At 37.7% G+C, this 230686-nt stretch carries 225 protein-coding genes, 2 pseudogenes, 4 riboswitches and 3 other annotated features (1 of these 234 cut by a window edge); of the genes and pseudogenes, 168 read left to right on the top strand and 59 right to left on the bottom strand.

Annotated features, from left to right (window positions below):
- Positions 1–185, bottom strand: the 5' portion of a protein-coding gene (locus FCJ93_RS06135) for a hypothetical protein (RefSeq protein WP_095306460.1). It extends 25 nt beyond the left edge of the window; only the first 185 of its 210 coding nucleotides appear in the window; its start codon is at positions 183–185; its stop codon lies off the left edge, out of view.
- A gap of 267 nt (positions 186–452) precedes the next feature.
- Between FCJ93_RS06135 and FCJ93_RS06130 the strand changes: the two genes are divergently transcribed.
- Positions 453–1145 carry an AIM24 family protein gene (locus FCJ93_RS06130; protein ID WP_095306459.1) on the top strand — a complete coding sequence of 231 codons (693 nt, stop codon included), beginning with the start codon at positions 453–455 and terminating at the stop codon, positions 1143–1145.
- Between the two features lie 299 nt (positions 1146–1444).
- Here FCJ93_RS06130 and metA read toward each other — a convergent pair whose 3' ends face one another.
- Complete coding sequence (gene metA / locus FCJ93_RS06125) at positions 1445–2353, bottom strand: homoserine O-acetyltransferase MetA (RefSeq protein ID WP_137743144.1); 909 nt, start codon at positions 2351–2353, stop codon at positions 1445–1447.
- Between the two features lie 158 nt (positions 2354–2511).
- Here metA and FCJ93_RS06120 point away from each other — a divergent pair, with 158 nt between their 5' ends.
- The 5 genes from FCJ93_RS06120 to FCJ93_RS06100 all read left to right on the top strand — a co-directional run bounded on the left by FCJ93_RS06120 (position 2512) and on the right by FCJ93_RS06100 (position 9092).
- On the top strand, positions 2512–4200 hold the full coding sequence (locus FCJ93_RS06120) for a formate--tetrahydrofolate ligase (protein ID WP_137743143.1): 1689 nt from the start codon (positions 2512–2514) through the stop codon (positions 4198–4200).
- A 163-nt stretch (positions 4201–4363) separates the two neighbouring features.
- Positions 4364–4888 (top strand): hypothetical protein, encoded by a 525-nt coding sequence (locus FCJ93_RS06115; protein WP_095306456.1) that lies wholly within the window; start codon positions 4364–4366, stop codon positions 4886–4888.
- Between the two features lie 91 nt (positions 4889–4979).
- A complete protein-coding gene (locus FCJ93_RS06110) occupies positions 4980–5840 on the top strand; it encodes a DegV family protein (RefSeq protein ID WP_137743142.1) in 861 nt (286 codons plus the stop codon).
- 132 nt (positions 5841–5972) lie between these two features.
- A complete protein-coding gene (locus FCJ93_RS06105) occupies positions 5973–7859 on the top strand; it encodes an ABC-F family ATP-binding cassette domain-containing protein (RefSeq protein WP_095306586.1) in 1887 nt (628 codons plus the stop codon).
- A 111-nt stretch (positions 7860–7970) separates the two neighbouring features.
- Positions 7971–9092, top strand: coding sequence for a conserved virulence factor C family protein (locus FCJ93_RS06100; protein WP_137743141.1), 1122 nt, complete (start codon positions 7971–7973; stop codon positions 9090–9092).
- Positions 9093–9132: 40 nt separating this feature from the next.
- On the opposite strand, the gene FCJ93_RS06095 is transcribed toward FCJ93_RS06100, so the two are convergent.
- Positions 9133–9960, bottom strand: coding sequence for a polysaccharide deacetylase family protein (locus tag FCJ93_RS06095; RefSeq protein ID WP_137743140.1), 828 nt, complete (start codon positions 9958–9960; stop codon positions 9133–9135).
- A 198-nt stretch (positions 9961–10158) separates the two neighbouring features.
- Between FCJ93_RS06095 and FCJ93_RS06090 the strand changes: the two genes are divergently transcribed.
- The 10 genes and pseudogenes from FCJ93_RS06090 (at position 10159) to FCJ93_RS06045 (ending at position 19900) form a co-directional block, all read left to right on the top strand.
- A complete protein-coding gene (locus FCJ93_RS06090; RefSeq protein ID WP_095306452.1) occupies positions 10159–10596 on the top strand; it encodes a BrxA/BrxB family bacilliredoxin in 438 nt (145 codons plus the stop codon).
- A gap of 212 nt (positions 10597–10808) precedes the next feature.
- On the top strand, positions 10809–11585 hold the full coding sequence (locus FCJ93_RS06085; protein ID WP_137743139.1) for a class I SAM-dependent methyltransferase: 777 nt from the start codon (positions 10809–10811) through the stop codon (positions 11583–11585).
- A 333-nt stretch (positions 11586–11918) separates the two neighbouring features.
- Positions 11919–13099, top strand: a pseudogene (locus tag FCJ93_RS06080) (LL-diaminopimelate aminotransferase).
- 4 nt (positions 13100–13103) lie between these two features.
- Positions 13104–13694, top strand: a complete 591-nt coding sequence (locus tag FCJ93_RS06075) for a YpjP family protein (RefSeq protein WP_095306449.1) — start codon at positions 13104–13106, stop codon at positions 13692–13694.
- A 242-nt stretch (positions 13695–13936) separates the two neighbouring features.
- Positions 13937–14518 (top strand): TerD family protein, encoded by a 582-nt coding sequence (locus FCJ93_RS06070; protein WP_095306448.1) that lies wholly within the window; start codon positions 13937–13939, stop codon positions 14516–14518.
- Between the two features lie 88 nt (positions 14519–14606).
- Entirely contained in the window at positions 14607–15380 is a 774-nt protein-coding gene (locus tag FCJ93_RS06065) for a TerC family protein (protein ID WP_095306447.1), read from the top strand.
- Positions 15381–15500: 120 nt separating this feature from the next.
- Complete coding sequence (locus FCJ93_RS06060; protein ID WP_095306446.1) at positions 15501–16688, top strand: HpcH/HpaI aldolase/citrate lyase family protein; 1188 nt, start codon at positions 15501–15503, stop codon at positions 16686–16688.
- A complete protein-coding gene (locus tag FCJ93_RS06055) occupies positions 16642–18006 on the top strand; it encodes a phosphoribosyltransferase family protein (RefSeq protein ID WP_137743138.1) in 1365 nt (454 codons plus the stop codon). Before FCJ93_RS06060 ends, FCJ93_RS06055 begins: the two co-directional genes overlap by 47 nt.
- Positions 17991–19097, top strand: coding sequence for a cysteine protease StiP family protein (locus FCJ93_RS06050; protein ID WP_095306444.1), 1107 nt, complete (start codon positions 17991–17993; stop codon positions 19095–19097). The genes FCJ93_RS06055 and FCJ93_RS06050 overlap by 16 nt, the downstream gene beginning before the upstream one ends.
- Before the next feature lie 8 nt (positions 19098–19105).
- A complete protein-coding gene (locus FCJ93_RS06045; protein WP_170211218.1) occupies positions 19106–19900 on the top strand; it encodes an HAD family hydrolase in 795 nt (264 codons plus the stop codon).
- 4 nt (positions 19901–19904) lie between these two features.
- On the opposite strand, the gene FCJ93_RS06040 is transcribed toward FCJ93_RS06045, so the two are convergent.
- Positions 19905–20159 (bottom strand): hypothetical protein, encoded by a 255-nt coding sequence (locus FCJ93_RS06040; protein WP_137743136.1) that lies wholly within the window; start codon positions 20157–20159, stop codon positions 19905–19907.
- 243 nt (positions 20160–20402) lie between these two features.
- Between FCJ93_RS06040 and FCJ93_RS06035 the strand changes: the two genes are divergently transcribed.
- The 4 genes from FCJ93_RS06035 to FCJ93_RS06020 are packed head-to-tail and all read left to right on the top strand — an operon-like array spanning position 20403 to position 24476.
- Positions 20403–22034, top strand: a complete 1632-nt coding sequence (locus tag FCJ93_RS06035) for a YceG family protein (RefSeq protein WP_137743135.1) — start codon at positions 20403–20405, stop codon at positions 22032–22034.
- 40 nt (positions 22035–22074) lie between these two features.
- Positions 22075–23187 carry a toxic anion resistance protein gene (locus FCJ93_RS06030; RefSeq protein ID WP_137743134.1) on the top strand — a complete coding sequence of 371 codons (1113 nt, stop codon included), beginning with the start codon at positions 22075–22077 and terminating at the stop codon, positions 23185–23187.
- Positions 23188–23229: 42 nt separating this feature from the next.
- Positions 23230–23838, top strand: a complete 609-nt coding sequence (locus FCJ93_RS06025) for a TerD family protein (RefSeq protein ID WP_095306439.1) — start codon at positions 23230–23232, stop codon at positions 23836–23838.
- Between the two features lie 56 nt (positions 23839–23894).
- A complete protein-coding gene (locus tag FCJ93_RS06020; RefSeq protein WP_137743133.1) occupies positions 23895–24476 on the top strand; it encodes a TerD family protein in 582 nt (193 codons plus the stop codon).
- Positions 24477–24839: 363 nt separating this feature from the next.
- Here the strand turns inward: FCJ93_RS06020 and FCJ93_RS06015 are convergent, their stop codons facing one another.
- Positions 24840–25217, bottom strand: a complete 378-nt coding sequence (locus FCJ93_RS06015; RefSeq protein ID WP_137743132.1) for a GIY-YIG nuclease family protein — start codon at positions 25215–25217, stop codon at positions 24840–24842.
- Positions 25218–25253: 36 nt separating this feature from the next.
- Between FCJ93_RS06015 and FCJ93_RS06010 the strand changes: the two genes are divergently transcribed.
- From FCJ93_RS06010 to FCJ93_RS05935, 17 genes are all read left to right on the top strand, one after another.
- Positions 25254–25955, top strand: a complete 702-nt coding sequence (locus FCJ93_RS06010) for an anthrax toxin lethal factor-related metalloendopeptidase (protein ID WP_137743131.1) — start codon at positions 25254–25256, stop codon at positions 25953–25955.
- Positions 25956–26079: 124 nt separating this feature from the next.
- Entirely contained in the window at positions 26080–26874 is a 795-nt protein-coding gene (locus FCJ93_RS06005; RefSeq protein WP_095306585.1) for a thymidylate synthase, read from the top strand.
- Positions 26871–27359, top strand: coding sequence for a dihydrofolate reductase (locus FCJ93_RS06000; RefSeq protein WP_095306435.1), 489 nt, complete (start codon positions 26871–26873; stop codon positions 27357–27359). The genes FCJ93_RS06005 and FCJ93_RS06000 overlap by 4 nt, the downstream gene beginning before the upstream one ends.
- 311 nt (positions 27360–27670) lie before the next feature.
- Complete coding sequence (gene ilvA / locus FCJ93_RS05995; RefSeq protein WP_095306434.1) at positions 27671–28939, top strand: threonine ammonia-lyase IlvA; 1269 nt, start codon at positions 27671–27673, stop codon at positions 28937–28939.
- Between the two features lie 186 nt (positions 28940–29125).
- Positions 29126–29338, top strand: coding sequence for a twin-arginine translocase TatA/TatE family subunit (gene tatA, locus FCJ93_RS05990; protein ID WP_095306433.1), 213 nt, complete (start codon positions 29126–29128; stop codon positions 29336–29338).
- A gap of 138 nt (positions 29339–29476) precedes the next feature.
- Entirely contained in the window at positions 29477–30217 is a 741-nt protein-coding gene (tatC, locus tag FCJ93_RS05985; protein ID WP_095306432.1) for a twin-arginine translocase subunit TatC, read from the top strand.
- A gap of 220 nt (positions 30218–30437) precedes the next feature.
- Positions 30438–30773, top strand: a complete 336-nt coding sequence (locus FCJ93_RS05980; RefSeq protein ID WP_137743130.1) for a helix-turn-helix domain-containing protein — start codon at positions 30438–30440, stop codon at positions 30771–30773.
- The gene (locus FCJ93_RS25855; protein WP_408014790.1) at positions 30740–31078 is read left to right on the top strand and encodes a DUF5658 family protein; all 339 of its coding nucleotides are present in this window, start codon (positions 30740–30742) and stop codon (positions 31076–31078) included. The genes FCJ93_RS05980 and FCJ93_RS25855 overlap by 34 nt, the downstream gene beginning before the upstream one ends.
- Positions 31079–31185: 107 nt before the next feature.
- Positions 31186–32028, top strand: a complete 843-nt coding sequence (locus FCJ93_RS05975) for a DegV family protein (RefSeq protein WP_137743129.1) — start codon at positions 31186–31188, stop codon at positions 32026–32028.
- A 145-nt stretch (positions 32029–32173) separates the two neighbouring features.
- Positions 32174–33799, top strand: a complete 1626-nt coding sequence (locus FCJ93_RS05970; RefSeq protein ID WP_235879427.1) for an ATP-binding protein — start codon at positions 32174–32176, stop codon at positions 33797–33799.
- Between the two features lie 86 nt (positions 33800–33885).
- Positions 33886–34464: an SCO family protein gene (locus tag FCJ93_RS05965; RefSeq protein WP_095306428.1), complete on the top strand. Its 579-nt coding sequence runs from the start codon at positions 33886–33888 to the stop codon at positions 34462–34464.
- A gap of 115 nt (positions 34465–34579) precedes the next feature.
- Entirely contained in the window at positions 34580–35410 is an 831-nt protein-coding gene (locus FCJ93_RS05960) for an SGNH/GDSL hydrolase family protein (RefSeq protein ID WP_095306427.1), read from the top strand.
- Positions 35403–35981, top strand: a complete 579-nt coding sequence (locus tag FCJ93_RS05955) for a YpmS family protein (protein WP_095306426.1) — start codon at positions 35403–35405, stop codon at positions 35979–35981. The genes FCJ93_RS05960 and FCJ93_RS05955 overlap by 8 nt, the downstream gene beginning before the upstream one ends.
- 463 nt (positions 35982–36444) lie before the next feature.
- Positions 36445–36990 (top strand): peptide-methionine (S)-S-oxide reductase MsrA, encoded by a 546-nt coding sequence (msrA, locus tag FCJ93_RS05950; RefSeq protein WP_137743128.1) that lies wholly within the window; start codon positions 36445–36447, stop codon positions 36988–36990.
- Positions 36980–37411: a peptide-methionine (R)-S-oxide reductase MsrB gene (gene msrB / locus FCJ93_RS05945; protein ID WP_211344088.1), complete on the top strand. Its 432-nt coding sequence runs from the start codon at positions 36980–36982 to the stop codon at positions 37409–37411. Before msrA ends, msrB begins: the two co-directional genes overlap by 11 nt.
- Before the next feature lie 250 nt (positions 37412–37661).
- On the top strand, positions 37662–37832 hold the full coding sequence (locus tag FCJ93_RS05940) for a YjcZ family sporulation protein (RefSeq protein ID WP_095306423.1): 171 nt from the start codon (positions 37662–37664) through the stop codon (positions 37830–37832).
- Between the two features lie 274 nt (positions 37833–38106).
- Positions 38107–39573: an NAD(P)/FAD-dependent oxidoreductase gene (locus tag FCJ93_RS05935; protein WP_095306422.1), complete on the top strand. Its 1467-nt coding sequence runs from the start codon at positions 38107–38109 to the stop codon at positions 39571–39573.
- Positions 39574–39802: 229 nt separating this feature from the next.
- On the opposite strand, the gene FCJ93_RS05930 is transcribed toward FCJ93_RS05935, so the two are convergent.
- Complete coding sequence (locus FCJ93_RS05930) at positions 39803–40756, bottom strand: cation diffusion facilitator family transporter (protein ID WP_095306421.1); 954 nt, start codon at positions 40754–40756, stop codon at positions 39803–39805.
- A gap of 16 nt (positions 40757–40772) precedes the next feature.
- The gene (locus FCJ93_RS05925; RefSeq protein ID WP_095306420.1) at positions 40773–41108 is read right to left on the bottom strand and encodes an ArsR/SmtB family transcription factor; all 336 of its coding nucleotides are present in this window, start codon (positions 41106–41108) and stop codon (positions 40773–40775) included.
- Between the two features lie 423 nt (positions 41109–41531).
- On the opposite strand from FCJ93_RS05925, the gene FCJ93_RS05920 reads away from it, so the two are divergent.
- The 5 genes from FCJ93_RS05920 to FCJ93_RS05900 all read left to right on the top strand — a co-directional run bounded on the left by FCJ93_RS05920 (position 41532) and on the right by FCJ93_RS05900 (position 47360).
- Positions 41532–42962, top strand: a complete 1431-nt coding sequence (locus FCJ93_RS05920; RefSeq protein ID WP_095306419.1) for an aldehyde dehydrogenase family protein — start codon at positions 41532–41534, stop codon at positions 42960–42962.
- Positions 42963–42990: 28 nt separating this feature from the next.
- The gene (ablB, locus tag FCJ93_RS05915; protein WP_095306418.1) at positions 42991–43830 is read left to right on the top strand and encodes a putative beta-lysine N-acetyltransferase; all 840 of its coding nucleotides are present in this window, start codon (positions 42991–42993) and stop codon (positions 43828–43830) included.
- Between the two features lie 106 nt (positions 43831–43936).
- Positions 43937–45340: a sigma-54 interaction domain-containing protein gene (locus FCJ93_RS05910; protein WP_095306417.1), complete on the top strand. Its 1404-nt coding sequence runs from the start codon at positions 43937–43939 to the stop codon at positions 45338–45340.
- 318 nt (positions 45341–45658) lie between these two features.
- Positions 45659–47074 (top strand): lysine 2,3-aminomutase, encoded by a 1416-nt coding sequence (gene kamA, locus FCJ93_RS05905; RefSeq protein WP_137743127.1) that lies wholly within the window; start codon positions 45659–45661, stop codon positions 47072–47074.
- A gap of 1 nt (position 47075) precedes the next feature.
- Complete coding sequence (locus tag FCJ93_RS05900; protein WP_137743126.1) at positions 47076–47360, top strand: YokU family protein; 285 nt, start codon at positions 47076–47078, stop codon at positions 47358–47360.
- Positions 47361–47590: 230 nt separating this feature from the next.
- Here the strand turns inward: FCJ93_RS05900 and FCJ93_RS05895 are convergent, their stop codons facing one another.
- Positions 47591–47935, bottom strand: a complete 345-nt coding sequence (locus FCJ93_RS05895) for a hypothetical protein (protein ID WP_095306414.1) — start codon at positions 47933–47935, stop codon at positions 47591–47593.
- A 348-nt stretch (positions 47936–48283) separates the two neighbouring features.
- On the opposite strand from FCJ93_RS05895, the gene FCJ93_RS05890 reads away from it, so the two are divergent.
- On the top strand, positions 48284–48505 hold the full coding sequence (locus FCJ93_RS05890; protein WP_170943513.1) for a YozE family protein: 222 nt from the start codon (positions 48284–48286) through the stop codon (positions 48503–48505).
- 52 nt (positions 48506–48557) lie between these two features.
- Here FCJ93_RS05890 and FCJ93_RS05885 read toward each other — a convergent pair whose 3' ends face one another.
- Positions 48558–48968: a ClpX C4-type zinc finger protein gene (locus tag FCJ93_RS05885; RefSeq protein ID WP_095306412.1), complete on the bottom strand. Its 411-nt coding sequence runs from the start codon at positions 48966–48968 to the stop codon at positions 48558–48560.
- Positions 48969–49171: 203 nt separating this feature from the next.
- On the opposite strand from FCJ93_RS05885, the gene FCJ93_RS05880 reads away from it, so the two are divergent.
- Complete coding sequence (locus tag FCJ93_RS05880; RefSeq protein ID WP_137743125.1) at positions 49172–49864, top strand: hypothetical protein; 693 nt, start codon at positions 49172–49174, stop codon at positions 49862–49864.
- 12 nt (positions 49865–49876) lie between these two features.
- Here the strand turns inward: FCJ93_RS05880 and FCJ93_RS24795 are convergent, their stop codons facing one another.
- Positions 49877–50035, bottom strand: a complete 159-nt coding sequence (locus FCJ93_RS24795; protein ID WP_170211217.1) for a hypothetical protein — start codon at positions 50033–50035, stop codon at positions 49877–49879.
- 153 nt (positions 50036–50188) lie between these two features.
- Here FCJ93_RS24795 and FCJ93_RS05875 point away from each other — a divergent pair, with 153 nt between their 5' ends.
- The gene (locus FCJ93_RS05875; protein WP_095306407.1) at positions 50189–50362 is read left to right on the top strand and encodes a YozD family protein; all 174 of its coding nucleotides are present in this window, start codon (positions 50189–50191) and stop codon (positions 50360–50362) included.
- A 112-nt stretch (positions 50363–50474) separates the two neighbouring features.
- On the opposite strand, the gene FCJ93_RS25615 is transcribed toward FCJ93_RS05875, so the two are convergent.
- Together FCJ93_RS25615 and FCJ93_RS25610 are read right to left on the bottom strand one after the other, a co-directional pair.
- A complete protein-coding gene (locus tag FCJ93_RS25615; protein WP_095306406.1) occupies positions 50475–50603 on the bottom strand; it encodes a hypothetical protein in 129 nt (42 codons plus the stop codon).
- Between the two features lie 16 nt (positions 50604–50619).
- Positions 50620–50748, bottom strand: a complete 129-nt coding sequence (locus tag FCJ93_RS25610; RefSeq protein ID WP_268951564.1) for a hypothetical protein — start codon at positions 50746–50748, stop codon at positions 50620–50622.
- A gap of 168 nt (positions 50749–50916) precedes the next feature.
- Here FCJ93_RS25610 and deoD point away from each other — a divergent pair, with 168 nt between their 5' ends.
- The 5 genes from deoD to FCJ93_RS05850 all read left to right on the top strand — a co-directional run bounded on the left by deoD (position 50917) and on the right by FCJ93_RS05850 (position 55890).
- Complete coding sequence (gene deoD, locus FCJ93_RS05870; RefSeq protein ID WP_095306405.1) at positions 50917–51618, top strand: purine-nucleoside phosphorylase; 702 nt, start codon at positions 50917–50919, stop codon at positions 51616–51618.
- Positions 51619–51751: 133 nt separating this feature from the next.
- Positions 51752–52591 carry a M15 family metallopeptidase gene (locus FCJ93_RS05865; RefSeq protein ID WP_137743124.1) on the top strand — a complete coding sequence of 280 codons (840 nt, stop codon included), beginning with the start codon at positions 51752–51754 and terminating at the stop codon, positions 52589–52591.
- Positions 52592–52780: 189 nt separating this feature from the next.
- Complete coding sequence (locus FCJ93_RS05860) at positions 52781–54262, top strand: lmo1851 family serine protease (RefSeq protein ID WP_170211216.1); 1482 nt, start codon at positions 52781–52783, stop codon at positions 54260–54262.
- A gap of 318 nt (positions 54263–54580) precedes the next feature.
- A complete protein-coding gene (locus FCJ93_RS05855) occupies positions 54581–54979 on the top strand; it encodes a hypothetical protein (RefSeq protein WP_095306402.1) in 399 nt (132 codons plus the stop codon).
- 65 nt (positions 54980–55044) lie between these two features.
- A complete protein-coding gene (locus tag FCJ93_RS05850) occupies positions 55045–55890 on the top strand; it encodes a hypothetical protein (RefSeq protein WP_137743123.1) in 846 nt (281 codons plus the stop codon).
- Positions 55891–56134: 244 nt separating this feature from the next.
- On the opposite strand, the gene FCJ93_RS05845 is transcribed toward FCJ93_RS05850, so the two are convergent.
- Complete coding sequence (locus FCJ93_RS05845; RefSeq protein WP_095306400.1) at positions 56135–56383, bottom strand: DNA alkylation repair protein; 249 nt, start codon at positions 56381–56383, stop codon at positions 56135–56137.
- Positions 56384–56614: 231 nt separating this feature from the next.
- Between FCJ93_RS05845 and FCJ93_RS05840 the strand changes: the two genes are divergently transcribed.
- Positions 56615–56887 (top strand): hypothetical protein, encoded by a 273-nt coding sequence (locus tag FCJ93_RS05840; protein ID WP_137743122.1) that lies wholly within the window; start codon positions 56615–56617, stop codon positions 56885–56887.
- A 147-nt stretch (positions 56888–57034) separates the two neighbouring features.
- Entirely contained in the window at positions 57035–57523 is a 489-nt protein-coding gene (locus tag FCJ93_RS05835; RefSeq protein WP_095306398.1) for a FixH family protein, read from the top strand.
- A gap of 57 nt (positions 57524–57580) precedes the next feature.
- Here FCJ93_RS05835 and FCJ93_RS05830 read toward each other — a convergent pair whose 3' ends face one another.
- Positions 57581–58054 carry an Hsp20/alpha crystallin family protein gene (locus FCJ93_RS05830; RefSeq protein ID WP_095306397.1) on the bottom strand — a complete coding sequence of 158 codons (474 nt, stop codon included), beginning with the start codon at positions 58052–58054 and terminating at the stop codon, positions 57581–57583.
- Between the two features lie 247 nt (positions 58055–58301).
- On the opposite strand from FCJ93_RS05830, the gene FCJ93_RS05825 reads away from it, so the two are divergent.
- Positions 58302–59078, top strand: coding sequence for an SDR family oxidoreductase (locus FCJ93_RS05825; RefSeq protein ID WP_095306411.1), 777 nt, complete (start codon positions 58302–58304; stop codon positions 59076–59078).
- A gap of 160 nt (positions 59079–59238) precedes the next feature.
- Here FCJ93_RS05825 and FCJ93_RS05820 read toward each other — a convergent pair whose 3' ends face one another.
- A complete protein-coding gene (locus tag FCJ93_RS05820; protein WP_095306396.1) occupies positions 59239–60600 on the bottom strand; it encodes an MATE family efflux transporter in 1362 nt (453 codons plus the stop codon).
- A 147-nt stretch (positions 60601–60747) separates the two neighbouring features.
- Here FCJ93_RS05820 and FCJ93_RS05815 point away from each other — a divergent pair, with 147 nt between their 5' ends.
- Positions 60748–60903, top strand: coding sequence for a DUF2639 domain-containing protein (locus tag FCJ93_RS05815; protein WP_373315026.1), 156 nt, complete (start codon positions 60748–60750; stop codon positions 60901–60903).
- A 658-nt stretch (positions 60904–61561) separates the two neighbouring features.
- On the opposite strand, the gene FCJ93_RS05810 is transcribed toward FCJ93_RS05815, so the two are convergent.
- The 3 genes from FCJ93_RS05810 to FCJ93_RS05800 form a co-directional block, all read right to left on the bottom strand.
- Positions 61562–62122 (bottom strand): GNAT family N-acetyltransferase, encoded by a 561-nt coding sequence (locus tag FCJ93_RS05810; protein WP_095306394.1) that lies wholly within the window; start codon positions 62120–62122, stop codon positions 61562–61564.
- 258 nt (positions 62123–62380) lie between these two features.
- The gene (locus tag FCJ93_RS05805; RefSeq protein WP_095306393.1) at positions 62381–62980 is read right to left on the bottom strand and encodes a DedA family protein; all 600 of its coding nucleotides are present in this window, start codon (positions 62978–62980) and stop codon (positions 62381–62383) included.
- 12 nt (positions 62981–62992) lie between these two features.
- On the bottom strand, positions 62993–63772 hold the full coding sequence (locus tag FCJ93_RS05800; RefSeq protein ID WP_095306410.1) for an undecaprenyl-diphosphate phosphatase: 780 nt from the start codon (positions 63770–63772) through the stop codon (positions 62993–62995).
- Positions 63773–64059: 287 nt separating this feature from the next.
- On the opposite strand from FCJ93_RS05800, the gene FCJ93_RS05795 reads away from it, so the two are divergent.
- The 6 genes from FCJ93_RS05795 (at position 64060) to dapF (ending at position 69365) form a co-directional block, all read left to right on the top strand.
- Complete coding sequence (locus tag FCJ93_RS05795; RefSeq protein WP_137743121.1) at positions 64060–64383, top strand: DUF4870 domain-containing protein; 324 nt, start codon at positions 64060–64062, stop codon at positions 64381–64383.
- Positions 64384–64539: 156 nt separating this feature from the next.
- Complete coding sequence (locus tag FCJ93_RS05790; RefSeq protein WP_095306391.1) at positions 64540–64728, top strand: hypothetical protein; 189 nt, start codon at positions 64540–64542, stop codon at positions 64726–64728.
- Between the two features lie 144 nt (positions 64729–64872).
- Positions 64873–65655, top strand: a complete 783-nt coding sequence (locus tag FCJ93_RS05785) for an LURP-one-related/scramblase family protein (RefSeq protein WP_137743120.1) — start codon at positions 64873–64875, stop codon at positions 65653–65655.
- Between the two features lie 203 nt (positions 65656–65858).
- The gene (locus FCJ93_RS05780) at positions 65859–66434 is read left to right on the top strand and encodes a TlpA disulfide reductase family protein (protein WP_095306389.1); all 576 of its coding nucleotides are present in this window, start codon (positions 65859–65861) and stop codon (positions 66432–66434) included.
- 375 nt (positions 66435–66809) lie between these two features.
- Positions 66810–68057, top strand: a complete 1248-nt coding sequence (locus FCJ93_RS05775) for an EAL and HDOD domain-containing protein (protein ID WP_095306388.1) — start codon at positions 66810–66812, stop codon at positions 68055–68057.
- 324 nt (positions 68058–68381) lie between these two features.
- Complete coding sequence (gene dapF / locus FCJ93_RS05770) at positions 68382–69365, top strand: diaminopimelate epimerase (RefSeq protein ID WP_095306387.1); 984 nt, start codon at positions 68382–68384, stop codon at positions 69363–69365.
- A gap of 155 nt (positions 69366–69520) precedes the next feature.
- On the opposite strand, the gene FCJ93_RS05765 is transcribed toward dapF, so the two are convergent.
- Entirely contained in the window at positions 69521–71347 is a 1827-nt protein-coding gene (locus tag FCJ93_RS05765) for a DNA ligase D (RefSeq protein ID WP_137743119.1), read from the bottom strand.
- A 140-nt stretch (positions 71348–71487) separates the two neighbouring features.
- On the opposite strand from FCJ93_RS05765, the gene ku reads away from it, so the two are divergent.
- The 6 genes from ku to FCJ93_RS05735 all read left to right on the top strand — a co-directional run bounded on the left by ku (position 71488) and on the right by FCJ93_RS05735 (position 78173).
- The gene (gene ku, locus FCJ93_RS05760) at positions 71488–72318 is read left to right on the top strand and encodes a non-homologous end joining protein Ku (RefSeq protein WP_095306385.1); all 831 of its coding nucleotides are present in this window, start codon (positions 71488–71490) and stop codon (positions 72316–72318) included.
- 105 nt (positions 72319–72423) lie between these two features.
- Entirely contained in the window at positions 72424–73353 is a 930-nt protein-coding gene (locus FCJ93_RS05755; RefSeq protein WP_095306384.1) for a ketopantoate reductase family protein, read from the top strand.
- Entirely contained in the window at positions 73350–73898 is a 549-nt protein-coding gene (locus FCJ93_RS05750; RefSeq protein WP_095306383.1) for a glycerol-3-phosphate responsive antiterminator, read from the top strand. The genes FCJ93_RS05755 and FCJ93_RS05750 overlap by 4 nt, the downstream gene beginning before the upstream one ends.
- Before the next feature lie 226 nt (positions 73899–74124).
- The gene (locus FCJ93_RS05745) at positions 74125–75789 is read left to right on the top strand and encodes a glycerol-3-phosphate dehydrogenase/oxidase (RefSeq protein ID WP_137743118.1); all 1665 of its coding nucleotides are present in this window, start codon (positions 74125–74127) and stop codon (positions 75787–75789) included.
- 1094 nt (positions 75790–76883) lie between these two features.
- Positions 76884–76967, top strand: a riboswitch (ZMP/ZTP riboswitch).
- A 32-nt stretch (positions 76968–76999) separates the two neighbouring features.
- Entirely contained in the window at positions 77000–77848 is an 849-nt protein-coding gene (locus FCJ93_RS05740; RefSeq protein WP_095306381.1) for a bifunctional 5,10-methylenetetrahydrofolate dehydrogenase/5,10-methenyltetrahydrofolate cyclohydrolase, read from the top strand.
- Between the two features lie 124 nt (positions 77849–77972).
- Positions 77973–78173 carry a cold-shock protein gene (locus FCJ93_RS05735; RefSeq protein WP_095306380.1) on the top strand — a complete coding sequence of 67 codons (201 nt, stop codon included), beginning with the start codon at positions 77973–77975 and terminating at the stop codon, positions 78171–78173.
- Positions 78174–78224: 51 nt separating this feature from the next.
- Here FCJ93_RS05735 and FCJ93_RS05730 read toward each other — a convergent pair whose 3' ends face one another.
- Positions 78225–78458 (bottom strand): YueH family protein, encoded by a 234-nt coding sequence (locus tag FCJ93_RS05730; RefSeq protein WP_095306379.1) that lies wholly within the window; start codon positions 78456–78458, stop codon positions 78225–78227.
- 214 nt (positions 78459–78672) lie between these two features.
- On the opposite strand from FCJ93_RS05730, the gene FCJ93_RS05725 reads away from it, so the two are divergent.
- Positions 78673–79065: a cytosolic protein gene (locus FCJ93_RS05725; protein ID WP_137743117.1), complete on the top strand. Its 393-nt coding sequence runs from the start codon at positions 78673–78675 to the stop codon at positions 79063–79065.
- A 16-nt stretch (positions 79066–79081) separates the two neighbouring features.
- On the opposite strand, the gene FCJ93_RS05720 is transcribed toward FCJ93_RS05725, so the two are convergent.
- Both FCJ93_RS05720 and FCJ93_RS05715 read right to left on the bottom strand, forming a co-directional pair.
- Positions 79082–79441 (bottom strand): DUF6509 family protein, encoded by a 360-nt coding sequence (locus FCJ93_RS05720; RefSeq protein ID WP_235879426.1) that lies wholly within the window; start codon positions 79439–79441, stop codon positions 79082–79084.
- Positions 79442–79520: 79 nt separating this feature from the next.
- On the bottom strand, positions 79521–80144 hold the full coding sequence (locus FCJ93_RS05715) for a LysE family transporter (RefSeq protein ID WP_095306377.1): 624 nt from the start codon (positions 80142–80144) through the stop codon (positions 79521–79523).
- Between the two features lie 312 nt (positions 80145–80456).
- Here FCJ93_RS05715 and FCJ93_RS05710 point away from each other — a divergent pair, with 312 nt between their 5' ends.
- The 15 genes from FCJ93_RS05710 to FCJ93_RS05640 all read left to right on the top strand — a co-directional run bounded on the left by FCJ93_RS05710 (position 80457) and on the right by FCJ93_RS05640 (position 95239).
- The gene (locus FCJ93_RS05710; RefSeq protein ID WP_137743116.1) at positions 80457–80657 is read left to right on the top strand and encodes a cold-shock protein; all 201 of its coding nucleotides are present in this window, start codon (positions 80457–80459) and stop codon (positions 80655–80657) included.
- Between the two features lie 311 nt (positions 80658–80968).
- On the top strand, positions 80969–81250 hold the full coding sequence (locus tag FCJ93_RS05705; RefSeq protein WP_095306375.1) for a hypothetical protein: 282 nt from the start codon (positions 80969–80971) through the stop codon (positions 81248–81250).
- Between the two features lie 77 nt (positions 81251–81327).
- Positions 81328–82176, top strand: coding sequence for a metallophosphoesterase (locus FCJ93_RS05700; protein ID WP_095306374.1), 849 nt, complete (start codon positions 81328–81330; stop codon positions 82174–82176).
- A 488-nt stretch (positions 82177–82664) separates the two neighbouring features.
- Positions 82665–84464, top strand: a complete 1800-nt coding sequence (locus tag FCJ93_RS05695) for a sigma-54-dependent Fis family transcriptional regulator (protein ID WP_095306373.1) — start codon at positions 82665–82667, stop codon at positions 84462–84464.
- A gap of 151 nt (positions 84465–84615) precedes the next feature.
- Complete coding sequence (gene lpdA, locus FCJ93_RS05690) at positions 84616–85971, top strand: dihydrolipoyl dehydrogenase (protein ID WP_211344087.1); 1356 nt, start codon at positions 84616–84618, stop codon at positions 85969–85971.
- 279 nt (positions 85972–86250) lie between these two features.
- Positions 86251–87219 (top strand): thiamine pyrophosphate-dependent dehydrogenase E1 component subunit alpha, encoded by a 969-nt coding sequence (locus tag FCJ93_RS05685; protein WP_095306371.1) that lies wholly within the window; start codon positions 86251–86253, stop codon positions 87217–87219.
- Positions 87220–87234: 15 nt separating this feature from the next.
- Complete coding sequence (locus FCJ93_RS05680; protein ID WP_444544516.1) at positions 87235–88266, top strand: alpha-ketoacid dehydrogenase subunit beta; 1032 nt, start codon at positions 87235–87237, stop codon at positions 88264–88266.
- A 13-nt stretch (positions 88267–88279) separates the two neighbouring features.
- The gene (locus FCJ93_RS05675; protein WP_095306369.1) at positions 88280–89473 is read left to right on the top strand and encodes a dihydrolipoamide acetyltransferase family protein; all 1194 of its coding nucleotides are present in this window, start codon (positions 88280–88282) and stop codon (positions 89471–89473) included.
- A 388-nt stretch (positions 89474–89861) separates the two neighbouring features.
- Positions 89862–90203 carry a hypothetical protein gene (locus FCJ93_RS05670; protein ID WP_137743115.1) on the top strand — a complete coding sequence of 114 codons (342 nt, stop codon included), beginning with the start codon at positions 89862–89864 and terminating at the stop codon, positions 90201–90203.
- Positions 90204–90264: 61 nt separating this feature from the next.
- On the top strand, positions 90265–90654 hold the full coding sequence (locus FCJ93_RS05665) for a hypothetical protein (RefSeq protein ID WP_137743114.1): 390 nt from the start codon (positions 90265–90267) through the stop codon (positions 90652–90654).
- Positions 90655–90896: 242 nt separating this feature from the next.
- Positions 90897–91118, top strand: a complete 222-nt coding sequence (locus tag FCJ93_RS05660; RefSeq protein ID WP_095306366.1) for a hypothetical protein — start codon at positions 90897–90899, stop codon at positions 91116–91118.
- 376 nt (positions 91119–91494) lie between these two features.
- Positions 91495–92571, top strand: a complete 1077-nt coding sequence (locus FCJ93_RS05655) for a glycoside hydrolase domain-containing protein (protein WP_095306365.1) — start codon at positions 91495–91497, stop codon at positions 92569–92571.
- Positions 92572–92773: 202 nt separating this feature from the next.
- Entirely contained in the window at positions 92774–93277 is a 504-nt protein-coding gene (locus FCJ93_RS05650; protein ID WP_095306364.1) for a DoxX family protein, read from the top strand.
- A 255-nt stretch (positions 93278–93532) separates the two neighbouring features.
- Entirely contained in the window at positions 93533–94087 is a 555-nt protein-coding gene (locus tag FCJ93_RS05645) for a YkoP family protein (RefSeq protein ID WP_095306363.1), read from the top strand.
- Positions 94088–94114: 27 nt separating this feature from the next.
- The gene (locus tag FCJ93_RS05640) at positions 94115–95239 is read left to right on the top strand and encodes an MGDG synthase family glycosyltransferase (protein ID WP_137743113.1); all 1125 of its coding nucleotides are present in this window, start codon (positions 94115–94117) and stop codon (positions 95237–95239) included.
- A 328-nt stretch (positions 95240–95567) separates the two neighbouring features.
- On the opposite strand, the gene FCJ93_RS05635 is transcribed toward FCJ93_RS05640, so the two are convergent.
- Positions 95568–95732 (bottom strand): ferritin family protein, encoded by a 165-nt coding sequence (locus FCJ93_RS05635; RefSeq protein ID WP_137743112.1) that lies wholly within the window; start codon positions 95730–95732, stop codon positions 95568–95570.
- A gap of 265 nt (positions 95733–95997) precedes the next feature.
- Here FCJ93_RS05635 and FCJ93_RS05630 point away from each other — a divergent pair, with 265 nt between their 5' ends.
- The gene (locus FCJ93_RS05630) at positions 95998–97353 is read left to right on the top strand and encodes an amino acid permease (protein ID WP_137743111.1); all 1356 of its coding nucleotides are present in this window, start codon (positions 95998–96000) and stop codon (positions 97351–97353) included.
- Between the two features lie 51 nt (positions 97354–97404).
- Here FCJ93_RS05630 and FCJ93_RS05625 read toward each other — a convergent pair whose 3' ends face one another.
- Positions 97405–98265, bottom strand: coding sequence for a manganese catalase family protein (locus tag FCJ93_RS05625; protein ID WP_095306359.1), 861 nt, complete (start codon positions 98263–98265; stop codon positions 97405–97407).
- Between the two features lie 206 nt (positions 98266–98471).
- On the opposite strand from FCJ93_RS05625, the gene FCJ93_RS05620 reads away from it, so the two are divergent.
- Positions 98472–98828 carry a hypothetical protein gene (locus FCJ93_RS05620; RefSeq protein ID WP_095306358.1) on the top strand — a complete coding sequence of 119 codons (357 nt, stop codon included), beginning with the start codon at positions 98472–98474 and terminating at the stop codon, positions 98826–98828.
- Between the two features lie 36 nt (positions 98829–98864).
- On the opposite strand, the gene FCJ93_RS05615 is transcribed toward FCJ93_RS05620, so the two are convergent.
- A complete protein-coding gene (locus FCJ93_RS05615) occupies positions 98865–99494 on the bottom strand; it encodes a LysE family transporter (RefSeq protein ID WP_095306357.1) in 630 nt (209 codons plus the stop codon).
- A 331-nt stretch (positions 99495–99825) separates the two neighbouring features.
- On the opposite strand from FCJ93_RS05615, the gene hutP reads away from it, so the two are divergent.
- The 6 genes from hutP (at position 99826) to FCJ93_RS05585 (ending at position 106415) form a co-directional block, all read left to right on the top strand.
- Positions 99826–100269: a hut operon transcriptional regulator HutP gene (gene hutP, locus FCJ93_RS05610; RefSeq protein WP_095306356.1), complete on the top strand. Its 444-nt coding sequence runs from the start codon at positions 99826–99828 to the stop codon at positions 100267–100269.
- Between the two features lie 220 nt (positions 100270–100489).
- Positions 100490–101989 carry a histidine ammonia-lyase gene (gene hutH / locus FCJ93_RS05605; RefSeq protein ID WP_137743109.1) on the top strand — a complete coding sequence of 500 codons (1500 nt, stop codon included), beginning with the start codon at positions 100490–100492 and terminating at the stop codon, positions 101987–101989.
- Between the two features lie 58 nt (positions 101990–102047).
- Positions 102048–103718, top strand: a complete 1671-nt coding sequence (gene hutU, locus FCJ93_RS05600; RefSeq protein WP_137743108.1) for a urocanate hydratase — start codon at positions 102048–102050, stop codon at positions 103716–103718.
- The gene (gene hutI, locus FCJ93_RS05595; RefSeq protein WP_137743107.1) at positions 103718–104983 is read left to right on the top strand and encodes an imidazolonepropionase; all 1266 of its coding nucleotides are present in this window, start codon (positions 103718–103720) and stop codon (positions 104981–104983) included. Before hutU ends, hutI begins: the two co-directional genes overlap by 1 nt.
- Positions 104980–105951 carry an agmatinase family protein gene (locus FCJ93_RS05590; RefSeq protein WP_095306337.1) on the top strand — a complete coding sequence of 324 codons (972 nt, stop codon included), beginning with the start codon at positions 104980–104982 and terminating at the stop codon, positions 105949–105951. The genes hutI and FCJ93_RS05590 overlap by 4 nt, the downstream gene beginning before the upstream one ends.
- Before the next feature lie 125 nt (positions 105952–106076).
- Positions 106077–106415: a rhodanese-like domain-containing protein gene (locus tag FCJ93_RS05585; protein WP_095306336.1), complete on the top strand. Its 339-nt coding sequence runs from the start codon at positions 106077–106079 to the stop codon at positions 106413–106415.
- Positions 106416–106778: 363 nt separating this feature from the next.
- Here FCJ93_RS05585 and FCJ93_RS05580 read toward each other — a convergent pair whose 3' ends face one another.
- Positions 106779–107498, bottom strand: coding sequence for a CAP domain-containing protein (locus FCJ93_RS05580; protein WP_095306335.1), 720 nt, complete (start codon positions 107496–107498; stop codon positions 106779–106781).
- A gap of 441 nt (positions 107499–107939) precedes the next feature.
- Between FCJ93_RS05580 and FCJ93_RS05575 the strand changes: the two genes are divergently transcribed.
- Positions 107940–108968, top strand: coding sequence for a CAP domain-containing protein (locus FCJ93_RS05575; protein WP_373315028.1), 1029 nt, complete (start codon positions 107940–107942; stop codon positions 108966–108968).
- Between the two features lie 238 nt (positions 108969–109206).
- Here the strand turns inward: FCJ93_RS05575 and FCJ93_RS05570 are convergent, their stop codons facing one another.
- Positions 109207–109386, bottom strand: a complete 180-nt coding sequence (locus FCJ93_RS05570) for an H-type small acid-soluble spore protein (RefSeq protein WP_137743106.1) — start codon at positions 109384–109386, stop codon at positions 109207–109209.
- An 84-nt stretch (positions 109387–109470) separates the two neighbouring features.
- Entirely contained in the window at positions 109471–109800 is a 330-nt protein-coding gene (locus FCJ93_RS05565) for a hypothetical protein (protein WP_095306333.1), read from the bottom strand.
- Between the two features lie 196 nt (positions 109801–109996).
- Between FCJ93_RS05565 and FCJ93_RS05560 the strand changes: the two genes are divergently transcribed.
- The 3 genes from FCJ93_RS05560 to FCJ93_RS05550 are packed head-to-tail and all read left to right on the top strand — an operon-like array spanning position 109997 to position 113534.
- Positions 109997–110746, top strand: coding sequence for a DeoR/GlpR family DNA-binding transcription regulator (locus tag FCJ93_RS05560; RefSeq protein WP_137743105.1), 750 nt, complete (start codon positions 109997–109999; stop codon positions 110744–110746).
- Positions 110743–111669 (top strand): 1-phosphofructokinase, encoded by a 927-nt coding sequence (gene pfkB / locus FCJ93_RS05555; protein ID WP_095306331.1) that lies wholly within the window; start codon positions 110743–110745, stop codon positions 111667–111669. The genes FCJ93_RS05560 and pfkB overlap by 4 nt, the downstream gene beginning before the upstream one ends.
- Entirely contained in the window at positions 111666–113534 is a 1869-nt protein-coding gene (locus FCJ93_RS05550) for a PTS fructose transporter subunit IIABC (RefSeq protein WP_095306330.1), read from the top strand. The genes pfkB and FCJ93_RS05550 overlap by 4 nt, the downstream gene beginning before the upstream one ends.
- A gap of 294 nt (positions 113535–113828) precedes the next feature.
- Here the strand turns inward: FCJ93_RS05550 and FCJ93_RS05545 are convergent, their stop codons facing one another.
- Positions 113829–114362, bottom strand: coding sequence for a DJ-1/PfpI family protein (locus tag FCJ93_RS05545; protein ID WP_095306329.1), 534 nt, complete (start codon positions 114360–114362; stop codon positions 113829–113831).
- 312 nt (positions 114363–114674) lie between these two features.
- On the opposite strand from FCJ93_RS05545, the gene FCJ93_RS05540 reads away from it, so the two are divergent.
- Positions 114675–115469 (top strand): DUF2935 domain-containing protein, encoded by a 795-nt coding sequence (locus tag FCJ93_RS05540; protein ID WP_095306328.1) that lies wholly within the window; start codon positions 114675–114677, stop codon positions 115467–115469.
- Positions 115470–115539: 70 nt separating this feature from the next.
- Here FCJ93_RS05540 and FCJ93_RS05535 read toward each other — a convergent pair whose 3' ends face one another.
- Positions 115540–116088, bottom strand: a complete 549-nt coding sequence (locus tag FCJ93_RS05535) for a DJ-1/PfpI family protein (protein ID WP_095306327.1) — start codon at positions 116086–116088, stop codon at positions 115540–115542.
- A 473-nt stretch (positions 116089–116561) separates the two neighbouring features.
- Here FCJ93_RS05535 and FCJ93_RS25385 point away from each other — a divergent pair, with 473 nt between their 5' ends.
- Positions 116562–116840: an alpha/beta fold hydrolase gene (locus FCJ93_RS25385; RefSeq protein ID WP_235879425.1), complete on the top strand. Its 279-nt coding sequence runs from the start codon at positions 116562–116564 to the stop codon at positions 116838–116840.
- A gap of 80 nt (positions 116841–116920) precedes the next feature.
- Here the strand turns inward: FCJ93_RS25385 and FCJ93_RS05525 are convergent, their stop codons facing one another.
- Entirely contained in the window at positions 116921–118174 is a 1254-nt protein-coding gene (locus FCJ93_RS05525) for an MFS transporter (protein ID WP_095306326.1), read from the bottom strand.
- Positions 118175–118396: 222 nt separating this feature from the next.
- Positions 118397–118649, top strand: a binding site (T-box leader).
- Positions 118650–118694: 45 nt separating this feature from the next.
- Positions 118695–118944: a binding site (T-box leader), on the top strand.
- 208 nt (positions 118945–119152) lie between these two features.
- Here FCJ93_RS05525 and trpE point away from each other — a divergent pair.
- From trpE to FCJ93_RS05485, 8 genes are all read left to right on the top strand, one after another.
- Positions 119153–120541, top strand: coding sequence for an anthranilate synthase component I (gene trpE / locus FCJ93_RS05515; protein WP_095306325.1), 1389 nt, complete (start codon positions 119153–119155; stop codon positions 120539–120541).
- Entirely contained in the window at positions 120538–121119 is a 582-nt protein-coding gene (locus FCJ93_RS25380; RefSeq protein ID WP_212933282.1) for an anthranilate synthase component II, read from the top strand. Before trpE ends, FCJ93_RS25380 begins: the two co-directional genes overlap by 4 nt.
- Complete coding sequence (trpD, locus tag FCJ93_RS25375; protein WP_235879424.1) at positions 121120–122145, top strand: anthranilate phosphoribosyltransferase; 1026 nt, start codon at positions 121120–121122, stop codon at positions 122143–122145.
- Positions 122146–122937 carry an indole-3-glycerol phosphate synthase TrpC gene (gene trpC, locus FCJ93_RS05505; protein WP_137743104.1) on the top strand — a complete coding sequence of 264 codons (792 nt, stop codon included), beginning with the start codon at positions 122146–122148 and terminating at the stop codon, positions 122935–122937. It begins immediately after the preceding gene.
- Complete coding sequence (locus FCJ93_RS05500; RefSeq protein ID WP_095306323.1) at positions 122934–123551, top strand: phosphoribosylanthranilate isomerase; 618 nt, start codon at positions 122934–122936, stop codon at positions 123549–123551. The genes trpC and FCJ93_RS05500 overlap by 4 nt, the downstream gene beginning before the upstream one ends.
- Positions 123548–124750 (top strand): tryptophan synthase subunit beta, encoded by a 1203-nt coding sequence (gene trpB, locus FCJ93_RS05495; RefSeq protein ID WP_137743103.1) that lies wholly within the window; start codon positions 123548–123550, stop codon positions 124748–124750. The genes FCJ93_RS05500 and trpB overlap by 4 nt, the downstream gene beginning before the upstream one ends.
- A complete protein-coding gene (trpA, locus tag FCJ93_RS05490) occupies positions 124747–125526 on the top strand; it encodes a tryptophan synthase subunit alpha (protein WP_095306321.1) in 780 nt (259 codons plus the stop codon). The genes trpB and trpA overlap by 4 nt, the downstream gene beginning before the upstream one ends.
- A gap of 120 nt (positions 125527–125646) precedes the next feature.
- Positions 125647–126729: an AI-2E family transporter gene (locus tag FCJ93_RS05485; RefSeq protein ID WP_137743102.1), complete on the top strand. Its 1083-nt coding sequence runs from the start codon at positions 125647–125649 to the stop codon at positions 126727–126729.
- A 203-nt stretch (positions 126730–126932) separates the two neighbouring features.
- Here FCJ93_RS05485 and aroD read toward each other — a convergent pair whose 3' ends face one another.
- Together aroD and FCJ93_RS05475 are read right to left on the bottom strand one after the other, a co-directional pair.
- A complete protein-coding gene (gene aroD / locus FCJ93_RS05480; RefSeq protein ID WP_137743101.1) occupies positions 126933–127682 on the bottom strand; it encodes a type I 3-dehydroquinate dehydratase in 750 nt (249 codons plus the stop codon).
- Between the two features lie 225 nt (positions 127683–127907).
- Entirely contained in the window at positions 127908–128003 is a 96-nt protein-coding gene (locus tag FCJ93_RS05475) for a YjcZ family sporulation protein (protein ID WP_095306318.1), read from the bottom strand.
- Between the two features lie 314 nt (positions 128004–128317).
- On the opposite strand from FCJ93_RS05475, the gene FCJ93_RS05470 reads away from it, so the two are divergent.
- The 8 genes from FCJ93_RS05470 to FCJ93_RS05435 all read left to right on the top strand — a co-directional run bounded on the left by FCJ93_RS05470 (position 128318) and on the right by FCJ93_RS05435 (position 142239).
- Positions 128318–132088, top strand: a complete 3771-nt coding sequence (locus tag FCJ93_RS05470) for a S8 family serine peptidase (protein ID WP_137743100.1) — start codon at positions 128318–128320, stop codon at positions 132086–132088.
- A gap of 151 nt (positions 132089–132239) precedes the next feature.
- Complete coding sequence (locus FCJ93_RS05465; RefSeq protein ID WP_095306316.1) at positions 132240–133388, top strand: acyl-CoA dehydrogenase family protein; 1149 nt, start codon at positions 132240–132242, stop codon at positions 133386–133388.
- Positions 133389–133726: 338 nt separating this feature from the next.
- On the top strand, positions 133727–135628 hold the full coding sequence (locus FCJ93_RS05460; RefSeq protein WP_137743181.1) for a beta-propeller domain-containing protein: 1902 nt from the start codon (positions 133727–133729) through the stop codon (positions 135626–135628).
- A gap of 396 nt (positions 135629–136024) precedes the next feature.
- Entirely contained in the window at positions 136025–137743 is a 1719-nt protein-coding gene (locus FCJ93_RS05455) for an ABC transporter ATP-binding protein (RefSeq protein ID WP_095306315.1), read from the top strand.
- Between the two features lie 147 nt (positions 137744–137890).
- Positions 137891–138778: a carbon-nitrogen hydrolase family protein gene (locus tag FCJ93_RS05450; RefSeq protein WP_095306352.1), complete on the top strand. Its 888-nt coding sequence runs from the start codon at positions 137891–137893 to the stop codon at positions 138776–138778.
- Entirely contained in the window at positions 138768–139442 is a 675-nt protein-coding gene (locus FCJ93_RS05445) for a GNAT family N-acetyltransferase (RefSeq protein ID WP_137743099.1), read from the top strand. The genes FCJ93_RS05450 and FCJ93_RS05445 overlap by 11 nt, the downstream gene beginning before the upstream one ends.
- Positions 139443–139874: 432 nt before the next feature.
- Positions 139875–140999 carry a glutamate 5-kinase gene (gene proB, locus FCJ93_RS05440; RefSeq protein WP_095306313.1) on the top strand — a complete coding sequence of 375 codons (1125 nt, stop codon included), beginning with the start codon at positions 139875–139877 and terminating at the stop codon, positions 140997–140999.
- The gene (locus FCJ93_RS05435) at positions 140992–142239 is read left to right on the top strand and encodes a glutamate-5-semialdehyde dehydrogenase (protein ID WP_137743098.1); all 1248 of its coding nucleotides are present in this window, start codon (positions 140992–140994) and stop codon (positions 142237–142239) included. Before proB ends, FCJ93_RS05435 begins: the two co-directional genes overlap by 8 nt.
- A gap of 135 nt (positions 142240–142374) precedes the next feature.
- On the opposite strand, the gene FCJ93_RS05430 is transcribed toward FCJ93_RS05435, so the two are convergent.
- From FCJ93_RS05430 to pxpB, 3 genes are read right to left on the bottom strand one after another with little or no spacing between them, the layout of a single operon-like run.
- Positions 142375–143145, bottom strand: a complete 771-nt coding sequence (locus FCJ93_RS05430; protein ID WP_095306311.1) for a LamB/YcsF family protein — start codon at positions 143143–143145, stop codon at positions 142375–142377.
- A gap of 14 nt (positions 143146–143159) precedes the next feature.
- A complete protein-coding gene (locus tag FCJ93_RS05425) occupies positions 143160–144134 on the bottom strand; it encodes a 5-oxoprolinase subunit C family protein (protein WP_095306310.1) in 975 nt (324 codons plus the stop codon).
- 2 nt (positions 144135–144136) lie between these two features.
- Positions 144137–144814, bottom strand: coding sequence for a 5-oxoprolinase subunit PxpB (gene pxpB, locus FCJ93_RS05420; RefSeq protein WP_095306309.1), 678 nt, complete (start codon positions 144812–144814; stop codon positions 144137–144139).
- Positions 144815–145119: 305 nt separating this feature from the next.
- On the opposite strand from pxpB, the gene FCJ93_RS05415 reads away from it, so the two are divergent.
- Entirely contained in the window at positions 145120–147231 is a 2112-nt protein-coding gene (locus FCJ93_RS05415) for a peptidoglycan D,D-transpeptidase FtsI family protein (RefSeq protein WP_095306308.1), read from the top strand.
- 39 nt (positions 147232–147270) lie between these two features.
- Here the strand turns inward: FCJ93_RS05415 and FCJ93_RS05410 are convergent, their stop codons facing one another.
- Both FCJ93_RS05410 and FCJ93_RS05405 read right to left on the bottom strand, forming a co-directional pair.
- The gene (locus FCJ93_RS05410; RefSeq protein ID WP_095306307.1) at positions 147271–147468 is read right to left on the bottom strand and encodes an alpha/beta-type small acid-soluble spore protein; all 198 of its coding nucleotides are present in this window, start codon (positions 147466–147468) and stop codon (positions 147271–147273) included.
- Positions 147469–147590: 122 nt separating this feature from the next.
- A complete protein-coding gene (locus FCJ93_RS05405) occupies positions 147591–148388 on the bottom strand; it encodes a formate/nitrite transporter family protein (RefSeq protein ID WP_095306306.1) in 798 nt (265 codons plus the stop codon).
- A gap of 329 nt (positions 148389–148717) precedes the next feature.
- On the opposite strand from FCJ93_RS05405, the gene FCJ93_RS05400 reads away from it, so the two are divergent.
- From FCJ93_RS05400 to FCJ93_RS05355, 10 genes are all read left to right on the top strand, one after another.
- Entirely contained in the window at positions 148718–150265 is a 1548-nt protein-coding gene (locus tag FCJ93_RS05400) for a spore germination protein (RefSeq protein ID WP_235879423.1), read from the top strand.
- 19 nt (positions 150266–150284) lie between these two features.
- The gene (locus tag FCJ93_RS05395; protein WP_170211215.1) at positions 150285–151439 is read left to right on the top strand and encodes a Ger(x)C family spore germination protein; all 1155 of its coding nucleotides are present in this window, start codon (positions 150285–150287) and stop codon (positions 151437–151439) included.
- 4 nt (positions 151440–151443) lie between these two features.
- Positions 151444–151665 carry a TMEM128 family protein gene (locus FCJ93_RS05390; RefSeq protein ID WP_095306303.1) on the top strand — a complete coding sequence of 74 codons (222 nt, stop codon included), beginning with the start codon at positions 151444–151446 and terminating at the stop codon, positions 151663–151665.
- Positions 151662–152762, top strand: coding sequence for a GerAB/ArcD/ProY family transporter (locus tag FCJ93_RS05385; RefSeq protein WP_095306302.1), 1101 nt, complete (start codon positions 151662–151664; stop codon positions 152760–152762). The genes FCJ93_RS05390 and FCJ93_RS05385 overlap by 4 nt, the downstream gene beginning before the upstream one ends.
- Positions 152763–153351: 589 nt before the next feature.
- Entirely contained in the window at positions 153352–154161 is an 810-nt protein-coding gene (zupT, locus tag FCJ93_RS05380; protein ID WP_137743096.1) for a zinc transporter ZupT, read from the top strand.
- A 440-nt stretch (positions 154162–154601) separates the two neighbouring features.
- On the top strand, positions 154602–155105 hold the full coding sequence (locus tag FCJ93_RS05375) for a shikimate kinase (RefSeq protein ID WP_170211223.1): 504 nt from the start codon (positions 154602–154604) through the stop codon (positions 155103–155105).
- A 28-nt stretch (positions 155106–155133) separates the two neighbouring features.
- Positions 155134–155832 (top strand): CDP-diacylglycerol--serine O-phosphatidyltransferase, encoded by a 699-nt coding sequence (pssA, locus tag FCJ93_RS05370; protein WP_095306351.1) that lies wholly within the window; start codon positions 155134–155136, stop codon positions 155830–155832.
- Between the two features lie 137 nt (positions 155833–155969).
- Positions 155970–156422: a MarR family winged helix-turn-helix transcriptional regulator gene (locus FCJ93_RS05365; RefSeq protein WP_095306299.1), complete on the top strand. Its 453-nt coding sequence runs from the start codon at positions 155970–155972 to the stop codon at positions 156420–156422.
- 43 nt (positions 156423–156465) lie between these two features.
- Entirely contained in the window at positions 156466–159594 is a 3129-nt protein-coding gene (locus FCJ93_RS05360) for an MMPL family transporter (RefSeq protein WP_095306298.1), read from the top strand.
- A gap of 254 nt (positions 159595–159848) precedes the next feature.
- On the top strand, positions 159849–161033 hold the full coding sequence (locus FCJ93_RS05355) for an aminotransferase-like domain-containing protein (protein WP_095306297.1): 1185 nt from the start codon (positions 159849–159851) through the stop codon (positions 161031–161033).
- A 136-nt stretch (positions 161034–161169) separates the two neighbouring features.
- Here the strand turns inward: FCJ93_RS05355 and FCJ93_RS05350 are convergent, their stop codons facing one another.
- Positions 161170–161598 carry a cell wall hydrolase gene (locus FCJ93_RS05350; RefSeq protein WP_095306296.1) on the bottom strand — a complete coding sequence of 143 codons (429 nt, stop codon included), beginning with the start codon at positions 161596–161598 and terminating at the stop codon, positions 161170–161172.
- A 342-nt stretch (positions 161599–161940) separates the two neighbouring features.
- Between FCJ93_RS05350 and FCJ93_RS05345 the strand changes: the two genes are divergently transcribed.
- Entirely contained in the window at positions 161941–163218 is a 1278-nt protein-coding gene (locus tag FCJ93_RS05345; RefSeq protein ID WP_137743095.1) for an MFS transporter, read from the top strand.
- A gap of 304 nt (positions 163219–163522) precedes the next feature.
- Here FCJ93_RS05345 and FCJ93_RS05340 read toward each other — a convergent pair whose 3' ends face one another.
- Positions 163523–164689, bottom strand: a complete 1167-nt coding sequence (locus FCJ93_RS05340) for a pyridoxal phosphate-dependent aminotransferase (protein ID WP_137743094.1) — start codon at positions 164687–164689, stop codon at positions 163523–163525.
- 81 nt (positions 164690–164770) lie between these two features.
- Between FCJ93_RS05340 and FCJ93_RS05335 the strand changes: the two genes are divergently transcribed.
- From FCJ93_RS05335 to FCJ93_RS05300, 8 genes are all read left to right on the top strand, one after another.
- Positions 164771–165580, top strand: a complete 810-nt coding sequence (locus tag FCJ93_RS05335) for a carbon-nitrogen family hydrolase (protein ID WP_095306293.1) — start codon at positions 164771–164773, stop codon at positions 165578–165580.
- Between the two features lie 105 nt (positions 165581–165685).
- Positions 165686–165791, top strand: a riboswitch (SAM riboswitch).
- Between the two features lie 298 nt (positions 165792–166089).
- The gene (locus FCJ93_RS05330) at positions 166090–167103 is read left to right on the top strand and encodes a methionine ABC transporter ATP-binding protein (protein ID WP_137743093.1); all 1014 of its coding nucleotides are present in this window, start codon (positions 166090–166092) and stop codon (positions 167101–167103) included.
- Positions 167093–167764, top strand: a complete 672-nt coding sequence (locus FCJ93_RS05325; RefSeq protein WP_095306291.1) for a methionine ABC transporter permease — start codon at positions 167093–167095, stop codon at positions 167762–167764. The genes FCJ93_RS05330 and FCJ93_RS05325 overlap by 11 nt, the downstream gene beginning before the upstream one ends.
- A gap of 51 nt (positions 167765–167815) precedes the next feature.
- A complete protein-coding gene (locus FCJ93_RS05320) occupies positions 167816–168646 on the top strand; it encodes a MetQ/NlpA family ABC transporter substrate-binding protein (RefSeq protein WP_095306290.1) in 831 nt (276 codons plus the stop codon).
- Between the two features lie 61 nt (positions 168647–168707).
- Complete coding sequence (locus FCJ93_RS05315; protein ID WP_095306289.1) at positions 168708–169799, top strand: iron-containing alcohol dehydrogenase family protein; 1092 nt, start codon at positions 168708–168710, stop codon at positions 169797–169799.
- Between the two features lie 344 nt (positions 169800–170143).
- Positions 170144–170812 (top strand): TetR/AcrR family transcriptional regulator, encoded by a 669-nt coding sequence (locus FCJ93_RS05310; RefSeq protein WP_095306288.1) that lies wholly within the window; start codon positions 170144–170146, stop codon positions 170810–170812.
- Positions 170813–171236: 424 nt separating this feature from the next.
- On the top strand, positions 171237–173576 hold the full coding sequence (locus tag FCJ93_RS05305) for an ABC transporter permease (RefSeq protein ID WP_235879422.1): 2340 nt from the start codon (positions 171237–171239) through the stop codon (positions 173574–173576).
- Between the two features lie 18 nt (positions 173577–173594).
- Entirely contained in the window at positions 173595–174356 is a 762-nt protein-coding gene (locus tag FCJ93_RS05300) for an ABC transporter ATP-binding protein (protein WP_095306287.1), read from the top strand.
- Between the two features lie 151 nt (positions 174357–174507).
- Here the strand turns inward: FCJ93_RS05300 and FCJ93_RS05295 are convergent, their stop codons facing one another.
- On the bottom strand, positions 174508–174765 hold the full coding sequence (locus tag FCJ93_RS05295; RefSeq protein ID WP_095306286.1) for a DUF3006 domain-containing protein: 258 nt from the start codon (positions 174763–174765) through the stop codon (positions 174508–174510).
- A gap of 1 nt (position 174766) precedes the next feature.
- Positions 174767–175927: an MBL fold metallo-hydrolase gene (locus FCJ93_RS05290; RefSeq protein WP_137743092.1), complete on the bottom strand. Its 1161-nt coding sequence runs from the start codon at positions 175925–175927 to the stop codon at positions 174767–174769.
- A 225-nt stretch (positions 175928–176152) separates the two neighbouring features.
- Between FCJ93_RS05290 and htpG the strand changes: the two genes are divergently transcribed.
- Together htpG and FCJ93_RS05280 are read left to right on the top strand one after the other, a co-directional pair.
- Positions 176153–178027 (top strand): molecular chaperone HtpG, encoded by a 1875-nt coding sequence (gene htpG, locus FCJ93_RS05285; RefSeq protein ID WP_095306284.1) that lies wholly within the window; start codon positions 176153–176155, stop codon positions 178025–178027.
- Between the two features lie 391 nt (positions 178028–178418).
- Entirely contained in the window at positions 178419–179909 is a 1491-nt protein-coding gene (locus tag FCJ93_RS05280) for an alanine/glycine:cation symporter family protein (protein WP_137743091.1), read from the top strand.
- Between the two features lie 84 nt (positions 179910–179993).
- Here the strand turns inward: FCJ93_RS05280 and FCJ93_RS05275 are convergent, their stop codons facing one another.
- Together FCJ93_RS05275 and FCJ93_RS05270 are read right to left on the bottom strand one after the other, a co-directional pair.
- Positions 179994–180137 carry an FbpB family small basic protein gene (locus tag FCJ93_RS05275; RefSeq protein ID WP_137743090.1) on the bottom strand — a complete coding sequence of 48 codons (144 nt, stop codon included), beginning with the start codon at positions 180135–180137 and terminating at the stop codon, positions 179994–179996.
- 278 nt (positions 180138–180415) lie between these two features.
- Positions 180416–181333 (bottom strand): SDR family oxidoreductase, encoded by a 918-nt coding sequence (locus FCJ93_RS05270; protein WP_095306281.1) that lies wholly within the window; start codon positions 181331–181333, stop codon positions 180416–180418.
- A 127-nt stretch (positions 181334–181460) separates the two neighbouring features.
- On the opposite strand from FCJ93_RS05270, the gene FCJ93_RS24790 reads away from it, so the two are divergent.
- Entirely contained in the window at positions 181461–181622 is a 162-nt protein-coding gene (locus FCJ93_RS24790) for a hypothetical protein (RefSeq protein ID WP_170211214.1), read from the top strand.
- A gap of 63 nt (positions 181623–181685) precedes the next feature.
- Here the strand turns inward: FCJ93_RS24790 and FCJ93_RS05265 are convergent.
- A pseudogene (locus tag FCJ93_RS05265) lies at positions 181686–182321 on the bottom strand (potassium channel family protein).
- 124 nt (positions 182322–182445) lie between these two features.
- On the opposite strand from FCJ93_RS05265, the gene FCJ93_RS05260 reads away from it, so the two are divergent.
- The gene (locus tag FCJ93_RS05260) at positions 182446–184425 is read left to right on the top strand and encodes an acetoacetate--CoA ligase (RefSeq protein ID WP_137743089.1); all 1980 of its coding nucleotides are present in this window, start codon (positions 182446–182448) and stop codon (positions 184423–184425) included.
- A 46-nt stretch (positions 184426–184471) separates the two neighbouring features.
- Here FCJ93_RS05260 and FCJ93_RS05255 read toward each other — a convergent pair whose 3' ends face one another.
- Positions 184472–186013, bottom strand: a complete 1542-nt coding sequence (locus FCJ93_RS05255; RefSeq protein WP_137743088.1) for a 2-isopropylmalate synthase — start codon at positions 186011–186013, stop codon at positions 184472–184474.
- Between the two features lie 144 nt (positions 186014–186157).
- Positions 186158–186387, bottom strand: a binding site (T-box leader).
- Between the two features lie 388 nt (positions 186388–186775).
- Between FCJ93_RS05255 and FCJ93_RS05250 the strand changes: the two genes are divergently transcribed.
- Positions 186776–186970, top strand: a complete 195-nt coding sequence (locus tag FCJ93_RS05250; protein ID WP_095306277.1) for an IDEAL domain-containing protein — start codon at positions 186776–186778, stop codon at positions 186968–186970.
- 84 nt (positions 186971–187054) lie between these two features.
- A complete protein-coding gene (locus FCJ93_RS05245) occupies positions 187055–187492 on the top strand; it encodes a hypothetical protein (RefSeq protein WP_095306276.1) in 438 nt (145 codons plus the stop codon).
- A gap of 66 nt (positions 187493–187558) precedes the next feature.
- Here the strand turns inward: FCJ93_RS05245 and FCJ93_RS05240 are convergent, their stop codons facing one another.
- The gene (locus tag FCJ93_RS05240; protein ID WP_095306275.1) at positions 187559–188149 is read right to left on the bottom strand and encodes a TetR/AcrR family transcriptional regulator; all 591 of its coding nucleotides are present in this window, start codon (positions 188147–188149) and stop codon (positions 187559–187561) included.
- A 224-nt stretch (positions 188150–188373) separates the two neighbouring features.
- On the opposite strand from FCJ93_RS05240, the gene FCJ93_RS05235 reads away from it, so the two are divergent.
- Complete coding sequence (locus tag FCJ93_RS05235) at positions 188374–189522, top strand: CaiB/BaiF CoA transferase family protein (RefSeq protein ID WP_170211222.1); 1149 nt, start codon at positions 188374–188376, stop codon at positions 189520–189522.
- A gap of 221 nt (positions 189523–189743) precedes the next feature.
- Here the strand turns inward: FCJ93_RS05235 and FCJ93_RS05230 are convergent, their stop codons facing one another.
- Positions 189744–190661: a MerR family transcriptional regulator gene (locus FCJ93_RS05230; RefSeq protein WP_170211213.1), complete on the bottom strand. Its 918-nt coding sequence runs from the start codon at positions 190659–190661 to the stop codon at positions 189744–189746.
- 421 nt (positions 190662–191082) lie between these two features.
- Here FCJ93_RS05230 and FCJ93_RS05225 point away from each other — a divergent pair, with 421 nt between their 5' ends.
- Complete coding sequence (locus FCJ93_RS05225; RefSeq protein ID WP_095306272.1) at positions 191083–192075, top strand: zinc-binding dehydrogenase; 993 nt, start codon at positions 191083–191085, stop codon at positions 192073–192075.
- Between the two features lie 230 nt (positions 192076–192305).
- Positions 192306–193094 (top strand): ABC transporter ATP-binding protein, encoded by a 789-nt coding sequence (locus tag FCJ93_RS05220; protein WP_137743087.1) that lies wholly within the window; start codon positions 192306–192308, stop codon positions 193092–193094.
- A 19-nt stretch (positions 193095–193113) separates the two neighbouring features.
- Here FCJ93_RS05220 and FCJ93_RS05215 read toward each other — a convergent pair whose 3' ends face one another.
- Positions 193114–194298, bottom strand: a complete 1185-nt coding sequence (locus FCJ93_RS05215) for an MFS transporter (RefSeq protein WP_095306270.1) — start codon at positions 194296–194298, stop codon at positions 193114–193116.
- Positions 194299–194532: 234 nt separating this feature from the next.
- Between FCJ93_RS05215 and FCJ93_RS05210 the strand changes: the two genes are divergently transcribed.
- Positions 194533–195894, top strand: a complete 1362-nt coding sequence (locus tag FCJ93_RS05210) for an aspartate kinase (RefSeq protein ID WP_137743086.1) — start codon at positions 194533–194535, stop codon at positions 195892–195894.
- Positions 195895–195982: 88 nt separating this feature from the next.
- Here FCJ93_RS05210 and FCJ93_RS24785 read toward each other — a convergent pair whose 3' ends face one another.
- Positions 195983–196156, bottom strand: a complete 174-nt coding sequence (locus FCJ93_RS24785) for a hypothetical protein (RefSeq protein ID WP_170211212.1) — start codon at positions 196154–196156, stop codon at positions 195983–195985.
- Between the two features lie 130 nt (positions 196157–196286).
- Between FCJ93_RS24785 and FCJ93_RS05205 the strand changes: the two genes are divergently transcribed.
- Positions 196287–197495, top strand: a complete 1209-nt coding sequence (locus FCJ93_RS05205) for an alanyl-tRNA editing protein (RefSeq protein ID WP_137743085.1) — start codon at positions 196287–196289, stop codon at positions 197493–197495.
- Between the two features lie 60 nt (positions 197496–197555).
- Here FCJ93_RS05205 and FCJ93_RS05200 read toward each other — a convergent pair whose 3' ends face one another.
- On the bottom strand, positions 197556–197798 hold the full coding sequence (locus FCJ93_RS05200) for a hypothetical protein (RefSeq protein WP_095306267.1): 243 nt from the start codon (positions 197796–197798) through the stop codon (positions 197556–197558).
- A 310-nt stretch (positions 197799–198108) separates the two neighbouring features.
- Positions 198109–198207, top strand: a riboswitch (TPP riboswitch).
- 58 nt (positions 198208–198265) lie between these two features.
- Between FCJ93_RS05200 and thiT the strand changes: the two genes are divergently transcribed.
- Both thiT and FCJ93_RS05190 read left to right on the top strand, forming a co-directional pair.
- Entirely contained in the window at positions 198266–198838 is a 573-nt protein-coding gene (gene thiT / locus FCJ93_RS05195; RefSeq protein ID WP_095306266.1) for an energy-coupled thiamine transporter ThiT, read from the top strand.
- Positions 198839–198895: 57 nt separating this feature from the next.
- Positions 198896–199003, top strand: a riboswitch (SAM riboswitch).
- An 84-nt stretch (positions 199004–199087) separates the two neighbouring features.
- Positions 199088–199231, top strand: a complete 144-nt coding sequence (locus FCJ93_RS05190) for a Fur-regulated basic protein FbpA (protein WP_137743084.1) — start codon at positions 199088–199090, stop codon at positions 199229–199231.
- Positions 199232–199245: 14 nt separating this feature from the next.
- Here the strand turns inward: FCJ93_RS05190 and FCJ93_RS05185 are convergent, their stop codons facing one another.
- Positions 199246–200112, bottom strand: a complete 867-nt coding sequence (locus FCJ93_RS05185) for a VanW family protein (RefSeq protein ID WP_137743083.1) — start codon at positions 200110–200112, stop codon at positions 199246–199248.
- A 1343-nt stretch (positions 200113–201455) separates the two neighbouring features.
- On the opposite strand from FCJ93_RS05185, the gene FCJ93_RS05175 reads away from it, so the two are divergent.
- Complete coding sequence (locus FCJ93_RS05175; RefSeq protein WP_095306261.1) at positions 201456–201704, top strand: hypothetical protein; 249 nt, start codon at positions 201456–201458, stop codon at positions 201702–201704.
- Between the two features lie 48 nt (positions 201705–201752).
- Here the strand turns inward: FCJ93_RS05175 and qoxD are convergent, their stop codons facing one another.
- The 4 genes from qoxD to qoxA are packed head-to-tail and all read right to left on the bottom strand — an operon-like array spanning position 201753 to position 205600.
- Positions 201753–202055, bottom strand: a complete 303-nt coding sequence (gene qoxD / locus FCJ93_RS05170) for a cytochrome aa3 quinol oxidase subunit IV (protein WP_095306260.1) — start codon at positions 202053–202055, stop codon at positions 201753–201755.
- Positions 202056–202661, bottom strand: coding sequence for a cytochrome aa3 quinol oxidase subunit III (qoxC, locus tag FCJ93_RS05165; RefSeq protein ID WP_095306259.1), 606 nt, complete (start codon positions 202659–202661; stop codon positions 202056–202058).
- Positions 202651–204627 (bottom strand): cytochrome aa3 quinol oxidase subunit I, encoded by a 1977-nt coding sequence (gene qoxB / locus FCJ93_RS05160; RefSeq protein ID WP_095306258.1) that lies wholly within the window; start codon positions 204625–204627, stop codon positions 202651–202653. The genes qoxC and qoxB overlap by 11 nt, the downstream gene beginning before the upstream one ends.
- Positions 204617–205600: a cytochrome aa3 quinol oxidase subunit II gene (gene qoxA / locus FCJ93_RS05155; RefSeq protein WP_137743081.1), complete on the bottom strand. Its 984-nt coding sequence runs from the start codon at positions 205598–205600 to the stop codon at positions 204617–204619. The genes qoxB and qoxA overlap by 11 nt, the downstream gene beginning before the upstream one ends.
- A 1117-nt stretch (positions 205601–206717) precedes the next feature.
- Here qoxA and FCJ93_RS05150 point away from each other — a divergent pair.
- Positions 206718–207497: an N-acetylmuramoyl-L-alanine amidase gene (locus FCJ93_RS05150; RefSeq protein ID WP_095306256.1), complete on the top strand. Its 780-nt coding sequence runs from the start codon at positions 206718–206720 to the stop codon at positions 207495–207497.
- A 22-nt stretch (positions 207498–207519) separates the two neighbouring features.
- Here FCJ93_RS05150 and FCJ93_RS05145 read toward each other — a convergent pair whose 3' ends face one another.
- Positions 207520–208089 carry a cell wall hydrolase gene (locus FCJ93_RS05145; RefSeq protein WP_137743080.1) on the bottom strand — a complete coding sequence of 190 codons (570 nt, stop codon included), beginning with the start codon at positions 208087–208089 and terminating at the stop codon, positions 207520–207522.
- Between the two features lie 241 nt (positions 208090–208330).
- Here FCJ93_RS05145 and FCJ93_RS05140 point away from each other — a divergent pair, with 241 nt between their 5' ends.
- The 13 genes from FCJ93_RS05140 (at position 208331) to FCJ93_RS05075 (ending at position 219421) form a co-directional block, all read left to right on the top strand.
- The gene (locus FCJ93_RS05140; RefSeq protein WP_095306254.1) at positions 208331–208690 is read left to right on the top strand and encodes an aminoacyl-tRNA hydrolase; all 360 of its coding nucleotides are present in this window, start codon (positions 208331–208333) and stop codon (positions 208688–208690) included.
- A 58-nt stretch (positions 208691–208748) separates the two neighbouring features.
- Positions 208749–209039 carry a hypothetical protein gene (locus FCJ93_RS05135; RefSeq protein ID WP_095306253.1) on the top strand — a complete coding sequence of 97 codons (291 nt, stop codon included), beginning with the start codon at positions 208749–208751 and terminating at the stop codon, positions 209037–209039.
- A gap of 614 nt (positions 209040–209653) precedes the next feature.
- On the top strand, positions 209654–210733 hold the full coding sequence (locus tag FCJ93_RS05130) for a hypothetical protein (RefSeq protein WP_095306252.1): 1080 nt from the start codon (positions 209654–209656) through the stop codon (positions 210731–210733).
- The gene (locus FCJ93_RS05125) at positions 210720–212885 is read left to right on the top strand and encodes a molybdopterin oxidoreductase family protein (protein WP_137743079.1); all 2166 of its coding nucleotides are present in this window, start codon (positions 210720–210722) and stop codon (positions 212883–212885) included. The genes FCJ93_RS05130 and FCJ93_RS05125 overlap by 14 nt, the downstream gene beginning before the upstream one ends.
- A gap of 3 nt (positions 212886–212888) precedes the next feature.
- Positions 212889–213449, top strand: a complete 561-nt coding sequence (locus FCJ93_RS05120; RefSeq protein ID WP_095306250.1) for a 4Fe-4S dicluster domain-containing protein — start codon at positions 212889–212891, stop codon at positions 213447–213449.
- Positions 213450–213460: 11 nt separating this feature from the next.
- The gene (locus tag FCJ93_RS05115; protein ID WP_095306249.1) at positions 213461–213985 is read left to right on the top strand and encodes a QcrA and Rieske domain-containing protein; all 525 of its coding nucleotides are present in this window, start codon (positions 213461–213463) and stop codon (positions 213983–213985) included.
- 188 nt (positions 213986–214173) lie between these two features.
- Positions 214174–214479, top strand: a complete 306-nt coding sequence (locus FCJ93_RS05105; protein ID WP_095306247.1) for a hypothetical protein — start codon at positions 214174–214176, stop codon at positions 214477–214479.
- A complete protein-coding gene (locus tag FCJ93_RS05100; protein ID WP_095306246.1) occupies positions 214472–214750 on the top strand; it encodes a hypothetical protein in 279 nt (92 codons plus the stop codon). The genes FCJ93_RS05105 and FCJ93_RS05100 overlap by 8 nt, the downstream gene beginning before the upstream one ends.
- Complete coding sequence (locus FCJ93_RS05095) at positions 214747–216054, top strand: NarK family nitrate/nitrite MFS transporter (protein ID WP_095306245.1); 1308 nt, start codon at positions 214747–214749, stop codon at positions 216052–216054. Before FCJ93_RS05100 ends, FCJ93_RS05095 begins: the two co-directional genes overlap by 4 nt.
- Before the next feature lie 554 nt (positions 216055–216608).
- A complete protein-coding gene (locus tag FCJ93_RS05090) occupies positions 216609–217283 on the top strand; it encodes a sensor histidine kinase (RefSeq protein WP_137743078.1) in 675 nt (224 codons plus the stop codon).
- Positions 217280–217933 (top strand): response regulator, encoded by a 654-nt coding sequence (locus FCJ93_RS05085; protein ID WP_137743077.1) that lies wholly within the window; start codon positions 217280–217282, stop codon positions 217931–217933. The genes FCJ93_RS05090 and FCJ93_RS05085 overlap by 4 nt, the downstream gene beginning before the upstream one ends.
- A gap of 12 nt (positions 217934–217945) precedes the next feature.
- Positions 217946–218389 carry a GAF domain-containing protein gene (locus FCJ93_RS05080; RefSeq protein WP_095306243.1) on the top strand — a complete coding sequence of 148 codons (444 nt, stop codon included), beginning with the start codon at positions 217946–217948 and terminating at the stop codon, positions 218387–218389.
- Between the two features lie 18 nt (positions 218390–218407).
- Positions 218408–219421 (top strand): PAS domain-containing sensor histidine kinase, encoded by a 1014-nt coding sequence (locus FCJ93_RS05075; RefSeq protein WP_235879421.1) that lies wholly within the window; start codon positions 218408–218410, stop codon positions 219419–219421.
- A gap of 91 nt (positions 219422–219512) precedes the next feature.
- Here FCJ93_RS05075 and FCJ93_RS05070 read toward each other — a convergent pair whose 3' ends face one another.
- Together FCJ93_RS05070 and FCJ93_RS05065 are read right to left on the bottom strand one after the other, a co-directional pair.
- Positions 219513–220304: a hypothetical protein gene (locus FCJ93_RS05070; RefSeq protein WP_137743076.1), complete on the bottom strand. Its 792-nt coding sequence runs from the start codon at positions 220302–220304 to the stop codon at positions 219513–219515.
- Positions 220297–220830, bottom strand: coding sequence for an RNA polymerase sigma factor (locus tag FCJ93_RS05065; protein ID WP_137743075.1), 534 nt, complete (start codon positions 220828–220830; stop codon positions 220297–220299). The genes FCJ93_RS05070 and FCJ93_RS05065 overlap by 8 nt, the downstream gene beginning before the upstream one ends.
- 447 nt (positions 220831–221277) lie before the next feature.
- Here FCJ93_RS05065 and FCJ93_RS05060 point away from each other — a divergent pair, with 447 nt between their 5' ends.
- The 8 genes from FCJ93_RS05060 (at position 221278) to FCJ93_RS05030 (ending at position 230537) form a co-directional block, all read left to right on the top strand.
- The gene (locus FCJ93_RS05060; RefSeq protein WP_095306240.1) at positions 221278–221634 is read left to right on the top strand and encodes a hypothetical protein; all 357 of its coding nucleotides are present in this window, start codon (positions 221278–221280) and stop codon (positions 221632–221634) included.
- A 431-nt stretch (positions 221635–222065) separates the two neighbouring features.
- Complete coding sequence (locus FCJ93_RS05055) at positions 222066–222647, top strand: hypothetical protein (RefSeq protein ID WP_095306239.1); 582 nt, start codon at positions 222066–222068, stop codon at positions 222645–222647.
- Between the two features lie 89 nt (positions 222648–222736).
- Positions 222737–222889, top strand: coding sequence for a hypothetical protein (locus FCJ93_RS24780; protein ID WP_170211211.1), 153 nt, complete (start codon positions 222737–222739; stop codon positions 222887–222889).
- A 387-nt stretch (positions 222890–223276) separates the two neighbouring features.
- Positions 223277–224278, top strand: coding sequence for a YeiH family protein (locus FCJ93_RS05050; protein WP_095306347.1), 1002 nt, complete (start codon positions 223277–223279; stop codon positions 224276–224278).
- A 736-nt stretch (positions 224279–225014) separates the two neighbouring features.
- Positions 225015–227708 (top strand): response regulator, encoded by a 2694-nt coding sequence (locus FCJ93_RS05045; RefSeq protein ID WP_137743074.1) that lies wholly within the window; start codon positions 225015–225017, stop codon positions 227706–227708.
- 68 nt (positions 227709–227776) lie between these two features.
- Positions 227777–228592, top strand: a complete 816-nt coding sequence (locus FCJ93_RS05040; protein WP_235879419.1) for a CheR family methyltransferase — start codon at positions 227777–227779, stop codon at positions 228590–228592.
- Between the two features lie 5 nt (positions 228593–228597).
- Positions 228598–228996, top strand: coding sequence for a response regulator (locus FCJ93_RS05035; protein ID WP_137743073.1), 399 nt, complete (start codon positions 228598–228600; stop codon positions 228994–228996).
- A complete protein-coding gene (locus FCJ93_RS05030; RefSeq protein ID WP_137743072.1) occupies positions 228972–230537 on the top strand; it encodes a PAS domain S-box protein in 1566 nt (521 codons plus the stop codon). The genes FCJ93_RS05035 and FCJ93_RS05030 overlap by 25 nt, the downstream gene beginning before the upstream one ends.
- The last annotated feature ends 149 nt before the right edge of the window (positions 230538–230686 follow it).

The raw sequence follows: 230686 nt of genomic DNA, 5'->3' as shown, positions 1-230686 counted from the left end.
AAGATGGTGTGATCAAATAAGATGTTGCCATTTTCCGGTTCTAACAATAGTACACCAGAAATTTTTTCATCAACTGCTTCTAACAGCGCTTTTCGATAAGAAATAATTCTTCCTTGAGATGTTTGAAAGCTGATAATATCACCTGAGTAATTTCGATAGACTGAAACAATTTCTTCTGCTGCCATTAAGTAAGTCTCCTTGTTTTAAGCTGTATAGAGCTTTTTTTATATTATTGTTATGATAAAACAAGGAAATATTCCTTAAAAATAGAAATTTATTCTGTAATAATAAAATATTTATTAGAAAAGCTTTGTTATATGTCGGTGTTGATTTTTCGCTCATTTTTGAAACCCAGGTTCATACAAAATGAGCCCAAAATCATTTTACCAACCATATTTGTTAACAACGCTATTAGAGAAATAATCATTATTATAGGACAGGAGCTGATGAGGATGAGTCGATACTCAATGAATGAATTTGTTAAGCAAACACAGCAACAAGATAAAGGAGAAGGTCTATTTGAACTTGAAACGCCGCGGATGCTGGAAATTAATTTGAATGGTCAAATATGGGCAAAAGCAGGTGCGATGATTTCTTATCGTGGAAATATTAAATATGAAAGAGAAGGGATTTTCGAGCACGGTCTCGGAAAATTGTTTAAAAAGGCATTTACAGGTGAAGGTACTTCGTTAATGAAGGCAACGGGAAATGGCAAACTTTATGTAGCTGATCAAGGAAAAAAAATAAGTATTCTACATTTGCAAGGTGAATCTATTTTTGTCAATGGCAATGATTTATTGGCATTTGAACCATCTATTGAATGGGATATAAAGCTGATGAGGAAAATTGCTGGAATGATGTCAGGTGGGTTATTTAATGTCCGTTTAGAAGGCAAAGGAATGATTGCGATAACTTCTCATTATGAACCTTTAACATTGTTAGTAACACCCAATCATCCTGTTTACACAGATCCTAATGCAACTGTGGCATGGTCTGGTTCTTTAACACCGGAATTTGTAACAGATATTTCTTTTAAAACATTCATCGGAAGAGGCAGTGGTGAATCGATTCAAATGAAATTTTCAGGGGAGGGCTTTGTTGTTGTGCAACCATATGAGGAAGTATATTTTTCTGACCAGCAGTAGTGAATTTCTAGCTATATAAGTACAATATTTAATCTTGTAAAAAAACAGTCTGACCAAAGCGAATGGTCAGATTGTTTTGATTTAGAAAAGGTTAGCCTTCGTCGAAGGGTGAGTCGTTTTGGTTTACCCCCATCCTGTGCAAGCAGCCTAACGTCTAACATGCTGAAGTAGCAGTAAAACTTCGGTTTTACAATTTTCGACAAGACATCAGCACGTAATTATTTGGAGGGCGTTCAGTGTGAAGAAAATCTCTTAACATATCTGTTTAGGAACTTTTCGCATTGGTGTGCATTCATTTTTTATTCCCAAATGTAAGGAGTTTCTTGGTACACATAATAGTTTAACCAGTTTGAGAAGAGAAGGTGGGCATGGGAGCGCCACCGGTTCAATGGCTGTTTATTTGGATCATTATTAGGAAAATAATGCTCAGGTAAATGAATGTTTAGTCCACGCTGTCTGTCACGATTATATTCCTCTCTCAAAGTAGACGCGTCATATTCTAAATGCCCTGTAATCATGATTTGTTTACCATCATTAGCGCTCATGATAAAGGGCCCTGCTTCCTCTGAGTAGGAGAGGAGCTTAATATCAGGGTGCTCGTTAATTTTATGTTGGTGAACATCGGTATACCTTGAATGGGGGGCAAAAAATTGATCATCAAATCCTCTTAATAGCTTTTCACTGCGATCATTTACAATGTGTGAAAAAACACCGGAACATTTGCGCGGTAATTCAAACTTTCCGATTCCGAAGTGATGGTAAAGAGCTGCTTGAGCACCCCAGCAAATATGTAAAGTGGAAGTGACGTTTGTTGTTGACCAAGTCATAATTTCCGTCAGTTCCTCCCAATAATCGACCGATTCAAACGGGAGCATTTCAACCGGAGCTCCAGTAATTATCATGCCATCAAATTTTCGATTTTTGATATTCGGGTAAGTCGTATAAAATTGGTCAAGATGAAGTTGACTTGTTGTTTTCGACTGATGTGTCGCCATTTGTAAAAAAGAAATATTTACTTGCAAAGGAGTGTTTCCTAACAATCGAAGCACTTGTGCTTCGGTTTTTTCTTTTTCCGGCATTAAATTCAGAATGATGATATTTAATGGTCGAATATCTTGTGTATTCGCTCGAACTTCATCCATAATAAAGATATTTTCTTTCTCTAAAACCTCTCGGGCAGGAAGAAGCTTCGGAATTTTGATTGGCAAGTGATCATCTCCTCGTTTGAATTTTCAATATTTAAATTATATAGCCGTTTATATGATGTATCAATCCTTTTGCAAAATTAAATCCGAATCCTTTGGACAAAAAGATGATACAATAACTATGTGGAAATCATCAATGAATGGTAATGGGGGTAAATGCTATGAGTGTAAATGTGAAATTTAAATCTGACATTGAAATTGCCCAAGAGGCCAAAATGGAGCCGATTATAAAAATTGCTGCAGAATTGAATTTAACTGAGGACGATCTCGAACTTTACGGAAAATATAAGGCCAAGCTTTCGTCTGAAACGATTCAAAAACTGCAGACAAAAGAATCAGGAAAAATCATACTTGTAACGGCAATTAATCCAACTCCAGCAGGAGAAGGAAAATCGACCGTAACAGTTGGTTTAGGAGATGCTTTACATAAATTAAATAAAAAAGTCATGATTGCATTAAGAGAACCGTCTTTAGGACCTACAATGGGGATTAAGGGGGGGGCAACTGGAGGAGGCTATGCCCAAGTTCTTCCGATGGAGGACATAAACCTTCACTTTACTGGCGATTTCCATGCAATTACAACGGCAAATAATGCATTGGCAGCCCTTATCGATAACCATTTACAACAAGGAAATGAATTGCGTATTGATCAAAGAAGGATTGTTTGGAAAAGAGCAGTTGACTTAAATGATCGTGCTTTAAGAAAAGTGATTGTGGGGCTTGGTGGACCGGTTCAGGGGGTACCCCGTGAGGATGGCTTTGATATTACAGTTGCTTCAGAAATTATGGCTGTCCTATGTCTAGCAACTGACTTGCAAAATTTAAAGCAAAGATTGGCGAATATGATTGTCGCGTATAATGTTGATAAAGAACCAGTAACCGTTGCTGATTTAGGAGTAGAGGGCGCATTAACATTATTATTAAAGGATGCAATCAAACCGAATCTCGTCCAAACAATTGAGCACACCCCTGCCCTTGTTCATGGAGGTCCATTTGCTAATATTGCTCATGGCTGCAACAGTGCGATCGCAACTGTTACCGCATCAAAACTGGCAGATTATGTAGTAACGGAAGCAGGCTTTGGGGCAGACTTAGGAGCGGAAAAATTTCTCAATATTAAAACAAGAGCAGCAGGTTTTAAACCAGAAGCAGTTGTGATTGTAGCAACCATTCGGGCGCTAAAGATGCACGGTGGCGTTGCGAAGTCAGAACTGGCAAATGAAAGTATTGAGGGGCTGAGAGCAGGCTTTGAAAATTTAAGAAAGCACGCTGAGACTATTCAAAGCTTTGGACTGCCATTTGTTGTGGCAATCAATAAATTTATTACTGATACTGATAAGGAAGTAAATACCCTTCTCGAACTCTGCGAAAAATACAGCCTTCCAGTTGAACTGACAGAGGTTTGGGAAAAAGGGGGAGCAGGGGGAATCTCCCTTGCACAAAGAGTACTTGAAGTAATTGAAAAGGGTCAATCTAATTTCTCACCGTTGTATCAATTGGCTGATTCTATTGAGGATAAAATTACAACGATCGTTCAAAAGGTTTATGGAGGTTCAAAGGTTGAATTCTCGTCAAAAGCCAAAAAACAATTGGCAGACTTTGAACGCTTTGGCTGGAGCAATTTGCCTGTCTGTATGGCAAAAACACAATACTCATTATCCGACAATCCAACAAGGTTAGGAAGGCCAACAGACTTTACTGTAACGGTTCGAGAACTTAAACCGTCTATTGGAGCTGGCTTCATCGTTGTATTGACAGGTGATGTCATGACGATGCCCGGTCTTCCTAAAGCACCAGCCGCGTTAAAAATGGATGTTGATGCGGATGGGAATCCGATAGGCTTATTTTAAAGTTAGTAAAAATAAAAGAAAAAATACTTTCGACATGGAAATAGTACAATAGATCCAATAGCTTGAGCTTTTTTGTAACTTCCTTGGCAAAGAAAGAAGGTTTGTCGCAAGTCTGGAGCGGCAGGGGTGACCCTGTCGTTTATTTTATGAAGGAGTGAGGGATATGTTTGATCCAACCGCATTTGAAAATATGAAGGTGGTTCTTGAAGGGGCATTGTATGATCGGGATTTGGAAGGAGAAATATCGATTCTTGATCGCAATGACCTCATTAACCTTGCAAAGCTTTCAAGGCATTATGAGATCACTTTTTCTAATCGTAATGGTAACGGGGTTTCATGTACGTTTATATTAAAAGCTGCGCTAGAAAATCTTGCGGCTGAACTGCATCCGAACATAAAAAACGAGGCACTTGCAGGTGCGAAGGTTCTCGTCGTTTTTAAGCTTGAACATGAAAATAACCAAGAATTACATCAGAGGATAAATGAGCTTCTTATCGATATATGGGGATCAGAGCGAACATTTACTCAAAAAATCAGCTACAATCCGTTAGAAGATTGCAGCACCATTACGAAAGAAATTTTTCTTGATTTCAATCGCCTTGTCCTTGAGGATCAAATTGATGATTTATTAATGATGTTAGACTATATAGTCGATTCACTTCAAAAAATAAATACCCTTTTAGCATAATCACGCTAGCGCTCTCCCATCCATGTGTGTAAAATAAAATTAGCATCTAATTTTAGTATCTGGTCTTAATTAAAGTTTAGGGGGAGAGCGTTTGAAAAGAATAGCATGGGTTACAGACAGTACAGCAAGTTTAGATCAAGAACTGAAACAGCATTCAGATTTGTATGCGGTTCCAATGTCAATATTGCTGGATGGTGAACAATTTTTAGATCATATAGATTTAACATCAGAACAATTATTTCAAAGGTTGAAATCGTTAAAGTCACCACCGAAAACTTCGCAGCCGTCTGTAGGAGAATTTAAACAATTATTTGATAGACTTAAAAGAGATTATGATGTGATTGTCCCGATTCTCGTCTCGGCAAAGCTAAGTGGAACGGTTTCATCCAGTGAACAAGCTGCTCAGTTAGTTGATATTCCTGTGATCACAATCGACTCTAAAATCCTTTCATACCCGTTAACAGTCCAAATCAAGCAAGGAATGAAATGGCTGAGGGAAGGGTTTCCAGTTGAAGCTATTAAGGAAAAAATTGAACGCTTGCGAGAAACATACGAAGCTTATGTGTTGGTTGGTAGCCTTGAACAACTTCATCGCAGCGGCAGAATGTCTGGACTAAGATATTTTCTTGGGAGTATGTTGAACATAAAGCCTATTATTCAAGTAGCTGATGGCGAACTTACGATTAAGGATAAAGCGCGCAGTGAGAAAAAGGCCAAGGATAAAATCGTGAATTACTTGCGCGAATTTTATGAAAAATATAACTTTAAAGAAGTATATATTTTATACGGCTTACATCAAAGAGCCGCTTTAGAATGGAAGAATGAACTGGAGCTGCATTTTCCTTCCCTGCACTTTAGCTGTCATCCATTAGGGGCGACGATTGGTGTTCATGCTGGTGAAGATACGATTGGAATTAGTTGGTATAATGGTTTGCAAAGGCCAGATAAATAGTCTTCGATAAGGATTTGGAATAAGCGGTTCTGAATCCTTTTTTGATGAGGACGAGCATCTCTCAATGTACAAGGACTGGTTTCATTATGATAAAATAAAGTGTGAGTAATTTTGATGATTGGATTGGTTTTTATGCAAATATTAACGATAGATAATTTGACGAAAACATATGGAGAAAAAGAATTATTTCAAAACATCTCCTTTACGATAGCTGAAAAAGACCGGATTGGACTCATTGGAGTTAATGGCACGGGAAAATCATCATTGCTGAAAATTGTCGCAGGTGTTGATCTGCCTGATGGCGGTGAAGTGATGATGCCAAAGGATTATAGAATCGCCTATGCTTCTCAATCTCCGATACTTGATGAGAATTTAACTGTATTAGATCAAGTGTATGCTGGAGAGTCAGCGCTCCTTCGAGTTGTAAAAGAATATGAGAGAGCTTTATTGGATTTAGAAAGGGATCCACATCACGAGCGAAATCAAGCAAGGCTTTATGAGCTTCAAAGAAAGATGGATGCCGTTGACGGTTGGGATGTTAGCACGAATGCCAAAACCATCTTAACGAAACTTGGAATAGTGGAATTTAATAAAAAGATTGCCGAGCTTTCAGGAGGGCAAAAGAAAAGAGTTTCTTTGGCACAGGTTTTGATTCAAGCAGCTGATTTATTAATTTTAGATGAGCCTACTAATCACCTTGACTATGAGTCGGTTAAATGGCTTGAAGAGCACTTAAGCAAGTATAGCGGCGCATTGCTGCTTGTTACCCATGATCGTTACTTTCTCGATCGAGTTACAAACCGCATGTTCGAGTTAGATAGGGGAAAGCTATATAGCTACAAGGGGAATTATGCTGCCTTTCTTGAAGCGAAAGCGGTCCGAGAAGAAAATGAAGCAGCAACGTTAGAAAAAAAACGAAATTTATTTCGTCGTGAGCTGGAATGGATTCGTCGAGGAGCAAAAGCACGGACTACAAAACAAAAAGCAAGAATTGGGCGCTTTGAAAGCTTAGATGAACAAATTTCTTCTGTCAAGTCTGGCGATAAGCTGGATATTTCACTTTCAGGCAGCCGTTTAGGAAAGCAAGTTTTTGAACTGAAAAAGGCGAATAAATCTTACGGTTCTCAAGTAATCTTAAAAGATTTCGATCTACTAGTGAAACCGGGGGATAGAATAGGGATCGTTGGTAGAAATGGTACGGGAAAATCGACTTTATTAAACACTTTAGCAGGAAAACTCCCGTTGGATTCAGGAGAGTATGTGATCGGGCAAACTGTTAAAATTGCTTATTATACGCAGGAAAATGAGGATTTGGATGAGAGTAAAAGAATGATCGAATATTTAAAGGAAACGGCACAAGTCGTTACTACTGCTGATGGGAAGACGATTTCAGCAACGCAAATGCTTGAACGGTTCTTATTCCCATCTTTTACTCATGGAACTCCGATTCGCAAGCTTTCAGGGGGGGAGAAACGACGATTATATCTCTTAAAAATCCTTATGTCAGAACCGAATGTCTTATTGCTTGATGAGCCAACCAATGATCTGGATACACAAACATTAACGGTGTTGGAGGATTATTTAGAAGACTTTCCAGGGGTCGTTATTACGGTTTCCCACGATCGTTATTTTCTTGATAAAGTGGCAGAACAACTGCTTATTTTAAATGGAGATGGAAATATTGAATCATTTTATGGAAACTATACAGAGCTATTAGAAAGTCAGTTTGCTAACCAACAGATTAAGCAATCAAGTCCCTCAAAGGATAAAGCGGCGGTCGAAGAGAAGCCAAAAAAGAAAAAGATGACGTATAAAGAGAAAATGGAATGGGAAAAAATCGACGAGGATATTGCTAACGTTGAAGCGCGACTCAAAGAAATCGCGGAAGAAATGACACAGACGGGCAGTGATTTTGAAAAGGCACAGGCTTTGATGAACGAAGAAAATACCTTAAATGAAAAGCTAGAACATTTTATCGAAAGATGGAGTTACTTAGCTGATTTAGCTGAAAATGAATAATGATTTGCTTTTCGAGCACATTTTGTGTTTCAAAAGCTTTCTTATGTTACGATAAATGTAAGTAAATCTGTAATAGTAAGGCGTGTAATTGCCGGTAAAAAGGGTGAAATTATGAAAATTAAATCTATTGAACCTACTCCGAGTCCAAATACAATGAAAATCAATTTGGACGAACAGCTTCCAATGGGAAAAAGCAATAATTATAAAAAAGAAACGATGTCAGGGGCTCCTCTAGTAATACAGGATATTTTGCACATCGAAGGAATAAAAGGTGTCTATCATGTTGCTGATTTTTTAGCGATCGAACGCAATGCTAAATTCGATTGGAAAGATCTTCTTCCGCAAGTGCGAAGGGCTTTTGGAGAAGAAGAAGGAGATAATTCTGAACGGCAAAGTATGGATGAGCATTTTGGCGAAATCAAAGTTCAAATTCAAATGTATAAAGGGATCCCTCTTCAAGTGAAATTGACCGATGGTACTGAAGAAAAACGCTTCGGTATGCCCGAACAATTTACGAAATTAGTGGCAGAAATTGAAGATGATGAGAACTATATTTTACAGCGAAAATGGAAAGAACACGGAGTTCGTTATGGTGAATTTGCTGAAATTGGACAGGAAGTTGTCGAAGAGCTAATTGCAGCATATCCAGAGGAACGGCTGCAAGAAATATTGCGACAAGCAAAGAGTACTGATCCGGTCGTTCAGTTCCAACCGCGTAAAAAAATAAAGGTAAATCGAGATGATTTAAATGAGCCAAATTGGCAGAAGCGCTATCAGCTGTTAGAACAAATGGAAGATCCAACTTTGGAGGATTTACCTCTATTAGATAAAGCTCTGTCTGATGAAAAAGCATCGATTCGAAGATTAGCGACCGTCTATTTAGGGATGATTGAAGATAAACAGGTTTTACCGTATCTTTATAAAGCATTAAAAGATAAAGCTGTAACTGTTAGAAGAACGGCAGGTGACTGCTTGTCGGATTTAGGATTTACTGAAGCGGCAGATGAAATGGCGCTAGCATTACAAGATAAAAGTAAACTTGTACGCTGGAGAGCAGCGATGTTCCTTTATGAGGTGGGGGATGAAAGGGCTCTTCCGGCCTTAAAAGCCGCAGAAGACGATCCAGAATTTGAAGTTAGCATGCAAATTAAATTGGCCATTGAAAGAATTGAGCATGGTGAAGAAGCGAAGGGTTCTGTTTGGAAGCAAATGACAGAAATGAGAAATAAATAAACAATTAATAAGCACAGACCAAACCTGGTCTGTGCTCATATTATGAATGAATTTGAAATTGTACGGGAATATCATTTTCGTTAATTGGTAAAAATTCATAACCTAAATCTTTAAGTTCCTCAATAATTTGTGGTAATACCTTAGCCGTAATCTCTTTATCATGAAAGAGGATAACTGGGACTTTGTCTTTTTTTAATAATTTTTGCACTTGAGTTAATACAGATTGTGTAATCGTCTTCGGGTTATCGATTTTCCAATCGTTGCTATCTACGTTCCAATCCCACATTACGTAATCTGCTTTATCAAGTTCTATTTTTTGGGCGGATGTTAAATTAGGAAAGCTCCCAAATGGCACTCTCACAATTTTGCTCGATTTCCCAGAAACGGACTCTAATGTTTTAGCGCAAGTATCCATTTCTTCTCGAGGCGATGTCATGGTTTTATAGAAATTCGAAACTCGATGAGTCACACCATGGCAGCCAATTGCATGTCCATCTGCAACAACGTTTTCTACAATTTCAGGCCTTTTAATCATATTTTCATTGAGCATAAAAAAGGTTGATTTAATTTGATGAGTATGAAGAATTTTTAAAATTCCTTCTGTGTATTCAGTTGGACCATCATCAAAGGTTAAATAAATCACGCGGGCAGCACTTTTCGTTTGAAAAAACGTGTTTAATGAATTTCCTTTTACTTCGATATTCATTAATTTTGTTTTGTGAATGCGATAGGTGCTTTTATTGATTGTAGTGGCTTGTACTTTTGCTTCAAGAGAAAGATGTTTTCCTAAAATCATAGATGAAGAGAAAATAACAATTGTAATGCAAAATAAAGTGGTAAATATAATTAGTCTTTTTCTAGGTGTCATGCTTAGGACTTCCTCTCCTACAATATATCTATCTTTAATAATAGGACAATAGTAGACAAATTTATAGGGGGATTCTACAAATTTTGTAAGTTTTAAAATTCGGAATATTCAGTCGTATTGAAGATGCTAACAAATTGCTTCAACACCCAAAAATATAGTATGCTGTTATTGGAATTCATTTAAGGAGGGATGTTCATTATGTCAATGGCATATGAAGAATATATGAAGCAAATGGTGCGACCAATGCGTGAAGAACTTGTTCAAGCAGGGTTTCAGGAGCTTCTAACACCAAATGAAGTAGAGGACTTTATGGAAAATGCCGAAGGTACGACATTAGTAGTGGTTAATTCGGTATGTGGCTGTGCTGCGGGGCTTGCTCGTCCAGCGGTAACTCAAGCAGTGCTTAGAGCAGAGAAAAAGCCGGATCAGCTTGTTACTGTGTTCGCGGGTCAAGAAAAAGAGGCGACCGCAAAGATGCGTGAATACTTTGTAGGGTTTGAACCGTCGTCTCCATCCATGGCCATTTTAAAAGGCAAAGAAGTTGTTCATTTTATTCCAAGACACGAGATTGAAGATCATTCAATGGAAGCGATTATGGAAAACTTATTAGTTGCATTTGAAAATCATTGTAAATAAGTTATCGTTATGATGAAAAGGATGTCAAGGACGTCCTTTTACTTTTTTTATAAAGCTTTGTTAAACAATATAGTTTGTTTTAGTTCATTTCGTGTGAAGCCTTGGTTTCACACGTCTTTTTAGTTATATTGAAAGTCAGAGAGAAAATAAGCGAAAAATTAACAATAACCGATATATAACAAAATCTATAAAAAGGAAATTCAGGTGAGGATATGTTTGTAACTACAGCTGGTCGTACAAAAGAAAAAATGATCAAGGAAGCTCAGATGATCGCAGCGGATTTAAAAATAGATTATGCACCGAGATTAAAACGTTCAGTTCGAGCTCTTCAGGAAATTTACGCTGATGATTGCCTTGTTGTAGGAAAGGAAAGGTTAGAATTGTATCCTTTAGGGGAAAGGCAGCCATTCTTCTTTCATCCGAATTCTAGCATGTTTCGTATAAAGCGGTTGCAGGCAGGAGAGAACGATCCATTCATTGAGGCATGTCAGCTCAAAAAAGGCTCACAACTGTTAGATTGTACGCTCGGTCTTGCTTCCGATAGTATTGTGGCAAGTTTTGTCGTGGGCGGTGAAGGAAATGTAGTAGGAATAGAAGGTAATCCATTTATTGCTTATATCGTGGAAAAAGGTCTCCAGTCATGGGATGCAGTGGACGCTGAAATCAATGCAGCTTTAAAGCGTATTTCAGTCGTGAATTGTTTGTCACTTGAACATTTAAAAAAATTAGAAAGTTGCAGTTATGATTGTGTTTATCTCGATCCGATGTTTGAACACCAAATACTAGAGTCAGATGGCATAAAAGAATTAACAAAATTTGCTTTGTATGAGGACATAACTCAAGATTTGATAGACCATGCCAAAAGGGTGGCAAAAGAGAGAGTGGTATTAAAAGATCACTATAAAAGCAAGCGCTTTGCTAAATTTGGCTTTCAAGTAATGCGTCGCAAAACGGCTAAATTTCATTATGGAATCTTACAGATACAGTGAAATCCAAGTTTCACGGTATCTGTAAGAAAATTAATCAGCTATTGCTAAATACACGAAGTATGCAAGTAACAGCAGGCTGCTAATTACGACAAGAATCGTCCAATCCACCACGTTTCACTCCTTTCATGTTCTTTGTCGCATATTGTGTTTTCACTTAGTACGAACGATAGATAAAATAGAATATAAAAAAATGAAACTTCTTTTCCCTTAAAGACGTAATAAATGTATAATTTATATTATAAAGTATAGCTATGTTTAACTTAGAATACGAGTAATAGAGTAAATTTATTCATAATAGAAATATTTAGTCGAAAGAAAGATGGGGAAAAGTTGATGCTGATACATAGTGCTCGTCGAATGAAGGCTTTCCAAGAGAATATTTTTACGGAGCTGGCAGATATCAAAAAAGCTAAAGTAGCTCAAGGAATTGAATTGATTGATTTGAGTATTGGGAGCCCCGATTTAGCACCACCTCCATCTGTTTTACAGACTTTGGCAGAGGAAGCTGCCAACCCAAATAAGTTTGGTTATGCTCTAAAAGGAACAGAGGATTTCCATCGAGCCATCACGAATTATTATATGAGGAATTATCAAGTCGAGTTAGATTGCGATAATGAAGTTCTTACGTTGATGGGTTCTCAGGATGGTCTCGTTCACTTGCCGATGGCTCTCTGTGAGCCAGAAGATTATGTGCTCGTACCAGATCCAGGCTATACTGCTTACGCGGCAGGGGTGTCTATGGCAGGGGCTACCATGTATCCGATGCCTTTAAAAAAGGAATCTGGATATTTACCGAGCTTAGAGGACATTCCGCTAGAAGTGTGTGAAAAAGCAAAGTTAATGATTTTAAATTATCCTGGTAATCCTATTCCGGTTGTCGCGTCTGAAGGCTTTTTTAAAGCTGCGATCACGTTTGCGAAAAGACATAATATTGTTATTTTACATGATTTTGCTTATTCGGAGCTTTATTATGATAGAAAACCAGTGAGTTTTCTATCAGTTGACGGTGCCAAAGATGTTGGGATTGAAATGAATTCATTATCTAAAAGCTTTAATATGGCAGGCTGTAGAATTGCATATGCTGCTGGAAACCATGAACTTCTGCAATTGTTAAAAAGGTTAAAGTCGAACTTAGATTATGGAGTCTTTTTGCCAATCCAAGCTGCTGCAACAGTGGCTTTAGATCAACCTTCAGAATTTTTGGAAAAAAATCGCGTGATTTATCGCAAAAGAAGAGATACCCTAATCGGAGGTTTTCAGCAATTGGGCTGGAAGTGAGCTCTCCGGAGGCTTCCATGTTTATATGGGCAGAAATTCCACAAGGTTTTACGGCAAAGGAATTTGCTTTTACATTAATAGAAGAAGCGAACGTCGTTGTTACGCCTGGAAATGCATTTGGAAAATGGGGCGAAGGTTACGTAAGAATAGCACTTGTTCAGTCAGAAGAAATGTTAAAAAAAGGACTGAATCAAATAGAGAAAAGTGGATTATTCCACGCAGTAAGGGAGGGATAGCAGCATGCCAAATTGGTTGCGTAAATCTATTGTCGTATTGGTGACAGTCTTAACGTTTGGACTTGTTTCACCTTCACAAATATATGATCTTGTTGACAATAAACCGCCGAAACGTGATACGTTTCAATCGAAAGCAGATGAGAATTCTCTTTCACATGATGAAATCACGTTTATACAAACCCCGCTATCTGAAGAAGATGCATTACACAAATTGATTAAAGATGCAGAGTCACAGTCCTATATTAAATTTGGTGAGCGAATTAGACCGGTAATAGAGGATGAATTTAAAGAGATTATTCTTCCAAATATTGAAGCGGCCATTCAATCCATTGCTTCGCACTATGAGGAGGATGAAATAAAAAACCTTGTCATTTCGGAAGCACCAACCGGTGGAGATACGGAAAAAATATTTCATATTGCGGACAAGGGGAAAAACCAAGAGCTTATTCGCTTTCATGTAAGAAAAGATCATCCTCCACAAGCGGGGTATTGGTTTAATTTCCATTATCATACAGCGGTGGACAATTTTGAAGAACATCATGAGTTAGGTTCTATTTACTGGGATAAAAATACCCCACCTAAATGGATGAGCTAACAGGTTGAGTTGTCAGTTATAACTATGAATTTCAATCAAGTTAATTAGTCAACTTAATTGAAATTCATAAAAATTTATGAAAAAATATAAATATGTTGTGAAACTTTAATAGGGCATAAACGTATTAAGATAAAAGGAAATGAGAGAGCTTTGATGCAGGAGAGCAAACACAATGACACTGAAAGTCGTCATCTTGTTCGTTTTCTTGATGAAATGAACTTATCAAATTTGGAGGTAATAAAATGGCGGTTAGTTTATCAAAAGGACAAAAGGTGGATTTAACAAAAACAAATCCAGGTCTCTCAAAGGTAATCGTTGGTTTAGGCTGGGATACGAATAAATATGATGGTGGAAATGACTTTGATTTAGACGCATCTATATTTTTATTAGGTGAAAATGGCAAAGTAGCTTCAGAAAATGATTTCGTTTTCTATAATAATACAACTGGAGGCAACGGTTCGGTTGTACATACTGGTGATAATAGAACTGGTGAAGGCGATGGAGATGATGAGCAAGTAAAAATTTCTTTAAATGACGTCCCATCAAGCATTCAACGTGTAACTTTTACTATTACCATACATGATGCGGAAGCAAGAAGCCAAAATTTTGGACAGGTTTCAAATGCTTACGTACGAGTTTTGAATGGAGATACGAATGAAGAGTTAATTCGCTATGACCTTGGAGAAGATTTCTCCATTGAAACTGCACTTGTGGTGGGAGAGTTATATCGACACAATGGCGAGTGGAAGTTCAGTGCCATTGGCAGTGGTTATCAAGGCGGTTTAGCTGCACTCGCACGAGATTTTGGCTTACAAGTTGGTTAAGTTTATAAAAGTTTTACTAAAAGGCTCGGCTAATGCCGAGTCTTTCTAGAGCAATCATTTCATTTACAATTTGGGAGGAACATCTTGAATGTCAATATTACAAGGAATTTTAGATACATATGCCATGTTTTTCGATTGGAACATGTGGGTGGAGGCATTAAGTGACCCTGTATCCTGGGGATTGATTGGTACACTAGTTATTATGGAAGGGTTGCTTTCAGCTGATAACGCTCTTGTTCTTGCGGTCATGGTAAAGCATTTGCCGGAAAAACAAAGGAAAAAAGCTTTGTTTTACGGATTACTTGGCGCATATATATTCCGTTTTCTTGCCATCGGTGTAGGGGTTTACCTTATTGAATTTTGGTGGGTAAAGATACTGGGTGCAGGATATTTGGCATGGTTGGCAATCAAGTACTTTATGGATAAAAGGAAAGAAAATGATAGTGGTGAGGAAGAGCTTGAAGGTATCAATAAAAGCGGCTTGCTAATTCGTTTGTTTGGTAATTTCTGGGGAACAGTTGCGGCAGTTGAACTAATGGACATCGCTTTCTCTATTGATAGTGTCTTGGCTGCGTTTGGAATCAGCCAAGAAATTTGGGTTCTGTTGCTCGGTGGTATGCTCGGAGTGCTAATGATGCGTGGTGTAGCTGGTATCTTCTTAAAACTGATTGATCGCGTGCCAGAGATTGAAACAACCGCATATGTACTGATTTTGATTATATCAGTAAAAATGTTATTAGGTGTAGTTGATATTCATATTGATCATATCTACTTCTTTATTATTTTACTCATTGCTTTTGCGGTCACTTTTATAATTCATTTCCGAAACAAGAAAAAGCAATCTGAAGCTCAGAATCTATAAATGAAAACCAAGAAATCAGGCATATACAGTTGTGAAAGGGAACAGACGTAGAGTCCGCTCCCTTTCTTTTTTAAAATTATGTTGAAATCATACGGATCAAAAAAAGAAGGAGAAGGTTTAATGAGATTTTTTTCAAATCTTTATGACGATGATATCAAGCAATTTTTTTTCAAGCGTCCTACTTCATTTAGTAAGTATTCTCCTCGTGAAATTCTTTCATATGGACTTGGTGGAACCTTGTATATGCCGGCAACGAAAAAGAATATCCATGAGGATGTTCTGACAAAAAAACATGCTGGCCTAACATCGCTTGTGATCTGTTTAGAAGATGCGATCGGTGATAATGAAGTGGAAAAGGCAGAAATGATGCTTTTGCATGAACTCTCTCAGCTTTATGAAGGAATTGAAAAAGGCTATATCGACATCGAAGAGCTTCCACTCATTTTTATTCGCGTAAGAAACAATGAGCAGTTAAGACGCTTAATTGCTTTACTTGGCGAACGAAGAGAAGTGATTACAGGCATTGTTATTCCTAAATTTCGTCAAGGAAATGGGGAGGCAATTTTACATGAGATTGCTCATTTAAGTAATAGTCGTTCTCCATTGTATGCTATGCCTATTCTTGAAACAAAGGAGATTATTTATAAAGAATCAAGGGAACAGGAATTATTAAATATTAAAAATATACTTGATCAATATAAAAACAATGTATTAAACGTCCGAATTGGAGCAACTGATTTTTCAGGATTATTTGGAATCCGGCGGAATTCAGATACGACTGTTTATGATATAGCTGTTATTCGTGATTGCATCGCGGATATTATTAATATGTTTGTACGTTTAGACAGCCCATATGTTGTCTCAGGTCCGGTTTGGGAATATTTTTCTTCTCCAGAGAGGGTATTAAAGCCGCAAATAAGAGAAACTCCCTTTTTGGAGAGGTACGGCAAAGAAGGACTAAAGCTTCGCAAGGAAATTATCGGCAGCCATATGGATGGTTTTATAAGGGAAATTTTAATGGACATTGCCAATGGAATTGTTGGCAAGACGATTATTCACCCAACACATATTCAAACTGTACAAGCATTAAATGCAATCTCGTATGAAGAATACACGGATGCTGCACATATTATTGCTGAAGGGAATGGGGAGATAGGAGTGTTAAAAAGTTCTTTTGCCAACAAAATGAATGAACTTAAGCCACATCTCTATTGGGCTCAAAAGATTATGCTTAAATCGGAAACTTATGGGGTGCTACAAAATGAATACACATATGTCGACCTTCTTAAACAAAACAATTACGTATAAAATTTTAGACGGACTTACAGTTAAATTAGCAATTCAAGACAACCCGTATCAGCTTTCATTAGAAGATTTATTCGAAATGGCAGCAAGGATTAATAAAAAACGCTCTTTTTTATTTGTTAGTAAAGTCCTTGGGAAGCATATTCCCATTTCACCGCAAAAGGGGCTCCACATAGGTGCTCTTTTAGCAGCGAGATATTTAGAAGTCGTAAAAGGGGTTACTCCTGAGCAGCTGCCGCTTTTGGTGAGTCAATTTAAAAAAAATCAATTTCCACAAAATATCTCTCCTTTTGTTGCTGAAAATATAGAACCGCTTATTATTGGCTTTGCTGAAACGGCGACAGCTTTAGGTCATGCTTTTTTTGATGCCTTTCAAAAGGCTGAATATGTGCATACAACGCGTGAGTTTCTACATGATGTAGAGCCTAGCATTACTTTTGAAGAAGAACATTCACATGCAACTTCACATCGAGCGTATTTAAAGTCGCCATGGTTTGAGCGGCCTAATGAGATTATTTTAGTAGATGATGAAATGACAACAGGGAAGACAACAATTAATATTATCCGTTCGATACACGAGAAGTTTCCAAGGAAATCGTACACAATCGTTTCAATTCTTGATTGGCGCTCTAAAGAACATGTCGAGCAGTTTCAGGCATTGGAGAGTGATCTCGGCATTACCATTCATTCCGTAAGTTTAATAAAGGGAACAATCGATGTAGAAGGAAGCGTTAAAGAGGAAGATTTCCATGAAGAACCCATCTATAAAAGATTACAAGTGGTGCAGCAAATTACATCTATTCCTGTCTTAATGCCATCCGCTATGTATATGAATGGCTCTGTAAATTCCCCATATACCCGCTATACGGGAAGGTTTGGAATAACAGCTGATGAACAAAAAGAGGCACTTCAATGGTTGAAAAATATAGGTCGTATGCTAAAGGAATATAGGAGCGGTTCCAAAACCTTAGTGCTTGGTTCAGGTGAATTTATGTACATGCCAATGAGAATTGCTGCCAATATGGGGGCAAATGTATATTATCAATCTACGACTAGAAGTCCGATATACCCAGCCGATCGCTGTCATTATGGTGTTCGAAACCGTTTCTCCTTTTTAAATCCGGAGAACTCTTCAGTGCAGCATTATGCTTATAATATAATGGAGAATCAATATGATGACATGTTTCTGTTTTTCGAAAAGGAAATTCAATGGGAACATTTACAGCCAAAATTAGACCAATTGAAAAAAACAAATATTACAGATATAAAAGTCGTATATTTAAGTGAGAAAGAAGGTGTTCCGAAATGGATTCGCTATTAGCGCCGTATCATAAAATCGGCTCTTACTCTGAGAAAGATGTGAAATTCCTTCTGAAGGATCTTAGTGCCCTCGACTTAGAAGGAACGACCGAATCAAGGGAGAAAAGGATACAATCAGGGGAGCATTATAGTGAATCGCTTCCCGTTGAGTATCAGCCACCTCTGGAATATCTTAAGCTTTTTCGGGCGACATTGGATGAATATAAGGAAATGGTCGCACTTCATGTTGGGGTGGTGGCGGAGCAAATAATCAATTTAAAAGGAAAAGATGCGGTGCTTGTATCTTTAGCAAGAGCTGGTACTCCAATTGGCATATTGATTAAAAGATATATAGAGTGGAAATATGCTCTCACTCTTCCTCACTATAGTGTTTCGATTATAAGAGGGCGTGGCCTTGATGTTAATGCGATTAAATATATACGCCACCACCATCCAAATGGAAACGTCCAATTTATCGATGGTTGGACAGGCAAAGGAGCCATTTCAATTGAATTGACGAGATCGTGCCAAGAACTGCAGCACACTGAAGGGATTGTACTTGATGATACATTAGCTGTGCTGGCGGATCCAGGACATTGCACTTCCCTATATGGGACGCGTAATGACTTTATCATTCCGAGCGCCTGTCTAAATTCAACTGTTTCTGGTCTCGTGAGCAGGACGGTTCTAAATAAAAAATATATAGGACCGAATGATTTTCATGGAGCAAAATATTATAAAGAGCTAGAAGCAGAGGATTTGTCAAATGACTATTTGCAAGAGATAACGGCACAGTTTCCGCTGGTCAAGGATGAGGTTTCTGCGCGATCGAAAGAGGAGAAGGTGCTGGAGAAAGCTACCTTTTCCGGCTTGGAAACGGTTAAGCGAATGATGGAAGAGTTTGCAATAGAGGATATTAATTTCGTAAAACCAGGAGTGGGTGAAACGACGAGAGTCCTTTTAAGAAGGGTGCCGTGGAAAATACTTGTAAAGGATTTTAACAGTCCTTTCGTCAAGCATATTTTAATGCTGTGTGCAGAACGGAATGTACCGGTTGAAGAATATCCAAACATGGACTATACATGCTGTGGTTTAATAAAAAAAGTGAGGTAGCAATAAAAATGATGTTTGCATCTGATCTCGATAGGACGATTATATATTCACATCGCGCGATCGAAGAATACTCGAAACATGAAAAACTAGAGCTAATTGCAGTAGAGAAGAGAGAGAAAAAAGAAGTATCATTTATGTCTAAAATGGCTTTAGCATATCTCCGTCAATTATCATCAATGCTCCTGTTCGTTCCTGTCACAACAAGATCACTTTCCCAGTATCAAAGAGTTTTCTTTCAAAATATCGCTCATCAATACGCAGTGACAACAAATGGTGCTATTATTCTTTACAAAGGTGAAAAGCTGGTAGAATGGGAAGAAAAAATCTCAAAGGAAATACGAAGCTCTTCTGTATCGATGCAAGAATTAAAGCAACTGCTTATCAATTATTTTAAGATAGAGGGCGAGCTGAGATTGGTAGAAGAGCTTTTTATCTATTATTACTTAGAGAAAGGAATAGCACCTGAGCTTCTCTTGGAAGTAACGGAATCCGCCCGGAAAAAAGGCTGGAGAGTTTCTCTACAGGGAAGAAAACTTTATTTTGTACCAAAATCATTATCAAAAGGGAGTGCGATTAAGTTTATTCAAGAAAGGGAAGAAATTTCGACGTTAATTGGCGCGGGAGATTCATTGTTAGATGATGACTTTTTAAAACTTTGTCATCATCCATTTGTTCTTAGCCACGGTGAACTTAATAACTATCCATTAAAGGAACATTATTACGTCATTGAGCAAGCAGGCGTTAAGGGTGGAGAGGTATTGTTAAAATCAATACTATCAATCGCTAATAAAGCAAATAGTTGATGGATTACTTCTGTTTTAATCTTTCTTCGCCCCATAGTCCTAATGAATAATAAAAGCTAAAACATAACAGACCGAAGCCAATAAATGTAAGCAATCCATAAACGATAGATTGGTGTAGTGGATAGAGCATATACGAAAAAATAAACGATAAAAGGATGAAGTCCATATAAACAAAAATACGAGAAAACATAATATCTTCTATGGTGTTTAACTCCTTCTGGAGATCACCGGTTGTTCGCAGTCGATAAAGTAAGCGCATAAATCTCACCTTCCTAATAAATCTTCTTCCTTAAGCTGTGCGATTGCTACAACATATGCACAGATAAGAAAAAAGGTGAAAGGGGAAGAGGAGTGAAAAAAATGAAACCTTTTTGAATATTTTCTCGTAATAGAAAATATAGCATTCTTAGAAAATCAATAATTAACTGTGATATGATGATAATATACAGATTTTCCATCATCAAAATTTGGAGAAGAGCTTTGTTAAAAGGGAAGGGATTTCATGGATCCATCTTACAGTCATTTAGTTGCCCATATCTTGCCTTTATCGTTAGAAACATGGGCATCGATGGTTAATAAAACGATTATGGAACGTCCGCAATATCAAACTGATAAGGGGACTGTTCATATTGGGCAAGTGGTTGCCCGTTTTTTAGGAGTAGCTGTTGATGAAGATGAATACTATAACCAACTATTTGAGTATGTTCATGGAGAAGAGAAGATATTAACTCTTTTAAGTGAAGAGACACTCGATAAAAAAATAGATAATCAGCATTTCCAAGCGATACAAAGAGTATTGAATATTAATCAAGAACAAAAACTGTCGATCAATCGCTTAGTGGCTTTTTTAGACGGTGAACAACTCCTTTTAAAAGCAAAGGAGCCTGCACTTCATCGTAAGCTACGCGAGGCAATGATTGATACGATGAAGTTATTTGTAAATAGGGAGTCAGAAGGATTACAACATCATGAGTTGCGCCGCGTATTAGTTGACTTAGTGAAATGGTCATTTAATCATCTTCAGCCAGAGCTTGAGGAAAGTAATCTGACCGAGCATTTGCCTAAGTTCCTCTGGTATGGAGACTTTAAGAAAAGTCATTTTTATTTTGTTTATTACTTAATGAAAATTGGCTGTGATCTAATTATCTTTAGTCCAAGTGGACGTGATATTTTAGCTGAAATTGATCCGAATGGGGAATTATCCTTCATCCATAAATATCCAGGTCAAAAGGAAACGGAAGCTTTCCCTACTGAAAGAAGAAATCGAAAAGCTACCGTTGCCTATAGAGCTTCTCGAGAAATTGAGACTATTTTAAATCATGAAGGCTCTGGGTTATATAAGCCTTGGCAGCTAAGGGAATATACTCCAAGTTCGATTACGTTAAAAACTACCTATGATGAGCTCTTTATTATTGCAAAGGAAATCGCGATGATCCGTCCTAGTTTTGAAGTAAGTAACGGAGTGGTGAACATCCCGAATGTATTTGCGAAGATCCAAGGGGTGAGTCGTAACCGTAAGGAGTATTGGGATCGTCTTCATGCACTCACTGAAAGTGAAGCGAGTTTATTGATTAAACAATTTCCGTTCTCAAGTTCGGTCAATAATGATTTTCGTTTTCACTACCGAGATGCTTTAGAACGGGATGGCTTATTAAGCACGGAAAAAATGATTCAAAGCAATTATTGGCGTTACAGTCATCTTCCTACAGGTTTACAGATGGGGATCGCAAATGCAATTCGAAACATTTGTGCTAAGCCAGCACTTAAACCTCTTAACAAAGAAACGTTGGATGATGTAAAGATCTACCTCTTTACTCAAGGTATGCAAATCCCGGCAAATGTTTTACAGCTTCTGCAGCAATTTGACTATTCTCAGACAGTACCGAAAATAATCCTCTTTAACAACGAGTTAAATGGAACGATGACTAGGACCGATGCTGCTTTATTATTGCTTCTGAATCAATTTGGCATCGACATCATTCTCTACAATCCTCCTGGTCATAATGATATTGAAAATTATGTTGAAGAACATCTCTATGATATACACTGGTTGGAAGATGTAGTTTTTAATCTTGATTATCGAGAGCCGTCAATTGTGAAACGCCTTTTCCGTCAAGGTTTTAGGAGAACTTAATAAATCTAATTAAATATAAATTACAAAGGTGGATGATAAAATGAATCAGATTCAAAATGCTCAGCTTGATCTTCTTGCGAAGGAACCTGAAGATAAATTATCAGAAACGAAGGTTTCTGAAATAAAGCTTGCTCTTCGAAACGAGCCTGAAGTCCAACAGCTTGCTCGTTCTATTGATGAGAAGGACCAAATTCAAGTATTGGAGTTTGGGAAGGAGCCTGCTGTTCAAATTTCAAGGTTTTCTGATCAAATTTTAAGCAATATGAGAGCGACAAAAATAGAAGATTCCGGTGAGCTATTAAAACAGCTTGGACGTATCATGGATAAATTTGATAAAAAGGATTTTGAACAAACTTCAGGCGGACTTTTCGGAAAATTATTTAAACGCGGCGAGAAATTGATTGAAAAACTATTTGGAAAGTATCAAACGATGGGTGGAGAAATTGATAAGATCTATGTGGAGATATCTAAATACCAAGGTGAAATGGTAGACTCTACTCAAATGCTTGACCAAATGTATGAAGAAAACTATCAATATTATCTTACATTAGAGAAATACGTGGTTGCTGGGGAAATGAAGGTTGAAGATTTAAAGAAGAACCAACTCCCGTTACTTGAGTCCAGAGCCCAATCTGGTGATCAAGTTGCAGCGATGCAACTTGATACATTAAGAAATGCCATTGAACTACTAGAGCAAAGAATTTATGATTTAGAAATGGCTAAGATGGTTGCTCTGCAAACAGCTCCACAAATCCGATTGCTGCAAAGAGGAAACACAAAACTAATTGGGAAAATTAATTCTGCTTTTGTCACAACCATTCCGATCTTTAAGAACGGTCTCATTCAAGCTGTTGCTGCTAAACGCCAAAAGCTTGTAGCAGATTCGATGAGTGAGCTCGATCGGCGCACAAACGAAATGCTTCTGCGCAACGCGCAAAATATTTCTCAGCAAAGCGTTGATATTGCGAGACTTGCTGGCGGACCAAGTATTAAAATTGAAACGATCGAGGAATCTTGGAATGTTATCATGAAAGGGATGCAAGAAACTAAGTCCATCGAAGAAGAGAATAAGCGTCTTAGAGAAGAAGGGACGAAAAGACTTGAGCAATTGCAGGATAACTTTAAAAAGATGAAGCTTCAAGGCAATGTCTAAACTGAAATTCTGATTTAAAAATACATACAGGGGGGTAATGAAATGGCGATTAATTTACAAAAAGGACAAAGAGTGGATTTAACGAAAGGCAATCCAGGTCTATCAAGAATATTAGTTGGACTCGGCTGGGACCCAGTTGAGAACCGTGGTGGCGGTATCTTTGGCTCACTGTTTGGGGGCGGTGGTGGCTCTAACATCGATTGTGATGCCTCTGTGATTATGTTAGGTGATAATGATAGATTACAAAATAATAATGATGTTATCTACTTTGGAAACTTAAAAAGCAGCGATGGCAGTATTCAACATACTGGCGACAATCTAACAGGACATGGTGATGGCGATGATGAGCAAATTAATGTGGATTTAAGCAGAATTCCTACGCATGTCCAAAAGCTTGTATTTGTAGTGAATATCTATGATTGTGTGAAAAGAAGGCAGCATTTTGGGATGATTCGAAATGCTTATATACGAATCGTTAATCCGACGAGTGGACAAGAATTAATTCATTACAATTTAAGTGAAGATTACAGTGGCAAAACAAGCTTAATTGTTGGAGAAATCTATCGTCATGGCTCCGATTGGAAATTTGCTGCGGTGGGAACTGGAACGACAGCAGCCAGTCTTGGAGAATTAGTAAGAACTTATTCCTAATCTATTATGATGGTTCCAGCTTAACTTTCAAATAATTCTATTATGGGGTGAGGATAATGAGCAGTATTAATTTATCAAAAGGACAACGAATCGATTTAACCAAAACGAATCCAGGCTTAACTAGAGTCATCGTAGGATTAGGTTGGGATACGAACCGTTATGATGGAGGTCAAGATTTTGATTTAGATGCTTCTGCCTTTTTAACGGATGAAAATGGAAGGGCAACACAAGATTTGGATTTTGTTTTTTATAACAACTTAATCCATCCTTCTGGTTCTGTTGAGCATACAGGTGATAATCGTACAGGTGAAGGTGATGGGAACGATGAACAAATTAAAATTGATTTCAGTAAAGTCCCTGCCAATATTAATAAAATTGCCATTACGGTAACCATTCATGATGCGGAGCAGAGGAGCCAAAACTTTGGTCAGGTTTCAAATGCTTTTGTTCGCGTTGTTAATGCCGATACGAATCAAGAAGTTTTGCGCTATGATCTTGGCGAAGACTTTTCCGTGGAAACGGCTGTAGTTATTTGTGAATTATATAAGCATAATGGTGATTGGAAATTCAATGCAGTAGGAAGTGGATTTTCCGGGGGACTTGCAGCCCTTTGCCGAAACTTTGGCTTACAAGTGTAGCCGACTTTAAAAGTACCAATACGAACGAATGATCCTGTTTAACAGAAGCATGCTGTAGACAAACTCGCTGAATTCATGGAGGTTTGTCTACAGTCTTTTTGTCGTGCATCTTTTTAAAATGTTGGATAAACGTCATTCCCATTAACAGAACAAAGTCAATCCTTTGTAGTGCCTTTAAAAAAGTTAATGAAGGAGACATTTATTGTACCTTCATGCTTGCTCTCTATATGTTCTTGTTACACGGACAGACCTACTCTACTGATCGTGAAATATTGTTTTTCGAATGCTTTGTCCCTTATTTTTTCAACTGAGCCAAAAATCAGCACCGTCATATAACAAAGCCTCCTAGGAAAATGTAAGTCGTTATGAACTTGCGACAAAAATTAAATGAGAAGGGCATTTGCAATCAGTAGAGCCAAATTTTTTAACAGGCCAGCATCCTCCACTTTCTTTCCTTAATTTCTCAGCTAACTGGCACTCTCCGATACTAGTTTCATATGTTATAATTTTTGTAATAATACCGTGTGGTCGTAAATAGTCAAAATGCCATTTTTGCACCTTTTCCTCCTTTATATGACGGTTTATCCGAGCAATTATATTGCGTTTGGCGCTTCCTACGTAAATGTACTCTCCCTTTTTAAAGAGAATACTTCCTAGTTTTCCAACCTCTACTTTTATTTCATCAGAGATGTGCAAGTGAATGGAATAAAGAGTATGGGATGGATTAATTATTTCAACCATGATAAACCTCCTATTGTTAGAAAGGGGAGTAGAAGAATGAAAAAACGAATCTCCGTAATCGGCATTTGGGTTCTCCTTGTAGTTCTATTAGGGAATTCTACACAATCCTATGATGGGATTATTTTAAAATATTATCCTAGTAATTCGCTCTTAAAACAACTGCTCTATTTAGATGACAATGCCCCTGTAAATGAATTGGTTATTTTACCAGAACAAAAATTTGATGAAGAAAAAGCTGCTGCGATAATAAAAAATATTCAACAGCTTCCGCCTTCTCTCTTAGCAAAAATACATCAAAACGGGATTTATTTAAAGTTATTTGTAGGGAAATTAACGGATAATCCTAGTGCTAAACATTTAAGAGGGCTTATCCCAAGAGGGTATGTCAATCAGAAAAAATGGGATGAGGTACCTGGGATTGGCGGAGGAAGAGTTGTTCTCGTCAAAATTGGTCATAGTGAAAAAGGGATGGGCCATGGCTCTGTTAATTTAGAATTACATGAGCTAGCCCATTCCATTGATCGAATTATTTATAATAAGCTTCGCTTTGACCCTGTTTTTCTTCATATATGGACGAATGAAAAACATGCCTTATTTCAAAACCAAGCGTATTTTATCACTTTACCAGAAGAGTATTTTGCTGAAGCATTTGCAATGTATTATGTGAATGAGGAAAATCGTACCATCTTAAAGAACAAAGCTCCTTTGACTTATGAATATATAAAAAACCTTCAGTAATTTTTTTGAAAGCTTTAGAAATTGTTAGACTACCAATTGTGGTAAAATATAAACCATATTTAATTTCTCTTGCCCTAGAAAATGAGGAGCAGGAGTTAGTAGAAAGATGTCAGGAGTGGAATTTATGAAACAATATTTAGATTTGTGCAAGCATGTTCTGGAAAATGGCGTCCAAAAAGAAGATAGAACAGGAACAGGGACGATTAGTACGTTTGGCTATCAAATGCGTTTTAATTTAGCAGACGGATTTCCGCTGGTGACGACGAAAAAACTGCACTTAAGATCAATTATCCATGAGCTTCTTTGGTTTTTAGCAGGGGATACGAATGTGAAATATCTGCAAGAAAATGGTGTGCGAATTTGGAATGAGTGGGCTGATTCTGAGGGGGAATTGGGTCCAGTTTATGGCCATCAGTGGAGATCATGGACTGCAGCAGACGGAAGTACGATTGACCAAATTAGCCAACTGATTGAACAAATAAAGACAAACCCAGATTCCCGGCGCTTACTTGTAAATGCATGGAATGTAGGCGATCTGGACAAGATGGCACTTCCTCCATGCCATTGTCTGTTTCAATTTCATGTCGCAGATGGAAAATTATCGTGTCAGTTGTATCAGCGTTCTGCAGATATTTTCCTCGGCGTGCCTTTTAATATAGCATCTTATGCTTTATTAACGTTAATGGTAGCTCAAGTGTGTGATCTAGAGCCAGGAGAATTCATCCATACATTAGGTGATGCACATATTTATAATAATCATATTGAACAAGTGCAGTTGCAGCTCACACGAAAGCCATATCCACTACCTAAAATGAAAATTAATCCAGCTGTAAAAGATATATTCCAATTCACATTTGCAGATTTTGAATTGGTCGATTATGTTGCTCACCCTCATATTAAAGGTGTGGTCAGTGTATGATTTCTTTTATTGTGGCAATGGATGACAACCGTGTAATTGGAATAAATAATCAACTCCCGTGGCATTTACCAGAGGATCTGAAATTTTTTAAAAGGACAACAATGGGGCATCCTATCATCATGGGTAGGAAGACATTTATCTCAATTGGCCGCCCATTGCCTGGCAGAGAGAATATAATCCTGACAAGGGATGCAGATTTTCAATTTGATGATTGTACCGTATTTCATGATCTAGAAACTTTATTATCTTTTTGTCAACAAAAGCCAAAACAGGAATTTTTCGTCATTGGGGGAGCAGAGATTTTTAAGGAGCTATTATCTAAAGCTGATAGACTGTATATTACTGAAATTCATGCAAGTTTTGAAGGAGACACCTTCTTTCCCCAGATTGCAATGGATGAATGGCAGCTTATATCAAAAGAAAAAGGCTTGAAAGACGAACAAAACCCATATGATTATGACTTTGTCATTTATGACAGGAAATAAGGCTGGGCCCTCTTGATTTCAGGGGGCTTTTTTTGTGGGCCGTGTAAAATAATATTGTTGATAAAATGAATTTGGATCATTTCGTGTGAGACCTAAGTTTCACACGCCTTTCAGCTCTGCATTCCATAAGTGATGTGAGAAAATGAGCAAAGAACAATACTGAAATATAGTAAATCTTTTGTTTTAAAAATGGGAATAATAATAATTTTATAATAACAGGCTTAACAATTGCTGAAGAACATGTTAAAATAATCAAATTAAATTAAGGAAGTTTTTTAAAAATTTTGTGATATTAGAGGTAGGGGAATGATATGGAACAGAATGTACTAAAAAGAAAATGGCTGCAAGTGGAAGATATAATTATTGCATACCAGCAGCTCAAGGATATCGTTGCCCATACACCGTTACAAAAAAATGAACGGTTGTCGGAGAAGTATTCTTGTAATGTATACCTGAAGAGAGAGGATTTGCAGCATGTCCGCTCTTTTAAACTTAGAGGAGCATTTTATAAAGTAAAATCTTTAAGTGAGGAACAATTAAGAAATGGCGTTGTTTGCGCGAGTGCAGGGAATCATGCTCAAGGTGTAGCATACGCCTGCCGTCAACTTGGCGTACACGGTAAAATATTTATGCCGACAACAACGCCGAAGCAAAAGGTTAGTCAAGTGGAGTTATTTGGGAGGGAATACGTCGAGATTGTGTTAATCGGTGATACGTTTGATGATGCCTATCATAAGTCGGTCGCATGTGCACAACAGGAAAAACGTGCGTTTATCCATCCGTTTGATGATGAAATGGTCATTGCTGGGCAAGGGACTGTTGCCGTAGAAATTCTCAATGATTGTGAAGAACCAATTGATTTCGTCTTCGGAAGTATTGGAGGGGGAGGACTACTTTCAGGTCTGAGCACCTATGTAAAAAGTGTGTCCCCTAATACGAAAATGATCGGGGTGGAGCCTTTGGGAGCCCCTTCGATGAAGTTAGCCATGGAAGCGAAGGAAGTTATCTGCCTTGACAAAATCGATAAATTTGTTGATGGAGCAGCAGTGAAAAGTGTTGGAAATAAAACGTTTGATATTTGTCAGGAGCTTATGGATGATATATTGCTTGTCCCGGAGGGAAAGGTGTGCACAAGCATATTGGAGTTATACAACGAGCACGCGATTGTTGCGGAACCAGCAGGTGCAATGCCGATTGCAGCACTTGATCTGTACCGAGAAGAAATTAAAGGGAAAAATGTAGTTTGTGTCGTAAGCGGGGGAAATAATGATATTGGAAGAATGCAGGAGATTAAAGAGAAATCACTTTTGTATGAGGGATTACTATACTACTTTATCGTTAATTTTCCTCAGAGGGCTGGAGCTCTCAGAGAATTCCTTGACGAAGTATTAGGCCCGACAGATGATATCACTAGATTTGAATACACAAAGAAAAATAACAAGGATAATGGACCTGCATTGGTCGGAATTGAATTGCAAAGAAAAGAAAACTACTGTGCTCTCATTGATCGTATGAATAAAAAAGGGTTTTCTTATAAAGAAGTGAATAAGGACCGGGATCTCTTTAATCTTCTTATCTAAAATGTGAATTTCTTATGAACAATTGTGGATAATGCCCCTATAAAGATTAAAAAATACTATAATCATATTAGGAAGGGTTGATTGTCCTATCGATGCTGCGATTATTGCTTTTCAAACATTATAGTGGTATTGTTGAGTTATCAATTAACCGTATTAATGATCTTATTAAAAGGGGTTGTTCTACACATGTTGTCAAACATCGGAGTACCTGGTTTAATCTTAATATTAGTATTGGCATTAATCATTTTTGGACCGAAGAAGCTCCCTGAGATTGGAAGAGCATTCGGGCAAACATTACGTGAATTTAAAAAATCAACAAAAGAACTAACAAGTGATGTTATGGAAGAATTCGAAGAAGAAAAAAAAGAAATTAAAGACATGACAAAATTGACAAAATAAGGTGTGAGATTTCTATCTTGCACTTTTTTTCTGAAATTGTAGTTTATGGGTTAAGAAATCTTTTTTTAATATGTTATACTATTCCTCTAACGGCCTTTCGTTTAGATGTATAAATTTTGTAGTTGGTAGGGGACATTAATGAATGATAAAGAATTAAATTTAATAGACCATTTAGATGAATTAAGAAAAAGAATCATTTTATCTGTTGCCGCATTTCTTGTGTTTTTTATTGTCGGCTTTATTTATGTAAAAGATATATATGAATGGTTTGTTCGTGACCTGGATGTTAAACTCGTTGTTTTAGGTCCGAGTGATATTATTTGGATTTATTTCATGATTGGTACAATTATTGCCATTGCTGGTACTATCCCAGTATTAGCTCTACAAATATGGCTTTTTGTTAAGCCTGCTTTGAAGCCGAATGAAAGAAAGATTTCCCTATCTTATATTCCTGCCCTATTTATTTTATTTATTGTTGGTCTATGTTTCGGCTATTTCGTCATATTCCCAACAATAATGAATTTCTTGGTTGAATTAAGTGGGGATATGGTTGTCACAAATTTTACTGCGGATAAGTATTTCCGGTTTATTATGAATACAACCCTTCCATTTGGATTCTTATTTGAGCTTCCAGTCGTAGCAATGTTTCTAACATCTCTGGGAATTATCAATCCTTATGTGTTGCAAAAGGTGAGAAAATATGCATATTTTGTATTGGTTGTGATCGCGGTAGTCATTTCTCCGCCAGATATTATGTCAGATGTTCTAGTCACGATACCATTATTATTCCTTTATGAAATTAGTATTAACTTATCAAAAATCGTTTATAAACGTAAGCTGAAAAAAGAACAGGAATGGGAAGTAGAGTTTTCGGAATAGAATGAACCGGGCGATGGCTCGGTTTTTTATATATTTGCGTACGGAGAAAATGATGTGAATTATTTTGAAAAAATATAAATTTGCCATTATTTTTATAGAATCTCCTGTTTACTCTCATTTTTAGCTATTTCCTCTCAAATTCTATCAGAAATGTGCTTTTTAAAGGATGTTGTTGTTCTTTATAATGTACATATTAAGATTGAAAAAGGGGAAATAGAACATGGTAGGTGGGAGAATTAAGGAACTTAGAAAAAAGAAAGGCTACTCTATCTCGGAATTGGCGAAATATGCTGGTGTTTCAAAATCATATTTGAGCTATATTGAGAGAAATGTGCAAAAAAATCCGTCCTTGCAATTTTTATCAAAATTGGCAAAGACATTGGGCACCACGATTGAATATTTACTTGGACAAGATTCGGAAGAATTAGACGAAGAATGGATCGATTTAATAAAAAAAGCAATTGACAACGGAGTTGACAAGGCTGAGTTTCAAAAATACTTAGAGTTTGTAAAGTTTAAGAAATGGGAAGAAAAACAGAGAAATCCGTTAGAATAATGAAAACAAGTATATTATTGCTTTTTTTATCAATCCTGAATCTTTTCGATGGCTTAATGACGTTCTTCGGTATTCATTTTGATTTGATAAACGAATTAAACCCATTTATGAATTATATTATTCAAGTGGACCTTTTGCTTTTTCTTTCTTTGAAAGCGATTCTGTCTATTTTTTTGTTTATTCTTGCCATATTTTTTCGACATCGGCAGGCTTCAATCTTTGTTAAGGGATTACTTATCATCTCTTTACTTTTATATTCAAGTGTTACGATTGTTCATATATTATGGCTTATTTTGCTCATATGAAAGAAAGCGCTTTAGAATAAAGGAATATTAGACACATGACTTTAATTCTGTACGTATAAATGTGTATAATATAGAGAAAAGCAACATGAAATGGAGGAAGTGATGGGTTGGGTAAGGTTAGAGTGGTTACAGATTCAACAGTTGATTTAGATGATAATGTATTAGCGAAATATGAAATTGAAGTGGTTCCTTTGTCATTACATATTGATGGAAAAACCTATATAGATAGGGTAGATATTACAGCGAAAGAATTCATGCAAAAAATGAAAGAGGCAGAAGAATTACCGAAAAGTTCACAGCCTCCAGTTGGAGAGTTTTTGCAGGTATATGATCGGCTACATGAGGAAGGTTATGACGTCCTTTCAATCCATATGACTGGTGGCATGAGCGGAACTGTCCAGTCAGCAGAATCAGCTGCTAGCATGGCAAAAGGAAATGTAAAGGTCGTTGATTCCCGTTACATTTCTAGAGCGCTGTCATTCCAGGTGATAGAAGCAGCAACAATGGCTAATGCAGGAAAATCGGTGGATGAAATTTTGGAAGCCGTTGCAAAAATCCGCGACAATACTAGATTATTCGTTTATGTCGATACGTTAGAAAATCTGATCAAAGGTGGCAGGATTGGAAAAGGGAAGGGAATTATTGGATCCTTGCTTAATATAAAGCCCATTGCGTCTTTAGAAGGTGGAGTATATACTCCGGTTACGAAAGTAAGAAGCCATAGCAAGGCAGCGAAGTTTCTTGCAGAAGAATTTGCAAAGGATGTAAAAGGAAAAACGATTAAATGTGTAAGTATTGCACATGCAGAAGGCCTTGAACTTACGCAAAAAATAAAAAAGGCGATCTTTGAATTTACTGGTTATGAGCAAATAGACGTTGTTTTTACAACGCCGGTCATTAGTACGCACACGGGGCCAGGTGCCATTGGTTTTATGTATTATTTCGAATGATCATGAAGTGACATCAAAATGCTGAAGAATAAGTTGTGTAATAACAACTTTTTCTTCAGCATTTTTTTGTGAATAGAAGGATTCTTTCCAATTATGTCGAAATGGAAGAACTAACAGACAAAGCTTGGGAATATGAGGGACTGATATGTGGAAATTATTCAGAAATGTTTCTTTGAATAGCAAGGTTATGGTTTTAACGCTCTGCATTACCTTGGTGGTGGTTCTTGCCACTGGAGGAATTGCTCTATCACTCCAAATGAAGGAAATGAAAGAACAACTAACAAGACAGGTGGTAGGATTTGCGTCATTATGGAGCTCAACTATTGAAGGAGAAGAAGTCAAAAAAATCATTCATGCTGGAAATGTTTCTGATCCGAGTTATCAAAAGATTTATGAGCATTTAAATCTGATAAATGAAAAAAACTCTCCTTTATTTCATGGTTTCATATTAATGCCGGATGAAACAAATAAAAAATTGTACTCTGTTGTTTCATCGAAAAGCAGTGAGGAAGTAATAGGAATTGAGGCATTCCAGCCTTTCGAAGCATCAGAGGAGTTTTACAGGGCGCTGCAAAATACGTTAGTAACGAAAGAGGTGACATCGAGCAGCCTCTACGATAAAAAAGACGGCAGCTGGATATCAGCAATTTCACCGATTGAAGATAGTGGCGGCAACATCATTGCTTTATTGGCCATTCATACCGATGCATCTAATATTGACAACTTTCAGAGTGAATTAATTTATTCGTTATGTATTATATTTCTCTTCATTACAATTGCTGTTTATTTCATTTTTCAAAAAGGCTTAAATAAAGTTCTTGAGCCTGTAAATGAAATTATTTATGGAATTAACGAGGTAAGTAATGGCAATTTTCAAGTCAAGCTTCCAATAAAGGATCAGTCCGATTTAGGCCAATTAACTGCTCGATTTAACGATATGACTGAGCAATTATCACTGTTATTTGATCGGGTAACGACGACATCTAAGCATTTAGGCAAAAAATCACAGGAAGGACGGCAAACGTCAAAATTTGAGGACGTTATCGGTGAAATGGAAAACATTATTCAAAAGACAAAAATTTTAAAAGAGCTTCAACGTGCTGAAAAAATGAATGCGATCGGCCAGCTTGCTGCTTCGGTCGCTCATGAAATCCGCAATCCAATGACGGTTGTGAAAGGGTTCTTGCAAATTTTCAAGTCGAAAAAAGAACTTTCTACAGAAGAACAGATGTTTGTAAAATTAATGATTGAAGAAATGAATCGGGCGGAGACCATTATCAATGATTATTTATCATTAGCGAAGCCGGATATGGAAAATACAGAAAAAGTGGATGCAGTCGTTCTGGCCCATAAAGCGATGGATTTAATGAATTCATATGCAATGATGTCGAAGAATATAGAGTTGGAGACGGTCATCGAGGATGAAATAACAGTGATCGGTAATAGAAGTGAATTGATCCAGGTGTTAATCAATATTTTAAAAAATGGGATTGAGGCGATGAAGGACGGTGGGACGTTACGCTTAAAAGTATATAAAAATGGGGGAAATGGAGTTTTTGAAATAAAGGATAATGGCATCGGCATGACTGAAGAGGAGCTTGCCCGATTAGGGACGGCGTTTTATTCCTTAAAGGAAAAGGGCACTGGGATGGGATTGATGGTGTGCTATCAAATCATTGAAAGAATGAAAGGCAAAATTGAGGTGGTCAGTGAAAAATGGCAAGGGACAACATTTACAATTACGGTTCCGCTTGATGAGGAAGTGGAATGATGTAGAATTCATTCATTTTTCTTTCCAATAATCAATTGCTTTGCTACAATAAAGTTTGAATGTTGAATGGGATTGCAGGTGAAAAAATGAAATATCGAATAAGTTTAATTGGAATGATGCTTGTTTTATTGTTGTCTGCTTGTGGTAATAATAGCGGAGTTAAGGATCCGTTAAATTGGCCTTTGGATGATTTTACTTTTACTGATCACAATGGTGAGCAGTTAGGAAAGAAGGATTTAAAAGGAAAGGTATGGGTTGCGGACTTTATCTTCACGAACTGTACAACTGTATGTCCGCCAATGACGCACAATATGACAAAACTTCAGCAAATGGCGAAGGACGAGAAGATCGAAAATATTGAATTTGTTTCATTTTCGATCGATCCGGAAGTCGATACACCTGAAGTATTAAAGGATTACGGTGGGAAGTTTGACTTGGATTTCAGCAATTATCATTTTTTAACTGGCTATGACCAGACGTTTATTGAAACTTTCGCAGGTGAAAATTTCAAGACATATGTGAAAAAACCTGAGAACGAGGATCAAGTCATTCATCAAACCTATTTTTATTTAGTCGACCAAGAGGGAACGATCATGAAGTACTACTCTGGGGCAAATGATGTGCCATTTGCAGATATTATTAACGATATAAAAGCATTGCAATAAATGAAAGTAGACCTTCTAATGCAAGGTCTACTTTTCTATATTGTTAGAGGAGGATTCTTTTCGTTTCCTTTAATCCTTGATATAATGATAAAAGCTTTATAGGGAAGGTGAAAAGATGAAGAGAATATTCACCTCTTTTACTCTTTGTATTAGTTTTAGTCTTTTAGTTGCCTGTAACCATCAGATAGAAGAACAACCTAGTTCATTTAAAGAGACATCGTTGACACCGAAAGAAAACATTCCATATGATTTTATTCCGAGAACATATCATATCGTATCTGTTGGTGATTCATTGACACAAGGTGTAGGTGACAGTACAAAAAGGGGCGGTTATGTACCTTATTTGCAAGAGCAGCTTGAGGAGCAAAAGGGAATAAAAGAAGCGATATTTCATAATTTTGGAGTGAGTGGAAATCGCACTTCGCAAATATTGAATCGGTTAAGGACAAAAGAAATAAGAACTGCGGTGAAAGAAGCAGACATAGTATTAATCACTACTGGTGGAAACGATATTATGAAGGTAGTTCGCGAAAATTTTTCAGGGCTGGATATGAAAGATTTCGATCGTGAACTTATTCACTATGAGAAAACATTGACTTCTGTTATGGATACGATTAGACAGGAAAACGATGAGGCGATAATAGGCTTAATTGGCTTGTACAATCCTTTCTTCCTTTTTCTTGCTGACGTGAAAGAAATGGATATAGTCATTGAAAAATGGAATCATGTTAGTGAAAACGTTTTAAGAAAATATGATCGTACGCTTTTTGTGGAAATCGCCGATCTGTTTAAAGATAGTGTAGAAGACTTACTCTATTCCGATTATTTTCATCCAAATGATAAAGGATACGAGCTAATGGCAAATCAAGTTTTTCATGTTTTACAAAATGAAGCAGTAGGTCAAAAGCTTGTGGCAGTGAAGAAGGAGAACGAACAAGATGACTAACAAATGGAAATGGATATTTTTTTTCCTGCTCGGGTTGAATATCCTCTTTGTTTTATTGGTTGTGATTATGGTGAATATGCCGATTAAAGACAAAGCATTACCACCAACGGACGGGCCGGTTGAAGAAGATGTTCAGTTTCACATTCAAGCGACAAAAGCTGATTTAAACAAAATTATTAATCATTATATTGAGGAGGAAGGATTAACAAGTCCAATTGCGTACGAGGTTCTCCTGAATGATGAAGTGGAATTATATGGGACGATGAAGGTTTTTACTCAAGATATTGAGATGAAGCTAACTTTTGAACCGGAAGCACTTGAAAATGGAGACATCATTTTGAAGCAAAAGTCGATCTCGATTGGTCAAATTCAGTTGCCTGTCTCCTATGTATTAAAGTTTATTCGTGATCAATACGATTTTCCTGAATGGGTCAATATTCAGCCAAATGATGAGCTTATTTACGTTTCTTTGCAAAGAATGAATTTAAAAAGTGATGTAAAGGTAAAAGTGAATAAATTTGATTTAGTCGATGATGATATTCAATTCTCCCTGTTGGTTCCAACCAATTAATAAGCGGATTTTCGGCTAATTTTAGACTGTGGACAAACTTGATTCGCTTTGTTGTTTATCAACAGTCTTTTCTTTTTAAAAGAGAATGGAAGGGTTCGTTTTTTATTAGAATGTACAGAATGAATTTTACTCTTTTTAAGATGTGAAGCTATGGTAATGGAGGACTATAAGTGGTGAAAATGTACCCCAATCGGAGCTAAACAAATGTGTATGCTTAAGGAGATATGACATTTCAGAGGAGCTTATTGACAAATCTCCCCGCAAAGCAAGCGCTTTGGAAGAGCAGCGTTTTTTTATTTGTCCTTTGAAAGGAAAAGGAGGAATCATCTTTCAGGGCAAATTTCTTCAAGCTGATCTGGGACAATATTTTATTAATGAAATCTTGTTATTTGCATTTCCTAATTTGATTCCTTAATCTAATACTAAGTTAAATATATTAACAAAGTTGAAAGGATGATAATTGATGGAAAGTCGAGAATTCGACGTAGGCACTTTTGCCGGCGGCTGTTTTTGGTGTATGGTTAAGCCTTTCGACGAACAACCAGGCATTATTAAAGTAGTTTCTGGATACACGGGTGGACATAAGGAGAATCCAAGCTATGAAGAGGTTTGCAGTGAAACGACCGGTCACTATGAGGCTGTACAGATCACGTTTGACCAAAAACAGTTTCCCTATGAAAAATTGTTAGAGATTTATTGGCAACAAATTGATCCGACGGATCCTGGCGGCCAGTTCTATGATCGGGGAGAATCATATCAGACGGCCATATTTTATCATAATGAAGAACAAAAGAAGATAGCAGAGGAGTCCAAAAGGCGTCTGCAAGAAAGCGGCCGCTTTCAAAAACCAATTGTCACCAAAATTTTGCCGGCAACACCGTTTTATGAAGCAGAGGAATATCATCAACATTTTTATCGCAAAAATCCGGCAAGATATCACTCATATAGCAAAGGCTCAGGAAGAGTCGATTTTATAAAAAGACATTGGGGTGAGGAAATTGAAAAATAAGGATTTGCGGGAAAAATTAACTGAGATGCAATTTGAAGTTACGCAAAATAACGGAACGGAACCGCCATTTCGTAATGAATATTGGAATGAGTTTTCTGATGGCATATACGTAGATATTGTATCGGGAAAGCCATTGTTCAGTTCAAAAGATAAATTTGATGCAGGCTGTGGTTGGCCGAGTTTTACAAAGCCGATTGAGGAAGATGAAATTATTGAAAAAAAAGATCGGAGTCATTTTATGATCCGGACAGAAGTTCGGAGTAAAACAGCCGATTCTCATCTTGGCCATGTTTTTGACGACGGTCCTGGACCAACTGGATTACGATATTGCATCAATTCTGCAGCTACTCGATTTATTCCTAAAGAAAAGCTTGAAGAAGAAGGGTATGGGGAATACTTAAAATTATTTACAGAGAATTGATATAGAAGCAACCTATAAAAAGAGAACCTCAATCCTTTTTATGGGTTGCTTTTTTAAATTCTTTTTCATTACATTGTACAATTTGGGCAAATACACATACGGGTCAAGTACCTACTACATACATTAGCAGTGATAACAACCTAAATTGATTCTACAGTAAAAAATTGCAGTACACAGGCGAAAGCTTACTGTTTATTTTTGCTTGAAGTGTAGAATCGATTGACTAAAAAAACGAAGGAGTGGAGATAGAATGTACGGGTATGGATATGATGGTTGTGGATATGACCCTTGCTATACTGGATATGCTTATCCAGCACCAGCTGTAGGAGGAGTAGCTGTTGGCGGTTATCGCGGAGGGTTTGCGCTAATAGTCGTTCTCTTCATCCTATTGATTATTATTGGTGCTTGTTATTGTAAATAAGATTGAACACATGGAATTACCTTGTTTTATGGTAATTCCTTTTTTATCTGTTTTAGTTGAAACAATACTGTTCATTTTGTCCTATTTTGAACTTGGGCGTCTTATATAAGAAGACAAGGTAAAAAATAGCGAAGTTTGTCAATTGACGAACATTTTTGTAATTATTTCAAATTAAAGTTCGTATTTTATTGTTGACCCCCCTTAGTTTCTTTGCTATATTATTAAAGGATTTGAAAAAACACGAAAAACGAGAGCGGCGACAGGGGGATGAACGATGAAAACAAACTATGATGTAATCGTTGTTGGAGCAGGACCTGCCGGAATTTTTACATGTTATGAATTAACATTAAAGATGCCAGAAGCAAAGATTGTTTTGATAGATAAAGGCCATGATATTTTTAAAAGAAATTGCCCTATTCTGCAAAAGAAAATTGAAAAATGCCCACCGGCAGCAGGAAGAAAAGAATTTGCTGGATGTTTGCCAGCTTGTTCAATTACAAATGGGTTTGGTGGAGCTGGTGCTTATTCTGATGGGAAATTTAATATTACAAGTGAGTTTGGTGGCTGGATGACTGATTATTTGTCAGATTCACAAGTCATTGAACTGATAAAATATGTGGATGAAATTAACTTGAAACATGGAGCAACGACAAGTATTACGGATCCGTTGACGCCAGCAGTAAAAGATATTGAAAGACGAGCTTATGCAGCCGGTTTAAAATTACTTCGCGCTCAAGTGAGGCATTTGGGCACGGAACAAAATCTGCAAATCCTTCAGGATATTTATGGTTACTTAACAGAAAAAATTGATATGGCTTTTAAAACAGAAGTGGAAGATTTAATGACTGAGAGAACTTCAGAAGGACATAAAATAACAGGTGTGCAATTGAAATCGGGTGAATCGATTTCTGCTGATAAGGTTGTTATTGCACCAGGAAGAGATGGAAGTGTCTGGTTAGCTAAGCTATTAAAATCAAGGCGGCTAAAGATGATCAGCAATCAAGTTGATGTAGGGGTTCGTGTTGAAACTTCAAATATCGTGATGGAAGAAATCAATGAGCACTTATACGAAGGGAAATTTACGTTTAATACTTCTGTTGGCACCCGAGTGCGAACCTTTTGCAGCAATCCTTCCGGGCATGTCGTTGTGGAAAATCACTCTGGCACGATGCTAGCAAACGGACATGCATATAAAGACCCGAAGCTTGGGAGCCCAAATACGAATTTTGCATTGCTTGTTTCTCACACCTTCTCAGAGCCATTTGATAAACCGAATGAATATGCCATTGCCATTTCCAAGCTCGCTAATGCATTATCAAATGGCGGTATCATTGTACAAAAGTATGGCGATATTTTAAAGGGAAGAAGATCAACAGAAAAACGAATTAAAGAAGGTTTTATCGAACCGACGTTGAAAGAAGCCGTTCCAGGCGACTTAGGCCTAGTTTTACCTTACAACACGTTGAAGAGCTTAGTAGAAATGACAGAAGCGTTAAATGCTGTTTCACCAGGGCTTGCTTCTGAACATACCTTATTTTACGGAGTAGAGGCGAAATTTTATTCAGCGCGTCCAAAGCTAAATGATCGCTTTGAAACAGAAATTAGCGGTCTTTATGTTGGAGGGGATGGTGCTGGTGTAACAAGAGGACTTGCTCAGGCAAGCGCTTGTGGAGTATGGATTGCACGTGATATTGTTGAAAAGAGTAAAAACTCTTTAAAAACAGAATCAATAACTGTATAAAAAAGACATCACAAATTTTAATGAAGAAAGGCGACCTTGAGCACTGCTCTAAGTCACCTTTCTCTATTTTTTTGGTGTGCAACGTTCTCTTAAAAATAGGAACCCTTAATTTTTAAACCTTCATGAGGCTGCTGCTGTATTGTCTGTGAACGATGAGTAGTACATGTTGTTTTGCATTGAAACAAAGAATCCTCTCAATCATGATTGAGAGGATTCAAATGCATTTCCATCAGTGATGGTGATGATGGTGGTTTCCAGATGATTCAGCCTTCGCTTTACATAAAATCGAATCATCATGAAGATGGGCTGATGTTTCTAACTGAATCGTCATGTGGTGAATATTTTTATGTTCGAGTTTATGTTCAATATTACGAAGCATTTGTTCACTTTCAGCAATGGACATTTGGTCATCAACAACTGCATGGCAGGAAAGTGAATTTAGGCCACTTGTAATTGACCAAATATGCAAATCATGAACACCTTGAATGCCTTTTGTATTTTGGATTGTTTGCACCACGTCGTCCACATTTACATTTTGTGGTGTTCCCTCCATCAAAACATGAAGCCCAGATTTCGTAACATTGTAGCCGCTACGTAAAACGAGCGCGGCGACAATGACACTTGCAAGTGGGTCTGCCCAACCCCAGCCAAAAAATATGATGAGTAGTGCAGCTATAATGGCACCAATGGAACCAAGCATATCGCTAATTACATGCAAGTATGCTCCACGCATGTTCAAATTCTCTTCTACATCCCCGCTACGCATCATGATCCAGGCAACAAGTATATTAACTAGTAAGCCAATTGATGCAATGATTAACATTCCAGTTGACGCAACTTCAGGTGGATTTTGAAAACGCTGAATGGCTTCATAGAAAATATATATGGCAATTAATACAAGTGTTACTCCGTTAAGAACAGCTGCTAATATTTCAAATCGTTTATATCCATATGTTTTACTATAATTAGCGGCTTTTTCACCAAGTGTGAATGCCAATAATGCAATTCCCAGTGAAATGGCGTCACTTAACATATGTCCTGCATCAGATAATAACGCAAGGCTATTGGTAACGAAGCCTCCAATTGCTTCAACGATCATATAGCCTGTAATGATAATAAAACTGATCATTAGCGTTTTTTTGTTTGCACCATGTGTATGATCATGTCCATGGTTGTGTCCCATTTAAGTTCCTCCTAGATTAATGATGTGAAGCATGTTCAATGGCTTGCTTCAGTAAATTCATAACATGAACGTCGTCTTCCGAATAAAACAGAGTTTGTCCTGCTCTTCTGAATTTGACTAATCTTAAATTTTTCAAGAAACGCAATTGATGTGAAATGCTTGATTGACTTAAATTTAGCGTCTCCGCAATTTCATTGACGGAATGCTCTCCTGTACATAATAAGTTCAATATGCGAATTCTTGTTGGATCGCTTAGCGCTTTAAACGTTTGTGAAACGACAAATAATGTCTCTTCATCTAAATGTTGTTCTCCCTCATGGCACGTTTTTTCATTTTTCTGTTCTTCAGTCATATTTTGTACTCCTTTATCATTAAATTTATATTTATATATGAGTATCTTTTCATATATAGGTTAATATACTCTTTACTGAAAGTCAATCAAAAATATTGATTTTATTTTATTATTTTCTCCTTTATAGAATAACCTCAATAATATTTATTGAGGCAGTAGCTGATAACGGATGTTCTATTTAAAGATTGTGGAAATTTTATGTGAGCCAGTTTACTTAAAGCAAGCAGTGAAGGGATGAAGTTGGATTGGATGGGGAGGAGACATAGTATTTGAAGAACAAAGATGTGCTTATGCTTTAAAAATGTGGTTCCTCATAATGACGACCACTCTTTTTTCTGAATGATCTTACTTTTCAGAAACAATTAATTTCGTTACAATTTAAATAACGATTTCAAATCTCAATCTGAAATAAAAGAATGGAGGATGGGAAGAGTGAAGCAATCTTTATGGATTAACGGAGAATTTGTAGAGACAACGGAATATTCAAGGCTATTAAATCCCTACGACGAAACTCTTATTGCGGAAGTAGCAATAGCTGAGCGAGAACATGTCATCAAAGCAATTGATTCAGCCTCATTCGCCGGGGAACGGTTTCGTGCCATGTCAGCACATGAACGGGCAGAAATTCTTGAAAGAGTAGTTGAACTAATTAAAGAAAATAAAGAGGAATGCGCGCAGATCATCGCAAAAGAAGCTGCCAAGCCGATAAAAGCTGCAAGAGGTGAAGTAGATAGAACGATTATGACTTATAAATTTGCAGCACAAGAAGCAAGAAGAATTTATGGAGAAACGATCCCGATGGATGCTGCTCCTGGAGGAGAGGGGAGAATTGCGTACACGGTTAAAGAACCGTTGGGGGTGATTGCCGCGATTACGCCTTTTAACTTTCCGATGAATCTTGTCGCTCATAAGGTTGGACCTGCCATTGCCGCTGGGAATACAGTCGTATTAAAGCCTGCTACTCAAACTCCATTATCTGCATATAAAATCGCACAATTTTTTCATGAAGCCGGCTTACCGAAAGGTGCCTTAAATGTTGTTACTGGAAGGGGAGGTACTGTCGGTGCTGTGCTTTTCGAAGATGACCGTGTCAAAATGGTGACGTTTACGGGTAGTCCCGAGGTTGGAAAGCAGATTCGCGAAAAAGCTGGCTTAAAGCGAGTGGCGCTGGAGTTAGGCTCAAATTCTGCCGTCATTGTTGATAAGGATACGGAGCTTCAAGAAATAGTTCCGAGAATCGTCGCAGGTGCCTTTGCATTCCAAGGGCAAGTTTGTATATCTGTTCAACGAATTTATGTCCATGAGTCTAGCTTCAACGATTTTGTTGAACAATTTCTACAAAAGGTGAAGGAATTGAATGTTGGAAATCCTCTTAATGAGCGAACCGACATCTCTGCGATGATTTCAAAAAGTGAAAGGAACCGGGTGTTGGCTTGGATTGAAAGTGCTATTAATAATGGTGCAAAGCTTGCTATAGGCGGCAGAAATGAGGAAAACGGGCTTTTGCAGCCGACCGTTTTATTAGATGTGCCTCCAGAGGAAAAAATTTCATGTGAAGAAGCCTTTGCACCAGTTGTTCATATTAATCGAGTGGCATCATTAGACGAAGCGATTCGTCTTGTAAATCATTCAAAATATGGATTACAGGCGGGTGTTTTTACAAAGGATGTTGGGAGAGCATTCCAAGCAGCAAAAGAATTACATGTTGGTGGTGTGATGATCAATGATTTTCCGACCTTCCGAGTCGATCATATGCCTTATGGTGGGGTGAAATTAAGTGGAATGGGAAGAGAAGGAATTAAATATGCACTAGAGGAGATGACTGAGTTAAAGTTAATTAGCTTTAAATTGTGATACGTCTATTGCAAAGGAGAGAAAAGAAATGGCAAGTACGGTTGTTACAGGCGCTAACTATGTAATGGATGTATTTGATGATCCGTATAATAAACGAATTCGCATTGACGATATAAAGGGCAGTTTCAGCGAGGCAATTGCCAAAGCGGAGGAACTAGCGGTCAACTCGGGAGCGGAAAAGCTGATTGTAAAAGGGAGAAAAGAGCAGTTTGTCCAATTATTAGAAAATGGCTATCAATGTGAGGCGATGATCGACCGCTTTTTTCTTGGTTCAGATTGTTATTTCTGCTGTAAGTATTTTAATAATAATAGAAGAGATAGTAATACCTTCGTATCAGAAGATGAAATCGTCAAAGATGTGCAATTACTGGATAGGAATTTTTTGTTGAATTCTCCACCTGACGAGTACAAATTGATTTTTGTGCAAAAGGAAGAAGTCGAAATGCTTGCAAAGCTCTATCAGCAGGTATTTAAGCTTTATCCAACACCGCTACACGACCCAGCTTACATCTTAAAAACACTTGATGAGGGGACAATTTATGTAGCTTTTAAGAATGGTAATCAAGTGGTCAGTGCAGCGTCTGCAGAGATTAATGATTTTTATAAAAATGCAGAGCTGACTGACTGTGCGACTTTGCCAGAACACCGTCAATACGGTTTTATGAAAATCCTTTTAACGAAGCTTGAGGAAAAACTTGTGGCAGGAGGGATATTTTGTGCTTATTCGATTGCGAGGGCACAATCATTTGGCATGAACGCAGCTCTACATCAGCTTGGCTATCGTTATCGGGGAAGGTTAACGAATAATTGTTATATTTTTGATAAAATAGAAAATATGAATATGTGGGTAAAGGATTTATCACAGTAGTACACCATAATTTCAGTTATTATGACGACATGCCGGAAAATCGTCTCTTACTGCCGATTTTTCAGCATGTCATTTTTACAATGAGTGGATTGGTAGGTGGTGACGTTTGCCGCAAGAAGTTGCAATTTCAAACGAAGTACTGAAAGCGATTTTGTCCAGGATTGATGAAGGAATTCATGTCGTCGATACAAACGGAAAAACAATTTATTACAATGAAGTAGCTGCAAGACATGATGGATTAAATATTAGTGACGTAATTGGTAAGCCTCTGCTGCAGGTGTTTCCATCTCTTAATGAACATACAAGTACGTTGTTAAAGGTTTTAACGTCAAAGAAAGCCATTTATAACCAGGCGCAAAGCTATACGAATGTCTATGGCAAAAAAATTGAAACGATGAATACAACGCTTCCGATCTTTGTGAAAAAACATTTTGTTGGAGCGATGGAAATAGCAAAGGATCACAGCACGATGAAAAGACTATCTGAGCAACTTGTAGATTTACAAAGGCAGTTGCTTGCCCGAAAAAATAGCTCGAAAAGGAAGAGTACGGCCTCTTACACACTGCAAGACTTATTGACAAAAAATCCCCATTTTATTGAAATGAAAAAAGAGGCTGAGAAGCTTGCTCGTTCCCATTCACCTATATTAGTCTTTGGCGAAAGTGGCACAGGAAAAGAACTTTTTGTTCAAGGTATACATCATGCATCACCTCGTGCCAGCGCTCCTTTTATTGCTCAAAATTGCGCAGCTATACCGGAAAATCTTTTGGAAAGCATCCTCTTTGGTACGGCGAAAGGAAGTTATACTGGAGCAGTGGAGCGCCCCGGGTTATTTGAATTAGCAGATGGAGGAACCCTTTTTCTTGATGAAATTCACGCGATGCCGATTGAACTTCAAGCAAAGCTGTTAAGAGTTCTTGAGGACGGCCGTTTTAGACGGCTTGGTGGCGCAAAAGATGTCGTCGTTGATGTAAGGGTGATGGCTGCGATGAACGTTCACCCAAAAACAGCTCTCGATCAGAAACTGCTCCGTTCAGATTTGTTCTATCGATTGAACGTTTTTACATTTGAACTAACGGCATTGCGAAATCGCAAAGAAGACATTTTATATTTATCAGAGGTTTATATGAAATACTTCAATCAATGCTTAAACAAAAAGGTTTTACGTATTTCTGATGGGGTTAAAGAGGTACTGCTGAGCTATTCCTGGCCTGGAAATGTGAGGGAATTGAAGCATGCCCTAGAGTATATGATGAATATTAGTTCCGGGGAGCAATTAGAGCTGGACGATCTCCCGGTCATGTTAAAGGAATTCATAAAGAAAGGGGCTAAGCGAATAAGTGGGGAAACGTTGTCCTTTCGCGAAAGGGTTGCTGCGTTTGAACAGGAAATGATATTGGAAGCGCTGCAAAGAACAGGAGGAAATATTCAACAAGCAGCATCAATGCTCAGACTCCCTAGGCAGACATTGCAGTATAAAATTCAAAAATATGAACTAGATGCCGAATAACCAGCATCTCCTCTTTTTGAAGGAAGTCCCTTTGATTTAACCGCGCTTACAGAGAAGGAAACCTTTAGCTATAGTCAATTGAAGGACGTGTGAAGTCGAGGTTGCGCACGAGCTGAACGAAAAATGTATTATCTTTAGCACTAGCAATACACTTCTTTTCCCCCATCCGTTTGTGAAACGAAAAAAAGAAGGCATTTTACAGCATGGGAGACAAGCAGGCTGCATATGAATATTCCGGCGCCTTTCTTCCCCTTATATTATTACTTTGGCATGAATATTGCATAAATTATAATAAATATGATTTAAGGGGGAAAAAGTGTGAAGCATGAATTGTATAAGCCGAAAAGGCATTGGCAGGATATAGAGCTTTGGAGGGATGTCTCCGAAGAGCAGTGGAATGATTGGTTGTGGCAATTAACGAATACAATTCGAACGCTAGACGATTTAAAAAAGGTGATTCAATTAACACCGGAAGAAGAAGAGGGAGTAAAGATCTCTACAAAAACCATTCCCTTAAATATTACCCCTTATTATGCATCATTGATGAATCCCGATGATCCTCGTTGTCCCATTCGCATGCAATCAGTACCAGTTTCAAAAGAAATCTATAAGACGAAATATGATTTAGAGGATCCGCTCCATGAAGATGAAGATTCTCCAGTACCAGGATTAACACACAGATATCCAGATCGCGTTCTTTTTCTTGTTACGAATCAATGTTCGATGTATTGCCGCTACTGTACGAGACGAAGATTCTCCGGACAAATTGGGATGGGCGTTCCAAAGAAGCAGCTTGACAATGCCATCAATTATATCCGCAATAATACTGAGGTGAGAGATGTCCTTATTTCTGGCGGTGATGGACTCCTTATTAACGATACGATTTTAGAATATATTTTGAAGAATTTGCGTGACATTGATCATGTGGAGATTATCCGGATTGGAACTCGAGCTCCAGTCGTTTTTCCTCAGCGAATTACGGAAAACTTATGCAATATTTTAAAAAAGTATCATCCGATTTGGTTGAACACTCATTTCAACACATCGATTGAAATAACGGAAGATTCTAAGCGTGCATGCGAAATGCTCGCCAATGCAGGTGTGCCAGTTGGAAATCAATCTGTGATTTTAGCTGGAATCAATGACAGTGTTCCAATCATGAAAAAATTAATGCACGATTTAGTGAAGATTCGCGTTCGTCCGTATTATATTTATCAATGTGATTTATCAGAAGGAATTGGCCATTTCAGAGCTCCAATTTCAAAGGGGTTAGAAATTATTGAAGGCTTAAGAGGACATACATCGGGCTATGCAGTTCCGACCTTTGTCGTTGATGCTCCCGGGGGTGGTGGAAAGATTTCGCTTCAGCCCAATTATTTAATTTCACAAAGTGCAAATAAGGTTGTACTTCGAAACTTTGAAGGAGTTATAACAACCTACCCTGAACCAGAGTCCTATACTCCAGGCACGGCTGAAGAATATTTTAAAGAGATTTATCCAGAAATGGAGGAAAAAAGGTCAAATATTGGAGTCTCTGCCTTAATGAATGATCAACAATTTAACCTTATACCAGAAGGGATTGAAAGATTGCACCGTCGTGAACAGTATGAAAGTGATCCCACACATGCTTCACTAAAGAATCAGAGGGAAAAACGCGATTTATTAAAGGAGAAAAAGTACCGTGCGCAGCAGGATAAATATCAGAAAGTGGATGTAGAAACAAAGGAGGCATAGCATCGTGGGAAATTGTGCTTGGTGTGAAAGCAATGAAGTTCGTACAGATGAGCAATCAGTTTATTGGGAATTGCCAGATGGAACGAAGGCTATTGAAATAAGGAAAACACCGACTATCGTTTGTCGAGCTTGTGGAATGGTCTATCAGGATGAATCGGTAGTGAAGGAAATAGAAGATCAACTCTATTTAATTAATACAAAGAACTTAGAGGATATTATCACTTTTAAAGATTTAATGGAAAAACCAAGGTTATTAAAAAAGAATTACTTTGACTTCACTTCTTAATATATGTTCTTGACTTGTTATGGCACTCAGAAATGGGTGCCATCATTATTATAGTATGCTGTTGTATGTTTATCCATCCTCCCTTCTCCTTCTTTTAAGAAGTAAAGTGAAACAGCAGTAATGCTACCACAAAGCCTATTTCGCTTGACTTATGAGCCAGGAGCGTCAGTGTGGCTAGGATCAACGCTCTTGCAAAGTAAGTGTAAGAGCAGGAATCAACGTTAAAGTTTTTATTTTCCTTTTAAAATCCAAAAACCAAATAATATGACGCTTAAACCAACTGCAGTACGCCAACTAGGAACCTCTTTTAAAAATATGTAACCAATGGCGACGCTGACCAAGACTTCCAACCCTTTAGAAACGATAAGGGAAAAGCTTAGGTTATTAACGGTTTTTGTTAGAAATTTAACACCATACCCTATCATCATGCTTGCGGAAAGGAAGAGGGGAAATATTTTTAGATAATATAGTAAAGTAGATAAGAAATGTGAGTCGATGTGCTTCGTATGGTAAGCGTAAACAGCATTAATAATTAGTAATCCGCTTGTCATTAACAAGAGAGCAAGTAACAACATAAAAGGCAATCTCCAATATTTTAGTTTCTATAATTTTTGCCTTTATGCAAAACAATTATGTGATCTTAATCAACAAATTTAACTTTGTCATGCTTTAGCATCGCAACAATTCCATGCTCGTTCATTACAGTGCAGAACGAATTAAACCATATGTTGAAGCTGCGATCTCATTCTGGTTGGAAGGCCAAAATGAGCTCCTTTCTTTTAATGTGAAAGCTCTGTTAATTCCCCTGCGTTTAAGTGTATGTTTGGTCATTTTCTAACTGCTCCTTTTTTATGGACGAATTGCTTGTAATTAGCTATAGTAATAGACAAAATTGAAGCAAAAAAGGAGATAGCAAATTGATGTTGAAATCGTTCTATCATTTTTTAATGAAATATCGTCATCCGAAGCCGCAAAATGACATCAACCTTTTCGCCAATGCTGCATATGAAGATCATAGTTTTCCTAAAAACAGTGAGGATTACGATGAATTAAGTAATTATTTAGAGTTAAACGGTCATTATTTAACAAGCATGGTTGTATTTGATGAGGCATGGGAGATTTACCTTTCTACTGAAAAGAGATGAGATAATATATGCTGAAAAATAAGGAACCAGCTTAAAGCTGGTTCCTTATTTTTCAGCCGTCGACAGAAGGAGAATTGATTACTTCTGAACCAAATTCTAAACATTCTTTACAGATGGATACTCCAGGGCCAAGGGCTAACTCTCCTACCTCTTGCTTACTTCTTCCACAGAATGAACAATTGTCTATATGGGACAAATCACTACTGCTATTGGGCATTGAGGTTTTTTCTAAAGCGTTATAAAGCTCGTCAATTAATTTAGGTTCAATATAATCAAAATCATTTTTCATTTTTACTGCGACCGTCGTATAGGCTATAGCCATTCCTTCATAAAAACGTTGTCTAGTTAATTCCTCGCTATTTCGTGATTTTTCATCACATAAACTACTTAATTTCTCTAATTCTGAAATAATGTCTTCAATTTTTGCTCCACGAAATGTTTTTTTACGAAAATCTTGTTCCATAAATGAAAACCTCCTTTATAATATGTATACATTTGTATACATTCTATATATATATTCTTTAAAATAATTAATTATCCTGCTTTTTTTTAAAAAAATCGGGGGAATTATTGATTCTTATGATATTTACCTAAAGTACGGTTTGCTTTTATTGAGCATATAATACCGTAACTAATTCACGACTCATCATGTGGGAGATGGAGGCAATGAAAGAAAAGAAAAAACCAAAATTTAAGGTCGGTGATACAGTCGTGATCACGATTTACGGTACGGTTGGAAAGGTGACAGATGTTAAATGGCTTGATGGTATGCATGTTTATGGAATAAACGGGAGTGAAGGTTTGTTTATGGAATCCAGTCTCCAAAATTTATCCGAATATGAAGGCAACATTACTGAAAAAGAGCGAATTGATATCGAGTATCGCTATTTCATTGGAGATCTTGTCCAAGTTAAAGGATACGGTTCTGATTTGTTTAAAATAGTTGGTTTCAGAACGGAGATTTGGAGATATAAAGAAGATGCATGGGAAGATGTAATTTATGAGCTGGCAAGAATAAAAGATGGAGAATGGCTTGAAGCGGGTGATGAAGAATTGACCTTAGTGGCTGATGCAGAAAACGCAGAGATGTTCATTCAAAAGTCGGGTCTTTTATTTTTCGCCAATAAAAAGAAACCATTAGAGTCACAAAGTACAACATCATTATATCGAAAGGCAGAAAAACAGTTTCTTGAAGAGCGAAAAGAGCGAAGTCAACTGATTGATGCATTGTTGGATATTTATAATGATTATCTGCTACTCTATGAGTTCTTTCAAGACGAGGAATACAAGCAAATAATGAGAATGGTAGTGCGAAAACTGAAGCTAATTGTAGGGAATTCCCGCTCGCTTCATCAATAGCCACGATCACACTTAAAGAAAGAATAATAAATTTAAGAGAATAGGTATACCTAACAACAAAGTAAATTTAAATTGCCATGAGGTTATTTTTGCAAAAAAGCGCAATGTCAAGCTGTTGTCCTCATTCAAATCTTTTCTCCACGTCTCAAATGCTTTTGAAATATTCATCATTTTAAAAGCCTCCTTTTTTTCATTCTATGCTTGTCCAATATAGAAATATGACCAAGAATTAAAGAGGAAGGTTGTAGACATACGGAAAATTCTAGTTAAATAAGAATGAAAGGGATATTGTCATCATACATTTTGTACAAAGGGGGCGATTCTGTGAAGGAAATTGAAGTATTTATTGATACTGATGAAATTGCAGAGTTTTTCTTCCAAGAATTACTAAGGAGAGGATACGCTCCTTCGGATGGAGAAGTGGAAGAGCTTGCAGATATTACTTTTGAATATTTGTTAGCTAAATGCATTATTGATGAAGAAGTAGAAGACATATGAGTGAGGAAATGATCTGACGAAAAAATATGCAATAAATGAGAAAGGGCTGTTAAAAACAGTCCTTTCTCATTTTACATTCAAGGTGAGAAATACAAAAGGAAGTTTTTAATCATTAAGTATTTTTTCGATCTTTTGCTCGATATTCCTTCTCATGCGCTTCTTGTTCAGCAACGATCTGCTCAGCGGGAATATGATTGTTCTTTTTCGGTTGATTAATGCGACTTCTATGTTTTTTACCCATGATAGCCTCCTTCGGCTTATTTTTTATGCTGTTTTTTAATTGTTAAGGATGTATGAGGCTCTGTATTTGATCTCGAGGACGGATTTGTTTCATTTGCATGCTGAACGGCTTGCTCAAGCTTTTTACTCATTTTTTCTTTAGGCAAGAAGCATTCCTCCTTTATAACATTCGTCTTATTTTTCCCCAATCAAAATTGAATCATTCGTATTGAAAAATCATGACTCTACAAACAATAAAATTAACGCTATAATAGGACAAGAAAGCTGGTGTACATGTTATACTTATTTTTCATAAAGGTTAAGGAGGATTTTTCATGAGCGTACATATTGGTGCAAAGGAAAATGAAATTGCTGAGACAGTCTTATTACCAGGTGATCCGTTAAGGGCAAAATACATAGCGGAAACTTTTTTAGAAAATCCTGTTTGCTATAATGAAGTGCGTAATATGTTTGGATACACTGGAACATATAAAGGTAAGCGCGTATCTGTACAAGGAACAGGCATGGGGGTTCCTTCCATTTCCATTTATGTTAATGAGCTGATGCAAAGCTATAATGTACAAAACTTAATAAGAGTTGGTACATGTGGAGCGATTCAAAAGGATGTAAAAGTGAGAGATGTTATATTAGCCATGACGGCTTCTACTGATTCTCAAATGAATCGCATAACGTTTGGTGGAATTGATTATGCCCCAACAGCGAATTTCGAGCTATTAAAAAAAGCATATGATGTCGGTCTTGAAAAGGGATTAAATCTTAAAGTGGGCAATGTATTTACGGCAGATATGTTCTACAATGATAATGCGGATCATGAAAAATGGGCCAAGTATCAAATTCTTGCTATTGAAATGGAAACAGCTGCACTGTATACATTGGCGGCTAAATTTGCCCGAAATGCACTCTCCGTTTTAACTGTTAGTGATCATTTATTAACTGGGGAGGAGACAACTGCTCAGGAGAGACAAACCACCTTTAACGAAATGATTGAGGTTTCTCTTGAAGCAGCAATAAAGTAAAGCCTTCTAAGAAGTTCAGATGCAGCTTCACTGTGTTTGTGTGTGAAGCTGCCTTTTTATTCAGCGAGCAATCATGTAAAATAAATTTGTCTTTAGTTTGAAGAATTAATTCATTGAAGCATTGGTGGTTACTATGAAAAAAAATATATTAACTTTATACATGTTATGCAGCATTCTACTTATAAGTGGTTGTAGTCAATTTGATGCCCTCGTCAATAAAATCCCGTTTATGAACCAAAGCGATGGGGGACATCGAGTTGAGGAGAACGAAGAAATGGCAGAAAATGCAGGAGAGAAGAAAGAGGAAGAAGAGGCAACAACCGAAAGCCTAACTCTGGAGTCGCAATTTTTTAATGAGATCAAAGAGGTTGATGGGAAATTAGTTATTCAAAATCCATTGAATATAATGGCTCTAGTTAATAAAGAATTTGCTCTTCCGGATCATTATGCTCCAGAGGACTTGGTGCGACCAAAGGTGCCTTTTTCTTTTGGGGATATTGACATTGAAAAAAGTTATATGAGAAAAGAGGCAGCGGAACATCTTGAGTTATTGTTTAAGGCAGCAGAAAAAGCTAAAATAGAGATTTTTGCCGTTTCCGGTTATCGTTCTTATGATCGTCAAGCCGATTTATTTGACATAAAAGCAAATCAGGTCGGTGAACAAGCTGCCGCAACTGTTGTAGCAATACCGGGGACCAGTGAACATCAAACTGGATTAGCGATGGATATATCAAGTAGAAGTATTAACCTTGAGTTAATTGAGAAATTTGAGGAAACGAAGGAAGGCAAGTGGTTAGCTGAAAATGCACATAAGTTTGGTTTTATACTGCGATACCCGAAAGGAAAAGAAGAAATAACCGGTTATCAATATGAGCCTTGGCATTTTCGCTATGTCGGAATTGAAGTAGCCACTGCCATGTTTGAAAAAGGCTTAACATTAGAAGAGTATTTTAATCTTGTCGAGAAAATTTAAATCAAGTCACAATTTGTTCATATTTTCTTTATATAATAATTGAATATCGAAAAGGGGGAAAATAAAAACAATGTTCGTTTTAATTTCACCCACTTTTTTCTTTGTAAATTTATTGATTTAAATGTTATGCTAGATAGTAAAGGGTTTTTTAAGCTGTTGCAGTGCCCTAGGCGCGTGGATTCTAAGGAAATGAAAGTGGTGACAATATTGGAAAATGAAGAATTGAATAAAGAGTCGAATGAAAACCATTCCCATTCGGGGTTCATTCAGATGAAAAAGTTTCATTTCGTCATGCTCTTGTTCTTCGTTGTGTTTTTATCAGCAGGTATTACAACATTTGCACTTGCCTTTGGTGATGAAAAGGCAGTACCGGTGATAAGTGAGAGAAAAGAATTTGAAAAGCTGTATACAGCTTTCGATACGATAAAGAAAAGCTACTATAAAGAAGTGGATGAAAATACATTAGTAAATGGTGCAATTAACGGAATGGTTGAATCATTGGATGATCCTTACTCTGATTATATGAATGAAGAGGAGGCGGCGAACTTTCATCAAAGTATTTCCTCCTCATTTGAAGGAATCGGTGCTGAAATACAAGAACGGGATGGCAATATTGTCATTGTCTCACCTTTGAAGGGCTCCCCAGCAGAAAAAGCTGGCATTCGTCCAGAGGATAAGGTTCTATCAGTAGATGGGGAAAGTATTCAAGGCATGAGTTCTACTGAGGCGGTTATGCTAATTAGAGGAGAAAAGGGCTCAAAGGTTGAGTTAGAAATAGAGCGACCTGGCATTGAAGATCATTTAATGATCACAATTGTCCGTGATACAATCCCGATTGAGACAGTATATGGTGAAATGATTGATGAAGAAATTGCAAAAATCCAAATCACATCATTCTCTGAAAATACATCAAAGGAATTGATTGAAACTTTAAACGAATTGCAAAATCAGGGTATGAAGGGATTAGTTTTAGATTTGCGACAAAACCCTGGTGGACTATTGGATCAAGCAATCGCTATTTCTAATCTTTTTGTTCCGGAAGGAGATATTTTATTCCAAGTTGAGGACAGGGATGGCAATATTGAACAGGTAAAGTCAAATAATAAGAATAACGCGTCTGTTCCATTAGTTGTCGTCATTGATAAAGGAAGTGCGAGTGCTTCGGAAATTCTTGCAGCAGCAGTTAGTGAATCAGCAGAAGTGCCGTTAGTCGGAGAAAAATCATTTGGGAAAGGAACTGTACAAAGAGCACAAGACTTTGCCGATGGTTCAAACATTAAATTTACTACAGAGAAATGGTTAACGCCAAAGGGTAACTGGATTCATGAAAAAGGGATCAGTCCTGACTACGAAGTGGCATTGCCTGAATATTCAACATTGACGATCTTAAACCCGAATGATGAATTGCAGCTTTCTAGTTCATCTGCTCAAGTGAAATCTGCGCAGTCGATGTTAAAGGCACTTGGATATGATCCAGGCCGTGAAGATGGCTTCTTCGATGATAAGACTGAAGCTGCCGTAATCGAATTCCAAAAGGAACAACAATTGGAAGCAACGGGAATTTTAACAGGTGAAACTTCTTTAAGACTTATGGAAAAGTTGCGAGAGCTTATTAACGAGAATGATACGCAAATCCAAAAAGCAGTTGAATTATTAAAAGAACAACTATAATCGGAGCCCTCCAAATATGGAGGGTTCAGGCTATTGACAAACGCTCGCTTTCTTTGTTGCTTCACCTTGTCCAGTGCTCATTACCTACTATGGTAACTCCGCTCTTCCCAAGGCTTCGCGCCTCGAAAGACAAACGTTTTCAATCAGCCTGAAGGTAACTGCCGTCTAATATTTTTGAGCTTTGTCTTTACTCGGAGCCCTCCAAATATGGAGGGTTTTTTCATTTAGACAAAACATTTTTGTAAAATATTTGTAAGCGGGTACGAAATAGGCTAAAATGACTTTTTAGAGAAAGAGCAAGTAATAGTAGGTGATGATTTGCAACAAGTTGTAAATTTCGATGATCAGTTTAAAGAAAAAATTGTCGAATTTGAAAAAGAGTGTGAAAAAGTTTGTGCTTACTTTGAAAATAAGTATCAAAAGAAGTTTCAGAACTACGATCTTCAATTATTAATTGAATTTACTCGGACAATTAAAGGGAAGATGGCAAAATCCTCCGATATATATGATGATGATTATCAATCATTTATAGAGGTTGGCATTGAAAAAGATGAAGAATATTATCCTAATGCTTATATTCCAATTTGGCGCTGCAAAATGGATCTTTTTCAAAAAATCGGCTATTTTACTGACTATGACATTAAAGGGATAAAGCGCAAAATTTTGTTAATTATCGAAGAAATGCTGGAGGAGAAAGTTGAAGATAATCATTCTTGATGCATGCTCTTAGTTCAAAAGGGGAAAACTCACAATATGTAAATTTTGAAAATGAGTGAGTGATTATGAAAACCTTTAAGGTACTGATTTTACTACTTATGATTATTGGGGGACAGCGTCATGTATCGGCTGAAAAACATATGCCGAATGAAATTGAATTAATTCCATGGGATCAGGTAAATCCTCTGCTGCCAAAGTATACGAAGTTCACAGTACGTGACGTCATAACTGGAATGGAATTTAATGTTCAAAGACGTGCAGGCAACAGGCATGCAGATGTACAACCATTAACAAGAAGTGATACGAAAATCATGAAAGAAATTTATCAAGGTCAATGGAGCTGGAAACGAAGGGCAATTATCGTTTTATATAAGGGTCAACAAATTGCAGCTTCTATGCATGGAATGCCGCATGGAGCAGGAGCGCTGAAAAATAATTTTCCCGGTCATTTTTGCATCCATTTTTACGGAAGTACGACTCATCGGAGCAATAGTATGGATTTATCTCATAAATTAATGATTTTTAAAGCGGCGGGGAGAATATACGAACATTTGCAAACGGCAAACCCGCATGAGGTAATTAGTGCATTTATTGCAGGCATTAAAGAAGATGACGAAGAAATTATTGATATGGTGACGATTCAGAATTTAACATGGGGAAAATCCTTATCAAAAGTAGAAATGATCATGATTAAAAATATGCCTCAGCTCCCAGATGAAGACCTTGTTTCTCAATTGCAGCTTTCAGTGCCAATTGAGCTTGACTGGTATAGTGCGGATGTTGGAGGAAAAAATAGTCATGGAGAGATTCATTTATTTAGATTTTTGCCATCGGAAGGTTGGAAAATTGATGCGCAGCGATTTGTAGAAGATTTTTTTGAAGATGGGATTGTAGAATTAAAGAAAAAATAGCGCCTGAGTTTTTTCATGCGTTCAGACCGTAGACTAACTCGAGAATTTCGAGTTTGTCTACGGTCTATTTAATTTTATAATATTTTTCGCGGGCGGGGCCGAGCTCACCCCCCGCCCCCCGGAAAGCAAGCGCTCGGAGCGGAAATCAGCCTTTTTCCCACCATTCCTAAACAAAAAAATGACAAAAGGTAGCGAGAAGGGCTTCGCACTACCTTTTGTCGACAATCTGAGCGATTCCGTTTTTTCAAGCGTTATTTTTCTCACCAAATTTAATGAAGGTGAGTTCATCTTCAATTAAGCCGCATGCCGCACATTGAACACGAATGTCTGGACCACTATATGCTAAATGGAAGGGGCTCAATTGTTCACTTTCATACTCTTCTAATACGTTACCAGTCCGTGGATCCATTTTTACATACTGTGGTTCCTGTTTAATAACATTGAAACGACTTCGGTTTGTCTTGCAATTTGGACAACAATAAGGTGAATTCATTTACATTCTCCTTTCATTGGGCTATGTTATAGTTAAATATCTATTGTTCGAGTTGTCCCTGACCTTGGTAAATATGATAGCTTTGGATATGATTAAACTTGATGGAAAGCAAGAAATCGATACGTCAATTCACTTAATGTCTTTATTTTATTTTGCCCAGAATCGATACAGACATACGATAACCTTTCTTGCTCCGTAATAATCACTTTTGTTTAAAAAGGGGGATGGAAAGTGGTTTTCAATTATGATGAACTATTAAGACAATATCGTTCCCTTTGGAATAATCGTGTTTTACAAGTCGAAAAAGATAGTAAGAATACTTTATTGGATGCTATTCGCAGGGAGCTTGACGATGCAAATTCGCATCCCCGAATTCGTAAAGGGCTTCATGAAAAATTTTACTTTGCGATAAAAAGAATCAATCGTTCTTCGCTTTGTGAAGACATAAAAACGCAACTTATTGCGTTACATATTAAGGTGATGGAAGAACACGAAGGGCAGTAGGACATAAGTTGCTATTTTGTCCATTTTGCCGATTTTTTGATAAAAGTTCACTATTCGTTCACAGATTCCTTTTTTTTGAACGATATAATGGGTATGAATGCTTAAGTAAGTACAGTTGAAAATTTTCGAATAGGGGAGAAATACATAATGCAAAAAAAATTTATTGGTTTCATGGCTTTTTTTATGATCGCTATTCTGCTTACTGCATGTTCTGAAGAGAAAAATGAAGAGAATGAGCTTCCAATCTTAGATGTTAAGCTCACCGTAGCACCAGAAAAAGCTGAACCAGGAGAGGCAGTAACGATTGAAGCAAAAGTTACCTATGGCGATGAAGACGTAACAGATGCCAATGAAGTTACATTTGAGATATGGCGAGCCCATGACGAAGAGCATGAAAAGGTTGAAATAGAACATGCAGAAAAGGGGATTTACCGTCTCGAGAAAACTTTTTCAGAAGAGGGAACTTATTATGTTATATCACATGTCACAGCTAGAGATATGCATAATATGCCGAAAAAAGAATTTGTTATCGGTGAAGCAAGTGAACCAGAAGAGTCTCCTTCCTCTACTCATATGAATCATTCAGAGGATGAACATTCAGCTGACCATAGTGAAGATGGTCATGAAGGGGAATGATCGAGTCATTCTAATTAGTTAGTGGTTTTTAGACCAACAATTGAACATTCCCGGCAATCACTCATATTCGCGAATATCAATCTCTGTATATTGTAAATGGATTGATTTTGGCAGTTTAATTTCGAGGGTCCCTTCTTTATAAGAGGCCCTCGCACCTTTTCTCTTCACAATCGCTGGAAGCGTAATGGTATGTTTATCCTCAGCTTCGGGAAAATGCTCAATGATAAGTTGATTGGAAGTATGGAATATTCGCATATTATGAACGCTATTTTTATTTTTGACTCGGATGATAACATACACATCATCATGCGTTTCAAATACATTTGCTTCCAGTTGATTGAACTTCTGAGTAGTTGGTTGTGCAGAGATATTAAACGGATTACTTCCTTTTGTAAAATTCATCTCTTGCATTTCTGCTGGCATCATTTTCCCGAGCATTTCATTTACATACTTTTCAATTTCTTCTGGTTGCATTTGCTGTAGTTTTTTTATTGTATCTTTATTAAACGGAGTTAAATTCCATGGAAACATTTGGTTCTTCCTTTCCGCTTAAGAGCGATAAAGATCATTTTTTGCCAGTAGAGTACAATATCATCGTATGCAAAAAAATGGGATGGGTTATTTTTTTCACAGTGTAGAGAATACAAAGTTGCAAAGAAATGGACGGAATGTTTGCATATCTTTCAATTTCTTTTTAGTATAGAGGTAGGTTCCATTCATGAATTGCACCATGAAAGGAACTTATATAAAGTATATTCATATTGTGAGGTTAGTCATTTTGAAACAAAAAACCGCCTTAATAACCGGTGGAGCAACGGGAATCGGGAAAAGAACGGCGTTGGAGCTCGCCGGAAGTGGAGTTAACCTGGTTATTAATTTCCGAAGCAGTGAAGAACAGGCGAAAGAGCTTGCAAATGAGTTACATTCATACGGAATAAAGAACATTATCGTACAGGGTGATCTTACGAGAGAAGAAGATTGCATAAAGCTGGTGGAAACCGCTCTGAATTTTTCTCCGACCATTGATATCCTTATTCATAATGCTGGCCCTTATATGCATAAGCGAAAAGAGATGGTTGAGTACACTTTTGAAGAATGGAATTACATAATAAACGGGAATTTAAATGCAGTATTTTATTTATCAAAATCGTTAATTCCGAAAATGAGGGAGCAAAAATGGGGGCGCATCGTGACTGTTGGTTTTGATCGAGTTGAATCGGCACCAGGATGGATGTATCGCTCCGCTTTTGCAGCGGCTAAAACGGGACTGGCTTCTTTAACAAAAACAATAGCGTTAGAAGAAGCGGAAAATGGTATTACCGTAAATATGGTTTGTCCAGGTGATATTACAGGTGAGTGGAAAGAGAGAGGAATCGGCGATGCCCTTGATGTATTTGACAAGGATACGCCAATTGGACGCCCCGGTACAGGCCAAGACATTTCAAGGGTAATCTCTTTTTTAGTAATGGAGGAATCTAGTTTTATCACAGGAGGGATTATCCCCATTACAGGAGCAAAAGATGTTCTTGGAAAAGTAAAGCATGTCAACTTTTAGCTGTGATGAAGGCATCCATGTGATGGGCAACAATCAATAGGGGGAGAACTAGAAACGACTGCTAGCGTTAATAGCTCTTATACAACAAGAAATCATTTATTTTCTAAACGACAATAAAGCAAAGGAAGTAAAACAACTAGTTTTTTTCCTTTGCTTTTTTTTATATTTGTTTAAGCTGTTTGAATTTTTGCTTCTGTATATAAATAAGCCTCATGCTTAAAGTGAGTGCGCCAACAGCTAATCCACTAATTAAGCCAATCCAGTAGCCAACAGGGCCAAGCGATGTATGCATCGCTAATATATAGCCAACTGGCAAGCCGATTATCCAATAGGAAATCAGTGACATCATCAAGGTCATGTTCACATCTTTATACCCTCTTAACGCTCCTTGAATAGGGGCTTGAATTGCATCCGATAATTGAAAGAAAAGGGCAAATAATAAGAAATGTGCTGTTAATTCCAATACTTTTGCATCTGTTGTGTAAAAACTAGCAATTTCAAATCGGAAAATAAGTAAGATCAGTCCGCAAAAAATCGCCATCATCACTCCGAGTGAGACGCCAATCCAACTGTACTCTTTTGCATCCTTTAATCGTCCTGCCCCTGCTTCAAAACCAACTAAGATTGTTAAAGCCATTGAGATACTTAGCGGGACCATGTATAAAAAGGAGGCAAAGTTGACCGCAGCTTGGTAGGATGCGATCGTGATTGTATCAAAAACACTCATTAATAAAGTGACTGCTGAGAAAATGCTAGTTTCAAAAAACATTGAAAAACCTATTGGAACACCGATTATTAAAATTTCTTTCCATTTTTTTATTGATATGCGATGGACGGTTTTAAACAATTGAAAGGATGAGAACGGATAATGTTTTGCTGTAACGAAAAAGGCAATTCCCATGATGAGCCAATAGGTTATAGCAGATGCATATCCGGCTCCAACTCCTCCAAGCTTTGGTAAGCCAAGTTTTCCAAAGATAAGGAAGTAATTAAAGATTACATTTATAGGAAGAGCCGATAATGTGATAAGCATTGAAACCCGCGTTTTTCCTAATGCATCGATAAAAGAACGAAGTACATTATAGATAAATAATGGCAGTATTCCAAAACTAAGGGCTTTTAAATAATCCATGGCAATCCGTCGGACCTCGTCCTCAAGACTCATCATATTAAGCAAAGGATCTAATAAAAAGCTTCCAATAATAATGACAGCCAATCCTATCACGAAACTTAAATATATTGCTTGAATAACATTATAAGCAACTTCATTTTCTCTTTTTCCTCCGATTAGTTGAGAAACGATGGGGGTAACTGCTAATAATATTCCGTTAAGGCCGGAAAAAACAGCAACCCAAATCGAAGACCCTATAGCAACTCCAGCTAAATCATTTGGGCTAAATCTACCCGACATCATTGTATCAAAGAAGCTCATGGAAAACATGCCAAATTGAGTAACCAAAATAGGAATAAGAATTTGTATGAGCAGTTTGCCTTTCTGCTTTTTGTTATAAGTTTGATCCATATGTATACCTCGTTAAATAGAAATTTTCTGTTATAAGAATGGATTATATCATACTAGGTGACTAAAATAAGGGAAATTACGCAATTTTTAAACATACAGGTGATATTTTTTACATATAGTGTAAGGACATGCGCTTTTGAGAGGAGAATGAAGGTGGCTTATCAAGGGTCAAAGGGCTGGTATGTCCAAAAACTAAAAGAGCTTGGCGTTTACTATCATCCGGTAGAGAGAAAAAAGCTGGAACTATACAAAGCATATGTATTACGTAATATTTATCTTCAGATGACGGAAAAAAAAGATTAACAAGAGTTAACTAAAATCCTTTAACACAATAAGGCAAGGGAAGATAAATGACTCTTTTTCTTCCTTTGCTTTCTTTGTATTTAGATCATCCATTTAACGAGTAAATCTGTGGACTAGCACAAACAGCCACAGCTCCAAAACTTCAGGCAGTTTTCTTCCACTAAGCTTGCTGGAGCGGTGAACATGTCCGTATCGCTTCATCGATTTGTGAAAAATGTTCATTTCCATCCCAGTGTACGAACGGTTAAAGCGAGAAAGGCTCCAGTCCAAATAAGCTTCCAATTCTGGAACAAATGAAGTCTGCAAGAGTTCAATCCGCATCCGATTAATAGCGCCAATAAAACAAAGTGCCGGAAACCAACGTCATTTGTTTCTACCCTGACAGAACAGAGGACGACAACTCTCGAGGTTCTGCAAAAAAAAGACTGATGAAACCCTTTTCAGTGGCCTGATTTACGGGAACAGGTGAGTGCCCTCAGGAGAGACTCTCCAAGGAAGCTCACCGCCCGCCCCCTCGGGAAGCAAGTTCCTGGAGCAGAAATCAACGGATGTTGTCCGCAATTGCAAAAAAAATTGACAAAAGGTACCGAGAGAGTGTCTCACAATACCTTTTGTCGACTGTCTGAAACCATCCGTGCGTAATAACGGCTGGTTTTTATTATGCTTCTAATAAATGATTTGCATCTTGCTTTACATATCCATGTCGCAATACATGGAGTGTATATAGATCCTTTGGAATTTCATATAAATTATAAATCTGCTCTGAAACATTTAATTGTGCAAAAATTTCTTGGCGTGTTTCATTGGCATGGATGACATAAGGAAGCTTTTCAGCTGCTTTTTGAGAACGAATATTTTCATTGCGAATCCGCATGTAGACCGTCTCGATGTTGAGGTTATTAAAAATTTCTTCAAAGAAAGCATCCTTCGCGATCTTGTTATAGCCTTTGCCATGAAAAGGCTTTCCTAGCCAAGTTCCTAGAAACCCTGCGTTGTTTTTTATGTCAAATAAATTAATGGTTCCAATCGGATTTCCCCACTCGTCTAGAATTGTACGTGATATCAACTCTCCTCGTTCCTCAGCTTCAATGGTTTGCTTTGTGAGGAACAGGAATTCATCTAACGAGCTGGCCTTATGACGAACAAAAGGGAAGACATCGGGGTGTATCATCCACTCATATAATGCATGACTGTCTTGAAGTTCTCGTTTTTTAAGCATGAATAATTCCCTCCATAATTGAGGACAGTCTTATTCTACGCATAAAAAGACTAAGACCCACCCTCGAAATTTTTTATAATGTTGCTAAAAAATTTCGGGGTGGGAATCGAACCCACTAGAACCAGCTCATGAAATATCTTTGAGTGGTGGCGCACCATTTGCCTTCCCTATTGCTTTTTTGTTTTGATATGATCAGTATTCTTTCTGTATAATACAAGATTTTTTTGAAAAAGGAAATAGATATTTTATGAAAAATCTTTAAGATTTTTTTCCTTTTTCTTTGAGAAATGTAAACATAAAATAAAGAATAACTCCGGCAATGGATAACCCGATTATCGGCAAAATAAGAGGACGCGAATATTGTTCAATCTTTTGCCAATGTTCCCCTAATTCGATTCCCAACAAGAGAAATAATATCGTCCACGGAATCATTGCACCTATCGTCAGCAATGTAAAATGGGCAAGAGGCACCCTTGCTATGCCGGCGGGAATAGAAATAGCGTGGCGGATAACGGGAATAAACCTTGCGGAGAAGATCACTCCAGTACCATATTTATGGAACCACGATTCGGCTGCATCAAGATGTTTTTTTTGTATTAAGATATATTTTCCGTATTTTTCTAAAAAAGGCCTCCCTCCGTAAGCGCCTAACCAATATAAAAACAACTGGGCGAGCGTCCCTCCGATTACTCCGCAAAGAAGAGCTCCGAAAAAGTGAATTTGTCCGGTACCAATTAAATACCCACCATAGCTCAGGACAATTTCACTGGGAATAATTTCAATCATAAGACCAAATAAAATGCCAAAATAGCCAAGGGCAGAGAGGAATTCGAATATATTCGAGATTATTTCATGCATGAAAACTCACTCCTAAAAAAAGCCGGTCAACTGAAATATTAATACTGTGAAACCTAAAATCCATACATATACGGCGAAAACCTTTAATGAACGTTTCTTCAAAAAATTGATCATCCAAACGATTGCAAAATATCCGCAAAGTGCCGAAGAAATGGTTGCAACGATTAGACTTCCAAGCGTTACTGCTTCAATGTTTCCCGATACCAGATCTCCCAATTCCAGTACAATGCCTCCAGAAATTGTGGGAATGGACAGAAGAAAAGAGAAATAGGCAGCAGTTTCTCGGTCCAGATTCCTAAATAGCCCTGCAGCAATTGTTAAGCCCGATCGTGAAACAGCTGGAAAAATCGCAGCAGCTTGAAAAGTTCCGATAAAAAGTGCGTCTCCATAAGTAATGTTGTCCATTTTTTTGGCTCCTTTTTTGACTCCATCTGCCATCCAGAGAATAAATCCCGTGAATAAAAACTCCCAGCCAATTGTGACACCAGTTTTGGAGATGGAATCAAATAAATCATTTAAAAGAAGGCCAACAACGACAGCAGGAATCGTTCCAATCATTAGTAATGATGAGCGTTTTCCAAATGGATTTTTTATGATGTGGATGAGCTCATCTTTATAGACAACGAGAACAGCAAGCAAAGTACCTACATGTAGCATCGTATCTAGGAATAATCCAGCTTCGTCTAATCCGAATACATGTCGTCCTAAGTAAAGATGGCCTGTACTGGAAATGGGAATAAATTCGGTCAGCCCCTGGATAATGCCGAGTACGAAGGCTTCTAGTTTTGACATCACTATGATCATCATCCTTTTTAAAGTTGTCCTTTTATAAATGTATTCATGATGTCCATTTCAAGAACATAAAGATAAACATGTAATATGGAAGTGCTAATCATATGAACATAGCTTTGTCCAGTTTGGTCACAATATCAATAGAGATTTATTTCATTGATGCCCATTTTTACTCAATTGATCAGTGTGGAAAGGGTGCTTGCCAATTTAAAATTTGCACTCAAGAGCAGATTGCCATTCATAGGGAAATCTTAACGTTTTCATCTAAACCTAAAGGAGGCTTTATTATGCCAAGTCATGATGAGCGATTATTTGCAGCACTCATATTTGTTGTTAGTTTTTTTACTGTTTTTATTGGTCCGTTAATCATTTGGTTGCTGAAAAAGGAGGACTCGACATATGTAGATTATTATGGAAGAGAATATTTTAATTTTTTTATCTCTTATGGAGTCTACTCGCTCATAAGTACACTGTTGATGCTTGTCCTTATCGGCTTTCTTACAATCTGGATTGTTGGGGTATTGTATTTCCTCTTTTCGATTGTAGCGGCTATCAAAGCATACGAAGGTACAATTTACAAAATTCCATTCGTATTCCGATTAATTCGATAGAAAAAGTCTAGGCAATTCCTAGACTTTTTCTATTGAATATGGAAAATGATAGTTAAGAAAAGCAAATGGCTTCAGAGAAAATAAGCATGAATAAGAGGAAAACGAATATAGATTTAGTAGAAGAGGTTTAACTAGATATAGGGAGGAGTCTTTCAAATGTGGACATGGATACTAGTCATCATGATCTTGTTTTTGATACTAGTGTTGTTCGAGGAGTTAATAGAATTCCTTGTTAATCGCTTTATTCTTGGTCCTGCATCATGGGAAGGCAAAATCAAAAGATTTCTTCATAGTTTGATAGGATGGTTTAAAAGAAAGGGAAAACGCCCGTTTTCACTTAAGTAAAAGCTTGCTTAAACAGAATTGTTAATAAAACATTTTTTGGCTTATTTCGCGTGAACGGACGTTTCATACGAAAAAAGTCAACATCGCTATATAACAAAGCAAAGAGAAAAATAATGAATACCGAATAAAAGAGGAGATTTTGTAATGAGTATACAACAATATTATCGTTTTGCAGCAATTACTTATTTAAACGGGAGTATTGCTGCACTTATACCAGTCATGATTGTCGTCATTCCATTGTCCATTTTATCACATGGAAAAGAAGTGGTGTGGACTGCACTTCCCTTTATTTTATATAGTTTGGTCTCTTATCAATCATATCTTCTTAATCATGATCGCTCTCTTGAAATTGATAAAAGTGTACCTGAAGATGATAACCTTTCGCTCCGTAGTAAAGATAAATATTTGCTCATGTTTATGCCTGCACCGTCTTTGCGGATGCTTCTATTCAGCCCTAAAGGAGCGATATTAGGTGAAATAAGGGACGCTCGTTATTTGAAGCTTAGATGGTTTCTTCCCTATTTTCTTGATCGGTTTATTCCGGCAGAGTATGGGTTGTATAATGTAAATAATGAATTAGTAATGAAGGTACAATGGAAGAGGGATCGTGCAAATGTATATGATAGTAATGGAGATTTACGCGTAAAAATTGAAGAGCAGGAACGAAATAAATATAATATTCAATTTTTTGATCAAGCCTTTTCGATTATCGTTCAATCAGAACGTTTATTTACGGATATTCAATTTAAAAATACCAATAAAGAGACGATTGGACGGGTACGAAAAGGGTGGATGCCTTTAGAATGGGATGCATTTTTTAAAGATGCGAATACTCCTGTTCTGTCCTTTGATGATGATTTATCTGAGGAGGAAAGATCCATAGTTCTTGCCCTCCTAGTGAAAATATATCGCTACCGCAACCATTGAAGATAAAATGATAGCTTCCTTCTTTCGAATTCAGTAGAATAGAAAACGATAAATATGTGTGCCGTGCGGTTAAATGTAAATAAGTTATTTTTTGCTTTCTATAAACGAACCATATACCTCAAGAAATGCTCGGAATTTTGGTTTAAAAAAGGATTTACACAACATCGTAAAATCTCACGAATTAGAAAAGAAGGAGTTACCTAATGAAGAAATTTTTATTCATATTCGTATCGATCGTTATACTTCTGTTTATCATCGATCGGACAATTTTGAAGCAAAGCAGTGATGACTCTGACAAAGTGAGTGGTGAGCAATATGAAAAGATTGCAGATCCTGATTCATTGCCAGTGGGGGTGAAGAAAGAGGAAAGAGCCCCTTCCTTTGCCATAACAACTCTTGATGGTGAAGATGTAACCTTAGATGATTATAAGGGAAAAAAGGTTCTTTTGAATTTTTGGGCAACATGGTGTCCACCATGTAGAAAAGAAATGCCTGATATGCAACAATTATATGAAGAGAATCGTGACGATGATTTCGTCGTTCTTGCTGTAAATATGACGAACACTGAAAAAAAAAGGAGCGACGTTGTTCAATTTGTAGACCATTACCAACTAACCTTTCCGATTTTGATGGATGAAAACGGTAAAGTGGCCCAGCAATATGAAATCCTTTCATATCCTACATCATTTTTTATTGACTCGGATGGTGTTATCAGAGGAAAGATTGTTGGTGAAATGAGTAAAGAAATGATGTACAAAGAAATGATTCTTCTTCCTTAGTAGATAGCTTTGCTGTTCATTTTGCTTTTTGTAAGGAGATGCCGTTCTCACTTAAGGTAAAATAATGGCTTTGTTAAACAATATCTTTTGATAAAAATGAGTTTTGCCTCATTTCGTGTGAAACCTTGGTTTCACACGCCTTTCAGTTATACTGAAAGGTTCTCTGATTCCATGAAACGAAAGGGGAAAACGAGATTTATCCTTTCGTTTCATGGAATCAGAGAGAAAATGAGCCAAAAATCTGACATATAACAAATCCTTTGCAAAAAAAAGTAGAAAAAATATTCGTGAAATACAAACTTCGACAGTATTATCAAAAATCATTCTTTAAAATGACTATTGTCAACAAAGATCCAATTGTCGGAGGGGTGAAGAATGGAAGTATTTGTTGCCAAGCAGCCTATTTTAAATCAGAAGCGAGAACATATTGCATACGAGCTTTTTTATCGAAGTGGATTGAAAAACTCTTTTCCCAACATAGATGGTGATCGAGCAACTGCAGATGTCATTATTAATAGCTTTTTAAATATTGGAATTGAAGAGCTCTCCAATGGAAAGCCTTGTTTTATTAATTTCACGAAAAAACTTTTACTTCTCGGTTTACCAACCTATTTTAAACCTCAAGAAATTGTGGTTGAACTGTCAGAAGCTACTTTTCCAACAGAGGAGATTCTGGCTATTTGTAGTGAACTGAAAAGTTTAGGCTACAAAATCGCTTTAGATAATGTAGTATTGAAAAATGGGAATCTATATTCGGAGCAATTAATTCAATATATAGATATTATTAAAGTTGATTTTCTTTTAACTTCAAAAAGGACAAGGAGGCAAATTGAGAAACGGGCGAAAGAAAGAGGAATTAAACTTCTTGCAGAAAAAATTGAAACAGATGAGGCGTTTGCAGAAGCAAAAAGATATCATTATGAGCTTTTTCAAGGATATTTCTTTGCTGAACCATCAATTATTTCGACTTATGACATCCCAACGTATTTCTTTGCCCATTATGAGCAGTTACATGAGATTATCTTAAATGAAACGGATATGGACGTCATTTCCGATTTTATTGAGAAGGATGTATCCTTATCTTATAAGCTTTTAAAGCTTGTGAACTCACAATACAGTCGAACAAAGCACAAAATATATTCTGTTAAACAAGCTGTTATGATGTTAGGATTGATGGAAATTAAGAAATGGCTATATGTGTTATCAGTTCGGGAAAAAGACAAAGCTAAAAATGACTGTGCTAAGGAAGTCGTTCACTTATCATTGACGAGGGCAAAAATGTGCGAGTCAATTGAAAAGCTGAAGAAAAAGAAAAAAGCACCGTCAACTTACTTTACTCTAGGTTTGTTCTCTCTCATGGACAGGCTTGCGGGAGTGCCGATGGAAAAAATGATCGAGAACTTACCATTACATGATGACTTATCTGATGCGTTATCTGGAATTCAAAATCCCCTTAAAGATGTTCTTGATTTAGTAACTGCGGTGGAGAAAGCTCATTGGGTTGGAATCCGCGAAAAGTGCAGGGATTTAAAAATAGAAGAAAAGGATTTATTTAAAATTTATGCTGAATCATTAACGTGGTCCGAGCATTTAATGAAAAAAGAAAGTCAATGGGTTTTGTAGAAATTATTTATGGCGATTCGTCTCATTTTAAGATAGGCTATATTTATGATTCTGTTGATTTTTGATCCACTTCGTGAAAAACATTGGATTCTCTCACGTTTTACATGGAATCAGAGCTAAGGTAAGCAAAAAAATGCATGATCAATCAAACTGTTTAAAATACAATTAGAAATGGAATGAATTTCATAATCTTCAAGATAACTGTGTTGAAATGACAGACAAATATGTATGCTACAGTAAATAAAAGCTTGTCATTTTACGACAGCACACGTCTATTTTGATTTAAGTACTTCGAAAAATATGAATTAGTGGGGGTTTATGTAAGTGGAATTTAAGATACTCAAATGTCATGGATCAGGAAATGATTTTTTGTTAATAGATGAGATTTCACATCCATATTCCTTTTCGGAAAAGGAGCGGAGAGAACTAGCGATAGCCCTCTGTAATCGTAAGACAGAGCTAGGGGCAGATGGAATTTTATTTGTCATGAAAAGTGAGAGAGCAGACGGGAGAATGCGCGTGTTTAATGCGGATGGTTCAGAAGCATCTATGTGCGGCAATGGACTACGTTGTGTGGCGAGATATGTTTGCGAACTACTGAATGAGGAGTCTGTCTTAATCGAAACGATGAAAGCAGATTTAGCTGTGAGGAAAGAAGCGGATATTTTTCCTGAGATTCCTACTTATTTAGTGGAAATATCACCAATTTCTTTTCAAGTTCAGGATCTTCCTTTAAAGATTGAGCAAACAACATTAATCAATGAACCGATTCCAGCATTATCAGAAGAACTCATATTTACCGCTGTCGCAGTTCCCAATCCGCATTTAATTACGATTGTCGATAGTGATATGATTCACTCAAATGTGCAGAAGGAATTAAGCGAATATGTGAACGGTCCAAACAAGTTCTTTCCAGATGGTGTCAACGTTAGCTTTGTAAAATCGATAAAGCCAAATCAAATATACGTACGTACATTTGAAAGAGGGGTAGGTTTTACGAACGCCTGCGGGACAGCGATGTCAGCCTCCACATTGGTGAGCTGCCTAAATGGGTTGAATAAACTGGAAGAACCGGTCGAGGTCCTTAATAATGGTGGAAAAGTTCGTTGTGTCGCCCATCAAAAAGAGGACTCTTACACCATTGATTTAATTGGCAACGCAACGTATGTTTATGAAACAAAAGTAAAAGTCGATTTACATTCTCCATCTACATTTACATGTACATCGAAACAGGAATTCTCGAAAGAAATAGCGCAATACACAAAGCTTCAGGAAGAAGTAGCGGCGTATTTGAAAAATATATGGTAAATGAATGGAGCGCAAGAGTAAGTATGGGAAGTTGTTCTTGTTTCAATCATTGCTCTGTCTCCCGCTGGGGTTTTGACTCTTGCAGAAGCTCCATTTTTGCCTCCACTTCTTGTTACAATAAAAATCTTGAGCAGTTCCATTTTACGAGAAGCAAGTTACTTTCCTTTTAAAAATCGCAGCACGGCATCGAAGCGCTGTTCCTTTTTTGCCTGAAAGAAATCTCGAAACGGATCTCCTTTTGATTTTAGTCTTGGAATGATTTGTGGCATTTGAAATTGTTCAATTGTAAGGTTTTCAGAAACTTCCTCCCAAAACAATGGGGTTGCAACGGTAGCCATTGAAGTTCCCCTCAATGAATAGGGGGCAATAATCGTTTTTCCTTCTGCATGCTGAACATAATCAATATAAAGCCGATTCCCGCGATTTTTTTTCATCCGTTCGATCGTAAAAGAATCTGGATCCTTAGAGACTAGAAAGTCAGCGATGAAAGACGTAAATAATCTTGTATCTTCGTAACAGTAGAGATTGTCTGGGAGAGGGAGATAAATTTGTAATCCTTTATTTCCAGAAGTTTTTATAAAGCTTATTAACTCTAAATGATCGGTAACTTCTTTTATCATTAATGCTGCTTTAATGGCTAAATGAAAATCTTCTTTTGAGGGTGGGTCAAGATCAAAGACGATCTCACTTGGTCCTGTACTTCCGATTGCCTGAAAGGGAATATGGAATTCAAACGCCAATTGATTGCCTAACCATAGTAGTATTTGTAAATTATTACAAATTGTATAGTTAATTCCATCCTCTAATTTCGTTTCAACAAATGGTGGTGCATAATCAGGGGTATTCTTTTGGTAAAAGGACTCACCGAAAATACCGTGAGGATAGCGAATCACAGTAAGTAAACGATTTCGTAAAAAAGGTAAAAAATGTGGTGCGATCTCTCTCAAATAATGAATATAATCATGTTTTTGAATCGGAGGTTTTTCCCATAACGGTTTGTTCGGATGTGTGATCTCGATTGCAGCTGGAAGCGTTTTTTGCTGCAGTAGAAATCGTTCATATGTACAGTCCGTTGGCTGCAAGTCAAACCGAAATTGGTCAAAATGGGGTTCGCGTAACTGTTGCTCATAGAACTCCAAATACTTGATTTGAACACATATCGCCGGAGTTACGTAAACAAATTGTTCATCTTCATTAATTTTATTCTCTTTTAATGTCCGGTAGAGAGCTTGTTTTTCATCTGGTGTAATACCAAATAGAAATTGTCCTATAGGAACGATTTTGTTTTGTTCATAAACTCCTACATAAAAGTATCCATTGGATTTTTCATAGGAGGTTATGAAACATGAGACATACTTCCAGTTTTTCAGTTTCAGCCATGTCGTCGTTCGTTTTCCTTCTTCCCATACATTATTGCTTTTTTTGGCGACGACTCCTTCCCCATCATATAGAGTGACGTTGTCCCAAATCGTTTTGTAGCTATCGTAATAAGGTACCATTTGAACGAGCTTGTTGTTTTTTAGATCCGGGCGTGTTGGTAAACCTACCTCCTGAAAAAAAGACTCCATCAATTGTTTTCTATTAGAATAGGGCATAGAACGAACATCTTTTCCTTTTAGAACAATGACATCAAATAAGAGTAAACGACAAGGAAATTGCTCTGCTCTTTCGGCAATTTTCGGTTGAGAACGCATTCTCCCTCGTGTTTGCACATGGTTAAAGTTTGACTTGTAATCGTTCTCTAAAAAGACAATTTCACCATCAAAGACCATCGGGAGAAAAGGTTTTATTTTTTTTCGTTCTTTCTTTAAAAACTCACTTATTTCAGGAAATAAACTTAAAAGCGGCTTTCCGTTTCGACTGTTTAGTTCAAGTTGTCCATTCCATGTCAACAGCGCCCGAAATCCATCATATTTCACTTCATATTTCCATTCTTTCCCTTCAGGTATCTCAAATGTTAAGGTTGGTAACATTGGTTTCAATCTTGTTCGTCCCTTCCGCTTTTAGTAACAATAGTTTGCCTCATTTTTATCGATTTCAAAAATAATTTTCCATATCTTTATGAGGATGATAATGCTACTGAGACATAAAATAATGGCAAAAAAAGATTGGAGTCATGCTGATGCATACAATATGGAAAGGAAGTATAAGCTTTGGTTTAGTCAATATCCCGATAAAGCTTCATGCTGCAACAGAAGATAAAGATATCAAGCTCCGAAATTTGCACAAGGAATGTCATTCACCGATTAAATATGAAAAGGTTTGTCCTGTTTGTGAAGTAGAAATAAAGAATGAAGACATTGTTAAAGCCTACGAGTATACAAAAGGGAAATTTGTTGTACTTGATGATGAGGAGCTTGAAAGTTTAAAAAAAGAAAAAGAGGATAAAGCGGTTGAAATTATTGATTTTATTAAAATGGAACAAATCGATCCGATCTTTTATAATCGCAGCTATTTTATGTCCCCGAGTGAAGGGGGCGGGAAAGCGTACTCCCTTCTTCGGAAAGCGCTGGGAGAGTCAGAAAAGGTAGGGCTTGCCAAAATTATTATTCGTTCTAAAGAACAGTTGGCTGTTATTCGTGTATACGAAAATACATTGGTAATGGAAACTCTTCATTTTCCCGATGAGGTTCGCTCTGCCGGGGATGTTCCCAATGTCCCACAGGAGGAGAAAGTATCAGAAAAAGAATTAAGTACCGCAATCCTTTTAATTGATCAATTAACGAATGACTTTGAACCGGATAAATATACGGATGACTATCGCACAGCCCTTTTAGAGCTGATTGAATCAAAAAGGACTGGAAAGGAAATTGTTACTCCAAATGAAAAGGAGAAAAAATCTAATGTGACGGATCTGATGGCCGCACTTCAAGCTTCTATTGATAGAACGAAACCGAAAGGTACTACAGCAAAAAAGAAAAAGGCAACAGCAAAAAAGAAAAAAGAAGCTTAAAAAATGCGTGAATAGTCGGTGTAGGTAGCTCGTTTGGCTATACCGACTTTTTGACGTGATATGTTAAACTAATAGCAAGGAAGCGTTGTAAAAGGGGAGAGGAAATTGAAAATATTAGTAGTCGGAGCAGGAGCAGTTGGTGGATATTTTGGAGGTAGGCTTTTAGAAAAAGGAGAAGATGTGACTTTTCTAGTACGAGAAAAGCGAAAAAAACAGCTTGAAGAGACAGGGTTGAGAATTCAGAGCGTACATGGAGATGTCCATTTAACACCAAAATTAATTGTTAGTGGTGAAAAACCGCAAACATACGATGTGATTCTCGTATCAACTAAGGCTTATCATTTACAAGCTGTTATTAAGGATATTCGTCCATATGTGGAAAAAGAGACAATGATTTTGCCTTTATTAAATGGAATTTCTCATCTTGATCAGTTAATTGATGAATTTGGAGAAGGACCGGTACTTGGTGGCCTCTGTTTTGTCGAATCAACTTTAGATGAAAATGGCACAGTTATCCAGACAAGTCCGATACATAATTTAGTGTTTGGAGAGCGAACGGGAAAAAATACAGAGAGAATCCAACAATTATGTCAAAGCTTTTCCATGACGAAAGCTAATTTTATATACAGTGAGGAAATTCTAAAAGAGATGTGGCAAAAATACTTGTTCATTTCTTCACTTTCTGGGGCAACAACATTAATGAGGGCACCAATTGGTCCTATTCGTGCGACGAAAAGTGGCTTTGCCGTGCTGGCTGGAATTGTAACTGAAGTAGTGGCGATTATGGAAAAAATGGGAGCGCCTATAGACCAGAAGCAAATACCATCTCAGTTAGCGAAAATTAAAGAAATGGGTTATGAAATGAAATCATCCATGCAGCGTGATATGCAAAAAGGATTGCAAACAGAGGCAGATCATTTCTTTTTGTATTTGCTTAAGCAAGCGCAGGCCGAAAACATTAAAACTCCTATTTTAGAAATCGTTTACGCAAACCTTAAAGTATATGAAAAAGCAGTATTGGGGATAGAATCGTGAATCAAAAAATTTTACCAGCTTCAACAAGTATGAAAGAATTTGAATTATTTTTGAAAAGCCCTTATGAAATTGGAGTCATGCTCGAAGTTCATATCGCTCAATTGAAAAATATCAGTCAAATGGCCAAACAGAAAGGCAAACAAGTGATTTACCATATGGATATGATTCATGGGATCAAAAATGATGATTATGCGACTGAGTACATTTGTCAGGAATATAAACCATTCGGGATCATCTCAACGAAGTCAAACGTCATATTAAAAGCAAAACAAAAGGGGGTACTGGCAGTTCAAAGGGTATTTTTACTGGATTCTCACGCCCTTGAAAAGAGCTATCGTTTAGTTGAAAAAACGAAGCCGGATTATATAGAAGTGTTACCTGGCGCAATGCCGTGGATGATTAAAGAAGTAAAAGAGCGATTAAATACACCGATTTTTGCTGGAGGTTTAATTCGTACACGGAAAGAGGTCGAGAATGCACTTGAGGCAGGGGCAACTGCAATTACGACCTCTAAAATAGAGTTATGGCAAAATTGGCTAAAGTAAAACAGGTGCAAAAAAAAATGATCTATGGTAAGATGGAATTAAGTTAATAGTTCGGTAGGAGAAATGGAGAGACCACGAAACATTATCGTCTTGGATAGTGTTGCTTGTGGTCTCTCTTTTTTGTATCTACGTTCGAGTTTCAATTAATTAACAGTAATTAATACTACTTAAAGCATGTCAATGTATTAATGATGAATGATAATATGCTCATAAAGGGGATAATGTGATGAATTTTTCAAACAAGAATAGAGCAAGTATGGTTGCGCAATTAAAGAATACGGAGTTTGATGTTCTCGTTATTGGTGGGGGGATTACTGGAGCCGGTATTGCGCTTGATGCTGCTACCCGCGGAATGAAAATTGCTCTTGTAGAGATGCAGGATTTTGCCGCTGGAACCTCAAGTCGTTCCACCAAACTTGTCCATGGTGGCCTGCGTTATTTAAAGCAGTTTGAAGTGAAAATGGTGGCTGAAGTTGGGAAAGAAAGGGCAGTTGTTTATGAAAATGGACCACATGTGACAACACCTGAATGGATGTTATTGCCATTTCATAAAGGGGGAACATTCGGCAAGCTTTCAACTTCAATTGGTCTACGGATATATGACTTTTTAGCAGGAGTGAAACGAAGTGAGCGTCGAGTGATGTTGGACGCAAATGAAACGCTGAAAAAAGAGCCGCTAGTTAAGAAAGAAGATTTAAAAGGTGGCGGTGTTTATGTGGAGTATCGTACTGATGATGCGAGATTAACGATTGAAGTTATGAAAGCCGCCATTCAAAAGGGAGCAATTGCGCTCAATTATTCTAAAGTGGAAAATTTGTTGTATAAAGACGGTAAAGTCTCCGGTGTTGTTGTGCAGGATAGAATCACTGGAGAAGAATATGAAATTATGGCAAAAAAAATCGTCAATGCAGCAGGGCCGTGGGTGGATCAAATTCGTGAAAAAGACCAATCCAAAACAGGCAAGGTATTGCGTCTTACGAAAGGTGTCCACGTTGTCATCGATCAATCAAAATTCCCATTAAAACAAGCTGTTTACTTTGATACACCAGATGGAAGAATGGTTTTTGCGATTCCTAGAGAAGGAAAAGCGTATGTCGGGACAACGGATACTTTTTATGATCAGGACGCAGCCATTCCAAAAATGAGCTCTGAAGATCGAGACTATATTTTGAAATCCATTCATTATATGTTTCCCGATGTGAAGATTACTGAGAATGATATTGAGTCAAGTTGGGCAGGAGTTCGTCCTTTAATCTGGAAAGAAGGGAAGGACCCTTCCGAAATTTCTCGAAAGGATGAGATTTGGGAATCTCCATCTGGGTTGATTACAATCGCGGGAGGAAAGCTCACTGGTTATCGTAAAATGGCTGAAATGATTACCGATGTACTTGCGCAGAAATTACACGATGAATACAACCAAGCTTTTGCGAGCTGTCAAACGAAGCACTTGCCGATTTCTGGTGGCGATGTAGGTGGTGCGGCTCGCTTTGAACAATTTGTATCTGAACAAGTTGAAGCAGGAGAAAAAGTTGGATTATCTGAGGAGGAAGCAAGACATTTAGCATCCAAATACGGTTCAAATGTGAAATATCTGTATGAAATTATTGCGCAGAATGGCGAGAATGCACAGGAATATCGCTTGCCTATTACTCTCTTTGCCAAGCTGCATTATGCTCTTGAACAAGAAATGGTCTTTACACCGGTCGATTTCTTTAACCGGAGAACAGGAGCAATTTTGTTCGATATTTCATTAGTCCATACGTACAAACAAAATGTGATTGATTATATGGCGAATTATTTTGCATGGACAGAAGAGGTAAAGGAAATTTATCAGAATGAGCTGGATGCAGCTTTAGTAGATGCAGCAGTTCCTGTCGATTTACAAAAATAACAATCGTTAAAAACAAGACAATTTTTGCTGGAATTGTCTTGTTTTTAATTGAGAATCTCTAGAAAAATGCTTTTATACGTATGACTTTCTCTATCGTAAGCTGCTAAGATTAACTGCAGTCCTCTCATAGCCGCACTCTGGCAACTAGAATATAGTGTGATTGCACAGGTGAGAACATTGCGAAAAAATCCTTTGTTTTCTCCTCATAGGGGGCATTCAGGTATAGTCTTTTTTATTGTTAAAGATTATGGTTTCCCACTAAATTATGAAAGGTTGACAAAAAATGTATATCATTATATGATGATGTTTAGATATATTTTAAGGTATTGAGTGAAAAGGTAATACGGATAAGTACTTTTCTTTTAGAAATGGAATTTCCTCAGTGGGTAAGAGATTTTATCCAATAAGTTTTTAAAGAAGAACATCGAACCTATGGCTGCAAGGTTACCCTCAAAACTCCCTTCTTTTTTAGCTTCGCTTCTTTCATTAAATTATCTACACTAAGTTGAGTCAAGTGTTATTTGATTGCTAAAATGGTCATTTCACTTGAAGTGTTATGAAGTGGATCCAACATGATTTTTTCATTATGATATTACCCATTGTTCAGAGAAAAAATGGACAGATTTAGGAGATGTGAAATTGAATACTATTATCTTTGCACTTGAACTTTTGAAATCCTAATTCTTAAAGGCGCGGTCAAGGAACCGTATTGATGAAAGAGAGGCAGGGCTTTCGTTGTTTTAGGTCAAAGCTTTTGTTAAACCTATGGCTGCTAGTTGTGAGACAAAAAGTAGTTCAGATATACATGATGATTCAGAAACTATCATTAAAAAGGTTAATCTGGATCGTCAGATAGAACCTTAAATATATCATTCAAGACAACAACGAAGCGTTGTTGTCTTTTCTAATTTTTTCGATGATGTTGGCAGATAATATGCTTAGAAGATGAGTACATTTTTCCGCTAAGTAACATTTAAAGAATGTTAATGTTATTAACCGAACATTATAATGAGAACTTCATTGTAATATATGTGTTTTCTGCTATAATAAAGGGGGATTTAGGTGCATTATCTTCATGAACTTGTTTTTTTCTTAAAAATCGTAGTGACTGACGACAAAGGTGGAATCAACCACAAGGAAGCTACGTCTATGTATAGCCGGTCGTCTGGGCAATAAATTACATAATCTTTATCTCAGAGGAGGTATATACATGGATGAAAAATTGATTTTAGACGGACAAAAAGTTGCAAACGATGTGAAAGAAGGGCTTAAACCTAGAATTGCTGTATTAAAGGAAGATGGTATTATCCCCAGCTTGGCGACCATATTAGTTGGGGATGATCCGTCTTCTGCTACATATGTAAGAATGAAAGGAAACGCATGTGAGCGATTAGGTATTCACTCACAAAGAATCCACCTTCCGAAAGAAACCACCACGGATGAATTACTTCAGACGATACATGAACTAAATAATGATCCGACTGTTCATGGAATTCTGCTGCAGCATCCTGTGCCGTCACATATAGATGAAAGAGCAGCGTTTGAAGCCATCGCTCTTGAAAAAGACGTAGATGGAGTGACGAGCTGGGGCTATGGACAAACAGCGTTAGGTTTTGGGCTCTATCCATCCTGCACCCCTGCAGCTATCGTTCGAATTATGAAATATTATAATATTGAGGCAGAGGGCAAACATGCTGTTGTCGTAGGAAGAAGCCCGATCCTTGGGAAGCCAGTTTCTGCGCTGCTTCTGAATATGAATGCAACTGTGACCACCTGTCATTCTCGTACAGTCAATTTGCCGGAAATTGTTAAGCAAGCTGATATTGTCGTTGCTGCCGTCGGTAAACCTGAATTTATTAAAGGGAATTGGTTAAAAGAGGGCGCGGTTGTATTGGATGCAGGTTATAACCCTGGTAATGTTGGTGATGTAGAATATGAATCTTGTTATCAGAAATCCTCAGCGATTACACCAGTTCCAGGCGGCGTGGGCCCTGTTACGATTTCAATGCTGTTAAAGCATACAGTTGATGCAGCTGAAAAGTTATTAGAGGCAAAATAAAGATTCCTCCATTTTTTTGGATAAAAATATATAAAATATGGATTTAAAATCTAATTTTTAGGCAAACTATAGATGTGATACGTTAGTTATCATCAAATGCTTTTGAATTTTTAGGAGGATTAGAATGGCAACTGGTAAAGTAAAATGGTTTAACTCAGAAAAGGGCTTTGGATTTATCGAAGTTGAAGGTGGAGAAGATGTATTCGTTCATTACTCTGCTATCCAAAGTGAAGGGTTTAAAACCCTAGAAGAGGGTCAAGAGGTTACTTTCGACATTGAAGAAGGTCAACGCGGACCACAAGCTGTTAACGTTACTAAAGCGTAACAGTCAAATATGAGGGGAGTCCATTAGTGTGGACTCCTTTTAAAATTGTTCTCACATTTCTCTCGTCCATTGTGTGATTTTTTTACTGATTTCATTCGCTCGCTCCACGTCTACTGTTTGTAATAATGTGCTGTGAATTTTTTCTTCAACTAAATCTTCGTCATATGTGAAGGAAATACTCCAATTGATTTCGGGTATCGCAACAAGAATGTATTCCTCTTTTTTATTTTCATAAATATAAACCTTTTGTGCTTCCCCGTTTACATAATTTTTTCTTATTTTCATAAAGCGATCACCTCATTTGTTTTTATTATGTAGGTTTGTACATATTAACAAAAGTATAAATCAGCCTTTTTATTCTGTCATTGGAGAATAATAAAATATAGGAGTGAGACTTTTGAAATATTTATGGGGAGTAATTGGAATCCTAGTAGTATTAGGGAGTGGATATTTATTCTCCACACATATATAGAGTATTCTCAAGAATAGGAGTGAATCAATGAAAACATTTACTGTGCAATTTCATAAAGAAGATCAAGTGGATGCGATGACTGTCCAGAAGCTATCAGAATCTGATTTTTCAAAGGTGACAGAAGGAGGAACGCGGCATTTATTTGAACTTGATACAAATATAGGCTTTTTTGTTTATTTTGATGCAGTCGATAAAGACGGAAAAGAATCCTATTTAGTTCTCCATTATGAGGACGAGTACGAAGAGCCAAGTGGCTGTTATGGATTTCAATTAAAGGATTTTTATCAATTTGTAGCTTTACATTTAAATGATCTGGAATTTCAGGATGAAGCTGAAGAAGAAGAAGAAGATTATGGTCCCATCCACCATCTTGCACATCTTATGTACCATATTATTGATGAAGCAAATAAAGAAGAATAGGGAGCTTTGCTGCTCTCTATTCTTTTGCGTTTTGATATTCTTTTGCTTGCTCGATGCAGTACGCTTCAATTAACTGTTCCTCATCCTCGTCTAGTTCAAAATCAAGAATACGGTCAGTAATGGCCTCAATAATGTGATAATGAGAAAGATGATACCCTTTTTCATCTTCAATTAATAAAACTTTAATTTTTAATCCCTTTTCTGAGAAGAGTTCATCATCTTCTGGTATTTCTATATGTAAAAAAAGTTCATAGCGGTTTCCTGATAAAATACCAAACGGATCCTCTACCAGTTCAATTGTGTGTGATTTAATCTCCATCTTTTGTTCAATCCTCTCAATATTAGCGTCGCTTTCGACGTTTGTCATACCTTTCATATTTTACCCTACTATTTGACAGAGTAAAACTGAAAAGGCTTAAATCACCTCATTTTACTGTTATCAAGGTGAATGGAAGCTAAAAAAGGATTTTGAATGCTTCAAAACCAAAGTATAGCCCGAATCCGATGAGCGAAATGGAAGAAATAACAGCAATTAATGTCAGTGTTTTTGTAGATAATAGTTTTTTGGCGCTGCTGGCGACAAGCGCCATTGTAATATCCCAAATAACAAGCCCTAATATAATCGCACTGCTGTAAATCAAAAGATCTTCAGAGGCATATAAGGCTGCTGTTTTTGCCAAAACAGAACCGTAAATTCCTAACCAAAAAAGGATTGTTAACGGGTTGGAGATAGACATTAGAAAGCCTGTAAAAAAAGATTTCCATAGTGATTCACTTTCTCTTTGCTGAGAAAGATGAATCTTTCCTGCGTTTGCTAAACCCTCGATTCCGGTATAAATGAGGACGAAAAAACCAAATGACCACAAAAAAGCTTTCACTATTGGTATTTGAATAAAGTGTCCAACACCCAAGAACACTGTCATCATATATACGATGTCCGCTAAAACAGAACCAATTCCCAATATCCATGCATTTAAAAATCCATGCTTAATTCCTTTTTCCATTTGTGCAGCATTTACAGGTCCGATTGGGGCTGCTAGTGATAATCCGAGGAAAATATAGCTAATAAAAATCGTCATTAGTTGCTACCTCCTATGCGAGTTTTAGAGAGAAACGCTTGTACTCATTTTATTCAGGCTAGAAGGCATGTACGACAATAAAATTATTTTTTGTGTAAAAAATTTTTTACCATCTCATTACGATTTAAAGACTATACAGATTGAAAAAAATATGTTATCATGGTATTAAATGTTGCATTTTATTTTTATTTCATTTATTATGAAAAGTTATCTTATTTTTTAACTTTTTGTAATGGTGTTTTTTTATTTTGCGATAACTTTTCCCTTTGCTTTCTTTAAAAGGGATCTACCCTAATTTTAGGAGTGAGATGAATGAGCTTTGGTAGAAGAAATCAAGAGGAAATAGTTACTGAGGAAACAAAAATATGGGTTTGCAAGGCTGATGATTGTAAGTGTTGGGTACGTGATAATTTTAAGAGCGGCGCGGTCCCGACTTGTCCTATTTGCAAGAGTGACATGGAACAAACTACTCGTGTTCTAGAGGTTATCAACAACCCTGGGAAGCATTCTTAATTAAATTTATATGAATGGGAGCACTATTCTGTCGAGAATGGTGCTTTTTCTGTTGCTGGGGCATGTCTAGAGCAGTTAGCCAAGGCTTCATAAGATAGTTTTTCTTCCTCCGCTAAGGGCACCATGAGCTTCTTTCTTTATCGTTTGCTCCGCTCTTAAGAATGAGGGAAAATTCCATGGCTGTAAAGGTTTCTTGTGTTTCATTCATTTTTTGAAGGATTTATAGGGGTTTGCCATCCATTTTTGGACAATTGCAGTTAAAAAAAGGTATAGTTTTATAAAAGAAATTTATGACGAAAGTGGGAAGAAAGGTGAAAAGAATCATTTCTCATCCTTATGTTAGGGTAGAGAGAGCTATTGAAAATAACGAACAAATAACAAAGGAATATCGAGAACACCTTCACCTATATGAGGATAGAATTATTACCCGAGAACATGTCTTTCTTGTAAATGATGTACATGATATGTCTTTTAGGCTTTTTTCTTCTGCTGCAGGCATGCTGTATTTACATACTAATCAAGGAGTGTTTTCATACACCGTTCCAAAAGATCCGGTTTATTTTATTGAAGAATATAAAAAACTGAAAGGTTAGCACCATTTATTCCATCAATTACTAGCAAATTTCTCTCTTCTTTCATGTATAATTTGTTGAAGGAAGGGAGAGAGGTAATGAAGCTTCTATTTCTGTCAGTCTTGCTAGTTATGATCATTTTTTATATGTATAAAGCCTATCAAAATACAAAAGATGTCGCTGTTAAAAAGATGAACATCGCTTTTGGAATCGAGAGAAGTCCGGTGCTCAGAGTGTTACATCTTTCTGATTTGCATTTGGAAAATATATCAATTTCTCCTGAGGAGCTTTATCAGAAGGTTAAAGAAGAACGGTATGACCTGATCGCTCTTACAGGTGATTTTTTAGATCGAAAATGGACGATTCCGAAGCTAATCCCTTATTTGCATGTATTAAATATATTGAATCCTAAATATGGAATTTTTGCTGTGCTAGGAAATCATGATTATGTGTTAAAGGGTGAAAATTTGCATGCTTTAGTCGATACACTTGAACAATTTCATTGCCGTGTATTAAGAAATGAACATGTTGAAGTGCTTGTGGATGGTCGCAGAGTTAATATAATTGGAATTGATGATTATAGTACGAAACGCAGTGATTTAGAGACTTCTTATCGTGGGGTGAAGCCAGGCTATAATCTAGTATTGACCCATGATCCCAATATTGTCCTTCAAATGAAGCAGTATCATTTTGATTATTTGTTGGCTGGTCATTTTCATGGGGGACAAATTTGTTATCCGAAAGCTTATCATCTTATCAAAATGGGTAAACTGGTTCGGATGAATATGATAAAAGGATTACAGATGTATGATAATAAGCCTTTTTACATTAGTGAAGGGCTCGGGCAGACAGGAGTAAATATTCGAATTGGAAGTCGTCCTGAAATAACGATCCATGAATGTACTTTAACAAATGAAACGTCAATACCAAACTATTCTGCGGTGTAAACCGTCATACTGGGACTGTTGACAAACTGATAGGAAATTAGTAAACCTGTGTAGAATTTATTTTGTACAGGTTTTTTTATTTGGGATTCAAATGATGGGTATGAAGGTGATTATCAAAGTAAAATGACGTTTATTAAGGTAAGTGGGAGGAACCCTTTCCAACATTTTAATATGGTTGAAAAAAAAGCCAAGAAAATAGGCAAAGAGCAAAAACAATCTAGTACAAATTTGCTCAGAAATAAAGAAGAGTAAGTATGAAAAGCAAATGGGAAGGTAGTCACAGATCCATTCCCATTTTGTCACCTACCCCATTCACTCCTTTTTTACTTCCAGCAACTTCAACATTAATTTTTCCGATAGAACCAAGTTTTATAATAATGGAAAATTTCAGATAAATATGGATTAGCAGATGGCTGATCTTGTAGAATAGTAATGATAAAGAAATTTTGCCTTTGAAACACAGCATTACCGCACAAGGGGGAAGTGCAATGGATTTAAAGGAACATATTTGGAAAAGTTTTGTAGCCGATGGCTCGGTCGATCTAAAAATCCTTCCTAATAATGTAGCGCACTCATGGCTGCGTTGCCGCGATCAAAATGTTGATCCATATAGAAGAAGGAGTTTTACGATTATCTCGAAATCAAAACTAAAGGAAAAGCAACAAAAAAATAAGCGCATTATTGAGCTTGTTGAGAAGGAGCTTAAAAAGTATCACCAATATTTTCAATTGAAGATGCCGATCTTCATTTTAACAGATGTTGATGGTTACATTATTTGGCGTGATGGGTATGAGGGAACAAAAAGCTTGGCGAATGAAATTTCTTTTGCTGAGGGCAATCGCTGGCATGAAGACGATGTCGGCACAAACGCGATTTCTCTTGCTTTGCAAACTGGTGACGTGACGACCTTGCGCGGCTACGAGCATTACGCCATTTCCTCGCATGAGTGGGAATGCACAGCGGCTCCGATTCATAATGAATTTGGAGATATTTGTGCTGTGATTGACATTTCCTCGCATTTAAACAATTCAGCAACACAGGTGGAAGTTCATTTATTTTTGCAGTTATTAGCGAATACCATTTCGGAGAAGCTGTATAATGACTATTTAACGATTCATAGGCAGCTCCTCGACTATGCATATAAAATGACACGCCCAGGCATTGTCTGCAATGAACACGAGCAAATTATAACGATTTCAAAGGAGCTCATGCTCGATGAGGATGAATGGGCTGGACGTAATATACAGGAACTGCTTACTTCGCAATTTATTCATGAATTACCCGAAATCATTATGTTTGATGGGCGGCTGATTGGTTATTATTATCCAATTTTACAAGCACCGCAGAAGCGAAAAAATTACTATTATTCTGGAGTCCCTTCAAAAAATGTAGATTACCTTCATTTTATGAGTCAAGTAGTAAAGGCAGCAGCAAGTATGTTGCCGATTCATATTCATGGTGAATCAGGCAGCGGGAAAGAAGTAATTGCTGAAACGATTCATAAAAATAGTCCTGCTTCAAGCGGCCCGTTGGTTGCCATTAACTGCGGCGCAATCAGTGAAAACTTATTGGAGAGTGAACTTTTTGGCTTTGCGCCCGGTGCGTTTACCGGTGCAAGTAATAAAGGTTACCAAGGGAAAATTTTGCAGGCACATGAGGGCACATTGTTTTTCGATGAGGTCGATTGCATGTCATTGCGGATGCAGGCAGCCCTTCTCCGTGTACTTGAAGAAAAAAAAGTGACACCGCTCGGTAGCACAAAGGCAAAGAATGTATCGTTTCGAATCGTAACCGCAAGCAATAGGAATTTAAAAGAGCTAGTTCAAGAGAACAAATTCCGGCTCGATTTATTTTATCGACTATATGTCTGTCCCCTCAATATCCCTCCGCTTCGGGAGCGCAAGGAGGATATTTATGCACTAATGCAAGATTATTGCGACAAGCGACAATGGCATCCACATTGGATGAGCACTGCATACAAGGTAGCGAAAGAGTATAACTGGTATGGCAACATTCGTGAACTGAACAATTTCTTAGAACGATTGTATTTGTATTATGAGCAGGACACACCAACAATTTCAAACATTCAGGAATTAATCGAAATTGGCTCCGTTTTCAGTGAAACAGGTGAGTGCTTGCAACATCATATAGTACCTGTTTCTCATGAGCAGCAAGAGATTGAAGAAGTACTAGAACGCCATCAATACAATATTTCACGAACCTCAGAGGAGCTTGGCATTGCTAGAAGCACCCTTTACCGTAAGATGAAAAAGTACAACTTAAAATGATCCTACTACAAAACGCTACAAACTGTTGCAAAGTTTGTAGCATTTTTATATTATCCTCTCTTTAAAATGGCATTATTTCACCATTTTATATGTTGGCACGGAACTTGCTATAAATTATGGTGTAGGTTGAATAAAGAAGAATGGGGGGAAATTGGTGAAACAATTTGATTTAGTTGTTATCGGTGCTGGTCCTGGTGGCTACGTTTCAGCCATCAAAGCTGCTCAACTCGGTCAAAGTGTAGTGGTAGTCGAGCGCGAACAAATCGGCGGTGCCTGTTTAAACGTTGGCTGTATTCCATCAAAGGCCTATTTGAAGCACGCAGAGTGGTTGTTATCGATAAGAGAAGCCAATCAATTTGGTATTCAAAGTTCGGTAGAAGTGATCGATTTTCCAAAACTCGTACGTCGAAAAGACAAGGTTGTAAGCGCACTGCAGGGTGGAATCAATCATTTATTTAAACAAAATGAAATCGCTTACTTTAAAGGTGAAGCGAGCATTGCAGGAAAAACGGTGACGGTTAATAACGAGAGCATAAGGGCTAAAAATATTTTACTGGCTACCGGCAGTAGTCCATTCGTGCCACCAATAGTAGGTATTGAAGAGGTTGAGTATTTAACTACAAATACTTTTTTCGAACTGAGAAAGCTACCAAAACAGCTTGTCATTATTGGTGGCGGTGTCATTGCGGTAGAGCTTGCCTTTGCAGTGGCCCCGCTTAATGTAAGTGTGACGATATTAGAGGTTGCTGAGGACATTTTATTAACAGAGGATCCGGAGGTAAGTGCAATTCTTAAAAAGAAGCTGCAACATTTAGGGATAGTTGTGGAAACAAAAGTGAATATTCAAAGGGTTACAAAGAATTCGGTAGAGCTACAGTCTGGTAAAACTATACCATTTGAAAAACTGCTTCTTGCGACAGGTCGAAAGGCAAACCTAGCGTTACCACGAGAGATTGGACTAACGCTTGATGAGACAGGACAATTCGTGAAAGTAAATAAACATTATGAAACATCACAAAAAGGCATTTACGCAATTGGTGACATGATCGGCGGCTATATGCTTGCTCATGCAGCAAGTGCAGAAGGATTAAAAGCAGTAGCGCATATGACGGGCATTCCGCAGGAACCACTGAACCAGGCAACCATTCCTCGATGTATTTACACCAATCCAGAGGTCGCAAGCTTTGGTCTTAGTGAAGCAGAAGCAAAGCGGAACGGCTATGATGTCAAAGTCAGCAAGCTCCCTTATAGCATGATGGGGAAGGCGATTGCAACAAATGAAACCGATGGTTTTGTCAAAATCATTTCTGAGAAAAAATACAATGAAATACTTGGTGCGGTTATTGTTGGCAGTCATGCAACAGAAACAATCCACACGCTTCTTGCGGTTAAGCAATCGGAGGGCCGCGTCAACGAACTGGCAAATCTGACATTTGCCCACCCTACTTTGTCTGAATTAACCGGTGAGGTGACTAATAGTCTCATTTCAAAGGCCATTCACAGCTAATAAAAAGACCTGCGGTATATCAAACACTAAATGATTCGCAAAATTTAGAAAAGTGGCAGCACGAAACTAAATTTGCAATAAAGTGTTAATTGCTGAATTTAAATAAGGTTTATTGGTGTTTAGGCTGACATATTCACGTTCCTTTTCAGCGTGTAAATTTAATCATTGTGCAGAGGCTCTCGGAGCATCAAAGTACGTTGCTTACTTGATTCAAAAGTTAAAAGAAGTCTGGGCCACATGTACGTAGGCCCTAAACATATTATACGAGGAGGATTTATCATGCAAAACTTAGATATGAAGAAAGCCGCCTGGATTTATGAAAAAATGAATGATATTCGTAACTTTGAGGATGAAGTACATCGTATTTTTACAAGCGGTGAAATTCCTGGATTCGTCCATTTATATGCAGGTGAAGAAGCTGTTGCGACAGGCGTTTGCGCGCATTTAACAGATGCGGATTATATTACAAGTACACATCGCGGGCATGGGCACTGTATTGCAAAGGGATGCGATCTCAATGGCATGATGGCTGAAATTTACGGAAAGGAAACAGGTCTTTGCAAAGGAAAGGGTGGCTCTATGCACATCGCTGATATCGATAAAGGAATGCTCGGTGCCAATGGTATGGTTGGTGGTGGTTTTCCGATAGCAGTCGGGGCGGGTCTTCGCAACAAATATTTGAAAACAGATAACGTTGTTGTATGTTTCTTCGGTGATGGTGCAGCCAATGAAGGCACATTTCATGAAGGTATTAACTTAGCGGCGATTTGGAAGCTGCCTGTCATTTTCGTTTGTGAGAATAATTTATTCGCAGAAGCAACACCACAAAGCTACTCCTCAGCTTCTAAAACGATCGCACAGCGCAGTTTAGCGTACGATATTCCAGGTATTTCAGTTGATGGCATGGATTTAATGGAGGTTTATAAAACAGCTGGTGAAGCAATTGACCGTGCACGAAAAGGTGAAGGTCCAACGATTATTGAATGCTTAACTTACCGTAAATACGGTCATTTCGAAGGGGATGAGCAAAAATATAAAGCGAAAGAAGGACCGGAAAAAGAGCGGGCGGATTTAGATTGTATTCAGTTATTCCGTAAAGAGGCCATTGCCTTAAAGCTTTTAACAAAGGAGCAAGCCGATGAAATTGAAGCGAATTCGGTAAAGGCTATTGCGAAAGCGATTCAATTTGCGCAGGGAAGTCCAATTCCACGACCAGAGGCTTTGTACGAAGATGTATATGCAGACTAATAAAAGGAGTGAAGGATGATGACAAGAAAAATTACATTTATGAAGGCAATCAATGAGGCAATGGATCAATCAATGGAGCGCGATGAGCGTGTTATTTTACTCGGTGAGGACGTTGCAGGTGGTGCAACAATCGAACACTTAGGCAATGAAGGTGCTTGGGGCGGCGTATTTGGGGTCACAAAAGGCTTAGTAGAAAAGTATGGTCGTGAGCGCGTCATCGATACACCAATTTCTGAAATGGGTTACATGGGGGCTGCCGTAGGTGCGGCGGCAACTGGACTGCGCCCTGTACCAGAATTAATGTTCAATGACTTCATCGGCTTCTGCTTCGATACATTACTCGCGCAAGGTTCGAAAATGCGCTATATGTTTGGCGGTAAAGCAAAAATTCCACTGACCGTGCGTACGTGTCATGGTGCAGGTGCTTCGGCAGCTGCACAGCACTCCGGCTCCTACTACGGATTGCTTGGCTCAATTCCTGGTATTAAGGTTGTTGTCCCATCGAATCCATATGATGCAAAAGGTCTTTTAAATGCAGCAATCGAGGATGATAATATTGTGATGTTCTTTGAGGATAAAACATTATACGGTATTAAAGAAGAGGTGCCAGAAGAATATTACACTGTGGAAATCGGTAAAGCAAAGGTGAAGAAGGCCGGTTCTGATTTAACAATTGTTACAATAGGTAAAATGCTTTATGTTGCGCTTGAAGTTGCTGAAAAATTAGAAGCAGATGGTGTGGACGTTGAAGTTATTGACCTTGTAACAGTGGCTCCTTGGGATCAAGAGACGATTATAAATTCCGTAAAGAAAACGGGCCGCCTCATAATTATTGATGAAGCAAACCCGCATAATAACACGGCAACAGATATTTCTTCGGTCGTGGCAGATAAAGCATTCGATTACTTAGATGGCCCAATTAAATGTATATGCGCACCGAATACACCGGTGCCATTCGCCTCTAACTTAGAGCAGCTGTACATTCCAAATGCCGATAAAGTATTCGATTTAGCAGATGAACTGATTGCTGACTTAAAAAAATCATAAGGTGGTGATGACAGTGGCAACAAACATATTAATGCCAAAACTTGGTTTAACGATGACGGAAGGAACCGTCGAATCATGGTATAAAAAAGAAGGCGATGCCGTAAAAAAGGGTGACATTGTTTGCACAATTAGCTCCGAAAAACTAACGCATGATGTTGAGGCGCCGGAAGATGGCATCCTGCTAAAAATTTTTGTTGAGGAACTGGGGCAAATCCCTTGTAAAGAGCCAATCGGATGTATTGGTGAATTGAGTGAGAAGGTAGCGGAGGCATCTGCCCCTGCCAAAGAACCTGCACTTACTGAAGGTCAAATACAGCGAGAGGTACAAGTAACCGCTTCTCCCAGGAATAAAGAAGTTGAACGCATCTTTATTACGCCAATTGCGCGTAAAATTGCCGCAGAGCGAGGCATAGATTATTCAGAAATTACCGGTACTGGCGGCAATGGCCGCATAACTCGCCACGATGTTGAAAACTTTGTACTTACTGTGAAAGCTGCTTCTGCAGCAACCAATACTAATGCTGGTCAGGGCTTATCTGGTATGCGTAAAGTCATCGCGAAACGCATGCATAATAGTTTGCAGCAAACGGCGCAAGTGACATTGCACCGTAAAGCGAATGTTTCACCGTTGATGACATTCCGAACAGATATGAAGGCGAAGCTAGGTGATCGTCTTTCAGGTCAATTAAGCATCAACACGCTGCTAGCTCGTGCAGTTGTTCTCGCATTAAAAGATTTTCCGGAAATGAATGCCTCCTATGCCAATGGCGAGCATGTTGTTCACGAAGATATTCATATCGGCATGGCTGTTGCCGTTGATGAAGGTTTAATCGTTCCCGTCGTGAAAGACGCAGCGAACAAAACATTAACGAAACTTGCAGAAAATATAACAACTCTGATAAGTGGTGCACGAAGCCATACACTGAGCAGCGATTTACTTACAGGTTCGACCTTTACGATTTCAAACTTAGGGTATGCAGGAATCGAATATTTTACACCAATTTTAAATACGCCGGAAATCGGTATTTTAGGTGTCGGTGCCATCGACCGCAAGCTTGCCTTCAGTGGCAATAAGGAAATTGTTGAACAGCAAGAGCTTCCACTAAGCTTAACATTCGATCATCAAGTAGTGGATGGCGCCCTAGCAGCAGAATTCTTACAGTGCATTTGCACATACTTAGAAAACCCTTATTTATTACTTTTTTAGAACATTTAAAGGAAAGAAGGCAACCTTTTTAACCAAATGCCTTTTCACTAATCAACTGCTTTAACTGATTCATACACAAAGCCAATGTATAAAATGCTTCGGTCAGAAAGCATAACAATATATTATACACATTTCATTGAAACCATGAGACATCTGGAATCAGATGTTTTCATGGTTTTTTAATTGAAAGTTACCAAATTCTTGATTCAAACGTTTATTTATTTTGTTGGATTATCAATACTGTGCTCCAAAGTTTATCTGTTAATAATGGTAAAAAGAGATAACGTCTAATGTACATAAAAACATTGTCGATTATTCATTCTATAACAGAGAGAATTGATTTTCTCTCGATGAGGTTCTTCTTTTCCCATTTTAAGGAGGAAGATTTATGAATACAAAGCCATTTAGCAAGTTTTTTTCAAGAATGGGTCAGAAAAATGTCATTCGATCATTCATAAAGCCAAGAAACAGAAATAGAAGTGGCTGGATTTTTTTAGCGCTTAGTGGAGCTGCTGCATTTGCAACCGTAATGTTTCGTAGAAACAATACAGAAATGAACGGAGGAAAGGTGGAATCTTTTAAACAAGGCATGAAAAAAATGTCATTTCCACCGCTGAAGCAAATGTTGACGGCGGAGTTTGCTGAAGAGTTCATTAAGAAAAACAGCACTTCGTCAACATCGAATCCCTACTCCGGTACAAAAGAGGATAATCAGAAAAACGAAAGCTAAAACCGATTGCTTTAGCGTTGGTTAAGAGGGTCAATTTCATATAACAGGAGGATTCTATTCCATGAAAAAAAAGCTTCTTTTAACAGCAATCTCGGCTACTTTATCTGTAGGTATTCTTGGTGCTTGTGGAGTAAATAACAACAGAATGAATGATGATGATGGTGTAAACTATAGCCCCGTAAGATATGATCGACAAGATGATACAGGCGTGTTTGATGGAAATCGCCGAAATAATGGGGTTGAACCGGTACGATTCCGCTCAAATGACAATAACCGTGGGATATTCAATGATGTAAACAACCGGACAAACAACGGTGTGTTTGATACAAATCATAATTTAAACACGGATTTAATTGATAATAATCGTGGTGCCGATGGAATTGACCCTGGCACGAACGGAAGAAGAAATGTTAATGCTCCCTCAGGTACAATGAGAGGCGGAAGCCGTTAATTGAAAAGATGTGAATAGGTGAAAAGGACATCAATATTATGTTGATGTCCTTTTTGCTGCTTTTAAATACGTTTTAATTGTAATTAATGGTTATTGCATTTATAATTCAGGTATAAAAAATATATAATAACATATTTAAATTAAAAATTGTTGAACTTGAACATTTATTCACATGATTGTCATAATTAAGTGGTGATTATGTGTAAATATTTTTGCATTTTATATGGGGGAGGGATCATGGCGTGATTAGAATCGTTGCTGCTGGTGTCGGGGGTTTTGTTCTCGTGTTTATTGAATCATATATTGTGTTGCTTTTAAAAGGTTACCATTCAATTGAATTCGGAGGAATGGCGCCGTTTATAAGTGTCTGGGCGATGAATTTTTTCTTGCTGTTTTCCATTTTTACTCATATCAAAATTTGGCTTGAAGAAAGAGAGGCAACACGAGAAGAAACGATAAATTAGTTTATTATCATTAAAAAGCTGTGTCAAAAAGGTCATTAAAAACGACTTTTGACATCAGCTTTCTTTTTTTGTGTTAAATTTTGGTATTATTCGATCCATAAAATGGATGTTTCTCTTTTTTTCTCAATGCTTCTTACTTTTGTTAAGGTTTCCTATTCGGTTCTTGGCTCCCGAACTTAATATCGATTGATAGAGCTAGTGCCCACTCACAAAAAAGAGCCACCTGAAGTAGAAACCAATCATTTTTATAGAGAGCATCAAAAAATTAAGCTTCTGGGACAATTTCTTTTTTTCGTAGATTGCCAATTTTTCACAAGCCCATACGGTCATATCCCTTGTCGCATATGATGTTGCGAAAAGACAAGGAGGGAATGGTATGGTAAAAGAGAAATTAATACCTCTCGTAGTTACAGCATTCTTCATCGTTGTCATCGCGGTATTTTCTTTCTCGCTTATGGGTCCAAGTTTATCTGAACCGGCATCAAGTACAGTTTCGGCTGATGAAACGGAAATGAGTGGCGCTGGGGAAAGTGGAGATAGTACGGTTACAAATAATGTTGAAAACAATATAAATGGAGAAAATGCAGAAGTTAATAATTCAATTGATAATAATGTGAAGAATGGTGAAAAAAATAAAGTTGATAATAACGTTAGCAATAATATAGAAATAAATGTTGATGTAAAAGTAACAAATGAGATTGGCAATCATGTAGAGGGACAAAGCTCAAATTCCAGTCATGAAGATGGAGGCTCATCTAATAACAGTAATGGTGATGATGCGAGTGCTAGCAGCGACACCTCAAATGATGAAATCGTTTGGGGTGTTGATTCAGCAAGCCATACTAATTCAGAAATGCTGGCTTGTGTAAAAGAAAATTTCGGTGATCCTCTTATATGGGGAAGATATTTAGGGGAGAAAGACGGAGTTTCAGAAGGACTTACTGCCGATGAGATTGAGCTTCTTCACTCAAATGATATCGAGATTCTGCTGATTTGGAATCACTTTGAGGATGCAAGAGGATATGAAAATGGACGAAGTGAGGCCGAACAAGCTATTGCTAAGGCGGAAGAGTATGCTGTTCCTGAAGGAGTAGCACTATTTGCTGATATTGAACCGAATTACCCTGTTGACTCGGAATTCATAAGGGGTTGGTCAGAGGTTATGTTTGACTCAAAGTATGAATCAGGGATATACGGTATTTTTGATGCAGAAGCCGATTTAACTAAAGCCTTTAATGAAGCTGCTCAAAGTAATAGCCATATTGGTGAGCAAACGTATATTTGGACAGCGTCTCCAAATATCGGAATTACTTCACAGTCTAACGCTCCAGAATACGAACCAGAAGCTCCAGAAAATTCAAAAGTTGGCGGTTGGCAGTATGGAATAGATGCAGAAAGCTGTAATATCGATACAAATCTTTTTTCGAATATCATTACGGAAGTACTTTGGTAGCAAAGGATGGATGGGATCACATTCCATCTTTTTTCTTTTTGAAAACAAAGATATGGGGCCAGTTCTGAGGAAGGCCATAAAGCTGAAAACGATTTCGATTAATTCTGATTTGTTTTCACTGCCCTCCTTTAATTAACAGTAAAAACTTTCTTGAATACGGGATGATTAATACACAAAATATAGAAAGAAGGGGGTAGATAAAATGTTTGTTCGATTTTTAAGAGACAGTAAAATTGCAGCGTTTGCTTTATTGTTAATGAGATTATATTTAGGCTATAAATGGTTGACGAGTGGCTGGGGCAAAGTAACGGGCGGCGGGTTTGATGCCAGTGGATATTTACACGGTGCAGTTGCGAATGCAACAGGTGAAAATGCTGCTGTTCAGACGTGGTGGGCAAACTTTTTAGAAGCTATCGCCATTCCGAATGCTGGATTATTTAGCTATTTGGTGATGTGGGGAGAAGTACTTGTTGGTATGGCATTAATCCTTGGAATCTTTACAACTTTTGCTGCTTTAATGGGAGCAATTATGAATTTCTCCTTCTTGTTTAGTGGGACGATAAGCGTCAATCCGCAAATGCTTTTATGGACAATCTTTATTTTGGTTGCTGGATATAATGCAGGTAGATTTGGCTTAGACCGCTACATTTTACCCTTTTTTAGACAGAGGTTTACAAGAACAGATGGTCCAATCGGGCAAATGTAGTGGATATGGTTAAAGTTCAAATGTTCGGGAAAGTACGGGGGATGTTCCAAGATGAGCGGGAATGGAAATTTACTTCACTTAGGTAAGTCTTTCGGTAATACCAAAATGAACTAAAACCAGCACCAGTATTAAAAAATGCTTCTGTAAAAAAATTTGCTTCCTTAAGGATAGGATCAAGCTTTACTTTAGAAACTAATTATGGTGACGAAAAAACATCCTATTATCTATTTGTAAGTTTTAAAGGAGAGACCATTAGTGAGAGGCTTTATTTTTTCGTTTTGGCAAAAAATTGATCCGATTTATTATTCTTGCACACGTTTAAAATATGTCTCAGATAAAGGAGACAATATTTTTAGGATTCGATTGACTAAGTATAAAGGAAGGAATATTGTCCTTTCAGATGGTACGCGTATAAATAAAAACGATACATTAGTAAAAATTCACCTTCACAATGTCCGCCTTTTAATGGAAATGAAGGAAATAAAAAGTGAACTAAGAAAGGCAAAGATCATTTATCGTCATGTGCAAAATTCACTTCCGGGTTTAGAGTTTTATATACGCCATCATTTTTCAGCTCATAATGTTAAAGGAATCATAGGAATTACGCTTTTAAATAAAGGTTGTGAACGGCTTGGTTTTGAAATTATCGAGATTATAAACCCTGTTTATAAATGGTATAAAACTTTAAGTTTTCTTCCCATAGGCGTCCTATCTCATGAAAGTGTTAAGTTGAATGATGTGTTAAAAAAACAGAGGCCAAATTACTTATTTATGTCTACGGCTAAACTAAGCAAATTATATAGAGTATAAAGTCGATATAGATTAGAGGAAAGTACAATGGGAAATTATGAGAAAACAGTACTCTTTTTACCTTTTTTACAAATACCTTCAGGACATCATCAAGTTGCAAATGCTCTTATAGATAGCATCGAAAGAGTAAATCCAGCTTTAAAGTGCGAAAAAAAGGATATTCTGGCCTATGGTTACGGAAAAGTTGAAAAATTTATTTCCAAATTTTATATCAATTGGATCGCGAGCTTTCCTACAGTTTATAATTTAATTTATCAAAATACAGTGTATAAGGAACCGCAAAAAGAAAAACGTTATCGAGCTTACGAGTTTCTTTTTTTACGCTTTATGAAAAAACTTATTGCAGAAACGGATCCCGATGTTATTGTTTGTACCCATTCTTTGCCTTCTTATATGTTAAATTACCTCAAACAAAAAGCGGAAATTAAAACACCAATCATTAATGTATATACAGATTATTTTATTCACCAATTATGGGGAATAGATTGTATTGATCAACACTTTGTTCCGACTGCTGAAATGAAGGAGCTTCTTATGGAAAAAGGAGTGAGAGAGGAACAAATTTTTATTACTGGCATCCCTGTTCATAACAAGATTACAAAACTGACAGCGACGAAATTGCCTTCCTGCAATCAAACTTTTACAGTGGTGGTTTCAGGTGGAAATCTTGGTATTGGAGCGATCGAAGAATTGTTAGAGGATTTAATCAATCACTATCCCAACAAGTTAAAGCTAATTGTTCTCTGTGGAAAAAATAAAGAGCTCTATAAAAAAATTTCTTCGTTAAAAATTGACTACATAGAGGCATATCCGTTCATTGCTAACATGGAAAAAATGAATCAATTGTATGATGAAATGGATGCGATTATAACGAAACCAGGAGGTGTCACAATAAGTGAATGTATTTATAAAAGAAAGCCCATTTTTATCTATCATGCTTTACCAGGACAAGAGCAGATTAATTTAGAGCATCTAAAGGAATACGGCCTAGTTTTTCACTTGAAAAAGAAACGCGTGCTTGATCAGGTTTTTTCGATTCTGAAAGAAGAAAAGCTCCTGCAAAAATATCAATATCAAATTGAAAAATATCACAGCGAAATTTGTTCCACGGAGCCAGCACAACTCATTGCGCAGTGGCTGGAAAGCAGATGACGTGAATGACCTCCGTTTCTGCTTGAGCTGGTGATGAATTGAAAACGCGTTGAAACTTCCTAAGATAAGTCAAATGAAGAAAGCTACGCTGATAAATCTTCGTGCATAACCCATTCAAGTTTGCTTGCAGTGGGAAACTACTTGCTGACAAGTTCCGTTGAGAACGTACTTGGAATAATTGGAATCATGTTCTGTTCTAGTTCTTCGATTGTTGCAATCCATTGATTTTGATGCATTGTATTTGGAGAAAATTGGAAAATACAACAGAGCTCTCACTCTTCAATATCTGTGATTGCTCTTTTTTTGACTTAACAACTTGAAGGCGATCTTAGCTTTCGGCATGTAAATTTGCCAGGAAATCAGGGAGCAATCTGCCGCTTGCAATCGTGTAGCAAAAAGTCCAAGGATAGCCCTGTACTGTCATCCTTTCTGCTCCAATATCCAGTAGCATATCGCAATTCCTTCTGTTCTCCTCTACAATTTCATCGTTCAACAATATTGCACCCTTGCTGAGATTTCTTTAAATTGTCTACCAAGAACTGATCTGTATTTTTTGGAAGTAGTTAAGTTTTACATTATCCTGTAACTCTTTATGTGGCAAAACAAATACTGTTCTTCCCTTTTTGAAAATATTGAATATTTCAATAGTATTCGGTACGGCTATGAATATTATGTATCTTAAAATGTTTATCAGGCCTTACATAATCAGCAGGAGGATGTGAATAATAATTTGGGATGATATGGGGAGGGACACCTTTATGGAGATACCAGAACGTGCAGGGAGTCTAACTAATAATAACGATTCCAAAAAAAGTGTGAAAAAATTAGCTTGGTGGCAGCTTTCATTGATTGGTGTTGGCTGTATTATTGGAACGGGATATTTTCTTGGTTCTGGAATTGGGATTAAGATGGCCGGACCATCGATATTAATTACGTTTCTGTTGGCAGGTTTAGGAACATTTATTGTCTCGGATGCATTAATGAAAATGTCTTCAAAGGATCCACAAAAAGGCTCCTTTCGTTCATATGCGAAAAAAGCCTACGGTAGTTGGGCTGGTTTTAGTAGCGGTTGGGTCTATTGGTTTTCTGAGATGTTAATTACCGGAAGTCAGCTAACTGCTCTTTCAATCTTATCCAGGTTTTGGTTTCCAAATCTACCGCTTTGGATATTTGCAGCGGGATATGCGATTTTGGGAGTTATTGTCGTCGTAATTGGGACAAAGGGGTTCGAACGAGCACAAAATATGTTTGCCATTGTTAAAATAGCGGCTATTTTTATGTTCATCATTTTGGCAGTTGCTGTCCTATTTGGTCTGTTTGGTGGAAGCAAAAATGATTTTATCATTCATGGTACGGTGGAGGATTTTCTCCCTAAAGGGATGATGGGGTTATGGGCCTCTCTTATCTATGGTTTTTATGCGTTCGGGGGAATTGAAATCATGGGAATTATGGCACCGAGGCTCAAAAATAAGAGAGATGCAAGGAAATCAGGAGCGATTATGCTCATCATTCTTACAACCGTGTATCTTGTATCTATCGTATTAGCTACTGGATTAGTTTCAATCGATAAATTTAACGCTGATGAAAGTCCATTTGTTAGTGCACTCGAAAAATATCATTTAGATTTCTTTCCCCATGTATTTAATGGCGGAATTATTATCGCTGGATTTTCAACAATGGCGGCGTCGTTATTTGCAGTAACAAGTATGTTAGTCACTTTATCAGAGGATGGAGATGCACCGAAGTTTTTTTCAAGGAAGGGGAAATTAAAGGTTCCGCCATATGCTTTAGGATTAACCATTTGTGGCCTCATTACCTCGATCATCCTCTCCTTTGTGATGCCTGATAAGGTGTATGAATATATAACCACAGCAGCAGGGTTGATGCTTTTATATAATTGGTTTTTTATTCTCGTTTCCTTTCCTAGGCTTATTCATGCGACCAGTTTTGATCATGTCAAAAGATTCACGGGAATGGCATTAATTTTACTTGCAGTCAGTGGAACACTTATCCATGGGTCCAGTCGACCGGGGTTTTTTGTGAGTATATTATTCGTTGGATTCGTCTTGCTTGTCCTTTACATAAGACATTTAAAAAAGCGTAAGAATAAATAACCCTTTAAACCTAATGGTTAAAAGGGGGCGAGTGTTTGGTGCAATAAACGGTTATTTCATATTTGGAGGCAGCAGTCCTTTTCCTCCACTAAGGACAATAGGAAGAGTGTTGTGAATATAAGGTGGAGCAGGCTTTAATTTTGGCTTTTTTGCCAATGGAACTGGATTTTCAACATAATTAAAGGTGCCTTGCTTATCAATGCTCGGCCCTTGAGCCCATCTTCCAGCGGCACTTTCATTTCCTCTTGAAAAGTTGAATAAAGTGTAAGAAACTTCTTGTTTTTCCAATTCTTTCGGGAATGTGCTTGGTACGACAACATTTTCTTTTGCCTCTAGTTCTTTAATAGCGGCGATCCATTGATTTTGATGCATCCGATCCCGGGCAATCAGCCAAGAAAGCATATCTTTAACACCGCGATCGTTTGTTGCTTCATAAAGTCTTACTGCTTGAAGCCGGCCTTGCGATTCAGCATTTAGATTTGCCCTAAAATCAGCTAATAGATTTCCGCTCGCAATGATATAATCTGCGGTCCAACGATTGCCAACACTGTCTGCCGGCATAGCGCCAAGCCCTGAGACAATAGCGTGCTGAGGGTTCATTCCACCTAAAATTGCTCCAATAACTGGATCTTTAGCAGCGTCTTCCAAGTCACCTACTGGGGCACCGTCAAGTAGGCGGGCAATCATTGTTGCGAGCATTTCAATATGGGCAAGTTCTTCTGTCCCGGTATCCATCAGTAAATCTTTATATTTTCCGTTTCCTCTTACGCTCCAGCCTTGAAATAAATACTGTAGGGCAACGGATATTTCACCGAATTGGCCACCTAAAACCTCTTGTAATTGCTTGGCAAACAAAGGGTCCGGCCTTTCGGGCTTTGCGTGATACTGCAACTCCTTCACGTGATAGAACAATGTCATTCACCTCAAATAAGTTATCGTTTTTGGATTATCATTTTATTGTATTTATCGATGTTGTATTTGTGTTTGTCTAGGATAACGGCCTAAATTTTTCCGCTGGTGCCTAGTCTTTGGAATAAAGGGGATGCTACATAAGAATAATAAAATGTAGCGATTCAATCAGCCAAGCTCCCGGTGAAAAAATGAGAGGAAGTGAAAAAATGTCTATATTTGTTTACCAAACATTTGAGGTTAAACAGGAGAAATTTAAAGAAGCGCTTACATGCGCAAAAAAAATTAAAAAATATCGAAATGAAAAGTACAATCATCATGTCGAAATGTTGACCCCCATTACTGGACATGACTATACATACGCATTACTTGCCAAGTATGATGGTTTGGCTGAAATGGAATTGCAAAATAGGAAAATGTTTGATGATGAAGACTATTTAAAGCTAATCGGAGAATTTTTTTTGGAAAATATCGTTCAAGGAAGTATGAATACGCAAATTTTTAGGACGATGAATGATATCCTTGCTGACAACAAGGAAGAGGGAGAAAAAGAAGAAGAGAAATAATAAATTGGACTGGGAAGAAGGTATCCCAGTCCGATTTTACAGTATTTCAATAATTCCTTCGTAAACAAAGTATAGGCCAAATCCAATTAATGACAAACCAGATATAATGGAAATAGATTTGAGAATATAAGAGTTAAGAAATGTTCGTAAACCAGTTGTGAGTGAAGCAATTAATAGATCCCACAGCGTCAGACCAAGAAATATCATACTGCTGTAAAGGAGCAGGGAGCCTGGTCCATTCATTTGCGCTGTTTTTGCTAATACAGAACCGTAAATGCCAAGCCAAAATAAAATCGATAAAGGGCTGGTGATTGACATGATAAATCCAGTTAAAAAACATTTTCCGAGGCTGTCTTTTCCACTCCGATTATCAAGCGAAACAACACCTGCGTTAATAATTCCTTCGATTCCAGAATAAAGAAGAATGAATCCACCGAAAAGCCATAGAAATATTTGTACGATGGGAATCTCAAGGAAGTTGACCATTCCCAAATAAACGATCAGCATAAAAATACCGTCCGCAATCATCGAACCTGCTCCGACTATCCACGCATGCCAAAATCCGTTTTTAATTCCTTTATCCAACCGGGCAGAATTAACCGGGCCAATGGGAGCAGCTAGAGTAAAACCGAGTAGAATATAACTAAATAAAAGACTTATACTCAAATACATCACTCCACAATAATTTAACTTGTACATTGTATGTGAGAAAATTTTAACTATGAGTACTTGTCCCAAAAAACTATTTTTGCTAGTTCATCCACGTAAAAAGAGGAGCTGAATGGACTTTTAGAATTCTAGCTTTTCCTCAATAATACATCCGCGAAACTACTTCACACTGAAACCAACTGGAATATTGTCGGCATCGACAGTGATTTCGATTGACATATACGAATATTTACCATATTCTAAAAATAGATATTAGAGTCAATCCATTCCAAGTAAACTTTGGAATGAAATCGATATTAGTCAGAATACGTATAGTGAGTGGTTGCCAATGGCTTTAAAGAAAGAACAGCGTATTGGACGTCATGCAACCTTACTTTTGCTAACAGATGATCATCGTGAGCTCTCGCAACAAACAGAGCAAATAGGATGGAAAAGCTGTTTAGGAAAAGTGGGATCGATGGAGTCGCAAAAGGTAGTTGCTGCGATAGAAGTGGCAGCAAAGCAACAAGGAGTTATAAGTCAAGAGCTTTATCGGGAAACACATGCTTTATACCATGCGATTATGGAAGCTCTCCATGGAATAACTCGTGGGCAAATGCAGCTAGGTTCAGTGATGAGAACGGTCGGGTTGCGCTTTGCCGTGGTGCGAGGCAATCCATACGAAGATGAAGCAGAAGGCGAGTGGATTGCAGTCGCCATCTATGGAACGATTGGAGCACCAGTTCGAGGTTTAGAGCATGAAACATTAGGACTTGGAATCAATCATATTTGAGTGGATGCGTTGGCAAAATTTAAACAATATCAATATGTTTTTCCAGTTTTAATATTGATTCTTACATGATTCAGACAACCAATTGCATAAAGAATGCCCAGAGCAATTAGATACTAGGGGGCTGTACACGCTAAATCAAAAATTTGATTTTACGTGTATGGCTCCTTTTTTATGTGGCGCTTTATCTTGGTAAAGGAATACAACGGAAGCAGGTGGATATATGGTGATTTTAACAGGAAATACATTGACGTTAAAACAAATGAAGAAAATTCTCTTGGAGCAAAAAAGTGTATCAGTTTCTGAAGAGAGCTGGGAGAAAGTCGAAGAAAGCCGAGCTGCAGTTGAAAAAATTGTTAAAGATAACCGAGTTGTCTATGGGATTACGACAGGTTTTGGAAAATTTAGTGATGTATTAATCAATAAGGAGCATGTTGAAGAACTGCAACTGAACCTAATTCATTCGCATGCAGTAGGTGTTGGAGAAGTTTTTCCAGAAAGCGTTTCAAGAGCGATGCTAGTCCTAAGGGCGAATGCCCTTTTAAAAGGGTACTCTGGCGTTCGCAGGATAGTAATTGAAAGATTGCTTGAGTTTGTCAATAAGGGGATTCATCCAGTCGTCCCTCAGCAGGGTTCATTGGGGGCGAGTGGGGATTTAGCTCCACTCTCCCATTTAGTTCTTCCGTTGTTGGGAGAAGGTGAAGTATTTTACAAAGGCCATAGAGTCGAGGCTTTAAAGGCAATGACGAAAGAAGGGATTTTTCCGATTACGTTAACAGCGAAAGAAGGGCTTGCTTTAATTAATGGAACACAAGCGATGACAGCAATGGGAATTGTCGGATATTTAGAAGCAGAAAAATTGGCCTATCAATCTGAAATGATTGCTGCTATGACAATGGAAGGATTAAATGGCATCATTGATGCTTTTGATCAGGATGTCCAAATTGCCCGCGGTTATCCAGAGCAAATAAGGGTAGCTGAGAGAATGAGGGAGCTGCTTGCTGGGAGCAAGCTTGTGACAAAACAAGGGGAAATTAGAGTGCAAGACGCCTATTCTTTAAGATGCATTCCACAGGTACATGGGGCAACTTGGCAAGTATTAAATTATGTGAAAGAAAAATTAGAAATTGAAATGAATGCTGCAACAGATAATCCGCTTATTTTTGAAGGTGGAAAAAAGGTTATTTCAGGAGGCAATTTCCATGGGCAGCCGATTGCCTTTGCAATGGACTTTCTCGGTATAGCGATTGCCGAGCTCGCCAATATATCTGAGCGAAGGATCGAAAGATTAGTGAATCCACAATTGAATGATTTACCTCCTTTTTTAAGTCCTGAACCAGGGCTGCAATCAGGGGCGATGATTATGCAATATTGTGCAGCATCACTCGTTTCAGAGAATAAGACATTGGCACATCCGGCAAGTGTAGATTCGATTCCATCGTCTGCTAATCAAGAGGATCATGTCAGTATGGGAACGATTGGGTCAAGACATGCCTATCAGATTATTGCAAATACGAGGCGTGTTTTAGCGATCGAATTAATTTGTGCAATGCAGGCAGCAGAAATAAAAGGGAAGGAAAAAATGAGTCCAATCACAAAAGATATCCTTGAAGAAGGGAGAAAGAAAATTCCTTTTATTGAAAAAGATAGGGTTTTTGCTAAGGACATTTCTGTTGCAGAAGACTGGTTGAAAACATCCGTCTCTATTACGAAAAAAAAGTGAATTTTAAAGTCGAAACATGTTGAAATAACATGATTTTTGAAATTAAGGAGGAGAAGAAATGAAGACTAGAAGCAAAGTTATTCGCTATCGAGGAACGGAACTAAATACAAAAGGCTGGCAGCAGGAAGCAGCTCTGAGGATGCTGATGAATAATTTAGATACAGAGGTTGCTGAGTGTCCAGAGGATTTGGTTGTGTATGGAGGAATTGGCAAAGCAGCACGAAATTGGGAAGCCTTTGATACGATCGTTGAGTCATTGAAAAAATTGGAAGCTGATGAAACGTTAATGATCCAGTCAGGGAAGCCAGTAGCGATTTTCAAAACACATACCGATGCCCCGAGAGTTCTCATCGCCAATTCCAATCTTGTCCCTGCTTATGCGAACTGGGATACATTTCATGAATTAGATAAAAAGGGTTTAATGATGTATGGACAAATGACAGCAGGAAGCTGGATTTATATAGGATCGCAAGGTATTGTTCAAGGAACATATGAAACCTTTGCCGAGTTAGCAAAGCAGCATTTCAACGGTTCATTACAGCATACGGTAACAGTTACTGCTGGATTGGGCGGAATGGGAGGTGCTCAACCTCTCGCGGTGACAATGAATGGTGGTGTTTGTATTGCAGTTGAAGTGGATGAAACAAGAATTGCTCGGAGATTAGAAACGAAGTATACCGATATTAAGACGAATTCATTGGAGGAAGCATTACAATTAGCAGCAGCGGCAAAAAAAGAAGGAAAGGCGCTTTCAATAGGTTTATTAGGAAATGCAGCAGATGTTTTGCCAGAAATGCTCAGCAGAGGCTTTATTCCAGATATTTTAACCGATCAGACTTCTGCTCATGATCCGTTAAACGGTTATATTCCATCACAGATGACTTTAGAAGAAGCTGCACGTTTAAGGGTTGAAAATCCAGAAAGATACGTAAAAGCAGCGAAAAGTTCTATGGCGAAACATGTAAAAGCAATGTTAAAAATGATGAACAAAGGTGCTATCACATTTGATTACGGCAATAATATACGTCAAGTAGCGAAGGATGAAGGGGTAGAGAATGCTTTTGACTTTCCGGGCTTTGTCCCAGCTTATATACGTCCGCAATTTTGCGTCGGGAAAGGTCCGTTCCGTTGGGCAGCTTTATCAGGAGATCCAGAGGATATTTATAAGACGGACGCAGCTATCCTTAGAGAATTTGCTGACAACGAGCATTTATGTAATTGGATTCGCATGGCTCAGGATAAGATTCAGTTTCAAGGTCTGCCTTCACGGATTTGTTGGCTTGGATACGGGGAAAGAGTGCATTTTGGCAAAATTATCAATGACATGGTAGCTAGTGGTGAAATCTCAGCCCCGATTGTTATCGGTAGAGACCATTTAGATTCTGGGTCAGTTGCTTCACCAAACAGAGAGACAGAGGCTATGCTTGATGGCTCTGATGCCGTATCCGATTGGCCGATTTTAAACGCTCTCATTAATGCGGTAGGCGGGGCTACTTGGGTTTCCGTTCATCATGGTGGCGGAGTCGGCATGGGTTATTCCCAGCATGCGGGAGTTGTCATTGTTGCTGATGGAACAAAGGAAGCGGAGGAACGGATTAAAAGAGTGCTTACGACAGACCCGGGCATGGGTGTAGTTCGACACGCGGATGCTGGCTATGAATTAGCGAAGAAGACTGCTCGAGAAAAAGGAATTCGCATGCCGATGCTTGAGAAGGAGGCTGGGCAATAATGACAAAACCTCTTTGGATCAAAAATGCATCTCAACTGGTTACTCTTGCAAGCGAACAACAAGGTCCCCGTTCAAAAGAAGCGATGTCTAATTTGGGTATAATCGAAAATGGAAGTATTTGGATTGAGAATGGATTGATTGAAGCAGTTGCAACGACTGAAGAAATTAAGCAACGGTACGAAAATCGCCTCCATGAAGCTGAAATCTTTGATGCAAATCATTTGTTGGTGACACCTGGTCTAGTTGATCCTCACACCCATGTCGTCTATGGGGGAAGCAGAGAACGAGAATTTGAGATGCGCCTTGAAGGTGCAACTTATATGGAAATTATGAATGCTGGCGGTGGGATTCATGCAACAGCAAGGATGACACGGGAAGCATCAGAAATGGAATTGTTTGAGCAGACTTCAAGGAGACTTAACTCTTTTTTACAGCATGGAGTGACAACAATTGAAGGAAAAAGTGGTTATGGAATGGACCTTGAGACGGAATTAAAGCAATTAAGAGTGATGAAAAAGCTGCAAAAAGAACATCAGATCGATCTTGTTCCGACATTTATGGGGGCACATGCAGTTCCGCCAGAATACAGAGGCAAAGAAGAGCAGTTTGTTGATTTGTTAATTGAGGAAATGCTTCCCATTATTGCAAAAGAGAAGTTAGCAGAGTTTAACGATGTTTTTTGTGAAAAAGGAGTCTATACTCCTGAGCAATCTGAAAGGATTTTAGAAGCTGGAAAAAAATACGGACTCATCCCGAAAATACACGCTGATGAAATCGAACCTTACAGGGGAGCTGAGCTTGCCGCGAAAGTTGGCGCTATTTCTGCTGAGCATTTGCTTAAAGCGTCTGATCATGGGATTGAAATGATGGCTAAGGCCGGGGTCATCGCTTGTCTCCTGCCGGCAACAGCTCTTTATTTGAGAGAAGAAGCTGCTAAAGGGAGAAAAATGATCGATGCAGGAGTACCGGTTGCCATTTCAACTGATTGTAATCCTGGCTCATCTCCAACCACGTCGATGCCTTTAGTAATGAACCTTGCTTGTATTACGATGCGTCTAACACCAGCAGAAGCTTTGACAGCAGCAACTTATAATGCCGCTTGTGCCATAAACCGTCAAGACGTCGCTGGCTCATTAGAGAAGGGAAAACAGGCAGATATAGTTGTCTGGAATGTAAAGGATTATCGTGAACTGCAATATTTATTTGGTGTTAACCACGTGAAAAGTGTTTGGAAAAAAGGTGTTAAGGTGGTGTCAAATGAATGAATGGGCATTGGTTGCATTCCCCTGAATGGAAATGGACTAACAACAGCACGGTAGATAAGCAATTTGTTCATCAATGGGTCGTTCCACTAGAGGAAATGTCCTCATATCCAGATGTAGTTCTTTATGGTGCGCCAATTTCCCGTTCATCGATAAGTGTTTCAGGCGCATCTCAATATCCAGATGAATTTAGGAGAATGTGGAAGAAGTTTGCTACCTATCAAATTGAAAAGAATATTGATTTAACAAAGCTTAACGTGGCAGATGCTGGAGATGTTCAAATGCATACGACTGATATTCTCCTTTCTCATGAGAGAATAGAGGCTGCAACCTTCCATTTAGTTAAAAAATATGCGCGCTCTGTCACTTCTCTCATCGGAGGTGATCACTCCGTAACTGCTTGTGCCATCCGTGGCATAAAAAAACAATATCCCGAGGAGAAAATCGGTATTCTTCAATTAGACACTCACCTAGATGTAAGGGATCCAAGTGAGCTTGGACCAGCAAATGGAACACCAATCCGACAACTAATTGATGGAAATGTTGTTGAGGGCAGGCATATTATTAATATTGGCTTGCATGGTTTTTTTAATGCAAAGTCTCTTGTTGACTACGCGCGGGAAAAAGAAATTAAGCTAGTTCCGTTAAATGAAGCAAGAAATCAAGGTTTGGTGCATACGATAAAGAGGTCGCTCGAATACTTGGCACAGGAAGTCGATAGAATTTATGTAACTGTTGATATGGATGTTCTGGATATTTCCGTTGCACCTGGTGTTCCAGCCTCGACTCCAGGTGGCATGAACTCCCAAGAATTGTTTGATATTTTGTTTGAGATCGGGACACGTCAAGAGGTTAACCATATTGATTTTGTTTGTCTCGATCCTACGAAGGATTCAATTGTTGCTGAAACGGTTAAAATTGGGGTCTATGCTTGGCTGCAATATTTAAGCGGTGTCGCTGTTCGAAAATAACTTTAAATATCTCTATACTTGCTAGTAAGTTTTAGCAGGCCATAATGATTAAATTGACCTATCGATAAGAAGTGTTTAAAATTATTTATGTCTGCGCACAACTTTTGCTTACAGGTGGGGATAGAATGACGATTTTTATTCTGATAGTTTGTATAGTTCTTGTCTTAAATCTTTATCGGTATCTACCCGTATGGGGAGTACGTTGTCTACAAATGTTAGAAATAGATGAGAATAGCACAACGATCGTTGATGTTCGGGATTATAATCAATCATATAAAGACGTTACCCAAGCAGCAATTAATATACCAGTGGCGTATTTAAATAGATATTTTCATGAAATTCCGGGTAAACAAATACATGTTGTCGCTGCCACTTCACTTGAAAAAAATATCAGTATCCGTTTCTTACGAAAAAAAGGGTATGCTGTTAAAAGCTATACATTAACAGACTGCCAATGTAATTAAAAGAATTAGGTGCTAAAAAATTTACAGCACTCATCTGTTGGTCAAACTGCCGATAGACTCGTTCAAATCGAGTTTGCCGACAGTTTTTTTGTTGTTTCGACAAAAACTTTCATTGCCGCGGATATTTCTTTTATGAAAAAGACGTTGAAAGAAATTAATCAGTTGTATGAGGCAAGTTGACTGTCGGAATTTAATTTTGATTTTTTAGATAGCTCATGAGGACAGGTACAAAACTCAGCATCTACAGAAAACGATCTTCTAGCGATCCTTTGAGGCAAAAAGAAAAGGGATTAAGAGGTATCCTCTAAAATCCCTTTATCGATAATTGAATTGACAGAGTTAAATTATATTTTTTACAAGCTATTATTTACTAATAAACATTTGTGTCCAGTAATTCCCATTCGCTACATAGCCAACGCCGATATGGGTAAAGGAAGAATTTAAAATATTGGCTCGATGTCCTTCACTATTCATCCACGCCTGCACGACCTCTTCAGGTGAACGCTGTCCCATGGCAATATTTTCTCCAGCAGAACGATAAGTAATTCCGAATCGCTTCATCATATCAAAAGGAGAACCATAGTTTGGGCTTGTGTGGCTGAAATAGCCCATCGTTTTCATGTCCTCAGATTTTGCTCTTGCAACTTTGCTCAAATTTTCATCAATCTTCAAGGCAGGAAGCCCATTTTTAGAGCGCTCTTCATTAGTTAAATCGACCACTTTTTGTTCAAAGGCACTTGCTTGAGTGTTGGACATTGTTGGTTTTTGTTCGCTTGTTTCCGGTTTTTTTGGCGTCTGTTGCTGAGCTGGTGCAGGTTTCGTAGAAACAGGCTTATCTGTCGTCACCGTTTGGTTGTTCTTTGTTGGTTGTTTTTGATTAAGTTGGAAATTAATCTGACTCTTTTGCAAATATTTGTTAAGTAAACGATTTAATTGTTCTTTATTTAAATTTCCTTGTTGGTAAATAGTTATGTTCTTAACACGCTTTGTCTCAATAGTTGCCGCATTTGCGTTAATGGCTGATGCCGAGGTAAATAAAAGAGCGGCAGAAGCAGCGATTGGTATGATGAATTTCTTTTTCATATGGTATAGCCTCCTAGAATCTTGTGTTTTGCTTGCCTCTACATGTTAGCATGCGATTTTTGTCATAATTCAGGGAGGTTTTTCCATGATAAGGCTATGAAAAAGATGGGTCATTATTCCATTTGTGTTATACCCAATAAATATCTACATTTTTTAAAAAAATAGTAAAATCAAAAAATGTTAATATTTAGGTTGAATGTTATAAATTACAACTAATTTGGGGTTGACAGAGTGTAAAAGAAGGGCAGTTTATTACATCTATAACGAATATGTAACTAAATTTAATGGAAAATGGCAACAAAGTTTTAGTTATATGTATTGCTAATTGTGTTTTTTATAAAGATGTTTTCCATTTAACGTGATAATTACCACCTATATTATCACTCTCTTCCATTAAAACTAAGGAAGTAGTTAGTACATTTTATAAAGGAGGGGTTTTAATTGATAAAGAAAACATCAAGTGTTGTACTGACTTCCGTATTGCTATTCAGCCTTGCGGCATGTGGAGTAGGTAATGACAACGTTGCCTATGATCCATCAAATGACGGCAGAGCAGGTAGGATTCCTGTTCGCAATGACGCTGACAATAATCGTGGTTTTTTTGAGCGTAATTGGGAAGAAGGAAACAACTTTATTGACAATGTCGCTAATGATGTAGGGTTTCAAGGTAGAAATCGAGTCAATCGTCGCAATGACAATGTCGATATTTCTGCTTCTAACACAAGCATTAACAGTGATAAATATCCACATACAAAAGCTGTCTTGATTCAAGATGCAAAATTTTCTTTTACTACAGATGATGGAAATGATTTGGCTTCAATTCAGAAGCAGCTTGAAGAACAATTAAAAGCAAGATTCGGTCAATTAACACCACAACTACGTCAGCAAGCTAAGCAACAAGCTCAACAACAAATCCAAAGGCAGCCAGCGCAGCAACAGCCGTCACAGCAACAGCCAGCGCAGCAACAGCCAGCGCAGCAACAGCCGTCACAGCAACAGCCGTCACAGCAACAACCAGCACAGCAACGGCCAGCACAGCAACAACCAGAACAACCAAAACAACAGGAGCAAGCACAGGGTGAAACAGGAAATATTAGTGAATATGCCCAACAAGTTATTGATTTGACGAACCAAGAGCGTGCAAAAAGCGGCTTACCAGCATTAAAGGCGGATGCGAAAATTAGTAGTGTTGCTTTGAAAAAATCTCAAGATATGCAGGCGAATAATTATTTTTCACATACGAGTCCAACGTATGGTTCGCCGTTTGATATGATGAGGGATTTTGGCGTCACTTATAAATCAGCTGGTGAGAACATTGCTCAAGGACAAAGAACACCACAGGAAGTTGTTCAAGCCTGGATGAATAGTGAAGGACACCGCGCTAACATTTTAAATTCTTCTTTTACTCATATTGGCGTAGGATATGAACAAAATGGAAATCATTGGACACAAATGTTTGTTGGAAGATAATAATTCTTTTGGGAGTCTTATTGTCAACGATAGGACTCCCTTTTATACATATTCATTTATTGGCGGCGGAATAGGTGAAAATACCTAAAAAAAAACCGTTCCTAGGGGAACGGATAAAAGAGACGGTGTTCAAGTAGGAAACTAACCCTATATGTAGTGGAATCTAAGAAGATAAAATCAATATATTGATTTTTATTTTACCATATGATTTCAGGTTAGGCAAATTGTTACTATTTACTCATACTTCCTTTAATTCAGAAATTTCGACGGTAGTTCTTTCTTTTAAAGGTCCTCTTAAATGGACGGTTGCAGTTTGTCCATCTTCATTAAGCTGATCAATCCAAACTGATGCACCATTATAATGAACTTCAATATCTGCCGAAGAAGATAATATTTGTTTGATACGTTTAATATCCATCCGATGTCCTCCTTCCTATTTCTCATTGTTAGTTTGTCAGAGGAATGGATATTTTATGCTGTTCATTTTATAAAAAACGAAATATTACAGCAATATCAGCACAGCATAAGGAAAGACAATAAAGATGAATGAAACCGTCAAAATGGTTGCCATCGATTTTTTCGTCAATTCTTTCCCTTCTCGTTTAATAGGTAACCCATTTTTATAAATGACGAATATGATTGCAAGCAGTGCTAATGCTTGAAGTGCAAACAAAATTTTATGGAAGAGCGCACTTGCCGACAAATCTTGCACTGTTGTGTTTGAAATTAAAAGAATCACTCGATCGTTTATGGTACCAAATAGGCCAAAAAACAAAATGATGAGAATGAGAATAATGAAGAAATCACGGTAAAAAGTTTTTATTTTAGCCATGGATAAAACCTCTCTTATTAATTAATGAAGCATATATATGCTACCATTTCTCGTTATTAGAAACAATTGAATGACAAGATTTTTGAAAGAAAATGATTGTTTTTGATTAAAATTGATTGAAAATGATTGATTTTGGTTGAGTATTGCAGTATGATAGAAACATGAAAGATGAAAACGCTTCAATGGAGGTGGTTTCTTGTTAGAAGCTGAACGACACGAAAAAATTTTAAAGCTGTTAAAAGAGAAAAATACAGTGAAAATTCACGAGCTCGTTGAACTTACCGCTTCATCCGAATCAACGATTCGCAGAGATTTAACATATCTAGAGAATAGAAAATTTTTAAAGAGGGTTCATGGTGGTGCAGCAAAACTACAAGGCAAATTACAGGAACCGACCATGATTGAAAAATCATCCATAAACCATCAAGCAAAACAAAAAATCGCAAAATTTGCTGTCGGATTAATCGAAGAAGGTGACTCTATTTATCTAGATGCAGGTTCAACCATTCTAGAAATGATCCCGCATCTTCCAGAAAACATCGTGGCAGTCACAAACGGAATGACGCATTTACCATTGTTATTAGAAAAAAATATAAAAACATATTTAATTGGCGGCTTTGTCAAACCGTCGACAAAAGCCATCATTGGTCGAGACGCTTGGGCAAGCCTTCAGCATTATCGTTTTGATAAATGTTTTATGGGAGTTAACGGGATTCATCCTCATTTCGGATTTACAACCCCTGATCAGGAGGAAGCGACCATAAAAGAATTAGCCATGTCGTTATCGCGAGAAGCATTCATTTTAGCTGACGATTCTAAATTTACAGAAGTTGCATTCGCAAAAATTGCCGATATTGAAGCAGCAACGATCATTACGAACGAGTTAGAGCGCGATATTGAAAAACAATATGAGGAAAAAACAGTTATAAAGGTTGTGACATCATGATTTACACAGTTACGTTAAATCCATCTTTAGACTATATCGTTAAATTAAATCAAGTTGAACTTGGTAGCTTAAATCGCTCCAGCGCAGAATCGAAGTTTCCCGGTGGAAAAGGGATAAATGTGTCGCAAGTGTTAAAAAGGGTTGGTGTCAATAGTAGAGCACTGGGCTTTATAGGGGGCTTTACTGGAGCTTATATTGAAGATTTTCTGAAAAAAAACGGAATTGAAACAGACTTTGTTTATGTTAATGAAGATACGAGAATTAATGTCAAAATAAAGGCTGAAGAGGAAACGGAACTGAATGCTAAAGGTCCTGCCATCTTAGAAAGTGATTTCACAGCATTAAAGGAAAAAATTCAAAACCTTACCGAAAACGACATCCTTGTTTTAGCTGGAAGTATTCCAACCTCAATGCCACGAAACACTTATGAGGAGCTGGCTAAAATTTGTCTGGAAAGGAAGGTGAAATGGATAGTCGATGCTGAAGAGGAACTTCTCAAAAGCATCCTTATGTATAAACCTTTTCTCATTAAACCTAATCATCATGAATTGGGTGACTTTTTCAATGTGAAAATTGAGAGCGGGGAGCAAGCTATCCCTTATGCACAAAAGCTTGTGGCAATGGGAGCAAAAAATGTGATCGTGTCTTTGGCAGACAAAGGTGCCATTTTTGTTAATAAGGATACGACATTGAAATCTAATACGCCAACTGGGGAATTAAAGAGTTCTGTCGGTGCAGGAGATTCAATGGTTGCGGGCTTTATTGCTAAGTACGAGCTTAGTGGTGACTATGAAGAGGCCTTTCGATACAGTGTTGCAAGTGGAAGCGCGACAGCGTTTTCCTTAGGTTTATGTACGAAGGATAAAGTAGAGGAAGTATTGACTCAAGTAAAGATAGAAAAGGTAAAGGGGGAACAATTATGAGAATTACTGAGTTGTTAACAAAAGAAACGATAAAACTTTCCATCAGTGGAAATGAAAAAAATGAAGCAATTGAAGAATTGGTTGAAGTTCTTGATCAAGCCAATAAATTAGCTGACAGAAATCAGTTTAAAGAGGCAATATTAACGCGAGAAGCTCAGAGTACTACAGGAATTGGAGAAGGTATTGCTATCCCTCATGCAAAAACGAGCGCGGTTCGTGAAGCCGCTATTGCGTTTGGCCGCTCTCAGTCTGGTGTTGAATACCAATCACTTGATGGTGAGCGAGCGCATCTAGTATTTATGATTGCTGCAACTGAAGGGGCTAATGATACCCATTTGGAAGCCCTTTCAAGACTTTCGACTATTTTGATGAATGGGGAAGTAAGAGAGCAACTTTTACATGCAAGCACTGAGGATGAAATTATTGCCATTATTAATAAATATGATCAAGAAAAAGAAGTAGAAGAGCAGTCGATGAGTGGAAAAAATGACTTTATCGTCGCCGTAACAGGATGTCCAACAGGGATAGCTCATACGTATATGGCGGCTGATTCATTGAAACAAAAAGCTCAGGAACTGGGGATCGATATTAAAGTTGAAACAAATGGGTCAGGCGGAGCAAAAAATATATTGACCGAAGAAGAAATTGAAAATGCAACTGCTGTCATTGTTGCAGCAGATACAAATGTGGAAATGAACCGTTTTAATGGGAAGCATGTGATAGAAGTTCCTGTCGCTGATGGAATTCGTAAGCCACAGCAATTAATTGAAAGAGCGATCAAACAAGATGCACCGATTTATAAAGGACAGGGGGGAGCGAAGCAAGAGAATAATCAAGATTCTCGCAGTGCTGCTTCCATGATTTATAAACACCTAATGAGTGGTGTATCCAATATGCTTCCATTTGTCGTCGGTGGAGGGATTTTGATTGCCATAAGCTTTATGTTTGGGGTTAACGCATCCGATCCATCTGATCCATCTTATCACCCGATTGCAGAAGCGTTAAATACGATAGGTGGCGGTACTGCCTTCGGGTTAATGGTTCCGATTTTAGCCGGTTTTATTGCGATGAGCATTGCAGATCGTCCAGGTTTTGCAGCAGGGATGGTTGGCGGTATGCTCGCAGCGACAGGTGGTGCCGGTTTCCTCGGTGGTCTCGTCGCTGGTTTTCTCGCCGGTTATTTAGTAGTTGGTTTGAAAAGGATTTTCTCAGGTTTACCTGCTTCACTCGAAGGGATTAAAACGATCTTACTCTATCCATTATTGGGAATTGCATTAACTGGTTTTATTATGTTATATGTTGTCAATAAACCAGTTGCCGCTTTAAATACAGGTATTTCTGATTGGCTTTCTACTCTTGGAACAGGTAATGCTGTTTTATTAGGAATTATTCTTGGATTAATGATGTCATTTGATATGGGTGGGCCTGTTAACAAGGCGGCATATGTTTTTGGAACAGGGTTATTAGCAAGTGGTGTTTATGGGCCAATGGCAGCGATAATGGCAGCAGGTATGGTCCCTCCACTTGGAATTGCGATAGCGACAACCATTTTCAAAAATCGCTTTAATAAACAAGACCGTGAAGCTGGTAAAGTAAACTATATTATGGGTCTATCCTTTATTACAGAGGGAGCAATTCCTTTTGCAGCAGCTGATCCGGTTCGAGTGATTCCATCATTGATGGCGGGCTCTGCAGTAGCAGGAGGTCTGTCCATGTTTTTTGGCATCGGTCTTCAAGCTCCTCATGGCGGATTATTCGTTATTCCACTAGTTAGCGGTGGCTGGTTCATGTATTTATTGGCGATTGCGATCGGTGCAGTTGTTTCAGCTATCTTGCTAGGAGTGCTCAAAAAGCCTCTTAAATAAAATGTAAAAACGAACAAGGTCATCTAAGCCTTGTTCGTTTTTTAATGCCGTTTAGTGTTGTTAAATGAACGTCTCTTTTTAGAAAGTGACATAGACTGTGTTCTAATAGCAGCGAATTATTATTGAAAAGGCTCTGTTATATGTCGGTGTTGATCTGGTGAAACTTTGGTTTCACATGAAATGAGCCCAAAATCATTTTAACAACAATTCTATTTAACAAAGCCATTGAAAAAGAACAGTTCCTTGCTGGATTTTACGAAGCTGAGCACGGAAGCCGTTTTTACATCTGCACTTCTAACGATACCAATTTCGATTAAAATCCAATTCTAAAACCTGGCCGAACTTATTGGCGAAATCGATAAAATAAGCACCTCGTGCCGTCAAAATCCCTCTATCAAACACATAGGGAGCATCAACGTACCCTTTTTCCGAAAAGACCCCTAAAAATTCTCGCGCCTGCTTTGAAATCCCTGTCGTATAATTCCGATCGAGTAAAATTCCTGCTTTCGCTAACAAAAATGGTGCACTTGAAATGGCTCCGATGACAGCATCCTGTTCATATACTTTGCGAATAAATTCAAAAAGCGACTCGATTTCCATTAAATGTTGAAAGTCATCAACACCTGGGAGAACCAGACTTTGTAATTGTTCAAGCTGTATTTTTTCAATAGTTGTTTCCGGTAGACAGGTCAAACCGGCCTCACCCTTCACTGCTTCATCATTTAATCCAATAAATATTTTCGGATGATTGGCTTGGGTTAATACAGAAAGAATGACAGATAGCTCATATTCGCTAAATCTTGGATAAAGTAAGATGCCGGTTGTCATTACCGCACCTCCTGGGAAAAAATTTCAATCTATGTTATACAATTTCTACATTTTTTGATAAACTCCTTTAAAATTCATAAAATTTAGTATTTTCTAACTGGAATTGTTGATAAAAAGATTTTGGCTTATTTATTGTGAAATAGTTCACAGGACTTTCAGTCAACAGAAAAGAGAAAAAAATGAGCCAAAATCAATACTGATATATAACAAAGCCAAAATTTAAAAAACACACGTTCATATTTATTAAAAAGAACCTATATATTTTATGAGATGACATTAAGGTGAAATTTGAAGAAGGGCAGGGATTCGTAAATGGCAAATTATGAACAAGCCGCACAATTTGAACATCGTTTTTGGCTTCAAGTATTAGGGGATCATGCGAGGTTTATTCATGATTCACTCGGTCCGAGTGAAAAAGAGTTGATCGAGCAAGCAAGTGCGTTTATTTCAATTTTTGACCAATTATTACATCAGGTTGAGGGAACGGATTTAATGAAATTAAGCGAAAGAGCCGAGGTGGAAGCAAAGAAATTGCGGCAGTTTAAATTGGATATTATTGAGCGTCATTTGACAGGTGATATAACGATTCATTTAGGTCCAGTATTTATTAATCATATGGTTAACGAGTTGGAAGAATACTTGCTGTTGTTAGAGTATTTGAAAAAAGGAGAAGTTCCACCAGTATTTCATGAACTTCATCATCATTTAATTTGGTTGTTAGACGGTGCTGGTCATGCAGGAGCCATCTCTGACAATATGGAAACGGTTGAGAAAAAAATAAAACGGCAAAGCGATGAATTTACAAAGGACTTTGAAGCTTTTTACTTAAAAGCAGTTGAATTGACAGGCTTTTTACGGACAAATTTATCAACTTTTCCCGCACTCGAAAAATTTAATCATGACGTCCAACTGGAAATGAATTTATTTATGGGCTTCTTAAATGAAATTGAAGAATTAGAATTAAGTAAAGAAGCACTAGGTACGTTTGCTCCTTTAATGGCGGATCATATGATGCGTGAAGAATGTTATTATTTAACAAAACTTGCTGAAACAACAGATATTGAACAGCCCCAATGTGATCCGACTAAACCAAGATTAGAAATTTAAGACTGTCATCAGTAAGGCAGACAAACCAATGCGCCAGAGTTATACTCTTCGCGCATTGGTAAAAATGATTTTATCCTAATTGTTTAATAAACTCCCTCATAAACCCAGGTAAATCAGGCCAAGCATGTCCTGATACAAGATTTCCTTCGACATGAAGATGTTCCTCGATATATGTAGCGCCTGTTGCTTCTACATCTGGCTTACAAGCGATGTAAGCGGTCAATTCTCTGTCTTTTAAATATTGCCTTACAGTGGTTAAAATAAGACTGGCATGGCAGATAGCTGCAATTGGTTTGTTCGTTTCAAAAAAATGAGCAACAATCGCTGGAACATTTTCATTTAAACGAATATACTCTGGAGCCCTCCCCCCAGGAATAATTAATCCATCGTACGCTTCTGCTTTTACTTCCTCAAATGTAAGATGGGATTCAATTAAATATCCTTTGCTTTCTGTGTAAGTGTCCCATCCGATAAAATCATGAACGACCGTTTGCAACTGCTTCTTTGATGGAGCGGCAATTTGTACATCATAACCTTCCTCAAGACAACGGAAATACGGATAATAAATTTCTAATGCTTCGACTGCATCTCCGGCAAGAATGAGAATTTTTTTTGACATTAACAATTCCTCCTCTCCAATTATAAAAGGCTCTTGCCTTTCAAAGTACATTATTCGCAGAAGAGGGAGCAGATTCCTTTTTTATTCATAAAAAATTTATTTCATTTTTACAACTTAGTATGAAGAATTGGAGGGTTTGTCATATTAACATGGAGAGATGTTGTTAAAAATAGGAGGTAATGAGTTTGATTTTTAAAAAATGAGGGTGTCAATATTTGTTATGATGACTTTGGATCAGGTACTCCAATTATTTTTATTCATCCTCCCGGGATGGGAAGAAGAGTTTTTTATTTTCAAACCAGCCTCATGGAACGTTTACGTGTCATCTTTCCTGATTTAAGTGGTCATGGAGATTAAACATTTCCATTGAAAGCTATACTAATGAAATTAAAGCCCTGTTAGATCACTTGCAAATTCCTAAAGCGACTAAATGCGTTGCACATAGTCATACAAATCAGCGAGATATCAGCCAAATGCTGTTTAAGCATATGCTTAAAGCGAATCGAGTTGCTTGGTTACAATATTATGAAAAATCGTTAACGTATTCCTGTGTAGAGCGTCTTTCTCAATTAAATAGCCCTCTGTATTTAGTTTATGGTGCAAAGGATTTTATTAATCATCATTTGCGATTTTATCAAAACTACCCTCATCAGCTTACAGTGGTGAAAAAAGTCTCACATCAAGTTCTTACAAAGGAATGGAAAGTTTTTAATCAATTAATTGTGAGTTTTGCAACCGAAACGTTTAAATAAGGGTAGGTGCCAGTCAAGTTGGTTGAATGGACTTGAAACATCCATTCAACCACTAGCTGACATAGAAAGCAAGATGAAGTCTATTTTTTTTCTTTATCTGGTTTTATGGCAAATAATGTTAACAAGACTGCGCTGACGCCAATGATGGCTAAAATATAAAAAAGGCTTCCCTCGAGTTGATTTAAAAGGATTGCGATGACAGGCGGCCCTGCAGCTACTCCGATAAAACGCATTGAGTGATAAATGGAAGTAATGGTTCCCCGTTGGTCTTTTTGAATTCCTTCTGTGATGATTGCATCTAAACATGGGAGACTGGCGCCAATGCCGATGCCGCTTAATAAGAACATGATAATCATGAACCACATGCCTTTGGAAAAGCTTAGACTCACTATTGAGAGGGACATTAACAATAAGCCAGTGAAAGTAATCCATTTCATCAATATCTTATTTTCTTTAATGATTTTCCCGGTAATAAGTGAAGTAAGACATAATGCTCCTAAAGGCAGAGCGAGGTAAAGACCTTTCTTTACATTCATAATATGATGCTCTCTTTCAAGTACTTCAGATAAATAAAAGAGGACCCCGAACAGGACAAACATTAAAATAATTCCAATAGCAAAAATCGCTAGTAGCCATCTGCCATTATTTTTAAAAATCTTTTTAAGCTGATAAATAAATTCTTTAAATGGGATTGGTTCGTATTCGGTCTTTCCTCTTCTAACAAACAAAGCCATTAGAAGAATGGAAATAAGACAAAATATTGGAAACGACAGAAACGGAATAAACCAGATAAAAGTTGCCAAAAATGCACCAAGTATTGGACTAATGACTTTTCCAAGGGTGTTAGATGTCTCAATAATTCCAAGTGTGCTGCTGACTTCTTTTTCACTTTTAAACATATCTCCTACAAGAGGCATAACAATCGGTGCTGCCCCTGCTGCTCCGATTCCTTGAAGAGCACGGCCAACAAGGATGATCCAATAGGGATCTTTAATTTTCCAGGCTGCCCAACCAGAAATGAGACCACCAATAGCAGCAATCGCCAGACTAGGGATGATTACTTTCTTTCGTCCGATATGATCAGATAAAAATCCGGCAATTGGTATTAAAATAATCGCCACAATCGAATATACGGTTATGATTAAGCTTGATTGAAATGAAGAAATATTTAATTTGTCCTCCATTGCTGGAAGAACGGGAATGAGCATTGAATTACCTAACGTCATGACGAGAGGGATTGATGAAATAGCTAAAACACTCCATTTATTCCCATAAGATTGTTTTGATTTCTTGCTATCCTCTCTGCTTGTCAAAGAATTTTCAATGAAATCCATCTTTTGCTCCGTCCTTTTTTTATTATTGTTAACACTTTTCAGCAATTAGAAGACTTCATATCAGTTTTAGAATTGATAACTCCCAACCTTAATATTTACTTAAATGCTGAAAAACTAACTGAAAAAAGATTTACTATTTATGGATCGAATAAAGTATTAGAATTTTTTGATAAAAATAGGTTGACTTTAAACCTGAATGTGTATATGATAATTAACAATAAATGAATGGCGATGACGAAGAAGAGTAGCTTAAAAGGATTCTTTAGAGAGCTGATGGTTGGTGAAAATCAGTGCTGAATTTTAAGTGAATGGGCTTCAGAGCTTCCAAACCGAATCATAATGTGTAGTAGGCTTTGGCGAACGAGTCTCATCGTTACAAGAGACAGGTATTACATTGCAGATTGCAATTGATACTGATGAGTGAGCTAATTATTTTAGCTAATGAAGGTGGCACCACGGGTTTCTCGTCCTTTTCTTAGGATGAGAAGCCCTTTTTGTTTTAATAAGGACAACTGAATAACGAACATCGTTGAGTAAGAGGAGTAAATGAAAATTTGATTTTTTTCAGAGAGCCGGGGAAGGTGGGAGCCGGTAAAATCAATTTCATCGAATGGACTTACGAGAGACAGCTTGAAAGGATCAGTAGGGCTGTACGGAATTCCACCGTTACAAGGATAGGATTTACAATGAAATTTGTGAATCTAAAGAAGTGGGAGTATTTTTAAGCTCTAACCTGAGGTGGCACCGCGGTGAATATTATCGTCCTCTATAAGCGCAGCAATGCGTTTATAGAGGGCTTTTTTATTTTGGTTTTGTGGTTTGTTTTGGTTCATTTTCGTGCGAAATCTTGGTTTGATACGAAAATGAGGCAAAAATAAACGGAATCATTCAACATAGCCTATTTTTTTCATTATAGGTTAGAGCACCTTTTGTCATTACTGTTTAAGAAATATTAATAAGAAAGGGGTTATCACATTAATGAGAGTAGAGGAAAAATTCATCTTAGCTGAGACGATTCAAGGAGACACCCTCACACCAATCTCTATTTATCAGAAGTTGTCTGGACGAAAGAAATTTTTATTGGAGAGTTCGTTAAAGCACGAAGATTCTGGTAGATATTCGTTTATTGGTGCAGGTCCAGCATTTGAAATAAAAGGATTTGAAACGAAAACAGTTATTACAACAAATGGAGTTGAGCGCATTGTCGCAGAAAAGCCTCTCGAAGTGTTGAAACAGTTGATGTCAAAAGTGATAGCGGATGATGAGAACTGCATTCCCTTCATTGGAGGTGCAATTGGTTTTGCTTCCTATGATGTCGCTCGCCATTATGAAAAGATAGGGAATGACTTGCCTGATCATTTCTCCCTTCCCGATGTCCATTTTATGATGTTTGAGGAAATCATTGCATTCGATCATTTACAACAGAAAGTATATTTGTATGGCATTCCATTATTAGAATCAACAACAAAAACAGAACTAAAAGCGCGATTGCAGGCAAGAAAAAGTGAAATTGCAGAGCTTAAACCGAAGGAAGATAAAGCCTTTAACCTCACTTCATTTGAAGCATCCATGACGAAGGAACAATTTATAGAGAAAGTGAAAAAAGCAAAGGAATATATTGTGGAAGGTGATATTTTCCAAGTCGTCCTCTCACAACGGATGACGGCAAAAGTAATCGGAGATCCTTTTTCTTTTTATCGAAAACTACGAATTCAAAATCCCTCTCCATACATGTATTATCTTGATTTCGAAGATTATATTGTCACTGGTGCATCACCTGAGAGTTTAATAAAAGTGGCAGAGAATAAGGTCATTACAAATCCGATTGCAGGTACGAGGCCAAGAGGAAAAAATAAACAAGAAGACGAGGAACTTGCAGTAGAGCTAAGAAATGATGAGAAAGAATTGGCAGAGCATCAAATGTTAGTCGATTTGGGTCGTAATGATATTGGTAGAGTTAGCGAATTTGGCACTGTTAAAGTTGAGAAATATATGGAAATCGAAAAATATAAGCATGTCATGCACTTAGTATCAGAAGTCAGTGGTATGTTGAAAAAAGAGTATAGTCCGATCGATGCATTAATAGCTTGTCTGCCAGCTGGAACGGTATCAGGTGCACCGAAAATAAGGGCGATGGAAATTATTAACGAGCTTGAAGAGATAAAAAGAGGAGTTTATTCAGGTGCTATCGGATATCTATCTGTCAACGGCAATATGGATTTTGCGCTTGCCATCCGAACGATGATTATGAAGGATGAGGCTGTTTATATTCAAGCTGGTGCAGGAATAGTGCATGATTCGATTCCAGAAAAGGAGTATGAAGAAACACTGCATAAATTGAAAGCATATTTGGAGGAGGAGAAATGATACTACTCATCGATAATTATGATTCTTTTACTTTTAATCTTTACCAATATTTTGGAGAATTAGGTGAAGAAGTGATTGTAAAACGAAATGATCAAGTGTCAGTAGAGGAAATTAAAGCATTAAATCCAACTGCTATTTGTTTATCTCCGGGACCGGGAAGACCAGAACATGCAGGGATTTGCGTCGATCTGATTCAATCTTTATGTGAGAAGGTACCGATTCTTGGTATTTGTTTAGGTCATCAGGCAATCGGCTATGCTTTTGGAGCGACGATAGAGAAAGCAAAAAATATTATGCATGGAAAAAGATCTTATATGTTTCATGTGGGCAATGAGTTATTTGAAAATTTGCCTGCGCCAATTGAAGTTATGCGCTATCATTCATTAGTGATAAAAAAAGAAACGCTTTCGGAAGATTTCAAAGTATTAGGTGAAACGACTGATGATCACGAGATTATGGCGATTAAGCATAAGCAGTACCCATTATATGGTCTTCAATTTCACCCAGAATCAGTCGGAACAGAAGCTGGTATGAAAATGCTCAATAAGTTCCTGAACGATGTTAGGAGGAGTAGGTAAATGAGAGATTATTTACAACGCATAGCTGATCGTGATTCTTTGTCAAAAAAAGAAATACAAGAAGCAATGAACAATCTTTTTTCTGAAAATACAACAGATAGCGAAATTGCTGCTTTTATGATCGGTTTAAAAACAAAAGGTGAAACTGTTGATGAAATTGTTGGAATCGTTGAAGCATTAAGGGCAAATGCGTTAACATATCATTCGGAAATTTCCCAAGTCATTGATAATTGCGGGACTGGAGGCGATGGTTCAAAAAGCTTTAATATCAGCACGACCTCAGCTTTTGTCATGGCCGGTGCAGGACTAAAGGTGGCAAAGCATGGGAACCGCAGCATTACTAGTAAAACTGGGAGCGCTGATGTGTTGGAATATCTAGGGGTGAATTTAGATTTAAATCCGGATATTTCGCTGCAGATTTTGAAGGATGTGGGCATTACCTTCTTGTTTGCACCATACGTTCATCCGAATATCAAAAGAATTATGAAGGTTCGAAAAGATCTGCGGATTCCTACAGTTTTCAATTTAATTGGACCGTTGACAAACCCAGTTGATTTGGATTTTCAGCTGCTAGGGATCTATCGCAGAGATTTAATTGAAATGTTTGCTGAAGTTTTAAAATCACTTGGAAGAAAGCGTGCAGTTGTATTAAATGGTGCAGGTTTTATGGATGAAGCTTCATTAGCAGGAGAGAATCATTTAGCCATTTTAGATGATGGAAAGATTCAGTATCGAGTCCTCCACCCAGAAGAGCTTGGTTTTTCTATTTATAGTAATGAAGCTATTAAAGGTGGCGATCGTAAGGAAAATGCTGAAGCCCTTTTGAGCGTTTTGAAAGGTAAAAAAGGGGCACATCGTGATATAGTTCTCCTCAATGCAGGAATTGGCATCTTTACAGGTGGAATTGCTTCTTCGATCGAAGATGGGATTAAACTTGCCTCAGAAAGCATTGACTCAGGAGCTGCAATGGAAAAACTTGAAAAACTAATTGAAAATAGCCATGCCGGGAAGACAGAGGTGATTTAGTTGGAAACGATTTTAGAAACGATTTTAGCGGAGAAGAAAAAAGAAGTAGAAATGCTTAAGGAAAGTCAAGTCAGGAAAGCGCCAGTTGCTCGTAATAGAAATTCATTGTTAGAGAAGCTTGAGAATGCAAAAGAGCTGATGATTATTGGGGAATTTAAAAGAGCGTCGCCATCAAAAGGGGATATTAACATAAATTCGAATCCTGCATCTCAGGTGCAAATGTATGTTGATGCAGGTGCAGATGCAGTTTCTGTACTAACTGACACTACTTTTTTTAAAGGATCAATGGACGATTTGCAGGTGGTCAGACAGTTGATTGCCAATCCTATTTTATGTAAGGACTTTATTATCGATCCCATTCAAATTGATGTTGCAAAAAATTCAGGGGCGGATATTGTTCTTCTCATTGCTGCCGCACTTGATGATAGAAAGCTTTACAATCTCTATCAGTATGCACTGGAGAAGGGATTGGACGTACTTATGGAAGTTCACAATGAGGCGGAAGCAGAGAGAGTATTAAAGACGGATAATCGTTTAATTGGTGTAAATAATCGCGACTTAAGAACGTTTGAGGTCAATCTCGATGTTACGGAGTATCTTGCACCGTTTATACGAAAAGAAGAGCGATTTTTAATTAGTGAAAGTGGGATTGGCACTATTGAAGATGTTGAAAGGGTTGTAGCTGCAGGGGCAAACGGGATTCTTGTAGGAGAAACCTTTATGAAGCATCAAAATCCCAGTGAAATTATTAAGGCGATGAAGCTTCCATTAAGTGAGGGATTTAGGCGATGAAGGTAAAAATCTGTGGAATTCAAGATGTGCAAACTGGTCAATATGCAGTTGAACAAGGAGCAGATGCTCTTGGCTTTGTTTTTGCGGAAAGTAAAAGGAAAATCTCTCCAAAGGAGGCAAGGAAGATCATTAAAGAGTTGCCGACTGAAGTTTTCAAAGTAGGCGTTTTTGTTAATGAGGAGCTTGAAAAGGTTCAGGAAATTATTTTGCAAACTGGTCTTGATGCTGTACAACTACATGGGGATGAGTCACCGAATTATTGTCGGAATTTTGCAATTCCTGTTATTAAAGCGTTCAGCATTGAATCAAGGGCAGATATCATTAAAATTGCTGAGTATGATTGTGAATATGTACTTCTTGACAGTCCGAAAGGGAAATACCGCGGTGGAAACGGAATAAAATTTGATTGGAGCCTGTTAGAGAATTTTGAAGCAAGGGGCAAGAAAATGATTCTAGCTGGCGGATTGAACCCGGAAAACGTAACAGAGGCGATAAGAAAAGGCGCCCCTCATATGGTCGATGTTAGCAGCGGTGTTGAAACAGATGGGAAAAAAGATTTTGTTAAAATTCGTTCGTTTTTAGAACAGGCCAAGAATTGGGAGGAAATAGGATGAGCACGTATACATTACCGAATGAAAAAGGTCATTTTGGCAAATACGGTGGCAGGTTTATTCCGGAGACACTCATGCAAGCAGTGAATGAATTGGAGAGCGCATATAAGGAAGCGGTTAAGGACAAAGGGTTTCAAACACAGCTTCATTCTTTGTTAGCGGATTATGTAGGACGAGAAACACCTCTCTACTTTGCTGAAAATCTGACTGAATTTAGCGGGGGAGCTAAAATATATTTAAAACGTGAAGACTTGAATCATACAGGCGCTCATAAAATTAATAATACAATTGGGCAGGCGCTGTTAGCAGTGAGGATGGGGAAGAAGAAAATAGTCGCAGAAACAGGTGCTGGCCAACATGGGGTTGCGACCGCAACAGTTTGTGCATTGTTAAACTTAGAATGTGTCATTTTTATGGGAGCAGAGGATATAAAAAGGCAGCGATTGAATGTTTTCCGTATGGAACTTTTAGGAGCAAAGGTTGAAGCTGTGACTTCCGGAAGTCAAACGTTAAAGGATGCATGTAATGAAGCATTGCGATACTGGGTTTCTAATGTTGAGGAATGCCATTATATTTTAGGCTCAGTTATGGGTCCCCATCCATTTCCTATGATGGTTCGTGATTTTCAAAGTGTCATTGGGAAAGAAACGAAAAAACAATTTATGGAAAAAGAAGGAAGATTGCCCCATGCATTAGTGGCCTGCATTGGCGGCGGCAGCAATTCAATGGGCATGTTTTACCCGTTTATTGAAGAAAAGCAAGTTAAAATGTATGGAGTTGAAGCTGCTGGTCTTGGTGTTGACACAGAGCAGCATGCTGCTTCATTAACAAAAGGAAAACCAGGTGTTCTGCACGGAGCACTCATGTACTTATTACAGGATGAAGCAGGACAAATTCAAGAAGCGCATTCCATCTCAGCTGGGCTTGATTATCCAGGAGTAGGACCGGAGCACAGCTATTTAAAAGATATTGGTAGAGTGGAGTATCACTCCATCACAGACGATGAAGCATTAGAGGCATTAACGCTTCTTTGCAAATTAGAAGGCATCATCCCAGCTTTAGAAAGTTCACATGCTGTTGCTTATGCGATCAAGCTTGCAAGTAAGATGGGCAAGGAGGAGAGCATTGTTGTTTGCTTATCTGGTCGAGGAGATAAGGATGTTCAAACTGTAAAGGCGAGATTGGAGGGGGAACAAGAGTGAATCGATTAACCAAAGCATTTGAGCGTTTAAAGAAAAAAGATGAAAAAGCGTTTGTCCCCTACATTATGGCGGGCGATGGGGGACTTGAAAAGTTGATGGAACGGATTGTTTTTCTTGAATCATGTGGGGCGACGGCTGTTGAAATTGGCATCCCCTTTTCTGACCCAGTTGCCGATGGACCAACGATTCAAGCTGCGGGTTTACGTGCACTTAACGAAGGGGTTACTTTAAAGGCAGTGCTTCAAACCATTTTAAACGTTCGACCAATTGTTTCAATTCCAATCATTGTGATGACATATATGAATCCGATTTACGCTTATGGCATTGCCTCTTTTATTGAAGATGCCAGTAAAGCAGGGGTAGACGGTTGCATTATACCAGACTTGCCTATTGAAGAAGAGGACCTGCTACTTCCTCATTTTGAAGTTGCTGATATCGAACTTATCCGTCTCGTGACATTAACGAGTTCCAATGAACGAATTAAAGAGATTGCGAGTAAAGGCAAAGGCTTTCTTTATGCTGTTACCGTAACGGGTATTACTGGAGCAAGAGCAAAGTTCCATGCCCAAGTAGAGAATTACTTGAAAAATATAAAAGAAATAAGCTCATTGCCAGTGCTTGCCGGATTTGGGATTTCAACCTCTGAACAGGCACAAGAGATCAGTCAATATTGTGATGGTGTTGTTGTAGGAAGTAAGATCGTTGATTTATTTCACAAAAATAACCTTGATGAAATCGAAAAGCTAATTAAGTCAATAAAAATGATGGAAATTTAAGCGGGTGGAGTATCATTCGCTTTTTTTCTTTATACATCAGTTTTAGATGGATTTTTTATGAAAAGATTGATATATTCAAGAGAGGTAAACTTTTGGATAGTGTAGGATGTGATTTTGTAAATGGCGTTAACGGAAAAAAGATGGTTTCGAATAATGATTGCGATCATCTTATTTTTACTGATTATGTTTTTGCTAAATGTTAATAATTTTCTTTTAGAACCTGTTATGGTTTTACTGAAGACAATCTTTCTTCCATTTGTGTTGGCAGGAATCTTATATTATTTATGTCGTCCGTTAGTTACTTATCTTGTCAAGCAAAAGTGCCCTAAGTGGTTAGCGATTATTGCAGCTTATTTTGCGATCATCTTATTTGTATATGGGATTATAAAGTTAATTGCTCCACCAATAAATGATCAGCTCGAAAGATTTGTCGATAATCTGCCGGCGATGATATCAACCGTTATGGATTGGGCAGAGTATGTTCAAGAGAATCGCAGTACCTTTCCTAGCTTCATACAAGATGCTTTCCTAGCTGCCAGTCAAGATATTGAGTCAAGGTTGCAGGACAATGTCGGCAATATTGCAAATGGGATATTAGGAGTATTTGGAGTAATCGGCGGTTTTATAAATATTCTATTTGGCATTGTGCTGGTGCCGTTTATTCTCTTTTATATGCTAAAAGATGGTCAACGTTTTTCAACAAGTGTTACAGCGTTCTTTCCGAAAAAGAAAAAAGAAAACGTATTGGCCATTTTAAAAGATATGGATAGAACAATTGCCACGTATATTCAGGGACAAATGTTAGTCTGTCTAATTTTAGGGATTCTCTTATTTATTGGCTATTCTATTATTGGTTTAAATTACTCCTTGGTTTTGGCAGTGTTTGGGATGTTCACAAATGTTATCCCGTTTTTAGGACCGTTTATTGCTGTTATTCCCGCTCTATTAGTTGCTTTATTTCAAGAGCCAATTCTTGTTGTATATGTTGCCATTGTTACATTAATTGCGCAGCAACTTGAAGGGAATGTCATTTCACCAAATGTTATGGGAAAGACTTTAAATATTCATCCTTTAACGATCATTGTGCTCGTGTTAACAGCTGGAAGTTTAGTGGGGATTGTCGGGGTTATATTTGCTATTCCACTGTACTCTATCGTTAAGGTGATTGTCATTAATATCGTGAAAATTTATCGAACAGCGTAGAGAAAGGATGTTGGCTCTGTAATAGGAGCCAACATCCTTTTTGTTTTTTTGGCAAAATGATAGCTTAATTCTGTTAAATAGTAAATATCTAAAGCTGTCAAATGTATGAACCTTTAACGCACCTAGAACATTTTCGAATCTATTTAGCATTTCTATTGCGGTTGACTCTATAGGTAGGTTCTTTGATGAATTTTCTTTTGTTCCTAAGCTTGATATTTTTTCATAGTTTTCATAATGGTGCGCAAATCTTCAATTAAAATTTGCCCGGGTGCAGAGCTTTTGTCACCGACAGCAAAAATAAGTTGGGACCCAAATATCCAACCAGCCATACGGCTAATTGCGCCCATTTTACCCATTGCCATTGTTGCAATTGGAATAGAAAGGAGTTTTTTCGCTTCATCGGTCGCATTAAGTAATTGGAGAACATCGGTAAGATTATGGGGCATGACCGCAATTTTCCCAATATCTGCACCTGAAATTTCCGCTCTTCTTAAAATAATGAGGAGCTCTTCTGCTGAAGGTGTGGATTCAAAGTTATGATACGATAAAATTAAAAGTTTTCCATTTTTTTCTGAGATCGACCGAATATGTGAAATTGCATCAGTATCACGCTGTAATTCATAGTCAATAAGTTCAATCGGTGCTTCTTTACATATTAATTCGAGCAAATGATCTAACTCGCGATCAGTTAAGGGGATGGGATTTCCTCCCTCTGCTTCTGAACGGATTGTGAAAAGAAGGGGGATGTTTCCTATTTCTGCTTTTAAATCATAGGCAAGTGCAATTACGTTTTCAGCATGCTGTAAATCTTCATAGTAATCTGCTCTCCATTCGATGAGATCGGGGGCATGCTCTTTTACTCGTCTTGCTTCTATTAACAATTTATTTCTCGTCTTGCTAACTATAGGTGTGCATATGTATGGATGTTTATTCAAGATAATTTTGTTCCTCATCGTCTATTGCTTCTCTCCTTACCGCTAATAAATGAAACTTTTGTTTTTAGAAATCATAACATTTGAAAATAGTTTTATCTAGAGGCTGAACGATCTTGCAGTTGCTTTGTCTACACTTAATGATGCAATAAATATGTCCAAAGCGCCAAAAAAGGCGCTTCAGAGTGCAGACAAAGTTAATATCCAATGCAAACTGGTGAGGCAAAGATATTTTATTTTTTCAGTTTAGTAACCAATAAAGCTAGCTCCGACAATAATTAGCAAAATAAATAGAACAACAATTAACGCGAATTTTGAATTGCCACCATGTTCGTAACTCATTAAGATCACCTCCAGTTTACAACTAAACAGCATAGGGGAAGCTGTTTCCCTAATATCATATGACGAATAAGAAAAGAGGGTTGGACAAGTAAACGACTCCAATCGCCTAAATTTATGAAATAGGTGAAAAGGATTGTTTTTTGACTATTATGTTAGTAAACTGGGATTATTTCAAAAATAATCCAAATTAACTAGCATATTTATAAATCTTTGAGTCCTCAGCCACTATTAAAGAAATTTGCTCCTATGATAACGTTAAAATACAACAAGAATATTCTGAATTTATATACTTTTCCCTAAAAAAGGAGGGCCTTATGAAGAAGCTTAAAGCGTTATCGATCTTATTAATTGTATTACTTTTTTTCACTACTTCCGCCTCTGGTGCAAGTCTTCCACAGCACAAGGAAAGTACACAAAGAGCTATCACTGCAAGTAAATCTATACAAAAATCTGAGTACGAACAGCACTATGATCCATCCGATACGGTGCGGGTTATTGTTGAGATGAAAACGGAGCCAGCGATTGAATATGCGCAAAAGCGGGGAAAACGTTATAAAGAGCTTCCAGAGGCAACAAAGAATAATTTGAAAGCTGCAAAGCTGGAAGAACAAAATAAAGTGAAGGAAAAAGTCAAAAAGAAGAAGATAAGTCTTCGTGAGAAGGAAACATTTACGACAGTTTTAAACGGATTTAGTGCGGAAGTTAAATATGGGGATATTGAAGAAATAGAAAAGCTACCAGAAGTTTCTGAAGTTGAAATAACATTGGAATATGAGCGTCCACAAGATTCTCCAGATATGGTGTATAGTAAAGAGCTTGTTCAAGCTCAAGAGGCTTGGAGAGAGTATGGCTTCAAGGGTGAAGGAAAAATAGTCGGCGTTATTGATACCGGACTTGATCCGTCCCATCAGGATATGGTTCTTACTTCAAAAAAAGAGGCAGCACTGAAAAAAAATGATGTAAATAAATATATAAGAGAAAACGGTCTTAAAGGACAATATTTTTCTGAAAAAGTCCCTTACGGATATAATTATATGGATGAAAACAATGTTATTCGTGATATCGCTCCAGGTGCCTCCATGCATGGAATGCATGTTGCGGGAACAGTTGGAGCAAATGGCAACGAGGATAATGGGGGAATAAAAGGAGTTGCTCCAGAAGCGCAGTTATTAGCTTTGAAGGTCTTTGGCAATGATCCCAATATTACGACAACTTACGGGGATATTTATGTAAAGGCAATAGATGACGCAATTATTTTAGGTGCAGATGTGTTAAATATGAGTCTCGGTTCAACGGCAGGCTTTGTTTCAGCGGAGACAATGGAACAGAAAGCCATTACAAGAGCAGTTGAAAATGGAGTTGTCATGTCAATATCTGCAGGGAACTCAGCCCATCTTGGTAACGGTTGGGCAAATCCATTAGCATCTAATCCTGATATTGGTGTTTCCGGTTCTCCAGGACTTGCCTACGATTCTCTTCAAGTCGCTTCTGTGGAAAATACATTTATGGATTTGGATGCAGTCAATTATGTCATTGATGGAGAAGAGGACAAAGCACCATTCCTTTCCGCTGGGAATACTCATCCAAATGATGATGAAGTAAACACATTCGACCTTGTTTATGGTGAACTAGGTTATCCGGAAGAGCTCACGAATGTTGCTGGAAAGTATGTATTAATTCAACGTGGAGAGCTTTCCTTTGTTGATAAAGCAATAAATGCCCAAAATGCTGGTGCAGTGGGAGTTATTATTTACAATAATACTGATGGTTATGTCAATATGGCAACAGATGCTGCTATAACCATTCCTCAGCTGTTTATGCTTAAAACGGACGGTGATAAATTAGCATCCGCGATTCAGTCTGGACAAGCCATCTCGATTACATTTAACGGAGAAAAAACGACTGCTCCAAACCCTGAAGGTGGAAAAATGAGTGACTTTACCTCTTGGGGGTTAACTCCGAACCTAGATTTTAAACCGGAAATAACCGCACCAGGTGGACAAATTTACTCAACCCTTGAAAATAATCAGTATGGGATGAAAAGCGGAACATCAATGGCGGCTCCTCATGTTTCCGGTGGCGCTGCTCTTGTACTGGAAAGGGTTGATAATGAATTTGGCGTGATCGGTTTTGAGAGGGTTAATATCGCAAAAAACCTGCTTTTAAATACCTCTGCGCCTATTAAGGATCAAGGCTTTGTCAATGGAGTATTTGGCTGGGATAACCCGTATTCTCCAAGAAGACAAGGGGCAGGAATTATGCAGCTTCATTCTGCTTTAAAATCACCAGTTATTGTTACAGAAAGCCGTACCAAAGAAGGAAAGGTAGCATTAAAAGAAATAAACGATCAATTTGAGTTTACCCTAACTGCCAAAAACTACAGTGACGAAGCTGTCAGCTATGATGTTTCAGCAAATCTGCAAACTGATTTTGCCGGCTGGGGCGAATTAGGTTATGAACCGGATGCTTTAGAAGCTGCACCGCTCAGCGATGCCAGTATTTTGATAAACGGTGAGCCTTTAACTGAAATCATTGTTCCGGCGAATGGGGCAGTTACCTTTTCGGTCACAGCAGATTTATCGAATGCGACAGTTGTAGAACCATCAACAGGTCAGTTAATCCCGGCTAAAGACGTCTTTGTTAATGGATATTTTGTTGAAGGGTTTGTAACGATGAAGGATCAGGCAGACGTCAATCCAACTTTAACAGTTCCATATGTTGGCTTTAACGGAAACTGGGATCAAGCTCCAATTATGGATGGAATGGTCTATGATGATCAGTCCTTTTATGGAATGGGAGGAGCTGTATATAACGCAGGTGAAGATAGCTATAATTATTTAGGCTACAACCCGATTACAGAAACGATCTCAAAAGAAAATATTGCGATCTCTCCAAATGGAGATCATATTCAAGATGAGTTTATTCCTGTTTTATCTTTCCTTCGAAATGCTAAACAAGTAGAATTAGCGATTCTCGATGAGGATGGAAATCGTTTAAGAAAGCTACGAACTGAAAATGAAATACGAAAAAACTATTATGATGGTGGTTTAAATCCGCATTATACGTTAAATTCACAATGGCAATGGGATGGAACCATTGAAAATGCAACCGCAGATGATGGGCAATACTATTATGAAATTCGTGCTGTCGTTGATTATCCAGATGCAGAGTGGCAGTCTGTCTTAATCCCTGTACTTGTTGATACGGTAGCTCCAACTATTGAAGCGGAATTAGCGGAAACTACTTTAATATTGAATGTTGAAGATAATGAAAACGGCTCAGGCATTGCCTATATTGATCTATTAGTAGATGAAGACTCCATCCTTGAGACGCCGCTTTCTGGTGATACGACTGAGTACATTCTGCCTCAGGAAGTAGCACAGGGCGAGGTAACTGTTATAGCTTATGATTATGCTGGAAATGTAACGGAGGAAACAGTGGAAGGAAGCAATAACGATACAACAATGCCATTTGTCTATTTGGAAAACCCAGAAGCACTACAGGTTTTTAATTCGGGTGAATTGCATGTGAACGGCTATGTGATTGAAAAGGAATCTGGCTTAAAGGAAATGTCCATCGCAGGTGAAAAAATTCCGTTCCAATTCAATGAATCTACTGGTCGTTATGAATTTGATGCCACTATTCAAGTAGAAGATAATTTCCATCGATTGGATGTAAGAGCGATTGATTATGCCGGAAATGAGTTTTCCATTAAGAGGGATGTATTTGTAGATAGCACCGCTCCAGTTTTGGAAGTAAGTGGATTACCAAAAGATCAATACATCAAGCATAATTCGAAAAATCCAGTTATAGACATTCGAGTTATAGACAATTTTGATGAAATTCGCTTTTATTTCAATGGAAGTGAAGAGTTCTATCAAGAATTGCAGGCTCCATATGCGATGAGAGGCTTTGACAAAGTCTTTTCTGGCTATACTTTACAACTAAAAGACGGTTGGAATATTTTTACATTCGAAGCAGAAGATATTGCAGGGAATAAAACGACTGAAACAATAGAGCTTTATAAATTGAAAAAGGGAGAAAAAGCTCCCAAGAAAGAGAAGCCAAAAAAAGATAAAAAATAAACATAAAGAGCAGAGAGAGTGAGTTTGAACATTCTCTCTGCTTTTTTGTCGTTCTGCTGTAAATTTATTGTTTAATAAATTAATTTGATCCATAATAGTGATAAGAATAATTCCTATTAATATAGTAGGATTAATGAGTGAGGGATTAGATATGCGATTTCAAGAGACAAGGACATTTGAAGAAAAGCTAAAACTAATGAGAGAAATGTCTGAACAGTTTAGAACGAGAGCAGCAAAGGTTGACGAAGAAGCTTCTTTTCCCTTTGAAAATATTAAAGAGCTTAAAGCTTCAGGGTACACTCAACTAACGGTACCAAAAAAATACGGTGGAGAAGAAATCACTTTATATGAATTAGTCCGTCTACAGGAGCAAATTGCAATTGGTGATGGAGCAACCGCTTTAGCGATCGGTTGGCATATGGGGATAGTAAAAAATCTTGCAGAAAAAAGGTTATGGCGTGAGGAAATTTTTAAAAGAGTGATGGAGGATGTCAAAAAAGGTGCTTTATTAAATGGGGCAGCGAGCGAGCCTCAAACAGGAAGTCCTACAAGAGGCGGAAAACCGACGACGATTGCCAGAAAAACAGAAAATGGCTGGATCATAAATGGTCGCAAGACGTTTACGACCATGTCTCCAGTACTTGATTATTTTATTGTTAGCGCAAGCATTGAAGAATCCGATGAGGTTGGGAATTTTCTTATCCATCGTTCTCTTCCTGGTATAATCATAGAAGAAACATGGGATAGCGTTGCGATGAGAGGAACAGGGAGCCATGATCTAGTTTTAATGGATGTTGAAGTATTAAGTGATGAATATGTCGAGCGATTTGTTCCTGGACAGAAAGGAGCGAATGGTTGGTTGTTGCATATTCCTGCCTGTTATTTAGGAATTGCTCAGGCTGCACAAAAGTATGCGATCCATTTTGCCAAAACTTACTCACCGAACAGTATTTCAGGAACGATTATTGATATTCCTGCTGTCCAACAGCGAGTAGGTGAAATGGAGCTGCGAATTTTAGAAGCTAAGCATTTTCTCTATTCGGTTGCGAAGCAATGGGATGCTTTAGCAGAGGTGGAAAGGATGCGCTTAAATGCTGAGCTTGGTGCTGTTAAATATGCGGTGACAAACAAAGCGATCGAAGTAGTTGATTTGGCAATGCGAATCGTGGGAGCTAGAAGCCTGTCTCAGCAAAATCCCCTTCAACGCTATTATCGTGATGTGAGGGCAGGACTCCATAATCCACCGATGGATGATATGACAATACAGGCATTGGCCAGAAAAGCACTTGCCGACAATTGAAAAGAAAATCCTAGCTAAAGTGCCTATAACATTAAGCAAGTGAAGAAATTTCCACTTGCTTTTTTGAGTTATCTTTATGAAGCGAAAATCGGTATTTATCCTTCTCCAGCAAGCTGGTATATTTGAAAATCTCCCAAACTTGAAGAGGCATCAGGCCATTTGATCTAAAAAAGGTAATCCTCTTACTTTTTGAGTTAACGACATTTTTTTACTCACCATTTTTTGTTGTATAAATAATTTGTAATATTTATGTAACTTTACCAATGAGATTTAAGTCAAAAAAGTGAAGACAATATTTACATTTACGATTTTTACATTCAAAGGAGGATGAGTAGTTGATGAAAAGGAGAGGGATTTTAATCACTGCTGTTATGATTTTATTTTGTTCTGCTGCGCTCTATTTTCTTAATAAGGGTGACAGCGCAAACCGTCAAGCAAAAGCTCTACCATTTGCCACCGATAACAGTACAGTTCCTGTTATTTCGTCAAAAGAAAAGCTTAATCAATACTTTAAAAAGGTTATGAAGGAGGAACGAAGCAATTTCAGTTTATATAAGATGGAAGAATCGACTGCAGAAGATAGCGGTGGGTCTTCTGAGAATAGTGCACAATCATTTGATGCTTCAGAAACGAATAATCAGGTACAAGGGGTGGATGAAGCGGATCTTGTCAAAACGAATGGAAGCCATATTTTTCAAGTTGTCGACGGAAAAGTGCATATTATCGAGACAAATGATGGCGATGATATGAAATTACTTCATTCATTTTCCTTTCCAGATCACTTTTCTCCGTCAGAACTGTTTCTCCATGGTGATAAGCTGTTAATTGTAGGACATAGCTATGAGGAAATGGAAGCTTCTAAGAAGGTGGACGATTCAAATAAGATGATGATTGCTCCAATCAATGAGATGACAAAGGCAATCGTCTTTAATATAAAAGACCCGAGCAACCCAAAGGAAGAAAGAACGATATCCATTGAAGGCCATATTGTGTCAATGCGCAAAATAGACGGAAAAGTGTATGTTGTGACAAATCAATTTCCTCAATATTGGCTCTTGAGGGAAAATGAAGATGTGGATTTAAGACCTCGTTATAAAGATAGTACTGTAAGTGGGGAAAATCTATCTGTCGGTTATGATCAAATTCACATTTTTCCTGAATCTAAGGAAGGAAATTATACCATTATTGCTGCATTTGATTTAGAAAACCCAGAGAAAGAGGCGAAGATCACTACGTATTTAGGCGGGGGAAATCAGCTTTATATGTCTAAGGAAAATATATATATTGCCTTGCAAAATTGGAATGTCAGACCGTTAAGTGATCGATCAGATGCTACAGTGAACACAACCATTTACAAATATGCTGTTGATAATTTAAATGTAGAATTTGTTCATTCAACAGAGATAGATGGGAACATTTTAAATCAATTTTCGATGGATGAACATAACGGTTATTTTCGAGTTGTCACGACAGAAGGAAATACATGGGATGAAGAGAGTCCTTCTGCTAACCACTTATTTATTTTTGATGACCGTTTAGAAAAGGTGAGCTCTATTGAAGATTTAGCAAGAGGAGAAAGAATTTATTCGGCCCGTTTTATGGGAGATAAAATTTATATGGTCACATTTAAAGAAACGGACCCGTTATTTGTCATTGATGCATCAAAACCTGAGGAACCAGAAGTTTTGGGAGAATTAAAAATTCCCGGATTCAGCAACTATCTTCATCCCTTTGATGAAAATCATCTAATCGGTTTTGGTCACGATACAAAGGTTGTACCGGCAAAAGACTCAAGTGAACCTTTAATTTTCACGGAAGGGGTCAAGCTTTCCTTATTTGATGTATCAGACATGAAAAATCCGAAGGAAAAGTTTACAAAAATTATCGGTGGAAGAGGGACATATTCCCCGCTGAACTACGATCATAAAGCATTATTATTTGATAAAGGGAAAAATATCTTTGCCTTTCCAATTAATATTTATGAAGAGACTGAGGGAGAGAATTTTGAAGAAGGTTTTAAGTTTCAGGGAGCACATATATACAATATTGATTTAAATCAAGGATTTCAATTAAGAGCTGAGATCAGCCATATGAAGGGAAAGCAAATATATGAAGAATGGCATAATGAAATTAGGCGAATCCTTTATATAGATGAAACCCTGTATGTCCTTTCAAATGGAAAAATTACATCACATTCACTTACCGACTATAAGTTAAAAGATGAATTAACACTGAATTAGTTATTATCATGAAAAACTCAAATCCAAGGTTTGAGTTTTTTATGATTTTCATCTGCCTTTTTTAAAACATGAGCTCAGATTAAAGGGGGTTAACGATGGAGTTAATGAGCAAATTTGTTTTATATATTGATAATGCTTCCATCCTTACGTTGATTTCTAGTCTTGTTAGGTATTAATTAAATGGGGGACTTCCCCCTTACTAATTATTTTAGCAAGGCTAAATTTTTTCTCAAACTATTGGGAAGTTCGTATGTTAACGCTTATTCTCTTTATTTATAAGTCCATTTCAATCTAGAATGATTTACATTTTCATTTGTCATGGTTATGATATATTTTAGTAGTTTACTAACATGGTGAAATGGAATAAAAATTTGTCAGTTAGAGAGGATTACAGTCATGATTCGTCGCTTTATTTCTTATTATAAACCTCATAAGAAATTATTTACGCTTGATTTTACTAGTGCCATTATAGTTGCTTTATTGGAGTTGGCATTTCCCCTTGCTGTCCAATGGTTTATCGATGATCTTTTACCCGATGAAAATTGGTCAATGATCGTTTCGGTGAGTGCAGGGTTGCTTGCTCTATATTTAATGAGTATGTTCCTTCAATATATTGTCAATTACTGGGGGCATAAGCTGGGAATTAATATTGAAACGGATATGCGTCAGGAACTGTTCCAGCATGTGCAAAAGCAATCTTTCCGCTTTTTTGACAATACGAAAACGGGGCATGTGATGAGTCGGGTTACGAATGATTTATTTGATATTGGAGAATTAGCCCATCATGGACCAGAGGATGCATTCATCGCTGTGATGACATTCGTCGGTGCATTTTGGATTATGCTGACGATCAATGTCCAGCTCGCTCTTGTAACCTTTTTAGTTGTACCTTTTCTTATATGGCTAATTACATACTGTAATATTCATATGAATAAGGCTTGGAAAAGAATGTATGGAGAGATTGCTGATATCAATGCTCGTGTTGAAGATGCTGTTTCAGGTGTCCGCGTGGTGCAATCATTCACGAACGAAAGATTCGAGATTTCGAGATTTACAACCAATAATCAGAGATTTCGTACGGCAAAATTAGCAGCTTATAAGGTTATGTCCTATACTTCTGCTGGAATGTATATGATGACGCGCTTATTTGTGTTAATCGTGTTAGTTTATGGTGCTTGGTTAAGCTTTAATGGAGATCTCTCATATGGAGAACTTGTCGGCTTTGTTCTTTATGTAAATGTCCTTTTTAAACCAATCGACAAAATCAGTGCGTTGATGGAGCTATATCCTAAGGGAATGGCTGGATTCAAGCGATTTACTGAGTTGATTGATACGATCCCTGAAGTGCAGGACAAAAAAGATGCTATTGAAGTAGGAAATTTACAAGGCGATATTACTTTAAAGAAAGTAAGCTTTGCATATGATAAAAGCAAGCAAGTGCTTGAAAATATAAGCTTGCAAATTCATGCTGGTGATACGGTTGCTTTTGTGGGCCCATCTGGTGCTGGAAAAACAACGATCTGTTCTTTAATCCCTCGTTTTTATGATGTGGATGAAGGAAGCATTACGATAGACGGCATTGATATTCGCGAGATGACGAAGAAATCTCTCCGTTCCAATATTGGCATCGTGCAGCAGGATGTATTTCTATTTACTGGCACATTAAAAGAAAATATCGCTTATGGCAAGCTTGATGCAACAGATGAAGAAATTAAAGAAGCAGCTCGACGTGCCCATCTTGAGGATTTCATTTATTCCCTTCCTGATGGCTACGAAACGCAAATTGGTGAACGTGGACTCAAGCTTTCTGGCGGACAAAAACAACGCATTGCCATTGCTCGCATGTTTTTAAAAAACCCTCCGATACTAATTTTGGATGAAGCAACATCTGCATTGGATACAGAAACAGAATTAATTATCCAAAAGGCGTTAAATGATCTTGCCCAAAATAGGACAACATTAATTATTGCCCACAGGCTGGCAACGATTCGCAATGCGGATCGTATTGTCGTTGTGACAGAGGATGGCATTGCAGAAGAAGGAAGCCATGATGAGTTAATCAAACGCGGTGGAATATTTGCAAACCTGCACAACGTACAATATCAGCAAAGCTAAACGCTCTTTTTTGATAGCTGATTAGATATTTGAACGTAGAACTTACTTCATTGGATCGTAACGTGACTCAAAAACAACTTACTAGTCATGGAGAAGGTGTGAATTTTTAGCAGAAATAGTGAAGTCAAGAATAAGGGGGAATGAATGGTGAAGCTTCGTGTTTCAGCAGTACAATATCAATTGCAAACAGTCAGCTCTTTTGAGGAGTTTGCTAATCAATGTGTTCATTATGTAAAAACGGCTCAAGAGTTTGGAGCGGAATTTGTTCTTTTTCCAGAATTTTTTACAACTCAACTACTATCAATTGGAGATGACGAAGGTGCTCCGCTTACAATAAATGATTTACCGCGATTTACAGAGCTATATGTAAAGTTGTTTTCAGAATTGGCAAAAACAACAAATATGCATATCATTGGCGGCACCCATGTAATTGAAAGAGGCGGTAAACTATATAATGTAGCCCACCTATTCTATCCAGATGGAAGGATAGGAGAACAAGCGAAGCTTCATATTACCCCAACAGAAGTTGATGAATGGAATATGTCGTCAGGTGACGATTTCAAAATCTTTGATACAGATAAAGGCAAAATTGCCATTTTAACTTGCTATGACATTGAGTTTCCTGAAATTGTTCGGATGGCGAAGGCGAAAGGTGCGGATGTTATTTTTTGTCCGTCATGTACAGATGATCGCCACGGTTTTCATCGGGTTCGTTATACGAGTCATGCGAGAGCGATTGAAAATCAAATCTATGTGGTTGTGACAGGTACAGTTGGTTCGTTGCCAACAGTAGATTTTATGAGAGCAAACTTTGGTCAGGCAGCAGTTATTACTCCGAATGATATTCCGTTTCCGCCAAAAGGAATCATGGTTGAAGGAGAATTAAATAATGATATGGTCGTAACTGCAGACCTGGATTTATCTCTTCTTTATGAAGTAAGAGAAAGAGGGGCGGTAACGACATGGAGAGATCGTCGTACCGATCTTTATGTTGATTGGGAAAAATCGAGCAAGGGTGAAATGAATGAGCTATAGAAGTGAATTCTATGTCTTTGATAATGGGATAACTTTTCCTGCTGTGATAAGAAATTACGATATCAATGATTTTGATCAACTTATCGAAATTCAATCGGAATGTTTTCCCCCGCCGTTCCCATCGGATCTTTGGTGGAATAAGGAGCAATTAAAAAACCATACGGCATTGTTTCCGGAAGGGGCGATTTGTATGGAAATTGATGGGGAGCTTGCCGGCTCATTAACAGGTTTGTTAGTTCATTTTGACCCAAGTGCACCTACCCATACATGGGAGGAAATCACCGACAACGGATATATTAGAACGCATTTACCAACAGGAAACACTTTATACATTGTTGACATTAGCGTTCGGCCAAAATTCAGAAAACTAGGCTTAGGGAAAATGATGATGCAAGCCATGTATCATCTTGTTATTCAAAAGGGGCTCGACCGTTTACTTGGTGGTGGAAGAATGCCGGGCTATCATCGGTTTGCAGAACGATTAAGCCCTGAGCAGTATGTGGATGAAGTCGTATCAGGAAAAATAAAAGATCCGGTCATATCGTTTCTATTAAAATGTGGCAGAACCCCAATCGGGCTAGTGAAAAATTATTTAGAAGACGAAGAATCTCATCATTACGGGGTATTAATGGAATGGAAGAACCCCTTTCAAAATATTAAATGATAAGAGACAGGGACACAAGAAGGTGAATTTGAGCGTACTCAAATTCACCTTCTTCTATTCATTCTGACACTCTGTTGGCCATGCTCTCGGCAATAACGCTATTTTTAATGAAAAATCCTCTTGACATCTAATCGTTAACTGGGCATAATATATAAAAATATTGAACGTTTATGAAGGACTAGTACGCATCGTGTGGAAGTGTCAGAGATTGGGGTTTATGAGCTGAGAGATCCCATCACGAAAGCCTTGTGGAACCTACCTTCAGAGTCCTATGCAAACATAGGCGTTTTCTCAGCGTTATTGAGGTAAAGTGGAATGTAGTCTAAAAGCATTCAACCAAGGTGGTACCACGGAGAGCTAAACCCTTTTCGTCCTTAATTTATAGGACGGAAAGGGTTTTTTGATTTTTAGTTAAAGGAGAAGCAACAGCATATGAATAAAAAACGAATTGTCGTTAAAATTGGTAGTAGTTCGTTAACGAATGCAAATGGGGAGATTGCGGAAGGAAAGCTTAAAGACCATGTAAAAGCAATTGTTTCGGCTAGGCGGGCAGGACATGAGATTATTCTTGTATCTTCTGGTGCAGTTGCAGCTGGCTTCAAGAAGCTTGGCTATCCTGCAAGACCTGTTAAGTTAAAAGGGAAACAAGCTGCTGCAGCCGTGGGACAAAGTTTATTAATACAAACCTATGCAAAAGAGCTAGCTCCTTTCGGGATTACACCTGCACAGATTCTGTTAACGAGGAATGATTTTTCCAAAAAGGATCGTTATCGCAATGCTTATTCGACCATTTCTGAGCTTTTGGCACGTGGAATTCTTCCAATCATAAATGAAAATGATACAGTCTCGGTTGAAGAACTAACCTTTGGAGATAATGATATGCTTTCTGCACTTGTGAGTGGAATGCTCCATGCTGACCAGCTGATCATTTTGACTGATATTAATGGGTTATATGATCGTGATCCACGTGATGATTATAATGCAAAACGTTTTGATTTTTTAGAGGATGTATCGGAAGAAATGATGGAGGCTGCAAAGGGGACGGGCTCAAATGTTGGAACAGGGGGCATGAAATCGAAGCTATTGGCTGCAAAAACAGCCATTTCTTTAGGGGTGAAGGTATTCATAGGTTTAGGGAAAGGGGAAGACAAATTATTGCGAATTCTTACTGGATTTGGAGATGGAACATACATCGGAACCGAAATGCTCTCCTCCGTCAAGAATAATAAGCAATGGATTTCCCTACATTCACCAATAGCCGGGAAGTTATTTATTGATCAAGGTGCTGAAAAAGCTTTGTTGTCACAAGGGAGCAGCTTACTGCCAGCAGGAATTTATGGGGTTGATGGAGTATTTGATAAAGGAAATGTTGTTGAGGTCTACGGAAGAAACGGTTTATTAGGAAAAGGAGAGGTTTTATACTCATCCGATGAAATCCGGAAGCTAATGGGGAAAGGGCGAGAAGAACTCAAATTTGAAAAAGTTTACATCACTAATGAGGTTATCCATCGCGATCAATGGGTGCAAATATATGAAGGGAGAGATGAACATGAGTGAGGTCATTTTTAAAGGTGAGAAGGCTAAAGTAGCAAGTCATCAGCTAGTAGGGGTCACAACGGAGGAAAAAAATAAAGCTTTGCAGAAAATTGCTAATAAATTAAGATCGGAAACAGACCAACTCCTTGCAGAAAATGATAAAGATTTACAAGCTGGAAAAATGAAAGGACTGTCAGATAATATTTTAGATCGGATCATGCTGAATGCTAAGCGAATTGACGATATGGCAAATGCGATTGAACTGTTGGTCAAGCTAACGGATCCAATTGGAGAAAATTTAGAAACAATCAACAAAGAAAATGGTTTATTGATTAAGAAAAAGCGCGTCCCAATTGGAGTGATTGGCATGATCTATGAGGCACGTCCTAATGTGACGGTTGATGCAGCGACCTTGTCGATAAAAACAGGAAATGCAGTTGTTTTAAGAGGTAGCTCCTCAGCTTATTATTCAAATAAAGCACTTGTGCAGGTGATTCATCAAGCCCTCGAAGAAACTGCGATTCCACTTGATGCTGTACAGCTTATTGAGGATACAAGTCGTGAGACAGCGAAACAATTATTTACATTAAATGAGTACTTGGATGTCCTTATTCCTCGAGGAGGAAAAAGCTTAATTGAAACGGTAGTACGTGAATCTACTGTGCCCGTTTTAGAAACAGGTGCAGGAAATTGCCATGTTTACATTGATGAGTCGGGGATTTATGAAATGGCTGAAAGCATTGTTATTAATGCAAAAACTCAGCGCCCTTCTGTGTGCAATGCGATTGAGACGGTACTGATTCATGAAAAATGGTTTCAGCAATACGGCTTGAAGCTACTTGCCACGTTAACAAACCATGAAGTGGAGGTTTATGGCGATCAAAAGGTAGTTCAGTCTTATAGGAGGGCTAAACGAGCAACAGAGGAAGATTGGGGGACGGAGTTTTTAGCTCTTAAGCTTAGCGTGAAAATTGTGGATAATGTTCATGAAGCAATTGAACATATTAACCGATATGGGACAAAACATTCGGAGACAATTGTAACAGAAACAAATGAAAATGCTGAGGCCTTTCTAATGCAGGTTGATGCGGCAGCAGTTTATCATAATGCTTCAACTAGATTCACTGATGGATTTGAGTTTGGCTATGGTGCAGAAATTGGGATCAGTACGCAAAAATTGCACGCCCGAGGCCCGATGGGACTCGAAGCGTTAACATCAAGTAAGTACTTCATTTATGGCAGCGGACAAATTAGGGAATGATTATATTCCTTTTTCCAATTAGTGTGAACGATTGAATGAACTCCTTCAAAAGTAAACCTGCCTGTTTAAAATCATATCTTTACCTTGAGAGGAAAACCGTCCCGGTATACTCATGAAGAAGGGGTTCATTTTTTGCTATTTTCTATTTTGTAAAAAGTTACGTATCGTAATTCCGTTTTCTACTAAACTAACGGAAATTTCCCTTGCTATCGCTAAGGCGTTTTCTCCATCTCCGTGAAGGCAAATGGTATCTGCTTTTATATCGATATCAAGACCTTCGTTAGATTTTATTTTTCCTTCCTTTACGATACGGATCGCTTGTTTTGCTGCTGCTTTCTTGTCGCTTAGGACACTATTTACTTCGTATCGTGAAGCTAATGAACCGTCGCACATATATGTGCGATCAGAAAAAGCTTCTGCAGCTGTTTGCAAACCAAATTTTTTTCCTGCCTCAATGAGGGCGCTGCCCGCAAGTCCGAAAAGAATTAGTTCGTTATTGACTTTATAAATTGCTTTTGCAATGGCTTCAGCTAATTGTTTATTTTTTGCAGCCATATTATAAAGTGCACCGTGCGGCTTGACATGCTGCATTACTCCGCCCTCTGCGGTAATAAAGCCCTGTAAGGCGCCAATTTGATAGATGACTAAATCATATGCTTCTTCGGGATTGATATTGATTTCTCTGCGACCAAATCCATTAAGATCGGGAAGTCCAGGGTGGGCACCGATCGCTATATTTTTATTAATGGCTAGGAGTACGGTTTCTCGCATAATTCTAGGGTCGCCCCCATGAAAACCGCAAGCGATATTTACGCTCGTCACATAGTTCATGATTTCTGCATCGTTTCCAAGCTTATAATGACCATAACCTTCTCCAATATCACAGTTCAGATCAATGGTATACATGGCTATTTTCCTCCTTAGCTGTATTTGAGGCGAATTCCTGTTTTTATCAGTTGTAAGTATCGTTCTCTTTGTCTCAAAAGTTGTTGCGCTTTTTCGATGGTTATCAATTCAAAATCAATTCGATCGCCTGGTTTCATTTGCGCAAGAGAAGGGAAATCGACGGACGCAACCTGAGCGATCTTCGGATATCCGCCTGTCGTTTGCCGGTCAGCAAGAAGTATAATTGGCTGCCCATCTGTTGTAATTTGAATCGTTCCAAATGTGACGGCTTCTGACAACATCTCTTCATCTCTTTGCAATGCTAGTGGTGTTCCTTTTAGGCGATAGCCCATTCGATCTGATTCTGTCGTTATCGTGTATTGGTATTTAAAAAAATTCGTTCTGCTTATATTCGTGAATTCCTCATATTGTCGTCCTTTCATGACACGGATTAGTTTTTTGGAGTACATTCTTTGATAGGGGACTGACCAGTTTGCAACCGTGCTTCCAGTCAACTTTTCAAAAATTCTTTTATTTAGTTTACTAAAAGGACCAAAGGTAAGCTTGTCATTCATCTGTAATGTTCTTCCGTCTACACCGCCAAATTTTCCACGTACATATGTGGAGGCACTTTCCATCACTTTGGGCACATGGAAGCCGCCGCTAACTGCAAGATAGCTTCGAGCACCAGCAAGACATTTGCCAAACGAAATGACGGTATCTTTTTTTATGAGAATACTTTTCCACATCGGTAGAGGTCTTCCATTGATAGATGGTGAAAGATTGCCTCCACAAATCGCTATGACCGCGTCTATATGAAATTGAAGCTGCGGACCATTTAATGTTATTTCCAAAATGGGGCTGTTCTCGCAGTTTCCTACTAAATAATTAGCGATGCGGTGGGCATAATCGTCCAATACTCCACTTACCACAACACCATCTTTTTGATATCCATATCTCCCTTGGTCTTGAACAGTAGTAAAGAAGCCGCGTTTAAGTACTGTCAACATTGTCAATTCACCCATTCATAATATTCATTTCGCGAAATAGGAATAAATTTAATTTTATCACCTGCCTTTAAAAAAGCTGGTTTTTGTTTGTCAATTTGAAATAAACGTACTGGAGTGCGACCGATGATTTGCCAACCTCCTGGTGAATCGATTGAATAAATGCCTGTTTGTTTACCAGCAATGCCAACTGAGCCAGCTGCAATATTTAACCGAGGCGATTTCTTTCTAGGTGCTGCTATTTTTTCTGACATTCCACCAATATAGGGAAATCCAGGAGAAAAACCAATCATATAAACTAAATAGTTACCATTTGCGTGGATGTTAATCACTTCTTTTTTAGTCAAGCTATTAACGTCAGCAACAAACTCTAGATCTGGACCAAATTCGTCTCCATAACAGACAGGAATAGTGACGATGTGCTGGTTGATTGCGTTGTGCTCTTCCATATTTAAGACGATCTTGTTAAGCTCTAGACAGGCTTCCTTATATAGAATTTCTGTTGGTTTATAAATGATCGTGATCGTCGTAAAAGCTGGAATATATTCAACCATCCATGAAGGCGGTGAATGCTCGAGAACATTTGTTATTTTTTGAATTTGCTGATGGGTTTTCGGGTCAATAACTTTGCCAAATTCCAGCAAGAGCGCATGGTCTCCCATTGGATAGAGCTGAAAGTTCATTAAAATTTCACCATTCTTTTATTAATTTTTAAAACTATTATAGTATGATAGAAAAAATTTTCATATATTTGAGGAAATGGTTTATTTGGTTCAATGGGTCTGAAACGAAGGTTTCAAAGGAATTGAGCCAAAGTCAACACCGACATATAACAAAATTTAATACTTTAATGTTATCACATCTATAAAATGAATGATGAACATCGTGTGAACAAATGCCGACTAACTAAAAATTCTTGAAAATAAGAAACTTTTTCCATAATTTAAGAGTCTAATATAGAGAATAATTATGAGAGAGGAGGGTAAATATGTATCCAGAAAAAAAGAAGAAGAAGTCCAATATTCCTATTCGTGTTAATATTTTATTTTTTGCTATTTTTGCCATGTTCTCCCTACTGGTGCTCCGATTAGGCGTCGTGCAAATTGTTCATGGAGAAAATTATAAAAAGGAAATCGAGCGTACCGAAGATGTGATCATCAGCCAACCTGTGCCCCGTGGCAGAATGTTTGATCGAAATGGCGAAATTATTGTTGATAATACGCCGAAAAATGCCATTACATACACCAACTATGGAGTAAGTGCGAAAGAGATGCTGAAAGTGGCAGAAAAGCTTGCTTTACTCATTGACTTTGAGCCAAAAAGAGTGCAGGAACGAGACAAAAAGGATTATTGGCTGATCAAAAACCCTGAACGTGGCGATGAAAAAGTTCCTGAGAAAGAACGAAAGAAGTTAAAGGACGAGTTAGAGCAGAAAGAATATGATAAAAAAATATATGACTTAAAGCTCGAGCGAATTACAGAAGAAGATTTGGCTGAGCTCAGTGAGCAGGATCTTGAAATAATAGGCATTTATGCGATTTTTAGTAGCGGGTATGCTTTAACTCCACAAATTGTTAAAAATGAAGGGGTAACGGACGAGGAATTTGCGATTGTGAGTGAAAATCTTCAATATTTGCCTGGAGTCGATACGACGACAGATTGGGAACGAACTTATACATTTGATAAAACATTGCGCACCATTCTTGGCGGGGTTACAACGACAAATGAAGGAATTCCGAAAGAACAATTGGAATATTTTTTAGCAAGAGATTACAGTCGTAATGATCGCGTAGGCAAAAGTTATTTAGAGTTGCAGTACGAAGATGTTTTGCATGGACAAAAATCAAAGGTGAAAAACATTACCGACAAAGCGGGAAACACGCTGAGGACAGAAGTAATCTCAGAAGGGCAAAGAGGAAAGGATCTCGTTTTAGCACTTGATATGGATTTACAGCTAGAAACGGAGAAAATTATTGAGAAACATCTAAAAAGCGCGAAACAACTAGGGAATACCGGTTTTCTTGACCGGGCTTTTGTTGTGATGATGGATCCTAATACTGGAGAAGTGTTCACAATGGCGGGCAAACAGCTTGTCAAAAATGAAGAAACGGGAAAAATGGAAATGCAGGATTTTGCTGCCGGTACGATTACAACATCCTACAATGTCGGCTCGACCGTTAAAGGTGCGACGATCATAACTGGACTTCAAACGGGTGCGATTAATACAAATACGTACATCCATGATACACCAGTAAAAATTAAAGGTACGCAGCCAAAAGGTTCGTATAGTAATAATCTAGGAACACTTGATCCAGTTGGAGCACTGAGGGTCTCTTCTAACGTTTATATGTTTCACACTGCCATTCGGATGGCGGGAGCCACGTACCGATACGATCAGCCGCTAAATATCGCTCCAACAGCATTTGATACAATGCGGCAATCTTTTAGCCAGTTCGGCTTGGGTACAAGAACAGGGATTGATCTTCCTAACGAACAAATTGGCTTTAAAGGTGAAGGCACCATACCAGGTCTCCTGTTAGATTTATCGATTGGACAATATGATACGTATACACCGATGCAATTGGCCCAATATGTGTCAACAATTGCCAATGGCGGAAATCGTGTTCAGACCCATGTAGTGAAAGAAATTCGTGAACCAGTTATGGATGGGGACAATGAGCTTGGTCCATTATTTGAAGAAATTCAGCCCCAGATTTTAAACCGATTAGATTTAAAACCGGGGTGGATGGAAACAGTGCAAAAAGGGTTTCGTCAAGTCGTAACTTCTGGTACTGCGAGTAGTTATTTTGCAGACGCTGAATATTTGCCAGCTGGTAAAACTGGTACTGCGCAAGCCTTTTACGATGGACCTCAGCGAAAAAATTATAAAGAGCCACCTGCCGTAATTAATTTAAGCTTCGTTGGCTACGCGCCTTATAATAACCCTGAGGTGGCGATTGCGGTCATCGTCCCTTGGGCTTACACAGGCAAAAATGGTCATCAAGCGAATCTCAAAATTGGAAGAGATGCTCTAGATGCCTATTTTAAGCTAAAAAAAGAACGTGAAGAAAAGAAGAGCCAAGCAGTTGACTCGAATTAACATTAGTCGGAGGCATAGTCATGCCTCCGACTTTGTTTGTTAATGATTTTGGTTGTTTTGTTGCAATTGCTGTTGCCCGAGTCGGACGAGTCGTTTCGTCATCTCGCCCCCAACTGAGCCGTTTGCACGCGCGGTCGTATCTGCACCTAGCTGTACCCCAAACTCATTGGCAATTTCCTCTTTCATTTGGTTAAGAACATTCTCAGAGCCAGGAACCAAAAGTTTGTTTCTTGCCATGATACATCACTTCCTTGCACGTATTGAGCAATCTTTGCATTGCTCATTTTTAATGTAACCGCGTTGTCTTTACAATATGCATTGCTGAATTATGGATGTCATTTTCAAAAAAATCTTTAGGCTCAGTCTTGCTTTTCTTCAACCTCTTCGAAAAAGGGTTTATTGACATAATAATACATATATCCCATTAAAACACTTCCTCCTATTAAATTTCCGAGTGTAACAGGTACTAGATTATGAATAACACCGGCAAAAGAAATGGTGCCTGGGTGATTGAGGACAAGGGCAATCGCAAAAGTACACATATTGGCTATACTGTGCTCATAACCGGAAATAAAAAAGCAAAAAACAAATAGGATCATGACGAAGAGTTTGGCTCCATCCTGTTTTAATGTCATTGGAATAAAAAAAGCTAGGCATACGAGCCAATTACAAAGGATTCCACGAAAAAATAATTCAGTAGTGGGAATATGCATTTTTTTCTCAACAACATCAAGTAAAAAGGCATTTACTGACGTTTCTGCATAAAGCTGTGTTGTTAGAATCAACAGGGCAAATATCATTGCGCCGATAATATTGCCAATATAGCTTAAAGTAAGTAATGTTCCTACATCCATCCATTTCATCTTTTTTCGCAACGCTGCAAATGTAAAATAAAAGGTATTTCCAGTAAATAAATCCCCTCCGCCATAAGCAATTAAAATAATCGCTGCCCCAAAAGTAAAAGCAGCGATTGGATAAGCAATCGGGGAATGTTCATGATAAAAGTATCCGCCTGTCTTAAATGCAACAATAACGCCAAAGCCAATGAACATACTAGCTAATGCTGCCCTTAAAATGTAATGAAGGGGATTGATTTGATAATATTTCTGTTTTTTAAGTGCTAATTTTTCCACTTCCAATAACGGCGTAACTTCCATTTCATCATCCAATCCTGAAAAATTGTTTATCCTATTTTTTGTTAGTTATAAAGAAATATGTATTTGTCCATCTTTTTTATGAGGCTTTGTTATATGTCTGAGTTCACTTTTTGTCCATTTTCTCCTTTTTTCAAGGAAACAGAGGACTTTTCAGGATAGTTAAAAGATTTGTGAAATGAAGCTTCACACAAAATGAGCCAAAGGTCATTTTATCAATAATGTTGTTTAACAAAAGCTCAATAAAACTAAACACACTTCATATAAAAGGTGGAATTGGGGATATTAAGAAAAAATGGAATTGCCAGTTTACAAAGGGAGATGGAAAGCTCTTGCGTCGTCGGTTAATCAAACCAAAAAAAATAAAGGAAAGTATCGAGATTGATAATAAAACAGGGGAGCCAATTTCTGCAGATGTTGAAGAAAATATTGACATAATCAAGTCTTTATTTGAAAGTTGTGCTGATGTAAAATTTCGTTCTTTCAAAGTTCAGGAATATAGCGCTTATCTTATCTATATTGATGGCTTGATTGACAATATGAGCATTCAGTTTAGTGCGTTACACGAGTTATTATCTAAAACACGGATTGAACATCTGAATGCGGATTTCATCCAAGAAAAAATGGTTTCCATTAACGATGTTGTTGAGGCTGATAAACTCGATGAAATTGTTAAGCAAGTGTTGGATGGAAATACAGTATTAATGGTCGATGGCATTGATAAAGCGCTTGTTCTAAATGCTAAAGGCGGAGAGCGTCGTTCAGTTTCGGAGCCGGAAACGGAAACAGCTGTCCGTGGTCCAAGGGAAGGCTTTACAGAAAGCATTGCCGTTAATATTGCTTTAATTAGGCAGAAAATAAAGTCGAGTCATCTAAAATTAATTACGAAAGAAATTGGAACAGAGACTAGAACTATCATCGGACTGATGTTTATCGATCATCTTGCTTCACCTGATTTAGTAGAAGAGGTTGAAAAACGTCTTGAGCGCATTGAAATTGATGGCATCCTTGAAAGTGGGTATATCGAGGAGCTGATCGAGGATGAACCGCGAAGCCTGTTTCCGCAAATTCAAAACACAGAGCGGCCAGATACTGTTGTAGGGAATCTTTTAGAAGGAAGAGTGGCACTGCTTGTCAATGGAAGCCCTTTTACGTTGATACTGCCTGCAACTTTTTGGCAATTTTTACAAGCAAATGAAGATTACTATCATCGCTATCATATTTCACTTTTTATTCGACTTTTAAGGATATTAATGATTTTTTTAGCTTTAATGCTTCCGGCAATCTATATTGCAGTTACGACATACCATCAAGAAATGATTCCAACAAATTTATTGTACAGCATCGCTGCCAGCAGGGAATCGATTCCTTTCCCAGCTTTTGTTGAAGCAATGATTATGGAGATTGCATTTGAATCCTTGCGTGAAGCAGGGCTGCGTTTACCTAAAGTAATTGGACAAGCTGTAAGTATTCTCGGTGCTCTTGTGATTGGACAGGCGGCAGTAGAGGCTGGGATTGTCTCGGCGCCGATGGTGATTATTGTGAGTTTAACAGGAATTGCTTCTTTTACGATTCCCAAGTTTAACTTAGCAATCACCATTCGCATTTTGCGTTTTCCAATGATGCTTCTAGCTGGACTTTTTGGTTTGTTTGGAATAACCCTCGGTTCTATCTTAATCGTGACTCATTTATGCAAACTACGCTCATTTGGAGTTCCATATTTCTCCCCAATAGGTCCGTTTAAGTGGAAAGAGCTTAAAGATGTTTTCATACGAGCTCCTTGGTGGGCAATGGATAAACGGCCAACGCAAACGATAAGCGAAAATGTGCAACGGCAGACGGAGCATATGAGACCGTCGCCATTGAATGATAAGCAATGAGCTTAAAAGGAGTACCGCTATGAATAAAATAGGTAAATTACTGGCATGTATCCTTTGTGTGACAACTCTTGCTGGTTGTTGGGATCGGACAGAAATAAATGATTTGGCATTTGTCATTGCCACTGGGCTTGACAAAGAAGGTGAGAATCGCTTTCGTGCGTCCGTTCAAGTACCCTTGCCGAGTGCGATGGGCGGTCCGAATGGCGGTGGAGGAGGTACTAGTGGAAGCGAACCTTATTACGTAGATTCTGGATTTGGGCGCAATGTTCGTGAAGCGGACGATGATCTGCAAAAAAGAATGTCAAGACAGCTTTTATTTTCACATCGAAGAATCTTTATTTTTGGGGAGGAAATGGCAGCAAGCGGAATTGAACAGACTTTGAACTCAATTTTAGAACATCCTGAATCAAGGCTATCAACATATTTACTTATCGCTAAAGGGGATGCACTTGATATTTTAACGGCCACTCCTCACTTTGAAGAACTGCCTTCGGAAGCTGTGAGAGAAATGGTGAAAACAACACTTAATATTGATACTCGTAATATAATTAATGATCTCAGTCTTCCTGGGAAAGACCCCGTAATTCCTGTGGTGGAAACAGTAAAAACAAAAAACAAGGGGAATGATGAACGAGAGGAAATTCAAATAAACAGTACCGCAATAATGAAAGATGATAAACTCGTCTTTTTTACGAATGAAGAAGAAACGAATGGTATATATTGGCTTTTACAAAAGATGAAGCGAAAGAAGGAGACAATCGCGGTCGATAAGAATTCTGAACTTAATATTGAAATCCTCGACTATAAGATTACACCAACGTATAAAGAGGCTCATGGTCTTCCTGAATTCACCGTTAAGCTCCATGTTGAGGGCATACTTTTACAGAATGAAGCACGGCTTGATTTAGAGGATCTTGAAATATATAAAATGGCGACAAATAAGTTTGAGAGTCATATTAAAAATGAAATTGAAGTAATCATCAGCCATGCTAAATCAGAAGGCGTCGATCCATATGGGCTTGGCTATTCTGTCTATAAGAAGAGTAATCGTTTTTGGGAAAAGCAATTGTCGACTCAATGGAGAGAGCTTTTGCCAAATATAAAAGTGAATGTTGATGTTGAGGCAGACATTGTCAGGATAAACAATAAAGGCATTAAAGTAAGGGAGGTATAGGGAAGTGCAGATTCTCCTCATTTTAATTATTTGTTTGCTCATTTATTTTATTAAAATAAGAAAGCTATTGCTTAAAGATAAGCAGGAGAAACGTTGGTATTTGCTTTTGTCCGCATTATGTATCCTACTGGCAATCGTTCTGATGCTGGAGTTGCCATTGTATGTAGTCACGAGTTTTCTTAACCATACTTTAGGTGAAATCACCAAGCAAGTGATTAAAATATGAAACAAGAACAATTATCTCCATTTCAATTAACTTGTCTCATTGGTAATTTTATTTTTACTGGTGTGATTATATCTGTGCCGCAAATATTAATGGAAATCTCTAAACAAAATACATGGATTGTCATAATGTTTACATATGTTTTGACGACAACGGTTATTTACATAATATGTAGAAAACCAGCAAAATTGGAAAAACTGAAGTCAATATTTTACTTTGATAAAAGACCATGGTTTAAAAACGTTTTTATCAGTGTTCTATTCATGTATTTATTGTTTATTTATATTCGTGATTTCCGAATCTTTAATAGCTTTATTGATGGGATCTTACTTCCAGACACTCCATTTGATATTATTGCATTATTAACAACATTAACATTAATTTATATAAGCTTAACAGGCATTGAAGTCATTGCAAGGGTAACTGTCATTCACTTCATTACCATATCTATAGTTGTTATATTATTGCCATTTTTCTTATTGAACGAAATTCAGTTAGCAAATCTTCTCCCTTTCGGCGGTCTTCATTCAGGTGCTGAAATTTTAAAATCAACATACATATTTTTTCCTTGGATGACGGAAGCGATTGTGATTGTATTTTTATTTGTTTTTTTACATCCTATTTCTCATTTGAAAAAAGCAGGTATAATCGGCATAAGCTGTGGTTTTATTCTTTTATTTATTTTAATTTTTTTAAACATTACTGTACTCGGTGTAGCGATTGCTTCAGAAGCAACTTATCCCAATATTAAATTAATACAGCAAATTAATTTAACAGATTTTTTAGATCGATTGGATTTGGTCATTGAGGTTGTGTGGATTCCGACTATGCTATGTAAGCTATCCTTACTACTATTTACGCTCAATAGATTATTCAATACATTCAGGCGTAAGGATTCCGACTTTGATATCGTTCCGCTTGCACTTTTGCTCAGTTTAACGATTCGCTTATTTAAAAATAATATTGATGCAATTGAATATTCCTTCTTTACCTGGCCGACAAAAGGGTTGTTGCTTGAACTAATTATTGTAACCCTCTTTCTCATGCTGAAAAGGGGGAAGAGCCATAAAAGTAAGGGAAATGGGCAAAAAATATCATAGCATCAATTGGTTTTAATGAAGGTTTTTAGTCAATTTTCGTTCCGATTCAAGATGCCAATTAGATTGAGCTCTTGAATCCGGAACATAACAAATCGGCATCATAGGTGCCTTTCCCCGTTTTTTTTTTAGGTTAGTGTTGCCTTTGAACTCATTTTCTCTGTGGATTCAGTTTTACTAAAAAGGTTTTTCGAAACGATCGTTTCACACGAAATGAGCCAAAAATCGTTTTATCAATAATTCTGTTGAACAAAGTTTATGTAAAAAACATCCACGGGATGTTCAATACAGATGGTGGTTTTTATTACGTTTACTATCCGTTCGTTATTCAATGATTTATTTTTTGTTAAGTTTATCATAACTGCAATCTTACAGGTTATTTTTTCTGTTTATAATTCCTACAATAATAGTAAGCTAAAATAATTTAAGTTGTCAGGCAAGTTTCATATGAGTTAAAATGTTTACTGGACGAAACATTTTTATATGAATGCATAGCTTCTTGTGTAAAAAAGAGAGTGCACTTCAAGTAAGTAATAAAATAGAATTTTCTCTATGAACAAAATGGGAAAGTCAATTAGAAGGAGAATGAGAAATGGATGAAAATTTATTGCTTGCCTTTGGTCTCACATTAATGGCTGGATTAGCAACAGGTATCGGCAGTGTTCTCGCCTTTTTTACAAAGACAACGAATACTAAGTTCCTTTCTCTTGCTCTTGGTTTTTCCGCTGGTGTGATGATTTATGTTTCGATGATTGAGATTTTTGTTAAGGCAAAGGACGCATTAGTGAGTTCATTAGGTGAAATAGGAGGAAATTGGGCAACGGTTGCTGGTTTTTTTGGGGGGATGCTTCTTATTGCACTTATTGATAAATTTATTCCAAAACAAGGAAATCCCCATGAATTGAAAAAGGTTGAAGACATGGATTCTGACAAGAAAGTTGTGCAGGATTCTGCTCTATTAAAAATGGGGACATTTACAGCACTTGCCATTGCGATCCATAACTTTCCTGAAGGGATCGCAACATTTACGTCCGCTTTGCAAGATCCGGCGCTTGGGGTCCCAATTGCGATTGCGATTGCAATCCACAATATTCCTGAAGGGATCGCAGTATCTGTTCCTGTCTATTTTGCAACAGGGGATCGAAAAAAAGCTTTCAAGCTTTCATTTTTATCAGGTCTATCAGAACCAATCGGTGCCGTGGCAGCATACTTTTTATTAATGCCATTCTTAAATGACATTATGTTTGGCGTTATTTTTGCAGGAGTTGCCGGGATTATGGTCTTTATTTCTCTTGACGAACTATTACCGGCAGCAAAGAAATTTGATGAAGCCCATATTTCTATATACGGTTTAATTGCCGGAATGGGTGTGATGGCTCTTAGCTTACTATTAGTTATCTAAACTGCAAAGATGAAGCTGATTCAATTGCTCTTTCTCCAAGATCGATTGAGTCAGTTTTTTATATCGGTGTTGCTTTTGGACTATTCTCTCTCGATAGGAGAGCATCTATCACTTATGAGAATTTTTTAAAGTCGTGTGAAAAAACGTTTCGTTCCATGTTGCTTAAATAAAGCCTCATTATAAGAGAATGAAATGGTTGCCCTGTCTTTCAACCTTTTTTTGGGGTATAGCATTCTCATCATTATTATAAAAAAGATATTGATAAAAAGAACTGACCAATCCAGATTACTACTAGAAATTAGTGATAATTAAAATTATAATGAGATTACTTGAGCAAAAGTCTGATCATAAATAGTTACGAAAAGACTGCTAGAGGAGTGTAGAAGTTGACAATTAAAGATATCCCGCTCAGAGAAAAATGCATTATTTTTATCGGTTTCATGGGGGTTGGCAAAACAACGATTGGCAGTGAAGTGGCAAAAAAATTGTATCGAGATTTTTATGATGTGGACGTGGAAATTGAGAAAGAATATGGGATGTCTGTAAAGGAAATATTTAAAACCTTCGGCGAAGAGGAATTTCGCAAAAAAGAAAAGGAAATGATATTTAAACTATGTGAGCAACGGCTAAATATCATTTCCTTAGGCGGAGGAGCATTTTTGCAAAGCGAGATAAAAGAGCGCTGTTTAAAAGATGGCATTGTTTTTTTTCTTGATTTATCATGGGATTCATGGAAGGATAGAATCAGTTTGCTGATCGATAGTCGACCAGTACTGCAAGGAAGAACGCTTGAAGAAATTGAAGATCTCTTTCATTCAAGACAGAAAATTTATTCTCTCCATCATTCAAGGGTGGAAACAGATGCTCTGGAAATCGAAGAAATAGCCAATTATATAGTTGACTCCATAAAACTAGCTTGGGATTTATATGAGCCACATAAATAATGTTAAAGGAGTGATCACCTCATTGAGAATAAGACTTGTTAAAGCGATTCCTAACATGTTTACGCTCGGGAATTTATATTGCGGTTTCTTGTCAATTGGTTTTGCCTCGTATGGGGAGTATAAGAATGCAGCGATCCTTATTTTAATTGGGATGATGCTAGACAGTATGGATGGTCGCCTTGCAAGAATGTTAAAAGCTGATAGCATATTAGGAAAAGAATTGGATTCGCTAGCGGATATTGTTTCCTTTGGAGTAGCTCCATCGTTTTTAGTGTATTATACATACTTTTATCAATTTGAGTTAATTGGCTTACTGATTGCAGGACTATTCCCATTGTTTGGTGCATACCGTTTGGCCCGTTTTAATATTAGTACAGATAAGTCCACTCTCAATTATTTTATCGGCGTCCCTATTACTGCAGCTGGTGGTATACTTGCTCTCCTTACATTATTTGGAGGTAGACTTCCCGACATAATTACGACAGTTGTGTATACGGCATTATGCTTTTTGATGGTTAGCAGGATTCGAATTCCAAGTTTGAAAGAAGTGCCTCTTCCAAAATACGGGACTATCGTGACGATATTTTTAGGCTGTCTTCTCTATGTTATCTATAAAGGCACCTATGGAAACTTCCCGTATTTAATCTATATTGCTGCCCCATTATATGTCACATATTTAGCCTATCGCTTTGTGAAAGGCAGGCATAATAAAAAAGAAATCGAATAATGACAAGCCAACTCTTTTGAATTGATGAGAGTTGGTTTTTTCTTTGCCCCATTTATGATCTTGACAGTAAAAAGAAGGATCCTTATAGTTAAATTGTTGAATAGTTAAATGTGTTAATTAATTGGAGGCTGCCACATATGTCAAATGATAATATTCAGCAATTGGTAAATCGTTATGTGGATGTATCTTTTTCAGTAACAAAAAAGGCGGAAGCACTAATTACAGAACAGCTGGGAAGCAATTTAACCCATGATCAGCTCTATATAATTAGATACATAAATCGTGTTGGCTCGTGTACTTCAACCGCTCTTGCAGAAGAGTTTGAAGTGAAGAAAAGTGCTATTACAGCAATAATTAACAGACTGTGGGAAAAAGGATTTATTCAAAGAACGAGAGATGAAAAAGATCGCCGAGTTGTTTATTTAACATTAACAGAAAAAGGTGAGGAATTATTTTGGAAGATTGACAAAAGGATTCAGCAATTAGTAGAAGGGATAATATCTCAATTTGAACCATCTGAAATCGAACAATTTATTAAGACATTTGAGAAATTAAATCATGCTTTAATTGAACAAAGGGATAAAAAATAGAATGTTATCTGCCTGTATAAATTGATCATTTGGGGGTAGGAAAATGAATTTTATTATTAAAAATAAATGGATAGTCTTGACTTTGTGGATTATAGTAGCTATCGGTTTATTTTTTATTGCTCCGAATATGGGGGAGCTTGTACGTGAAAAGGGGCAACTTAAGGTACCGGATGAATATTCATCATCAATAGCTGGAAGGATTTTGCAGGAAGTGCAAGATCAAGAAGGTGGACAGAAAGAAACAACGGTTGCGTTGGTGTTTCATAATGAAGAAAAACTGACCAATGCAAATATAGATGAAGCAGAGCGAGCGATACAACTTTTAGAAGAAAAGAAAGAAGAGCTTGGAATCACGAAAATCTTAACGCATTTTAATGAATCGCTCCTTCAGGATCAGCTTGTTTCAGAAGATGGGAAAGCTATTCTTGCTTCCATTAGTCTAAAATGGGAAGAGCGAGAACAAGGAGAAGTTAAGGAAGCTTTATATCGCGCGTTAGAGGATATAGATGTTGACCATTATTTCACTAGCGAATGGCTGATTAATGAAGATTTGGTCAACAGTTCTCAAGAGGGATTAAAAAAGACAGAAGGGATTACTGTTGTCTTTATTTTAGTTGTCCTGCTCCTAGTCTTTAAATCTTTTATTGCTCCACTGATCCCTTTGGTCACGGTTGGCTTTACCTATTTAACATCGCAATCGATCGTTTCGTTTCTAGTTGATCAATTGAATTTTCCCATTTCAACCTATACACAAATTTTCTTAGTAGCAATCCTCTTTGGAATTGGAACAGACTACTGTATTTTACTATTAAGTCGATTTAAGGAAGAATTATCACAAAGAGAGACAGTAGCTGCTGCTATTGTTGAAACATACCGCAATGCAGGAAGAACTGTTCTATTTAGTGGCATTGCGGTTATGATTGGATTTGCTGCGATTGGTTTTTCCCAATTCATTCTCTACCAATCGGCGGCGGCTGTTGCAGTAGGCGTCGCTATTTTACTGTTAGCTCTCTTTACACTAGTTCCGTTTTTCATGGCAGCGCTTGGAAGTAAGCTCTTTTGGCCATCAAAGAGTAAAGCAGAACATAGCGATAGTAAACTGTGGATGTTAGCAGGAAAGTTTTCATTGGGAAGACCATTCGTATCATTGCTTATTGTAGCAATCATTTGTGTCCCATTTTTGCTTTCTTATGATGGCGAGCTATCCTTCGATTCTATGGAAGAAATAAGTGGAAATGTTGGCTCGATTCAGGCGTTTGATGTAATTGCTGCTAGCTTTAGCCCAGGTGAAGCAATGCCGACGACAATTGTGCTCAAAAATGACGAAGCGCTGGATTCTATTGAGTATATTACCCTTGTCGATCAAATCACGAAGGAATTAGAGAAAGTAGACATGGTTCAAACGGTACGTTCTGTTACAATGCCTACAGGTGAACCGATTGAAGATTTTCTTGTTGCAAAACAAGCGGAGGCACTAGAAGAGGGACTTGATGCTGGTAAAGAGGGAATATTGGAAATTAGCACTGGTTTGCAGGAGGCGAGCCAACAATTAGCTAATTCTGAACCAGAACTTAATGAGGCAGCGAAGGGGATTAATGATTTAATTTCTGGCACTGGTCAGCTACAACATGGTTTAGCTGAAATTGAAATGAATTTGGCCAAAATTGAAAATGGCATTCGCCAAGGATCTGCCGGTTCAACAGAAATTATACAGGGCTTAGAACGAGCAAAAGCAGGAGCAGCGCTATTGCTGGATAAGTATAGAAGTGAGCTTCTGGAAAATTATCAGGTTATAGGTGACAATCTTTCCCAGTTAACTTCAGGATATCAGCAGGTTGCTGCAGCAATGGGCAGTTTAGCAGATACAACAGCTTCACTGTTTAATCATTTGGATAATCATTATGAAGCACTTGCTTCAGATCAGCAATACCAAGTACTAAAAGGAACCATTAATGGGTATTTTCATGGCGTTCCCAATCAACAGCAAGGCTTGTTAAATTCTATCGCTCCATTAAATGATGGGTTATCAAAGCTCAATGAAGGAATGGCGAAAGCAAATACAGGCTTCGATTTAGCGCTGAAAACAGGAAAGAACGAATTGGGGGCAGGGCTCCAGCAGTTAATTGATGGTATTGAGGCCCAAAAAAGAGGATTGAATGCGTTGGCAGATGGTCAAGACTTGATTGTCAGCAATGTACCACAGTTAACTAACGGCTTAGGTAGCGTTAATGAGGGGCAAAAACAGCTCCTTGCTGGATTTGATGATATTAATGGACAGCTATCACTTCTTACAGAAGGACTTGAACAAAGCGCTGATGGTTTAAATCAAGTGTATGAAGGTTTAGGTTCAGCACAAAACTATCTCTCTGGTTTATCAGAGGCTGGAGAAATGAGTGGGCTATACCTTCCGCCTAAATTGTTAGAAAGTGACGATTTCATTCAAGTGCTAGACACATATATGTCAAAAGATCGTAAAATAATGACAATGGATGTCATTTTTGACGCAAGTCCATACTCTAATCAAGCAATCGCTCAAGTTGATGAAATGAAGGAAGCGGTAAAGCGTGCCACTAAGGGTACGAAATTAGAGAATGCGATTGTGGCCGTAGGCGGTATTACTAGCACAAACGCTGATTTAAGCACGATGTCGGGGAAGGATTACTCTAGAACAGTGGTATATATGTTGATTGGGATTGCCATTATATTAGTCTTTCTTTTCCGTTCATTAATCATGCCTCTTTACATCATTGGTTCTCTTATTCTTACGTACTTTACTTCGATGGCGGTTAATGAAGTATTATTTGTCAATCTATTAGGCTATGCCGGTATAAGCTGGGCGGTACCGTTTTTTGCCTTTGTCATCCTTGTTGCTCTAGGTGTAGACTATAGCATCTTTCTCATGGATCGCTTCAATGAATATAAAGATCTATTAATCGCTCAGGCAATGTTTATGGCTATGAAAAAAATGGGAACGGTCATTATTTCAGCGGCTGTTATTTTAGGTGGTACTTTTGCAGCAATGATTCCTTCTGGGATGTTGTCCTTATTACAAATTGCATCCATTACCATTGTCGGATTATTTTTGTATGCTTTCGTTGTACTGCCGCTATTTATTCCTGTCATGGTCAAAAACTTTGGCGAGGCAAACTGGTGGCCATTTAAAAGAGCTTAATAATTTTGAAGCACGGTTATGCCGTGCTTCTTTTTTTGGAGCCCATGATCATTTCTTCAGTCATTTTGCCGAAGTGTGGAAAAAAACTCTTGAAACAAGGAAACTGTAGGTATATGATAAGAGAAAATATTTCAACATACAGATAATTTAAATAATTATCAAAAGAGTAGCGATTTCCCGTTATTGAAAAAAAAACGAAATCGACTCATCGAGTTGAATTTTTAGCCGATATTTAAAAAAAGGAAGGGACCCAAATGGATTATTCATTCTCAGAGCAAACAAAGCACTTTAAATCATCTGCTGTGCGAGATATTTTAAGTGTCATACAACAAGGAAATGTTATATCTTTTGCAGGAGGGCTGCCTTCTGATGATTTCTTCCCGATTGAAGCAGTGCAAAGTGCATATGAAAAAGTGTTTGCATCTGGACGCTCATCATTGCAATACGGTTTAACAGAGGGATTTACTCCACTGAGGGAAGCTATACAGACTGTGATGACGAAAAAAGGGATTACGTCAACAGTTGAGAAGACTTTATTAACAACGGGTTCCCAGCAGGTAATAGATTTATTTTCAAGAATCATGCTCGCAGAAGGCGATGTTGTCCTGACGGAAGATCCTACCTACTTAGCTGCATTGCAGGTTTTCCGCTCCTATGGAGCAAAGGTTATTGCCGTAAAGGGAGACGAAAATGGAATGGATCCGCATGATTTAGAAGAAAAAATGCGCGTTTATCAGCCGAAATTTGTTTATATTGTCCCGACTTTTTCGAATCCGGAAGCGAAAATTTGGAGCACTGAAAGACGGCAAAAATTAGTCGAGCTGTGTTATCAATACCATGTTTTAACATTGGAAGATGATCCGTATGGAGAATTAAATTTTACCAATGATACTTTTGAGCCTATCGCCTCTTTTGATGAAAAAGGAAGTCATATACTGTATACGAGTACATTTTCCAAAACAGTTGTTCCAGGGCTAAGAACTGGTTGGGTAACTGGTCCAGACGAAGTGATTGCGATGATGTCACAGGCTAAACAAATGACTGATCTGCATTCGAGTTCCATTGATCAACAAGCACTTTTTTATATTATGAGAGATTTCGACTTGCAAAGTCATATTGAAACTTTGCGAAAAGAATATTATATTCGGATGACGATTATGAGAGACTTTTTAAATAAGCTTGATCGGGGATTATTTAAATGGAAGGAACCAAAGGGCGGTATGTTCATGTGGATTGAAGGCGATGAAAAGCTTGATGCTACGAGTCTCCTCGGAGAAGCGGTTAAAAATGGCGTCGCATATGTTCCTGGCACTCCATTTTATGTGAATGAGCCTAAGCTTAACACCTTCCGATTAAATTTCAGTCATTCTACACCGGATAACATTAAGCTTGGAATGGATCGTTTAGTTTCTGTATTGACAAGACAAGTAACTGTTTAATGAAGAAAGAGTCAGTTCATATATGCTGACTCTTTTTTTGCCGATTGTTCATTTTGCTATCGATTGTTCTGTGAAACGATATTGCTAGAATTATACGTAATGATCATTTTGGATTATGTTTGTCTTCAGTACCTCTTTAAAATGTGTTATAAATATTTTCACATTCTTCTGCTGTTGGCTCATAGAAACAGTGGAGCTTGAATCTGCCAGCAAGCGGCTGATTATACCATTGAGGTGGACAGTCACCCGGAGGTCTAAAGTACCATAAACTAAATTTCGATGGCCACACGCGCTCTCCGGCAATGGCTCGCCGGGCTAATTTTCTCTCGACCTCTCTTGCGGGTTGGTAAAAATATCCTTTTTGTGTTGCCTCAAAAGCATGTGGTTGATAGATCATTTCAGAAATGGTTCGGATTCCTTCAAAATCTGAACAATTTCCTCTTATGCGATTAATCCCCACATTTCCAACCATTAGCATTCCATCAAGACCTTCACCCTCAGCTTCTGCTCTAAGCAGTCTTGCTAACAAATCAATATCTGCATTTGTTGCTTTTACAACTGCCATCCTCTCACCCCCGGAGTATTCATACACCTATCCTATTCAAATTTTTAGTGATGTTTCTTGAAAAATGCAGACTGCTGAAATTCCGGTGTTAGAAGTGAATAGAAAATTTGAAATAAATTTACAATAGTAGCTATCTTAATCATAAATAATAGTAGTACAATGGGAATATGGTTAATCCATTTCTTTAATCGGGAAATACAAGGGAAATGAATTATTTGTGGCATTAAAGACTGACACTTTATTGCAGTTTGGGGACCATCTTTCTAATTGGAATTGGAACAAAAGTAAATTAAAGGGCAGAGATGAACAAATGATTAAAGAGCTATCAAAAGGGGGATTAAAGTGGAAAAAAAATACAGCATTCCTGAAAGAAGTTGGGCCCTTTACGATTGGGCAAATTCGGCCTATACACTCGTGATTGTGACAGCCATTATGCCTTTATACTTTAAGTCTGTTGCGACTGAAGCAGGAATTTCGGCCACAACTTCAACCGCTTATTGGGGTTATGCAAACTCGATTGCTACATTAATTGTTTCGATTTTGGCTCCTATTTTGGGAACAATTGCAGATTTTAAAGGATTTAAGAAACGCTTCTTTGTCTTCTTTACTACACTCGGGGTTATTTTTACCTTGTTGTTAGCTGTAGTTCCTTCAAATCAATGGTTTATTTTATTAATTTTCTTTGTGCTTACATCGGTAGGATTTGCTGGTGCCAATATCTTTTATGATGCCTTTCTCGTCGATGTAACAACGGAAGATAGAATGAATAAGGTTTCTGCCCATGGCTATGCTATTGGCTATATAGGAAGTACAATTCCATTTATTATTTCTATTGCTATTATTATACTTGCCCAAGAAAGCATCATCCCATTATCGGTCACGGTAGCCAGTCAGATAGCTTTTGTGATTACGGCATTATGGTGGGGGATTTTTACGATTCCCATGCTAAAGAATGTGGAACAGAATTATTATGTGGAGAGGGTTTCCAATCCAGTTAGGACAAGTTTTAAAAAGCTATTACAGACGTTTAAAAATATTAAAGTGTATCGGCCATTATTTCTATTTTTATTAGCTTATTTTTTCTATATTGATGGAGTTCATACCGTAATTAAAATGTCGACTGCTTATGGTTCTGATTTAGGAATTAGTTCTTCTACACTTCTCATTGTTCTATTCGTCACTCAAATCGTGGCAGCTCCTTTTTCGGTTATTTTTGGGAAGTTTGGCACAAAATACGGGGATAAAAAAATGATTATGGTTGGCATCTTCATTTATATTTTTATCTGCTGCTATGCTTTCTTCTTAGATTCCGCGTTAGATTTTTGGGTTTTAGCAATGCTTGTTGGAACAGCACAAGGAGGAATTCAATCATTAAGCAGGTCATATTTTGCAAAACTGGTACCGAAGGAATCATCTAATGAATTTTTTGGATTCTACAGCATTTTTGGCAAATTTGCTGCAGTAGCTGGGCCTGTTCTCTTGGGAATAACCGCTCAAATTACCGGAAATACCAACTTTGGAGTTTTCAGTCTTGTAGTATTGTTTATTATCGGGGCTTTAATTCTCCTTCGAGTACCTAATCCAGAAGAAGTGGCACTAGATCAAGGTATAGGAAAATAAAAGTCACTCTTTTTATGAGTTTCTAATGTAGAAAGAGATGTGTTAATCCGCTAAATGGTTATGAACTCTTTGCTTTTTTTCAGAATAGCGTAGCCTCTCCCATGCCTGAACGAAAGGAAATGGCTAAGGATGGAATAAAGGATCATTTCTAAAAAAAACTGGTCGGGGATAATTTGAATTGCTAGTCTGATTTGGAAGCAGAAAAAACGATTGTTGGATTTATTGTTAGTAACCAGACATTTTTTTAGCTTGAATAAATGGAAAACAGCAAAAAAGCTCAGACTCGCTCTGAGCTTTTCAACAATTATTGAAAGATTTCGAGCTTGCCAATTCGCTTTACTGCCTTTACGAGCAGGTCTTCGTCAACAAGGAGTCCTACACGTACATAGCCTTCACCGAATTTGCCAAAGCCATTACCTGGTGCCACTACAACGTCTGCTTTTTCAAGCAGAAGCTCAGCAAATTGTTCGCTTGTATAGCCTGTCGGAACTGGTAACCAAGCAAAAAAAGAACCAGCGGGTGCCTCTACTTTCCAGCCGATTTCCTGACATGCTGCAATCAATGCGTTCCGTCGTTTCTCATAGCGGGCAACTAGCTCGACTACACAAGTTTGTTCCTCTGTTAATGCTGAAACAGCAGCCTTCTGGATTGCTGGAAATAAGCTTACATAAAGATGATCCTGAATGAGGTTTAATGCTTCTATAATTTTTGCGTTGCCGACTGCAAAGCCCACACGCCATCCAGCCATATTATATGTTTTCGATAATGTGTACATTTCAATTCCAATATCCTTTGCTCCTTCTGCCTGAAGAAAGCTTACTGGTTTTTTGCCATCAAAGCCAATTGCCCCATAGGCAAAATCATGAAGAATGGTTATTTGATTTTCTTTGGCAAAACGAACGGTCTCTTCAAAAAACGCCAGATCGGCTGTAGCTCCAGTTGGATTATTGGGATAATTTAAATACATCAGCTTTGCTGCCTCGACCTGTTCTTTGGCAATCGATTTAAAATCAGGTAAAAATTGATTTTCTGCTTTAAGTGGGAATAAACGATAATCTGCATTAGCAAGCACAGCACCTGAAAGATAATCAGGGTAGCCGGGGTCAGGAAGAAGCATGAGCTCACCTTCATTTAACAAACAGAGAGGCAATTCGACAAGACCAGTTTTAGTACCAAAAAGAATGGCCACCTCTCGATTAGGATCGATTTCAATTCCATATTGGGTTTGGTAGAAGTGGGCAGCAGCTTCTCTTAATTCCTGTAGTCCGCGAAAGGGTGAGTATTTGTGCATATTCGGATCCTCCGCTGCATGCTGAAGTGCTTTCACAATATGACTTGGGGTCGGCTGATCGGGATTGCCTTGGCCTAAATTGATGATATCTCTGCCTTCTGCTAATGCTTTATTGACTTTCTCAACAAGATTAGCAAAAAATTGAACGGGTAGTTTTTTTAATCTTTCGGAATATTCCATATGTTCCACCTTTAAAAAGTATTTGCGATTTTATATCAAATTCTATAATCTTTAAATAAAAATGTCTAGAGGGAGGCAAATATGAAAATTGCATGTGTGCAAATGAATATCGAATTTGGTGAACCGATAAAAAACTTTGCTGCTGTTAAACGCTATATAGAAGAGGCAGCAAATAACGGAAGTGATACGATTGTGTTACCTGAGATGTGGAGCACAGGCTATGCTTTAACTGAGCTTAATAGAATAGCAGATGAGAATGGAGAGAAGACGAAACAGTTTTTACAAAGTCTTGCTTATCAACATCGAGTAAATATTGTTGGGGGATCTGTTGCAACAAAGCGAAGTGAGCGATTCTATAATACGATGTATGTGATAGATAAAGGAGGAAGCGTTGTTTCTGAATATGATAAAGCTCATTTGTTCAGGCTGATGGACGAACACCTTTATATGGAGCCCGGACAAAAGCTGAACCGATTTCAGCTTGACGACGTCGAATGCGCTGGAATCATCTGCTATGATTTGAGATTTCCTGAATGGATTCGTACCCATATATTACTAGGTGCAAAAGTAGTCTTTGTTCCTGCAGAATGGCCGAAAAAGAGAATTGATCATTGGCAATTATTACTACAGGCAAGAGCAATCGAAAATCAATGCTATATTGTCGCCGTTAATCGTGTCGGAACTGATCCCGACAATGAATTTAATGGACATTCAATGATCATAGCCCCATGGGGGGAGCTCCTCGTCACGAACGAAGAGGAAGAAGGTATTTTTTACGCGGAAATTGATATGAAGGAAGTGGAAGATGTGAGGCAAAGGATTCCCGTATTTGCAGATAGACGTGAGGAATTGTATTCTCTTAAAAAAAGTTTTTTTCATGAAACGGATTGATATCCACGATGTAAGCGCATTACATAAAAAAGGATAGTAAATTTACTATTGACAGAAAATTTGTCCACTAGTATTATCTAAATTACATTCTAATTAAAATTTTCAAACTTATCCAGAGTGACCGAGGGACATGGCCCTATGACGTCCGGCAACCCCCTATTTTGGGAAGGTGCCAATTCCTGCAGAATGTTTACATTCTGAAAGATAAGTCGAGATATAGTATTTCGATGCGTCTTTCAGTAGAAAGGCGCATTTTTTAATGGTTTAGTAGACTATTCCGTGATGTTGCCTACTTGTAATAAATATTCTTTCAAACTTCAGGTTGTTCCGTTCGAGAATTGCTACCGCAGGTTCATATTTCCTTTTGCGAAAGAGAATAGGCCGTTATTGTTTATCCGTTGATTAATATAATGAAAAGCTGCTAGAGGATGATTTTAAGCAGTACTAATTTCAATTTTAATTGCTCCGAAGGCGATTCTTACTAAGTAGGTGAAGAATGGGGTATGTGTATGATAGAAATTCAAAATCTTTCAAAAATATATAAAACAAAAAAGGGCGAAGTTAATGGTGTTGATAATGTCTCACTATCCATTGAGAAAGGTGAGATCTATGGGATTGTCGGCTATTCAGGTGCTGGCAAGAGCTCATTGCTCCGCTGCATTAATTTACTAGAGCGACCAACGTCTGGACATTTAACAGTTGATGGAGTAGACCTTACTGTGCTACGTGGTGAACCTTTAAGATTAGCTCGCTTAAAAATCGGAATGATCTTTCAACATTTTTATTTAATTAGTCAGAAAACAGTCTATGAAAATATTGCTTTTGCTTTAAAGGCAGCAAAGGTGCCCGCCAAAGAAAGGATAGATAGAGTGGAGAAGCTTCTTGAAATGGTTGGGCTTTCCGATAAACGGGATGTTTATCCTTCACAGTTAAGTGGTGGACAAAAGCAAAGAGTAGCAATTGCAAGAGCATTAGCCAACAATCCAAAAGTATTGCTTTGCGATGAAGCGACATCGGCTCTTGACCCAACCACAACAAAATCAATATTGAATTTGCTTAAGAAAATCAATCAAGAATTAAAGATCACTATTGTCTTAATCACACATGAAATGAATGTAGTGAAAGAAATTTGTAATCGTATGGCAATTATGCAGGAAGGAAGAGTCGTGGAAGAAGGGGCTGTTTACAATATTTTTGCCAGTCCGAAAACAGAGCTTGCCAAGGAGTTTATTGCGAGCGTAGTGTCTTATGATATTCCTGAAACGATTGCGAATAGCTGTGAAGGCCCGCTCGTAAAGGTGACGTTCCGCGGAAAAGTAGCAGGGGAAGGTGTTATTTCAGATACCTTACAACAATATCAGGTTAAGGGAAATTTTTTGCATGGTTCTATTGAGTACATTCAAGATTTACCGCTTGGCATTTTTGTAATGGAATTAAAGGGCGCAAAGGAAGAAATTAAACAAGCGCTAAAATATATTGAAGAGCGTGACGCACAGGTGGAGGTGTTGCGAGATGGGGTTTGATTTCGGACATTTCGTCGAACTTTTACCAGATATTAATACAGCCTTTCTCCAAACGATTTACATGATATCGATTTCTCTTGCCGTTGCTGTCATTGTTGGACTTCCAATTGGCATCCTTTTGTATATTACAGATAAAGGGCTGTTTTGGGAAAATCAAGCTGTTCAAAGTATGTTAGGATTTATCGTAAATTTAGTTCGTTCGATCCCTTTTATCATTTTATTAGTAGCGCTGATTCCACTCACTAAAGCTATTGTTGGTACTCAAATTGGTCCGGCAGCGGCAAGCGTCTCCCTTTCGGTTGCAGCCATTCCTTTTTTTGCACGCATAGTAGAAACGGCGTTAAGAGAAATTGATAAAGGTGTTATTGAAGCGGCTATTGCGGCTGGAGCGACACCGTGGATGATTATTAAAGATGTTCTACTTTTAGAAGCAAAGTCAGGGATTATCTCTGGAATTACGTTAACACTTATTAGTTTAATTGGTTTTTCAGCGATGGCTGGAACTGTTGGTGGTGGGGGAATCGGGGATTTGGCCATTCGATTCGGCTATTATCGTTATGATAATACGATCATGATTGCGACAGTCCTTATTCTCGTCATCTTAGTTCAGGTGATTCAAATCCTTGGTGATTTTATCGCAAAAGTTGTTGATAAGAGATAGCATATATAACGATATAAAAGAAATCTATGAGAGAGAAAGTGGGAAGAAAAAATGAAAAAATGGTTAAAATTAACGTTTGCCTTGTTTGTATTAGGTTTTCTAGCAGCATGCGGGAACAATGATTCAAATTCTGCTGGAGAAGGTGAAGAAACAAAGGAAATTCAAATTGGGGCAACAGCAGGTCCATACAGTGATATGCTAAAGAAGGCAATTATCCCGGGTCTTGAGGAAAAAGGATACAAAGTTAAGGTGATTGAGTTCAGCGACTATATTCAACCAAACAATGCATTGGATAATGGTGATATTCAGGCAAATCTGTTCCAACATACGATCTATTTAGAAAATTTTGCGAAAGAAAATAATATGGATTTAACAGCATTAATCACAGTTCCAACTGCACCTATGGGAATATACTCTAATGAATTTACAACGATTGAAGAAATTTCTGACGGTGCAACGATTACGATTCCCAATGATCCAACCAATGCAGCACGCGCATTTAATACACTTCAAGAGGAAGGATTAATTATTCTTGATGAAAAAGCGGACCCGTTAACAGTTTCTGAAAAAGATATAATTGAAAACAAGAAAAATCTAAAATTCGAACCAATTGAAGCTGGACAACTTCCGCGCTCGGTGGAGAGTGCTGACCTTGCCGCAGTTCCAGGAAATTTTGCTCTTGCTGCAGGTATGGATTTATTAAGTGCTTTAGCATTAGAGAATATGCTTGATTCATATCGCAATGTAGTTGCTGTGAAAACTGAGAATAAGGATGATCAGCTTGCAAAAGACATTGTCGAAATTGTTCAATCTGATGCGTTTGAAAAGGTGATCGATGAAGAGTTCCAAGGTTTTGGTAAACCAGAGTGGATGAATGAATAATGTAATTGTTTGACCCACTTCGAAGAGAGTGGGTCTTTTTATAGAGGAAGGAGGACACTTTATGCAGTCATTTTCCGTACACGGAGCACCAAGTGAGTATATTTTACAAGAGGGAGCTCTTGAGCTTCTTGAAGGAAAGCTTGTGGAGAGAGGACTTAAAAATATCCTCGTTGTTCATGGCGTGAAGTCGTGGAATGCAGTTCAGCCATATTGGCCAATGTTATCAAAAGTTGTTTATCAGGAGCATACTTATGGCGGGGAGTGTTCTTTAGAAGAAATAACCGAACTAGCAAAGGCTGTACAAAAGCATGCTTTTGATGGGGTAGTCGGTGTTGGCGGAGGAAAGGTACTCGATTTAGTGAAAGCAGTTTGCGATATGACTCATACTCAAGCAATTTTAGTTCCGACACTTGCATCCAACTGCTCACCATGGACACCCCTTAGTGTATTATACGATCAGACTGGTGCTTTCATCAGATATGACGTTTATCCCATCTGTGCTAGTTTAGTCTTAATAGAGCCCAATATTTTACTTCATGCCCCAAAAGCAATGTTTATCGCAGGAATTGGCGATACACTGGCAAAATGGTATGAAGCTGATGTGCAAATGGAAAGATTACCCAATAAACCGGTTCCATTGCAAATATCTCATTATACTGCATTGCAGTGTAAAAATCTTCTCATGGGACATTCAGAAGGAGCGATTAAAGCGGTTAATAATGGCATGTTAAATGATGATTTCATTAAAGTTGTTGAGGCAATCATCGTTTTAGGGGGAATGGTTGGAGGCTTTGGTGACCACTATGGGCGTATTGCTGGTGCCCATTCCATTCATAACGGCTTAACTGCGTTAGTTGCAACCCATCATATTTTGCACGGTAATAAGGTAGCATATGGCATTCTTGTACAGCTTGTTTTAGAAGGTAAACAACATGAAATTGAATTATTGCTTCCATTTTATCGCCGACTTGGCTTACCGTATTCACTTAAGGAATTAGGAATTCAAGAAATAGAGGACGATATCGTTACTATGATCGCCGAAAAATCTACATTAAAAGGAGAATCCATTCATGTTTTGCCGATCGGAATTATTGATGCAGATATGGTTAAAAAGGCCATATATGAGTTAGAAACAGTGATTACGAGGAAATGAGCAAATTGGGTAGAAAAATTTCCATTCTGATCGTGAAATTTTGTCGTTCACAGTGAAGCTTTTGATAGAAATTGCTGAAAATAACATCAAGTCTGGCGGAAATGAGCCAAATAAATAAAAAAACCTGGATAAGTGCGGACTGTGTTTTGCAATTTCTCCAGGTTTTTTCGTTTAACTCGTTTAGGCTGTTTATATTCACAAATTCAGTTAAGTACGCATCAGAATTCTTTTTGGGTAATTGTAAACGTTTAGTTAAAACTTAGTAAAAGCTCTTGATTATTATGGGCATAAAGATTATGATTTCATTAGACCGACGGTCGGTCTAATGAAAATGGAGGGTGAAAATGAGAATTTCGAAACCACATGATGAACGTAGAAATGAAATATTAGATGCTGCTGAAATGTTATTTACGATGAAGGGTTATTCAAAGACGACCGTGAATGCCATTTTGAAAGAAGTTGGGATAGCCAAAGGGACCTTTTATCACTATTTTCAATCGAAGGAAGAAGTCATGGATGCTGTTGTCCAACGCTTTATTGATAGTGGGGTGAATATGGCAAAATCGATTGCTGCCAAACCAGATTTAAAGGCACCAGAAAAGCTCTTTCAAATTCTTATGGCTCAAAGAACAGATTCGGCCCGCAAAGAAGGCATGATTGAAGAGCTGCATGAGGCAAATAATGCAGAGATGCATCAGAAAAGCCTTGTTGAAACGATTCAACAATTAACCCCAATATTAACGAAGGTGATTGAACAAGGGATTGCGGAGGGATGCTTTTCAACCCCTTATCCAAAGGAAACAATCGAAATTTTATTGGTCTCTTCTCAGTTTTTATTTGATGAGGGAATCTTTGGCTGGCAGTCGGATGAACTTCTGCAGAAAGTGGTCGCTTTTGTTTATATCGTTGAAACAACATTAGGAGCAGAAAAAGGAAGCTTTAATTATCTGTTAGAGATGATGATGCCGTTGAATATGACGGAAGATGGAGAGGATGAAAACCACTCTTTATAAATGGGATGGTCAGCATGTTGGAATCAATTATCGTTGTGAAGGATTTTGTTAAGAAGATGGCAACTTTGCTGAAGTGAATAAAGGATGGGGTTAAGAGGTTTTGTAAGCCGAACAGAGCGGGGAAAATTACGACGATACATTCACTTTCTACTATTTCTGAGAAAACCTCAGGTTTTTTAACGATTGATGGAAAGGGTCTTTCAGGGGAAAAGAAGCTGTTCGCAACAATTAGCCTTTCAGGTGAACAGTTTTATCATCACTCCACAGCTAAGTATTATAATTGTTTTTCTATTTGGTCTAATATGTTTATTTCTTGCGACAACCACTTTTTTGTAGGTGGACTTCATGTTGATGGATCGCTCAAATGTGCAAAAGGATATTTTCCAGCAATAGATTTTTCTTGAAAGAGGAAGGGAGAAACTCGGTGCTTCTAAAAATATTACGAAGAGATTTGCAAAAGAAGAAAAGCATTACGGGTGTTTTATTTTTATTTGTATTTCTTGCAGCTATTCTTATTGCCTGTGGAACAGGAATGATTAGTAAGTTATTTCAGTCGATGGACTATTTATTTATGAAAGCAGAAACCCCTCATTTTGTACAGATGCATGCAGGAGAAATAAACAAGCAGGAAATAGAGGAGTGGGCAATGAATCATCCGCTGGTGAGCAAGCAGCAAACGGTAGAGATGCTTAACATCGATGGAACAAAGCTATTGCTTGGAAATAAGCAGGAGCCTGAAATAAACAGTGTCATGGATATAAGCTTTGTGAAACAAAACGACACATTTGATTATTTACTCGATCTGGAAAATGAACTCATTCACCTTTCTTCTGGTGAAATTGCTGTCCCTATTTACTATATGGTGCGTGATCATTTGCAAATAGGTGATGAAGTGAGCATTATAAATGGGACTGAAAGGATTACATTTACAATCTCTCATTTTCTCCGTGATTCACTTATGAATCCTTCCATGGTTCATTCGAAGAGATTTTTAGTTAGTGATGAAGATTATCAACTATTGAACACCCATATAAAAGAGAGCGAGTATTTAATCGAATTTCTGTTAACAGATATCAAGCAATTGAATAATTTTAGCCAGTCTTATCAGGAATCTCCATTGCCAAGCGGCGGGCCCACTCTTGATTACCAAACTTTTAAAATACTAAATGGTCTTACGGAGGGTATTCTGGCAGTTACGATTATTTTTATTAGTCTACTGCTTATCGTTATCGCTGTTTTATGCTTAAGGTTGACGATATTGGCAACATTGGAAGAAGACTATCGGGAGATTGGCGTTATGAAAGCGATTGGAATCAATCAAGCATACATGAAAAAAATATATTTGAGTAAATATGTGGTCATTGCAGCGGCAGCGTCCATGTTTGGCTATCTCGTATCCCTATGGTTCAGCCCGTTGTTTACACAAAATATGGCTACTTATTTAGGGTTGGCTCCAAGAAATATTGTCGATTATGGCACTCCTTTTGTTGCTGCTCTCTTAATATATATTTTTTGCATCGCCTGTTGTCGAATGACGTTAAGAAAATTTAGTCATATCAGTGCAGTAGAGGCGCTTCGGGCTGGGAAGACGGGCAGTATATCAAAAGGACAGAGCATTCTTCCTATTTATAAAAATCGGTTCGTTCCTATCAATCTTTTGCTAGCAATAAAGGATTTATGTAACAGAGGAAGAATTTATCTATTATTATTTGTTGTTTACATTATCTGCACCTTTATCATGATTGTACCCGTGAATTTTTTGAATACAATACATTCTTCCAGTTTCATCACCTATATGGGAATAGGACAAAGCGATTTAAGGATTGATCTCCAGCAGTCTGAAGATATGAGCGCACGATTTGGCGAAATTCTCACCTATATTGAAAAGGATGCTGATGTTGAAAAATTCACTCCACTAGTAGTAAAGCGGCTGAAAGTAGTCGGTAGTGATGGACGATTGGAAAACATGAATGTCGAGACAGGAGATATGTCCCTTTTCCCATTGGAATATTTAAAAGGAAATTTACCGAAAAAAGAAAATGAAATTGCCCTATCGTATTTAAACAGTGAGGAGTTAAAAAAGGACGTTGGAGATATTCTCCAGCTAGAGGTCGATGGAAAAATGAAAGATTTGATTGTAAGTGGCATTTATCAAGATATAACAAATGGCGGTCGAACTGCAAAAGCGATTTTTCCAACTAATCATGAACAAGCGCTATGGTATGTTATTAGCTTAAATTTAATGAATGATGTGGATGTCCCAGATAAGATGCAGGAGTATTTAAAAGTTTTTCACCCGGCTAAAGTAACAGATATAAAAGGTTACTTAGCAGAAACGTTAGGCGATACAATTGAACAGTTAAGACTGTTAACGATTATAGCGATTGTCATTACATTAGGAATCTCTATTTTAATTTCAACACTTTTTGTGAAAATGATTGTTGTGAAGGACTCATCACAAAATGCTATATTGCGAAGCATCGGATTCTCGTTAAGGGATATTCAAGGGCAATATGTTATTCGATTACTTGCGGTTTTATTTGCAGCAATCATATCTGGAACGATTTTAGCAAACACTGTTGGACAGAACTTTGTCAGCGCACTATGGTCAATGATGGGTGCTGCAAGAATTGAGTTTGTAATTAATCCTGTTCATGCGTATCTTCTTTGTCCATTTCTTTTATTAGTAGCTGTTACGGTCACAACATTCATCAGTACTAACTCAATTGCAAACAATAAAATTTCTGAAATGAATGCAGATTAATCAGGAGGGAAGTGAAGAATGAAAACGATACTGGAAGCGAAGGAACTTAGTAAATTTTCGGATGATAAGGAAAGCGGTCAAATATTAAAAACAGTGAACCTTCAGGTAAAAGAAGGAGAATTTGTTTCGATTATGGGTCCTTCGGGCTCTGGAAAATCAACATTACTCTACAATATAAGTGGAATGGATAAAGCATCTGAAGGAAATGTAATTTTAGATGGAGAGGAAATAGCGTTGCTATCTGAAAAAGAGTTGTCAAGATTACGTTTAAATGACATGGGGTTTATTTTTCAGCAAATCCATTTATTAAAAAATCTGTCCATTTTCGATAATATTGTTTTATCTGCTTATTTGGCGGAAAAGAATAGCCGAGAACTGATAAATAAAAGAGCGATTGAATTAATGAAAAAAACAGGAATTCTCTCGCTGAAAGATCATGCTATCACTCACGCTTCTGGAGGGCAGCTGCAAAGAGTTGCCATTTGCCGAGCGCTTATTAATCAGCCCAAGATTATTTTTGCCGATGAGCCAACCGGTGCGCTAAATTCAAAAGCAGCAGCGGAAATCATGGAACTTTTAATTGAAATCAATCAGACAGGGACTGCTATTTTATTGGTGACACATGATTTAAAAGTTGCGGCGAAAACAGAGCGGGTTCTGTATATGTTAGATGGAAATCTAGTCGGAGAAAAGAAGCTCGGGAAATATCAATTGATTAATAAGGAGCTGCGCGAGAGAGAAGAAGTGCTTTCGCAGTGGTTAGCAAAAATGGATTTTTAATAAAATCTCTTTTAATCATGACATAGGTGGACCTTGTGAGGTGAGTGCATTCACATATGTCCACCTTTAAAAAATTGGAGGCGAGCAAACGATTTGTGAATGAGTTTTACGTCCATATTTGCTAAAAATATAACTGGTTTACCTAGCATTTCTATTTTTTGAATTTACTTTCCTTTTTCTTAGAACGAAGTTGAGCCATTAGGTGATTGACAGATTTTTTGGCCGAGTTTGTACTTTCATCGTCCAGTTCCATTTTTATTATTTCATTATTTTCTAACGTCAACGTTAGCCACATTCCTGGAGAAGCTCCAGTTGGCAGCTGGTCGATCGGCTTTATATGCTGTTTCTTACTTTCTTCAAGTAAGAGCACAGCAAAGCTTTCTTCAAAGCGATCAATATAGGCTTTCATATCAATTCCCTCCTATACAAGCTAATCCTTCTTTTTTAATATCATTGATCCGCGCCGGTCCAATTCCATTAATCTTTTCTAGTTCTTCAATAGAATAGTAGGGCCTCAAGGCAATTAAATCATGCGCTCGTTCTGGACCAATATGTACAATGCCTTCAATTTCTTCTGCTCTCGCAGTGTTTATATCGATGCAACTTCCATTACTTTTATTCTGTATATCCATTTCACTAGGCTGTTCAAATGTCTTTCCAGCGGGTACTTGTCCGGCTTTTTTTGTTTTTATCGTGTATGTTTTTCCATCGGTTGTAACAATAACTGTACCATCAACGTCTGTGCCATAAAGAGCTATTCCAGAATTTTTGATAAGGGACACAACTTCTTCATGAGGGTGACCATATGAGTTGTCGTTTCCAGCGCTGTATATGGCGACCTCAGGTCGGACTGCTTGTAAAAATTCTTCGCTCGTAGAGGTAGACGAGCCATGATGACCGAGCTGCAAAAAGGTAGCTTGTAACTGAGCGCCACTTTCGATCATTTCTTTTTCACTCTTTTTTTCTGCATCGCCTGTAAAAACAAAACTAACTTCACCATACGTTATTTTCATGGAAATTGATTCTTCATTTGCTTTCCCACTGATTTCTTGCGGATATAGAATATCTATTTGCAGAGGTCCTAGCTTATAGCTTTCACCCATTCTTGGCTCAACATAATCAACGTTATTTTCACTTATTGCCATTAAAACTCGCTGGAAAGTATCCGATTGACTTGTATTGCCTGAAAGCCATACTTCATCGACATCAAAATGATTAAGGACTTGATCCATCTGGCCAATATGATCTGCATCCGGATGAGTGCCAATTGCAATATTGATTTTTTCAAGTCCGGCTTCTTCAAGATAGCTGACAACTTCATTTCCTGTGAAGTCTCCTGAGTCGATTAAAATCACATATTGCTTATCGTTTTCTGCTACTTGAAAAAGTGTAGCATCAGCTTGACCAACATCTAAAAAATGAACATTCAGTTCTCCATCAGGAAATTGGTTTTCGCTCGATATATCCAAGTTTGCTGATGCTGGATTTTTATCGAAGTTACTTGAAGGCTGTTGGATGTTGCAGCTGACTAAAATTAGAATCACAGTGATCGAAAAAAGTAAGTTTTTCAATTAAAACCTCCTGCTTGTATTATGCTCGTGATGTTTGCTCGCACCCATTATTCTATCATATGAAAGGTAGAAAAATGATAAAATCAAAATTTTCGTTGTCCGTAACTATTGCTTAATGGTTGTTAATTGACACTTTTTTATTTATGTGATATTTAAAATATTGAATATTAGCACTCGCGAGATAAGAGTGCTAATCTATCAAAAGTATTGGGAAGGAGCAAGGTTATGGAAAAGAGACAGTTTCAAGCAGAATCCAAACGGCTACTAGAAATGATGATTAATTCTATTTATTCTCAAAAGGAAGTGTTTTTAAGAGAATTAATCTCCAATGCAAGCGATGCAATCGATAAAATTTATTATAAGGCTTTAACTGATGAGGAGCTAACCTTTAACCAGGATGATTATTACATAAAAGTAGTGGCAAATAAAGAAGAGCGGACATTAAAAATCATAGATACTGGTATAGGGATGACGAAGGAGGAGCTTGAAAATAACCTTGGCGTTATTGCTAAAAGTGGCTCTCTAGCTTTTAAAACAGAAAATGAAATTAAAGATGGCCATGATATCATTGGTCAATTTGGCGTTGGTTTTTATGCGGCTTTCATGGTTGCTGATGTTGTGACAGTCATAAGCCGAGCACTTGGGAGCGATGAGGCTTATAAATGGCAATCAGAAGGGGCTGATGGCTACACAATCGAACCAACCGAGAAAGATGAAGTTGGAACAGAGATTATTTTAAAAATCAAAGAAAATGGCGAGGAAGAATCGTATGAGGAATATTTAGATGAGTATCGTCTGCAAACGATTATAAAAAAATACTCAGATTTTATTCGCTATCCAATTAAAATGGAGCTTACAAAAAGCAGGAAAAAGGAAGACAGCGAAGATGAATATGAGAATTATGTTGAAGAAGAAACCATTAATAGTATGGTTCCAATTTGGAGAAAAAATAAAAAAGAGTTGACAACTGAAGATTATGTGAATTTTTATAATGAAAAACGCTATGGCTTTGATAAACCGTTAAAGCATATCCATATCAGTGTTGATGGAACGATTCGCTACAATGCAATTCTTTATATTCCGGAAAATATTCCATTTGATTATTATTCAAAAGAATACGAAAAAGGACTTGAACTATACTCAAATGGAGTATTAATTATGAATAAATGCTCAGATCTGCTTTCTGATTATTTCAGTTTTGTAAAAGGATTGGTAGATTCGGAGGATCTTTCTTTGAATATTTCAAGAGAAATGCTCCAGCATGATCGTCAATTAAAGTTGATTGCCAAAAACATTAATAAAAAAATTAAAAGCGAGCTTCAAGCTCTCTTGAAAAACGAACGGGATAAGTATGAAGTATTTTATAAGTCATTTGGAAGACAGTTAAAATTTGGAGTATATAGTGATTTTGGGGCGAATAAAGAAACCCTTCAAGATTTGCTGATGTTCTATTCTTCTAAAGAGAAAAAGATGGTTACATTGGAGGAGTATATCTCCAGAATGCCGGAGGAGCAAAAGTACATTTACTATGCGACAGGCGAATCGGTTGAACGGATTGAGAAATTACCACAGACAGAGCTGGTGGCTGATAAAGGCTTTGAGATCCTTTATTTTACAGAGGACATTGATGAATTCGCCATCAAAATGCTCATGAATTATCAAGAAAAGGAATTTAAGTCCGTTTCCAGCGGTGACCTTGGTATTGATGAAAATGATGCTGATACGGAGAGTAAAGACGAGGAGAATACGGAACTTTTCAATGAAATGAAAGACATTCTTGCAGGGAAAGTAAAGGATGTTCGCATTTCAAAGCGTTTAAAATCTCATCCGGTATGTTTAACAGCAGATGGAGAAGTAACGATTGAAATGGAAAAAATCCTTAATGCAATGCCCGATAATCAAAATGTTAAAGCAGATAAAATTCTTGAGATAAACTCTAATCATGAAGTATTTGAAGCATTAAAGAATGCTTTTGCAAATGATAAAGATAAATTAAGCTTGTATACAAATTTACTTTACAACCAAGCACTGCTTATTGAAGGCCTGCCAATCCAAGATCCAGTAGAATTTACCAATGATATTTGTAAAATCATGAATTAATATAAGAACAGCCTCCAAAGTTGAACGGGGGCTGTTCCCATTTTTTATTCTTTATTTGCGCATGAAACGAAATTAGCCTCGGTGATTTTTTTAGTACGCAAAAATTTCTCGTTTAATAAGTGGAAGCTATAAGTTCTTTGGTTGTTAATCTGTTATTTTTAAACAATTCAGTTAACCTCGTTGTAAAATGTTAAAATAGCAATATTAATTGCCTTTTTTAAGTGAATTGATGTTTTTTGTCAGTAATACAATTAAATTTATTATTGTAGGCTAGCAATATTAAAAGAAGGTTTTGTTTTCTAAAAATTAGAAATTTATCAAAAAAATAGTTTATATTCTGACAAGCGTAATTTATAATAAAAAAGAATTACATTAATTTAGGGGGAATTATATGGAAGCTTTTGTTAATTGGCTTAATGGAATTATATGGAGTCCTGCGCTTGTTTATTTATGCTTAGGTGTAGGTCTAGTTTTTTCTATCGCAACAAAATTTTTACAAATTAGACATGTTGGTGATATGGGAAAACTAATGTTCGACCGAAACGCTTCAGATTCAGGAATTTCTTCTTTCCAAGCAATCTCAATGTCGCTAGCTGGAAGAGTTGGAACAGGAAATATTGCCGGAGTTGCAACTGCGATTGCTTTTGGAGGACCTGGTGCTGTTTTCTGGATGTGGGCAATTGCTTTTCTTGGAGCTAGCTCAGGTTTTATCGAAGCGACGCTTGGGCAAGTTTACAAAACAAAGCAAGATGGGCAATTCCGTGGGGGACCAGCTTACTATATTGAGAAAGGACTCGGAATCAAATGGTACGCGATACTGTTTGCAATTGTTACCGTTATAGCAACGGGTGCACTATTACCGGGTGTGCAATCGAATAGTTTGTCCACTGCTATAAATACGGCTTTTGGAATTAATCCTTGGATTTCCGGAATTGCTGTATGTTTAATTTTGGCGATCATTATTTTTGGTGGAGTAAAACGTATTGCAAAAACGGCCGAATTTATCGTTCCGGTTATGGCTGTTGGCTATATATTTGTAGCTCTTATAATTGTTATTATGAATATTGATAGAGTTCCAGAAGTGTTAGGATTAATTTTCTCAAGCGCATTTGCATTGAATTCAGCGTTTGGTGGTATTTTAGGTGCTGCGATCTCATGGGGAGTTAAGCGCGGAGTCTATTCAAATGAAGCAGGGCAAGGTACGGGTCCACATGCGGCCGCAGCAGCTGAAGTTTCTCATCCGGCTAAGCAAGGGCTTGTCCAAGCATTTTCTGTTTATATCGATACTTTATTTATCTGTTCAGCAACAGCGTTCATGATTTTGATCACAGGAATGTATAATGTTACTCCTGAGGGTGAAGAGGCGATTGTTGTGAATTTAGCTGAAATGGAACCAGGACCAGGGTATACTCAATCAGCCGTTGAATCAGTGATGCCTGGATTCGGTGCCCCGTTTGTTGCTATCGCTTTATTGTTCTTCACATTTACAACGATCATGGCCTATTACTACATGGCTGAAACAAATTTAGCATATATTAACCAAAAGGTAAAAAGAGTTTGGGCTGAATACCTTTTAAAATTTATTTTTATAGCGATGGTTCTTTATGGAAGCGTCAAGACAGCCGATGTTGCATGGGCTCTGGGAGATATAGGGGTAGGAAGTATGGCTTGGCTCAACATTATAGCAATCCTTCTTCTAGCAAAGCCGGCAATTGCTGTACTTAAAGATTATGAGGAGCAGAAAAAAGCTGGAAAGGATCCTGTCTTTGATCCAGTTAAAGTTGGCATTAAGGGAGCTGACTTCTGGGAGAAGGAATACAAGTATCCTGGTGCTGGTGCCAATAAAATAAAGACAACTTCCGGATCATCTGTAGACAAATAGAGAAGAAAAGTAAAAATTATGGAAAGGTCGCTCGTTTGTGGGCGTCCTTTCCTTTCTTGTTTCTTTGTTAAAAATTACGAATCTTTAGTATTTTGTCTTTGTGCTTAGCTTTTGATTATGTTTATCATCAATTAAACGTTCAATACGTGCAATTTCTTTCTTATTTGTTAAGATTTCTTGTTTATTTCGATTAATTAACGTTTGCATTGATACAAATTGCTTTCTCATTTTCAAGCTCCTTTTATCGAGAAATTTGTCGAAAAATAGTATAAAATAAATATATCAAAATTTTCAGAAACAATCAAATGACAACTGGTAAAAACAAGAATATTTACAGAGATTTTACAATGTAAATAATTTTTTATACTATATTTGCTTATGCGCAGTGCAGGGGAAAGTAAAATTATGGATTGATGGAAGAATTGTGAGGGAGAGATAACATTTGAGAGAGTCAATATCGAATCAGGTATATTATAGGGAAAGACAGGAAATTTTCCTGTCTTATATTAAGTTGCCATTACTTGACCACCGTTAACATGGAGAGTTTGCCCTGTAACAAATCTAGAGTCATCCGAAGCCAAATAAACAAAGGTTGGAGCCAACTCAAATGGCTGACCTTGACGCTCCATTGGATTTCCTGCAAGTGTTACCTCGTCAGAAGAGAAACTTGCCGGGATTAACGGTGTCCAAATCCTCCCCGGTGCCACGGCATTGACTCGAATCCCGTCTTTTACGAGGCTATTGGCTAGAGCCCTTGTAAATCCAACGTTGGCAGCTTTCGTGGCAGTGTAATCGATTAATTGTTCAAACCCTACATATGCAACGACAGATGCAGTGTTAATGATCGAGCTTCCAGCTTTTAAATGGGGCAGTGCCGCTCTTGTTGTATAAAAATGAGAGTAAATATTTACTTTGAAAGTATCATCAAATTGTTCATCACTTATATCGAGTAAACTTAACTGTTGGAATTGGATTCCAACATGATTGCATAGGACGTCAAGTTTTCCAAATGCTGCGATTGTTTTCTCGACAATATCAATACATTGTTGTTTGTTTCGCAAATCTCCAGGTAGGAGAATACATTTTTGTCCTAATTGTTCGATTCTGTTTTTGGTGCGATTTGCATCTTCGTGTTCATCTAAATAAGATATGGCAACATTTGCTCCTTCTTTGGCAAAGGCAATCGCGACTGCAGCACCGATCCCACTGTCACCGCCAGTGATAAGCGCAATCTTTCCTTTTAGCTTTTCGCTCCCTTTATAATTAGGATTTTCAATAATTGGTTTTGGCACCATGTATTTTTCTACTCCAGGCTGACGAAATTGCCGCTGTTCCGGTACGGTAATAGGAATTTCTTGAAATTGTGTAATTCTTCCGAAGTTTGGGTACATGGGATAATCGTTTATATTTTCATGTTTTGACATGATGGCCTCCTAAAAACGTTATTCTGAGTTACTCTATGAAACTGAAGTAAATTTAGTGCATTTGTACTGGCTCATTTTAAAAAGCAAAGAATACCGTGTTAACAAATTGGCATTGGGGGGAGAGGAAGTGAACGAATATAAACAAGAAGTTATATATTTACTTGTGAATGATTCAGAGGAAAGAGTAGAAGTATCCTACGGTGATAAGTTTTTTGAGTTACCGTTAATAGGAAAAAGACCGCCATATTATGCATATCCAAAATATGAACCGAATTACCCTATTATATAGATGAGAAAAAATGATTGGCTTTTAGATGATTGATGACGAGTAGCGACCTGTGAGAATATGTGCTTAAACAGCGCCGTTTTCAAAGCGCTGAATATCGTCATTTTCACCAATGACAATGAGGATGTCCCCAGAATAGACGATTTCTTCAGCAGATGGGGAGATGATTATGTCTCCTTCTCTCTGAAGGCCAATAATATTACATCCAAATTTTGTTCTTACATTTAATTCAGCTAATGTTTGTGCATGTATTTTTGCTGAAGCCAAAATTTCCACAATGCTGTGATGTTCCGAAAGTTCAATATAGTCAATGACTTTGTCAGATATTATATGGTGAGCAATTCGTTTAGCCATATCCTTCTCTGGATGTATTACTCGGTCAACCCCGATTATTTCCCGCACCTTACGATGATAAGTATTTACTGCTTTTGTCCACACTTTGTTAATCCCTAAATCCTTTAATAATAAAGTAACAAGTACACTTTTATCAATATCAGTGCCTAGAGAGACGATGGCATGATCCATGTTTTTTATTTCGACCTCTTTTCATCTTGTTTCGTTAAGGGCATCAGCATGAACGGCATTTGTAGCAAATTGTTCGTATTTTTCGACCAGCTCCTTATTTTTATCGATGGCCAAGACGTCGATGCCAGGTACACTAAATTCTTCAACAAGACTTCCGCCGAAGCGCCCTAAACCAATTACGGCAAATTGCTATTTCATGTTATCCTCCACAAAATTTTTTAATAGAATTTCCACTAAATGAAATTTTTATCAAACATTTAATTATTCCGAATATTATAATATAGAGAAGGGGTGGATCCGTATGGGACAATTGGTGAAAGAAGGAGAGCTTCTTTGGCAGCCTTCGGACGACTTTCAGAAGCAATCCAATATGGTGGATTATATGAAGTGGCTGCAAAGCAATAAGAATCTCCATTTTAAAAATTATGAAGAAATGTGGAAATGGTCTGTCACTGAGATCGAATCATTTTGGGAATCTTTATGGGATTATTTTCTTATAAAATCAACTGCAGACTATTTACAAGTATTATCAGAGCGGAAAATGCCGGGTGCTAAATGGTTTACTGGGGCTAAGTTAAATTATGCGGAACATATATTTCGAAATGTAAATGAAAATGATATAGCTATCCTTGCAAAATCGGAGCTTCGTCCATTAGAAAAAATGACCTGGTCAACTTTGAACAAAAATGTTGCTGCCTTTGCAGCAGGTCTCAAAAAAAGTGGAATTAAAAAAGGAGACCGTGTTGCTGCTTATCTTCCCAACATTCCAGAAGCAATAATCGCTTTTTTAGCATGCGCAAGTATCGGTGCAGTGTGGTCAAGTGCTTCACCAGATTTTGGAGCACCAACGGTGGTTGAACGTTTTAAACAGATAGAACCAAAGCTTCTTATTGCTGTTGATGGATATCGTTATGGTGGCAAGAATTTTAATCGTATGAAAACGGTAAAAGATATTAAGAAAGCGATCCCAACGATTGGGATGACAGTAATGCTGCCATATTTGAATGAAGAATTTTCGTGTGATGAATGTAAAAGCACCATGCTCTGGAAGCAGTTCATCGCTGAAGTAGATGATGAGACTTTGCAATTTCTTCCTTTAGATTTTGAACATCCGTTATGGATCTTATTTTCATCTGGTACGACCGGGATTCCGAAAGCTATTGTTCAAGGTCATGGTGGCATATTGCTGGAGCATCTTAAACAATGTGTACTACATATGGATTTAAAAAGAGGAGAGCGTTTTTTCTGGTTTACAACCACAGGTTGGATGATGTGGAATGTTGTTGTTAGTGGTCTACTCGCAGGATCAGCAATTGTACTTTATGACGGTAGCCCTGGATTTCCTACACTTGATAATCTTTGGCAATTTGCCGCTGAAACAGAAACCACTCTATTTGGAACAAGTGCAAGCTTTCTTCTTTCGTGTATGAATAAACAAATTGAACCTTCCAAATTTAATCTTTCCCATTTGAAAACAATTGGCTCTACGGGCTCACCATTGCCCCCGGAAGGGTTTTCGTGGGTCTATAGCCATGTGAAACATGATTTATGGTTAGCTTCAGTAAGTGGAGGAACGGATATTTGTTCAGCATTTGTCGGTGGATCACCGCTAATGCCTGTCCATGCTGGAGAAATTCAATGCAGAGAATTGGGAGCAAAAGTCGAGGCTTTCAATGATGAAGGTGAAAGTGTAATGAATGAAGTTGGAGAGCTTGTATTAACGGAGCCAATGCCATCAATGCCCCTCTATTTTTGGAACGATCAAAACGGTGAGCGCTATTCCGAAAGTTATTTTTCCTTCTATCCAGGTGTTTGGAGACATGGGGATTGGATAAAAATATTTTCAAAAGGCAGTTGCCAAATATATGGTCGTTCTGATTCCACCATCAATAGGGGAGGGATTAGAATAGGGACGAGTGAAATATATAGTGCCGTCGAAGGTATGGAAGAAATCGCCGATAGTCTTGTTATCGACGTATGCAATAACATTGTGCTATTTGTTGTCTTAGAAAAAGGAAACTTATTAACTGAGGCTTTTGCAACAAGGATTCGCAAACAAATTCGCCAAGTTTGTTCCCCAAGGCATATTCCTAATCAGATTTATGAGATTACATCTGTCCCGCGTACACTAAATGGTAAAAAATTAGAAGTGCCCATTAAAAGGATACTTACGGGAACGCCTGTTTCAAAGGCGGTTAACATTGGCTCATTGAGTAATCCTCATTCACTCGATTTTTTTATCAAGTTTGCCGAAAGGATCCAAAGCCCAGATCCATTATAAGGGGGCTGGGCTTTTGAATTTTCATGCATCTGGTTCTAATATTACGTTAGTTCTTTATTTCTGCAGAAGCATAGCTCGATTGAAGGCTAACAACTCGATTAATGGCGTCAATATAGGCGCTCGCACTGGCAAAAATAATATCTACGTGAATGGCTCTGCCTTGGTATAAGGCTTCCTCATGTTTGATTTTAACAAAAACTTCACCAATAGAGTCTTTCCCCCTGGAAATCGATTTTATTTTGTAGTCAATCAGTTCTGCCTTTATGTTTAGACCTTGATCAATCCCTTTATAAATTGCATCAATCGGACCATTGCCTTCAGCAATTCCTTCTATAACGCTTCCGTCTTCTTTCAAAATATGGACGAAAGCCCGATAGTCTTTGTTTGCTAACACTTGCAGACTAAGGTCTTTAAATGTGTAGGTCGAGGTCTGCTCACTCGTTTTTGTCTCCAGTAAAGCAATGATATCTTCATCAAAAATCTCTTTTTTGCGATCAGCCAGCTCTTTGAATTTTGTAAATACTTCCTTTAGCTGCTCTTGCGTAATGGAATATCCAAGCTCTTCATAACGCTTCTTTAATGCGTTTCTTCCTGATAGCTTTCCGAGAACAAGCTTAGTTTCAACAAAGCCAACACTTTCAGGCTTAAGAATTTCATATGTTGTTTTATCCTTAATGACCCCATCCTGATGAATCCCAGATGAATGGGCAAAGGCGTTATTGCCTATCACTGCTTTGTTTGGGGGCACGCTTACCCCAGTCAGCCTGCTAATAAGCTTGCTTGTTTTAGCGATTTCTGTTAGGTTGATACCCGTTTCCTTTTGATAATAATCTTTTCTTGTCTCAAGGAGGGCTGCAACCTCTTCTAAAGCAACATTACCTGCTCTTTCACCTATTCCGTTGACACAGCCTTCTACTTGGAGTGCTCCAGCTTTAATGGCAGCAATGCTATTGCTGGCAGCCAAGCCTAAATCATCATGACAGTGGCAACTAAGTCTTACATTTTCTACGCCTTTTGTATGTTCGAGGATATATTGAAAAAGTTGAGCATACTCCTCAGGGGTTGTATAGCCAACCGTATCCGGAAAGTTTAATACAGTTGCACCGGCCTCAATAACATGCTCTGCAACCTCTCTTAAAAAATCAAGCTCAGTTCTTGTTGCATCCTCACAGGAAAATTCAACGTGCTTGAAATATTGTGCTGCATAAGAGACGCATTCAACTGCTTTTTTGATAACTTCCTCTTTGGACATAAATAATTTCTTCTCGCGATGAATGGGGGAAGTAGCGATGAAGATATGTATCCCCACGTTCTCAATTCCGGTAAAGGCGTTGATGACAGCATCAATATCTCCTTTGTTTGCTCGTGCTAAACTAACAACGAGCGGTTTTGTCACAGCGTTTGCAACGGCTCTGACTGCTGCTGCGTCACCAGGTGAAGCGGCAGCAAAACCGGCTTCAATGACATCAATTCCAAGCTGTTCCAAGCGAAGTGCAATTTCAACCTTCTCCTCTTGATTTAAATTAACACCAGGTGTCTGCTCCCCATCTCTTAAAGTTGTATCAAAAAAATACACTCTTTCATTCATTGACATTACCTCCCAATTGTTAAGTACCAGCTTTTCTCATACATTATGTTAAACACCATTGTTGCAAAATTATGGCCACTCATCTTGCAGCAGACAACAGTATCAAATAACATAAATATAAATAAAAAAACCTTAACTACGACATTGAGGGACGAGCATACTCGTGGTACCACCCTCATTTACTGCTCCTCACGGATAACAGTCTTCGCAAGTTAAGATTTAACTTCACAAATTAACGATTGTGAATCGTTTCTTCCTACTGTTTTCAGAAGAAAGTTTCAAAGGCGAGTTGGAAAAAATTCTTCACCTGTTTGCACCAACCACAGGTTCTCTAGAGAAGAAAACATTTTCCTGCTCCTTATCATCAACTTTTTTACAATATTTAAAATTCGAAATTTTAAAATATAATACTACATAAAAGAAAGAAATGCAATACATGATTCATTTAAAGTGTTAAATTATTATTTGGAAGCGACAGGCTGTTTATCACAGCAGGGGAGAATAGATAGGAATTTCCGTCAATGGGTGAAAGAATTGCATTTTTTTAAAAATTATGAATTATGTTTATCTAAGTGTTAGTTTCTAATTTGGTAATGACGAAGCAAAAAGGGGAGTTGCAAAATGGCGATTAAGCATAAATGGATAAACCTGAAGCTAAATCGGAAGTTATAAAAAGAAAAAATATTTCACTATAATAGAGAAAAAATTGAATTGTTAGATAATTCATGCTATACTTAATAAAAGTTAAGGAGTTGATTTCCCATGAATAAGGATTTGCTTAAGTTACCCGAACCGTCAATTGAGGAGCAGTTGTCAATGTTAGCAGAGCAGGTTTTAAACGAATCTTTGATTTCCTACAAAAAAGAAAAGCTAAAGAAGGAAATCGACAAATCCTTACAAGAACGTAATAAAGAGGAATTTCTTCGACTATCTTCAGAGCTAAATAATATTTCTTAACATTTTCGACAGTCTGTTTGACAGACTGTCTTGTTTTTTACATATATTGTTATTTTCTGGGGATAATAGTTTTGAGGTGAGGTCATGGTTAGAAAAATACTTTCGCTTGTTGTATTGCTGACTTTATTTATTTTCAGCCTTCAAGTAAATGCAAAAGCGATTCAAATTGAAATTTTCCATATTAATAAAGGGAAGGTTATAAAAGAAGAGCCAAGCACTGACCATATTCAGCGAGAAGTGGTGACAATTCTTGAAGGGATTACAGATGTATACCGTGGATTTGAACCGATACCTCAGAAAGGTTATATGGTAAAAATTCCGTTGGAAAATGCAGTCGAAGTAAAAAACAAATGGTTGAACACATCGGTTAATGAAGTTATCTTAATTTTCCCGGAATATGAAAATCCTCATTTAATGGTCTTCGGCGCAGAAAATAGTCATTATTTCTTTCATTTTGATACTTCTGTTGATGAAATTCTTTCAGAGTTAGGGCTCAGGTTTAAAGGACAGAGGAAGGAATAAAATAGAAGAAAATCGTGCCCGCCTCGTGTAAAACGAAAAAGGACGGGCACGATAGAAGTGAACTTATTATGGCAGAACCATTTTTAATAAATAGTGAGCAAAAGTTTCAGCTAATTGTTCGCCCGTTTTTTCCCCCTCAGGATTATACCACTCTTGAATCCAGTTCAGTGCTCCTAAAATAATCATTCTGACCATTTTTATGTCAATGCATTGAAATTCTTTCTTCTCCATTCCCTCATGTAAAATTTGATCAAAATATGCTGCATACTCCGTTCTGGACTTCAGAATTTCATGCAAATATTCATCAGTGAAATGCTGATTGGGCTTATCCATCACCATAAAAATCGATTTTTCATTGGTTGCCAGCATGATGTGTGCTTTTACGGCTCTTTCTAGTTTTTCTTTCGCTGTTATGGGGCTGTTTATAATTTCCTCCATATTTTGAATACTTTTATTCATAATCATTTGATGACAGTGAAAAAGAAGATCATCTTTATTTTTGAAATAATAATACATCGATCCTTTCGTCATTAACAGCTTTGCTGCAACTTCCTCCATTGTTGTACCATGATAGCCCTTTTCAGCAAATACTGCAGCGGCAGAGCGGAGGATCTCTTCTTTTTTCTTAGCAATTTTTCTTTCTTTAAAAGAGGACATCTTAACTCTCCAATCTTATTCTATAATTTTATTGTTACTATTATAAAACCATATAAAAAACGATTATTAAAGTGAAATATGTAAAATTATCAGAAATAGCACCATTTTGTGAAAATAATGTGCTGATTTGAATTTCTGGTTAAAAATATACTAATTGTAAAAATGACTGAATATTGTTACGATTATGATAATTTATCCTAGTTAAGGAGTGAAATACTTTGTCCATGCCATTAAATGGAGTGCGAGTATTGGATTTAACGAGACTGTTGCCTGGGCCATATGCTTCGCTATTATTAGCAGACTTTGGAGCTGATGTAATTAAGATCGAAGAGCCTAATTTAGGTGATTATGCCCGCTTATATGAACCGAAATTTACTCATTCCAGTGCTATGTTTCATTCGCTAAATCGTAATAAGAGAAGCGTTGCTCTTAATCTCAAAAATGAAGAGGATAAAAAAATATTTCTAGATTTAGTAAGGAGTGCTGACGTTCTATTGGAATCATTTCGCCCAGGAGTGATGGCAAGGCTTGGGCTTGGATACGAAGATTTAAAGGAGGTAAACGCAAAATTAATATATTGTGCTATAACAAGCTACGGTCAATCGGGTCCGTATAAAGATGTTCCTGGTCATGATATCAACTTTTTAAGCTTTTCAGGATTATTAAACTTGCAGGGAGAGAAAGGGGGGCGGCCAATACTATCACCTGTACAAATTGGTGATATTGGTGGCGGTTCCTTAATGGCAACGATTGGAATTCTCCTTGCCCTTATTGATGCCAGAAAAACAGGAAAGGGACAGTTTATTGATATTTCTATGCTTGATGGAACAATATCATGGATGCAGGCTATTCTCCCTGAATATTTAACGATGAACAAAGAGCTTCCTAGAGGGGAACATCTTTTAAATGGTGGGCGGGCATGCTATCAAATTTACGAAACAAAAGATAGCAGGTTCTTATCTGTCGGTGCATTGGAATTTAAGTTTTGGGAGGAATTTTGTCGTGTTATTGATAAAAAAGAATTAATTCCATATCATGAGGCCCCAGATGAAGAACAAATGAAGATGATAAACGAAATACAAGCGAGTATTGAAGAAAAAACGTTACAAGAATGGGAGCAGTTATTTGAGCATGTTGATGCTTGTGTTTCACCAATTTTGACTTTGGAGGAAATGCTCGACCATCCGCAAATCAAGCATCGGCAAATGATCGAAGAAGTATATCATCCACAAGCGGGTGTAATGAGACAAATTGCCAACCCAATAAAACTTTCAAGAGCAAAGGTCAAGACTTTTCGACAAGCTCCTTCACTTGGCGAAAACAACGAGGAGATCATTTATGAACTAAAAAAAATGAGTGAAGGTAGACCGTGACAAACTGAAATTTTCGGGTTTGCCTACGGTCTCTTTTTTTCAGAATAGAATAGGCTAATCATGTAGCATTATGAAGAAAGGTGGACACCTCTCGTAAAGCGGATGATTACACCATCAATTGAGTAAAACAGCGCGAGGATTGAAGGAAAACTCGATCAAATAATCTATGCAGGAACGGACTCGAGCTTAATGGTTCTGTAGCAGCATCCTAAGTTTTCTTTTCACCACCATCTCCACCAACTTTTTCTTTTTGCTTTTCCTGCTGCGACTTCTCGATACGTTGAAAGCATTCCTTGAAAGGCTTCTTCCCGATCTCGTATTTCCTGTGCCGACTGCTGCAATTCATTGACTTTATTAAGGATTGTGTCTTGCTTTGTTTCGAGTGTTCCTATTAATCGTTTCACGTCTCTTCTTGAATCCGTCATCGTTCTCGACACTTTTTTCCATGTAGTATGATGTTCTTTTGTTGTAAAGGCAGAGGTTTCGTTTAATTTTTCCGTGATTCTTTCAAAAGTATCCTGTGAAGAGGCAGCAACTTGTTCAGATAAGGCTTCGAATGATTCGGAAGTATGTTCTGATGCCTCGCTGATGGCACTCGAAAGTGTTAGGAGCTCGCCTTTACGTTTGTCATTTGCCCGCTGAATCGATTTTGAAATTTCTTTAATAGAATGAAGGGAGGAAGAAGCAATCTCTGCCTTAAGATTTTCTGTTATTTGCTGTTGATTGAAAGTCAATTCTTGTTTGATTTCATTGACGATATCCTGTTTGTATAAATCCATGATCGAGTATACTTCAGAAGCATGTAATTGAGAGGGCAACTCTCTTTCATTCTGTTCAACGGAGGGAACGGATAATCCAGTTTCGAATGATTCAGAAGTATGCTCTGAATGGTTTGCAAAGTGTTTTTGTAATAATGTGCGGATCATTTCTTTACTGACATTTTGCTCACGCATTTCTTTAACCTTTTTTAACAAATTGATTTCGTTTTCTGTGAAAAATCGTGCTCCTTGTTTTGTACGCGGAATTACTAAAAGACCATTAAGATCCTTTTCCCATTGCCTAATCGTACCAGTAGGAATATTGATTTTTTTGGAAACCTCTTTAATTGAATATGCTCTTACCATTTTACCCGTTTGCATATTTTCAATCCTTTCTTTAATTTTGTTATAAACTATATTCTGTTGTAAGGTGTTCATTTTCCTGCCATGTGACAAAACCTATCAAAAGAAGAAAAGAATCTGCAAAAAATTTACGCTTTCTACCTGAGGTACAACTCATGGGATATGCTATAATGGAACTTCAAACAGATCCCACTATTATGGCTCATTATTTCTCGGGAAAGCGCAATACTTGACATTTCCCGCCATTTCTGCCTTCTTTTTTCGAATTTATCGTGTTATGGGAGTGGATTTATCTGAAAATTACTATATTTTCGAAATAATTTGTCGGATTATGATTCGATTAATTTATGCAAGCATTTTCCATGCGTAATGGTTTTTTTCTGTAACGTGACAGAGTATCATATGAATTAGAAATATAAATTTTAAAGAGGTGACAGCTGTGAAAGCATTAGTTCATGAGGGGAAAACAGGGATAAATGGTCTTTCATATCGAGAGATTGAGGAAGATGCACCTAAGGCAGGAGAAGTTAGAGTAAAATTAATGGGGGCAGGGTTGAATCATCGCGATTTATTTACTTTGACTCGTCATAAAGAATCAGATCCGCCTTTAATCATCGGTTCAGATGGAGCAGGAATCATTGAAGCGATTGGAGAGGGAGTGACAAATGTCAAAATAGGTGATGAAGTAATGATTAATCCTGGGTTGGGTTGGAGAGACAAGAGCGATGCACCACCTTCAGGCTTTGAAATCATCGGTCTTCCTTACCATGGAACATTTGCAGAAAAAATTGTCATTCCTGCTGAAAATGCTGTACATAAACCGGAGTATTTAACATGGGATGAGGCAAGTGTTATATCGTTAGCTGCCTTGACTGCATACCGTGCTCTTTTTACGAGAGGGAAGGTCAAAGCAGGAATGAAAGTATTGATTCCTGGAATTGGAAGTGGAGTGGCAACCTTTTTATTGCAGTTTTCAAAAGCTGTCGGAGCAACTGTTTATGTTAGTTCTCGTTCAATCGATAAGTGCGAATGGGCGATGCAAATGGGAGCTGCGAAAGCTTTTGACAGCAATGAAGATTGGAGTAGCGCCCTTGCAGGAGAAAAAATGGACTTGATTATTGAATCTGTTGGCGCGGCAACGTTTAATAAATCGCTTGATCAGCTTCGATCAGGAGGAACAATTGTTACGTTTGGTGCTTCTGCCGGCGACGTTGTTCAATTTGATTTGCGAAGATTCTTCTACGGTCAATTTAACATGTATGGCTCTACGATGGGAAGCGGAGAAGAATATAGAGAAATGCTGCAATTTATGGAACAACATGAGCTCAAGCCAGTGATTGATAAAGTTTATAAGCTGAGCGAATTCAAAGAAGCTTTTGAGAGAATGGAAAAAGCGGAACAGCTTGGAAAAATTGGGTTTTCAATTGGATAATGAAACAATGGGATTCATCCCTTTTTCAGAGTGTCGACAACAGGCTTGAGAATGATACGCTCGAGCCTGTTGTCGTTTTTTGTAAGATTAGCATAATTGGAGAGTTCTTTTTTTATATCCGGATGAATTGATGGAAAATTTAAATCTTTCAGTATAATATATAGGGATAGATTATCATATACAAGATCGCTGTACTGATGATTGTCTTATAAAGAAAGGGATGGATATGAATGATATCTTTAAAAGGGATTACGTTAAAGAGAGATGGAAATGTAATCATAAATGAGCTCGATTGGCAGATTGAAAAGGGAGAGCATTGGGTTCTTTTTGGGCTAAATGGAGCAGGAAAGACAGCAATTCTTAATCTTTTAAACGGCTATCATTTTCCAACAAGCGGTAAGGCGATTGTTTTCGGGAAGGAGTTTGGGAGAGTCGATATTCGTGAATCGATTCGCCGTAAAATTGGCCTCGTTTCATCATCTCTGCAGGAACGTTTTTATAAAACGGATAGCGCTTTTGAAATTGTCTTAAGCGGTGCATTTACATCAATCGGGTTATATGAAACCCCCACTGACGAAATGCGCCAGAAGGCAATCGATCTATTAGAAAGTCTTGGCAGCATTGACTATGCTAATCGCCAATATTCATCCTTATCACAAGGTGAGCGGCAACGAATTTTAATTGCACGTGCACTTATGAATGAGCCAGAACTCCTTATTTTAGATGAACCGACAAATGGTCTTGATTTTATCGCAAGAGAACACTTATTAGAAGTCATTGAAGAGATTGCTTTAAAACACTCTGGACCAACTTTAATTTATGTGACCCACCATGTTGATGAAATATTACCTGTTTTTCAGAAGACATTGCTTTTAAAAAAAGGGGAAGTATTTTCGTCTGGAAAGACAGTTGAGATGATCTCGCAATCTGTTTTATCAGCATTTTTCAATGTCGAAGTGGAGGTTCATTGGCATAATGGTCGACCGCTGATTACGAAAAGAGAGAAAGCTATCCCTTAAGTATAAGGATAGCTCGTTTTTAAGCTCGATTGCTTCTCAAAATGATCATGTAGATTAAAATAGAGATGAACACCGACGCTGCTGAAACAAAATAAATACTGCTATAGCCAAACCAATGGGCAATTTGACCAAAGCAGATGGCGCCGATACCAACCCCTAAATCAAAGAAAGAGAAGAAGGTTGCATTTGCCATCCCTCTTCGATGTGGAGGAGATTCTTTAACAGACCATGCTTGTAAAGCTGGTTGGACTGTGCCAAATCCTAATCCATACAATATTCCAGCGCTATAAAGGAGGTAGCTGTTGGGCAGCCATGCAAGTAGGACCATAGCAATAATAATGAGTAAAGTACCCGGGATATATACAGCGCGATGACCTTTTCTGTCATATAATCTACCTGCGAAGGTTCTTGAGACAAGCAAAGCAAGTGCATACAAAAGGAAGTACCATTCAATCCCAGAAACTCCTTTTTGTAATGCATAGATGGGCAAGAATGATGCAATGCCGCCAAATGTGACCGTTATAAAAAAGAGTAATAACGAAGGAGGAATAGCTGTTTTTTCAAAGAGATCCCATTTTTTATGAGCCACTGTAATAGGCTCAATTTTTTTATAACGAATAAAGGAAGCAAGAATAATTGAAACGAGTCCCAGTAAGGCGCATATTAAAAATAATTGTGTGAACGATATTTTTCCAGCTAATGCTAGTCCAAGCGTAGGACCAAAGGCTAAAGCAATATTCCCTGACAGTCCGTAATAGCCCATGCCCTCTCCACGTTTATTGGCTGGAATCAAATCAGTTGCTATCGTTCCAGATGCTGTTGTTGAATATCCCCATCCAATTCCTTGAACCACTCTCATAATAAAAAGAAAGATTAAACTGTGTACTAGACCGTATGTAGCGACCGACAAAATAAAAATGGCCAAGCCGGTCATAAAAACAAATCTTCTTCCTTTTGTCTCAAGTGCTTTTCCGGCAAATGGTCGCATGACTAAGGCAGAGAATGTGAAGATCCCGACCACCAATCCAATTAATTGATCATTGCCACCAAGTTCTTCAACAAATAAGGGCAAGGTCGGTAAGGTCATTTGAAAGCCAAGAAAAATAAAGAAATTCGAGAATACAATTAAGGAGAAATCTTTCGTCCAAATTTTCTCAGATTGTATGTGTTCTTTCGCTGCTTCTTTTGGAATTGATTGGCTCATGTAAATCTCCTTTCTATATATATTTAGAAACCCTAAATATTATATTACATCATTTACAATAAAAATCCATAATGGTGCTTATTTTTTTCCAGTTAACCACAATTATTCCTCTCCAAAAAAACAAATGTTCACTGTGGGTAGAAAAAGTCTTGATTCTTTCTTCATTTAGGGTGATAATAAGTACTAAATTTTAATATTTGCAAATGAAAATTAAATTAACAGGGGATGTCTGGAATGAAAGTGGTTAAGTTTGGAGGTTCTTCTTTAGCAACAGGTGCCCAACTTGAAAAAGTTTTAGAGATTGTTAAATCAGATCCGGCAAGGAAGATAATTGTGGTATCGGCACCTGGGAAAAGGTACGCTGAAGATATTAAAGTGACAGATTTATTGATTGAATGTGCAATAAAAGTGCTCAGCGGTGAGGATGCTACGAAACTAGTTTCTTTAGTTGTAGAGCGATATGCAAGCATTGCCCATGAACTGGATTTGCCTTCAGAAATTATTGATGAAATTCGCTCCCATCTAGTAGAATTATTGAATAGTAGTCAAGAAAACCGCAATCAATTTATTGATGCGATTAAAGCAAGTGGTGAGGATAGCCATGCTAAGTTGGTAGCGCAGTTTTTTTTAAATAGAGGCATTGAAGCACAATATATTAATCCAAAGGATGCCGGCTTGTATGTGACGAATGAAGCAGGTCATGCTCAAGTTCTTCCAGAATCATATGAGCATCTATATTCATTAAGAGCAAAGAATGGAGTTTTGATTTTTCCAGGATTCTTCGGCTATACGAAAGAGGGTGCCATTGCCACCTTTTCCAGAAGCGGTTCAGATATAACAGGTTCTATACTGGCTAATGGAGTGAAAGCAGATTTATACGAAAATTTCACTGATGTCGACGCTGTTTATTCAGTAAATCCAAATATTGTGGAGAATCCAAACGAAATATCAGAGCTCACGTATCGGGAAATGCGCGAATTATCCTATGCCGGTTTTTCAGTTTTTCACGATGAAGCGCTTATCCCTGCATTCCGCGCAGGTATCCCGGTTCATGTAAAGAATACGAATAATCCCTCTGCACCTGGTACAAAGATTGTTCATCATCGAGAAAAATCGACTGGTCCCGTTGTAGGCATTGCCAGTGATAAAGGATTTTGCAGTATTTATGTAAGCAAGTATCTTATGAATAGAGAAATTGGTTTCGGCCGGAGACTTCTTACTATTTTAGAAGAATATGAAATATCTTATGAGCATATCCCATCTGGAATTGATGAGGTGACGATTATCCTAAGGCAAGATCAGCTCCATCCAGAAACAGAAGAGGATATTTTGGAGCGGATTAAAAATGAACTTTGTGCGGATGAGGTGAAAATTGAACATAATCTTTCGCTCATTATGATTGTAGGAGAAGGAATGAAGCAAAATGTTGGGATTACTGCAAGAGCAGCGCAAGCATTAGCAAGTGCAGGGGTTAATATTGAAATGATTAATCAAGGTTCATCTGAGGTCAGTTTAATGTTCGGTGTAAAGGAAGCCAATGAGAAAAAAGCGGTGAAGGCGATTTATGAAGAGTTTTTTACACCAGTCCTTATTTAAATGGGTCCACAAAGACAACACGAGAACGTGTTGTCTTTTCGCTAAAGGTTTGAAATGGCCATAGACTATGTAATGTTACAAAATTACTCTAGCTAGAAATACTTCGCTCAATTGCACTCTCCCAATCGGGAAAATAATGAAGAGCACTTCTCATAAGAATTGGATTTGCTTTTTTAACAAATTTTTTGCTCATATTGGAGCCATTTGAGTTTAAGCGCTTGATCTCTTCCAGTACTTCAGCAGAACTCATTGTAACTTCCATACTATGACCTCCTTTCTATTATGATTATCTATATCTTCGCCTAGTAAAAAATATTTATTCAAGTTTCTGTATTTTTAGTTAAAATTATTACATAATGAGATAGAAAAAGAACTTGAGAGGACATCTGAAAATGACGGAAAAGCTATTTTATAAAAATGCATACATTAAAGAATTTGTTGCTAAGGGGAGAGGACAAAGACAGGATGAAAATGGTGAGTGGTATGTTGTATTAGATGCTACTGCTTTTTATCCAACTGGTGGAGGACAACCTTTTGATACCGGAACCCTTAACGGGAGAAAGGTTGTAAAAGTGGAAGAAATAGATGGTGAAGTACGCCATTATGTAGAAGAAAAACTAGCAAATATAGAAAAAGTTAGTGGAGAGATTGATTGGCAAAGAAGGTTTGATCATATGCAGCAGCATGCTGGACAGCATATTTTGACAGCTGCCTTTGAAGAATTATTTCAGATTCATACGGTGAGCTTTCATCTCGGTAAAGAAGTGTCGACAATTGATCTTGATCAAGGGCAAATATCAGAGGAACTTTTTTTTGAAGCAGAGAGGAGAGCCAATGAAATTGTTCTTGAAAATCGTCTGATTGAAGCAAAATGGGTATCTCAATCTGAAGCGGCACAGTATAAGTTAAGAAAAGAATTGTCTGTAACAGAGAATATTCGTCTTGTCATAATTCCCGGTTATGATTACAACGGATGTGGCGGAACACATCCATCATCTACAGGAGAAGTTGGGATGATTAAGATTCTTGATTGGGAGAAGCAGAGGAATAAAGTCCGAGTCCATTTTATATGTGGAGATAGAATTAAAACCCAGTTACAACAGAAGCATTCTATTTTGAAAGAGTTGAGCCAATTACTAAGCGCTTCTGAAAAACAATTGCCAATTGCTACCGAAAAACTTCTTGATTTAAACAAATCGCAAGCTAAAGTGATCACAGATTTACAAGAACAATGTATACAGCTGGAAGCTGAACAATTAATGAAGTCATTGAAGGACTGGTCTGGAGCAAAAGTGATTGCAAAAGTGTTTACAAATCGATCGGTTCAACAGCTTCAAAGACTCGCTCACATCATGATTGAACACGGACAAGGAGTTAATGTGTTCTTTATAACCGAGAATCTCGATAAAATCCAGTTCGTTTTTTCGCGTGACAAGGCAGCAAAAATAAATATGAAAACGCTCGCCAATGAGATTTTCCCGCTTATTAATGGGAAAGGTGGTGGGAGTGAATCGACAGTTCAGGGCGGAGGTGAACTTAAAATAACTGGGGAAGAAATCCTGAGCAAGTTGCAGAATTTGCTTTCAAGCCCTAAGGTTTAAAGTCTTTAGCCGATCCATTTCTCTTTTCGAACCTGCAGAAGGGAAATGGATCGAATCATGTTAGAAATAATTAGCTCCTCCTCCACTGCCAATATACGCTAATATATCTTTTAAAGGTGAACCTTCTCCATAAATCATTTCATTTAATATATCCAAAGTCTTATCATTTCTCGACAATCCTCCATCACCAAAGAAGCTGTCGGTGCAACGATGAATGAAAGCCATTTCCCAATCGCTGAGTAATAAAAAAAACCATAGTATTTGACATAATATTCTTATTGTCAATTTTAAGCTTTGTGGCACGACAAAAAACTCCTTTACATTACCAAAAACATCCTGAATATGTAATTTGCTTTTTCCGATGATTTACAAAGGTCAACAGATTGTCTTTTTTAATAAAGGCTTCTTACATATCTTTTTGACTGAATGCATTTGCCAGATTCGTTAATGATTGAATAAGGAGAAAAACAGGGATAAAGGTGATTTTTTTCAATGTGCACCTCACAAGTTTGTGTCCCTTATTTTCCGATATTTCCTGAAATATTATTCTGATTCAAAGAACTACTACACAAATAGGGAGAATTAAGGTATACTGTGTGAGACAATTTATAACGGAAACCACAAGGGGAGCTTATAGCTGAGAGTGAACATTAGTTCTGACCCTTTGAACCTGTTAGTTAATGCTAGCGCAGGGATGTGGATGATTATTTAGATATGATCTCATCATGTTCTCCCTTGTGTTTTCGTTTGAAAAAAAGGGGGATTTTTTTATGAAAAAACTAAGTTTATTGGCTTTAATTGAGGCATCTTTTTTTGCTGCATTTGCCTTAATTTTAGACCTGCTTCCATCTATTGACCTCGGTCCGTGGATATCTATCTCTTTCGCAATGGTACCTATTTTTATTTTAGCTTTTCGCTGGGGCCTTAAAGTTAGTTTTCTCGCGGGATTCATCTGGGGACTATTACAGTTTGCAGTAGGTGATGCTTATTTCTTAACGCCTATTCAATTTTTAATTGAATATTTTGTGGCCTTTGCTTTTATAGGTTTCGCTGGCTTTTTCATTAAACCTATCCAAGCAGAGTTCCAAAAAGGAGATAAAAAGAAGGCTCTTAGCTGGGTAGTAATTGCCATTTTTGTTGGAAGTATTGCCCGGTATTTTTGGCATTTCTTAGCAGGTATCATCTTTTGGGGGAGCTATGCACCAGAAGGTATGTCTCCGGTTATATATTCGCTCGTTGTTAATGGAGGTGCAATGCTGGGTTCAGCCATTTTATGTGCGATAGTTTTACTTGCGTTATTAAGTAATGCCCCTAGACTTATCAAAGTTCGTGCCATTAGATGATTGACAGAATGATTGAACTGATTTATAGTAATCCTATAAATTTAATATGATTAATTTCACTTATCCAGAGAGGCGGAGGGATTTGGCCCTAAGAAACCTCGGCAACAGACTCGTTTCAAGAGAACTGTGCCAATTCCAACAAGCATTGCGCTTGAAAGATAAGATGAGCGGTTAAAGGCAAAACCTCTTCTTACTTGAACGGATCTTGATAAGAAGAGGTTTTTTTTCGCTCGCAAGGAGGAATAGATAATGAATGAAAGAGATCTGCTCATTGAAAGATTGCTTGACTTTGGAATCTATAAGATCAATGATAAGCAGCTATTTGAATTACCTATTGTTGATTTGGAGCAGGAACTAAAAAAAATCATGCAAAATAAAGGGAATGATGGTTAAGATGCTTGGAGGCATTAAGAAATTTTCCGTGGCTTATAATTAATATCTTCCGATGAGTACACAAACACAATCACCATACCTCCAATAACTTTTGCACGAATCAAAATAGGTTGATTATATTCGTTTTTAAAGGAAAAATCTGGACCATACCAACTGACAGTAGCGTCTCTACCTGGTGGAACATAGGGCACATGCTTGCTATGTGAGTAACGCTCGAGCATTGTTACACCTGAAAGGTCTACTGCATTAAAGAGAGTGGAGGAAACTTGACAGATACCTCCACCAATTCCATCAATTAATTCGCCTTTTACAATCTCAGGGGCTTTCATATAGCCTCTTTCAGCGGTTCTTTTTCCGACTACTTTATTGAATGAAAAAATCTCTCCAGGGAACACAACTTGATTATTAATGGCTTCCACCGCTAATTCAATATTTTTTGAGCGGGCTTTATTTTTTGAATTAAAGTATGTCCTGTATTGTCCTAATCGTTTAGTTCTAATGATGGAAAGAAGCTCACTATCTACTTTCGGATAGACCAACATTTTTGGCACTTCCAATGTCGTTAATCGATTATGAAAATAATAATGAAAAAAGGCTTCCGTAAATACATGGCGATTAAGTTTGTAGCCCACTTTTTCTGGGATGATATGCCCGGAGTCGCTAAGTGTTGCGTTTTTAGGTTTCTTTTCAACGTTTTGTTCAATCTGTCTAAGTAATTGTTCATATTTCACCGGATCAATGAGCTCGAGACCCGGTGCTGGAATCATAACTTCTTGACGTTTCACTATTGTGATCGTATCATTATTTTCTGTAATGCTTAGCGGTACTCCATTTTGAGGATGGATCAGTAAGAGTAGACTGAGAATCCACGAAACGTACATATTGCTCCTCCTAAAATCCTTTATTCGCATTTTTCGCTCATGACATTTTGGGTGTGCTAGTAATAAAATTTTCTTTGACTCAGTCTATTTTTTTTATTTTGCGAAGAAATTATTCTTGATTTCCGCGAGCTTTTCAATAGCATTCTTCATAAAAGTCCGAAATAATGGGAAGCAGACGAAAAAAGGTGTTCTAAATGAAGCTCATGATTTTACTAAAGGCAATATTTATAAACAGCTTTTTTGTTTTTCTACTGCGATTATCCTTACAAACCTTTTACAAATATCGGATCAATTTAGTATTCACGGCTACGATAATAGCGCAAGGAATTGCCTTACCTTACGGAGTGAATGTAGTTCATTTCCAAAAAGTTCACGGTATGTCCAGTGTTTTGCATTTTTGATATCGTTTTTATATTTACGTATCTTTTCTTGTATGTACGATCCTTAAGGGATTAGAAATTCAAACTTTGGTTCTTTCTCTTCCCCAACTGCATAAACATCATTTTCTTCGCTTCCATATCAAAGCGTCAGCAATAATAGTTTTAGGCATTGGTAAAGAAATGGACGATAGTTTCTCCACATGTGGGATAAAACAACGGGTGTCTGTTGGACGTTGATGAATCGTGTAAAACAAAATAAACTGGTTTTCCGTTCCCACCTGTATGTTATATCCTGCTTTTAGTTGACCATTTTTTATATGATCCACCTTCATGCCCATGAAGGTGCGTCTTTGTCCGTTTGAGAATTACTATTACGAACACCGAAGATTTGAATCTGTTCTTTATATTTAGCCAGTCTAGGTAAGAAGCTATCGCGGATGAACTTCACCGTTTTCTTTAATTGACTACGTTCTTTTCGTTTCTCTTTACGAATATTGTTTCGGGTTCCTTTTCAATGTCTTCAGTTAATGCTTCTATCTTTCCTTCTAGTTCCGTCGCGGCAGTTTCTAAATACTTTATTATAATTAAATGGATTGATAAGCCAAAAAAGATTTAATATAGGTTGATTGGAACGGAAGGCACGAAGACTCCTACGGGGGATGATTTCATTTATTCTAGTTAGTTGAATTGGGAGCTTATTCGGACTTGACCTTAAAAGTTTCACTCGTTGTTCTGTCCGAATACACCTCTCCATTAATACCACTGAAAAAGTCAGTAGAATGGACAACTCCCCCAATTTTTACTGAGTTTTTCAGTGGCCTCATGACGGGGCAGGGGAGACCCCACAGGCGCTAAGTGCCGAGGGGGCTCCCCGTGGACAGCCTCTTTTTTAGGGGCTTGATAAAAAAAAGTTTGACAAATTTGTGAACTTTTCGTTAAATAATGGTAAAGGGGATGAAATGGATGACTGAAAAACAGCTTAAGAATTTACTTTTCTTTAAAAAATTGACGAGTATCGGAATCTTTTTTGGCTTTCTCGTATTTTTATCAAGCTTCTTTGTAAGCGGTACCAGCGCTCCTTATCAATTGTCAATCGGAATTAGTATCATCGTTTCGTCTATGCTTTTATTTGGATTCGGGTTGTTCTTGCCGTTGATGGAAGAGGCAAGTGGTGAAGATATAAATAAACAAAAAGAAACCTCAAGCTTGTAGAGAAAGCTCGAGGTATTATTTTTGTTTAGGAATTATAGATTTTTACTCTTAATGAGCAGCATGACCAGCTGACATGACCCAAATCGAACCGACGACGATAACAACAGCCATGAATACTCCATAAACAATATTAATTACATTTGTTTTTCCGTCTTCACCTTCACGCAAGTGCATGAACATGAAAAGCTGAATTCCAGCTTGGAGGACTGCCAGTGTGCCGATAATCCACATAATTACTTTAAAGGATAGACTCGTTTTTAAAGCAATATATGCTGCTCCAAAGGTAAGGATTAAGGAAAAGATGAATCCTAACACATGGCTGATTGGAAAGCGATTTGTATGTTTCTCCATTTAGCCCACCATCCCTTTTAAATACACGAAAGTAAAGATAAAAATCCAGACAACATCAAGAAAATGCCAGTACAGACCAATTATAAATGTTTTTCGAGCAGTCGTTGGTGTTAAGCCTCTGCGTAATAATTGAATGATAACCATGATTGCCCAAATAATTCCAAATGTTACGTGAGCTCCATGTGTACCAAGTAAAACAAATAAACTGGAGAGAAAAGCACTTGTTTGCATAGTAGCTCCCAGATGTACATAATGAATAAATTCATTAATTTCCATGAATAAAAATCCTGCACCGAGTAGAAGAGTGATTACAAGCCAGAAAATAAGCCCCTTCAATTGCTGGCGCCGCATCTCAAAGATGGCTATCCCCATCGTAAAACTACTTGTTAACAGGAGAACGGTTTGAATAAGAACATCTTTAATCATAATGATATCCTGGTGAGTAGGACCACCAGCATAGCGCTGGTAAAGGACCCCATATACACCGAAGAGAGTTGCAAACAAAACAATTTCAGCTCCAAGGAAAATCCAGAAGCCTAGTATATTCAAACGGTTTTGTTCAGTTTGATATTCTAATGGCAAGGAATAATCGATCTTACTTGACATAATTATGCACCTCTCCTTCCACATTTCTCCACTTGCTTTCCGTTTCTTTAATTTCATCAACTGGAATATGATAACCTTCATCATAATCGAAGGAGCGGTAAATCAAGCCAGCGATAATTCCAATTGCAGCAATCGCGGCAGCAATATGCCACTCAAATACAAGGAAGAACCCTGCGACTCCAAAGGCCACTCCCATAATGAATGGAAGACCGGAGTTTGATGGCATGTGAATTTCTTTAATTTCACTATCTTTTATCGTTAAACCTTGATTATTTTTTTTCATTTTCCAAAATGGATCAAGTCCATCTACTTCAGGTAGCTTTGCAAAGTTATAAGGTTGAACAGGGGAAGCAGTTGCCCATTCAAGCGTGCGAGCATTCCAAGGATCTCCTGTAATATTGCGGTCGGCATGGCGAATGCTCCAATAAATATTGTAACAGAAAGCGATAAATCCAAGCGCCAATATGACAGAACCTAAAGCTGAAACAAGGAATAACGGTGCAAATCCTGATTCTACAGAGTAGGTATAAGAACGACGAACTGCACCATCAAGTCCAAGGAAGAACATTGGCATAAATGTTGCGTTAAAGCCAATCACAAACAACCAGAAATGCCATCTTCCGATTTTCTCGTTTAGTGTAAAACCAAACATTTTTGGCCACCAATAATATAGAGCAGCAAACACAGCAAAAACGACACCAGGAATAATTGTGTAATGGAAGTGGGCAACAAGGAACAACGTATTATGATATTGATAATCTGCTGCACCCATTCCAAGCATGACCCCGGTTACGCCTCCAATAATAAAACAAGGGACAAATGCCAGCGACCAAAGCATCGCATTGGTCATTTTAATTCGGCCCTTGCGCATCGTAAAGAGCCAGTTAAAGATTTTTATTCCCGTTGGGACGGCGATTGCCATTGTTGTAATGGAGAAAATGGAGTTTACTGCAGGTCCTGATCCCATTGTATAGAAATGGTGAACCCAAACAACCATACTTAAGAGTGCAATGATTAAGATTGATAGAACCATTGATTTATAACCAAATAATGTTTTTCGAGAGAATGTTGAAATAATTTCTGAATAAATCCCGAAAGCAGGGAGAACTAAAATATATACTTCTGGATGTCCCCATAGCCAGAAAAGGTTTGCCCAAAGCATATCAAGGCCGCCGCCAGATAATGTAAAGAAGTGGGCACCGTAAAGGCGATCAAAGGTCATTAATGCTAAAGCAACCGTGAAAATAGGGAAGGCAGCAATAATGATGACAGACGCAATGAAAGAAGTCCAAGTAAACATAGGCATCTTCATTAATGTCATGCCCTTCGTTCGCATTTTTAAAATCGTTACAACAAAGTTAATTCCTGATAGCAATGTTCCGATTCCGGCAATTTGCAAGGCAACGGCGTAATAGTTGTTTCCGATCCCAGGCGAAAACTCTTTTCCTGCGAGAGGGAAATATGAAGTCCACCCAGCATCAGGAGAGCCACCGATAACAAAAGAGATGTTAAATAGCATCGCACCACCGAAAAATAGCCAAAAGCTCAATGCGTTTAATTGTGGGAATGCAACATCTCGAGCTCCAATTTGCAGGGGAACAACAACATTCATAATCCCGATCAGCATTGGCATTGCCATAAAGAGAATCATGATGACGCCATGAGTCGTGAAGATTTCATTGTAATGCTGAGCATCTAAAAATTCCATTTCTGGTCTTGATGTTTGAGCCTTCATTAAAAGACCGTCCATCCCGCCACGGAAAAACATTAACACACCAGAAATAATATACATAATCCCAATACGTTTATGATCAACTGTTGTAATCCATTCAGACCAAAGCCACTTCCATTTCTTTAAATAGGTGACTCCAGCTACGATTCCGACCATGGTTAAAACAATCGCTATTTGTGAACCTAAAATTAATGGATCACCTGTAATAAAAAATTCATCCCATTTAATGCCCACTGTGGTCACCTCCGTGTTCTGTGTCTTCTTGATGATCATGCTCGTCTATGTCATCACTCGTTTTATTTCTGTAATTGTCCTCTTCTTCAAATATTTTCCCTTGGTAGCCATGCCCACGATAAAGTTCAGGGTGTGTATATGTTTTTGAATTGTGGTCAGCATGATTTACCCAGTCGAGATGTGTGTTTGAAAAAGTCAATCTACCTAAATGAGTTGGTTTCAGTAGCTCTTCGTATTCTTCTTCAGTTAGTTTTGGAGCAGTTTCTTTTACTTCCTGAACCCATTTGTCATATTCAGAACGAGTTTGCGCCAATACTTCAAATTTCATATCCGCATAGCCGCGGCCATTGAAGTTGGTATTCTGTCCCTCGTATGAACCAGGGTAATCAGCAATTAAATACATCTCAGTTTCCATTTTTCCCATCGTATATTTTTGACCACCTAAAGCAGGCACCCAAAAGGACTGCATCGTACTCGCTGATGTTAATTTAAACAGAATAGGTGTGTCTGCAGGAATATTAACGTAATTTACTGTTTCAATTCCTTCCTCTGGATAGCTAAAAATCCACTTCCAGTCAGCAGAAGTTACATGTATGGTAATTGGTTCCTTATCCTCATAGCCTTGTGGTACCTCTTCTAATGCATAGAGTGTCTTTACAGTAGGAATGGTTAAGGCAACAACGATAAGAATTGGGATTGCTGTCCAGATAATTTCCAATACGGTACTTCCATGTTCATCAGGTGGTTCGTAGTCTAAATTGTCTTTTTTTTCACGATATTTCCAGACGATATAACCAAATAATCCAAAAACGACAACGACTACAAGGAGCATCCAAATTAAAGACCAGTTGATTAATTCTGTAATGCTTCTTGCCACTGGGCCTTGCGGGTCGAAGACAACTAATTTCGACTCACAACCACTAAGGAATAGCAGAGGTGCAGTTGTCAAAAAGGCAAATAATCCTTTTTTCATTCAATGTCAACTCCTTATTCAATAAAGTTTCTTTTCCCGAAAGTGCTTGATAAAAACATAAAAGATTCGAAAAATTGTCACAAAATGTTCATAAATTCACAAACTTAATCAAAAAAATAAAGATGTCTGAAATCATGCTGCAGACAATTCGTTTCATGGAATCAGAAGACTTTTCGGTTATACTGAAAGGCGCGTGAAACCTTGGTTTCACACGATATGAACCAAAAATCGTTGTATCAACAAAATTGTTTAACAAAGCTCAAAATAATGAAACGAAGCTTTTGATCATTTATTCACATTTGCCTAAAAAGTTTTACACAATCAAGAAAAAGGTTATTTTGATACATTAACACTGTGTATATGATGATAACATAATTATTTGATGATAATTGTTACAAAATAAGTAAGGAATAATTATCCATTTTATTGCTCGTTTTTCTTCGATTACTATTTAAAGCGGAACGGCGATAACTGTAGGACAATTCTTATAAATCTGCTTCTGGGGAATGTGTGAGAAATAACGGTCATAATATCAAATCTTTAAATGATGTTGAGGTCGATTGGTTTAACATTTTAGAAGAAAGTTGAGATTCGAATCATGACCAGACTAATGAACGAATTAAATAAACCAAAATATTAATCAGGAAGTAGGGAACGAATGTTTTTATAGATTCTGGTGAAAAGTTTGAAAATGATATTTTTATTTCAATTGATAGATTTCAAAAAGGAAAATATGAATCGCAAGCAGGATTGGAAACACCTTTCCAGGTAGAGTAAGATTTTGCAAAAAAATTTTCCCAACATAACTGTTAGCCAAAATATTAACCTAAAGAAAGCTGTTGAAAATCTATTATTTGCTATTTATAGTTGGTAAAAACTAATTTTTGTCATGATGTTTTTTATATGTTCTGCCCGGTTTTTCTATTGCAGTCCGATTTTCTTTAAAAGGTTTGAGCGTTCCGCTGTAAAATTCATCTTTCTGATGAAGTACATCAATTCACATATAGCCATATTTATAAATGAAGAAAATATCTTTTATACGAATCATGCTTTGATTGGATAATGGTACAAGCAAAAAATCGTACTTCATCATATATAATCAAGAGAGGTGATGATTATGGTCAAAATTTATTTAGATCCAGGCCATGGAGGATCTGACCCAGGAGCACAAGGAAATGGGCTGCAAGAAAAAACCCTAACATTAGATATAGCTGTGAGAGTACGGGATATATTAGTAAATGAATATGAAAACGTTGAAGTGAGAATGAGTCGAACTGGTGATGTGACAGTTAGTCTCGCTCAGAGAACAAACGATGCAAATTCATGGGGAGCAGACTATTATTTATCGATCCACATTAATGCTGGTGGCGGTACAGGTTTTGAGAGTTTTCGACATACTAGTGCTCCCACACAAACAGCAAGATACCAAAGCATAATTCACCCAGAAATTGCCTTGGAGAGTTTATTTCGAGATCGAGGGATGAAAACAGCTAATTTTCATGTGCTTCGTGAAACTAGAATGCCTGCTCTACTAACGGAGAACGGCTTTATCGACCATGCAACCGACGCATCAAGATTGCAGAATGCTAGTTTTCGAGCCAGCATTGCTCGAGGGCATGTCATTGGGCTTGAAAAAGCTTTTCAATTGCGAAAAAAAACGAATTCAAATCCAGGAACGCTCTATCGTGTTCAGATCGGCGCTTTTGAAAACGGAGAAAATGCAATTCAGCTTGCGAGACGTGCTGCTACGAGCGGATTTACGACTCATATCTTTCAGGAGGATGGGCTTTATAAAGTACAAATTGGCGCATTTTCAATCAGGGAAAATGCCGAGCAGCTAGCTCAAGAGGCAAGAAACAAAGGTTATGAAGTGATTATTGTGCAGCGGAATTCATAAAAATAAGCACCCATGCGGGTGCTTATTTTGCAAAGACATGATTTCCGATTTTGATCGTTGTTGTTTTTGAACGTAGCCATGTATTTGTTGTTTTGGCAGGATTATAGAAGTAGAGGGAACCGCTGCCTTGGCCACGGAAAGCAAGAGCTTCATTAACTGCTTTCTTCGAATCAGTACTTGCAGCCTTGTTGATTTGACCATTGCTTACTGGTGTGAATTGACTGGATTGATAAATAACCCCACTTACTGTATTTGGGAAAAGATTGCTGTCGACGCGATTTAAAACGACAGTTGCAACGGCCACTTTTCCTGCGTACGGCTCGCCTTTCGCTTCTGCTTCAACAAGCCTCGCTAATAAATCTTTTTCTGAACTTGTCACTGAGGATGCGGGAATTGTTAATTTTTGTCCAATCCCTAAAGTGCTATTTGCCGCATTGTTAACTGACATCAATGCTTTTACTGGTACCCCATATTGAATTCCGATTTTCCAATAAGTATCACCTTTGTTGACAGTGTGTGTTGCTGCTAGACCGCTTCCTACTCCAGCAAAGATGATAGTTAAAAATGCGACAAATGAAATGATTTTTTTCATACTATAAACCTCCTTCAACATTCTTATATACAGTATCATGATAGATTGAGAGGAACATCCTCTACAATTTTCCAGTGTCTTTAAACCGTTGCTACAAGTGGGGCAAGTTTCAGAAGTGTAAAGTTTGTCATCGATTTGCAATAGTTGGATTTAGTCAGAAAATGAAAAATTCATAAATATTTACCGAATACCGTATACATAATATAGGTTGAATTTTGGAGGCTGTCAGAGGGGTGGTACAGTGGATAACGAAATCATTCAATATTTTGTAGTGAATCATGATTTGAAAATGGAAGCAGGGAAGGTGGCAGCCCAAGTAGCCCACGCTGCAACCATTTCCACGATTAATATGGTCAGTGCAAGCAATTGCCAATTCCCTGATTACTTCGATTATTTTGTGGAATGGTATCAATCGGGAATGAGCAAGGTTGTGTTAAAAGGAACGGAAGAAGAGCTTTTTAAGCTTAAGGAAAATGGTTTTTATACAATTAGGGACAAAAGCTATCAAGAAGAGCCGACTGGGGCACTTACTGTGGTTTCCCTTCCTCCGATGCCGAGAATCATTGGGCAAAGATTTATCGGGGAGTTCTCCCTGTACTGAGGAATAAATGTGCGGTTTGCTCTCACATGGCCTCATGTAAATAAGGAGGTATAGGCGAATGGGAACATTCTGTAATCGCTTGTCCTTTTATTTAACTTTCTACACTATTGGTTTTATTTTGCTTGCGTCTTCAAATTCGCTAAAAGAGCGGATCCTTAGATGGATAGGTATCCATCCTTTACAATTGTTGTTTTATTTTACGTTAATTGTGCTCATCATAGGAATCATTGGATTTACCGGTGTTAATAATTGGAGCAGTGTATTTCGCAGCATCTTTACTGTTGGTTTTTCACTTGTTTTGACAGCTTTTCTTGCCTACATCATTTTTGTTGGAGAGTTACTTCAATAAAAAAATGAAAGCAAAAATGGTTAAAACGCAATCTATTTTTCTATCATAAGTAAGGGTGATTGCCTCGTGAAAACAATTAAAGTAAGAGCTTTGTGAAGAGAAGCTTCTTCTAAAAAAGTATTTATAAATATAAAAGTTTCGAATTGAACATTCGGTGATTAAATGCTAAATGAAGGCAAGGAAGGAAAAATGAAATTTTCTTTCCTTGCTTTTTTTGTTATTGTTGCTTTAATGGATGGTATCGTTTTCATATTTATTGACTTTTGAACAAAGAGACACGGCTTTCATTGAATATCCAAGAGGAAGAAAACGTTAAATAAATCGCAAATTTCACAAAGGCAATAAGGTAAATCTAGCAGCTTGAAAAAGGAAAAGGTAGCTTCATACGTATATCTTCATTCGAGTTTGTGCAATGCTTAACAAAATTGACACAATATCGTCAACCTCTCAGAAATCCTATTGTATCAACGTTTTTGGCAGCTTAATTTTTTGCGAATTCAGCTTAAATCGACGACTAAGGGAATTTCCTCCTTTCAGTAGGGAGATCTCCCGATACGAGAAAAAGAGAACTGATTTTACAATAAAGTTAAGCAATTGGAACAAGGAGGATCAATATGGAAGCAAAAATGGTTTCAAATCAAAAAGCGGAGCACCCGGTAAATAGCGCATTTGCCTCAAAGTTTGCGAAATCAATGTTTTTGTCAGTATTAGTGCTCAGCATTTTAACATTTATTGGCACAAGGATGTTCACACATGTCGATTTAAATTTATATGGTTATATGGTTGGAACGATCGTATTTCTTGGGGGGTTCTTTTACCGCTTTATTGCTTGGGGAGAAAGACCCCCAACGAAGATTATCATCAAAAAAGGAATAAAGCTCTTATTTAGAAAATCCACACCAAAGACTTCGGTTGAGCAGTTAGCGACCTATCGATTTATCTGGAATCGCGGGATATACCGCTGGACACAACACTTTTTAATAGGTTGGGGTTGCCTTCTTTCTTGTTTAGTGACATTCCCGCTTGTTTTTGGGTGGATGTACTTTACGATGCCGGAAAATGGTTATTACACGATTGTTTTAATGGGAATGGACATTATGACTGTAAAGGCAGATGGATTAATAGCCAATCTTTCTTATAATGCGTTAAATATTTCTGCATTCATGGTCATTGCTGGTGTATGCATGGCTTTATATAGACGAATTAAAAATATGCAGGCTCGTGCGGAGCAAAAATTCATTTATGATTTCTTACCACTTTACTTATTGCTTTTTATCAGTATTACAGGCTTGCTCCTTACAGTAAGTAATCTATTTCTCCACGGCTGGGGACATTACGTAATGAGTCTGATTCATCAATATTCCGTGGTCGTCACAATGATTTACTTGCCTTTTGGAAAGTTGGCTCATATTCCGTTCCGACCATTAAGTGTTTTTGCCCGAAATTATCGTGAACACTACGGGGAACAATCAATGAAGGCCTGCAAGATTTGTGGAGATGAATTTGTTTCCTCTGAGCAATCAAAGGATGTTGTTCAAGTACTTGGTATCAATGAAATTGAATTTAAGAAAGAAGATTTCCATTTAGCAGAGCTTTGCTTACCGTGTCGAAGGAAATATCGAATTGCCCAATTTTCTGGGTTCCCTACACATGAAGTAAAAGTTAAGGAGGCTAACCAGAATGCAAAGGGATAAGTTTTTTAAAGAAGTTGATAATTTGCATCATCCGAATGAAACGTTAGTAAGAACTCATTGCAGTTACTGTGGAATGCAATGCGGGATGAATTTAAGGGTCAATACAAAGACAAATAAAATTATTGGGGTGGAACCTCGTTATGACTGGCCGGTAACAGTCGGAAAAATGTGTCCGAAAGGAGTTACTGCCTATCAACAAACGAACCATGATGATAGACTTCTAAAACCGTTAATTCGTGATGATAAATCGCTCAAAGGTACAAAATTAGGCTTCCGTGAAGCAACATGGGAAGAGGCATATGATCATATCGTAAAAAATTTCCAGAAGCTCCAAAAAGACTATGGGAATGATAGTTTATCTGTTTTCAGTGGAGTGTCAATGACGAATGAAAAATGTTATTTAACAGGAAAGTTTGCCAGAGTAGCTCTAGGAACTCGCTACATTGATTATAATGGTCGTTTTTGTATGTCCAGTGCTGCTGGTGGATTCCTTCGTTCCTTCGGAGTAGATAGAGGGTCGACATTACCGTGGACAGATATTCATGAAACAGATTGTTTATTTATTGCAGGAAGTAATACTGCAGAGTGCCATCCTACTTCAATGTTCCGAATCTGGAATGTTCAAGAAAGAGGCGGCTACTTAATCGTTGCCGACCCGCGTGAAACCCCGATTGCAAGAAGAGCAGATGTCCATCTAGATTTAAGACCTGGTACAGACCTGGCACTTGCAAACGGAATTCTTAACCTATTAATCGAAAATGGTTTTGCTGATGAAGAGTTTGTTCAGAATCACACAAACGGATTTGAAGAAACGAAGGAATTAGTGAAGCAATTTACACCAGAATATACGAGTGAAATTACCGGCGTTGCGCCTGAAAAAATCATTCGTGCTGCGGAGCTCTATGGAAAAGCACCAAACGCTGTTGTCATGTTTGCCCGCGGTATCGAACAGCAGCATAAAGGTGTCGACAATGTTTCAGCGTATACAAATATGGCACTAGTAACAGGAAAAATTGGGCGAGCAAAATCTGGTGTTGCTACTTTTACTGGTCAAGGGAATGGTCAAGGCGGACGTGAACATGGTCAGAAGTCAGATTTATTACCAGGTTATAGAAAAATTACCAACCCTGAGCATGTCAAAGAGGTATGTCAATTTTGGGGAATTACACCAGAAGAAATGCCGAAACCAGGTGTATCTGCATATGAAATGTTCGAATTAATGGATCAAAAAGTTATTCGTGGACTATATCTTCTTTGTTCAAACCCAGCTGTATCCGCACCAAATTTAAATTTTGTTCGTAATGCAATGAAAAATTTGGACTTCATGGTGTGTTCAGATTTTTATTTATCAGAATCAGCTGAATTTGCAGATGTCATTTTGCCAACTGTAACATGGTCCGAGGATGAAGGAACTGTTACGAATTTAGAAGGTCGTATTATTAAAATTAACAAAGCTCAAGAGCCGCTTGGGGAATCAAAGCCAGACTGGCAAATTCAAGTGGAACTAGCTGAACGGTTAGGAAAAGGAAAATACTTTTCTCATTTGAAAACGGCCCGTGATGTAGCGGATGAATTCAGAGGTGCGACAAAAGGTGGCTATGCTGATTATTCTGGTGCTACCTGGGAAAAAATCGAAAAGCAAGACGGCGTTTTCTGGCCTTGTAAGAGTGAAGAAGATGAAGGAACACCGCATATGTTCCTAGATAAGAAATTCTATCACCCTGATGGAAAAGCAAAAATTTGTGCGCTTCCATACAGACCACCAGCTGAAGAGCCGTGTGAACAGTATCCGCTCCGATTAACAACTGGACGAGTCGTGTATCACTACCTGTCAGGGAATCAGACAAGACGAATTCAATTTTTACGAGATATGTGCCCTGAGCCATATGTGGAGGTACATCCGGAGACAGCAAAAAAGTACAATATTGAGCATGAAGAACGGGTACGTCTGTTTACACGCAGAGGGGAAGCGGTATACAAGGTTAAGATAACGGAAGCAATTCGGAGTGATACAGTCTTTGTTCCTTATCACTTCGGTCATAAAGAGTCCATTAATCTCTTAACAAATCCGGCACTTGATCCAATGTCGAGAATGCCAGAATTTAAGGCTTGTGCAGCACAAATCGAAAAACAATCAATAAAGAAGGTGTAATAAATGAAGAAGAGGCTCTATTTAGAACTAGAAAATTGTATTGGCTGTCGCTCTTGTTTAGCTGCATGCACACAGTGCGGAGGTCATGAAGAGAGAAATAGAAACTATGTCTATGACGTCAATCCACTTGTAAATCGGCAAACGATGCCTCTCATGTGCCTTCATTGCGTGAATCCAGCTTGCGCGAGAAGTTGTCCAGCACAAGCCATTCAAATTCATGAAACAGGTGCTGTTTTATCGGCGTTAGTGGAAAAGTGCATTGGTTGTCAAAACTGTACGATTGCTTGCCCATACGGAATACCAAAGTTTGATACAGAGCAAAATTTAATGTATAAATGTGACCTTTGTATCGACAGAACGAAGGATGGGATTCCACCCATGTGTGCAAGTGTATGTCCATCTAACACTTTGCAGTGGCTGACGGATGAAGAGATTGAAGCGAAACAGAAACAATTTAACCTCGACAATGGAAAATGGGTCACAAGTTTACCATTTTTAGAGAGTGAAACAAATGTACGCGTGAATCTGCCAGGTATTTTGCAAGGCGTCACGAAATTGTTTTAGGAGGGATCGTCATGTCGGAAAAAAATAATAAAATCCCCTTTCCAGAAGATAATTACACGCATAATATTCAACGCAATAATGAAAGAAAATTAGATAGACGCGGTTTTATGAAAACATTGGTCGGCGCTGCCGGTGTATTTGCAGTGTCGTCGCTTCCTTGGGGAGCAGTGGCAGCGAAAGAGCTATTAGGATTAAGCGAAAAGGAATATCCTCATAAGAAAATTACAGATATTGATAGAATTGGCGTGGGAGAAGCAGTTGAATTCAAATTTCCAGGAGAGCATGATGATGCGATATTAATTCGTCTGTCCGAGGAAAAATACGTTGCTTATAACAGTGCATGTACTCATCTACAATGTCCGGTTTTTTGGGAAAAGGAAAAAGGAGAGATGCTTTGTCCATGCCATCATGGGAAGTTTGATGTAGAAACAGGGAATCCAACTGCTGGACCACCAAGACGACCATTGCCAACAATTGAAGTGTCTGTAGAAAACGGAGCGGTTTACGCTGTTAGGGTGAAACGTTATGAATCATAGACTAGTAAACTTTATATTGCTATTAATCTGTCTCATGTTAAATATAGTGTTCACACAAAAAATGGTCCATCAATTCAAATTTGAAAATTACGAGGGGGCGCTCCTTTATTGTCTGTTAAATCTTCTTGTCTTTCCTATTGCTCTTTTCGTTTATAAACGCGACAGGAAGCAAAGTGAAGTGATGGCAAATGATTAGTGAAACATTTTTAGATTTTTGCTTTATTCGCAAGGCAAGCGGTAATTTTGGAAATGACATCGAGCAAATATTGCAGTCCCTTTTTAAAGGAACAAAGCTTCATTGGTACTTAGACGAAAAAGAAATCGAAGAGGCTGAAGTAGTTGTCGCTGAGGTAAAAGGGATGAGTAGGTGGCAGTCGGAGTCAGAGGTCATTCAATTTTTGGAAGAGCACGCTTCAGAGCATTTTTGGGAGTTTTTACAAGGTTATCAAATGTATGTCTATCCTGTTCAGAAGGGATGTAATAGCTGTGATTAATCGCGATTTTCTACAACAGCATTATTTGTTTAAAACAGTTGAAGTTGCGATCCAGGATATAGAGGGAGAGGAGCGTGCTCCCTTTGTTCAGAAAGAAATAAAGAGGATTGGGGTCTGTCCAGATCAAACTCATTTGCGAATTTATTTTGAACATCAGAATTTTTTCGCTATTCCCCTAAACGCTGAGGTTATAATAGAAAGCGATAACTGGACAGCTACTGATCGCTTAGGCAATTTAAAATATATAATAAGAAGGGTACGAGTGTCATGAGTAAAGAAGCACGAATTACAAGTTGGAATCCAGAAGATCCAAAGTTTTGGAAAGAAACTGGTCGAAAACATGCAAAAAGAAATCTATGGATTTCTGTTCCTTCGTTAATGCTTGCATTTGTTGTCTGGCAAATTTGGTCCGTCGTAGCTGTCCGTTTAAATGATATCGGTTTTACGTATACTGAAGAGCAATTGTTCACTCTTGCTGCGATTCCAGGATTGGTGGGTGCGACTTTAAGATTTTTCTATACATTTGCTGTTGGCAAATTCGGTGGTAGAAACTGGACTGTTATTTCCACAGCAGTATTAGCCATTCCTGCTATCGGAATTGGTATGGCGGTTCAAAATCCAGATACACCTTATACTGTCATGTTAGTGTTAGCGGCACTTTGCGGACTAGGAGGAGGAAATTTTTCATCATCTTCCTCAAATATAAGCTTTTTCTTCCCAAAAGCAGAGAAAGGAACAGCCCTTGGCATTAATGGTGGTTTAGGAAATATGGGGGTTTCAGTTGTTCAATTTGTTACCCCGCTTATTATTGCAACGAGTACTTTTGCGTTCATGGGAGAAGGTCAAGTGTTATCGAATGGAGAGACGGTTTGGCTACAAAATGCAGCCTTTATCTGGGTGATTCCTATTGCGATTGTAACGATTGCAGCCTATTTTGGAATGGATAATCTTCCTAATACTACTCAATCTGTAGCAGATCAGTTTGTTATCGTGAAGCGTAAGCACACTTGGATTATGACAATATTATATGTTGCCACATTTGGCTCATTTATTGGGTATTCAGCAGCATTTCCGCTCTTGTTGAAATCGCAATTCCCAGAATATATTTCACTGGCTTTCCTTGGGGCTTTATTAGCTGCAGCAGCAAGACCTGTTGGGGGTTGGCTCTCTGATAAGCTTGGCGGTGCACTTGTAACTACCTGGGTTTTTATTGTGATGACAATTGGTGCGATTGGAGTTATTTATTTCACAAATGCAAAAACATTCTCAGGCTTTTTAATCTCGTTCTTAATTCTATTTTTGGCTTCTGGAATTGGCTCGGGTTCAACCTTCCAAATGATCCCGTCTATTTTCCCAGCTAAGGAAGCTGCACCAGTATTAGGATTTACAGCAGCGTTTGCAGCATACGGTTCATTCTTTATTCCGCAGCTTTTCGGCTGGTCAACAAGCACGACAGGATCACCGGTATCAGCCTTTTATTTCTTTATTGCTATTTATGTCATTTCATTTATTCTTAACTGGTTTTATTATCAGCGAAAAAAAGGGCTTGATTTAAATATTGAACAAGCTTCTTAACGTAACTGCTTTTAAGAAGCTGTATCAAAAAGCCGTCAAAAAAAACGACTTTTTGATTTCAGCTTTTTCTATTCCATTAATTAAGGTTGTTAGTAGATATTAAGGATAAAGCAGACCCTTTCTCCTTTTTTAGTTAGATTTAGCTGTTACGTAACGGATTAAAACCATTAATGAAGAGAACTGGAATCGCCTGTACTGAAAGGAAGGTTGGCTTGCTAGTTTTAGCGATTGGGCAGTAAGTTGTGTTTTTTGGATGAGGACCACACGATCCATGGAGAGAACATGCTGGATAGTCATGGTCTAATTTATATATAGAAAATCTCCCTTTCTAATTTTAATTGGCTGAGTGACTTAATGATGCTAAAAATGGGGGATTTTCTTTTTTTCTGGACATTATCTTGATTTAACGAAAACTGAATGAACTCATATCGACATGAATAGAAGACTCAGAAGACGTTTTAGTTGTCAATTTGAATTCTGCTTCGCGAAAGTCTCGCTCGGATGTTATAGTTATAAGAGAAGAATCACTGGACCTTAAGGGGTGAAATTGCATAATGGAGCGTGGCCCAGAAAGAAATATTAATCAATATTTACTCCAGTCATCAGAAGATGAAATTAAGAGAATTGCATTAGAACTCCATGAAGGAGTGGCTCAAACATTATTCAGTATTTATACTGGTATTCAATTGTTAGAAACAAGTACTGAAGATATAAAAATGAAAAATTACGTTCGCGAGATGGCTGAAGTATTAGAAAGAACGATTCAAGAAATTCGTTATCTTTCTGTAGAACTGCATCCACCCACACTCTCAACGATTGGTTTTTTCCCGGCATTGCAAAGCTACTTGAAGTTGTATACTTCCACGTTCGGAATCGTTGTGGACATCGAACAAGCTGGAGAAGAAATTCCTCTGCCGGTGAATCATCGTATTGGACTTTTCCGTGTGTGTCAAGAAGCTTTGGCGAACATTGCCAAGTATGCGGATTCTGCTAAAATAAAGCTTCAATTGAATTGGGAGCATCATCGTGTTCAAATTTTGATTCAGGATTTTGGAATTGGATTTGATGTCGATGCACATATAGAAAGTCATGGGTTGGCGGCGATGGCAGAAAGAATGAAGCTGATTGGTGGAGACTGCATCATTACTTCACAGTTAGGAAAGGGGACGACAATTCGTTTGGAGTTGGGGTTTGCTTCTAATGTCAATGGGGAGGGGGAGAAGGTTTGATTAAAATTTTGCTTGTAGACGATCATGCTGTCGTTAGGATGGGCTTAAAAATGCTTTTAGATCATCACGCTGATATGGAGGTAGTTGGTGAGGCTTCTGAAGGAAATGAAGGAATTGAAAAAGCCCACGAATTAAAGCCGAATGTTGTGGTCATGGATTTAAGCATGCCCCATGGCAAAGACGGACTTTCAGCGACCTCAGAATTAAAAAAGCAAATGCCGGAAATTGCCATCTTGATTTTGACGATGCATGATGATGAAGAATATTTATTTCGAGCGATTCAAGCTGGCGCCTCTGGCTGTATTTTAAAAAGTGCCCCCCATGAGGAATTGATTCAAGCAATTAAATCTGTCTCAAACGGAGATGCCTATCTTCATCCTTCTGCGACGAAAAGATTGATGGAAGAGTATTTAAGTAGTACAAGGGAAGAAGATGGGGATTTAATTCATCTATTATCCGATCGTGAACGGGAAGTTTTAACATTAATCGCGAAAGGTTACTCGAATAAAGAAATTGGAGAAAAGTTAGCGATCAGTGTTAAAACAGTTGAAACGCATAAAGGAAACATAATGGAGAAACTTCATATGAAGACGAGGCCTGAACTTGTTGCTTTTGCTTTAAAGAAGGGGCTTTTAGGTCATTTTTTGTAAAGGAAGATCGCCATGTTTAATAAAAGTAAAAATTATGAGCCTATTTTACAAGAGTGCAAGCAACTTAAGAAAGAAATTAACTGTGACTTCGTTGGGTTTGCTTTTCAGAATACAATTGGACCTGATATTAAATGGCATATTGCTGCCGGTAACCATAATGAAAAATATAAACTGATTTCTGTCAGATATGGCAAAGGAATTGCGGGTAGAGTTATTTCGACTGGAAGAGCGATGACGATTGAAGATTTTCCCCATCATATTATCGGCAAGGTATTAGAATACCCGATTATGCTTGCAGAAAAACTAGTTTATTCACACGCTGTTCCTGTTTACTATAAGGAAGCTGCAAAAGGTGTATTATTAGTGGGTAACCGTTCCAACAAACAACTTTCTCGAGAAGATGTATTAATTGTACAAGCGGCTTCAAATAAAATTGAGAAGATAATTAGCTGCTGAATGAATAGAGGTGGAACAATGAATATTGACTCCAATTTTTCCCAGCCGTTTAAAGAGTTATTAGACTTAAAATATGCTTTAGATGAATCTGCGATTGTCGCGTATACGGATCAGAGAGGCATTATTCAATATGTTAATGATAAATTTTGTGAAATATCTGCTTATTCAAGAGAAGAATTGATCGGGAAGGATCACCGTATCGTAAATTCTCAATTTCACTCGAAGGAATTTTTTCGGGAGATGTGGAGAACAATTTCATCAGGAAAAGTGTGGAAGGGAGAAATTCGCAATAAAGCGAAAACAGGAAATTATTATTGGGTTGATACTACAATTGTCCCCTTTTTAAATGAACACGGTCGACCTTATCAATATTTAGCGATCCGTTATGAAATTACGAAAAGAATGAAAATCGAAGAAGAATTGAAGAAAATGATGACGAGATTAATTGACGTGCAAGAAGATGAAAGAAAAAAACTCTCTCGCGAACTTCATGATGGCATTGGTCAAAACTTGTATAGTCACCTTATCACAATCAATCTTCTTCAGTCGGAACTCAACCATCCTCTTATTGATCAACTTCGAGATGAAGCTGCCGAATTAATTGAAGAAATTCGCAAAATATCATGGGAGCTGCGCCCTTCCGTTCTTGATGATTTAGGGCTTATTCCTGCAATTCGTTCCTATTTAGTTCGCTATTCTAAGCATTATGGCATCGATGTGGAATTGGATTGTCATTTAAATAGAAGAATTCCATCTAACAAGGAAGTCGCGATATACCGAATTATTCAAGAAGCGTTAACAAATACGCGTAAATATGCAGAAACAGATAAGGCAATTGTAACGATTAGAGAATTAGATAACTCGATTAGAGTGCTGGTAGAGGATTTTGGTAAAGGCTTTGAACAGGATAAAGTCCAGCGAGGTGTTGGTCTTTTTAGCATGGAAGAAAGAGCTCGCGCTGTTAATGGAATGCTGCAAATTTATTCGGAAGTTGAAAAGGGTACAAAGGTGGTCTTTGAAGTGCCGATATGAAGCCATTGAATAGCATCATTTCTTACTTGTTTTTTTTGATAAAAAAGAGCGGTTATCAACAACAAAATGATAACTGCCCTTTTATGCCGTATCAATCTTTGACAATATGAAATTCTTTTAGCATCGCATCAAATCGAGTTCCGTGTCCTTCTTCGGCTTCAGAAAAATATTTTTGTTGAATGATAAAGCTTCCGCCAGCACCGTTATCAAGAACATATACTTTGGTCAATTCGTTATCCCAGTCATGTCCGTCTTTCTTTGCTAAAAGAACGAAGCCTGATAGGGGTTCATTCGTTTCTTCCTCAAGAATTAGATACGGATAATCTCTTAAAATGTCTTCTTTTAATTTTTGAAATGCGCTACTTGCTGGAACATCCTTTTGCTGCCTAATGGCCATGGAAACTTCAGGATATTGCGCATCAAGGGGGATTTTTGGCGTAATAATGTCCCCATCATCTGTTCTGTTCATTACATAGCGCTCTTCATCTATATAGATAATATACTCCGCTTCTTTTCCTTCATTTAATGTTAACTTCGTATCCTCATCAATTCCTTCAATGCTTTGGACGATTTCTTTTTTAGGCTCAAACATTGATTTTACTTTGTCCACTAAAGCGCTGACCGTGCCAGGTTCAAATACTGTTTTCATCTTATCAACTAAAGCATTTCCCGTATCGGTCTGTGAAGAAAAGGCGATGAATAATGTAGCAGCAGCAGCTGCAACTAATAACCCCCATTTTTTCTGCCTCGGTGGTTTCGATTTTTTTTCATCGATAAACAATTCTTTTTCGATATTGTTCCAAATCTCTTCTTTTTCTTTGGGGTCGAAGTTTGACATATCTCCTAAGCACTCCTCAATTTTTTTATCCTCGTCATTAAACATGTTTTTTCCCCCTTTCTTCGAGATCGTTCAAATAATTCTTTAATAATGCTCTACCTTTGTGTAAGCGTGATTTGATCGTATTCTGATTTGTTTCTAAAACAGTTGAAATTTCTCGTTCTGAAAATCCTTTTAAATATTTCAAAATAATAGGAATTCGGTATAGCTCATTGAGCGACTGAATCGCTTCATTCAATTCCGAGTAATCATCGGTTTTAATCGATCTGTCTTTTATATCAGGATCAATATAAGCGTGTTGAGTGCTTATTTTTGCTTCTTTCTTCATAATACGGTAGCATTCATTCGTCAAAATTCGATAAAACCAAGGATCGAAGGGTTTGCTTGCATCATAGGAAGAGAGGTTTCGATAAACCCGTATAAATGTTTCTTGGGTAGCTTCTTTAGCGAGTTCATGGTTTTTCGTGATTAATATTGCAACGCGAAGCGTTTTATCAATCTGTTGATTGTAAAAGGTTCGAAAAGCATCTTTATCACCTGATTTAATGCGCTGCAGCAATGACCGTTCCATGGATTAATTTCGCTCCTTTCGAGAACTTACTTGAAATGCACTTCTATTTATTAATACCAAAAGTTTATCGAAAAAGTTTGTTCATAGTACCATAATAATTTCGTTATTACGTTTTTTAACTGATTTTGGGCTCATTTTCTCTCTGATTCCATGAAACGATAGGAGAAAAAGAGATTTCTCTTATCGTTTCATGGAATCAGAAGACCTTTCAGCTATACTGAAAGGCATGTGAAACTTTGGTTTCACATGGAGCCAAAAATCAACACCGACATATAACAGAGCCTGAGTAAAAAATAAAGGTTATTTGTTTGTGCTTGTTGAAATCACCTTTATTGTCAACAGATAAGTAAAAAAGTTAAAAAATTGTCAAACGAAATAGCTTTTTATTGTAACAATATTTTTACCATGTAAATGTTACAATATCTATATTAGAAAGGAGTAAGTGAGATGGAAAAAGAGTTGCAAGGAGTACTCGCTTTATTAAATCAGATGAGTGCGACAATTGATACGAAACTGCAGGCAATCGATGAGAGGTTAGCAAAGCTCGAAAAAATAGATAGTGTTGAGCATCGAGTCATCGTCAATCAAATTGATATAACGGATATAAAAGATATTCTCTTTCGCTTAGAAGGGCAACCGACTGAGAAATTGTCAGAGGTCATCAATGAGGCGATAAATAGAATTGAAGGGGTGTATCGACAGCATCTTCAGGAAGTGAATAAGAGGCTGGACAGTCAGTTGCTGAAAATAGCGAAAACAGAAGAAGAAATTTTGATGCTGAAGGTGAGTCAAGCGCCGAGTTAACGGGATAATTAGCTCATAAAAGGTTTTGAGGAAAGCTCTCAAAGCCTTTTGTCATTTTTATGATAGATAAGGCTTTTGTCTAATTGTTTGGATTAAAATGGATGGAACGATAAGGTGTGCAATGGAGAAAATTATGCCCAATCATCTGTAAATTTCTGAATTTTTAATGAAATTATTGCGATAAATCAATAGTTGATGATTAATGCTCGTTTAATGGGCCCAATTATGGTTGTTGCTGCGATGTGAAAGCTGATCTTTGCATGAAATGAAGTAAAGATTTAGTGTGATAATGTTATTATTAAATCTGCTATTTTTTGTCAGCGTGCACTTTGTTACAGTCAAATTTGAAAAAATGCTTTATAATTCTATTCAGATATATTTAAAATATAGAGCATTTTAATAATATAGAATTCGAAGGAATGGGTTTAGTGATGAATATGTATGAAGTTATTATTGATATTTTAGAAAAAAAGGGACCTGTTTCTTTTCACACAATTTGCGAAGAAATGAACGAAAGGAACTGGACTAGTAAAAGTGGAAAAGAAAACCCCGTTCAAGTTTCTCAAGTAAAATCTGTCGTGACTAGAAAAAAAGATTTATTTTCGGTTACAGGAGATATTGTGTCAATCAGGGAAGAAAAGGAGCTTCAATCCTTAACTGCAATGATCGGCAGGTTTCCAGGCCCATCTTTTAAAGTTGAAGTTGATTTTGTACATCAGCGTTTTTATATGTTTGAATGGAGAAACGCCAGTTTAATGCAAAAGGATCGAGAAGAGAAAACGATATATATTGGCAATGTTGAACAGTTTAAAAAAGAAGTAATTCGATTGAAAATATGGAATTGGGAGCGGGATTATCAGCCTGAGGCTCTCGTATTAGACGGTATAAGCTGGTCTGTCATCCTTAAAACTAAAGGAAAGCTATATGAAAGTGAGGGCTTGCACACCTTCCCTGAAAATTGGCATAAATTTTGTCGCGCCATTTCTCAACTTATTGGGATGCCTTTCAAGTAAACATGTTCAAGTGCTGCTTATGAATAAATATAATGTCTCAAGGTGACTCTATAAACAAGCAGAATCACAGCAAAGAGGGAGTGACTGACATGAAAAAAAAGCAACCGTTTCACTGTCAGGAGGACATGGACTTTGTTCACCATCAATTGGTCGAACAAATCGCGCGAATTAGTGTTGATGAAGAAGAAGAAAGAATGAGAGCTGAACTCGAACTAACGGAAAAGGATGAAGTTGACCATTAAGATGGTTGACTTTATTTTTTTAGGGTTCTCTAATATTTTTTTGGTTTATCGCACCATTTAATAAATTTTTGAAGAAAATCCGGAAGAGCAAAAGTGATTACTATATAAACATATTGAGGTGACGACTGGGCTAGAGCGCGAAGTTATCGATGGTCGAGCTTGATTCATTTAAGAGGTTGATAGAGGTGCTGTTCAGGTTTTTACTGATAGCTCTTATGTTATAAAATTCTTAAAAAATCTATCAATTTTTACTGATTAGAACGGCTACAGCAAGTCGTAACAGAAAAAAAGGTGTTAAAGAAGTCAATTCTTTGATACCCTTTTTTATGTGTATGATATAAAAATATCGATTTGTTTCGTGCGTCTATTAGGGGAGTAGTGGAAAATTTGTTTATACATCAAGATTTGAACACAAAGTGGAAGAAAAGATTAAGAGGTATGATCCTTGTTGTTGTGATTGCGATCGTTGCCCATTATTTAGGAAGTCTTTTTCCTTTAGTTGGAGGTATTTTATTTGCCATTATTTTAGGACTCATTTTAGGAAGTTTATGGGATGTTTCCCCCATCTATCAATCAGGAATAACCTTTGTTGTGACAAAGCTGTTAAAATTGGCTGTTGTTTTATTAGGAATAAGCTTGAATTTAAATGCCATAGTAGACATTGGCCGGCAGTCCATTATAGTAGTTGTCACTTCAGTCATTTTGGGCATTGCACTTACCTACTGGTTTGGAAAATTACTTAAGCTCGATCGCACTCTTACGCTGATGATCGGGATTGGGACAAGTATTTGTGGAACTACAGCTATTTCTTGTGTAAAGGGGATACTGGACGCGAAGGAGGATGAAACCGCTTATGCTATTTCAACGATTGTTTTTTTCAATTTAATTGCTTTTTTCGTTTATCCTTTTGTCGGTCAATTACTAAATTTCAATGCAATTGATTTTGGAATATGGAGTGGTACCGCTGTTCATGATACTTCTTCCGCAGTTGCAGTAGGTTTTGCATACAGCAGTGAAGCAGGAGATGTTGCAACAACTGTAAAATTGGCACGGACACTATTTCTGCTCCCGGTAATTCTTATTTTGCCTGCTTTAATGAGCAATCAAAAGAAAGGGAGTGTCAAAAATTCTTTGAAAAATGCTTTTCCATGGTTTATTCTTTGGTTTTTATTTATGAGCATTTTGAATTCTCTTGGTTTTTTTTCTGAAGGGCTTCAAGCATTTAGCAATGACTTTGCGAAATTTATCATTGTCATGGTGATGGCAGCAGTAGGATTGCAGGTTAATTTGAAAGGATTCGTTAAGCTTGGATACAAACCATTTTTAACAGGGTTATTTGCTTCCGTTGTAGTCTCTATCGTGAGCTTAATCATGATCCGCTTTTTATAGTAAAGGATTGCTTAACAATATTGTTGCTCAAAGGCTTATTTCGTGTGAAATCAAGGTTTCACACGTCTTTTTAGTTATACTGAAATCAGATAGAAAATGCGGCAAGTATCAATACTAACATATAACAGAGTCATGATAAAAAGGACTTTGGTGAAGCTGGAAGCAATAAAAAGCGTTAAGGGGCTTTGTTCTGCTCGTTTAATCGTTTTTTGTATTTCATCAATATCGTAAAGATTGTATTTAAAAACACTTCAAATGAATCACATTTGTCTTTCAAGGCGATGGCCACTTATTGCCTCTGGCTAGTCGAGCTCTGACCACGGCTATCTTTAAATGCGACATCCTCAATTTTTCTCATATTTCCACCCTTTGAGCATCTAGTTAATAAATCGGCTGTTGCTGAGCATGTTTTGTGAGTACACGTCTCTTTTTAACTCATGCAAGTTAACCTTAAGAAAGAATAAACGGATCGTAAAAAAAAATCCGCTTTGCCAAGTCAAAAAGGAAGAGCAAGCTTGTCTGTTTCCCTCTTCTCAATGCAACAAAGCCGAAATGGGCTTAGATGGACAAAGGGGATTTATGAAAAAACTGCATACAAAATTCAGCAAATTTATATAAAATAGAAGTCATAGTGGGTTTACTTTTAAATAAAGAGGGAAAATAGTAGAATTGATGATTTATATGTCATGCAATGGAGAAATTAGAGAAAAACAATAAATAAAAGGGGTAGCTTTGGATGAAATATACAACAAGATTATATGTTGGCTTTGGATTAATGATTTTATTGGTAACTGTCATGATTGCACTTATTGTCGGAATTCTCAATCATCAAAATCAAGATATACATAATTTAGTTGAGGATAGGTATGAAAAAATAAAATTACTTAATCATATTCGTTCAAGTACGAAGAACATTGATAATGAATTAACGATTTTACTTCAGAGTGCTGATAAAGATAAAGAGGAAAAAGTCTTAAGCATTCGTGAAGCAATGATTGGGATTGATGATGATATTGCAGTATTGAAGGATATCATCAAGGCGCAAGAAGCAAAAGCGCTATTAAATACGCTGATTTCTCAAGTAGATTCGTATGAAAAGACAGTTGAGGAGAGTCTTTCACGAGTATTATATAATGGCACCAATGCGGTTTTTGGGATCGATTCAATGGCTAGTGAGCAATATGGACAAATTGTCACAGTTATTGATGAGTTGATTTCCATTCAGGAAGGGATTATGGAAGACACATTGGACAATTCGAAAGCCACTTATGATCTCTTTATCAAAATAAGCATCTCGTCTATTATGATTGCACTGATTTTTGGTTATGTTGTTTCCAAGTGGGTCATTCGCGATATTAAAACCCGCTTTCGCAGTATAAGGGATGTGATGAAAAGTATTCAATATGGATCGGAAAATCTACCAAGACTGAAATTGACTGGAAAAGATGAAATCGGAGAAATTGCTTTGGCATATAATGAAATGGCGCAAGCGCTAGAGGATCATGAACGTATGGAAAGAGAATATACCGAAGAGATTGAAGAACAAAATTGGCTCGCAAAGCAACTTGCTGACCTTTCCATGTTATCACAGGAGATACTCGATATTTTAAAGCTGGGCGATACATATCTTCAGGAAATTGTTCCGATGGTAGATGCTACATACGGTTCCCTGTACATTGTGAAGGACGAACAATCCTTACGATATTTGACCCAGGTTTCGTCTTATGCAGGTGCGGAAAATATAGAATTTGAAGGCAAGGAAAAAATTAAGTGGGGAGAAGGGTTAGTTGGTCAATGTGCTAAAGATGGAAAAATCAAACAGCTTTTTCATATTCCAGATAATTACATTTCTATTTCCTCAAGCATTGGTGAAGCAAAGCCGAATGCAATTATGATTGTACCCATTCATCTTGATGGGGAGGTTGTCGGGGTAATGGAGCTGGCAACGCTGACCGAATTTACACCTTTGCAGGAAAAATTGCTTATGGAGGCTACAAAGCAGCTTGGAATCACCATTTATCGAATTAATCAACAAATGCAGGTGCGAAATTTGTTAGAAGAGGCACAGACACTCAATGAAGAATTACAGAGTCAATCTGAAGAACTGCAGCTTCAGCAAGAGGAGCTGCGGACAATGAATGAAGAGCTGGAGGCTCAATATAGACATTCAGAGCAAAAAACAAAGGATTTGGAAAATACAAAACTGGAGTTGGAAGAACGAACAAAGCAGCTTCAATTAAGCTCTAAATATAAATCAGAATTTTTGGCGAATATGTCTCATGAATTAAGAACTCCTTTAAATAGCTTGCTTATTCTTGCGCAAATATTACTCGAGAATAAAGAAGAAAATTTAACTGTCAAGCAAAAAGAGTATGTTAGTACGATATATGCAGCAGGGAAAGATTTGCTGAATTTAATTAACGATATTCTCGATTTAACGAAAATCGAAGCCGGGAAATTAGACGTTCATGAAATTGAAATGAATATGAGTGAATTGGAACAATCTTTAATTAAACAATTTGAACCGCTTGCCGTAAAGAAAGGCATTCAATTCAAGATCGATATTGAAGCTGGGATTCCAAGATTTTTATATACGGATGAGCAAAAGGTTTATCAAATCTTGAAAAATCTTCTTTCCAACGCGATTAAATTTACTGAACGAGGCTTTGTAAAGCTGGAGGTAAAAAAGCATGCTGGAAGTTGGGGAGAAACGTATGTCATGTTTAAAGTATCCGATACTGGAATTGGCATCTCAAAACAGAATCAACAGCTTATTTTTGAAGCCTTTCAACAAGCGGACGGAACTACGAGTCGCAAGTATGGCGGCACAGGGTTAGGGTTGTCGATAAGCCGTGAGCTGGCAGCCCTATTGAATGGATACATAACTGTTACTAGTCAAGAGGGGAATGGTAGTATATTTACCTTTTATCTACCAATCTCAAATTTACCAGAAAAACTTATTAGCGAACAAGAAGCTGCGGTTACTGTCGAAGAAGTATACCCCCAATTAATTGCAGATCCAACTCTTTTAACCGAATCTGTACAGGATCAATATCTTGTAGGAAAAAAGGTTCTTGTTGTCGACGATGATATGAGAAACGTTTTTTCGCTTACAACAGCATTAGAGGCGGTTGGAATGAACGTTTCCTTTGCTGAAAATGGGAGAGACGGGATTCAATATCTTCAGGAACACGACGATGTCGATATTGTGTTAATGGATATTATGATGCCTGAGATGGACGGATATGAGGCGATGAGCAAGATTCGTAAAGATGCGCGCTTTGTTGATTTGCCAATTGTCGCATTAACCGCCAAGGCGATGAGTCATGATCGCAAGAAATGTATTGATGCTGGGGCGTCCGACTATATTACGAAACCGGTTAATTTAGAGCAGCTATATTCATTATTAAAGGTATGGCTTTATAAATAAAATTATCGTCTAAAGCTTAGACGTTGAAGTGAAAGGTAGATAAAATGAATGTTCAGCAGAGTAGCAAAATGGAGACTATTGAAATTAAACTCTTGCTTGAAGGAATCTATCAATGTTACGGGCTTGATTTTAGAGATTATGCAATGACTTCAATTAGGAGAAGAATTTTATACCGCATGAAAGTAGAGAAAATAGCAACTGTGACTCAGCTGCTCGATCGGGTTCTCCATGATCCTAAAATGATGGAGAAGCTGTATTTTGATTTTTCCATTAATGTCTCGGAAATGTTTCGTGATCCTAGCTTTTTCTTGACGATGAGGAAAAAGATACTGCCTAAATTGGCTAAGTATCCACTTATCCGAATTTGGCATGCTGGATGTTCAACCGGTGAGGAAGTTTATTCAATGGCAATCCTTTTAAAGGAAGAAGGCCTTTTTGACAAGTCAAGAATTTATGCGACAGATATCAATGAAAGAGTGTTGGAGGCAGCGAAAAAAGGCGAATTCCCATTAAAAAAAATGCAGGATTATACGAATAATTATGTTAATTCCGGCGGGGTACAGGATTTCTCCGGTTATTATACAGTTCAAAAAGATTTTGCCAAATTTGATGCGAGTTTGTCGAAAAATATCACTTTCGCTCAACATAATTTGGTTACAGATGGTTCGTTTAATGAATTCCATATGATTATTTGCCGCAATGTCTTGATCTATTTTAATAGATCATTACAGGAACGTGTTCATTCTTTGTTTTTTCATAGTTTAAGCAACAATGGATTTTTGGGACTGGGGAGTCGCGAAGGGCTATTGAATAGAATGACAAATTTACAATATCAAGTGATCGATAATAAAGAAAAAATCTATCAAAAGGATACAGGGGTGTGAGAGTAATGGAGGATAGACGCGTCAATATCCTATTGGTTGATGATCGACCGGAAAATCTACTGGCTTTAAAAGCGGTGCTCGATTCGCCAGAGTATTGTCTCATCCAGGCAAATTCGGGTATGGAGGCATTGAAATGGGTGCTTAAGAAAAAATTTGCTGTTATTCTGATGGATGTACAGATGCCTACGCTAAATGGATTTGAAACCGCAAAAATGATTCGTGAACGAGAGAAAACAAAGGATGTTCCAATAATTTTTATCACCGCTTTAAGTCAAACGATCGAGAATATTCTCTATGGATATTCCGTCGGAGCAATAGATTATATATTGAAGCCTGTCGATCCGATCATTTTAAAAGTAAGGTTGATGCCTTTGTTTCTATGTATTTACATAAGAAAAAAGTAATTGAACAAAGCGAATTGATTTCGAAAAGAACGAAAGAACTGGAAGCAGTGTCGATAGAACTTCGAAAAAAAGAGGCAATGGCTCGTGCAGTTGGCGAGACTTCTATTGATACAATTGTCTTCTTTAATGAAGAAGGTGAAATTCTTTCCGTAAATCCTGCTGTGACCATGATGTTTGGTTATTTAAGCAATGAATTAATTGGAGAACGGGTTGATGTGTTGTTTGAATTTTCAATTGACAATATCCCGAGAAGAGCAAATGTCGATACTGTTGGTTTAAAAAAGGATAATACAGCTTTTCCAATTGAGGTCCATCTTGCAGATGCAGAAGTTGAAAATGAAAAAATATATGTATGTACGATTAGAGATATTACTGAAAGAAAGCAGCATTTTGCTCAGTTGGAGAGCTTAGTTGTCGAAAGGACAAAGGAACTCTATAAAATCAATAAAGATCTCCAACGAGAAATTGAAGAAAAGAAGGCAACTCTTAATCAGTTATATGAAAGTGAGGAAAAATATCGTTTACTTGTTGAAAAAGCCCCAGAAACGATTATAGTCAGAAAAGTTAAGAGTGATAAGATTACATTTATTAATGAGACAGGAGTAGAATTATTAAAAGCAAATTCAAAAGAAGAAATAGTCGGCATGAGCATCTATGATATTATTCACCCTTCCTATCATGAGCGCGCTAAAAAGGTCTATAAGGAAATTGAAGCTGGTTTACCGGTGTTGCCTTATGAAGAGAAATTTGTTTGTTTAAATGGTGACATTATTGATATTCAGGTAAAGATTATTCCATTTGTTTATGGCGGAGAGGAATCATTACATATTGTTATTCGTGATATTACAGAAATCAAAAGGAACCAGGAGTTTATCCAACAATCTGAGAAGTTAAATGTTGTTGGGGAGCTTGCCGCAGGAATCGCCCATGAAATACGCAACCCATTAACGAGTTTAAAAGGCTTTACTCAGTTGCTAAACCATCAATTTTCAACGGAAAGTGACTATGTTGAAATTATGATATCAGAAATTGAAAGAATTAATACGATTGTTGGGGAATTATTATTGCTGGCGAAGCCAACAGAAGATGAATTTAAACAAGTTTGTTTAGAGGAATTACTTGAAAATGTACGAATGTTAATGAGTGCTCAAGCCAATTTGCACGGTGTTGTAATCAACCATATAAACCAGCAAACCATACATAATCTTTTCTTTAATGGCGTTGAGAACAAAATAAAACAAGTATTTATAAATATTATCAAAAATGCGATCGAGGCAATGGGAAACGGTGGCAAGATTACTCTTGAAACAACAAGACTCGACTCCAAAGTTTTAATTGCTTTTCATGATACGGGTGCGGGTATCCCGGCACATCTTTTACATAAAATAGGAAATCCCTTTTACACAACGAAAGAGAAGGGAACGGGTCTCGGTTTAATGATCTCGAAAAGTATCATTGAAAGTCATGATGGTGAACTAAGAATTAATAGCATTGAAGGGAAAGGAACGACTGTGGAAGTTATTCTTCCCGTTTGCGAATAATTCAAATATAAGAAGCAAGTGGCGAGACTGAACTGCCCCGTAAATGTTAGACACAATCTGACGTTTACGGGGGTTTTTTTATGTCCAAATTTACTGCAGAAGAAAGAATAAAAATAGTTTTACGGTATGTATATGGGAATGAGCCTATC

The sequence above is a fragment of the Robertmurraya siralis genome (assembly GCF_005502275.1).
Lineage (GTDB): Bacteria > Bacillota > Bacilli > Bacillales > Cytobacillaceae > Robertmurraya > Robertmurraya siralis.
Note: the sequence above shows the minus strand (reverse complement) of the source record. Positions and strands in the feature narration are given on the sequence as shown.

Bases quoted from the DNA above. Each gene is read 5' to 3' on its own strand.
- FCJ93_RS06045 (WP_170211218.1), top strand. From the start codon at position 19,106: ATGATGTTTGCATCTGATCTCGATAGGACGATTATATATTCACATCGC.
- FCJ93_RS06010 (WP_137743131.1), top strand. From the start codon at position 25,254: ATGAAAAAACGAATCTCCGTAATCGGCATTTGGGTTCTCCTTGTAGTT.
- FCJ93_RS05145 (WP_137743080.1), bottom strand. From the start codon at position 208,089: ATGAAAAAAATCATTTCATTTGTCGCATTTTTAACTATCATCTTTGCT.
- FCJ93_RS05410 (WP_095306307.1), bottom strand. From the start codon at position 147,468: ATGGCAAGAAACAAACTTTTGGTTCCTGGCTCTGAGAATGTTCTTAAC.
- FCJ93_RS05375 (WP_170211223.1), top strand. From the start codon at position 154,602: ATGGGGGTTGGCAAAACAACGATTGGCAGTGAAGTGGCAAAAAAATTG.
- FCJ93_RS25385 (WP_235879425.1), top strand. From the start codon at position 116,562: ATGCTGTTTAAGCATATGCTTAAAGCGAATCGAGTTGCTTGGTTACAA.
- FCJ93_RS05350 (WP_095306296.1), bottom strand. From the start codon at position 161,598: ATGGCAGTTGTAAAAGCAACAAATGCAGATATTGATTTGTTAGCAAGA.
- FCJ93_RS05365 (WP_095306299.1), top strand. From the start codon at position 155,970: ATGTCAAATGATAATATTCAGCAATTGGTAAATCGTTATGTGGATGTA.
- trpB (WP_137743103.1), top strand. From the start codon at position 123,548: ATGAGCACGTATACATTACCGAATGAAAAAGGTCATTTTGGCAAATAC.
- FCJ93_RS05055 (WP_095306239.1), top strand. From the start codon at position 222,066: ATGAATATGTATGAAGTTATTATTGATATTTTAGAAAAAAAGGGACCT.
- FCJ93_RS05175 (WP_095306261.1), top strand. From the start codon at position 201,456: ATGACTGAAAAACAGCTTAAGAATTTACTTTTCTTTAAAAAATTGACG.
- FCJ93_RS05720 (WP_235879426.1), bottom strand. From the start codon at position 79,441: ATGAAAGGTATGACAAACGTCGAAAGCGACGCTAATATTGAGAGGATT.
- FCJ93_RS05695 (WP_095306373.1), top strand. From the start codon at position 82,665: ATGGATTTAAAGGAACATATTTGGAAAAGTTTTGTAGCCGATGGCTCG.
- FCJ93_RS05210 (WP_137743086.1), top strand. From the start codon at position 194,533: ATGAAAGTGGTTAAGTTTGGAGGTTCTTCTTTAGCAACAGGTGCCCAA.
- FCJ93_RS05260 (WP_137743089.1), top strand. From the start codon at position 182,446: ATGGGACAATTGGTGAAAGAAGGAGAGCTTCTTTGGCAGCCTTCGGAC.
- FCJ93_RS05070 (WP_137743076.1), bottom strand. From the start codon at position 220,304: ATGTTTAATGACGAGGATAAAAAAATTGAGGAGTGCTTAGGAGATATG.
- FCJ93_RS05960 (WP_095306427.1), top strand. From the start codon at position 34,580: ATGAAGAGAATATTCACCTCTTTTACTCTTTGTATTAGTTTTAGTCTT.
- FCJ93_RS05235 (WP_170211222.1), top strand. From the start codon at position 188,374: ATGCCATTAAATGGAGTGCGAGTATTGGATTTAACGAGACTGTTGCCT.
- FCJ93_RS25855 (WP_408014790.1), top strand. From the start codon at position 30,740: ATGGGAAGAAAAACAGAGAAATCCGTTAGAATAATGAAAACAAGTATA.
- FCJ93_RS05275 (WP_137743090.1), bottom strand. From the start codon at position 180,137: ATGAGAAAGCAATTTGTATCAATGCAAACGTTAATTAATCGAAATAAA.
- FCJ93_RS05485 (WP_137743102.1), top strand. From the start codon at position 125,647: ATGGCGTTAACGGAAAAAAGATGGTTTCGAATAATGATTGCGATCATC.
- FCJ93_RS05315 (WP_095306289.1), top strand. From the start codon at position 168,708: ATGCAGTCATTTTCCGTACACGGAGCACCAAGTGAGTATATTTTACAA.
- aroD (WP_137743101.1), bottom strand. From the start codon at position 127,682: ATGAGGAACAAAATTATCTTGAATAAACATCCATACATATGCACACCT.
- FCJ93_RS05220 (WP_137743087.1), top strand. From the start codon at position 192,306: ATGATATCTTTAAAAGGGATTACGTTAAAGAGAGATGGAAATGTAATC.
- FCJ93_RS05130 (WP_095306252.1), top strand. From the start codon at position 209,654: ATGGAAGCAAAAATGGTTTCAAATCAAAAAGCGGAGCACCCGGTAAAT.
- deoD (WP_095306405.1), top strand. From the start codon at position 50,917: ATGAGCGTACATATTGGTGCAAAGGAAAATGAAATTGCTGAGACAGTC.
- FCJ93_RS05860 (WP_170211216.1), top strand. From the start codon at position 52,781: ATGAAAGTGGTGACAATATTGGAAAATGAAGAATTGAATAAAGAGTCG.
- pxpB (WP_095306309.1), bottom strand. From the start codon at position 144,814: ATGAACTTTCAGCTCTATCCAATGGGAGACCATGCGCTCTTGCTGGAA.
- FCJ93_RS05215 (WP_095306270.1), bottom strand. From the start codon at position 194,298: ATGAGCCAATCAATTCCAAAAGAAGCAGCGAAAGAACACATACAATCT.
- FCJ93_RS05700 (WP_095306374.1), top strand. From the start codon at position 81,328: ATGAAGCTTCTATTTCTGTCAGTCTTGCTAGTTATGATCATTTTTTAT.
- FCJ93_RS05080 (WP_095306243.1), top strand. From the start codon at position 217,946: ATGTTTAATAAAAGTAAAAATTATGAGCCTATTTTACAAGAGTGCAAG.
- ablB (WP_095306418.1), top strand. From the start codon at position 42,991: ATGGCAAGTACGGTTGTTACAGGCGCTAACTATGTAATGGATGTATTT.
- FCJ93_RS05075 (WP_235879421.1), top strand. From the start codon at position 218,408: ATGAATATTGACTCCAATTTTTCCCAGCCGTTTAAAGAGTTATTAGAC.
- ku (WP_095306385.1), top strand. From the start codon at position 71,488: ATGCATACAATATGGAAAGGAAGTATAAGCTTTGGTTTAGTCAATATC.
- FCJ93_RS05895 (WP_095306414.1), bottom strand. From the start codon at position 47,935: ATGTTGTTACTTGCTCTCTTGTTAATGACAAGCGGATTACTAATTATT.
- FCJ93_RS05725 (WP_137743117.1), top strand. From the start codon at position 78,673: ATGAAAACATTTACTGTGCAATTTCATAAAGAAGATCAAGTGGATGCG.
- FCJ93_RS05540 (WP_095306328.1), top strand. From the start codon at position 114,675: ATGGCAAATTATGAACAAGCCGCACAATTTGAACATCGTTTTTGGCTT.
- FCJ93_RS05300 (WP_095306287.1), top strand. From the start codon at position 173,595: ATGAAAACGATACTGGAAGCGAAGGAACTTAGTAAATTTTCGGATGAT.
- FCJ93_RS05470 (WP_137743100.1), top strand. From the start codon at position 128,318: ATGAAGAAGCTTAAAGCGTTATCGATCTTATTAATTGTATTACTTTTT.
- FCJ93_RS05565 (WP_095306333.1), bottom strand. From the start codon at position 109,800: ATGGCTAAAATAAAAACTTTTTACCGTGATTTCTTCATTATTCTCATT.
- FCJ93_RS05830 (WP_095306397.1), bottom strand. From the start codon at position 58,054: ATGTTTCCATGGAATTTAACTCCGTTTAATAAAGATACAATAAAAAAA.
- FCJ93_RS05790 (WP_095306391.1), top strand. From the start codon at position 64,540: ATGTGGACATGGATACTAGTCATCATGATCTTGTTTTTGATACTAGTG.
- FCJ93_RS05090 (WP_137743078.1), top strand. From the start codon at position 216,609: ATGGAGCGTGGCCCAGAAAGAAATATTAATCAATATTTACTCCAGTCA.
- FCJ93_RS05185 (WP_137743083.1), bottom strand. From the start codon at position 200,112: ATGTACGTTTCGTGGATTCTCAGTCTACTCTTACTGATCCATCCTCAA.
- FCJ93_RS05940 (WP_095306423.1), top strand. From the start codon at position 37,662: ATGTACGGGTATGGATATGATGGTTGTGGATATGACCCTTGCTATACT.
- FCJ93_RS05795 (WP_137743121.1), top strand. From the start codon at position 64,060: ATGCCAAGTCATGATGAGCGATTATTTGCAGCACTCATATTTGTTGTT.
- FCJ93_RS05930 (WP_095306421.1), bottom strand. From the start codon at position 40,756: ATGGGACACAACCATGGACATGATCATACACATGGTGCAAACAAAAAA.
- FCJ93_RS06120 (WP_137743143.1), top strand. From the start codon at position 2,512: ATGAGTGTAAATGTGAAATTTAAATCTGACATTGAAATTGCCCAAGAG.
- FCJ93_RS05135 (WP_095306253.1), top strand. From the start codon at position 208,749: ATGGGAACATTCTGTAATCGCTTGTCCTTTTATTTAACTTTCTACACT.
- FCJ93_RS05190 (WP_137743084.1), top strand. From the start codon at position 199,088: ATGAATGAAAGAGATCTGCTCATTGAAAGATTGCTTGACTTTGGAATC.
- FCJ93_RS05475 (WP_095306318.1), bottom strand. From the start codon at position 128,003: ATGAGTTACGAACATGGTGGCAATTCAAAATTCGCGTTAATTGTTGTT.
- FCJ93_RS06035 (WP_137743135.1), top strand. From the start codon at position 20,403: ATGGATCCATCTTACAGTCATTTAGTTGCCCATATCTTGCCTTTATCG.
- FCJ93_RS05115 (WP_095306249.1), top strand. From the start codon at position 213,461: ATGTCGGAAAAAAATAATAAAATCCCCTTTCCAGAAGATAATTACACG.
- FCJ93_RS05445 (WP_137743099.1), top strand. From the start codon at position 138,768: ATGAGCTATAGAAGTGAATTCTATGTCTTTGATAATGGGATAACTTTT.
- FCJ93_RS05360 (WP_095306298.1), top strand. From the start codon at position 156,466: ATGAATTTTATTATTAAAAATAAATGGATAGTCTTGACTTTGTGGATT.
- FCJ93_RS05205 (WP_137743085.1), top strand. From the start codon at position 196,287: ATGACGGAAAAGCTATTTTATAAAAATGCATACATTAAAGAATTTGTT.
- FCJ93_RS05035 (WP_137743073.1), top strand. From the start codon at position 228,598: ATGGAGGATAGACGCGTCAATATCCTATTGGTTGATGATCGACCGGAA.
- FCJ93_RS05745 (WP_137743118.1), top strand. From the start codon at position 74,125: ATGAATTTTTCAAACAAGAATAGAGCAAGTATGGTTGCGCAATTAAAG.
- FCJ93_RS05120 (WP_095306250.1), top strand. From the start codon at position 212,889: ATGAAGAAGAGGCTCTATTTAGAACTAGAAAATTGTATTGGCTGTCGC.
- FCJ93_RS05970 (WP_235879427.1), top strand. From the start codon at position 32,174: ATGTGGAAATTATTCAGAAATGTTTCTTTGAATAGCAAGGTTATGGTT.
- FCJ93_RS05455 (WP_095306315.1), top strand. From the start codon at position 136,025: ATGATTCGTCGCTTTATTTCTTATTATAAACCTCATAAGAAATTATTT.
- FCJ93_RS05500 (WP_095306323.1), top strand. From the start codon at position 122,934: ATGAAGGTAAAAATCTGTGGAATTCAAGATGTGCAAACTGGTCAATAT.
- FCJ93_RS05925 (WP_095306420.1), bottom strand. From the start codon at position 41,108: ATGACTGAAGAACAGAAAAATGAAAAAACGTGCCATGAGGGAGAACAA.
- ilvA (WP_095306434.1), top strand. From the start codon at position 27,671: ATGGAACAGAATGTACTAAAAAGAAAATGGCTGCAAGTGGAAGATATA.
- FCJ93_RS06130 (WP_095306459.1), top strand. From the start codon at position 453: ATGAGTCGATACTCAATGAATGAATTTGTTAAGCAAACACAGCAACAA.
- FCJ93_RS05885 (WP_095306412.1), bottom strand. From the start codon at position 48,968: ATGGAACAAGATTTTCGTAAAAAAACATTTCGTGGAGCAAAAATTGAA.
- FCJ93_RS05545 (WP_095306329.1), bottom strand. From the start codon at position 114,362: ATGACAACCGGCATCTTACTTTATCCAAGATTTAGCGAATATGAGCTA.
- FCJ93_RS06075 (WP_095306449.1), top strand. From the start codon at position 13,104: ATGCCAAATTGGTTGCGTAAATCTATTGTCGTATTGGTGACAGTCTTA.
- FCJ93_RS05880 (WP_137743125.1), top strand. From the start codon at position 49,172: ATGAAAGAAAAGAAAAAACCAAAATTTAAGGTCGGTGATACAGTCGTG.
- FCJ93_RS05320 (WP_095306290.1), top strand. From the start codon at position 167,816: ATGAAAAAATGGTTAAAATTAACGTTTGCCTTGTTTGTATTAGGTTTT.
- FCJ93_RS05810 (WP_095306394.1), bottom strand. From the start codon at position 62,122: ATGCTTAAAAAACGAGAACTTCAAGACAGTCATGCATTATATGAGTGG.
- FCJ93_RS05865 (WP_137743124.1), top strand. From the start codon at position 51,752: ATGAAAAAAAATATATTAACTTTATACATGTTATGCAGCATTCTACTT.
- FCJ93_RS05815 (WP_373315026.1), top strand. From the start codon at position 60,748: ATGAAGGTGGCTTATCAAGGGTCAAAGGGCTGGTATGTCCAAAAACTA.
- FCJ93_RS06090 (WP_095306452.1), top strand. From the start codon at position 10,159: ATGTCAATGGCATATGAAGAATATATGAAGCAAATGGTGCGACCAATG.
- FCJ93_RS05325 (WP_095306291.1), top strand. From the start codon at position 167,093: ATGGGGTTTGATTTCGGACATTTCGTCGAACTTTTACCAGATATTAAT.
- FCJ93_RS06065 (WP_095306447.1), top strand. From the start codon at position 14,607: ATGTCAATATTACAAGGAATTTTAGATACATATGCCATGTTTTTCGAT.
- FCJ93_RS06100 (WP_137743141.1), top strand. From the start codon at position 7,971: ATGAAAATTAAATCTATTGAACCTACTCCGAGTCCAAATACAATGAAA.
- hutU (WP_137743108.1), top strand. From the start codon at position 102,048: ATGAAGACTAGAAGCAAAGTTATTCGCTATCGAGGAACGGAACTAAAT.
- FCJ93_RS05280 (WP_137743091.1), top strand. From the start codon at position 178,419: ATGGAAGCTTTTGTTAATTGGCTTAATGGAATTATATGGAGTCCTGCG.
- FCJ93_RS05835 (WP_095306398.1), top strand. From the start codon at position 57,035: ATGCAAAAAAAATTTATTGGTTTCATGGCTTTTTTTATGATCGCTATT.
- FCJ93_RS05965 (WP_095306428.1), top strand. From the start codon at position 33,886: ATGAAATATCGAATAAGTTTAATTGGAATGATGCTTGTTTTATTGTTG.
- FCJ93_RS05525 (WP_095306326.1), bottom strand. From the start codon at position 118,174: ATGGATTTCATTGAAAATTCTTTGACAAGCAGAGAGGATAGCAAGAAA.
- FCJ93_RS05955 (WP_095306426.1), top strand. From the start codon at position 35,403: ATGACTAACAAATGGAAATGGATATTTTTTTTCCTGCTCGGGTTGAAT.
- FCJ93_RS05295 (WP_095306286.1), bottom strand. From the start codon at position 174,765: ATGAAAGCCTATATTGATCGCTTTGAAGAAAGCTTTGCTGTGCTCTTA.
- FCJ93_RS25380 (WP_212933282.1), top strand. From the start codon at position 120,538: ATGATACTACTCATCGATAATTATGATTCTTTTACTTTTAATCTTTAC.
- hutP (WP_095306356.1), top strand. From the start codon at position 99,826: ATGGCTTTAAAGAAAGAACAGCGTATTGGACGTCATGCAACCTTACTT.
- FCJ93_RS05245 (WP_095306276.1), top strand. From the start codon at position 187,055: ATGGTTAGAAAAATACTTTCGCTTGTTGTATTGCTGACTTTATTTATT.
- FCJ93_RS05105 (WP_095306247.1), top strand. From the start codon at position 214,174: ATGATTAGTGAAACATTTTTAGATTTTTGCTTTATTCGCAAGGCAAGC.
- FCJ93_RS24785 (WP_170211212.1), bottom strand. From the start codon at position 196,156: ATGGAAGTTACAATGAGTTCTGCTGAAGTACTGGAAGAGATCAAGCGC.
- FCJ93_RS05800 (WP_095306410.1), bottom strand. From the start codon at position 63,772: ATGTCAAAACTAGAAGCCTTCGTACTCGGCATTATCCAGGGGCTGACC.
- FCJ93_RS05580 (WP_095306335.1), bottom strand. From the start codon at position 107,498: ATGAAAAAGAAATTCATCATACCAATCGCTGCTTCTGCCGCTCTTTTA.
- FCJ93_RS05240 (WP_095306275.1), bottom strand. From the start codon at position 188,149: ATGTCCTCTTTTAAAGAAAGAAAAATTGCTAAGAAAAAAGAAGAGATC.
- FCJ93_RS05585 (WP_095306336.1), top strand. From the start codon at position 106,077: ATGACGATTTTTATTCTGATAGTTTGTATAGTTCTTGTCTTAAATCTT.
- FCJ93_RS05395 (WP_170211215.1), top strand. From the start codon at position 150,285: ATGAATAAAATAGGTAAATTACTGGCATGTATCCTTTGTGTGACAACT.
- FCJ93_RS05820 (WP_095306396.1), bottom strand. From the start codon at position 60,600: ATGGATCAAACTTATAACAAAAAGCAGAAAGGCAAACTGCTCATACAA.
- trpD (WP_235879424.1), top strand. From the start codon at position 121,120: ATGAGAGATTATTTACAACGCATAGCTGATCGTGATTCTTTGTCAAAA.
- FCJ93_RS05850 (WP_137743123.1), top strand. From the start codon at position 55,045: ATGAAAACCTTTAAGGTACTGATTTTACTACTTATGATTATTGGGGGA.
- trpE (WP_095306325.1), top strand. From the start codon at position 119,153: ATGAGAGTAGAGGAAAAATTCATCTTAGCTGAGACGATTCAAGGAGAC.
- tatA (WP_095306433.1), top strand. From the start codon at position 29,126: ATGTTGTCAAACATCGGAGTACCTGGTTTAATCTTAATATTAGTATTG.
- FCJ93_RS05570 (WP_137743106.1), bottom strand. From the start codon at position 109,386: ATGGATATTAAACGTATCAAACAAATATTATCTTCTTCGGCAGATATT.
- thiT (WP_095306266.1), top strand. From the start codon at position 198,266: ATGAAAAAACTAAGTTTATTGGCTTTAATTGAGGCATCTTTTTTTGCT.
- FCJ93_RS05255 (WP_137743088.1), bottom strand. From the start codon at position 186,013: ATGAATGAAAGAGTGTATTTTTTTGATACAACTTTAAGAGATGGGGAG.
- FCJ93_RS05780 (WP_095306389.1), top strand. From the start codon at position 65,859: ATGAAGAAATTTTTATTCATATTCGTATCGATCGTTATACTTCTGTTT.
- FCJ93_RS05385 (WP_095306302.1), top strand. From the start codon at position 151,662: ATGAAACAAGAACAATTATCTCCATTTCAATTAACTTGTCTCATTGGT.
- FCJ93_RS05230 (WP_170211213.1), bottom strand. From the start codon at position 190,661: ATGCAAACGGGTAAAATGGTAAGAGCATATTCAATTAAAGAGGTTTCC.
- FCJ93_RS05270 (WP_095306281.1), bottom strand. From the start codon at position 181,333: ATGTCAAAACATGAAAATATAAACGATTATCCCATGTACCCAAACTTC.
- FCJ93_RS05655 (WP_095306365.1), top strand. From the start codon at position 91,495: ATGGTAAAAGAGAAATTAATACCTCTCGTAGTTACAGCATTCTTCATC.
- FCJ93_RS06015 (WP_137743132.1), bottom strand. From the start codon at position 25,217: ATGGTTGAAATAATTAATCCATCCCATACTCTTTATTCCATTCACTTG.
- FCJ93_RS06000 (WP_095306435.1), top strand. From the start codon at position 26,871: ATGATTTCTTTTATTGTGGCAATGGATGACAACCGTGTAATTGGAATA.
- FCJ93_RS05460 (WP_137743181.1), top strand. From the start codon at position 133,727: ATGAAAAGGAGAGGGATTTTAATCACTGCTGTTATGATTTTATTTTGT.
- htpG (WP_095306284.1), top strand. From the start codon at position 176,153: ATGGAAAAGAGACAGTTTCAAGCAGAATCCAAACGGCTACTAGAAATG.
- FCJ93_RS06085 (WP_137743139.1), top strand. From the start codon at position 10,809: ATGTTTGTAACTACAGCTGGTCGTACAAAAGAAAAAATGATCAAGGAA.
- FCJ93_RS05685 (WP_095306371.1), top strand. From the start codon at position 86,251: ATGCAAAACTTAGATATGAAGAAAGCCGCCTGGATTTATGAAAAAATG.
- FCJ93_RS05250 (WP_095306277.1), top strand. From the start codon at position 186,776: ATGAATAAGGATTTGCTTAAGTTACCCGAACCGTCAATTGAGGAGCAG.
- FCJ93_RS05095 (WP_095306245.1), top strand. From the start codon at position 214,747: ATGAGTAAAGAAGCACGAATTACAAGTTGGAATCCAGAAGATCCAAAG.
- FCJ93_RS05805 (WP_095306393.1), bottom strand. From the start codon at position 62,980: ATGCATGAAATAATCTCGAATATATTCGAATTCCTCTCTGCCCTTGGC.
- FCJ93_RS05040 (WP_235879419.1), top strand. From the start codon at position 227,777: ATGGAGACTATTGAAATTAAACTCTTGCTTGAAGGAATCTATCAATGT.
- FCJ93_RS05335 (WP_095306293.1), top strand. From the start codon at position 164,771: ATGAAAATTGCATGTGTGCAAATGAATATCGAATTTGGTGAACCGATA.
- FCJ93_RS05620 (WP_095306358.1), top strand. From the start codon at position 98,472: ATGTCTATATTTGTTTACCAAACATTTGAGGTTAAACAGGAGAAATTT.
- FCJ93_RS05775 (WP_095306388.1), top strand. From the start codon at position 66,810: ATGGAAGTATTTGTTGCCAAGCAGCCTATTTTAAATCAGAAGCGAGAA.
- FCJ93_RS05730 (WP_095306379.1), bottom strand. From the start codon at position 78,458: ATGAAAATAAGAAAAAATTATGTAAACGGGGAAGCACAAAAGGTTTAT.
- FCJ93_RS05045 (WP_137743074.1), top strand. From the start codon at position 225,015: ATGAAATATACAACAAGATTATATGTTGGCTTTGGATTAATGATTTTA.
- FCJ93_RS06040 (WP_137743136.1), bottom strand. From the start codon at position 20,159: ATGCGCTTACTTTATCGACTGCGAACAACCGGTGATCTCCAGAAGGAG.
- FCJ93_RS06060 (WP_095306446.1), top strand. From the start codon at position 15,501: ATGAGATTTTTTTCAAATCTTTATGACGATGATATCAAGCAATTTTTT.
- proB (WP_095306313.1), top strand. From the start codon at position 139,875: ATGAATAAAAAACGAATTGTCGTTAAAATTGGTAGTAGTTCGTTAACG.
- qoxC (WP_095306259.1), bottom strand. From the start codon at position 202,661: ATGTCAAGTAAGATCGATTATTCCTTGCCATTAGAATATCAAACTGAA.
- hutH (WP_137743109.1), top strand. From the start codon at position 100,490: ATGGTGATTTTAACAGGAAATACATTGACGTTAAAACAAATGAAGAAA.
- FCJ93_RS05650 (WP_095306364.1), top strand. From the start codon at position 92,774: ATGTTTGTTCGATTTTTAAGAGACAGTAAAATTGCAGCGTTTGCTTTA.
- pfkB (WP_095306331.1), top strand. From the start codon at position 110,743: ATGATTTACACAGTTACGTTAAATCCATCTTTAGACTATATCGTTAAA.
- qoxD (WP_095306260.1), bottom strand. From the start codon at position 202,055: ATGGAGAAACATACAAATCGCTTTCCAATCAGCCATGTGTTAGGATTC.
- FCJ93_RS06030 (WP_137743134.1), top strand. From the start codon at position 22,075: ATGAATCAGATTCAAAATGCTCAGCTTGATCTTCTTGCGAAGGAACCT.
- FCJ93_RS05355 (WP_095306297.1), top strand. From the start codon at position 159,849: ATGGATTATTCATTCTCAGAGCAAACAAAGCACTTTAAATCATCTGCT.
- FCJ93_RS06115 (WP_095306456.1), top strand. From the start codon at position 4,364: ATGTTTGATCCAACCGCATTTGAAAATATGAAGGTGGTTCTTGAAGGG.
- FCJ93_RS05740 (WP_095306381.1), top strand. From the start codon at position 77,000: ATGGATGAAAAATTGATTTTAGACGGACAAAAAGTTGCAAACGATGTG.
- FCJ93_RS05920 (WP_095306419.1), top strand. From the start codon at position 41,532: ATGGGAAGAGTGAAGCAATCTTTATGGATTAACGGAGAATTTGTAGAG.
- FCJ93_RS05425 (WP_095306310.1), bottom strand. From the start codon at position 144,134: ATGTTGACAGTACTTAAACGCGGCTTCTTTACTACTGTTCAAGACCAA.
- FCJ93_RS06095 (WP_137743140.1), bottom strand. From the start codon at position 9,960: ATGACACCTAGAAAAAGACTAATTATATTTACCACTTTATTTTGCATT.
- FCJ93_RS06025 (WP_095306439.1), top strand. From the start codon at position 23,230: ATGGCGATTAATTTACAAAAAGGACAAAGAGTGGATTTAACGAAAGGC.
- FCJ93_RS05340 (WP_137743094.1), bottom strand. From the start codon at position 164,689: ATGGAATATTCCGAAAGATTAAAAAAACTACCCGTTCAATTTTTTGCT.
- FCJ93_RS05980 (WP_137743130.1), top strand. From the start codon at position 30,438: ATGGTAGGTGGGAGAATTAAGGAACTTAGAAAAAAGAAAGGCTACTCT.
- FCJ93_RS05550 (WP_095306330.1), top strand. From the start codon at position 111,666: ATGAGAATTACTGAGTTGTTAACAAAAGAAACGATAAAACTTTCCATC.
- FCJ93_RS05465 (WP_095306316.1), top strand. From the start codon at position 132,240: ATGCGATTTCAAGAGACAAGGACATTTGAAGAAAAGCTAAAACTAATG.
- FCJ93_RS05665 (WP_137743114.1), top strand. From the start codon at position 90,265: ATGAAAAAAAAGCTTCTTTTAACAGCAATCTCGGCTACTTTATCTGTA.
- FCJ93_RS05590 (WP_095306337.1), top strand. From the start codon at position 104,980: ATGAATGGGCATTGGTTGCATTCCCCTGAATGGAAATGGACTAACAAC.
- FCJ93_RS05710 (WP_137743116.1), top strand. From the start codon at position 80,457: ATGAGCTTTGGTAGAAGAAATCAAGAGGAAATAGTTACTGAGGAAACA.
- FCJ93_RS06005 (WP_095306585.1), top strand. From the start codon at position 26,080: ATGAAACAATATTTAGATTTGTGCAAGCATGTTCTGGAAAATGGCGTC.
- FCJ93_RS25615 (WP_095306406.1), bottom strand. From the start codon at position 50,603: ATGGGTAAAAAACATAGAAGTCGCATTAATCAACCGAAAAAGAACAAT.
- zupT (WP_137743096.1), top strand. From the start codon at position 153,352: ATGGATGAAAATTTATTGCTTGCCTTTGGTCTCACATTAATGGCTGGA.
- FCJ93_RS24780 (WP_170211211.1), top strand. From the start codon at position 222,737: ATGAAAAAAAAGCAACCGTTTCACTGTCAGGAGGACATGGACTTTGTT.
- FCJ93_RS05640 (WP_137743113.1), top strand. From the start codon at position 94,115: ATGGGAAATTATGAGAAAACAGTACTCTTTTTACCTTTTTTACAAATA.
- FCJ93_RS05310 (WP_095306288.1), top strand. From the start codon at position 170,144: ATGAGAATTTCGAAACCACATGATGAACGTAGAAATGAAATATTAGAT.
- FCJ93_RS05535 (WP_095306327.1), bottom strand. From the start codon at position 116,088: ATGTCAAAAAAAATTCTCATTCTTGCCGGAGATGCAGTCGAAGCATTA.
- FCJ93_RS05715 (WP_095306377.1), bottom strand. From the start codon at position 80,144: ATGACGATTTTTATTAGCTATATTTTCCTCGGATTATCACTAGCAGCC.
- FCJ93_RS06055 (WP_137743138.1), top strand. From the start codon at position 16,642: ATGAATACACATATGTCGACCTTCTTAAACAAAACAATTACGTATAAA.
- FCJ93_RS06020 (WP_137743133.1), top strand. From the start codon at position 23,895: ATGAGCAGTATTAATTTATCAAAAGGACAACGAATCGATTTAACCAAA.
- FCJ93_RS05060 (WP_095306240.1), top strand. From the start codon at position 221,278: ATGGAAAAAGAGTTGCAAGGAGTACTCGCTTTATTAAATCAGATGAGT.
- FCJ93_RS05065 (WP_137743075.1), bottom strand. From the start codon at position 220,830: ATGGAACGGTCATTGCTGCAGCGCATTAAATCAGGTGATAAAGATGCT.
- hutI (WP_137743107.1), top strand. From the start codon at position 103,718: ATGACAAAACCTCTTTGGATCAAAAATGCATCTCAACTGGTTACTCTT.
- FCJ93_RS05430 (WP_095306311.1), bottom strand. From the start codon at position 143,145: ATGTATACCATTGATCTGAACTGTGATATTGGAGAAGGTTATGGTCAT.
- FCJ93_RS05935 (WP_095306422.1), top strand. From the start codon at position 38,107: ATGAAAACAAACTATGATGTAATCGTTGTTGGAGCAGGACCTGCCGGA.
- FCJ93_RS05405 (WP_095306306.1), bottom strand. From the start codon at position 148,388: ATGGAAGTTACGCCGTTATTGGAAGTGGAAAAATTAGCACTTAAAAAA.
- FCJ93_RS05630 (WP_137743111.1), top strand. From the start codon at position 95,998: ATGGAGATACCAGAACGTGCAGGGAGTCTAACTAATAATAACGATTCC.
- FCJ93_RS05125 (WP_137743079.1), top strand. From the start codon at position 210,720: ATGCAAAGGGATAAGTTTTTTAAAGAAGTTGATAATTTGCATCATCCG.
- FCJ93_RS05785 (WP_137743120.1), top strand. From the start codon at position 64,873: ATGAGTATACAACAATATTATCGTTTTGCAGCAATTACTTATTTAAAC.
- FCJ93_RS05680 (WP_444544516.1), top strand. From the start codon at position 87,235: ATGATGACAAGAAAAATTACATTTATGAAGGCAATCAATGAGGCAATG.
- FCJ93_RS05435 (WP_137743098.1), top strand. From the start codon at position 140,992: ATGAGTGAGGTCATTTTTAAAGGTGAGAAGGCTAAAGTAGCAAGTCAT.
- FCJ93_RS05735 (WP_095306380.1), top strand. From the start codon at position 77,973: ATGGCAACTGGTAAAGTAAAATGGTTTAACTCAGAAAAGGGCTTTGGA.
- msrA (WP_137743128.1), top strand. From the start codon at position 36,445: ATGGAAAGTCGAGAATTCGACGTAGGCACTTTTGCCGGCGGCTGTTTT.
- FCJ93_RS24795 (WP_170211217.1), bottom strand. From the start codon at position 50,035: ATGATGAATATTTCAAAAGCATTTGAGACGTGGAGAAAAGATTTGAAT.
- FCJ93_RS05845 (WP_095306400.1), bottom strand. From the start codon at position 56,383: ATGAATTCACCTTATTGTTGTCCAAATTGCAAGACAAACCGAAGTCGT.
- FCJ93_RS05415 (WP_095306308.1), top strand. From the start codon at position 145,120: ATGTATCCAGAAAAAAAGAAGAAGAAGTCCAATATTCCTATTCGTGTT.
- tatC (WP_095306432.1), top strand. From the start codon at position 29,477: ATGAATGATAAAGAATTAAATTTAATAGACCATTTAGATGAATTAAGA.
- FCJ93_RS06105 (WP_095306586.1), top strand. From the start codon at position 5,973: ATGCAAATATTAACGATAGATAATTTGACGAAAACATATGGAGAAAAA.
- FCJ93_RS06050 (WP_095306444.1), top strand. From the start codon at position 17,991: ATGGATTCGCTATTAGCGCCGTATCATAAAATCGGCTCTTACTCTGAG.
- FCJ93_RS05670 (WP_137743115.1), top strand. From the start codon at position 89,862: ATGAATACAAAGCCATTTAGCAAGTTTTTTTCAAGAATGGGTCAGAAA.
- qoxA (WP_137743081.1), bottom strand. From the start codon at position 205,600: ATGAAAAAAGGATTATTTGCCTTTTTGACAACTGCACCTCTGCTATTC.
- FCJ93_RS05030 (WP_137743072.1), top strand. From the start codon at position 228,972: ATGTATTTACATAAGAAAAAAGTAATTGAACAAAGCGAATTGATTTCG.
- FCJ93_RS05330 (WP_137743093.1), top strand. From the start codon at position 166,090: ATGATAGAAATTCAAAATCTTTCAAAAATATATAAAACAAAAAAGGGC.
- FCJ93_RS05150 (WP_095306256.1), top strand. From the start codon at position 206,718: ATGGTCAAAATTTATTTAGATCCAGGCCATGGAGGATCTGACCCAGGA.
- FCJ93_RS06070 (WP_095306448.1), top strand. From the start codon at position 13,937: ATGGCGGTTAGTTTATCAAAAGGACAAAAGGTGGATTTAACAAAAACA.